Origin of the sequence: Streptomyces sp. NPDC051315, assembly GCF_044455165.1 — a bacterium.
In the GTDB taxonomy this organism is placed as follows: Bacteria; Actinomycetota; Actinomycetes; order Streptomycetales; family Streptomycetaceae; genus Streptomyces.
The window spans coordinates 1-226881 of sequence record NZ_JBITEN010000012.1 but is presented as its reverse complement, the minus strand read 5'-3'; the positions used below and the strand labels follow the sequence as shown (position 1 = coordinate 226881).

Annotated in this window: 198 protein-coding genes, 3 tRNA genes, 8 pseudogenes and 1 riboswitch (1 of these 210 only partly in view); of the genes and pseudogenes, 79 read left to right on the top strand and 130 right to left on the bottom strand. The window is 71.2% G+C overall.

Going from position 1 to position 226881, the window contains the following annotated elements; all coding sequences use genetic code 11:
- Together ACIBBD_RS23810 and ACIBBD_RS23805 are read left to right on the top strand one after the other, a co-directional pair.
- Positions 1 to 1250, top strand: the 3' portion of a protein-coding gene (locus ACIBBD_RS23810; RefSeq protein WP_399421494.1) for an ABC transporter ATP-binding protein. 25 nt of this gene lie to the left of the window's left edge; only the last 1250 of its 1275 coding nucleotides appear in the window; its start codon lies off the left edge, out of view; it ends in the stop codon at positions 1248 to 1250.
- On the top strand, positions 1247 to 2119 hold the full coding sequence (locus tag ACIBBD_RS23805) for an ABC transporter permease subunit (RefSeq protein ID WP_399421493.1): 873 nt from the start codon (positions 1247 to 1249) through the stop codon (positions 2117 to 2119). The genes ACIBBD_RS23810 and ACIBBD_RS23805 overlap by 4 nt, the downstream gene beginning before the upstream one ends.
- A 4-nt stretch (positions 2120 to 2123) precedes the next feature.
- On the opposite strand, the gene ACIBBD_RS23800 is transcribed toward ACIBBD_RS23805, so the two are convergent.
- Positions 2124 to 2456, bottom strand: a complete 333-nt coding sequence (locus ACIBBD_RS23800) for an ATP/GTP-binding protein (RefSeq protein ID WP_399421492.1) — start codon at positions 2454 to 2456, stop codon at positions 2124 to 2126.
- 223 nt (positions 2457 to 2679) lie between these two features.
- Here ACIBBD_RS23800 and ACIBBD_RS23795 point away from each other — a divergent pair, with 223 nt between their 5' ends.
- Positions 2680 to 3708: an LLM class flavin-dependent oxidoreductase gene (locus ACIBBD_RS23795; RefSeq protein WP_399421491.1), complete on the top strand. Its 1029-nt coding sequence runs from the start codon at positions 2680 to 2682 to the stop codon at positions 3706 to 3708.
- Between the two features lie 86 nt (positions 3709 to 3794).
- Here the strand turns inward: ACIBBD_RS23795 and ACIBBD_RS23790 are convergent, their stop codons facing one another.
- Positions 3795 to 4187, bottom strand: a complete 393-nt coding sequence (locus tag ACIBBD_RS23790; protein ID WP_365464067.1) for an SCO5389 family protein — start codon at positions 4185 to 4187, stop codon at positions 3795 to 3797.
- Between the two features lie 309 nt (positions 4188 to 4496).
- Here ACIBBD_RS23790 and nucS point away from each other — a divergent pair, with 309 nt between their 5' ends.
- Positions 4497 to 5168, top strand: a complete 672-nt coding sequence (gene nucS, locus ACIBBD_RS23785; protein ID WP_026084867.1) for an endonuclease NucS — start codon at positions 4497 to 4499, stop codon at positions 5166 to 5168.
- A gap of 67 nt (positions 5169 to 5235) precedes the next feature.
- Here nucS and ACIBBD_RS23780 read toward each other — a convergent pair whose 3' ends face one another.
- Together ACIBBD_RS23780 and ACIBBD_RS23775 are read right to left on the bottom strand one after the other, a co-directional pair.
- Entirely contained in the window at positions 5236 to 7782 is a 2547-nt protein-coding gene (locus ACIBBD_RS23780) for an ATP-binding protein (protein WP_399421490.1), read from the bottom strand.
- A 235-nt stretch (positions 7783 to 8017) separates the two neighbouring features.
- Positions 8018 to 8341, bottom strand: a complete 324-nt coding sequence (locus tag ACIBBD_RS23775) for an STAS domain-containing protein (RefSeq protein WP_399421489.1) — start codon at positions 8339 to 8341, stop codon at positions 8018 to 8020.
- A gap of 419 nt (positions 8342 to 8760) precedes the next feature.
- Here ACIBBD_RS23775 and ACIBBD_RS23770 point away from each other — a divergent pair, with 419 nt between their 5' ends.
- Positions 8761 to 9336: a cob(I)yrinic acid a,c-diamide adenosyltransferase gene (locus ACIBBD_RS23770; protein ID WP_399421488.1), complete on the top strand. Its 576-nt coding sequence runs from the start codon at positions 8761 to 8763 to the stop codon at positions 9334 to 9336.
- A 30-nt stretch (positions 9337 to 9366) separates the two neighbouring features.
- Here ACIBBD_RS23770 and ACIBBD_RS23765 read toward each other — a convergent pair whose 3' ends face one another.
- On the bottom strand, positions 9367 to 9975 hold the full coding sequence (locus tag ACIBBD_RS23765) for a hypothetical protein (RefSeq protein WP_399421487.1): 609 nt from the start codon (positions 9973 to 9975) through the stop codon (positions 9367 to 9369).
- 152 nt (positions 9976 to 10127) lie between these two features.
- Between ACIBBD_RS23765 and ACIBBD_RS23760 the strand changes: the two genes are divergently transcribed.
- From ACIBBD_RS23760 to ACIBBD_RS23750, 3 genes are all read left to right on the top strand, one after another.
- Positions 10128 to 11297, top strand: coding sequence for a sensor histidine kinase (locus ACIBBD_RS23760; RefSeq protein WP_399421486.1), 1170 nt, complete (start codon positions 10128 to 10130; stop codon positions 11295 to 11297).
- Positions 11294 to 11935, top strand: a complete 642-nt coding sequence (locus ACIBBD_RS23755) for a response regulator (RefSeq protein ID WP_399421485.1) — start codon at positions 11294 to 11296, stop codon at positions 11933 to 11935. The genes ACIBBD_RS23760 and ACIBBD_RS23755 overlap by 4 nt, the downstream gene beginning before the upstream one ends.
- A gap of 140 nt (positions 11936 to 12075) precedes the next feature.
- Positions 12076 to 13899, top strand: coding sequence for a glycosyl hydrolase family 18 protein (locus tag ACIBBD_RS23750; protein ID WP_399421484.1), 1824 nt, complete (start codon positions 12076 to 12078; stop codon positions 13897 to 13899).
- 14 nt (positions 13900 to 13913) lie between these two features.
- Here the strand turns inward: ACIBBD_RS23750 and ACIBBD_RS23745 are convergent, their stop codons facing one another.
- The 26 genes from ACIBBD_RS23745 to ACIBBD_RS23620 all read right to left on the bottom strand — a co-directional run bounded on the left by ACIBBD_RS23745 (position 13914) and on the right by ACIBBD_RS23620 (position 42027).
- On the bottom strand, positions 13914 to 14360 hold the full coding sequence (locus ACIBBD_RS23745; RefSeq protein WP_399421483.1) for a DUF2550 domain-containing protein: 447 nt from the start codon (positions 14358 to 14360) through the stop codon (positions 13914 to 13916).
- Positions 14361 to 14504: 144 nt separating this feature from the next.
- Positions 14505 to 14879, bottom strand: coding sequence for a F0F1 ATP synthase subunit epsilon (locus ACIBBD_RS23740; RefSeq protein ID WP_189942660.1), 375 nt, complete (start codon positions 14877 to 14879; stop codon positions 14505 to 14507).
- Positions 14880 to 15009: 130 nt separating this feature from the next.
- Positions 15010 to 16446 carry a F0F1 ATP synthase subunit beta gene (gene atpD / locus ACIBBD_RS23735; RefSeq protein ID WP_399421482.1) on the bottom strand — a complete coding sequence of 479 codons (1437 nt, stop codon included), beginning with the start codon at positions 16444 to 16446 and terminating at the stop codon, positions 15010 to 15012.
- A complete protein-coding gene (locus tag ACIBBD_RS23730) occupies positions 16446 to 17363 on the bottom strand; it encodes a F0F1 ATP synthase subunit gamma (protein ID WP_399421481.1) in 918 nt (305 codons plus the stop codon). The genes atpD and ACIBBD_RS23730 overlap by 1 nt, the downstream gene beginning before the upstream one ends.
- A gap of 21 nt (positions 17364 to 17384) precedes the next feature.
- Positions 17385 to 18974 (bottom strand): F0F1 ATP synthase subunit alpha, encoded by a 1590-nt coding sequence (gene atpA, locus ACIBBD_RS23725; RefSeq protein WP_399421480.1) that lies wholly within the window; start codon positions 18972 to 18974, stop codon positions 17385 to 17387.
- Positions 18975 to 19093: 119 nt separating this feature from the next.
- Positions 19094 to 19909 carry a F0F1 ATP synthase subunit delta gene (locus tag ACIBBD_RS23720; RefSeq protein ID WP_399421479.1) on the bottom strand — a complete coding sequence of 272 codons (816 nt, stop codon included), beginning with the start codon at positions 19907 to 19909 and terminating at the stop codon, positions 19094 to 19096.
- Positions 19906 to 20451 (bottom strand): F0F1 ATP synthase subunit B, encoded by a 546-nt coding sequence (locus ACIBBD_RS23715; protein ID WP_189942655.1) that lies wholly within the window; start codon positions 20449 to 20451, stop codon positions 19906 to 19908. The genes ACIBBD_RS23720 and ACIBBD_RS23715 overlap by 4 nt, the downstream gene beginning before the upstream one ends.
- A 41-nt stretch (positions 20452 to 20492) precedes the next feature.
- Positions 20493 to 20741 (bottom strand): ATP synthase subunit C, encoded by a 249-nt coding sequence (locus tag ACIBBD_RS23710; protein ID WP_010357477.1) that lies wholly within the window; start codon positions 20739 to 20741, stop codon positions 20493 to 20495.
- A gap of 71 nt (positions 20742 to 20812) precedes the next feature.
- Complete coding sequence (atpB, locus tag ACIBBD_RS23705) at positions 20813 to 21649, bottom strand: F0F1 ATP synthase subunit A (protein ID WP_399421478.1); 837 nt, start codon at positions 21647 to 21649, stop codon at positions 20813 to 20815.
- Between the two features lie 210 nt (positions 21650 to 21859).
- Positions 21860 to 22306 carry a hypothetical protein gene (locus ACIBBD_RS23700; protein WP_399421477.1) on the bottom strand — a complete coding sequence of 149 codons (447 nt, stop codon included), beginning with the start codon at positions 22304 to 22306 and terminating at the stop codon, positions 21860 to 21862.
- A 302-nt stretch (positions 22307 to 22608) separates the two neighbouring features.
- The gene (locus tag ACIBBD_RS23695; protein WP_399421476.1) at positions 22609 to 23961 is read right to left on the bottom strand and encodes an undecaprenyl/decaprenyl-phosphate alpha-N-acetylglucosaminyl 1-phosphate transferase; all 1353 of its coding nucleotides are present in this window, start codon (positions 23959 to 23961) and stop codon (positions 22609 to 22611) included.
- Positions 23962 to 24090: 129 nt separating this feature from the next.
- On the bottom strand, positions 24091 to 25329 hold the full coding sequence (gene glyA / locus ACIBBD_RS23690) for a serine hydroxymethyltransferase (RefSeq protein WP_399421475.1): 1239 nt from the start codon (positions 25327 to 25329) through the stop codon (positions 24091 to 24093).
- A 90-nt stretch (positions 25330 to 25419) separates the two neighbouring features.
- Positions 25420 to 26097, bottom strand: a complete 678-nt coding sequence (locus ACIBBD_RS23685) for a protein-tyrosine-phosphatase (RefSeq protein WP_399421474.1) — start codon at positions 26095 to 26097, stop codon at positions 25420 to 25422.
- The gene (locus ACIBBD_RS23680) at positions 26094 to 26741 is read right to left on the bottom strand and encodes an L-threonylcarbamoyladenylate synthase (protein ID WP_399421472.1); all 648 of its coding nucleotides are present in this window, start codon (positions 26739 to 26741) and stop codon (positions 26094 to 26096) included. The genes ACIBBD_RS23685 and ACIBBD_RS23680 overlap by 4 nt, the downstream gene beginning before the upstream one ends.
- Positions 26742 to 26796: 55 nt before the next feature.
- Positions 26797 to 27636, bottom strand: coding sequence for a peptide chain release factor N(5)-glutamine methyltransferase (prmC, locus tag ACIBBD_RS23675; RefSeq protein ID WP_399421553.1), 840 nt, complete (start codon positions 27634 to 27636; stop codon positions 26797 to 26799).
- Positions 27637 to 27743: 107 nt separating this feature from the next.
- Positions 27744 to 28811, bottom strand: coding sequence for a peptide chain release factor 1 (prfA, locus tag ACIBBD_RS23670; protein WP_399421471.1), 1068 nt, complete (start codon positions 28809 to 28811; stop codon positions 27744 to 27746).
- Positions 28812 to 28915: 104 nt separating this feature from the next.
- Entirely contained in the window at positions 28916 to 29137 is a 222-nt protein-coding gene (rpmE, locus tag ACIBBD_RS23665) for a 50S ribosomal protein L31 (RefSeq protein ID WP_189942647.1), read from the bottom strand.
- Positions 29138 to 29472: 335 nt separating this feature from the next.
- Positions 29473 to 30627, bottom strand: coding sequence for an LCP family protein (locus ACIBBD_RS23660; protein WP_399421470.1), 1155 nt, complete (start codon positions 30625 to 30627; stop codon positions 29473 to 29475).
- Between the two features lie 223 nt (positions 30628 to 30850).
- Positions 30851 to 32644 carry a trypsin-like serine protease gene (locus ACIBBD_RS23655; protein ID WP_399421468.1) on the bottom strand — a complete coding sequence of 598 codons (1794 nt, stop codon included), beginning with the start codon at positions 32642 to 32644 and terminating at the stop codon, positions 30851 to 30853.
- A 135-nt stretch (positions 32645 to 32779) separates the two neighbouring features.
- A complete protein-coding gene (gene rho, locus ACIBBD_RS23650) occupies positions 32780 to 34756 on the bottom strand; it encodes a transcription termination factor Rho (protein ID WP_399421467.1) in 1977 nt (658 codons plus the stop codon).
- A gap of 408 nt (positions 34757 to 35164) precedes the next feature.
- Complete coding sequence (thrB, locus tag ACIBBD_RS23645) at positions 35165 to 36094, bottom strand: homoserine kinase (protein WP_399421466.1); 930 nt, start codon at positions 36092 to 36094, stop codon at positions 35165 to 35167.
- A 281-nt stretch (positions 36095 to 36375) separates the two neighbouring features.
- On the bottom strand, positions 36376 to 37434 hold the full coding sequence (gene thrC, locus ACIBBD_RS23640) for a threonine synthase (RefSeq protein ID WP_399421465.1): 1059 nt from the start codon (positions 37432 to 37434) through the stop codon (positions 36376 to 36378).
- Between the two features lie 6 nt (positions 37435 to 37440).
- Positions 37441 to 38733 carry a homoserine dehydrogenase gene (locus ACIBBD_RS23635; RefSeq protein WP_399421464.1) on the bottom strand — a complete coding sequence of 431 codons (1293 nt, stop codon included), beginning with the start codon at positions 38731 to 38733 and terminating at the stop codon, positions 37441 to 37443.
- Positions 38734 to 38935: 202 nt separating this feature from the next.
- Positions 38936 to 40327 carry a diaminopimelate decarboxylase gene (gene lysA / locus ACIBBD_RS23630; protein ID WP_399421463.1) on the bottom strand — a complete coding sequence of 464 codons (1392 nt, stop codon included), beginning with the start codon at positions 40325 to 40327 and terminating at the stop codon, positions 38936 to 38938.
- Positions 40328 to 40342: 15 nt separating this feature from the next.
- A complete protein-coding gene (gene nrtL, locus ACIBBD_RS23625; protein WP_399421462.1) occupies positions 40343 to 41350 on the bottom strand; it encodes an ArgS-related anticodon-binding protein NrtL in 1008 nt (335 codons plus the stop codon).
- A 167-nt stretch (positions 41351 to 41517) separates the two neighbouring features.
- Positions 41518 to 42027 carry a response regulator gene (locus tag ACIBBD_RS23620; protein ID WP_399421552.1) on the bottom strand — a complete coding sequence of 170 codons (510 nt, stop codon included), beginning with the start codon at positions 42025 to 42027 and terminating at the stop codon, positions 41518 to 41520.
- 196 nt (positions 42028 to 42223) lie between these two features.
- Here ACIBBD_RS23620 and ACIBBD_RS23615 point away from each other — a divergent pair.
- Positions 42224 to 42295: transfer RNA gene (locus tag ACIBBD_RS23615), tRNA-Arg, on the top strand.
- Between the two features lie 271 nt (positions 42296 to 42566).
- Here ACIBBD_RS23615 and ACIBBD_RS23610 read toward each other — a convergent pair.
- From ACIBBD_RS23610 to ACIBBD_RS23555, 12 genes and pseudogenes are all read right to left on the bottom strand, one after another.
- Positions 42567 to 43454 (bottom strand): nuclease-related domain-containing protein, encoded by an 888-nt coding sequence (locus ACIBBD_RS23610; RefSeq protein ID WP_399421461.1) that lies wholly within the window; start codon positions 43452 to 43454, stop codon positions 42567 to 42569.
- A gap of 71 nt (positions 43455 to 43525) precedes the next feature.
- The gene (locus tag ACIBBD_RS23605; RefSeq protein WP_399421460.1) at positions 43526 to 43870 is read right to left on the bottom strand and encodes a hypothetical protein; all 345 of its coding nucleotides are present in this window, start codon (positions 43868 to 43870) and stop codon (positions 43526 to 43528) included.
- Positions 43871 to 43901: 31 nt separating this feature from the next.
- A pseudogene (locus tag ACIBBD_RS23600) lies at positions 43902 to 45274 on the bottom strand (tyrosine-type recombinase/integrase).
- Positions 45271 to 45465: a helix-turn-helix transcriptional regulator gene (locus tag ACIBBD_RS23595; protein ID WP_399421458.1), complete on the bottom strand. Its 195-nt coding sequence runs from the start codon at positions 45463 to 45465 to the stop codon at positions 45271 to 45273. The pseudogene ACIBBD_RS23600 and the gene ACIBBD_RS23595 overlap by 4 nt, the downstream one beginning before the upstream one ends.
- A complete protein-coding gene (locus tag ACIBBD_RS23590; RefSeq protein ID WP_399421457.1) occupies positions 45441 to 46751 on the bottom strand; it encodes a replication initiator in 1311 nt (436 codons plus the stop codon). Before ACIBBD_RS23590 ends, ACIBBD_RS23595 begins: the two co-directional genes overlap by 25 nt.
- Positions 46752 to 46908: 157 nt before the next feature.
- Positions 46909 to 47154 carry a SpdD protein gene (locus ACIBBD_RS23585; protein ID WP_399421551.1) on the bottom strand — a complete coding sequence of 82 codons (246 nt, stop codon included), beginning with the start codon at positions 47152 to 47154 and terminating at the stop codon, positions 46909 to 46911.
- A 25-nt stretch (positions 47155 to 47179) separates the two neighbouring features.
- On the bottom strand, positions 47180 to 47374 hold the full coding sequence (locus tag ACIBBD_RS23580; protein WP_399421456.1) for a hypothetical protein: 195 nt from the start codon (positions 47372 to 47374) through the stop codon (positions 47180 to 47182).
- Positions 47375 to 47389: 15 nt separating this feature from the next.
- Entirely contained in the window at positions 47390 to 47581 is a 192-nt protein-coding gene (locus ACIBBD_RS23575; protein WP_399421455.1) for a mobile element transfer protein, read from the bottom strand.
- Positions 47582 to 47593: 12 nt separating this feature from the next.
- Positions 47594 to 48241, bottom strand: coding sequence for a DUF2637 domain-containing protein (locus ACIBBD_RS23570; RefSeq protein ID WP_399421454.1), 648 nt, complete (start codon positions 48239 to 48241; stop codon positions 47594 to 47596).
- A gap of 88 nt (positions 48242 to 48329) precedes the next feature.
- A pseudogene (locus tag ACIBBD_RS23565) lies at positions 48330 to 49124 on the bottom strand (FtsK/SpoIIIE domain-containing protein); the annotation flags it as partial.
- A 60-nt stretch (positions 49125 to 49184) separates the two neighbouring features.
- Positions 49185 to 49506 (bottom strand): annotated as a pseudogene (locus tag ACIBBD_RS23560) (hypothetical protein).
- 142 nt (positions 49507 to 49648) lie between these two features.
- A complete protein-coding gene (locus ACIBBD_RS23555; protein ID WP_367529854.1) occupies positions 49649 to 50434 on the bottom strand; it encodes a GntR family transcriptional regulator in 786 nt (261 codons plus the stop codon).
- 107 nt (positions 50435 to 50541) lie between these two features.
- Here ACIBBD_RS23555 and ACIBBD_RS23550 point away from each other — a divergent pair, with 107 nt between their 5' ends.
- The 3 genes and pseudogenes from ACIBBD_RS23550 to ACIBBD_RS23540 all read left to right on the top strand — a co-directional run bounded on the left by ACIBBD_RS23550 (position 50542) and on the right by ACIBBD_RS23540 (position 51816).
- The gene (locus tag ACIBBD_RS23550) at positions 50542 to 50949 is read left to right on the top strand and encodes an NUDIX hydrolase (RefSeq protein ID WP_399421550.1); all 408 of its coding nucleotides are present in this window, start codon (positions 50542 to 50544) and stop codon (positions 50947 to 50949) included.
- A 46-nt stretch (positions 50950 to 50995) separates the two neighbouring features.
- A pseudogene (locus tag ACIBBD_RS23545) lies at positions 50996 to 51424 on the top strand (ATP-binding protein).
- Complete coding sequence (locus ACIBBD_RS23540; protein ID WP_399421549.1) at positions 51424 to 51816, top strand: hypothetical protein; 393 nt, start codon at positions 51424 to 51426, stop codon at positions 51814 to 51816. Before ACIBBD_RS23545 ends, ACIBBD_RS23540 begins: the two are co-directional and overlap by 1 nt.
- Before the next feature lie 566 nt (positions 51817 to 52382).
- Here the strand turns inward: ACIBBD_RS23540 and ACIBBD_RS23535 are convergent.
- The 4 genes and pseudogenes from ACIBBD_RS23535 to ACIBBD_RS23520 all read right to left on the bottom strand — a co-directional run.
- A pseudogene (locus tag ACIBBD_RS23535) lies at positions 52383 to 53661 on the bottom strand (IS481 family transposase); the annotation flags it as partial.
- Positions 53662 to 54198: 537 nt separating this feature from the next.
- Positions 54199 to 56913: an N-6 DNA methylase gene (locus ACIBBD_RS23530; RefSeq protein ID WP_399421453.1), complete on the bottom strand. Its 2715-nt coding sequence runs from the start codon at positions 56911 to 56913 to the stop codon at positions 54199 to 54201.
- Positions 56914 to 57320: 407 nt separating this feature from the next.
- Complete coding sequence (locus tag ACIBBD_RS23525) at positions 57321 to 59504, bottom strand: AIPR family protein (protein WP_399421452.1); 2184 nt, start codon at positions 59502 to 59504, stop codon at positions 57321 to 57323.
- Positions 59505 to 60171: 667 nt separating this feature from the next.
- Positions 60172 to 62442 carry a Dyp-type peroxidase gene (locus ACIBBD_RS23520; protein ID WP_399421451.1) on the bottom strand — a complete coding sequence of 757 codons (2271 nt, stop codon included), beginning with the start codon at positions 62440 to 62442 and terminating at the stop codon, positions 60172 to 60174.
- Between the two features lie 371 nt (positions 62443 to 62813).
- Between ACIBBD_RS23520 and ACIBBD_RS23515 the strand changes: the two genes are divergently transcribed.
- On the top strand, positions 62814 to 64703 hold the full coding sequence (locus tag ACIBBD_RS23515; protein ID WP_399421449.1) for a galactose oxidase-like domain-containing protein: 1890 nt from the start codon (positions 62814 to 62816) through the stop codon (positions 64701 to 64703).
- Positions 64704 to 64882: 179 nt separating this feature from the next.
- Here ACIBBD_RS23515 and ACIBBD_RS23510 read toward each other — a convergent pair whose 3' ends face one another.
- Positions 64883 to 65179 (bottom strand): GYD domain-containing protein, encoded by a 297-nt coding sequence (locus tag ACIBBD_RS23510; protein ID WP_399421448.1) that lies wholly within the window; start codon positions 65177 to 65179, stop codon positions 64883 to 64885.
- A 406-nt stretch (positions 65180 to 65585) separates the two neighbouring features.
- On the opposite strand from ACIBBD_RS23510, the gene ACIBBD_RS23505 reads away from it, so the two are divergent.
- Positions 65586 to 65807, top strand: coding sequence for a hypothetical protein (locus ACIBBD_RS23505; protein ID WP_399421447.1), 222 nt, complete (start codon positions 65586 to 65588; stop codon positions 65805 to 65807).
- 391 nt (positions 65808 to 66198) lie between these two features.
- On the opposite strand, the gene ACIBBD_RS23500 is transcribed toward ACIBBD_RS23505, so the two are convergent.
- The gene (locus ACIBBD_RS23500) at positions 66199 to 66492 is read right to left on the bottom strand and encodes a hypothetical protein (protein ID WP_399421446.1); all 294 of its coding nucleotides are present in this window, start codon (positions 66490 to 66492) and stop codon (positions 66199 to 66201) included.
- Between the two features lie 146 nt (positions 66493 to 66638).
- On the opposite strand from ACIBBD_RS23500, the gene ACIBBD_RS23495 reads away from it, so the two are divergent.
- Positions 66639 to 68339 (top strand): multicopper oxidase family protein, encoded by a 1701-nt coding sequence (locus tag ACIBBD_RS23495; RefSeq protein WP_399421445.1) that lies wholly within the window; start codon positions 66639 to 66641, stop codon positions 68337 to 68339.
- A gap of 177 nt (positions 68340 to 68516) precedes the next feature.
- On the opposite strand, the gene ACIBBD_RS23490 is transcribed toward ACIBBD_RS23495, so the two are convergent.
- The 4 genes from ACIBBD_RS23490 to ACIBBD_RS23475 form a co-directional block, all read right to left on the bottom strand.
- Positions 68517 to 69590: a LacI family DNA-binding transcriptional regulator gene (locus tag ACIBBD_RS23490; protein WP_399421444.1), complete on the bottom strand. Its 1074-nt coding sequence runs from the start codon at positions 69588 to 69590 to the stop codon at positions 68517 to 68519.
- 101 nt (positions 69591 to 69691) lie between these two features.
- A complete protein-coding gene (locus ACIBBD_RS23485) occupies positions 69692 to 72154 on the bottom strand; it encodes a beta-galactosidase (protein ID WP_399421443.1) in 2463 nt (820 codons plus the stop codon).
- Positions 72154 to 74001, bottom strand: a complete 1848-nt coding sequence (locus ACIBBD_RS23480; protein WP_399421442.1) for a beta-galactosidase — start codon at positions 73999 to 74001, stop codon at positions 72154 to 72156. Before ACIBBD_RS23480 ends, ACIBBD_RS23485 begins: the two co-directional genes overlap by 1 nt.
- Before the next feature lie 492 nt (positions 74002 to 74493).
- Positions 74494 to 75681, bottom strand: coding sequence for an MFS transporter (locus ACIBBD_RS23475; protein WP_399421441.1), 1188 nt, complete (start codon positions 75679 to 75681; stop codon positions 74494 to 74496).
- Between the two features lie 130 nt (positions 75682 to 75811).
- Between ACIBBD_RS23475 and ACIBBD_RS23470 the strand changes: the two are divergent.
- A pseudogene (locus ACIBBD_RS23470) lies at positions 75812 to 76210 on the top strand (acyltransferase family protein); the annotation flags it as partial.
- Between the two features lie 230 nt (positions 76211 to 76440).
- On the opposite strand, the gene ACIBBD_RS23465 reads toward ACIBBD_RS23470, so the two are convergent.
- Positions 76441 to 77967, bottom strand: a complete 1527-nt coding sequence (locus ACIBBD_RS23465; protein ID WP_399421439.1) for a hypothetical protein — start codon at positions 77965 to 77967, stop codon at positions 76441 to 76443.
- 323 nt (positions 77968 to 78290) lie between these two features.
- The gene (locus ACIBBD_RS23460; RefSeq protein WP_399421438.1) at positions 78291 to 79361 is read right to left on the bottom strand and encodes a Ku protein; all 1071 of its coding nucleotides are present in this window, start codon (positions 79359 to 79361) and stop codon (positions 78291 to 78293) included.
- A gap of 107 nt (positions 79362 to 79468) precedes the next feature.
- Here ACIBBD_RS23460 and ligD point away from each other — a divergent pair, with 107 nt between their 5' ends.
- Positions 79469 to 80350 carry a non-homologous end-joining DNA ligase gene (gene ligD / locus ACIBBD_RS23455; protein WP_399421437.1) on the top strand — a complete coding sequence of 294 codons (882 nt, stop codon included), beginning with the start codon at positions 79469 to 79471 and terminating at the stop codon, positions 80348 to 80350.
- A gap of 98 nt (positions 80351 to 80448) precedes the next feature.
- On the opposite strand, the gene ACIBBD_RS23450 is transcribed toward ligD, so the two are convergent.
- Positions 80449 to 81255 carry a nuclease-related domain-containing protein gene (locus ACIBBD_RS23450; RefSeq protein ID WP_399421436.1) on the bottom strand — a complete coding sequence of 269 codons (807 nt, stop codon included), beginning with the start codon at positions 81253 to 81255 and terminating at the stop codon, positions 80449 to 80451.
- 112 nt (positions 81256 to 81367) lie between these two features.
- Here ACIBBD_RS23450 and ACIBBD_RS23445 point away from each other — a divergent pair, with 112 nt between their 5' ends.
- The 7 genes from ACIBBD_RS23445 (at position 81368) to ACIBBD_RS23415 (ending at position 87910) form a co-directional block, all read left to right on the top strand.
- On the top strand, positions 81368 to 81874 hold the full coding sequence (locus tag ACIBBD_RS23445; protein ID WP_399421435.1) for a dual specificity protein phosphatase family protein: 507 nt from the start codon (positions 81368 to 81370) through the stop codon (positions 81872 to 81874).
- A gap of 134 nt (positions 81875 to 82008) precedes the next feature.
- Positions 82009 to 82740: a hypothetical protein gene (locus ACIBBD_RS23440; protein ID WP_399421434.1), complete on the top strand. Its 732-nt coding sequence runs from the start codon at positions 82009 to 82011 to the stop codon at positions 82738 to 82740.
- A complete protein-coding gene (locus ACIBBD_RS23435; RefSeq protein WP_399421433.1) occupies positions 82737 to 84014 on the top strand; it encodes an ATP-binding protein in 1278 nt (425 codons plus the stop codon). The genes ACIBBD_RS23440 and ACIBBD_RS23435 overlap by 4 nt, the downstream gene beginning before the upstream one ends.
- A 68-nt stretch (positions 84015 to 84082) precedes the next feature.
- Positions 84083 to 84457: an SH3 domain-containing protein gene (locus ACIBBD_RS23430; protein WP_399421432.1), complete on the top strand. Its 375-nt coding sequence runs from the start codon at positions 84083 to 84085 to the stop codon at positions 84455 to 84457.
- A gap of 53 nt (positions 84458 to 84510) precedes the next feature.
- The gene (locus ACIBBD_RS23425; protein WP_399421431.1) at positions 84511 to 85878 is read left to right on the top strand and encodes an FtsW/RodA/SpoVE family cell cycle protein; all 1368 of its coding nucleotides are present in this window, start codon (positions 84511 to 84513) and stop codon (positions 85876 to 85878) included.
- Positions 85879 to 85897: 19 nt separating this feature from the next.
- A complete protein-coding gene (locus ACIBBD_RS23420) occupies positions 85898 to 87355 on the top strand; it encodes a penicillin-binding transpeptidase domain-containing protein (RefSeq protein WP_399421430.1) in 1458 nt (485 codons plus the stop codon).
- A 45-nt stretch (positions 87356 to 87400) separates the two neighbouring features.
- Positions 87401 to 87910: a DUF3291 domain-containing protein gene (locus ACIBBD_RS23415; RefSeq protein WP_399421429.1), complete on the top strand. Its 510-nt coding sequence runs from the start codon at positions 87401 to 87403 to the stop codon at positions 87908 to 87910.
- Here ACIBBD_RS23415 and ACIBBD_RS23410 read toward each other — a convergent pair.
- A complete protein-coding gene (locus tag ACIBBD_RS23410; protein WP_399421428.1) occupies positions 87870 to 88205 on the bottom strand; it encodes a hypothetical protein in 336 nt (111 codons plus the stop codon). The two genes, ACIBBD_RS23415 and ACIBBD_RS23410, sit on opposite strands and share 41 nt — an antisense overlap.
- Positions 88202 to 89116 (bottom strand): ADP-ribosylglycohydrolase family protein, encoded by a 915-nt coding sequence (locus ACIBBD_RS23405; RefSeq protein ID WP_399421427.1) that lies wholly within the window; start codon positions 89114 to 89116, stop codon positions 88202 to 88204. The genes ACIBBD_RS23410 and ACIBBD_RS23405 overlap by 4 nt, the downstream gene beginning before the upstream one ends.
- Positions 89117 to 89238: 122 nt before the next feature.
- Between ACIBBD_RS23405 and ACIBBD_RS23400 the strand changes: the two genes are divergently transcribed.
- From ACIBBD_RS23400 to ACIBBD_RS23385, 4 genes are all read left to right on the top strand, one after another.
- Positions 89239 to 90177 (top strand): diiron oxygenase, encoded by a 939-nt coding sequence (locus ACIBBD_RS23400; protein ID WP_399421426.1) that lies wholly within the window; start codon positions 89239 to 89241, stop codon positions 90175 to 90177.
- Between the two features lie 62 nt (positions 90178 to 90239).
- Positions 90240 to 90890, top strand: a complete 651-nt coding sequence (locus ACIBBD_RS23395) for a TetR/AcrR family transcriptional regulator (protein WP_399421424.1) — start codon at positions 90240 to 90242, stop codon at positions 90888 to 90890.
- Positions 90891 to 90904: 14 nt separating this feature from the next.
- Positions 90905 to 91207 carry a hypothetical protein gene (locus tag ACIBBD_RS23390; protein ID WP_399421423.1) on the top strand — a complete coding sequence of 101 codons (303 nt, stop codon included), beginning with the start codon at positions 90905 to 90907 and terminating at the stop codon, positions 91205 to 91207.
- A 102-nt stretch (positions 91208 to 91309) separates the two neighbouring features.
- The gene (locus tag ACIBBD_RS23385) at positions 91310 to 92443 is read left to right on the top strand and encodes an NlpC/P60 family protein (protein ID WP_399421422.1); all 1134 of its coding nucleotides are present in this window, start codon (positions 91310 to 91312) and stop codon (positions 92441 to 92443) included.
- Here ACIBBD_RS23385 and ACIBBD_RS23380 read toward each other — a convergent pair whose 3' ends face one another.
- The 5 genes from ACIBBD_RS23380 to ACIBBD_RS23360 are packed head-to-tail and all read right to left on the bottom strand — an operon-like array spanning position 92444 to position 98095.
- Positions 92444 to 93697 carry a styrene monooxygenase/indole monooxygenase family protein gene (locus ACIBBD_RS23380; RefSeq protein WP_399421421.1) on the bottom strand — a complete coding sequence of 418 codons (1254 nt, stop codon included), beginning with the start codon at positions 93695 to 93697 and terminating at the stop codon, positions 92444 to 92446.
- A 13-nt stretch (positions 93698 to 93710) separates the two neighbouring features.
- Positions 93711 to 94367: a GTP-binding protein gene (locus ACIBBD_RS23375; protein ID WP_399421420.1), complete on the bottom strand. Its 657-nt coding sequence runs from the start codon at positions 94365 to 94367 to the stop codon at positions 93711 to 93713.
- On the bottom strand, positions 94348 to 94779 hold the full coding sequence (locus ACIBBD_RS23370) for a DUF742 domain-containing protein (RefSeq protein WP_399421419.1): 432 nt from the start codon (positions 94777 to 94779) through the stop codon (positions 94348 to 94350). The genes ACIBBD_RS23375 and ACIBBD_RS23370 overlap by 20 nt, the downstream gene beginning before the upstream one ends.
- Positions 94776 to 95279, bottom strand: coding sequence for a roadblock/LC7 domain-containing protein (locus tag ACIBBD_RS23365; protein WP_399421418.1), 504 nt, complete (start codon positions 95277 to 95279; stop codon positions 94776 to 94778). The genes ACIBBD_RS23370 and ACIBBD_RS23365 overlap by 4 nt, the downstream gene beginning before the upstream one ends.
- A complete protein-coding gene (locus tag ACIBBD_RS23360; RefSeq protein ID WP_399421417.1) occupies positions 95276 to 98095 on the bottom strand; it encodes a nitrate- and nitrite sensing domain-containing protein in 2820 nt (939 codons plus the stop codon). The genes ACIBBD_RS23365 and ACIBBD_RS23360 overlap by 4 nt, the downstream gene beginning before the upstream one ends.
- A 367-nt stretch (positions 98096 to 98462) precedes the next feature.
- On the opposite strand from ACIBBD_RS23360, the gene ACIBBD_RS23355 reads away from it, so the two are divergent.
- Positions 98463 to 99248, top strand: coding sequence for a protein phosphatase 2C domain-containing protein (locus ACIBBD_RS23355; protein ID WP_399421416.1), 786 nt, complete (start codon positions 98463 to 98465; stop codon positions 99246 to 99248).
- Between the two features lie 16 nt (positions 99249 to 99264).
- On the opposite strand, the gene ACIBBD_RS23350 is transcribed toward ACIBBD_RS23355, so the two are convergent.
- The 3 genes and pseudogenes from ACIBBD_RS23350 to lon form a co-directional block, all read right to left on the bottom strand.
- Positions 99265 to 99756, bottom strand: a complete 492-nt coding sequence (locus ACIBBD_RS23350; RefSeq protein ID WP_399421548.1) for a MarR family winged helix-turn-helix transcriptional regulator — start codon at positions 99754 to 99756, stop codon at positions 99265 to 99267.
- 243 nt (positions 99757 to 99999) lie between these two features.
- A pseudogene (locus ACIBBD_RS23345) lies at positions 100000 to 100440 on the bottom strand (COR domain-containing protein); the annotation flags it as partial.
- A gap of 13 nt (positions 100441 to 100453) precedes the next feature.
- Complete coding sequence (gene lon, locus ACIBBD_RS23340) at positions 100454 to 102877, bottom strand: endopeptidase La (RefSeq protein ID WP_399421415.1); 2424 nt, start codon at positions 102875 to 102877, stop codon at positions 100454 to 100456.
- 644 nt (positions 102878 to 103521) lie between these two features.
- Here lon and ACIBBD_RS23335 point away from each other — a divergent pair.
- The 7 genes from ACIBBD_RS23335 to ACIBBD_RS23305 all read left to right on the top strand — a co-directional run bounded on the left by ACIBBD_RS23335 (position 103522) and on the right by ACIBBD_RS23305 (position 113032).
- On the top strand, positions 103522 to 104208 hold the full coding sequence (locus ACIBBD_RS23335) for a spermidine synthase (RefSeq protein ID WP_399421414.1): 687 nt from the start codon (positions 103522 to 103524) through the stop codon (positions 104206 to 104208).
- Positions 104209 to 104330: 122 nt separating this feature from the next.
- Complete coding sequence (locus tag ACIBBD_RS23330; RefSeq protein ID WP_391999703.1) at positions 104331 to 105071, top strand: response regulator transcription factor; 741 nt, start codon at positions 104331 to 104333, stop codon at positions 105069 to 105071.
- Positions 105068 to 106171 (top strand): sensor histidine kinase, encoded by a 1104-nt coding sequence (locus ACIBBD_RS23325; RefSeq protein WP_399421413.1) that lies wholly within the window; start codon positions 105068 to 105070, stop codon positions 106169 to 106171. Before ACIBBD_RS23330 ends, ACIBBD_RS23325 begins: the two co-directional genes overlap by 4 nt.
- Before the next feature lie 313 nt (positions 106172 to 106484).
- Positions 106485 to 110279: a multifunctional oxoglutarate decarboxylase/oxoglutarate dehydrogenase thiamine pyrophosphate-binding subunit/dihydrolipoyllysine-residue succinyltransferase subunit gene (locus ACIBBD_RS23320; protein WP_399421412.1), complete on the top strand. Its 3795-nt coding sequence runs from the start codon at positions 106485 to 106487 to the stop codon at positions 110277 to 110279.
- Between the two features lie 81 nt (positions 110280 to 110360).
- Complete coding sequence (locus ACIBBD_RS23315) at positions 110361 to 110540, top strand: DUF6104 family protein (protein WP_023586593.1); 180 nt, start codon at positions 110361 to 110363, stop codon at positions 110538 to 110540.
- A 475-nt stretch (positions 110541 to 111015) separates the two neighbouring features.
- Positions 111016 to 111963 carry a DUF4097 family beta strand repeat-containing protein gene (locus tag ACIBBD_RS23310; protein WP_399421411.1) on the top strand — a complete coding sequence of 316 codons (948 nt, stop codon included), beginning with the start codon at positions 111016 to 111018 and terminating at the stop codon, positions 111961 to 111963.
- Between the two features lies 1 nt (position 111964).
- Positions 111965 to 113032, top strand: a complete 1068-nt coding sequence (locus ACIBBD_RS23305) for a helix-turn-helix transcriptional regulator (protein ID WP_399421410.1) — start codon at positions 111965 to 111967, stop codon at positions 113030 to 113032.
- A gap of 60 nt (positions 113033 to 113092) precedes the next feature.
- Here ACIBBD_RS23305 and ACIBBD_RS23300 read toward each other — a convergent pair whose 3' ends face one another.
- From ACIBBD_RS23300 to ACIBBD_RS23285, 4 genes are all read right to left on the bottom strand, one after another.
- Positions 113093 to 113659, bottom strand: coding sequence for a Clp protease N-terminal domain-containing protein (locus tag ACIBBD_RS23300; protein WP_399421409.1), 567 nt, complete (start codon positions 113657 to 113659; stop codon positions 113093 to 113095).
- A complete protein-coding gene (locus ACIBBD_RS23295) occupies positions 113659 to 113868 on the bottom strand; it encodes a helix-turn-helix domain-containing protein (RefSeq protein WP_037674056.1) in 210 nt (69 codons plus the stop codon). The genes ACIBBD_RS23300 and ACIBBD_RS23295 overlap by 1 nt, the downstream gene beginning before the upstream one ends.
- A gap of 133 nt (positions 113869 to 114001) precedes the next feature.
- On the bottom strand, positions 114002 to 114967 hold the full coding sequence (locus ACIBBD_RS23290; protein WP_399421408.1) for a zinc-binding dehydrogenase: 966 nt from the start codon (positions 114965 to 114967) through the stop codon (positions 114002 to 114004).
- Between the two features lie 324 nt (positions 114968 to 115291).
- On the bottom strand, positions 115292 to 116524 hold the full coding sequence (locus ACIBBD_RS23285) for an NADP-dependent malic enzyme (RefSeq protein ID WP_399421407.1): 1233 nt from the start codon (positions 116522 to 116524) through the stop codon (positions 115292 to 115294).
- 616 nt (positions 116525 to 117140) lie between these two features.
- Between ACIBBD_RS23285 and ACIBBD_RS23280 the strand changes: the two genes are divergently transcribed.
- The 3 genes from ACIBBD_RS23280 to ACIBBD_RS23270 are packed head-to-tail and all read left to right on the top strand — an operon-like array spanning position 117141 to position 119859.
- Positions 117141 to 118103 carry an ABC transporter substrate-binding protein gene (locus tag ACIBBD_RS23280; RefSeq protein WP_399421406.1) on the top strand — a complete coding sequence of 321 codons (963 nt, stop codon included), beginning with the start codon at positions 117141 to 117143 and terminating at the stop codon, positions 118101 to 118103.
- Between the two features lie 29 nt (positions 118104 to 118132).
- Entirely contained in the window at positions 118133 to 119101 is a 969-nt protein-coding gene (locus ACIBBD_RS23275) for an amino acid ABC transporter permease (RefSeq protein WP_399421405.1), read from the top strand.
- Positions 119098 to 119859, top strand: a complete 762-nt coding sequence (locus ACIBBD_RS23270) for an amino acid ABC transporter ATP-binding protein (protein ID WP_399421404.1) — start codon at positions 119098 to 119100, stop codon at positions 119857 to 119859. The genes ACIBBD_RS23275 and ACIBBD_RS23270 overlap by 4 nt, the downstream gene beginning before the upstream one ends.
- A 69-nt stretch (positions 119860 to 119928) precedes the next feature.
- On the opposite strand, the gene ACIBBD_RS23265 is transcribed toward ACIBBD_RS23270, so the two are convergent.
- Positions 119929 to 120699 (bottom strand): class I SAM-dependent methyltransferase, encoded by a 771-nt coding sequence (locus ACIBBD_RS23265; RefSeq protein WP_399421403.1) that lies wholly within the window; start codon positions 120697 to 120699, stop codon positions 119929 to 119931.
- A 115-nt stretch (positions 120700 to 120814) separates the two neighbouring features.
- Here ACIBBD_RS23265 and ACIBBD_RS23260 point away from each other — a divergent pair, with 115 nt between their 5' ends.
- Positions 120815 to 121444 carry a CGNR zinc finger domain-containing protein gene (locus ACIBBD_RS23260; protein ID WP_399421402.1) on the top strand — a complete coding sequence of 210 codons (630 nt, stop codon included), beginning with the start codon at positions 120815 to 120817 and terminating at the stop codon, positions 121442 to 121444.
- Here ACIBBD_RS23260 and sodX read toward each other — a convergent pair.
- The gene (gene sodX / locus ACIBBD_RS23255) at positions 121348 to 121782 is read right to left on the bottom strand and encodes a nickel-type superoxide dismutase maturation protease (RefSeq protein ID WP_399421401.1); all 435 of its coding nucleotides are present in this window, start codon (positions 121780 to 121782) and stop codon (positions 121348 to 121350) included. The two genes, ACIBBD_RS23260 and sodX, sit on opposite strands and share 97 nt — an antisense overlap.
- Positions 121783 to 121928: 146 nt before the next feature.
- Here sodX and sodN point away from each other — a divergent pair, with 146 nt between their 5' ends.
- The gene (gene sodN, locus ACIBBD_RS23250; protein WP_399421400.1) at positions 121929 to 122324 is read left to right on the top strand and encodes a superoxide dismutase, Ni; all 396 of its coding nucleotides are present in this window, start codon (positions 121929 to 121931) and stop codon (positions 122322 to 122324) included.
- Between the two features lie 551 nt (positions 122325 to 122875).
- Here the strand turns inward: sodN and ACIBBD_RS23245 are convergent.
- The 3 genes from ACIBBD_RS23245 to ACIBBD_RS23235 are packed head-to-tail and all read right to left on the bottom strand — an operon-like array spanning position 122876 to position 124487.
- Positions 122876 to 123253, bottom strand: coding sequence for a hypothetical protein (locus ACIBBD_RS23245; RefSeq protein ID WP_399421399.1), 378 nt, complete (start codon positions 123251 to 123253; stop codon positions 122876 to 122878).
- Positions 123250 to 123921 (bottom strand): hypothetical protein, encoded by a 672-nt coding sequence (locus ACIBBD_RS23240; RefSeq protein WP_399421398.1) that lies wholly within the window; start codon positions 123919 to 123921, stop codon positions 123250 to 123252. Before ACIBBD_RS23240 ends, ACIBBD_RS23245 begins: the two co-directional genes overlap by 4 nt.
- A complete protein-coding gene (locus ACIBBD_RS23235; RefSeq protein WP_399421397.1) occupies positions 123912 to 124487 on the bottom strand; it encodes an RNA polymerase sigma factor in 576 nt (191 codons plus the stop codon). Before ACIBBD_RS23235 ends, ACIBBD_RS23240 begins: the two co-directional genes overlap by 10 nt.
- Positions 124488 to 124640: 153 nt before the next feature.
- Between ACIBBD_RS23235 and ACIBBD_RS23230 the strand changes: the two genes are divergently transcribed.
- From ACIBBD_RS23230 to ACIBBD_RS23205, 6 genes are all read left to right on the top strand, one after another.
- On the top strand, positions 124641 to 125126 hold the full coding sequence (locus ACIBBD_RS23230) for an Asp23/Gls24 family envelope stress response protein (protein ID WP_399421547.1): 486 nt from the start codon (positions 124641 to 124643) through the stop codon (positions 125124 to 125126).
- A 120-nt stretch (positions 125127 to 125246) separates the two neighbouring features.
- Positions 125247 to 125417 carry a hypothetical protein gene (locus ACIBBD_RS23225; protein WP_399421559.1) on the top strand — a complete coding sequence of 57 codons (171 nt, stop codon included), beginning with the start codon at positions 125247 to 125249 and terminating at the stop codon, positions 125415 to 125417.
- A gap of 77 nt (positions 125418 to 125494) precedes the next feature.
- On the top strand, positions 125495 to 125827 hold the full coding sequence (locus ACIBBD_RS23220; RefSeq protein ID WP_399421396.1) for an Asp23/Gls24 family envelope stress response protein: 333 nt from the start codon (positions 125495 to 125497) through the stop codon (positions 125825 to 125827).
- Positions 125828 to 125879: 52 nt separating this feature from the next.
- Positions 125880 to 126584: a DUF6286 domain-containing protein gene (locus ACIBBD_RS23215; protein ID WP_399421395.1), complete on the top strand. Its 705-nt coding sequence runs from the start codon at positions 125880 to 125882 to the stop codon at positions 126582 to 126584.
- 29 nt (positions 126585 to 126613) lie between these two features.
- Entirely contained in the window at positions 126614 to 127219 is a 606-nt protein-coding gene (locus ACIBBD_RS23210) for an alkaline shock response membrane anchor protein AmaP (RefSeq protein WP_399421394.1), read from the top strand.
- Between the two features lie 85 nt (positions 127220 to 127304).
- Positions 127305 to 127460: a DUF6131 family protein gene (locus tag ACIBBD_RS23205; RefSeq protein ID WP_399421393.1), complete on the top strand. Its 156-nt coding sequence runs from the start codon at positions 127305 to 127307 to the stop codon at positions 127458 to 127460.
- Positions 127461 to 127984: 524 nt separating this feature from the next.
- Here ACIBBD_RS23205 and ACIBBD_RS23200 read toward each other — a convergent pair.
- The 3 genes from ACIBBD_RS23200 to ACIBBD_RS23190 are packed head-to-tail and all read right to left on the bottom strand — an operon-like array spanning position 127985 to position 129218.
- On the bottom strand, positions 127985 to 128467 hold the full coding sequence (locus ACIBBD_RS23200; protein WP_399421392.1) for a DUF5994 family protein: 483 nt from the start codon (positions 128465 to 128467) through the stop codon (positions 127985 to 127987).
- Complete coding sequence (locus ACIBBD_RS23195; RefSeq protein ID WP_399421391.1) at positions 128464 to 128673, bottom strand: hypothetical protein; 210 nt, start codon at positions 128671 to 128673, stop codon at positions 128464 to 128466. Before ACIBBD_RS23195 ends, ACIBBD_RS23200 begins: the two co-directional genes overlap by 4 nt.
- Positions 128670 to 129218 carry a DUF5994 family protein gene (locus tag ACIBBD_RS23190; protein WP_399421390.1) on the bottom strand — a complete coding sequence of 183 codons (549 nt, stop codon included), beginning with the start codon at positions 129216 to 129218 and terminating at the stop codon, positions 128670 to 128672. Before ACIBBD_RS23190 ends, ACIBBD_RS23195 begins: the two co-directional genes overlap by 4 nt.
- A 330-nt stretch (positions 129219 to 129548) precedes the next feature.
- Here ACIBBD_RS23190 and ACIBBD_RS23185 point away from each other — a divergent pair, with 330 nt between their 5' ends.
- Positions 129549 to 130301, top strand: coding sequence for a VOC family protein (locus ACIBBD_RS23185; protein ID WP_399421546.1), 753 nt, complete (start codon positions 129549 to 129551; stop codon positions 130299 to 130301).
- Here ACIBBD_RS23185 and ACIBBD_RS23180 read toward each other — a convergent pair whose 3' ends face one another.
- The 3 genes from ACIBBD_RS23180 to ACIBBD_RS23170 are packed head-to-tail and all read right to left on the bottom strand — an operon-like array spanning position 130302 to position 131481.
- Positions 130302 to 130553, bottom strand: coding sequence for a hypothetical protein (locus tag ACIBBD_RS23180; protein ID WP_399421389.1), 252 nt, complete (start codon positions 130551 to 130553; stop codon positions 130302 to 130304).
- A 52-nt stretch (positions 130554 to 130605) separates the two neighbouring features.
- Complete coding sequence (locus ACIBBD_RS23175; RefSeq protein ID WP_399421388.1) at positions 130606 to 130875, bottom strand: hypothetical protein; 270 nt, start codon at positions 130873 to 130875, stop codon at positions 130606 to 130608.
- 18 nt (positions 130876 to 130893) lie between these two features.
- A complete protein-coding gene (locus ACIBBD_RS23170; RefSeq protein ID WP_399421387.1) occupies positions 130894 to 131481 on the bottom strand; it encodes a dihydrofolate reductase family protein in 588 nt (195 codons plus the stop codon).
- Positions 131482 to 131602: 121 nt separating this feature from the next.
- Here ACIBBD_RS23170 and ACIBBD_RS23165 point away from each other — a divergent pair, with 121 nt between their 5' ends.
- Positions 131603 to 132193 carry a TetR/AcrR family transcriptional regulator gene (locus ACIBBD_RS23165; protein WP_399421386.1) on the top strand — a complete coding sequence of 197 codons (591 nt, stop codon included), beginning with the start codon at positions 131603 to 131605 and terminating at the stop codon, positions 132191 to 132193.
- A 413-nt stretch (positions 132194 to 132606) separates the two neighbouring features.
- Here the strand turns inward: ACIBBD_RS23165 and ACIBBD_RS23160 are convergent, their stop codons facing one another.
- Together ACIBBD_RS23160 and ACIBBD_RS23155 are read right to left on the bottom strand one after the other, a co-directional pair.
- On the bottom strand, positions 132607 to 133728 hold the full coding sequence (locus tag ACIBBD_RS23160; protein WP_399421385.1) for a family 2 encapsulin nanocompartment cargo protein polyprenyl transferase: 1122 nt from the start codon (positions 133726 to 133728) through the stop codon (positions 132607 to 132609).
- A 112-nt stretch (positions 133729 to 133840) separates the two neighbouring features.
- Positions 133841 to 135247 carry a family 2B encapsulin nanocompartment shell protein gene (locus tag ACIBBD_RS23155; RefSeq protein WP_399421383.1) on the bottom strand — a complete coding sequence of 469 codons (1407 nt, stop codon included), beginning with the start codon at positions 135245 to 135247 and terminating at the stop codon, positions 133841 to 133843.
- 112 nt (positions 135248 to 135359) lie between these two features.
- On the opposite strand from ACIBBD_RS23155, the gene ACIBBD_RS23150 reads away from it, so the two are divergent.
- Entirely contained in the window at positions 135360 to 136319 is a 960-nt protein-coding gene (locus ACIBBD_RS23150) for a 1-aminocyclopropane-1-carboxylate deaminase/D-cysteine desulfhydrase (protein WP_399421382.1), read from the top strand.
- Between the two features lie 249 nt (positions 136320 to 136568).
- Here ACIBBD_RS23150 and ACIBBD_RS23145 read toward each other — a convergent pair whose 3' ends face one another.
- Positions 136569 to 138167 (bottom strand): Na+/H+ antiporter, encoded by a 1599-nt coding sequence (locus ACIBBD_RS23145; protein ID WP_399421381.1) that lies wholly within the window; start codon positions 138165 to 138167, stop codon positions 136569 to 136571.
- Positions 138168 to 138227: 60 nt separating this feature from the next.
- Between ACIBBD_RS23145 and ACIBBD_RS23140 the strand changes: the two genes are divergently transcribed.
- The 3 genes from ACIBBD_RS23140 (at position 138228) to ACIBBD_RS23130 (ending at position 140305) form a co-directional block, all read left to right on the top strand.
- Positions 138228 to 138488, top strand: a complete 261-nt coding sequence (locus ACIBBD_RS23140) for a UBP-type zinc finger domain-containing protein (protein WP_399421380.1) — start codon at positions 138228 to 138230, stop codon at positions 138486 to 138488.
- Between the two features lie 270 nt (positions 138489 to 138758).
- Positions 138759 to 139172 (top strand): anti-sigma regulatory factor, encoded by a 414-nt coding sequence (locus ACIBBD_RS23135; protein ID WP_004925829.1) that lies wholly within the window; start codon positions 138759 to 138761, stop codon positions 139170 to 139172.
- 17 nt (positions 139173 to 139189) lie between these two features.
- Positions 139190 to 140305 carry an RNA polymerase sigma factor SigF gene (locus ACIBBD_RS23130; RefSeq protein ID WP_399421379.1) on the top strand — a complete coding sequence of 372 codons (1116 nt, stop codon included), beginning with the start codon at positions 139190 to 139192 and terminating at the stop codon, positions 140303 to 140305.
- A 57-nt stretch (positions 140306 to 140362) separates the two neighbouring features.
- On the opposite strand, the gene ACIBBD_RS23125 is transcribed toward ACIBBD_RS23130, so the two are convergent.
- The gene (locus tag ACIBBD_RS23125) at positions 140363 to 140815 is read right to left on the bottom strand and encodes a hypothetical protein (RefSeq protein ID WP_399421378.1); all 453 of its coding nucleotides are present in this window, start codon (positions 140813 to 140815) and stop codon (positions 140363 to 140365) included.
- Between the two features lie 155 nt (positions 140816 to 140970).
- On the opposite strand from ACIBBD_RS23125, the gene ACIBBD_RS23120 reads away from it, so the two are divergent.
- Positions 140971 to 141939, top strand: a complete 969-nt coding sequence (locus ACIBBD_RS23120; RefSeq protein ID WP_399421377.1) for a diacylglycerol/lipid kinase family protein — start codon at positions 140971 to 140973, stop codon at positions 141937 to 141939.
- A gap of 319 nt (positions 141940 to 142258) precedes the next feature.
- A complete protein-coding gene (locus ACIBBD_RS23115) occupies positions 142259 to 142516 on the top strand; it encodes a WhiB family transcriptional regulator (RefSeq protein ID WP_016639615.1) in 258 nt (85 codons plus the stop codon).
- Positions 142517 to 142687: 171 nt separating this feature from the next.
- On the opposite strand, the gene ACIBBD_RS23110 is transcribed toward ACIBBD_RS23115, so the two are convergent.
- Positions 142688 to 144163, bottom strand: a complete 1476-nt coding sequence (locus tag ACIBBD_RS23110) for a sensor histidine kinase (protein WP_399421376.1) — start codon at positions 144161 to 144163, stop codon at positions 142688 to 142690.
- Between the two features lie 370 nt (positions 144164 to 144533).
- Positions 144534 to 145181, bottom strand: a complete 648-nt coding sequence (locus ACIBBD_RS23105; RefSeq protein WP_399421375.1) for a TetR/AcrR family transcriptional regulator — start codon at positions 145179 to 145181, stop codon at positions 144534 to 144536.
- 96 nt (positions 145182 to 145277) lie between these two features.
- On the opposite strand from ACIBBD_RS23105, the gene ACIBBD_RS23100 reads away from it, so the two are divergent.
- Positions 145278 to 146030, top strand: coding sequence for an SDR family oxidoreductase (locus tag ACIBBD_RS23100; protein ID WP_399421374.1), 753 nt, complete (start codon positions 145278 to 145280; stop codon positions 146028 to 146030).
- 228 nt (positions 146031 to 146258) lie between these two features.
- Positions 146259 to 147044 carry a glucosamine-6-phosphate deaminase gene (nagB, locus tag ACIBBD_RS23095; protein ID WP_399421373.1) on the top strand — a complete coding sequence of 262 codons (786 nt, stop codon included), beginning with the start codon at positions 146259 to 146261 and terminating at the stop codon, positions 147042 to 147044.
- 102 nt (positions 147045 to 147146) lie between these two features.
- Here nagB and ACIBBD_RS23090 read toward each other — a convergent pair whose 3' ends face one another.
- From ACIBBD_RS23090 to ACIBBD_RS23075, 4 genes are all read right to left on the bottom strand, one after another.
- Entirely contained in the window at positions 147147 to 148637 is a 1491-nt protein-coding gene (locus ACIBBD_RS23090) for a glycoside hydrolase family 3 protein (RefSeq protein ID WP_399421372.1), read from the bottom strand.
- Positions 148638 to 148645: 8 nt separating this feature from the next.
- Positions 148646 to 149488, bottom strand: a complete 843-nt coding sequence (locus ACIBBD_RS23085) for a carbohydrate ABC transporter permease (RefSeq protein ID WP_399421371.1) — start codon at positions 149486 to 149488, stop codon at positions 148646 to 148648.
- Complete coding sequence (locus tag ACIBBD_RS23080; RefSeq protein WP_399421370.1) at positions 149485 to 150471, bottom strand: carbohydrate ABC transporter permease; 987 nt, start codon at positions 150469 to 150471, stop codon at positions 149485 to 149487. Before ACIBBD_RS23080 ends, ACIBBD_RS23085 begins: the two co-directional genes overlap by 4 nt.
- A 142-nt stretch (positions 150472 to 150613) precedes the next feature.
- A complete protein-coding gene (locus ACIBBD_RS23075; RefSeq protein ID WP_399421369.1) occupies positions 150614 to 151897 on the bottom strand; it encodes an extracellular solute-binding protein in 1284 nt (427 codons plus the stop codon).
- 432 nt (positions 151898 to 152329) lie between these two features.
- Between ACIBBD_RS23075 and ACIBBD_RS23070 the strand changes: the two genes are divergently transcribed.
- The 6 genes from ACIBBD_RS23070 (at position 152330) to ACIBBD_RS23045 (ending at position 160366) form a co-directional block, all read left to right on the top strand.
- Positions 152330 to 153094, top strand: coding sequence for a GntR family transcriptional regulator (locus tag ACIBBD_RS23070; RefSeq protein WP_399421368.1), 765 nt, complete (start codon positions 152330 to 152332; stop codon positions 153092 to 153094).
- Positions 153095 to 153392: 298 nt separating this feature from the next.
- Entirely contained in the window at positions 153393 to 153659 is a 267-nt protein-coding gene (locus tag ACIBBD_RS23065) for a DUF3311 domain-containing protein (protein WP_399421367.1), read from the top strand.
- A complete protein-coding gene (gene mctP / locus ACIBBD_RS23060; protein WP_399421366.1) occupies positions 153656 to 155284 on the top strand; it encodes a monocarboxylate uptake permease MctP in 1629 nt (542 codons plus the stop codon). The genes ACIBBD_RS23065 and mctP overlap by 4 nt, the downstream gene beginning before the upstream one ends.
- 327 nt (positions 155285 to 155611) lie before the next feature.
- A riboswitch (cobalamin riboswitch) is annotated at positions 155612 to 155689 on the top strand.
- A 145-nt stretch (positions 155690 to 155834) separates the two neighbouring features.
- Positions 155835 to 158183, top strand: a complete 2349-nt coding sequence (locus ACIBBD_RS23055; RefSeq protein WP_399421365.1) for a ribonucleoside-diphosphate reductase subunit alpha — start codon at positions 155835 to 155837, stop codon at positions 158181 to 158183.
- Positions 158183 to 159193, top strand: a complete 1011-nt coding sequence (locus tag ACIBBD_RS23050) for a ribonucleotide-diphosphate reductase subunit beta (protein WP_399421364.1) — start codon at positions 158183 to 158185, stop codon at positions 159191 to 159193. The genes ACIBBD_RS23055 and ACIBBD_RS23050 overlap by 1 nt, the downstream gene beginning before the upstream one ends.
- A gap of 210 nt (positions 159194 to 159403) precedes the next feature.
- Positions 159404 to 160366 (top strand): GlxA family transcriptional regulator, encoded by a 963-nt coding sequence (locus ACIBBD_RS23045; RefSeq protein ID WP_399421363.1) that lies wholly within the window; start codon positions 159404 to 159406, stop codon positions 160364 to 160366.
- A 22-nt stretch (positions 160367 to 160388) separates the two neighbouring features.
- On the opposite strand, the gene ACIBBD_RS23040 is transcribed toward ACIBBD_RS23045, so the two are convergent.
- The 10 genes from ACIBBD_RS23040 to ACIBBD_RS22995 all read right to left on the bottom strand — a co-directional run bounded on the left by ACIBBD_RS23040 (position 160389) and on the right by ACIBBD_RS22995 (position 170434).
- A complete protein-coding gene (locus ACIBBD_RS23040; RefSeq protein WP_399421362.1) occupies positions 160389 to 161759 on the bottom strand; it encodes a cytochrome P450 in 1371 nt (456 codons plus the stop codon).
- Complete coding sequence (gene cyc1, locus ACIBBD_RS23035; RefSeq protein ID WP_399421361.1) at positions 161756 to 162865, bottom strand: epi-isozizaene synthase; 1110 nt, start codon at positions 162863 to 162865, stop codon at positions 161756 to 161758. The genes ACIBBD_RS23040 and cyc1 overlap by 4 nt, the downstream gene beginning before the upstream one ends.
- Before the next feature lie 271 nt (positions 162866 to 163136).
- On the bottom strand, positions 163137 to 163787 hold the full coding sequence (gene def, locus ACIBBD_RS23030) for a peptide deformylase (protein ID WP_399421360.1): 651 nt from the start codon (positions 163785 to 163787) through the stop codon (positions 163137 to 163139).
- Between the two features lie 148 nt (positions 163788 to 163935).
- Complete coding sequence (locus ACIBBD_RS23025; RefSeq protein WP_399421359.1) at positions 163936 to 164916, bottom strand: tetratricopeptide repeat protein; 981 nt, start codon at positions 164914 to 164916, stop codon at positions 163936 to 163938.
- A 105-nt stretch (positions 164917 to 165021) separates the two neighbouring features.
- Entirely contained in the window at positions 165022 to 166305 is a 1284-nt protein-coding gene (locus tag ACIBBD_RS23020; protein ID WP_399421358.1) for an HD-GYP domain-containing protein, read from the bottom strand.
- Positions 166302 to 167609 carry an HD-GYP domain-containing protein gene (locus ACIBBD_RS23015; RefSeq protein WP_399421357.1) on the bottom strand — a complete coding sequence of 436 codons (1308 nt, stop codon included), beginning with the start codon at positions 167607 to 167609 and terminating at the stop codon, positions 166302 to 166304. Before ACIBBD_RS23015 ends, ACIBBD_RS23020 begins: the two co-directional genes overlap by 4 nt.
- A gap of 125 nt (positions 167610 to 167734) precedes the next feature.
- On the bottom strand, positions 167735 to 168037 hold the full coding sequence (rsrA, locus tag ACIBBD_RS23010) for a mycothiol system anti-sigma-R factor (RefSeq protein WP_399421356.1): 303 nt from the start codon (positions 168035 to 168037) through the stop codon (positions 167735 to 167737).
- Entirely contained in the window at positions 168034 to 168729 is a 696-nt protein-coding gene (gene sigR / locus ACIBBD_RS23005) for an RNA polymerase sigma factor SigR (RefSeq protein ID WP_399421355.1), read from the bottom strand. Before sigR ends, rsrA begins: the two co-directional genes overlap by 4 nt.
- A gap of 258 nt (positions 168730 to 168987) precedes the next feature.
- Complete coding sequence (locus ACIBBD_RS23000; RefSeq protein WP_399421354.1) at positions 168988 to 169617, bottom strand: alpha/beta family hydrolase; 630 nt, start codon at positions 169615 to 169617, stop codon at positions 168988 to 168990.
- Position 169618: 1 nt separating this feature from the next.
- Positions 169619 to 170434, bottom strand: coding sequence for an SOS response-associated peptidase (locus ACIBBD_RS22995; RefSeq protein ID WP_399421353.1), 816 nt, complete (start codon positions 170432 to 170434; stop codon positions 169619 to 169621).
- A gap of 50 nt (positions 170435 to 170484) precedes the next feature.
- Between ACIBBD_RS22995 and ACIBBD_RS22990 the strand changes: the two genes are divergently transcribed.
- The 4 genes from ACIBBD_RS22990 to ACIBBD_RS22975 all read left to right on the top strand — a co-directional run bounded on the left by ACIBBD_RS22990 (position 170485) and on the right by ACIBBD_RS22975 (position 174110).
- Positions 170485 to 171207, top strand: coding sequence for a M50 family metallopeptidase (locus ACIBBD_RS22990; protein ID WP_399421352.1), 723 nt, complete (start codon positions 170485 to 170487; stop codon positions 171205 to 171207).
- Positions 171208 to 171350: 143 nt separating this feature from the next.
- The gene (gene aroA / locus ACIBBD_RS22985; RefSeq protein ID WP_399421351.1) at positions 171351 to 172691 is read left to right on the top strand and encodes a 3-phosphoshikimate 1-carboxyvinyltransferase; all 1341 of its coding nucleotides are present in this window, start codon (positions 171351 to 171353) and stop codon (positions 172689 to 172691) included.
- 9 nt (positions 172692 to 172700) lie between these two features.
- On the top strand, positions 172701 to 173711 hold the full coding sequence (gene rsgA / locus ACIBBD_RS22980) for a ribosome small subunit-dependent GTPase A (protein ID WP_399421350.1): 1011 nt from the start codon (positions 172701 to 172703) through the stop codon (positions 173709 to 173711).
- A 75-nt stretch (positions 173712 to 173786) separates the two neighbouring features.
- Complete coding sequence (locus tag ACIBBD_RS22975; RefSeq protein ID WP_399421349.1) at positions 173787 to 174110, top strand: DMT family transporter; 324 nt, start codon at positions 173787 to 173789, stop codon at positions 174108 to 174110.
- Positions 174111 to 174186: 76 nt separating this feature from the next.
- On the opposite strand, the gene ACIBBD_RS22970 is transcribed toward ACIBBD_RS22975, so the two are convergent.
- Positions 174187 to 174792: a TetR/AcrR family transcriptional regulator gene (locus ACIBBD_RS22970; RefSeq protein WP_399421348.1), complete on the bottom strand. Its 606-nt coding sequence runs from the start codon at positions 174790 to 174792 to the stop codon at positions 174187 to 174189.
- 273 nt (positions 174793 to 175065) lie between these two features.
- Here ACIBBD_RS22970 and hisN point away from each other — a divergent pair, with 273 nt between their 5' ends.
- On the top strand, positions 175066 to 175866 hold the full coding sequence (gene hisN / locus ACIBBD_RS22965; RefSeq protein ID WP_399421347.1) for a histidinol-phosphatase: 801 nt from the start codon (positions 175066 to 175068) through the stop codon (positions 175864 to 175866).
- Positions 175867 to 176024: 158 nt separating this feature from the next.
- The gene (locus ACIBBD_RS22960; protein WP_399421346.1) at positions 176025 to 176420 is read left to right on the top strand and encodes a cyclic nucleotide-binding/CBS domain-containing protein; all 396 of its coding nucleotides are present in this window, start codon (positions 176025 to 176027) and stop codon (positions 176418 to 176420) included.
- A 122-nt stretch (positions 176421 to 176542) separates the two neighbouring features.
- Here the strand turns inward: ACIBBD_RS22960 and katG are convergent, their stop codons facing one another.
- A complete protein-coding gene (gene katG / locus ACIBBD_RS22955; protein ID WP_399421345.1) occupies positions 176543 to 178768 on the bottom strand; it encodes a catalase/peroxidase HPI in 2226 nt (741 codons plus the stop codon).
- 252 nt (positions 178769 to 179020) lie between these two features.
- On the opposite strand from katG, the gene ACIBBD_RS22950 reads away from it, so the two are divergent.
- A complete protein-coding gene (locus ACIBBD_RS22950; RefSeq protein ID WP_095747967.1) occupies positions 179021 to 179437 on the top strand; it encodes a Fur family transcriptional regulator in 417 nt (138 codons plus the stop codon).
- A 768-nt stretch (positions 179438 to 180205) separates the two neighbouring features.
- On the opposite strand, the gene ACIBBD_RS22945 is transcribed toward ACIBBD_RS22950, so the two are convergent.
- From ACIBBD_RS22945 to ACIBBD_RS22930, 4 genes are all read right to left on the bottom strand, one after another.
- A tRNA-Met gene (locus ACIBBD_RS22945) sits at positions 180206 to 180279 on the bottom strand.
- 109 nt (positions 180280 to 180388) lie between these two features.
- Positions 180389 to 182245: a tetratricopeptide repeat protein gene (locus ACIBBD_RS22940; RefSeq protein ID WP_399421344.1), complete on the bottom strand. Its 1857-nt coding sequence runs from the start codon at positions 182243 to 182245 to the stop codon at positions 180389 to 180391.
- A 207-nt stretch (positions 182246 to 182452) separates the two neighbouring features.
- Positions 182453 to 182526: transfer RNA gene (locus ACIBBD_RS22935), tRNA-Met, on the bottom strand.
- Positions 182527 to 182592: 66 nt separating this feature from the next.
- Positions 182593 to 185586: a UPF0182 family protein gene (locus tag ACIBBD_RS22930; RefSeq protein WP_399421545.1), complete on the bottom strand. Its 2994-nt coding sequence runs from the start codon at positions 185584 to 185586 to the stop codon at positions 182593 to 182595.
- A gap of 164 nt (positions 185587 to 185750) precedes the next feature.
- On the opposite strand from ACIBBD_RS22930, the gene ACIBBD_RS22925 reads away from it, so the two are divergent.
- Positions 185751 to 186293 carry a PPA1309 family protein gene (locus tag ACIBBD_RS22925; RefSeq protein WP_399421343.1) on the top strand — a complete coding sequence of 181 codons (543 nt, stop codon included), beginning with the start codon at positions 185751 to 185753 and terminating at the stop codon, positions 186291 to 186293.
- Between the two features lie 33 nt (positions 186294 to 186326).
- Here the strand turns inward: ACIBBD_RS22925 and ACIBBD_RS22920 are convergent, their stop codons facing one another.
- From ACIBBD_RS22920 to ACIBBD_RS22905, 4 genes are all read right to left on the bottom strand, one after another.
- A complete protein-coding gene (locus ACIBBD_RS22920; RefSeq protein ID WP_399421342.1) occupies positions 186327 to 187421 on the bottom strand; it encodes a PDZ domain-containing protein in 1095 nt (364 codons plus the stop codon).
- A gap of 80 nt (positions 187422 to 187501) precedes the next feature.
- Positions 187502 to 187723: a hypothetical protein gene (locus ACIBBD_RS22915; RefSeq protein WP_399421558.1), complete on the bottom strand. Its 222-nt coding sequence runs from the start codon at positions 187721 to 187723 to the stop codon at positions 187502 to 187504.
- A gap of 124 nt (positions 187724 to 187847) precedes the next feature.
- On the bottom strand, positions 187848 to 188306 hold the full coding sequence (locus ACIBBD_RS22910; RefSeq protein ID WP_399421341.1) for a molybdenum cofactor biosynthesis protein MoaE: 459 nt from the start codon (positions 188304 to 188306) through the stop codon (positions 187848 to 187850).
- Between the two features lie 194 nt (positions 188307 to 188500).
- Entirely contained in the window at positions 188501 to 189610 is a 1110-nt protein-coding gene (locus ACIBBD_RS22905; protein WP_399421340.1) for an SDR family oxidoreductase, read from the bottom strand.
- Positions 189611 to 189803: 193 nt separating this feature from the next.
- Here ACIBBD_RS22905 and ACIBBD_RS22900 point away from each other — a divergent pair, with 193 nt between their 5' ends.
- Together ACIBBD_RS22900 and ACIBBD_RS22895 are read left to right on the top strand one after the other, a co-directional pair.
- Positions 189804 to 191267 carry a zinc-dependent metalloprotease gene (locus tag ACIBBD_RS22900; RefSeq protein ID WP_399421339.1) on the top strand — a complete coding sequence of 488 codons (1464 nt, stop codon included), beginning with the start codon at positions 189804 to 189806 and terminating at the stop codon, positions 191265 to 191267.
- The gene (locus ACIBBD_RS22895; protein WP_399421338.1) at positions 191264 to 191785 is read left to right on the top strand and encodes an NUDIX hydrolase; all 522 of its coding nucleotides are present in this window, start codon (positions 191264 to 191266) and stop codon (positions 191783 to 191785) included. Before ACIBBD_RS22900 ends, ACIBBD_RS22895 begins: the two co-directional genes overlap by 4 nt.
- A gap of 61 nt (positions 191786 to 191846) precedes the next feature.
- Here ACIBBD_RS22895 and ACIBBD_RS22890 read toward each other — a convergent pair whose 3' ends face one another.
- The 4 genes from ACIBBD_RS22890 to ACIBBD_RS22875 form a co-directional block, all read right to left on the bottom strand.
- Positions 191847 to 192602 carry an AIM24 family protein gene (locus tag ACIBBD_RS22890; protein ID WP_399421337.1) on the bottom strand — a complete coding sequence of 252 codons (756 nt, stop codon included), beginning with the start codon at positions 192600 to 192602 and terminating at the stop codon, positions 191847 to 191849.
- 17 nt (positions 192603 to 192619) lie between these two features.
- The gene (locus ACIBBD_RS22885) at positions 192620 to 193300 is read right to left on the bottom strand and encodes an AIM24 family protein (RefSeq protein ID WP_399421336.1); all 681 of its coding nucleotides are present in this window, start codon (positions 193298 to 193300) and stop codon (positions 192620 to 192622) included.
- A gap of 11 nt (positions 193301 to 193311) precedes the next feature.
- Positions 193312 to 195027: a TerD family protein gene (locus ACIBBD_RS22880; protein WP_399421335.1), complete on the bottom strand. Its 1716-nt coding sequence runs from the start codon at positions 195025 to 195027 to the stop codon at positions 193312 to 193314.
- 139 nt (positions 195028 to 195166) lie between these two features.
- The gene (locus ACIBBD_RS22875) at positions 195167 to 195763 is read right to left on the bottom strand and encodes a M48 family metallopeptidase (protein ID WP_399421334.1); all 597 of its coding nucleotides are present in this window, start codon (positions 195761 to 195763) and stop codon (positions 195167 to 195169) included.
- 240 nt (positions 195764 to 196003) lie between these two features.
- On the opposite strand from ACIBBD_RS22875, the gene ACIBBD_RS22870 reads away from it, so the two are divergent.
- A complete protein-coding gene (locus ACIBBD_RS22870) occupies positions 196004 to 197221 on the top strand; it encodes a TOMM precursor leader peptide-binding protein (RefSeq protein ID WP_399421333.1) in 1218 nt (405 codons plus the stop codon).
- Entirely contained in the window at positions 197214 to 198578 is a 1365-nt protein-coding gene (locus ACIBBD_RS22865) for an ABC1 kinase family protein (RefSeq protein ID WP_399421332.1), read from the top strand. Before ACIBBD_RS22870 ends, ACIBBD_RS22865 begins: the two co-directional genes overlap by 8 nt.
- A 19-nt stretch (positions 198579 to 198597) precedes the next feature.
- Here ACIBBD_RS22865 and ACIBBD_RS22860 read toward each other — a convergent pair whose 3' ends face one another.
- From ACIBBD_RS22860 to ACIBBD_RS22840, 5 genes are all read right to left on the bottom strand, one after another.
- Positions 198598 to 198810 carry a hypothetical protein gene (locus tag ACIBBD_RS22860; RefSeq protein WP_399421331.1) on the bottom strand — a complete coding sequence of 71 codons (213 nt, stop codon included), beginning with the start codon at positions 198808 to 198810 and terminating at the stop codon, positions 198598 to 198600.
- Positions 198811 to 198945: 135 nt separating this feature from the next.
- On the bottom strand, positions 198946 to 199269 hold the full coding sequence (locus ACIBBD_RS22855; protein ID WP_399421330.1) for a hypothetical protein: 324 nt from the start codon (positions 199267 to 199269) through the stop codon (positions 198946 to 198948).
- Complete coding sequence (locus tag ACIBBD_RS22850) at positions 199266 to 199634, bottom strand: WhiB family transcriptional regulator (RefSeq protein WP_019072119.1); 369 nt, start codon at positions 199632 to 199634, stop codon at positions 199266 to 199268. The genes ACIBBD_RS22855 and ACIBBD_RS22850 overlap by 4 nt, the downstream gene beginning before the upstream one ends.
- A gap of 176 nt (positions 199635 to 199810) precedes the next feature.
- Entirely contained in the window at positions 199811 to 200137 is a 327-nt protein-coding gene (locus ACIBBD_RS22845; protein WP_399421329.1) for a hypothetical protein, read from the bottom strand.
- A gap of 166 nt (positions 200138 to 200303) precedes the next feature.
- Positions 200304 to 202511, bottom strand: coding sequence for an ATP-dependent DNA helicase UvrD2 (locus tag ACIBBD_RS22840; RefSeq protein ID WP_399421328.1), 2208 nt, complete (start codon positions 202509 to 202511; stop codon positions 200304 to 200306).
- 229 nt (positions 202512 to 202740) lie between these two features.
- Between ACIBBD_RS22840 and ACIBBD_RS22835 the strand changes: the two genes are divergently transcribed.
- Positions 202741 to 202983: a mycoredoxin gene (locus ACIBBD_RS22835; RefSeq protein ID WP_399421327.1), complete on the top strand. Its 243-nt coding sequence runs from the start codon at positions 202741 to 202743 to the stop codon at positions 202981 to 202983.
- 145 nt (positions 202984 to 203128) lie between these two features.
- Here ACIBBD_RS22835 and nudC read toward each other — a convergent pair whose 3' ends face one another.
- The 5 genes from nudC to ACIBBD_RS22810 all read right to left on the bottom strand — a co-directional run bounded on the left by nudC (position 203129) and on the right by ACIBBD_RS22810 (position 213648).
- Positions 203129 to 204073 carry an NAD(+) diphosphatase gene (gene nudC / locus ACIBBD_RS22830; RefSeq protein WP_399421326.1) on the bottom strand — a complete coding sequence of 315 codons (945 nt, stop codon included), beginning with the start codon at positions 204071 to 204073 and terminating at the stop codon, positions 203129 to 203131.
- 155 nt (positions 204074 to 204228) lie between these two features.
- Entirely contained in the window at positions 204229 to 205641 is a 1413-nt protein-coding gene (locus ACIBBD_RS22825; RefSeq protein WP_399421325.1) for a dipeptidase, read from the bottom strand.
- 10 nt (positions 205642 to 205651) lie between these two features.
- The gene (locus ACIBBD_RS22820; RefSeq protein WP_399421324.1) at positions 205652 to 209338 is read right to left on the bottom strand and encodes a UvrD-helicase domain-containing protein; all 3687 of its coding nucleotides are present in this window, start codon (positions 209336 to 209338) and stop codon (positions 205652 to 205654) included.
- Between the two features lie 102 nt (positions 209339 to 209440).
- A complete protein-coding gene (locus ACIBBD_RS22815) occupies positions 209441 to 212995 on the bottom strand; it encodes a UvrD-helicase domain-containing protein (protein ID WP_399421323.1) in 3555 nt (1184 codons plus the stop codon).
- A gap of 266 nt (positions 212996 to 213261) precedes the next feature.
- Positions 213262 to 213648 carry an MGMT family protein gene (locus tag ACIBBD_RS22810; protein ID WP_399421322.1) on the bottom strand — a complete coding sequence of 129 codons (387 nt, stop codon included), beginning with the start codon at positions 213646 to 213648 and terminating at the stop codon, positions 213262 to 213264.
- 183 nt (positions 213649 to 213831) lie between these two features.
- Between ACIBBD_RS22810 and ACIBBD_RS22805 the strand changes: the two genes are divergently transcribed.
- From ACIBBD_RS22805 to ACIBBD_RS22795, 3 genes and pseudogenes are all read left to right on the top strand, one after another.
- Positions 213832 to 216543 carry a lysylphosphatidylglycerol synthase domain-containing protein gene (locus ACIBBD_RS22805; protein WP_399421321.1) on the top strand — a complete coding sequence of 904 codons (2712 nt, stop codon included), beginning with the start codon at positions 213832 to 213834 and terminating at the stop codon, positions 216541 to 216543.
- 300 nt (positions 216544 to 216843) lie between these two features.
- A pseudogene (locus ACIBBD_RS22800) lies at positions 216844 to 218392 on the top strand (alpha/beta hydrolase).
- A 162-nt stretch (positions 218393 to 218554) separates the two neighbouring features.
- The gene (locus ACIBBD_RS22795; protein WP_399421320.1) at positions 218555 to 220120 is read left to right on the top strand and encodes an alpha/beta hydrolase; all 1566 of its coding nucleotides are present in this window, start codon (positions 218555 to 218557) and stop codon (positions 220118 to 220120) included.
- 65 nt (positions 220121 to 220185) lie between these two features.
- On the opposite strand, the gene moeZ is transcribed toward ACIBBD_RS22795, so the two are convergent.
- The 5 genes from moeZ to ACIBBD_RS22770 all read right to left on the bottom strand — a co-directional run bounded on the left by moeZ (position 220186) and on the right by ACIBBD_RS22770 (position 226705).
- Positions 220186 to 221364 (bottom strand): adenylyltransferase/sulfurtransferase MoeZ, encoded by a 1179-nt coding sequence (gene moeZ, locus ACIBBD_RS22790; RefSeq protein ID WP_399421319.1) that lies wholly within the window; start codon positions 221362 to 221364, stop codon positions 220186 to 220188.
- A gap of 63 nt (positions 221365 to 221427) precedes the next feature.
- The gene (locus ACIBBD_RS22785) at positions 221428 to 222186 is read right to left on the bottom strand and encodes a spherulation-specific family 4 protein (protein WP_399421318.1); all 759 of its coding nucleotides are present in this window, start codon (positions 222184 to 222186) and stop codon (positions 221428 to 221430) included.
- Positions 222174 to 223136 (bottom strand): NAD-dependent epimerase/dehydratase family protein, encoded by a 963-nt coding sequence (locus tag ACIBBD_RS22780; RefSeq protein ID WP_399421317.1) that lies wholly within the window; start codon positions 223134 to 223136, stop codon positions 222174 to 222176. The genes ACIBBD_RS22785 and ACIBBD_RS22780 overlap by 13 nt, the downstream gene beginning before the upstream one ends.
- Positions 223137 to 223439: 303 nt before the next feature.
- Positions 223440 to 224753, bottom strand: a complete 1314-nt coding sequence (locus ACIBBD_RS22775) for a hypothetical protein (RefSeq protein ID WP_399421316.1) — start codon at positions 224751 to 224753, stop codon at positions 223440 to 223442.
- Positions 224750 to 226705 carry a DUF3492 domain-containing protein gene (locus ACIBBD_RS22770; RefSeq protein WP_399421315.1) on the bottom strand — a complete coding sequence of 652 codons (1956 nt, stop codon included), beginning with the start codon at positions 226703 to 226705 and terminating at the stop codon, positions 224750 to 224752. The genes ACIBBD_RS22775 and ACIBBD_RS22770 overlap by 4 nt, the downstream gene beginning before the upstream one ends.
- Between the last annotated feature and the right edge of the window lie 176 nt (positions 226706 to 226881).

Genomic DNA, 226881 nt, shown 5'->3' with positions numbered 1-226881 from the left:
AGCGCTACGGCGACAAGACCGCTGTGTACAACCTTTCCTTCCAGGTACGACCGGGTGCCGTCACCGGCTTCCTCGGGCCCAACGGCTCGGGCAAGTCGACGACCATGCGGATGATCCTGGGGCTGGACAACCCGACCTCGGGGACGGTGACGATCGGCGGCTACCCGTACCGCAAGCTGCCGAACGCGGCCCGCCAGGTCGGCGCCCTGCTGGACGCCAAGGCCGTGCACGGCGGCCGGCACGCCCGCAACCACCTGCTGTGCCTGGCCCAGCTCTCGGGCATCCCGGCCAGGCGGGTGGACGAGGTGCTGGGCGTGGTCGGCCTCCAGGACGTGGCGAAGAAGCGGTCCAAGGGCTTCTCGCTCGGCATGGGGCAGCGGCTCGGCATCGCGGCCGCGCTCCTCGGCGACCCCCAGGTGCTGCTGTTCGACGAGCCGGTCAACGGTCTCGACCCCGAGGGCATCCTCTGGGTCCGCAACCTGATGAAGTCCCTCGCGGCGGAGGGACGGACCGTGTTCGTCTCCTCCCACCTCATGAGCGAGATGGCGCTGACCGCCGACCACCTGATCGTCATCGGGCGCGGACAGCTCCTTGCCGACATGAGCGTGAAGGACTTCATCTCGGCCAACTCGGCGGACTTCGCGCGCGTGCGCACCCCGCACACCGAGCCGCAGCTGCGCGAGAAGCTCGCCACCGCGCTCACCGAGGCGGGCGGCCAGGTCCTGCCCGAGCAGGACGGCGCCCTGCGCGTCATGGGCCTGCCCCTCCCCCGCATCAGTGACATCGCCCACGACGCCGACGTACGCCTGTGGGAACTGTCGCCGCACCAGGCCTCGCTGGAGGAGGCGTACATGCGGATGACGCAGGGGGCCGTGGACTACCGGTCGACCATCGACCAGAAGGCCGGGCTCCAGCAGCCGCTGCCGCCCGGCGCGCTGCCGCCCATGCCGGTGCCGGGCCAGGGCCAGCCGGGCTGGTACGCCCCGCCGCCCCCGCAGCAGGGTTACGCGCCGCCGCAGCCCGCCCAGGGCCCCGCTGCGGCCGCCGCTGCGGGGCCGTACGGCGCTCCCTCCGGGCCCGGCGGTCCGGGCGGGGCCAACCCGTACGCCCAGGCGCCCGCACCGGCGCAACCCGCCGCCCCCGCGCCTCAGGCCCCGGCCCCGGCCCCGGCGGCTCCGGCCGCCCCCGCGCCGCAGGAGCAGGCGCAGCCCGCCGCCCCCGCCCCGACCACGACCGAGGACGCCCGATGAGCACGCCGCAGCCGCCCTCCTCTCCGCAGGCCGCGCCCGCCTGGCAGGCGGCGCCCGGGCCCGCGTACCCCAGCTACACCTCGCCGATCCCCGTCGTGCGCACACACCTCGGGCACGCCATCGCCTCGGAGTGGACCAAGATCCGGTCGGTGCGCTCCACGATGTGGACGATCGGTGTGTTCGTGCTGCTCGTCGTCGGCATCGGTCTGCTGACCGCCGCGATCGTCGCCGGCAACACCACCGAGGGAGACCTGTCCGGCGAGAACCCGCTGTCGTTCGGCTTCTTCGGACTGCTCCTGGGCAGCATGTGCGTCATCACACTCGGCGTGCTGACCACCGCCTCGGAGTACGGCACCGGCATGATCCGCACCACGATGGTGGCCTGCCCGTCGCGCGGCCGGGTGCTCGCGGCGAAGGCGGTCGTCTTCTTCCTGGTCGCGTTCGTGGTGACGCTGGTGTCGACGGTGCTCGTCGCGATGGTCGACGTGGCCCTGCTGTCGGACGCCCGCGAGCCCTCCGGCGGCGAATGGCTGAAGGGCACGTTCGGCGTCTCGCTCTACATCGCGCTGCTCGGTCTGCTGTCGCTGGCCGTCGGCTCGGTCATCCGGCACTCGGCGGGCGCGATCACCATCATGATCGGCCTCGTGCTGGCGCCGCTGGTGATCGCGCTGTTCATGTTCTCGTCCTCCCTGGAGAACCTGCGTGAGGCGCTGTTCGAGTACTCGATCCCCAACCAGCTCAGCGTCTTCTACTCCACCTCGCTGACCGACAGCGGTCCGTCCGGCTGGGACCCGCTGTGGATCGCCCTCGGCGTGACGGCCGCCGCGTTCGGCGCCGCCTTCGCGCTGCTGGAGAAGCGGGACGTGTGACCCGCTAGAACCTCGGCACGTGACGGGACCGCCGCACCCCGGGGGTGCGGCGGTCCCGTGCGTTCCAGCACGCCTTGTGCCAGTGGCGGCGGTCGTCCACGCCGACGTGCTCGGGCCACGCGACGACGTGCGGCACGCCGTCGGGGATCATCTGGTCGCATCCGGGGCAGCGGTACGTCTTTCCCTGCGCGCTCGCGCCGGCCACGTGCCGGACGCTCCACTCCTCCCCCTCCCAGCTGACGCTGGACTGCCAGCCGCCGTAACGGCTCGCGCGGTCGTCCTCGGCGCTCCGGCCGAAAGAGCCGTCACCCTTGGGTCGGTTGCGACGCGGGGACACGGGACACCTCACGGGGCTATACAGGAAGCAGGGTTCGCGTCCAGCCTACGCGGCGCCCGTAGGGGTACCCGTAGGCCACCAATCCCCACAAGTCTCCCGCCGGGGCGCCCGATTCTGCAGACAATCCGCAAATCTCCTCACCAGGCCGTGTCCTCGGCACGTGTCAGACGGTTATGCCGGGTGGGGGAGCTCCGTGTCGGAGCCGAGGAAGCAGGAAAGTCCCATGCGTGTTGGAAGTTTCGTGTTGGCGGCCCAGTTCCCTGGGCAGGGCCACGGGGAGGTGCTGCATCGAGCGGTCCGCTCCGCCGAGGTCGCCGAGGAGGCGGGGCTGGACTCGGTCTGGCTGGCCGAGCACCATTTCGTGCCGTACGGCACCTGCCCGTCCGCGGTCACCCTGGCCGCCCTGCTGCTGGGCCGCACCCGGCGCATCCGGGTCGGTACGGCGGTCAGCGTGCTGCCCACCGCGCACCCCGTCGCCCTCGGCGAACAGACCGCGCTGCTGCACCTGACGAGCGGCGGCCGCTTCACGCTGGGCGTGGGGCGCGGCGGCCCCTGGGTCGACCTCGAGGTGTTCGGCTCGGGGCTGGAGGCGTACGAGAAGGGGTTCCCGGAATCACTCGATCTGCTGGTGCGCTGGCTGCGCGAACCGTCCGTGGGCGCCGACGGTGAGCGCTTCCGCTTCCGCGAAGTCCCCGTCGTACCCAGGCCGTCGGAGGCCCTGGCGGAGACGGAGGGCCCGGAAGTGGTCGTCGCCTGCACCTCCCCGGCGAGCGTACGGCTGGCCGCCGAGCGCGGGCTGCCGATGCTGCTCGGGATGCACGTGGGGGACGAGGAGAAGGCCGAGATGGTCGCCCTGTGGCGACAGCACGCGCGCGCGGCCGGGCGGCCCGCGGACGAGATCCGTGCCGCGGGTCATGTCTCGGCGGGTGTCTGCCAGATCGCGGACCGGCGCACCGACGCGGTCGAGACGCTGGTGAAGGCGATGCCGGGCTGGCTGAAGCAGGGTCTCGACGCGCATGTGACGGTGGACGGCCGCGCCCGCGGCATGCGGGACCCGGTGGCGTACACCGAACTGCTCTGCGGGCTGCACCCGGTGGGCACCCCGCGGCTGTGCGCCGACCGCCTCGCGGCGACCAGCGAGCGGACCGGCATCTCACGCTTCGCCCTGCTCGTCGAGGGCTCCGGCGACCTGGCGGCCACGGAGGAGAACGTACGGCGGCTGGGCTCGGAGGTCCTCCCCCACCTCCGGTGAACGGCCCTGCCGGCCGGGGAGCTTGCCGCTCCGGTACGTGATGGCACCTCCCGTGTGAGGGAGCGGCAAGCAAGGCTCGCATTGCCTCAGCAGTCCCGGAACTCCGGAGACTGGTTGAGCACCTGACTGCGGACCGAGGTGAAACGGGCCAGCGTCTCGTCGACCGACGTGTCCAACGGGAACACCGCCACCCGGTGGCAGTTCTGGAAGGCCAGCCGCACGCCGAAGTGCCGCTGCAGGGCGCCGCGGATCGCGTCGCTCGCGAGGGCGCGCAGCAACTGCCCGCGTGCCTGCTCGTCCGGCGGGGGCGTCTGGTTGTCGGCGAACTGACCGCCGTCCACCTTCAGCTGGGCCACCAGGGAGCTGATCATCTCCCATGCGTAGGGCAGGGAGGTCCGGACGCAGTCGACGAATTCTGCTTCGTCGACCTCGCCTCGCTCGGCCTGTTCGAGTAGGGCCGGTGAGACGTCGAGCGACATGGGTTCTCCTCTCGCACCCCCGAAACGCAGGGGTTGCCGGACAGGGAAAAGGGAGTCCGCCATGCGGCAACCCCGAGCACGCTGAGTACACGCACCGCGACCTCCCGTTCTCTACCGTAGGCAACGGACCGTGACCGCACCAGGAGAATGGGCACATAGGGCGTGGGGGTTGGGCGCACTATCGGCCACCCTGGAACGCGTGTTTTCCCGATCAAAAGGTGCGGCCCCCGGGACGTGGCGGGACGGGCGCGGCGGGAGACAGGTGGGCGAATCGCGTGGCCCCCGTGGTGTCGAGTAGCGTTGCCGACCATGCGTCTCGTCATTGCCCGGTGCTCCGTGGACTACGCGGGCCGGCTCACCGCCCACCTCCCCTCCGCCCCCCGTCTCATCCTGGTGAAGGCGGACGGCAGCGTCTCCATCCACGCCGACGACCGGGCCTACAAGCCCCTGAACTGGATGTCGCCGCCCTGCACGCTCAAGGAGGGCACCGGCGAGGAGGAGGGCGTCTGGACCGTCGTCAACAAGGCGGGCGAGAAACTGATCATCACGATGGAGGAGGTCCTCCACGACTCCTCGCACGAACTCGGCGTCGACCCGGGCCTGATCAAGGACGGCGTGGAAGCGCACCTCCAGGAACTGCTCGCCGACCGCATCGAGACGCTCGGCGAGGGCTACACCCTGATCCGCCGCGAGTACATGACGGCCATCGGACCGGTCGACATCCTCTGCCGGGACGCCGAGGGCCGCACCGTCGCCGTCGAGATCAAGCGGCGCGGCGAGATCGACGGCGTGGAGCAACTCACCCGCTACCTGGAGCTGTTGAACCGCGACCCGCATCTGGCGCCGGTGCGCGGCATCTTCGCCGCCCAGGAGATCAAGCCGCAGGCCCGCGTCCTGGCCACGGACCGCGGCATCGGCTGCCAGGTCCTCGACTACGACGCCCTGCGCGGCATCGAGGACGACAAGCTGCGGCTGTTCTGAGCTGTCGGACGTCCTCGTCGTGAGGGCCGGGTCCGTGACGGACCCGGCCCTCAGCTGTGCCGCGGGCTCAGATCACCGGGTCCGAGGTCGCGGAGGAGCCCGACGCGCTCGGTGCACCGGCGCTGCTGCTCTGCGAGGCGACCGGTGAGGAGGCGGGGCCGCCGGCGGAGGTCGAGGTGGACGGGGAGTCGCTCGGGCTCGGCGGTGTCGTCGTGTCGGTCGGTGTCGACGACGGCGGGGTCGAGGAGGGACTCGACGACGTCGACGGCTTGGGCGACGTGGACGTGGAGGGCCTGGGACTCGTACTCGATGACGCCGACGCGGACGGCGCGGGGGACGACCCGTCATCGCCCGGTCCCTGCGTACCGCTCGGATCGTCCGAGGGCTCCGCCTCCCCCGTCGGCGTCGGGTCGTCCGACGTCCCCATCGTCCCGTCCGGCCCGGGGTCCGTGGGACCGCCGGCCGCCTCCCCCGCGTCCCCGGAGCCGGTGTCGTCGTCCGGGGTGTCCGCGCCGAGGCCGCCGTCGTCCACGCCCGTGCTGGCGGAGGGATTGAGGCCGCCCCGGTCGGAGGGGTCGGTGGCGTCGCTGTCGGAGGTCGCGCCGAGGGTGACCACCGTGCCGAGCACGGCCACGAGCAGGGCGCCCGCGCCGGCCGCCACGAGGTTGCGCTTGGCCAGGCCCCGCAGGCCGCCCCGGCCGCGGTGGGCCGGGTGCGGGGCGGACGGCCGGCCGGTGACGACGGTGGGACCGGTGGGCGGCGCCGACGGGAGCACCGCGGGAACGCCGCGCGGCGGTGAGGCGGGCTCCTCACGGCGGGTCGGGGCGGACTCCGCGCGGCGGGTGCCCGGCACCTCCTCGCCGGCCGTCGCCACCGCCAGACCGGGCACGTCACCGGAGCGGTCGGCGACCAGGGCGAGGGCGCGGCGGCCGGCGACGGTGCCCCGCTTGTCGGCGAGGGCGCCGCGCAGGCCGAGGGAGGCCTCCAGTTCGGAGCGGGCCCGGTCGAGTTGCCCGGCGCAGAGCGCGAGGACGCCCAGTTCGTGGTGGAAGTAGGCCCGGTCGGCGGACTGGCCGGCGAGGCGCGCGGCCTCGGCGCCCTCGTGCAGCGTCTGTTCCCAGGCGCTCCAGTGCAGTCCGGCGGCGAACGCGGGCGCAGCGGTGCGGGCCAGCTCCACCGCGGCGGCCTGTTCGCCCTCGGCGGGCGGCTCGGTGGCCGGGACGGTCACGGCGAGGGCGGCGAGGACGGCGTCGGCCTCCGCGCAGACCCGCTCGGGCGTGACCGAGGGGTGTCCGGTCCACCAGGCGTAGTGCTGGGCGGCGGTGTGGGCGCGGGCGGCGACGTCGTCGGCGTATCCGGCGGCCTCCAGCTGCGTCCGGACGCCGGCGGCGAGCCGGTAGCGGCTGCCGACCGGGGAGACGAGGCCGCAGGCGGCGAGTTCGCCGAGGGCGGCGTCGGCGTGGGTGTCGCCGACCAGGGCGGGCAGGTGGGCCTGGTGCGGGACCTCGCCGTCGAGGGCGACGGCGAAGCGCAGGGTGGCGCGGGCCGAGGCGCTGAGGCGGGCGGCGAGCAGCGGGGCGGGTGCGGCGGCCTCGCCCAGCGAGGGCAGGGGTATCTCCCCGGCCTCACCGGTGCCGGTGTCGAGGGGCGCGTCGAGCGGGCGGGCGTCCTGGAAGACGCCGAACTCGTCGACGGCGCCGGCGGTGGCGCGCAGCCGGTCGCGCTGGAGCAGGAGGGCGCCGGCCTGGACGAACCTCAGCGGCAGGCCCTCGGACTCGAACCAGAGGTCGCCGGCCCAGTTGGCCTCCTCCTCGGTGAGGACGCGGCCGACGGCCCGCTCGATCACCTCGACGCCGCCCGCGCGGTCGAGGCCGGTCAGGGCGACCTCCTCGACGGCGGAGTCGGCGGAGGGTGCCGGGGTGTCGGGGGTGGCGGAGAGCAGGAAGGCGCACTCGGGGGTGGCGTCCAGCAGCTCGTCGAGGGCGGCTCCGCCGAACTCCAGGTCGTCGACCACGACGACGGCGCCGATCTCGCCGACGAGGGCGCGCAGTTCGTCGTCCTCGGGGCGGTACAGGGGGGCGTCGTAGACGGTGTGGAAGAGGTCGTGCAGGAGGTCGGCCGTGGTGCGGCGGTGACCGGTGAGGCGGACGACGCCGTCGGGGGCGAGGTCGGCGCAGTCCTCGGCGACGACGTCGAGCAGGCTGGTGCGGCCCGAGCCGGCGGGGCCGGTGAGGCGGACGGAGCGGCCGCGGGCGAGCAGGCGCACCAGTCGTTCGCGCTCGTCGTGGCGGCCCAGGAGCGGCTGCGCGGGCTGGGCGGGCCCGGCCGGGACGGGCGGCCTGGCCGCGCGGTCGGCCTCGGCGCGCGCCTGGGGTGTCCGCTTGGCGGGCCGGTCGGGCCGCTCGGTGGGCGGGCACAGCTCGATCTCGCTGCCGTCGACGGGGTTGACCGTGAGGAGGTGTTCTCCACAGACGAGTCGCACGGTGCGGGCGAGGGCCGGCGTGTGGGCGAAGTCGGGTGTCAGCGGGTCCCTGGAGGGGCGCGGGCGCGGCGCGTGGCCGTCGCCGTCGCCGTCATGGCCGTACTCCTCGGGTCCCCGGTGCATCGGGTCCATGGGTTCAAGCCCCCCAAAAGCGTCGTGTGGCGGTAGCCCCTCCCGGCCTTGCTGCACACTTCGCTGTCGCTTCTGGTCCGGTGCCCGCTCGAGGGTTGCGGGCGGCGGGCAGACGAACCGTAAACCTTCGCACAGTGTCTACGACAGTCCGGGGTGCTGCGCCGTCCGAGACGTCACGGTCCGGTGAGGATTGCGCGGCTGCACGTTTCTCCGCGAGTCCCCGGCTCTTCGGGTCTCACACCCTGGGCAGCGACTCCACGCCGATGCCGCCCTCGATGGCGAGGATCCGGTGCAGGCGGGTGGCCACCAGCAGGCGCTGCATCTGGGGCGGTACGCCGCGCAGGACCAGACGACGGCCGCAGCGGCCGGCCCGGCGGTGGACGCCCATGATGACGCCGAGGCCGGTGGCGTCCCAGGAGTCCAGCTCGGACAGGTCGAGCACCAGGTCGCCGTCGCCGTCGTCCACCGCCGTGTGCAGGACCGTACGGGCGTCCGCCGCGCTGCGGACGTCGAGGCGGCCCCCGACGACCAGCTCGACGTGGTCGCCCCTGATGTACATAGCGCTCCCCTAAGCGTGCGTCTTGTGCTCCGCGGTGTGGTGTCCGGTGTTGCCTCCTCTGACTGCGTGAAGCGGTCGGAGGTTGCCGTCTGTGAGCGAACCGATACCGAATTCACTCGCAGGGGTGAGGCCTCTGGGGCGTGTGCGGTTTCGGTGCTTGCAGAAGCCCTGCCCGCTCGTGCGTCCGGTCTTACCGCTGTCAGCCGTCCGGCGCACCGGTCGCCCCACTCCTCGCTCTCGGCCGGACACTAGCGGGCGTGAGGGGCTGTGTGACCGGTTAGTAACGCGTTTCACGTCTCAGCGCGTGAGACGCCGGTCACGTCGCCAATTCCTGCCGGATTCGCGCCGATTGACCCCCTACCGACCGGCAGTGACGAAGGGAACGGAACGGATCCCGGGGAACGGTCTAGATTGGCCGCATGGTCAATCTGACGCGCATCTACACCAGGACCGGCGACCAGGGCACCACGGCCCTCGGGGACATGAGCCGGGTCGCCAAGACCGACCTGCGGATCGCCGCGTACGCGGACGCGAACGAGGCGAACGCGGTGATCGGTACGGCGATCGCGCTGGGCGGTCTGGACGAGGAGATCGTCAGGGTCCTCACCCGCGTGCAGAACGACCTGTTCGACGTGGGCGCGGACCTGTCCACGCCGGTGGCGGAGAACCCGGAGTTCCCGCCGCTGCGGGTGGAGCAGTTCTACGTCGACAAGCTGGAGGCCGACTGCGACCGCTTCAACGCGGAGCTGGAGAAGCTGCGGTCCTTCATCCTGCCCGGCGGTACGCCCGGCGCGGCCCTGCTGCACCAGGCGTGCACGGTCGTCCGGCGCGCCGAGCGCTCGACGTGGGCCGCGCTGGAGGTGCACGGCGAGGTGATGAACCCGCTGACCGCGACCTACCTCAACCGGCTGTCGGACCTGCTGTTCATCCTGGCCCGGACCGCCAACAAGGCCGTGGGCGACGTCCTGTGGGTTCCGGGCGGGGAGCGCGGCTAGCGGCTGCCGGCAGGGTCCTCCCCGCCCGGCTCACCGCCGGGCACCTTCCTTCCGCGCCGTGGACCCGGACGAACGGGCGGACGAGGGCGGCGCCGGCTCGGTGGCCGCCGGGGCCTTGCGGGGCCAGATCGTGTACGACAGGGCGATCAGGCCGTAGATGCCGACCGTGCGCAGGGCCACCCACTGGAACTCGCGCAGCGAGCCGACGTCGCCGGAGTCGCCGACGTACCAGATGGCGAGCTGGAGCAGGGTCAGGGCGACGGCGCCCGCGAGTACGGCCCGCAGCCACAGTTTCGCCTCGTGGCGGGCGCGGGCGCGGCCGTAACGCGGCGGCTTCGGCGGGGGCGGGCCGCCACCCAGGCGGTGGGCGGCGTGGCCGTCCAGCCAGCGGATGGTGTAGTGGCCGAAGGCCACGGTGTAGCCGATGTACAGCGCCGCCAGGCCGTGTTCCCAGCCGGGCTCGGCACCGTTGCGCAGATCGACGGCCGTCGCCACGAACAGGACCAGTTCCAGCACCGGCTCGCACAGCAGCAGCACCACGCTGGTACGGCGCCACTTCAGCAGGTAGCGGACGGCCAGGCCCAGCGCCAGCAGCACCCAGAAGCCGATCTCGCAGGCGGCGATCAACCAGACGATCATGGTTCGCTCCTCTCGCTCACCGTTCCAGACTCGCGGTGCGACGGGCGGTCCGCGTCGTCGGCGGTGACGAACCCGCGGTACATCGAAAGATGCAGTTCGCGACCCTCCCCGGGTATCAGGCGACGGAGGCGGCCGCCGTGTTGGATGGGGACATGGCCGTACGACTGCCCCGACCGCACCGCTTCGACGTGTGCGTCGCCGTCACCGGACTGCTCTGCGGTGCGCTGCTGTGGGCGCTCGGCCTGTACACCAACTCCGGGCGGGCGGTCCCCGGGGCGTGGGTGCTGGTGCCGCTCGCCGTGATGTCCGCGCTGGAGCTGCTGCGCCGGACCCGGCCCCAGGCGGCGGTGTGCGTCGGGACCGTCGCGCTGGTCGCCGACCAGTTCACCCGCGGCAGCATCGTCACGGTCACGATGTACACGGACCTGATGTACGCGGCCGCCCTGTACGGCACCCCGGCCGCCGCACGTCGGCTGCCCGTCACCACGGGCCTGGTCACGGTGGCGGTGACCATCGGGTTCGTGGCCTGGTGGCAGGTGCCCGAGGCGCTGCTGATCGGCTTCGTGACGGGCGTGGTGTCCTTCGCCCCCGCCGCCACCGGGGCGTTGGTCCGCTACCACCGGGACGCGGCCGACACGGCCCGGCTGCGGGCCGAGCAGACCGCGCTCCTCGCCGAGCTGGACCGCTCCCAGGCGGTCGTCGCCGAACGCGCCCGGATGGCCCGCGAGCTGCACGACATGGTCGCCAACCACCTCTCCGCGATCGCCATCCACTCCACGGCCGCCCTCTCCCTCGACGACCCGAGGACGTCCCGGGAGGCCCTCGGCGTGATCCGCGAGAACAGCGTCGAGGGGCTGGCGGAGATGCGGCGGCTGATCGGCATCCTGCGGGACAGCAGCGGTGACGTGGAGCCGGCCGCGGCTCCCACGCTCGACGGCCTCGACTCCCTGGTCGAGGGCGCCCGCGGCAACGGCCTGGACGTCACCCTCGACACCGACCACGACCGGATCCCCACCCCCGTCGAGCTCGCGGCGTACCGGATCGTGCAGGAGTCCCTCACCAACGCCCTCAAGCACGCCTGCCCGGGCCGCGTCACGGTGCGCCTGGCCCAGCGGAACGGCTCGCTCACCGTCGAGGTGACCAGCCCCTACGGCGACCGGGACGGGCCGCGTGCCCCCGGTTCGGGCGCCGGTCTGATCGGGATGCGGGAGCGGACGGAGCTGCTGGGCGGCGACTTCGCGGCCGGCCCCGAGTCCTCGGCCGACGGCACGACCTGGACCGTACGCGCCGTTCTGCCCCTGACCGAAGGAGATTCCGCATGATCCGCGTCCTGGTCGCCGAGGACCAGTCCGCCGTCCGCGCCGGGCTGGTCCTCATCCTGCGCAGCGCGCCCGACATCGAGGTGGTGGGCGAGGCGGCGGACGGGGAGCAGGCGGTGGCGCTGGCCCGGGAGCTGCGGCCGGACGTGGTGCTGATGGACGTTCAGATGCCGCGTCTTGACGGGGTGTCGGCGACCCGGGAGGTGGTCGGGGAGGGCCTCGCGGACGTCCTCGTCCTGACCACCTTCGACCTCGACGAGTACGTGTTCGGGGCGCTGCGGGCGGGGGCGGCGGGGTTCCTGCTGAAGAACACCGAGGCCCGCGACCTCCTCACGGCCGTGCGGACCGTGGCGCGCGGGGAGGGCATCGTCGCCCCGGCCGTCACCCGCCGTCTCCTCGCCGAGTTCGCGGCCCGGCCCGCGCGGGAGCCGAAGGCCGACCCGGCGGTTCTGCAATCGCTGACCCGGCGCGAGCGCGAGGTCCTGTCGTGTCTGGGCCAGGGCCTGTCCAACGCGGGGATCGGCGAACGTCTGGACATGGCCGAGGCGACGGTGAAGACGCACGTCAGCCGTCTGCTGGGGAAGCTGGAGCTGCGCAGCCGGGTCCAAGCGGCCGTACTCGCGCAGGAGTTGGGGATCTAGCCGGGTGGGAACAGGGCGAACGGGCCTACTGGTCCAGACCTATTGACCCGTGGTCCAGACCTTTCTATTCTCGCGGCACCGTGGGTGTGAAGGCTCAGTCACGCCCCCCAACCCCCGCTCCTGAAAAGAGGAGGCGCACCATGCGCTTCAGACACAGAGCCGCGGCAGGGTTCGCGACCCTGTTGCTCCCGTTCGCCGGACTGGTCGGCCTCGCGAGCCCCGCCCAGGCCGCGACCTCGGCCACGGCCACCTACGCCGAACCCCAGGACTGGGGCACCGGCTTCGAGGGCAAGTGGACGGTGAAGAACACCGGCACCACCACCCTCACGTCCTGGACCGTCGAGTGGGACTTCCCCTCCGGCACGTCCGTCGCCTCCGCCTGGGACGCCGACGTCACCTCCTCCGGCACCCACTGGACCGCCAAGAACAAGTCCTGGAACGGCACCCTGGCCCCCGGCGCCTCCGTCTCCTTCGGCTTCAACGGTTCCGGCTCCGGCTCCCCGTCCAACTGCAAGCTCAACGGCGGCAGCTGCGACGGCACCTCCGTTCCCGGCGACGCGGCCCCCTCCGCGCCGGGCACCCCCACCGCCTCCGACATCACCAACACCTCGGTGAAGCTGGCCTGGAGCGCCGCCACCGACGACAAGGGCGTCAAGAACTACGACGTCCTGCGCGACGGCGCCAAGGTCGCCACGGTGACCACCACCTCGTACACGGACACCGGCCTGACCGCAGGGACCGACTACTCCTACAGCGTCCAGGCCCGGGACACCGCCGACCAGACCGGCCCGGCCAGCGGCGCGCGCGCCGTGCGCACCACCGGCGGCACCACCGAACCCCCGCCCACCGGCTCCAAGGTCAAGCTGGGCTACTTCACCGAGTGGGGCGTCTACGGCCGCAACTACCACGTCAAGAACCTGGTGACCTCCGGCTCGGCCGCGAAGATCACCCACATCAACTACGCGTTCGGCAACGTCAAGAACGGCCAGTGCGTCGTCGACGACACCTTCGCCGCGTACGAGAAGGCCTACACCGCCGACCAGTCCGTCAGCGGCACCGCCGACACCTGGGACCAGCCGCTGCGCGGCAACTTCAACCAGTTGCGCCAGCTGAAGGCCAAGTACCCGCACATCAAGGTGCTGTACTCCTTCGGCGGCTGGACCTACTCGGGCGGCTTCGCGCAGGCCGCGGCCAACGCCGCCGCGTTCGCCAAGTCCTGCAAGGCCGTCGTGGAGGACCCGCGCTGGGCCGACGTCTTCGACGGCATCGACATCGACTGGGAGTACCCGAACGCCTGCGGCCTGACCTGCGACACCTCCGGCCCGGCCGCGTTCAGGACCCTGTCCCAGGCGCTGCGCGCCGAGTTCGGCCAGAACTACCTGGTCACCGCCGCCATCACCGCCGACGGCTCCTCCGGCGGCAAGCTCGACGCGGCCGACTACGGCGGCGCCTCCCAGTACCTCGACTGGTACAACGTGATGACGTACGACTACTTCGGCGCCTTCGACAAGGACGGCCCGACCGCCCCGCACTCGCCGCTCACCTCGTACCCCGGCATCCCGGCCGCCGGCTTCAACTCCGCCGACGCGATCGCGAAGCTCAAGGCGAAGGGCGTCCCGTCCGCCAAGCTGCTGCTCGGCATCGGCTTCTACGGCCGCGGCTGGACCGGCGTCACCCAGTCCGCCCCCGGCGGCGCGGCGACCGGCGCGGCCCCCGGCACGTACGAGGCGGGCATCGAGGACTACAAGGTCCTCAAGACGTCCTGCCCGGTCACCGGCACCATCGCCGGCACGGCGTACGCGCACTGCGGCACCAACTGGTGGTCCTACGACACCCCGTCCACCATCGCCGGGAAGATGACCTGGGCCAAGAACCAGGGCCTGGGCGGCGCCTTCTTCTGGGAGTTCAGCGGTGACACCGCGAACGGCGAGCTGGTGAGCGCCATCAACAGCGGACTGTCGTAACCCTTTTCGAAGGCCTAGGCGACGTTGACGCGCTGACCGGGCGGGGCTGCCTCCAGCCACGCGAGGAAACCGGTCAGCGCGTCTTCGCTCATGGCGAGCTCCAGTCGCGTGCCCCGGTGCAGACAGGCGAGGATCACCGCGTCGGACAGCAGCGCCAGCTCCTCCTCGCCCTCGGGCAGGCGGCGGCCGGCCACCTCGATCGAGGCGCGCTCGAGGACGCGGCGCGGACGGTAGGCGTAGGAGAAGACGCGGTACCACTCGATGCGGTCGCCGTTGTAGCGGGCGACACCGTAACTCCAGCCCTTGCCGGAGGTGTCCGGTTTCTCGGACACGTCCCAGCGCAGCGAACAGTCGAAGGTGCCACCGGAGCGCTGGATGAGTCTGCGGCGCAGGCCGAAGACGAACAGCCCCAGTACCACCAGGGCCACGACGATTCCGCACACAGTCAGAGCGAGGACCATCGACACCGACCTCCTCGTCTCCTAGGTACCTTCAATTCAGGTAACGGAACGGAAAAAACATCCAAATCTGCCTCAGCCGCGGCCGGCTCCGGATCGCTCCGGTGCCGGCCGCGGCTGAGTGACGTCATCACACGGCGAGCTGGGTCAGCTCGCCGCCGCCGCACGCAGTCGTACGTCCGCGCGGCGCTCGGCGGTGGCGTCGCCCTCCGCCTTCGCGCGCTCCAGCTCGCGCTCCGCGCGCTGGACGTCGATCTCGTCCGACAGCTCGGCGATCTCGGCCAGCAGCGACAGCTTGTTGTCCGCGAACGAGATGAAACCGCCGTGCACCGCGGCGACGACCGTCCCACCATCACTCGTACGGATGGTCACCGGGCCCGACTCCAGCACACCGAGCAGCGGCTGGTGACCGGGCATGACGCCGATGTCGCCGGACGTGGTGCGCGCGACGACCAGGGTGGCCTCGCCGGACCAGACCTCTCGGTCGGCCGCGACCAGCGCGACGTGCAGCTCAGCAGCCAAGGTGGCTCCTCGGGTCACCACCCGGCGGGTCTGCCGGGTGTTGGTTACAAGTCTAGTAGGCGTGACAGAGGGGGCGGGACGAACCCCGCCCCCTCAGGTGTGAGCACACGGCTCACTCAGAGCTCAGGGCTCAGGAGACGCCCAGCTCCTTCGCGTTCTTCTTCAGGTCCTCGAGACCACCGCACATGAAGAACGCCTGCTCCGGGAAGTGGTCGTACTCGCCGTCGCAGATCGCGTTGAAGGCCGCGATCGACTCGTCCAGCGGGACGTCCGACCCGTCGACGCCGGTGAACTGCTTGGCGACGTGGGTGTTCTGGGACAGGAAGCGCTCCACGCGACGGGCACGGTGGACGACGAGCTTGTCCTCCTCGCCCAGCTCGTCGATACCGAGGATCGCGATGATGTCCTGGAGGTCCTTGTACTTCTGCAGGATCGTCTTGACGCGCATGGCGGCGTCGTAGTGGTCCTGCGCGATGTAGCGCGGGTCCAGGATGCGGGACGTGGAGTCCAGCGGGTCCACGGCCGGGTAGATGCCCTTCTCGGAGATCGGACGGGAGAGAACCGTCGTCGCGTCGAGGTGGGCGAAGGTGGTGGCCGGGGCCGGGTCGGTCAGGTCGTCCGCGGGGACGTAGATCGCCTGCATCGAGGTGATCGAGTGACCGCGGGTCGAGGTGATGCGCTCCTGGAGGAGACCCATCTCGTCGGCCAGGTTCGGCTGGTAGCCCACCGCGGAGGGCATACGGCCGAGCAGGGTCGACACCTCGGAACCGGCCTGCGTGAAGCGGAAGATGTTGTCGATGAAGAACAGCACGTCCTGCTTCTGGACGTCACGGAAGTACTCGGCCATGGTGAGGCCGGCCAGCGCGACGCGCAGACGGGTGCCCGGGGGCTCGTCCATCTGACCGAAGACCAGGGCGGTCTTGTCGATGACGCCCGAGTCCGACATCTCCTCGATGAGGTCGTTGCCCTCACGGGTGCGCTCACCGACACCGGCGAACACGGAGACACCGTCGTGGTTGTTGGCGACGCGGTAGATCATCTCCTGGATGAGCACCGTCTTGCCGACGCCGGCACCACCGAACAGACCGATCTTGCCGCCCTTGACGTACGGGGTCAGCAGGTCGATGACCTTGACGCCGGTCTCGAACATCTCGGTCTTCGACTCGAGCTCGTCGAAGTTCGGCGCCTTGCGGTGGATGGACCAGCGCTCGCCGTCGTAGGACTCGTCGACGTTCAGCACCTCACCGAGGGTGTTGAACACCTTGCCCTTGGTGAAGTCGCCGACCGGGACGGTGATGCCCGTGCCGGTGTCGGTGACGGCGGCCTGGCGGACCAGACCGTCGGTCGGCTGCATGGAGATGGTGCGGACCAGGCCGTCACCCAGGTGCTGGGCGACCTCCAGGGTCAGGGTCTTCTTCTCGCCCGCGTTCGCCGGGTCGGCGACCTCGACGTGGAGGGCGTTGTAGATCTCCGGCATCGCGTCGACGGGGAACTCCACGTCGACGACCGGGCCGATGACCCGGGCGACGCGGCCCGTAGCCGTCGCGGTCTCAACAGTGGTGGTCATTAGCGGTCACTCCCCGCGGTCGCGTCGGCCAGGGCGCTCGCGCCACCGACGATCTCGCTGATTTCCTGGGTGATTTCGGCCTGGCGGGCCGCGTTGGCAAGCCGGGACAGCGTCTCGATGAGCTCTCCGGCGTTGTCGGTGGCCGACTTCATCGCGCGCCGCGTGGCGGCGTGCTTGGAAGCGGCCGACTGGAGGAGCGCGTTGTAGACGCGGCTCTCCACATAGCGGGGCAGCAGGGCGTCGAGGACGTCCTCCGCCGAGGGCTCGAAGTCGTACAGCGGAAGGATCTCGCCCTTCGGTGCCGACTCCTTCGCGACCTCGTCGAGGCTGAGCGGCAGCAGACGGTCGTCGAGCGCCGTCTGCGTCATCATCGAGACGAACTCGGTGAAGACGATGTGGATCTCGTCCACGCCGCCCGCGGCCGTGTCCTTCTCGATGGCCTCGATCAGAGGAGCCGCGACCTTCTTGGCGTCCGCGTACGACGGCTCGTCGGTGAAGCCCGTCCACGACTCCGCGACCTTGCGCTCACGGAAGTTGTAGTGGGCCAGACCGCGCCGGCCGACGATGTACGTGTCGACCTGCTTGCCCTCGGACTCGAGGCGCGCCGTCAGCTGCTCCGCGGCCTTGATGGCGTTGGAGTTGAAGGCACCGGCGAGACCACGGTCGCTCGTCAGGAGCAGCACCGCGGACCGCGTGACCGTCTCGGCCTGCGTGGTCAGCGGGTGCTTGGTGTTCGAACCGGTACCGACCGCCGTGACCGCGCGGGTGAGCTCGGTCGCGTACGGCGTGGAGGCCGCCACCTTGCGCTGCGCCTTGACGACGCGCGAGGCGGCGATCATCTCCATCGCCTTCGTGATCTTCTTGGTCGCGGTGACGGATCGGATGCGACGCTTGTAGACCCGGAGCTGGGCTCCCATGAGTCAGGTCCCTTCCTTACGTCACTTGGCGGCGGACGAAGCGTCCTCGCCGAGCAGCTTGCCGTCCGAGGTCTCGAACTGCTTCTTGAACTCGGCGATGGCGTCGTCGATCGCCTGGATGGTGTCGTCCGACATCTTCGCGCCCTCCTTGATGGAGGTCATGAGGCCCTGCTCCTTGCGGTGCAGGTACTCCAGGAGCTCCTTCTCGAAGCGGCGGATGTCCCCGACCGGGACCTCGTCCATCTTGCCGTTGGTGCCGGCCCAGATGGAGACGACCTGGTCCTCGGTGGCCATCGGCTGGTACTGAGCCTGCTTCAGCAGCTCGACCATGCGCGCTCCACGCTCCAGCTGCGCCTTCGACGCGGCGTCCAGGTCGGAACCGAAGGCGGCGAACGCCTCCAGCTCACGGAACTGGGCGAGGTCGACGCGGAGACGGCCGGAGACCTGGCGCATCGCCTTGTGCTGCGCGGAACCACCGACTCGGGAGACGGAGATACCGACGTTCAGCGCGGGACGCTGACCGGCGTTGAACAGGTCCGACTCCAGGAAGCACTGGCCGTCGGTGATGGAGATGACGTTGGTCGGGATGAACGCCGAGACGTCGTTGGCCTTGGTCTCGACGATCGGCAGACCGGTCATCGAACCGGCACCCATGTCGTCGGAGAGCTTCGCGCAGCGCTCCAGCAGACGGGAGTGCAGGTAGAAGACGTCACCCGGGTAGGCCTCACGGCCCGGCGGGCGGCGCAGCAGCAGCGACACGGCGCGGTAGGCGTCGGCCTGCTTCGACAGGTCGTCGAAGATGATCAGGACGTGCTTGCCCTCGTACATCCACTGCTGACCGATGGCCGAACCGGTGTACGGCGCCAGGTACTTGAAGCCGGCCGGGTCGGACGCCGGGGCGGCGACGATGGTCGTGTACTCCAGCGCGCCGTTCTCCTCCAGCGCGCGGCGGACCGACGCGATGGTCGAGCCCTTCTGGCCGATGGCGACGTAGATGCAGCGGACCTGCTTCTTCGGGTCGCCCGTGCGCCAGTTGTCGCGCTGGTTGATGATCGTGTCGACGGCCAGGGCGGTCTTGCCGGTCTGGCGGTCACCGATGATCAGCTGGCGCTGGCCACGGCCGATCGGGGTCATCGCGTCGACGGCCTTGTAGCCGGTCTCCATCGGCTCGTGCACCGACTTGCGCTGCATGACCGTGGGGGCCTGCAGCTCGAGGGCGCGGCGGCCGGACGTCTCGATCTCGCCGAGGCCGTCGATCGGGTTGCCGAGCGGGTCGACGACGCGGCCGAGGTAACCCTCGCCCACCGCGACGGAGAGGACCTCACCGGTACGGGTGACCGGCTGACCCTCCTCGATACCGCTGAACTCGCCGAGGACGACGGCACCGATCTCGCGCTCTTCCAGGTTCAGCGCGAGACCGAGAGAGCCGTCCTCGAACTTCAGCAGCTCGTTCGCCATGGCCGAGGGCAGACCCTCGATCTTGGCGATACCGTCGCCGGCGACGGTGACCGTACCGACCTCCTCGCGCGAGGCCGCGTCCGGCTTGTACGACTGGACGAAGTTCTCCAGCGCGTCCCGGATCTCCTCCGGCCGGATCGTGAGCTCCGCCATCTGGGTTCCCTGCTCTCCTTGTTGGGCCCGAAGTTTCTTTGGGGGTCTGGGGGCGACCCCCAGGAATCCTCTGCACGGCCCAACCAGGGCCGTAAGCACTACTGCGTGTTCAGTTGCTGCTAGCTCGCCATGCGGCGGGCGGCGTCCTCGATGCGGTCCGCGAGGGAGCCGTTGATCACCTCGTCGCCGACCTGCACCCGGATCCCGCCGAGGACCTCGGGGTCCACGTCGAGGTTGAGGTGCATCTGACGGCCGTAGAGCTTCGCGAGGGCTGCGCCGAGGCGCTGCTTCTGCGCGTCGCTCAGCGGTACCGCGGACGTGACGACGGCCACGACGCGGTCCCGGCGCTCGGCGGCGAGCTTGGACAGGGACTCGAGTCCCGTCTCCAGGCTACGTCCCCGCGGCGCGGTCACGAGGCGCGTCACCAGACGCTCGGTGGCCGCGTCGGCCCGGCCGCCGAGCAGGCTGCGCAGCAGCTCGCTCTTGGCCGAGGCGGTGGCCTTCCGGTCGGTCAGGGCGGCGCGCAGCTCGGTGTTCGAGGAGACGATCCGACCGAAGCGGAACAGCTCGTCCTCGACGTCGTCGAGCGTGCCGGCCTTCTGCGCGGCGGTCAGGTCGGCGGTGTTCGCCAGCACCTCGAGCGCGTCCACCAGGTCGCGGGACTGCGACCAGCGGGAGCGCACCAGGCCGGAGACCAGATCGGCGGTGGTACCGCTGACCTGGCTGCCGAGCAGGCGCTGGGCCAGCTCGGCCTTGGCCTCGCCGGCCTGCGCCGGGTCGGTGAGGACCCGACGCAGCGACACCTCGCGGTCGAGCAGCGCGGTGACGGCCGCCAGCTCGGCGGCGAGCTGCGCCGCGTCCACGGACGTGGAGTCCGTCAGCGCGTCGAGACGCTCGCGTGCGGCTGCCAGGGCCTCGCGGCTCGCTCCGTTCATCGCGCGGCCTCGGCCTTCTCCTCGAGCTCGTCGAGGAAGCGGTCGATGACGCGGCTCTGCCGGGCGTGGTCCTCGAGGGACTCGCCGACGAGCTTGCCGGCCAGCTCGGTGGCGAGCTTGCCGACGTCCTGACGCAGCGCGGACGCTGCGGCCTTGCGGTCGGCCTCGATCTGGGTGTGACCGGCGGCGACGATCTCCTCGCGCTGCCGCTGGCCTTCCGCACGCATCTCGGCGATGAGCGCGGCGCCCTGCTCCTGCGCCTCCTGGCGCAGACGCGCGGCCTCGTGGCGGGCCTCGGCGAGCTGAGCCTTGTACTGCTCAAGAACGCTCTGGGCCTCGGTCTGCGCGGCCTCGGCCTTCTCGATACCGCCCTCGATGGCCTCGCGGCGCTCTTCCAGAACCTTGTTGATGTTCGGGAGGAGCTTCTTGGCGAGGAAGCCGAAGACGATGACGAAGGCGATCAGGCCGATCACGAGCTCCGGAATCGGCGGGATGAGGGGGTTCTCGGCCTCCTCAGCCGCCAGCTGAACCAGGGGGCTCATATCAGTGCCTTTCGTCGAAAGGGGCGGTCCGACGGTTCAGGTCAGGCGCTCGGGTAAACGAACGGCATGACCAGACCGATCAGGGCCAGCGCCTCACAGAAGGCGAAGCCCAGGATCTGGTTGGCGCGGATCAGGCCGGCCGCCTCGGGCTGGCGGGCGAGCGCCTGCGTGCCGTTACCGAAGATGATGCCGACGCCGACGCCCGGGCCGATCGCGGCGAGGCCGTAACCGATCGAGCCGAGGTTGCCCTTGATCTCGACGCCGGCGGCAAGGGTCTGGAGAGCGGACATGCCGGTTCTTCCTTCTCTTTCAATGACCGGTGGGGGTTGGCCACCGGATGTCTGGGTGGGTGTGCGGGGGCTCAGTGGTGCTCGGCGAGCGCGCCCTGGATGAAGCTGCAGGTCAGCAGGACGAAGACGTAGGCCTGGACCGCCTGGATGAAGAGCTCGAAGGCCGTCATCACGATGACCATGACGAACGAGACGGCGGAGTAGGCGATGCCGATGCCGTTCAGCATGTACCAGCTGGCGATCGTGAAGAGCAGCAGCAGGGTGTGACCGGCGAACATGTTCGCGAAGAGTCGGACGGCGTGGGTGAAGGGCCGCACGAGGAGGTTCGAGAACAGCTCGATCGTCATGGACAGCGGGAGCACCGCGCCCAGCGACTTGTCGTAGCCGGTGAAGTTCTTGAGGGCGCCGACGAAGCCGTGCCGCTTGAAGGTCAGGCCGACCCACAGGAAGTAGACGATGGCGGCCAGGACGGCGGGGTACGAGATGATCGCGGTGACCGGGAACTGGGCGATCGGGATGATCGACCACAGGTTCATGATCCAGACGAAGAAGAAGAGCGAGACGACGAGCGGGACGTACTTCTCGCCTTCCTTCTTGCCGATGGTCTCGTAGACGACACCGCGCCGGACGAAGTCGTAACCGGCCTCGGCGACCATCTGGAGCTTGCCGGGGACGACCTTCGGCTTGGCGAAGGCGGCCCAGAAGAAGCCGACGATGATGATCGAGCCGAGCAGCGCCAGCAGCATCGTCTTGTTGAAGTACAGGTTGCTGTCGGCGTCGCCCCAGAGCGGCTCGAACAGGAACGAGTGCAGGCCCGGAGCCGGGAAGCCACAACCGTCGAACAGGTGGCAGTCGGTCTCGAAGGCGAGCACCTGCGTCGGGTCAGCACTCACCGCGGGCTCCTTCATCGTGGCGCATAGGTACGGCAACCTCGTTGTGTCGGCGCGGCGTACGGCCGCGATTCGGCACGGGACTGGTGTTACGGATGTGGGGGCGGCGTGGGGGCATCTCGCCTCGCGTGTGAGCAGGCGTCAGCTCGGATGCCCGCGCCCGCGATGCCGCAGTTGGCACCGGACGATAGCAGGATCTCTCAGGCGTCTTTATCCCGGCCCTACCCCTCACGACGAGTGCCCCGTCTTTTCGGGCTTGCCGCCCGCAGAGGAGCTTGTCGAGTCGGGTTCGACGTAGAGGACCTTGGCCTTCATGTGGGCTCGCGTCTGCGCGGCGATCCAGGCGAGGGTGCCGGCGACGAGCGAGACGGCGAAGGCGCGGGGGTTGAACAGCGTCGTGTTCTTGAACGCGGCCATGAAGATGAACAGCAGCAGGATCTGCGCCGCGTACAGCATCAGGCCCATGGCCTGGAACAGCTGCGGAAGCGATTTGGCGGTGCGCTGCAGGACGTAGAGGCCGAGCCCCATGAACAGGATGACCACCACGGTCGCGACGACGGCTCCGATCGCTCCCTTGCCGCCGGCGACCACACCGCTGACGACGGCTGCGATCGCGCCGACGGCAGCCGTGGGCACGGCGGCCTGGGCCAGGATCCGGACGTCATTGGACGGCATGGCGGCAACTCCGCTTTCAAAGGGGGGCAGGGGTGTCGTCATGGACGAGCGTAGTCCCGGTCCGAGGGGGGTGAAGACCTCACACCTTCGGACCGTCGCACTACGGTCCTTCGGCTCCATCCGGGGTTCTCGTGAACCGTATCACAAACTATTTGATGAGGTCTTTACCTGATGGGTGTGCTTGCTGTCACACATGAGAGTGACAGTGCGCGTCTGTGCAGAAACAGCGCCCACTTGTCTGGTATTGGGCGCTTTGCCATCCCGGGACTTCCCCACGACTTGGCAATGCTCTCGTCAGATTCTTACCTTGCCGTGCCCGACGTCGAGCGTGGGGCCGGGCGCGAAGCCGTACGCGAACGAGCGCCCACGGCGGTCGCCCCGTTGACTCCCGAGACGCCGATGGCGACCGGGGTGCGCGGTTCCGGCTGCTCCTGCGACGGGCACTCCTGCGCGGACGCGCCGCTCGCCGCCGTCTCCGGCAGGACCTTGCGGCGTCGGTAGCGCGGCGGCACGAAGGCCTCGGCCCAGCGCGGGGCCCGCGGGGTGAAGCGCGGCAGCAGGAGCAGCACGAGCCCGATCGCGCTGAGGATCACGACGCCGAGGACGATCCACATGGACGCCGAGTTGACCGAGTAGGTCAGCGCGCCGAACGCGATCAGCGCCGACCAGAAGTACATGATCAGCACCGCGCGGCTGTGCGAGTGGCCGATCTCCAGCAGCCGGTGGTGCAGGTGCCCGCGGTCCGCGGCGAACGGCGACTGACCGCGCCAGGTGCGGCGCACGATCGCCAGGATGAGGTCGGCGGCCGGGATCGCGATGATGGTCAGCGGGAGCAGCAGCGGGATGTAGACGGGCACCGTCTGGTGCACGGTGTTGCGCTCCGAACCGGAGAACAGGTTCATCACGTCCGGGTCGACCTGGCCGGTGACGGAGATCGCCCCCGCCGCCAGCACCAGCCCGATCAGCATCGAGCCGGAGTCGCCCATGAAGATCCGCGCCGGGTGCATGTTGTGCGGCAGGAAGCCCAGGCACATGCCCATCAGGATCGCCGCGAACAGGGTGGCCGGGGCGGCGGCCTCGATGCCGTACGAGTACCAGATGCGGTAGGCGTACATGAAGAACGCGGCCGAGGCGATGCACACCATGCCTGCGGCGAGGCCGTCGAGGCCGTCGACGAAGTTGACCGCGTTGATGGTGATGACGACCAGCGCCACCGTCAGCAGGGTGCCCTGCCACTGGGTCAGCGCGACCGTGCCGACGCCCGGGATCGGCAGCCACAGGATCGTCAGACCCTGCATGACCATCACACCGGCCGCGATCATCTGGGCACCCAGCTTGATCAGGGCGTCGATCTCGAACTTGTCGTCGAGGACGCCGATCAGCCAGATCAGCGCGGCCCCGGAGAGCAGCGCGCGTGGCTCGTTCGACTTCTCGAAGACCTCGTTGAGGTTGGTGAGGTGGTCGGCGACCAGCAGGCCCGCGCACAGGCCGAAGAACATGGCGATCCCGCCGAGCCGCGGAGTGGGTTCCCGGTGCACGTCACGGGCCCTGATCTCCGGCATCGCCCCGGCCACGATCGCGAACTTCCGTACCGGCCCTGTCAGCAGATACGTCACCGCGGCCGTGATGCAGAGCGTCAGCAGGTATTCACGCACAGGCTTCCCCACAGGTCTCGCTGGCCATCTCAGCCCCACACCCTAGCGACGGCGGCATATGGTTGGGGACTTCCGGGTAGCCACGATGGTTGCATGAGCGGCTGTGTACGGGCCGCGCCCACCCCCCGTTCAGCCGGGATACGGCGGAAATCCCCGCACCAGCTCCCGCACGTCCTCACGCGCCGCCCTGCCCTCGACCTCGTCCCGCAGCACGCCCGCCATCAGCTTCGCGATCCGCGTCATCTCCTCCTCCCCCATGCCCTGTGTGGTGACCGCGGCCGTGCCCAGGCGCAGTCCGCGGGCGTCGGTGTGCGGCAGCGCGCAGCAGTCCAGCACCACCCCCGCGGCCGCGAGCCGGCCGCGCGCGGTGCGCCCGTCGACGCCGAGCGGCGCCGGGTCGGCGGTGATGAGGTGCGTGTCGGTGCCCCCGGTGGTGACGGCGAACCCCTCCGTCTCCAGCCTTGCCGCGAGAACCCTCGCGTTGGCGACCACCTGATGGGCGTACGCGGCGAACGCCGGTGTTGCCGCCTCGCCGAACGCGACCGCCTTCGCGGCGATGGTGTGCATCTGGGCCCCGCCCTGGGTGAAGGGGTAGACGGCCCGGTCCACCCGCTCCGCCAGTTCGGCACCACAGAGGATCATCCCGCCGCGCGGCCCGCGCAGCACCTTGTGCGTGGTGGCGCAGACGATGTCGGCGTACGGCACCGGGGAGGGCGCCGCTCCCCCGGCGACGAGCCCGATCGGGTGGGCGGCGTCGGCGATGAGGTAGGCGCCGACCTCGTCGGCCACCTCCCGGAAGAAGGCGTAGTCGAGGTGGCGCGGGTAGGCGATGGACCCGCACACGATCGCCTTGGGCCGGTGGCCGCGGGCCAGCGTGCGCACCTGCTCGTGGTCGACGAGCCCGGTCTCGGCGTCCACCCCGTAGGGCACGAAGTCGAACCAGCGGCCGGAGAAGTTGGCGGGCGAACCGTGCGTGAGGTGGCCGCCGTAGGGCAGCCCGAGGGCCAGCACGGTGTCACCGGGCCGCAGCAGCGCCGCGTACGCGGCGAGCACGGCCGACGATCCCGAGTGCGCCTGCACATTGGCGTGCTCGGCCCCGAACAGCGCCTCGGCGCGCTCCACGGCGAGGCGCTCGGCCACGTCGACGATCTCGCATCCGCCGTGGTGACGGGCGCCCGGATACCCCTCCGCGTACTTGTTGGCGAGCGGCGAGCCGAGCGCGGCCAGCACGGCCGGCGAGGTGAAGTTCTCGGCGGCGATCAGCTGCAGCGCCGACGCCTGCCGCTCCCGTTCCCCGAGCAGGATCTCGGCGAGCTCGGGGTCCTGCCGCTGCAGGACGTCGGCCTCGGTGGCATGGGTGACCGGCATGGTGGACTCCGGGCGTCGACGGTGACGTGAGTCCAATGTAGGCCCGGGACACCCGGGCCGCCCGGTGTCGGCAGGGCCGAAAGTGACGGACTACATCCGCGCGGGCACACCCGTGAGCGCCGTGACGACAGGATCCAGCGCCTGGTGTATCTCGTCCCCGATCGACCGGAAGAACGGCAGGGGCGCCCCGTACGGGTCGTACACCTCGTCCGCCTCCGCGGTCGGCGCCAGGAGCCACCCGCGTAGCGCCGCCGCCGCGCGGACCAGGGCGCGGGCGCGCATCACCACGCCGTCCTCCAGCGGGGGCAGCGTCGCCGGGTCGATGGCGTTGACCAGGCGGGTGAACTCCTTCAGGGTGAAGGTGCGCAGGCCCGCCGAGTGGCCCATGGAGATGACCTGGGCGCGGTGGTCACGGGTGGCCGTCAGGACCAGGTCGGCCCGGATGACGTGCTCGTCGAGGAGCTCACGGCCGGTGAAGCCGGAGGCGTCCGCGCCGAAGTCGGCCAGCACGGTCTCCGCGTTGGCCTCCATGGGCGCGCCCTCGTGGCCCCAGGTGCCCGCGCTCTCCACGATCAGCCCGCCGCCCAGCACCCCGAGCCGCTGGGACACGAAGTGCCGGGTCAGCCGCTCGGTGATCGGCGAGCGGCAGACGTTGCCGGTGCTGACGTGGAGGATGCGGAAGGTGTCGCGCGGAAACCCGAACGTCGTCGTCTCCTCCGCGATGCGTTCCCCGTTGCCTATGCCACGCCCCGCGTCAGGGGCTGTCAATTCGCCACCTCGAGGTCGGGTACGACCTTACGCAGCTCGTCCGCGGAGATGGCGCCCGCGCGCAGCAGCAGGGGCACGTCGCCGCTGACGTCGACGATCGAGGACGGGACGTTGCCGGGGGTGGGCCCGCCGTCCAGGTACACGGAGACGGAGTCGCCGAGCATCTCCTGGGCGGAGTCGCAGTTCTCCGGCGCGGGGTGGCCCGTCAGGTTCGCCGACGAGACGGCCATGGGGCCGACCTCGGTCAGCAGCTCGATGGCGACCGGGTGCAGCGGCATACGCACCGCCACCGTGCCGCGGGTGTCGCCCAGGTCCCACTGGAGGGACGGCTGGTGCTTGGCGACGAGCGTGAGCGCGCCCGGCCAGAAGGCGTCGACCAGCTCCCAGGCCAGCTCGGAGAAGTCCGTGACGAGGCCGTGCAGGGTGTTGGGGGAGCCGATGAGGACGGGGGTGGGCATGTTGCGGCCCCGGCCCTTGGCCTCCAGCAGGTCGCCGACGGCCTCCTTGGAGAACGCGTCGGCGCCGATGCCGTACACCGTGTCGGTGGGGAGGACCACCAGCTCGCCTCGGCGGACGGCGGACGCGGCCTCGCGCAGACCCGTCACCCGGTCGGTCGCGTCGTTGGTGTCGTATCGCCGTGCCATATCTAGCGGGCCTCCTCGTGCACGTACTGCTGGGGGTGGTGATGCGCGGTGGCGCTCACGGCAGGGCCTTGCGGGCCGTCGCGAAGCGCGGGCGGTTGTTGAGGTCGGGGTGGTCGGCCGCGTCGGCCCAGCCCCGCTCCTCGGTGAAGATCCACGGCACCTGGCCGCCCTGGGTGTCGGCGTGCTCGATCACGACGACGCCGCCGGGGCGCAGGAGCCGGTGTGCGGTGCGTTCCAGACCGCGGATGAGGTCGAGGCCGTCCTCGCCGGAGAACAGGGCCATGTCGGGGTCGTAGTCCCGCGCCTCGGGGGCGACGTACTCCCACTCGGTGAGCGGGATGTACGGCGGGTTGGAGATGACCAGGTCGACCTGGCCGTCGAGGTCCGGGAAGGCGGTCAGGGCGTCGCCCTGGCGCAGGTCGACCCTGGACCCCTCCACGTTCTTGCGGGTCCACACCAGGGCGTCCTCGGACAGCTCCACGGCGTGCACGCGGGAGCGCGGGACCTCCTGGGCGAGGGCGAGCGCGATGGCGCCGGAGCCGGTGCACAGGTCGACGATGCAGGGCTCGACGACGTCCATGGCGCGTACGGCGTCTATGGCCCAGCCGACCACGGACTCGGTCTCGGGCCGCGGCACGAAGACGCCGGGGCCGACCTGGAGCTCCAGGTAGCGGAAGTAGGCCCGTCCGGTGATGTGCTGGAGCGGCTCGCGCTGCTCGCGCCGGGCGATGACCTCCCAGTACCGGGCGTCGAAGTCGGAGTCCTTCACGGAGTGGAGCGCGCCGCGCTTCACTCCGTGCACGAACGCGGCGAGCTCCTCCGCGTCGGTGCGCGGCGAGGGCACGCCGGCGTCGGCCAGCCGCTGGGTGGCCTGAGCTACCTCAGCGAGCAGCAGGCTGCGAGGGCTTGGGGGTCGCCCCCCAAAGGATTGCTGCACGCGTGTCCTCCGTGTCGTACTCGTCCGTGCGTACTGCCTTACGCCGCTGGTCCGTGGGTACTGTCTTACGCCGCGGCCAGCTTCGCCGCCGAGTCCGCGTCGACGCAGGCCTGGATCACCGCGTCGAGTTCGCCGTCCAGGACCTGGTCCAGGTTGTAGGCCTTGAAGCCGACGCGGTGGTCCGAGATGCGGTTCTCCGGGAAGTTGTAGGTGCGGATCTTCTCGGAGCGGTCGACGGTGCGGACCTGGCTGCGGCGGGCGTCGGCGGCCTCCCTCTCCGCCTCCTCCTGCGCCATGGCGAGCAGCCTGGAGCGCAGGATACGCAGTGCCTGCTCCTTGTTCTGCAGCTGGCTCTTCTCGTTCTGGCAGGAGGCGACGACCCCGGTGGGCAGGTGCGTGATGCGCACGGCGGAGTCGGTGGTGTTGACGGACTGCCCGCCGGGGCCGGAGGAGCGGTACACGTCGATGCGCAGGTCGTTCGGGTTGATCTCGACGTCGACCTCCTCGGCCTCGGGCGTGACGAGGACGCCGGCCGCGGAGGTGTGGATACGGCCCTGGGACTCCGTCGCCGGGACGCGCTGGACGCGGTGCACACCGCCCTCGTACTTCAGCCGGGCCCAGACGCCCTGACCGGGCTCGATCTGCCCGCGGGCCTTCACCGCGACCTGGACGTCCTTGTAGCCGCCCAGCTCGGACTCGGTGGCGTCGATGATCTCGGTCTTCCAGCCGACGCGCTCGGCGTAGCGCAGGTACATGCGCAGCAGGTCGCCCGCGAACAGCGCGGACTCGTCACCACCGGCGCCCGCCTTGATCTCCAGGATGACGTCCTTGTCGTCACTCGGGTCACGCGGGACGAGCAGCAGGCGCAGCTTCTCGGTCAGCTCCTCGCGCTGCTTCTCCAGGTCCTTGACCTCGGCGGCGAAGTCCGGGTCGTCGGCGCCGAGTTCACGCGCGGTCTCGATGTCGTCGCCGGTCTGCTTCCAGGAGCGGTACGTGGCGACGATCGGGGTGAGCTCGGCGTACCGCTTGTTCAGCTTGCGCGCGTTGGCCTGGTCGGCGTGGACCGACGGGTCGGCGAGCTTCTTCTCCAGGTCGGCGTGCTCACCGATGAGTTCCTCGACGGCCTCGAACATCTCTGGCTCCTGTGCTGCGTACGGAAGGGAAGGCGGACGACCAAAAACGCCGGTCCCGGCGCGCCCGGGCGGGGCGCGACCGTGGACCGGCGAAATGGGGCTCGCTACTTCTTGGAGCCGGCGGCCTTGCCGAAGCGGGCCTCGAAGCGGGCCACACGGCCACCGGTGTCGAGGATCTTCTGCTTGCCCGTGTAGAACGGGTGGCACTCGGAGCAGACGTCGGCGCGGATGGTGCCGGCCTCGATCGTGCTACGGGTGGTGAACGACGCGCCGCAGGTGCAGCTGACCTGCGTCTCGACGTACGCGGGGTGGATGTCGCGCTTCAAGGTGTCTCCTAGGTTTCGGGAGGGCGCCGGGTCGCAGCCGCGGGATGCGGAGGCGTGAACCGGAGCCGACGTACCAGTCTGCCAGGACTGGCGCCATCCCCCAAAACCGGGGGGTGGGCGGAACTATTCCCGGAGGCCCCGGGGGGCGCGGGGGTCCCGGGGGCGCGGGGGTCCCGGGGGCGCGGGGGTCCCGGGGGCGCGGGGGTCCCGGGGGCGCGGGGGTCCCGGGGGCGCGGCGGGGGCGCGGGACGAGTGACGCGCCGCGCCGACGGCGTGGACGGGCAGCGGGCCGCCCGCGTGGGCCGAGGACGGGCCGGTGCCCGGACCGCTGTTCCCTAGGACGGGGTCACGACCCCCGCCGCCTCGCCCGTCGCGTTGCCCTCCGTGGCCGTCTTCGGGATGGGCCGGTCGTTCCTGAGGGCCGTCCAGACCTGCTCGGCCTTCTTCTTCTGCACGAGGACGCGGTTGGGGTCGGCCGGGTCGTACTGGACCGGCAGGGTGACCATGGTCAGGTCGGACGCGCCGATGCTCTTGAGGCCGTTGGCGAAGGACATCAGGGAGTTCAGGGAGCCGAGGCCGGAGTCGGTGGTGACGGCCTTGGTGGCGGTGTCGGCGAGGTCGTACAGCTTGGTGCCGCCGGTGAACAGGCCGACCTTCCTGACCTGCTCGACCAGCGCCTTGACGAAGGCCTGCTGGAGCTGGATGCGGCCGAGGTCGGAGCCGTCGCCGACGCCGTGCCGGGTGCGGACCAGGGCGAGGGCCTGCTCGCCGTCGAGCGTGTGCGTGCCGGCCGCGAGGTCGAGGTGGCTGTCGGGGTCCTTGATGGCCTTGGTGGTGGTGACCTCGACCCCGCCCAGCTCGTCGATGAGCTTCTGGAAGCCGGAGAAGTCCACCTCCAGGTAGTGGTCCATGCGCACGCCGGTGATCGACTCGACGGTCTTCACCGCGCAGGACGCGCCGCCCGTGGTGTACGCCGAGTTGAACATCACGTCGGTCGCGGCGTCGTGGGTGACGCCCTGGGTGTCGGTGCACGCGGGGCGGTCGATGAGGGTGTCGCGCGGGATGGAGACGACGCTGGCCCTCTTGTGGCCCTCGTACACGTGGACGATCATCGCCGTGTCGGAGCGGGCGGTGCCGTCGTCGGTTCCGCCGCCGAGCTTCTTGTTGGCGCCCGAGCGGGTGTCCGAGCCGAGGACCAGGATGTTCTCCGAGCCGTTGTCGGCCTTCGTGGGCCGGTCGGTGCCCAGGGCCTGGTCGATGTCGACGCTCTTGATGTTGCCGTTGAGCCTGAAGTAGACGTAGCCGGCCCCGGTGCCGCCGAGGACGACGATGCCCGCCGCGGTCCACGCCCCGATCAGCAGCCTCTTGTTCCTGCTGCGCGGCTTGCGGCGGCGGCTCGTCGCGCGGGGGCGCGGACCGTCGCCGGTGTGCTGATCCCTTGGGCCGGCCTCTCCCGGTATGCCGGGCTCCGGCGTGCTCTCGGCGGACATGTGCTCCTCGCGTCTCGTCGCTCGCTCGGTTACCCCCTGTTGTCAGGGTCAGGCCTGGTCGATCCCCCGGATCCCTCGGATCGCCCCTTTCGCACCATCGTCGCTCCGCCCCGTCAGACGGCGAAAGTCGGGAGGGTGGCACAACGGACTGTGCCCGGCCCGTGGAGGGCCGGGCACAGTCAGTGACCGGACGATCGGGGGCGTACCCCGCTCACCAGCGTCTTCAGCCGAAGATGTCGTACTGCTTGAACGACGTCCCGAGCGAGACGCGTGTGGCGAAGATCGCGGTACTGGCCTTGCCGGTGCCCTTGTAGAGGTAGAGCGTTCCGCCGGGGGTCCGGGCCAGGAAGTCGGCGATGCCGTCCCCGTTGACGTCACCGACGGCGTCGAAGGCGTTGTACGTGGTCGCGCTCCAGGTCGCCACCTTGATCCGGGCGCCGAACGCGGCCGTGCCCGCCGTGCCGGTGCCCGGGTACAGGTACACCGCGCCGGTGCTGGAGTTGCGGGCGAGCAGGTCGGTCTTCCCGTCGCCGGTGAAGTCGCCGTGGCCGCGCACGAAGTTGTACTGGTTCCAGCCGCTGCCGACCTTCACGGGCGCGGCGAAGGCGCCGTTGCCCTTGCCCGGGTAGATCCACAGGATGCCGGTGGAGTCGACGGCGAGCATGTCGGGCAGGTAGTCGCCGGTGACGTCACCGGGGGTGACGATCGCCCGGCGGGTCTTCCAGTTGTCGCCGATCAGCTTGGTGGCCCAGCTCTCGCTGGACGGCACGAGGTGCTTCCAGAAGACGTCACCGTCGGAGGCGCGGCGCAGCATCAGGTCCTGGTAGCCGTCCCGGTCGAGGTCGGTCTGCAGGACGATGTTGTAGCCGCTCCAGGTGCCCCAGGACTGGCGGGCGGCCAGCGAGGTGCCCTTGGAGTCGATCTCGTAGCCGGTCTTGTCGGCCGCGTTGCGCACCCACAGGTCGGCCAGGTGGTCACCGTTGAGGTTGGTGTCGTCGACGCGCGGGTAGACCGGGCCGACGTACGTGGAGATCTTGCTGAAGACGCTGTACGCGCCGCTCTCGACGCAGTCCTTCACACCCCAGGAGACGACGCCGACGATCCGGTTGTTGACCACGAGCGGGCCGCCGGAGTCGCCGTTGCAGGCGGTGGTGGTCCCGGTGTCGCTGCCGGTGGCGGGCGTGCCCGCGCAGATCATGTGGCCCTTGACGTAGTCGGCGCCGTAGTAGTTCGAGCAGGTGGTGTTGGACTGGATCGGCAGCTCGGCCGTCTTCAGCGTGTCCGAGATGTCCTGCGTGGTCGAACTGGTACGGCCCCAGCCGTAGACCGTGGCCTTGGTACCGGCCACGTAGGACGTGGTGTCCAGGTTCGTGGTCATCCGGATCGGCGTGGCCCTGACCGGGTTCGGCAGCGTCAGGACGGCGATGTCGTTGTCGATCGTCGTCGCGTTGTACGACCAGTGGTTCCACTGACGCCAGACGCGCATGGCGGTGCCGCCGTGCAGGTCCCCGTCCTCGCCCATCAGCTGCGAGGTCCCGGTGACGACCCAGCCGTTGGCCTTCCAGTCGTAGCCCTTGACGCAGTGCGCGGCGGTGAGGATCTTCGTCGGGGCGACGACCGCGCCGCCGCAGAAGAAGCCGATGTCGTCGCTGGTGCTGGCGGTCCCCCGTTTGTCGGCGTACCAGAGCTGGGCCATCCACGGCGCGGCGGTGATGCTCGTCGTGGTGCCACCGATGATCTTCGGGTCGATGGTGGTGGCACTGCTGCTCGCGCTCAGGGACTCCTTGGAGCTCTGCCCCGGCGTGTCGTCGCCGCCGACGGCGATGGGGGCGCGCTTCTGGAGTTCCTCGGAGGTCAGCGGTGTGCTGCGGGTGACCGACGGCGGCGCCTCGGACGCCTGCGCGGTCGACATGAACAGCGCGCCGGCGACGGCGGCGGCCACACCGGCCGCGGCGACGGGCAGGGCGATCCGTATCCGGCGTCTGTGCCGGCCGCTTCCGGACGTGGGTGTACCCACTCAAGTCCCCCCTCGGGATCTGGTGTTGGTGAGGTGCGCGGTCGGGAAGCCGACCGAAGGGCGAGATCGTACCTCGCCCGCGAGCAGCGGAAAGGGCCGCCCCCGCGAAGGGGCGGCCCTTTCGGAAGACTGCCGTCAGTCGCCGTTGCCGGGCGTCGGGGTCGTCTTCTGGATCTGCATCAGGAACTCGACGTTCGACTTCGTCTGCTTCATCTTGTCGAGCAGCAGCTCGATCGCCTGCTGCTGGTCGAGCGCGTGCAGCACACGCCGCAGCTTCCAGACGATGTTGAGCTCCTCGGCGCCGAGCAGGATCTCTTCCTTACGGGTACCGGACGCGTCCACGTCCACCGCCGGGAAGATGCGCTTGTCGGCGAGCTTCCGGTCGAGCTTGAGCTCCATGTTGCCGGTGCCCTTGAACTCCTCGAAGATCACCTCGTCCATGCGGGAGCCGGTGTCCACGAGGGCCGTCGCCAGGATGGTGAGCGAGCCGCCGTCCTCGATGTTGCGCGCCGCGCCGAAGAAGCGCTTCGGCGGGTACAGCGCGGTCGAGTCGACACCACCGGACAGGATGCGGCCGGAGGCGGGCGCGGCCAGGTTGTACGCACGGCCCAGACGCGTGATCGAGTCGAGCAGTACGACGACGTCGTGGCCCAGCTCCACCAGACGCTTGGCGCGCTCGATGGCGAGCTCGGCGACCGTGGTGTGGTCCTCGGCCGGACGGTCGAAGGTCGAGGAGATGACCTCGCCCTTGACCGACCGCTGCATGTCGGTGACCTCTTCCGGACGCTCGTCGACCAGGACGACCATCAGGTGGCACTCGGGGTTGTTGTGGGTGATCGCGTTGGCGATCGCCTGCATGATCATGGTCTTGCCGGTCTTCGGCGGGGCCACGATCAGACCGCGCTGGCCCTTACCGATCGGCGACACGAGGTCGATGATCCGGGTGGTGAGGACGCCGGGGTCCGTCTCCAGGCGGAGGCGGTCCTGCGGGTACAGCGGGGTGAGCTTGTTGAACTCCGGGCGGCCACGGCCGTGTTCGGGCGCCATGCCGTTGACGGAGTCCAGGCGCACCAGCGCGTTGAACTTCTCGCGCCGCTCGCCTTCCTTGGGCTGACGCACGGCACCGGTGATGTGGTCGCCCTTGCGCAGGCCGTTCTTGCGGACCTGGGCGAGGGAGACGTACACGTCGTTCGGACCCGGGAGGTAGCCCGACGTGCGGATGAAGGCGTAGTTGTCGAGGATGTCCAGGATGCCCGCGACGGGGATCAGGACGTCGTCCTCGGCGATCTGCGGCTCGGGCGCGATCTCGTCGCGGCCACGACGGCCACGGCGGTCGCGGTAGCGGCCGCGACGGCCTCGGCGGCCGCCCTCGAAGTCGTCGTCGTCCTGCGGGCCGACGTTACGGTCCTGGCGGCCGCCGCCCTGCTGCTGGTTCTGCTGCTGGCGCTGGCCGCCCTGGCCCTGCTGGTCGTCGCCCTTGCCGCGGCGGTCGCGGTCACGGCCGCGCTCACGGCGGTCGCGGCGGCGGCCCTCGCCACCGTCGGCGTCGGCCTTGGCCTCGCCCTGCGGCTGCGCGGGCTGCTCGGGGGCCGCGGTCTCGGCCTTGGGGGCGCTCTTCGCCTCGGCCGTGACGGTCTCGGGGCTGCCCGCCTCGGCGGTGGCGCGGCGGCGACGGCGCTCGGTGGGGGCGTCGTTGCCCCCGGCCGGCTGGCCGGGGATCTCGATCTGCTGCTGGGCCACGGCCTTCTCGGCGGGGGCCTCGGCCGGGGCGGCGTCCGCCTTCTTCTCGGCGGCCTCGCCGGTGCGCGCCTTGGAGGTGGCACGGCGCTTCGGCTTGGTCTCGGTGGGGGCTTCGGCCTTCGCGGCCGGGGCGCCGCCTGAAGCCTGCGCCTCCTTGATGACCTCGATCAGCTGGCTCTTGCGCATACGCGCGGTGCCCCTGATGCCGAGGCCGGATGCGACCTGCTGCAGCTCGGCCAGCACCATGCCCTCGAGGCCGGTACCGCGGCGCCGCCGGGAGCCGGCACCGGTGGCAGGCGCGGAGGCGTCCGTGGCGGGCGCGGCAGCGGTCTCCTCGACACGTGCGCCCATCAGATCGGTGGTGTCGCTCACGAAGGGTCCTTCCCTGGAGCGGACGTCGGCCTGTCTGGCTCGGCGACCGGTTGTGCTGTCCGACTTCGGTCCTTGCTGTGGCGAAGCCGGGGCGGTGGTCCGCCAAAGCGGCGGAAGAGATATCTGGTGATTGGCGCTTCCTCGACGAGCCGTGGCACCCAGTGTCACGTGGCGTGGTCGCACCGATTCCGGAGCGTGCCCGGCAGACCGCTCAGCGTCGCTGTACGGCGTACTGCCCAGATACGACGTACGGAGCGCAGTGCGGCTTGGGGAGCTCCCGGAAGAATGTCTGCCCCGGACGGGGACACGAAGCACCTCGCCATGGTGGGGTCGGGTGCAGACTTGAGATTAACACTACCGGATCCAACAAACATTCCCCCTCTCGAAATCCGGCGACCGTCGCGTCTTTCAGAGGTCGCCGGAGGGCGCGAGCGGCAGCACGCTCGCTCCTTGCAGGTCCAGGGCCAGCCGGTTCGCTGCCCAGTCCGCGCCGGCCAGGGCCTCCACCTTGTCGGCCGTGCCCGCGTCGGCCAGCGCCATCACGGTGGGTCCGGCGCCGGAGATCACGGCGGGGATCCCGTCGGCGCGCAGCCGCTCCACCAGTGCGGCGCTCTCCGGCATGGCCGGCGCGCGGTACTCCTGGTGGAGGCGGTCCTCGGTGGCGGGCAGCAGCAGCTCGGGGCGCCTGGTCAGGGCCTCGACGAGCAAGGCGGCACGGCCCGCGTTGGCGGCGGCGTCGACATGCGGCACGGTGCGCGGGAGCAGACCGCGCGCGGTCTCGGTCAGGACCGGCTTTCCGGGCACGAAAACCACCGGAACGATGGAATCGGAGGGCTCCATCCTGATCGCCCGCGCGGCGCCCGCCTCCATCCAGGAGAGGGTGAAGCCGCCGAGCAGACAGGCCGCGACATTGTCGGGGTGGCCCTCGATCTCGGTCGCGAGCTCGAGCAGGGCGGTGTCGTCGAGCTTGCTCTCGCCGCCTATGGTCACGGCGCGGGCGGCGACGATGCCGGCGCAGATGGCGGCGGAGGAGGAGCCGAGGCCGCGGCCGTGCGGGATGCGGTTGGCGCAGACGATCTCCAGGCCGCGCGGCTGGCCGCCCAGGACGTCGAAGGCGGTGCGCAGGGAGCGGACGAGCAGGTGCCTCTCGTCACGGGGCAGCGTCTCGCTGCCCTCACCCGCGATGTCGATGTGCAGCCCGGAGTCGGCCACCCGGACGACGACGTCGTCGTACAGCCCCAGCGCGAGGCCCAGGGCGTCGAAGCCCGGACCGAGGTTGGCGCTGGTGGCGGGGACGCGCACCCGGACGGCGGCGGCGCGGAACGCTGGACCGGCCATCGCTCGTTGACTCTCCTTGAGCTGCGTGATGGTCGAATGACATTCGATGACGTACGAAGACCCACGGGCCGCGGAGGACGGCGCGGCCCCGTTGCCGGCCGCGCGATATGCGAAGGCATATGCGGTAGGCGGGTTCGGTACAGCCTATCGAAGGAAGGTTCTGTGGCGACATAGGGCGCACAGGAGGCGCACGATGCGTGTCGTAGGCCCCCTGTGCACCCCCGAGGGGGTTACCCCTGACCGCACCCGGCCGGGGTGCGGCCGGGCTCGGCCGGACGTCGTCAGGCGAGGCCGAGGCGGGCGGCCGCGGTCACCGCGTCGACGGGGACGGTGACCGGCTGCGGAGCGCCGGCGACGGCCCAGTCGGGGTCCTTCAGACCGTTGCCGGTGACGGTGCACACGATCCTCTGCCCCGGGTCGACCCTGCCCTGCTCGGCGGCCTTGAGCAGACCGGCCACGGACGCGGCGGACGCGGGCTCCACGAACACGCCCTCCTGTGCGGCCAACAGCCGGTAGGCGCGCAGGATCTCACGGTCCGTCACCTCGTCGATGAGGCCGCCGGACTCGTCCCGCGCCGCCAGCGCGTACTGCCAGGAGGCGGGGTTGCCGATCCGGATCGCGGTGGCGATGGTCGACGGGTCCTTGACCACCTCGCCGCGCACGATGGGGGCGCTGCCGGACGCCTGGAAGCCCCACATCCGGGGGGTCTTCGCGGCGACGCCGTCGGCGGCGTACTCCTTGTACCCCTTCCAGTACGCGGTGATGTTGCCCGCGTTGCCGACCGGCAGGACGTGGATGTCGGGGGCGTCCCCGAGCATGTCCACGATCTCGAACGCGGCCGTCTTCTGACCCTCGATACGTACCGGATTGACCGAATTGACCAGGGCCACCGGGTAGTTGTCGCTCAGGGCCCGGGCCAGGGTGAGACAGTCGTCGAAGTTGCCGTCGACCTGGAGGATCTTCGCGCCGTGGACGAGGGCCTGCCCCATCTTGCCGAGCGCGATCTTGCCCTGCGGGACGAGGACGGCCGACACCATGCCCGCGCGCACCGCGTACGCGGCGGCGGAGGCGGACGTGTTGCCCGTGGAGGCGCAGATGACCGCCTTCGCGCCCTCCTCCTTGGCCCGCGTGATGGCCATGGTCATGCCGCGGTCCTTGAAGGACCCGGTGGGGTTGGCGCCCTCGACCTTGAGATGGACCTCGCAGCCGGTGCGCTCGGAGAGCACCTGCGCGGGCACGAGAGGCGTGCCGCCCTCACGGAGCGTCACGACCGGCGTGCTGTCGGATACCGGCAGCCGGTCCCGGTACTCCTCGATGATTCCGCGCCACTGGTGGGTCATTGCTGGTTACTCTCCTTCAACCCGCATGATGCTGGCGACACCCCGCACGGTGTCGAGCTTGCGCAGCGCCTCGACGGTCCCGCTCAGCGAGGCGTCGGACGCGCGGTGGGTGACGACGACGAGGGAGGCCTCGCCGTCCTTGCCCTGCTGGCGAACCGTATCGATCGACACGCCGTGCTCGGCGAACACGGTCGCGACCTGGGCGAGAACGCCCGGTTTGTCCGCGACGTCGAGGCTGATGTGGTAGCGGGTGACCACATCACCCATCGGTGACACGGGCAGGGCGGCGTACGCCGACTCGCCGGGCCCCGTTGCCCCGCTGAGCCGGTTGCGGCACACGGCGACGAGGTCGCCGAGGACGGCGGAGGCGGTGGGAGCACCGCCGGCGCCGGGACCGTAGAACATGAGCTGCCCGGCGGCGTCCGACTCCACGAACACGGCGTTGTACGCGCCGCGCACGGAGGCGAGCGGGTGGGTCAGCGGAATCATGGCCGGGTGCACACGCGCGGTGACGGATCCTCCGTCCGCGGCCCGCTCGCAGATGGCGAGCAGTTTGATGGTGCAGCCCATCTCCTTGGCGGAGGCGAAGTCGGCCGCGGTGACCTCGGTCATGCCCTCGCGGTAGACGTCGTCGAGGCGCACGCGCGTGTGGAAGGCGATCCCGGCGAGGATGGCGGCCTTGGCGGCGGCGTCGAAGCCCTCGACGTCGGCGGTCGGGTCGGCCTCCGCGTACCCCAGGGCGGTGGCCTCGTCGAGGGCCTCCTGGTACCCGGCCCCGGTGGAGTCCATCTTGTCGAGGATGAAGTTGGTCGTGCCGTTGACGATGCCCATCACCCGGTTGATCTTGTCGCCGGCGAGGGACTCGCGCAGCGGCCGGATCAACGGGATGGCGCCGGCGACGGCGGCCTCGTAGTAGAGGTCCTCGCCGTGTTCGTCGGCGACGGCGTGCAGAGCGGCGCCGTCCTGGGCGAGCAGCGCCTTGTTGGCGGAGACGACGGAGGCGCCGTACTCGAAGGCGGTGGTGATGAGGGTGCGGGCGGGCTCGATACCGCCGATGACCTCGACCACGACGTCGATGTCGCCGCGTTTGACGAGGGCGGTGGCGTCGGTGGTGACCAGGGCCGGATCGATGCCCTCACGCACCCTGGAGGGCCGCCGGACGGCGACGCCCGCCAGTTCCACCGGCGCCCCGATCCTGGCGGCGAGGTCGTCGGCGTGCGTCGTCATGATGCGCGCCACCTCTGAGCCGACCACTCCACAGCCCAGCAGCGCCACCTTCAGCGGACGCGTACGCATCATCCGACCTCGTTTCCTCATACCGTCTACGGTTGGACCAGTCTCACTCACCGAACCGCAGTTTCTATCCCCGGTCCGGATCGTGAGACGTCTATTTCATTTTCGCAAGGGCGGAAGACAGGAGATCTTCCGCCTCGCCTTTCGGGGGTTTCCCGGACTTCCTGAGGATGCATTCAGGGAGTTCCCGGAGTTTCCCCGGAGTTCCTCATCCGACGTCGAGTCGCAGGAGGTCCTCCTCCGTCTCGCGCCGGACGATGACCCGCGCCTCGCCGTCGCGCACGGCGACGACGGGCGGACGCAGGACGTGGTTGTAGTTGCTGGCCATCGACCGGCAGTACGCGCCCGTGGCCGGTACGGCGATCAGGTCACCCGGTGCCAGGTCGGAGGGGAGGAAGGCGTCCTTCACCACGATGTCACCACTCTCACAGTGCTTGCCGACCACCCGGGCCAGCATCGGCTCGGCGTCGGAGGCGCGGGAGACGAGGGCGACGCTGTACTCGGCGTCGTACAGCGCGGTGCGGATGTTGTCCGACATGCCGCCGTCGACGGAGACGTACGTGCGCAGTCCGTCGAGGGGCTTGATGGTGCCGACCTCGTAGAGGGTGAAGGCGGTCGGTCCCACGATGGCCCGCCCGGGCTCGACGGAGATCCGGGGGGTGCGCAGCCGGGCGGCCTCGCACTCCCGCGTGACGATCTCGGTGAGCGCCTTGGCGATCTCGTGCGGCTCGCGCGGGTCGTCGTCGCTCGTGTACGCGATCCCGAGCCCGCCGCCGAGGTCGATCTCGGGCAGCTCGACCCCGTGCTCGTCGCGGATGTCCTTGAGGAGTCCCACGACCCGGTGGGCGGCGACCTCGAAGCCGGACATGTCGAAGATCTGCGACCCGATGTGGCTGTGGATGCCGATCAGCTCGAGTCCGTCCAGCTGCAGCGCCCGCCGGACGGCCTCGGCGGCCTGCCCGCCGGCCAGCGGAATGCCGAACTTCTGGTCCTCGTGGGCGGTGGCGATGAACTCGTGGGTGTGGGCTTCCACACCCACGGTGATGCGGATCTGTACGCGCTGCCGCTTTCCGAGGGACTGCGCGATGTGGGCGACGCGGACGATCTCCTGGAAGGAGTCGAGGACGATCCGGCCGACGCCGGCGCGGATCGCCCGCTCGATCTCCTCCACGGACTTGTTGTTGCCGTGGAAGGCGATGCGGTCGGCGGGCATACCGGCGGAGAGCGCGGTGGCGAGCTCACCCCCCGAGCAGACGTCGAGGTTGAGCCCTTCCTCGTGCAGCCAGCGGACGACGGCGCGGGAGAGGAAGGCCTTGCCCGCGTAGAAGACGTCGGCGTCGGTACCGAACGCGGTACGCCAGGCCCGGGCCCGCTCCCGGAAGTCGGTCTCGTCGAGGACGTACGCGGGCGTGCCGTGCTGTTCGGCGAGGGTCTTCACGTCGATCCCGCCGACGGTGACGACCCCGTCCGGAGTACGGCTGACGGTCTGCGCCCACACCTTGGGGTCGAGGGCGTTGAGGTCGGCGGGCGGGGCGGAGTAGTGCCCCTCGGGAAGGACGTCGGCGTGACGGGGCCCGGCGGGGTGTGCGGAACGGCTCATCTTGGGCGTGCTCTCTCAGAGGTGATCGGGTGCGTCGATGCCGAGCAGGTTCAGGCCGCCGGCCAGCACCGTCCCGGCGGCTTCGGCGAGCGCGAGCCGGGCGCGGTGGGCGGCCGAGGGTTTCTCCTCGCCGCGGGGCAGGACGGTGGGAAGCAGGACGAGGGTGGCGTCCGCGAGGGCGATGAGGTGCCGGGTGAGGCGGGAGGGGGCCGCGATGCCGTCCGGGTGCGGGACCGCGGCGACGGTGCCGAGGATGCGGGGGTGGTCGGCGAGGAGCGTGACGAGCGCGGACGCGGCCTCGCGGGTGTCCGGCCCGTCCACGTCGCCGGGCCGGGCGCTGAAGCCCAGGTCGGCGGCGTTACGGCCGATGGCGCGGGTGCGGGCGTGGGCGTAACGGACGCGAAAGAGGGGGTTGCCCTCGCGCTGGACCAGGTGGTCGGCGGTGACGCGGGGCCGGTCGTGGGGGGCGGGGTGGAGCAGCGCCCACCGGGCGGCGTCGAGCCCGAGCGGAGCGGGGTCCTCCGGTGCCGGGACCGGCCGCAGGTTGACGGGCTCACGGTGCTCGACCTCGACGCGCCCACCCTGCGATCCGACAATCCGCGCGAGCGCGTCGGCGAGCACCTCGGCGCGGACGTCGTAGGGAACGCGCAGCGCGAAGACCTGTCCGGCGAGGGCGGTCCCGTGCCCGTAGCGGGTGCCCTCCTCGAGGATCCGCTCGACGAGGGCGGCGGAGGCGGCGGCCCGGTCGAGACTGATGTTGAGGAACCCGGGCCCGGTGATCTCGACACCGGTGACACCGACCGCACGGGCGAGATGCGGTCGCAGCACCTCGGCGACCAGCAGCGGGGGCCGGCCCGCGGGCCGGGCGAGCTGCAGGGCGATGTTGGTGGCGTAGTCACCACACCCTCCGGGCCCCGGCGGACCGACGACCACCCGCGACGGCACGTCCACCGTGAGCTCCCCGGCATCGACAGCACGCCGTACCGCATGCAGCACGGTGCGCGAGAGCTCGACGGGGGTCACGGGACAAGCGTAGGGGAGGAGGGGGGTGGGTATGCGAGCCGGTTTGGGGAGGGTCCGGGATGTGGACGGGAGTGCGGTGGTGTGAGATGGGTGCGGGTGGTGCGAGATGGGTGCCTGACCCGCTCCTTACCGTTCCCTTTCCCCTCCGCTCGCTTCCCTTCCCTTCCCTACTCGACCACCGGCCCGTTCCCTGTCCCCGCGGCGACACCCTGCCCGGGGCCGAGCGCGGACCCGAGGTCCAGCCCGAGGGGACCTCGCGTATGGCCTGCGCCACTTACGGTCCTGCCGTCCACTCCCCCGCCGCTCTTGGGGGCGACCTCCCCGTCCCCCCGCTTCCCCTCCAGCAGCTGCCGGACGAGGCTCACGAGCTCGGCGGGTTCGAAGGGCTTGGGGAGGAATGCGTCGACGCCCACTTCGAGGCCGGCCTCGACCTCGAAGGGCGTACAGGCGCTGATGATCGCGAGGGGAAGATCACGGGTGAGGGGGTCGGCACGGAGCCGCGCGGCCGTCCGGAGCCCGTCCAACCGGGGCATGACGACATCGAGGGTCACAAGATCGGGCCGCACCTGGTGAACGACATCCAGACACTCGGCACCATCGCACGCGGTCACGACCTCGAGGCCCTCCAGCTCGAGGTTGACCCTGATCAGCTGCCGGATGACCTTGTTGTCGTCCACAACAAGGACCCGGCCCGACGCGCCTGGCACAACTCGAGAGTAGGTCCGCACCGGCCACCGCGTCCGGGTTTTCCCCACTTCCACCCCGTGCGGGCGACGCCCACCCCCGCCGACCCCCTGAAACCCGTTCATGAACACCCCGAGGGAGCTGGTAGTGTTCTACCCGTCGCCGCGAGCGAGAAGCTCCGCCCGACACGCCCCCGTAGCTCAGGGGATAGAGCAACGGCCTCCGGAGCCGTGTGCGCAGGTTCGAATCCTGCCGGGGGCACCTCGAAGAAGGTGCCTAAAGACCCCGCCACCAGCGCAAACGCTGAGGACGGGGTCTTCGCGTATGTGCAGGCGGATGCCGCCCGGAGCGGCCGTATGTCGAGGTCTGTGGACGAGGCGTGGACGGGATCTTGGGGCATCGCCGCAGGTGAGGTCCGGGAAAGAGCGAGGACCCGCACCGCGGCCAGATGGCCCAGCCCCAACGATGGTCATGCCTTGGAGGCCACCCACAGCTCTCGCGAGGAGGCTGTCACCCCACCGGGCCACACAGCTCAAGCCTGGCGCCAGGCCTGGCGGTGGCGAGCGACGCTGTACACCTGCTCGACCTGCTCGGGAGTCAGCACCCCTGAGAGCGGCGCCAGTGCCGCTACCTGACGCTCCTGATACACGCGCACACTGAGCTGTGTGGCGACCACCTTCAGATCGATGACGCCGACGAAGACCAGCACCGGCTCCACCGGTACGGGAAAGCCGCAGTAGTGCTCAAGCACTCGGGCCACTCGCTTGGCCTCCGCCCGGCTCTTGCGTGCGTAGGGCGCCGGCTTTCCGTGGTCGACCTTCACGGAATCGTCGCCGACCCATACGGCCCTTTTGTGGTGGTGCTTTGTGTTGATGCTGAACACCCCGCCGGGCCCGATCAACAAGTGATCGACATCCACCTTGTTGGCCAGGGGGATGGAGTGCAGGACACGCCAACCGTGGCGCGCTAAGCGGTTCAGCTCGGCCCCCACTCTCTTCTCCCCCGCCAGCCCCTTCCGCCAGGAGTCCCAGTCCGTGGGACGCCGCAGGAGCTGTGAGACGACCCGTTCAATCAGACCTACGCCGGACTTATCGAGCAGGTCGCGGAGGGACTCACCAGGACGGTTGGCAGACAGGTCGTCGGTCGGCGTCAAAGGCGGCAGCATCGGGCGGGTTTCAGCCTCAGGTGCCCCCTGTGGCAGGACCGGCTCGGGGTTGTCCCGTAAGTGGTGTGTCAGCACGCCGATCACGTCGTCGCGATACACAGCGACCAGGACGGTGATATCCCCCGTCCTCACGTCCGCCCAGCCGACCGCAGTGCCATCGGGCAGATCCGCGTACAAACGATCATGCCCGTACCGCTTCCAGCGCGTGACCTTCAGCTCCACGAGCCCCCCTCGTCCGCTCTCAACTCGAAGCATCGCAGCAGGTAGGGCTCAGAACGAGAGAGGCCCCGGACAATGTGCCGGGGCCTCGCACGTCAACTCACTCATCACACTTGGATCTCGCGAACCAGGGTGTCGTCTCCCCCGTAGAGCTCCAGGGAGAAGCTCAAACCGAGGCGATGGAGTACGCCGCCGAGCTCGTCAAAACGCTGAGGGTTTACCACTCCGTTCAGCAGAATGTCCGGACCCTCGATCGGCTCGACCTCCAACCGGCACCAACTGTTTTCGACCTCGAAGCCGTGCCAGGAAGACGACCTCGAACTCCACCCCTTCCGCACGAAGTGTCGGGTCACCGCAGAGGCGTCCCGGCAACCGCGCAGGACACCGCATACGTTGTTACCGGCCTCCACCCACTCAGGATCGAGCTTTTGACCATCGTCGGATATGTCCACGCCGGAAGTATGAGGCCCAGGTTCCGTGCGATCACTCGTATTCACGCAACAGGTCCTCGATACGCCGGTTGGCGACGTCCTGCCGGCCGTCGAGGCACTTCGCGTAGCGGGTCAGCAGGACCTCAACGCTGTTGCCGGCGCGCTCGGCGACCTCGGTGGGATCTACTCCGGCATTGAGCCACGTCGACAGCGCCGAGTGGCGGAGGTCGTACGGCCGACTCGCGAGCGGCGAGGCTGCGACGGCCGGCGGGAGCGCGAGGAGCCGGGCTTCCTGCCACACGCGGTAGTAGGTCGAGGAGGGGACGACCGAGCCTTTCTCGCTGAAGAAGAGCCGTCCGTCGTCCGCCGTACCGAAGGTCGCCAGATGCTCGCGGAGCACGGCGACGAGGTGAGGCGGGATCGGCACCCGCCTCACGTCCTCGGTCGGTCGGTTCTTCAGCCCGCGGTCGTCGTGGGTCTCCCCCGAGTCGGTCCACTGCTTGCCGACCGACGGGCGGGTCCGGTGGAGCAGCGCCGAGCCCCAGCCCTGTTTGGGGAGGGCCAGGTCCGTCTCGACAAGACCGACCGCTTCCGCCGGCCGGAGACCGCCGAAGTACATGGCGGCGAACAGGCCCACGAGGCGACGGCCGCGGGCACGCCGGTATCCGCCCACATAGGAGACGGCCGCCAAGAGGTTGCGAGCCTGCTCAGGGTTGGCGACGACGCGCGGGTCCACCTGGTTGGACACCTTCGGTTTCTGCCAGCGGACCGCCGTGATGGGGTTCTCCCGCAGTTCCCCCGATCGACCGCATAGTTCGCGGCATTGACGAGCGTCCGACGCTTACGCCGCACGGTTTCCGCCGCGGCTGCCGTGCCGTCGAGCTTGAGCTTCAGTGAGTCGAGAACCGCGCGGGCCGTGGCGGGCTCAGCGAGATCGGCGAGCGGTCGAGAGGCTTTGGACACCCAGTGGAGAACGTTCCGCACGTCGTCCGGGACTTCCCGATCGTCAGGCCCCGGCAAGACGAAGGCCCAGTTACGAAGTGCCTTACGGAGCGCCTCATCGGACGGACGTCCGGCGCGGTCGTCGAGGAGTTCCACCGTCACGCTGGTAAGTGATTCGTTGATGCCGTCCCGTGTGTTGGGTGCGGCATGGGGCCACTTCATGGCGAGGTACCTGAGAGCGAAGGCGTACCACGACACGGCCGACTTCTTCTCTTCCATCGAGGCCGGAAGGCCCGACTCCGTGTCGAACTCCTCGCCGTCGCGCATCGCCCGCATCAGCTTCGTGCGGTAGTGGTCGGCGAGCGCCTTGGTGCGGAAGGACTCCGAGAAGACATTGCCTGCCACGGACCAGCGGACACCGTACGAGGGCGTTTTGGTGTCCCGCTTACGGACGCCCCAGACCTTCACGTCGAGAGACTTCACGCCGCCGCCTCCAGCTGTCGCAGCCACGTGGCGAAGTCGCTTCGCCAGATTCGGAGCTCTCCATTGGGGAGCTTGAACGCCTCAGGCCCCAGCCCCAGCTCCCGCCAGCGGTAGAAGGTTTGTCGAGAGACACCGCCCAGTTCGTCGAGCACCTGGCGGACAGTCATCAGCTCGTCGTGACGGTGGTCCATGTCGGTTCTCCTTCCGTTCCGAGGGCGGGTTCGAGGGATTCGGCGAGCCAGGCTTCGGCGTCGGTGAGACCGGTTCCGGCGTAGACCCAGTGCGCGAGGACGAGGGTTGTGTCCGGGTCGGTCGCGGCCGCTGCCAGGGCCTGTGCACGGCGCCATTCGGCGCGGGCGTCGCGGAGGGCGCCGAGGGTGGTGGAGTAGCGGCGGGACTTGGTGGAGAAGTGGCCGCGGAAGCCGAGCATGTGGGCCCAGGCCCGCAGGCGGAGGTGTTCCAGGTCCTTACGGGCGCCGAGGGCCCAGGCGGTGCGGATGAGTCGGCGGGCGTGGTCGCTAATGTCGAGCTGGGCGAGTTCGGCGAGGAATTTCAGCGGCCGGTCCAGAGCTCCCGTGGCGGTCTCGGCGCCCTTGGTGGCGTACTTAGCGATGTAGGCGGCGACGGCCCGTTCGGTCAGCTCCTGGTCGCCGTCGAAGTCGGCCGAGCGGATGGTGCGGACGTCGAGCTGTCGGCCGAAGGCGAAGGCATGGGCGCGACCGTCGATGACCGGGCCGTCCACGCGGGCGGCGGCAGCGGCGGCCCGGATGGCGTCGGTCAGCAGCTCGGCGGTGGCCCAGGCGGGAGGCGGGGTGTCGCCGCCCTTGGGGCCATCGATGCGGATGACGGCGTGGAAGTGGACGGCCCCGCGCTTCTGGTACTCGGCGACCTTGGCGAAGGACACCCGGGCGTACTCGCGGAAGGCCCGTTGCGCAAGCCCGGCGCGCTTGGCGACCTCACGGCGCAGGTAGATGGAGAAGCGCCGCCACAGCGGACCGGCGTGCGCGTTCCAGAGCACGGCCGCTTCGTAGTCGTAGGTGTCCGGGTCGAGCGGGGTGCCGAGTGCGGAGTCGTCCTGGTCGTGGAGTGTGCCGCAGCGGCAGCGGCGGACCGAGCCGGCCGGGCCGGTCGGGCGGTTGTGGACTGGGCCGAAGCTGGGCGCGGTGAAGGTGGCGAAGACGCGCGGGTGGGCGGCGACGCGTTCGGGGACGCCCTTGCCGCCGCGCAGTCCGGAGGTGATCAGGTGGAAGGTGTCGCGGCGGTACACCTCGGCACAGGCCGCACAGCGGGTCGTGCGGCGGTTGTTGCAGCGGACCAGGAGGTGACCGGCCGGGAGGCTGGAGGAGTCGAGGTGGTGGAGGACGCCACCGATCTCGCCGGTGCGGGTGTCGACGGCGTACTCGGTGCGGTGGCCGTCGAGGCGGATTGGGTGCGTGCAGCCGCCGAGGCCGGCGAGCTGGCGCAGGAGTGCGGGCATGGTGCCGAGGGCAGCCAGCCAGTTCGCCGAGTTCGCGGAGCGGAGGCGGAGTGGCGCGAGTGATGATGGCTTTCTCCTTCTGGTTCGGCTGGAGGGAGACGGCCCCCGGGGCGGCGGATGCTTGGCGGTATCGAGGCCGCCCCGGGGGTCCGGTGCGTCAGCGGCGGTGCTGGTCGCGCAGCAGCGAGCGCAGGACCACGGCGGCGACGGCCACGGAGACGGCCGTGACGGCGACGGCGGCCAGGAGCGCGGTCAGCACGACGCCGCCGACGAGGACGGCCGCGACCGCTCCGGTGCTGACGGAGATCTGAGGAGCCGGCCGCCGAGCCGGCACTTGATCGGCCACGGTGTGCGGGTGCGCGAGCGGCGGCGTCGGGCTGTCGGGGTACTTGGGCAGGAACACGGCGAGGTTCTCCTTATCTACTCGTCTAGTCATGTGAGCCGTTGACGATGCCCACGCCGGAGCGCGTGCCGGATTCGATGACGGGGGCCAGGAAGGTGTCCGAGAGCCAGAAGCCGAAAAGGGCGATCAGAACGACGATCAACGTGCGGACGCCGAGGAACTTGACCGCTCCCCAGGCGAAGAGGCCGAGGAGGACGACGAGCGGCAGACTGACGGTCACGGTGTGCGGGTCCTTTCAGCGGACGGGGCAGCGGTGGGTACGGGCGGCCAGTTCGGCGGCGGCGCGGCTGTCGTAGTCGGCGGAGAAGTTGCAGCGCGGGGCGGTGCAGGCGGCGGTGTGTTTCTCGCGGCCCCGGTTGTCGTGGGCGGTGCCGACCTGGACGGGGCCGATGCGGGTGACGGAGCGGAAGCGGCGGTTGGCGCTCACGTGGGTCTCCTTTCAGAGCTGGGCGGCGATGGCGTCGGCCATGGGCGGCGGGACGCCGAGGCGGGCGCGCAGGGTCGGGGGGTCGATGGCCGTTCCGGTGCGGGCGTGGTGCTCGGCGGCGACTTTGCGGGCGTGCTCGACCAGGGCGGCCGGGACGGTGACCGACGGCGGGGTCGGTACCGACTCGGCTGCCGGAGGCGCCGGGGGTTCCGGTGCGGGATCGGGCGCGTCCTCCCGGTCCTCGATGTCCTCGGGCGCCTCATGGCCCACGGCGTCACTGGTCTCGTTGTGCGTGGTCGGCGACGAGTGGACGAGGAGGGTTCCGCCGAGGAAGGCGACCGCGGGCCAGCCCGCGACGAGGATGCGGAGCCAGGCCGGCACGTCGTCCAGGTCGAGCAGTCCGGCGGTGGCGACGTTCGCGCCGAGGGACGCGGCGAGGGCGATCAGGAACCAGCACCACCCGGCCGCTTTCGCGTCGCCAGACCGCAGTCGGCGCCAGGCGGCGACGAGCAACAGGTCGACCGAGACGGGATAGGCCCACGCCTTCCACCCGTCCTGTCCGGCCGCCGAGGCGACGTCGTGCAGGTGGGCGAAGGACAGCGCGGCGGCGATGACCGCTTGGACGAGCACCGCGTCGACGCGGGCCAGGTGGGCGCGCATGCTGCGGCTCCTTCCGGGTTGGGGCATGGAAGGGGTAGGGACATGGCGTGAGGCGGTCACGCCGACCGGGGATGCGTGCGAAAGCGGGTCAGTCGGTCACCGGGCGGGGCCGTACGACCGGGCCCGGTGTCTCGACGGGCGGCCGTACGGGCACGTCGGGCTGGAAGGGCTGGAGCGCGGGCAGGTCGGGGACCAGGTGGGCCGACTCGCGGCAGGTCTCGGCGGCGTCACCGAGGGAGAGGTACGGCGTGCGGATGCGGGACCAGCCGCCGGAGGTGTCACCGGCCACGGCGAGGCCTGGCCGTTCGGGGGCGATGGCGCAGGCGGCGGCGACCGCCTCGGGGGCGATGTCGTCGAGTGCCATCTTGGCGGAGGCTTCGTCGTTGACGCGGTGGCAGACGCGGCCGGTCAACTGGGCCCGCAGCATGGTCGCGCCCTTGCCCAGTTCGGCGCCGAAGCGCTGGCCGCAGACCTCCAGATAGATGCCGGCCGCCCGGCCGAGCTGGGCGAGCCGGATGAGCTGGGTGACCATCTCGTCCCGGCGTTCCTCGTCCTTCTTCGTGGCGACGAGGAAGAGTTCGGCCACCTCGTCGACGAACAGCACGACGGGCACCGGGCGTTCGTGCTCGGGCAGGCCCCAGATGTCGGAGGTGATCTCCTCGTCCGGCGTGCTCGGCACGATGCCCTGCCGGGCCTTGATCAGGTCGTACCGGTCCTCCATTTCCTTGATCAGCACGGGCAGCAGTTCGGCCGCCTGCTCCGGGTCGGTGGCGAGCGCCGACAGGCGCGGAGCGAAGGGCGCCAGTTCCACGCCCCGCTTGCAGTCAATTCCGACCAGGGCGACGGGTTGGCGGGCGAGGCCGGCGACGAGGTGACGCAGGTACCCCACCGCCGAGTGCGGCGACGGGACCACCCACCTCCAGAAGCGTTGCCAGGTCGGTCATCAGGCCGATGCCCCCACGGCGGCCGGGAAGGCGGCCGGAGTGACGGCGGCGGCCCGGAAGGCGATGCCGTGCCGCTGCTGGCCATTGAAGACGCTCTCCCACGGTCGGGCGACCAGGCCCGGCAGGGAGACCGGGGCGCCGAGGGCGAGCCCTTCCGACACCCCGCTCTCCGGGACGGTCACCTTGATCAGGGACGACTCTCCCCTCCTCGATGTAAACGACGCCGATGGTCATCAGCGCCTCACGGCTGACGGCGTCCTTCGCGATCTCGCCCGACTGCCGGTCGCGGACCTTGGGCTCGGGCGCCTCGGTCAGCAGGATCTACTCGTCTAGACAAGATGTTTCCTTCGAACCCGGGGATGCCGGGAACGGGATCACCTTGCCACACGACTTGCCCACTCGTCTATACGAGTATGTGTGTCGGTGTGTACGAGTCCGAGGAAGTGGCCTCGCGCACCGCCGATTAGGTCGCCGGAAGCTGGTAGGAGAGGACGTACGCGTCGGCCGCCATCACCGTGTCGCAGACCTCCACGGCCCGCCCCGCCGTGTCGAAGGCGGTACGGATCAGGTGGATCACCGGCACACCGGAGGCCAGTTGCAGCGTCTTCACCTCGGACGGCGAAGGCATCCGGGCCCGGATCTCCTCCTCAAAGTGGTCGAGCTGATGACCCAGCTCCTCGAGACGGGCGTAGATGCCGCCGGGGCCCGGGTTGGGTTCGGCGATCTGCGTCCCGCGGGCGATATCGAGCGGGAGGTACGACGTGGCGAACTCGACCGGCCGGCCGTCGAGCAGGTACCGGCGACGCCGGGCGAGCACGCGCCGCACGGAGCCGAGCCGGGTGGAGACGTCCTGGCTGGCCTTCTCCTCCTTCACCTCCAGGCTGTCCACGGTGGGGTGACTGCCGGCGGCGTCGGCCTCCACGATGAACGCGGACTTGCCCTGCTCGCGGTGGCGCCGGGCGAACCGGTCGGAGGCGAGGCGGCGCACCGGAGGCCGGGGCCGGACGAAGACGCCCCGGCCGTGCTCGGCGTGCACCAGGCCCTCGCCCTGGAGGATCGAGAAGGAGTTCCGGACCGTCATCCGGGAAACCCCGTAATGCTCGACCAGCTCAGCCTCGGAGGGCAGCTTCTCCCCCTCCTTGAATCGGCCACGGTCGATGGCCTCGCGCAGCTGGTCGGCGATCTGCCGGAAGACCGCACGATCACTGGTCGGGTCGAGGCCGCCGAGAATGCTCGGTAGAGACGCCATGCGTACTCCTTTAGGTATCTAGACGAGTGGGCGAGTCTTGTTGCTACGGTGGAGAGCCTAGTCAGCCGAGAGGGCCGAGGAACGTGAGCACAGAACGCCCGCACTCCGTGAGCGTCGCCGGGGTCGTCGTCGACGACCAAGGCCGGGCCCTCCTGATCAAGCGCCGAGACAACGGTAAGTGGGAGCCCCCGGGCGGAGTCCTCGAACGCGAGGAAACCATCCCCGAGGCGCTTCAGCGCGAAGTCCTCGAAGAGACCGGCATCAAGATCGCGCTTCCCGCGGCCCTGACCGGCGTCTACAAGAACATGACGGGCCTGATCGTCTCCCTCGTCTTCCGCTGCCAGGCGGCCGACGGCACTCCCACCACGGGGGAGGAGACCCGCGCACTGCATTGGGCCACCCGCGAAGAAGTCATCGAACTCGCCGACGAGGCGTACGCGATCCGCGTCCTTGACGCACTCGACGCGGCGTCCCCGCCGGCCGTCCGCGCCCACGACGGCGTGAAACTCGTCTAGCCCGAACCCGCTGCACATGGCGGCCTACCAGCACGAAGGGACTTGTATGCACGAGTATACGAGTGGCGCCCGGGTCTGGGGACTCAGTTGCCCAGGATTCCCAGAAGAGGTCAGCAGGGCCCGCCGCTGGACCCGCGACATCCTGCGGGGATCGCCGTTAGCCGAGGACGCCGAGTTGATCGTCAGCGAGCTGAGCGCGAACGCGATCCTCCACACGGCCAGTGGCCAGACATCCGGCAGCTTTCATCTGGCCGTCGCGGTCTCCCCATAGGTGATCGCCCTGTCCGTCACGGACGACGGAGGCACGGGCACGGCCCCTAAGGTCGAGCACCAAGACCAGGAGGCGGAACACGGCCGAGGACTCGGCATGGTCAGCGCCCTCGCTCACCGGGTGGTGGTCCACAGCAACCAGAGCGGCCACACCGTCACCGCGGAACTCTTCACCGACACCCGACCGGGAGCCCACCCGTGCTGATGGACAAGCCCGCCCGCGGCTACTGGTGCGAGTGCTGGACGGAAAGCCTCAGGGAGACGACAGAAGGGCCGGCCTTTCGCGCTTCCTTCGACGCGTACTCGGCACCCCAGGCAGACAGATGGGTAGCCATCGCGCTCCGCACGATCTCACCAGCACTCGACACGGACGCTTCAGACGAGGCATGGGCCTGGCTCCACGACGGCCGCAGCGAAACCAGGCGCGCCCTGCTGCGTCAGGAACCCTGCACGGTGACGATCACCCACGCCAGCACCCGCATCACCTGGACCATCCGCCCAGTGCTCTTCCTGCCTCTCGCACACCGACAGGGCATCGAACTCCCAGCCTGTGCGCACGACTTTAAGCCCCACACCACAGTGTCTAGTCCCAGGTGATGTTTGACGTTCTGGTCCCAGGTGACGCTTGACGGTAGGCCTAGACAACATCGGAAACCTTGTGGGGCTTGTTCGCTTTCACGTGGCGGACGGGAATGTCGGTGGTGCGTCGGATGAGGCGGACCTGGCCGTCCAGCTCGACGCTGATCGCCGTGTCCGACACGTGCACGGTCACCGTCTGACCTGCGTAGGGACGGCCGAGGGAGACGGTCTGGCGGCAGACCATGACCGTGCCCACCGCGCTGACCCCGCCGCTGCACCCTCACCGGCTCGACGCCCGGACGCGGTGGCGGGCCCGCGGGCCGCAGACCACGAAGACGCTGCACCTGGTCGCGGGTGAGCGGATTGGGCCGCACCCGCAGCAGCTCCCGCGAGGACAGATCGAAGAACGACAGGGTTTCGTCGTCGATCCGGATGCCCACCGCACGACCGCCCAGAATCTCCGCCGCCAGCACCTGATGCCCTCCCAGGCCCACCAGCCCGCTGTTGTTCACCACCCTGTCCACCTCGAACGCCGTCCCGTCCCCAGCCGGCAGCGGCGCCGGTCCGGCCGCTCGACCGCCCCGGGCTGCCAGCTGGGCAAGATCCGCCACGGACAAGTGCGAGCGCACGCTCTTGATCCGCGCCCCGGCGATCAGCAGATGGATCACCTGCGTGTCGGCCCAGAACGTCACCGTCAGACCCGACCGGGCCGGCCCCAGCCAGAACTGCTTGCCCGCGACCTGCAGATTCCCACTCGCAGGCACCACCCGCTCGAACTCCACCGGCCCAACGGGCTCCACCGGCACCACTGCCGGGACCGCCTCAGACAGCCCGGCCGCAGCAACCACCGCTTCGGCCGAATCCGGCTCCGCAGGGGCAGTCCGCTGCCGCGGCACCAGCGCAAGCACCCCGGGCACCCTCAGCCCCAGCACATCCCGCTCCTCCTCGGGCACCGGGGTGAACCGGTCTCCCGGCGACTGCATGTCCAGCGCCTGATGCGGACGATCGCAGTTGTACTCCTCAACCCACGCATCCAGTGCCGCCTGAGCTGCCTCGATGCTCTCGAACGCACCGCAGTCGTCGAGGAGTTCGCGCCGCAGCGTCTGATGGAACCGCTCGACCTTGCCCGTCGTGGTCGGCGACGCCGGCTGCGTCAGCCGGTGCGCGATCCCGTTCTCCCGGCAGATCCGGTCGAACAACACCTCACCACCCTGCCCGAACCGATCGGTGAACTGCTTGCCGTTGTCCGTCAGCACCTCCTCCGGCACCCCGAACGTCTGCAAGGCCTGCGCGAACGCCGCGCAGACCGCCCGCCCCGTCGCCCGCTCGACCACCGACGCGATCACGCAGTACCGGGAATGATCATCCACACCGGTCACGATCTTCGCCTCGGTCAGCTCGCCGGTGACCGTGTTGACCAGCATCACCCCGCCGACGATGTCCATCTGCCACAGCTGCATCGCACGGTCCCGCTGCCAGCGCTTGTAGTCCGACCGCTTCCGCCGCCGGACCCCAGGTTCCACCAGCCCATGGCGGACCAGGATGCGATACACGGTCATCCGCGACGGCACCGGCGCCACCGCCCCGGACCGCTCCAGCACATGAGCGATCCGCCGCGGACCCCACCGAGGATGCTTGCGCCGCAGCTCGCACACGGCCGCCTCCACCTCCGCAGACGCCTGATGCGGACACGAAGCCGGCCTGCGCGAACGGTCCACCAGCCCAGCCAGACCCGAGGCCTCATACCGGGACTTCCACCCGCTCACCGTCTGCCGCGACCCCCAGTTGAGCGGCGACCTCCGTCACCGTCGCACCCGCCAGCACCGCAAGCACAGCCCGGTATCTCTGCTCGACAACCGACAACTCCACCAGCGCCAATCCCGGCCTCCCGCCACACGCCGCAACGACGCGCACAGAAAAGCCGATCACGGCCACTGTCAACCATCAGCTGGGACCGAAGTGTCAAGCATCTCCCGGGACCGGACAGCCCCACACCACAGACTGAGTTACAACTTTCTCTACTGGTTCAAGGCGGCTCGCTCCGCTCACCGCGCGCGGCACGGCCCCCGGCCGGGCCTGCGCTCCTGTCTCCGCCCCGCTCCAGCCCGGCCGGCGTCCGTGCCGCACTCTGAGCATTCAGCCGCCTGATGCCAGAGAAGGGGTACGTCGTGGCTGGGGCGGTCGGCTCCACGGCTTTAGGCAGCCACTTTGGCGCGAGCCTCGAAGATCATGGCCCCAACGTCGTGCTTTACCGGGCGGGTCCACAGACTGCCCGACGCGCCGGAAGCTTACGGGGCCATGATCACTCGCGCCAAAGCAGCTCCAGCCCAAAGCCGCTCCACCGACCGCGCGGGACGGCATCGTTGCCCCGGCGTACCTGGCGCTCAGGCAACGGTCCTGCTACCGCGGAGGCTTAAAAGCAGCGAGCAGAGCTCGCGCCTCTGCGTTGTCCAAGTTCAACGCAGTGCCGATAGACGTGCCCGCCGATTGGTACAACTCGCGAGCCTGCTGCTCCAAGTCACGTGCCTTCTGAATTGCCTCGACGGTTGCTCTACTTACTTCCTCTGAAGGCACGGGCAACTGGAGCTTGGACACAATGTTCCAGTCGACTCGGGTTCGCCCCATGCCCGTTGAGGAGAGCAGAAGGTCGGCTCGAGCCTCTGGCGTCCTTAGCATCTGCCAAATCAGGAACGGGTGGTACCCCTCACGCGGCCGACAGACCGTGTACTCCTTTGTGGCAACCAGACCATCCAGCTGCTCGGGAATCACTGCGACAGCACCATGGACAGCATTGATGTGGCTAATGACGATATCGCCAGCCCGCACTCTGTAAAGAGTGTCGTATGTGGAATCTGAAGCGGCGATCGTCTCGCCCACTTCGGGAGTTCCGTCATACCGAACCCTGAGAAGAGTAACCATTTCGTCGCTATCCGCGGCCAGGATGACGTCTTCGGACCGATCGGAATTCAGCAGCGTGGCATCCTCGGAATCGAAGAAGGCCGGGCGAAGAAGTTCTCCGACTTTAGCCACTCTGTGGCCCTCCCTCACCCACTTCTCTACGTTTCTACCTGCACTTGGCAGACACGCCTTCACGTCCATACGCTTACTGATCGCTTCAGCCGGCACGATCCAGTCGCTAGCCGCGGTATCACCGTTCAGGAAAGCTCGATAAAGCTTGCCGACCTCTTCGATCTCTTGCTCTGCAGCCTTCCGATTCAGCTCATCGACCGGAAGGACACGCTGTCGCGCCACCTCATCGATACCGACTCGAGTGCAGTAGTACATGAAAATCGGGCGCTGCTCCTCCTCCGGGAAGTTCTTCTTCTGCAGCACCACGATAGAGGTCTTAACTCGAGCCTGGGACCTTTGAAACGCATCTCCAGGAAGTGACACGACAGCCACCACGATGAATTTCTCGCGAATGAAAGAGCGCACCCTTTCCTCACGATCTCCACCCAGAATCGAGTCATCGATCACCGTCACCAGTCGTCCACCGGGCTTCAGCAGATCGTGATACCGCTCGATGAACATCATGCTGGACTTCAGCCTGGCTACTGGAGTGCGGCTTCGGGCGGTGTTTTGATAGGCCAGTTCGTACTGTTCAAGAATTTGGCGCTCCGCGTCCGTCTTCCGCGCATACTCCTTGGCGAAGGGAGGATTCGTAAGCGCGACGTCGAACACTTGCTGGCCAGCGATACGCTTGAACTCTTCCTTCTCGCTGCGCACCTCTTGGCTTTCGGCCGCATGACTGTGGAAGCGTTTATCGAGAGCGTCTACCTGGTAGACGCGGCTGCCTCCATCACCGTGAAGGTACATGTTAATTCGAGCAATTCGCGCCAAGGCAGGCTCTTTGGCTACGTCGATTCCAAAGATATGTTCCGTGGCGATCTCATCTCGAATGCGAGACTTCTCCGAGGGGGAGAGAGTTCGGTTCGCCTCAACCTTCCCCCACATGTCGGAAAGCGATTCGATAAGGAATCCGCCGGTTCCACAGCACGCGTCGATCACGGTGTCGACGTGCTCGCGGCTCACCTGCAGGTCTGCTAGTCGTGTAGCCAGTTTGACGACGCTACGAGGTGTGAAGAACTGCCCGAGATCCTTACCTCGAAGAGTCGCGTTAAGGAAGGTTTCAAACAGTCGACCGTTGAGGTCTGAGTCCATGCTGTAAAGATCGATCTTTTCCAGCTTACCGACAACGCCCTTTATGGTCTCCGGCGACAGGTCGAGGATCTCGCCGGGACTGAAGATGCGCTTCTTCTTGCGCTGCCTGATTTCCTCTTCCAGTTGGCGCACGAGATTGCGGAACTGGATGTCCGCCACTGGGTTGGGACTATCCTCCTCCATCCTCTCGATCCAGGACAGCGAGAATTTCACCTCGGAGGCTGGAACTGCAATCGATCCATCATCAGCGAAGACAGCCCTGCTGTTGTCGTGCACCGATTTGTCACTCAGTAGCTTCAAGAAAACAACCTTCACAAACTCCATGAAGGCCGCAGAATAACTGTAGTTCTCTCGCCGATAGATGAGTTTGTGACACCACGCAAAGGCGGCATTGATTTCAGAGATGGAGGCTTGGTTGATGGTGAGCGAAGACTCAAAAAGCGTCGGTTGAACCGTCCAACGTCGCGACGAGAAGCTATCCGGACACAGCGTTTCCTTGAGCTGCTTCCATTTCGGGTTGCTCTCCTCGAAATCGGTGAATGACAGCCTCAAAATCGGGTCCTGTCGATCCCATTGATAGAGCTCAGTCATGAGCCCATTCGTCATCAAGAAATGGGTGACAGGATTTCCATCATGATGTGAAGCGTTCAGGTGGTGGCAGTAGCTGGCCGCCTGCCCGACGAAGGACTCAAGGTTTTCGCCCGCTGCCTTGGCCTCGATGACCCAGCGCACGGTGCCGTCGACTTCGAGCGCATAATCCGGGCGGTACCTCTTGCGACTGCGCCCTTGGTTGACCATCAGCTCATCCAGGGACTCTTTCGGGCGCACCTGGTTGTCTGAGTAGTCAAGGGCGGCGATAAGCCGGTTCACAAAGAACTGTTCGACGCTGGCCTCGTTACCCAGCACCGCCCGCTCACAGAACATGTTGCTGCGGGAACCATGAACCTCAGTCACGGGCTTCCTCCGATTGGCACCTTAGCGAACGATAGAAGGCCGGCCGCCCGACGCGCCAGTAGCCATCCCAAACGACACAATGTACCCCACGACCTCGACATGGTTGTCCACCGCCCTGTACTACGTGCGCTCTGACGGAAGGCCGCAAGCTCCTCGCCGCCCTAGTCCACCAAGTTGACCAGGGCGAAGCCCATTGGGTGCCTGTGCCGCGCCTGCAGATGGCCGGTTGAGAGGAAGGTCAGCACGGCGATCTCGGCCGCCAGCAGTCAAGCGGCCGCCTGGCTAGAGAAGCGGACAACGTAGTCGGCGGCCCCACTGCCGAGCTGCAGCCTGCCGGCCGTACGCGCTGGTTCCGCTGGTGGCGCTAGTCAAGTGCAGCGGCACCAAGCGCGCCCATATCTGAAGCGCTAGAGCGGGCTCTCGTCCTCTGTTTCACTCTCGTCAGTGATGCGCCGCCAAAGCCGCTCTGCGATGTCAACAAGTGTTCCCTCACCCGAGACTTTCCACTGTTTCGGGCCCTGAACCGTGCTCCATTGCTCTTTCCAGTCGGCCGCGTTCCACATCTGAGAGACGAGTCCGGTTGGCGAGTAGCGCTTACCGTCAGCCTCCCAGAGAAGCGGTGCTTTTCGATCATTGACCCAACTAGCTCGCCGACGCCTCGGGTCCGCGTCGAGCCATGCCCCGATGGCCACCTCTTCGGCGGTGCTTGGCGCATAGACGAGAGGGGTACCATCCCTAATGACGTCATGGTCGACAAGGAGACGCACGGTCTGCGGTCGGCGCCTTCTATTCCGCGAGGCCCCTTCAATGAACGCGCTCAAGTTCATCGGTGAGTCCGGCCCGGTGCCACGTTCGAGCATTCCTAGCACGGCCGCGACCAAGCGGGCACAGCGTTCTTCGTTGGCAAAGGTGCTCGTGACGAAACTCTTACTTGTAAAGAGAGTGTCGACCATCGGAATAAGGCATGTGAGCACGGCGTCCACTTGCGCGGGCACGTCAGCAAACACACCCGCCCATTCGTCGTCTGGCTCGTCAAACTTGTCCCTGCCGATACGCTGGAACACCAAATGGGCGACCAGCAGGGAGCCACTATCCACCACCGAGCCCGGACGCCCGGAGAGCTTTGATCGCAGTTCGGTAAGCCGATCACGCACGAGCCTCAAAACCTGCACTGCACGCCAAATCTGCTGAGCGGTAGGCTGCTGCCCGAAGAGCCGCGTGTAAGCGCCCCCGCGCCCCTCTTCCCACAACACATTAGTAGAGCCCTTCACCCGCACAGCCAGGGACGAGTCCCGATGCATGCACGCCAAGGCGGTCGCAGCTTCAGTGACTGAGCAGCCCGACTCTGGAGCGGGATCGAGCTCCCCCCGCCTGAAGACGTATTCTTTATCGAGGGAAAGCCGGAAATCCTTCTGAATTTCGCTTTGAACGGTATCAATAGCGATGAAGTCCCGGCGCTCCATGTGGTTCTGAGTGTTTGTCGCCTTGGTAATTGATCGCCCGAAGTTTTCTGGCGCCCCGTCAAGAGAGATGATCCGCACTAGGACGTAGGCGTCCGCAACAGCCTCTGGGTCCCTTTCGTAGGCGCGGAAGGCTGAGGTTACCGTCTGCGCACCGTTTACCACACTGGCATTATGCAGAATGAGGGTAGTAGGTTGACCGACTGCCCGCTTGGCGTGATATTCCTGTTCGATCCTGTCGCACTGCACCGTGATCCCGTTATGGCGGTATATGAAACCTTCAGGATCTTCTATCATCGACTCGACCATGGTTTGGTTGACCCCAGTCAAGCCTAGCGACTGTCGAACGTTACGGTCGTAAAGGCGCTCCCCGTGCCCCTTGTCATGGCCCTGGTCGTCACCTTTGCCGCCATACCAATGAGCGAGCTGGTCTGCGCTGACTTCTCCGATGACAGCCTTATACGGGGTTTCCCTGGTGTACCACTCCCTGTCCATGGTTGCCTTGAGAGTGATGGGCTGGGGTTCCAAATCTTCCCTGACAGCTCGGTGGAAGTCTCGCTGGTCTAGGACTCTGTACTCGACAGTCCGTCCAAGGCCACCGAATTCATGAGCTGCCTCATTCAGGATGTTCTGAGTCTCAACAGAGAGACGACCGTCGCCGATTAGGGCAATGACTAGATTGACCTTACAGGTGGGAAGTCGAAGCACACCGTGCACGCGATCAGCGAGGAGTTGCAATCGCTCGTTGAAGTGATCGAGGTCGCGATTATCGAGCTTCTTCAGTCCATGCACAAGCTTGAGGGCGGCTTCTGTATCAAAGCCGGCTGTTCCTTTATTTTTCCACTTGGCCTGAATTAGCCAAAGTTCAGACCCGGAGGTAGAGAACGCGACACAGTCAATGCCGAAATCATCTCGGCCATCGATTACCCCAGCCGCCGCCTCGTCTGACGTGCAGTCCGTCAGAATACGCGCAGCCTTAGCGGATACGGCCCTCGACAACAGGGCTGTCTCGCGTTCCGTGGGGTCCTTCTGCTCGAAGTCCTCCATAGAGATACGAGGTTCGAACTCCCGCAGCAACGCGCTCCGGATGTGTTGTACCTCGAGCGGCATGTCCTGCAGGCCCTTGCTCATTCCCCACCCCTACCGACCCCACGCCAGGGCGGATTAGCCTATCTCAGAGCTAGCAGCGCGTGCACTCTTCTTGCGGGACCGGGCGTGAACCGCAGCTCCTGACATTCGTCACAGAACGTCTCTGACCTGCACGGACTCTCGCGGTGCACAGGCCCTCCGGAGCCGTGTGCGCAGGTTCGAATCCTGCCGGGGGCACCCTGCATGAGGTGCCCAAAGACCCCGTCACCAGCGGAAACGCTGAGGCCGGGGTCTTCGCGTATGTGCAGGCGCATGTCGCCGGAAGCAGCCGTTTTGCCAGTGATCAGACATGGCAACCGTCATGCTCCTGGCAGGGTTTCCGCAGGTCAGCAGCCGTTTCCGGGGCCCGGAGCGTAGCCGCGTGGAAGGGTGCGACGTGATCCGGCACGGGAGAGCAGACCCGCGTGACCGATGCGTCGGCGGACGGTTCGGCACACGGTGGGCTGGGTGTCGTGGGGATTGAGGCCGCACGGCACTGACCTGGAACGACAGGATGTCATCTCAGGCGCTGGCACTCGCCGTCATGATCAGGCAGGCCCTCGTCAGGTCGAGGTCTCGGGGTCGGATCCCGAAGGCTGCTCCCTGAATCCCAGCTCAGGCAGTGTCCGAGCTGGGTTCCTGTTCAGTGGGGGCGGCGGTGGGGCGGGCTTCAGGCGGTCAGGGACTTCCACAGGGTGATCGGACGGTCCTCGACCGCGACCTGGTCGTTGTGCCCGTGGCCGTCGGCGATGGAGATGATCCGGTATTTCTGCTGGTGGAACACCCAGAACAGGCTCAGCCCGTTGATGCGTTGCATGTCCGGCAGGGCGAGGAACTCGTCCACGCGGGAGATGCCGGCCAGTGACTGCCACAGGCTGAGCGAACGGTCGCCGCGTTCGATGACGTCGTTGTGTGCGGAGCCGTCGGCGATCGAGATCAGGCGGTAGACCTGCTCCCCCAGGGAGGAGTGGAAGAGCCAGTAGTGGCTCTTCCCGTTCTGGCGCTGCATGTCGGGCACCGGCAGGAAGGCGTCCACCTGCGTGATGCCGTTGAACGAGGCCCAGGCCGAGATCGGCCGGTCGGGCCGGTCGACGGCGGCTGCTGTGTCGGGGGCGAGCCCGGACTCCGCTCCGTCGGCGACCGAGATCAGCCGGTAGACCTGGCGGCCCTCCACGGTGTGGAACAGCCAGTACCGGCTGCGGCCGTTGACGCACTGCTCGTCCGGCACCGGCAGGATCGCGTCCACCTTCGACACGCCGTCGTAGCACGGCCAGGTGGACAGAGGCCGGTCGGGGCGTTCGACGACGTCCTTGTGCTCGTCGCCGTCGGCGATGGAGATGGTGCGGCAGACCGGTCCGTCGCCGCCGGTCCCGTAGGCCCAGTACCAGCTCTTGCCCTGGTCCCGTTGGCGGTCGGGGATCGGCAGGAAGGCGTCGGTCGGCCGGACGGTGTCCGGGAGCTTGTCGGTGAGGCGGCCGTCGCCCAGCAGCCGCAGTGTGGTGAGCGAGGGGACGAAGGCGTAGACGGAGCCCTCGGTGGTGACGAACTGGTGGAAGCTCAGCTCGGTCGTCGCGTTGGGGCTCTCGAAGGCGACCTTGCCCGTGGGGCCGACCATCGGGTCGGGGCCGGGCTTCGCGGGGCGGTTCGGCGGGAAGTCGACGTTGTTGATCCAGCTCTTCTGGATGAACTCGAACTGCTCGACGAGGTCGGACTGGTAGCAGACGAAGAGCAGTCCGCGCGGGTGGTCGGGGCCGCCGGGGCCGTCCGAGGCCGGGTCGAAGGGCGCGCCGTAGGGGGCGCCGCGGCGGATGATCCGGCGTCGGTCCATGACCGGGTTCTCGGGGAACGGGTCCGTGCCGGGCTTCTCCTGCAGGCTGTCCCGGGGGTTGGTCTTGCGCAGGTGGGAGAAGAGGGGGGTGGTGAAGCCCTCCGGGTCGTTGCGGTAGCCGAAGTCGTTGTCCTGGCTCGCGAGGGCGTTGTCCGGCATGTCGGCGTGCGGGCACTTGGCGACGGGCGTGCCCGAGCGCCAGCGGCCCACCACGCGGGCGGCCAGCCATTCGGTGGTCGCCTCGTCCGGCACCACTTTGGCCTTCCTCAGGACCTTCAGTTGCGCGGTGACCTGGGCCCACCAGCCCGGGACGTCCTGAGCGAGCCGGCGCACCACCTGGAAGCTGCCGTTGTTGGCCCACTCGGGCATCTCGTCGTACGGAATCCCGCCGACCCGGTCGTGGCCGATGACGAACTCACCGGGCGGGACCAGCCGGGTGCCCGGGTGGTCCTTGACGTACTCCGGCCGCTCCGGGTCGGGCTCGTCGAAGCCGATGACCCCAGGCTCGCTGACCCCGTCCTTGAAGCCGAAGTGTTCCTTTCCGCGGCGGGTACCGGGCAGCGTGGCGCCGTTCTGCTGGAAGACGATCACGATCTTGGCCTGCGCGGCTGCCTCGCGCTGGGCGGTCAACGCGTCCTGGAGCCCCTCGGCGGTGTCGGAGGCGACGGTGATCACGGCGTGCACGGTCTGGCCCTTGCCGTCTCCGAACAGCCAGTTCTCGGGTGAGCTGTCGCCGGTGTCGCCCAGTGAGCGCTTGTGGGACCCCTCCTTGAACGCCTCCAGAGTGCCGCCCTTCGGTACCGAGGGCAGTGGGTCCTTGCCGCCGTTGAGGACCTTCAGACCCTCGTAGGTGAAGCTGACGTTCGTCCAGGTGGCCTTCATCGTCTTCGGGTCGTCGCCGCCGGTGGCCTGTCTGGCCTTGCGGAACGCCGCGTTGAAGGTGGCCACCTGTCTGGTGGTGGAGATCTGGGAGGCGAGCCGCTTCACCCAGGTGCGTGCCCGCGCGGGGTCCTCGAACTTGAGGAAGAGCAGCGTCATGCGGTCCTTCTTGAAGCCCGCGAGCACATCGCCCTGAATGTCGTCACTCTGACGCAGTTTGAGATCTTCCGTCACGTGTTCTCCTTGACGTTCGCATATGCCATGAGGTCGCCGTAGTAATCATGAAACTACGCTACGTGATCGAAGCGAGGGTGGAGAGAATCTCCGGGTCGGCCGCGTCGCGGTCCTGGGTCGTGGCGTAAAACCCTTGTTCCACAAGGGTTCTGACTCACTTGGCCGCCGAGAGGTCACCCGCCTGCCCGGTATCGCGCGACAAAGATCACCCGGCGCGCGAACACTGTGAGTAGTCGCCCACCTCTGCCGTGTGCTGGTTCCGTACGCCTATGTCATGTGCTCCCGTCATGTGCTCGCCATCGGACCCGGTGCCACGGCGCGGCCGCGACACCACCGCTGCGCGCCCTGCCCTCTCTCTCGCAAGGAGTCCCATGTCCCCCAGGAACCCGGCCGGTCCGTCGTCCAGACGGATGCTGTACGCGGCGCTCTCCGCGTGTGCCGTCTCCGCGCTGACACTCACCACGCTGTCGTCCGGGCCGGCCGCCGCCCACGGGCACGGCGGTGACGCCCCCTCGGCCGACCGGACGCAGGCCGACCCGGACGAGGCGTCGGTCATCGGCGAGGAGCACGCCGAGGAACACGCCATGACCAGGCGGGCCGTCAAGGCCGTCGGCGAGTACCCGCAGTCCACCCGCACCGAGCGGCTCAAGGCACTCACGGCCTCCCAGGCCAAGGTCAACGCGGACTTCGACGCGCTGGACGCCGGCAGGTTCCGGGAGTACTTCCAGTCCCCGGACTTCGCCGCGCACATCGCCATGCTGCCCACCGGCAAGGTGCTGCTGTTCTCCTTCGAGCGCATCGAGAGCAACCCCCAGAAGGAGCCGGCCCCGACCGACACCATCGGCAAGGAGAACGCGGGCCGCGCGTACCTGTGGGATCCGGCCAAGGGCACCGGCCCGGGCTCGTTCACCAAGGTCACGCCGCCCGTGATCAACATGCCGGACGGGCTCGACCAGCCCCGCCCCGCGCCGTTCTTCTGTGCCGGCCACTCCTTCCTGCCCAACGGGATGCTCGGTGTCTTCGGCGGCAACCTCGGCGGCAACGGCGGTACCGGCGCGAAACTCTCCCTCGTCTTCGACCCGTGGGAGGAGAAGTGGTACCAGAACCAGGACATGGTGGTCGGCCGGTGGTACCCCTCGGTGGTGACCGGCGCGGACGGGCGGCAGCTGATCATGTCCGGCCAGTCGGAGCTCGGCTGGGGCACCCCCAGCCCGATCGTCGAGCGCTTCCCCGCCCTGAACAAGCCCGTGCCCACGGCCAGGACGGACAAGCCGGAGGGCTGGGCGGTGGAACGGTTCAGGGCCGACGCCCCGTTCAAGCGGGACTACCCGCACCTCTTCTCCCTGCGGGACGGCAAGATCTACGGCCTGGGCCGGAACCCCGAGCAGCAGTGGACCTTCGACCCCGCCGCCGAGACCCGGACGGACCTGGCTCCCCGACCGGACAACATGCCGCGCAACTACGGTTCGGCCGTGCCGCTCCCGGCCGGCTTCAAGGGCCCGGACTCGGTGCTGGTACTCGGCGGAGACCGGGACGACCCGAACACGTATCAGCTGGTCGGCGGCAAGTGGAGCAAGGAGAAGGCGCGCGCCTTCGGCCGCACCCAGGACGACACCCTGCTCATGCCGGACGCGACCCTGATGACCGTCAACGGCGCCTACGACATCCGGGACTACGGCAACGGCCCGTACAACCCCAACGCGGACCTGAAGTACCGCCAGATCGAACTGCGTGACGAGAACGGCAACTGGAGGCTCGGCCCGGCCCAGCGGCTGCCGCGCGGCTACCACTCCAACGCCGTGGTGCTCCCGGACGGCCGGGTGATGGTCACCGGTGACGAGCTCCAGCAGCTCGCCAACGACCCCGACATCACGGACGACATGAACGGCAGCATCGAGATCTACGAGCCGGCCTACCTCCAGCAGGGCAGCCGTCCCCACCTCGGCATGGTGTTCAACCCGTCCGTCGGGTACAACGACAAGATCACGGTGAGCAGCAACACCGCCTCCGACGTCACCCGTGCCGTCCTGCTGGCGCCGACCACCGCGACCCACTCGGTCAACACCAGCCAGCGCCACCTCGACCTGCGGATCAAGAGCCGCAGCGGCAACTTCCTCGAACTCCAGGCCCCACCGTCGGCCAATGCCGCCCCTCCCGGCTACTACATGCTCTTCCTCCTGAACGAGGAGGGCGTGCCCAGCACCGCCGGCTGGGTCCAGGTCAAGCCGACCTCGGGCGGCCAGACCCCGGGCAGGAAGTAATGACCGCCTGACTCTGACGTGGCTGCCGCGAGTCCCGCGGGCGGCTTCGCTGAAGCCCAGCTCAGACGCCTTCTGAGCTGGGCTTCTTCCGTGGGCTTCTTACTCAGGCTGGGGGCACCGGCAAAAGGCCCTGGGCCCATCACGGCCAGGGCCTTCGGCATGGACGTCTCCGTTCGTCCTCAGCCGGCGGCCTTGGCGATGATGCGATCCATTTCCTCTCGGTCAAAGGCCCGCAGGGTCGTGGTACGGACGTTCCCCACCCCGCCGAGCTGCAGAAGCGCCGCGGTGGCGGTTTCGTCGTCGGGCGCCTCAACCACGGCCACGAGGTCGTACGGACCGACGGTCCAGTAGACGTTCAGGAGTTTCGCCCCGAGCTTCTGTACCGCTGAACCGAAGGCCTCGGCACGCTTCGCGGTGTCCTTGTAGTTCCGGACCCCTTGGTCGGTCCAGTTCAGCAACGTGACATACGTCGGCATGGACTTTCACCTTCATCCGGGAACGCATTGCGAGTCCAAGCCTGGGTGGAAGGGCGGAAACACGCACAAGGTGCGCGTCTGAACGAGTAATGCGAGCGATCACAAGTTGTTGGTCACGGTGGCCGGAACATCTCAGTGCCCAGCCGTCCAGCAGGGAAGTACCGTATGCGTGAGCCCCGTCCTGGTCCCGCTTGCCGGACTGGACGGCCCGCCGAGGGAGTCCGGCCCGGCTTGCGTACCAGCGCAGGGGCGGGGTCGCCTTCCTGCCCGCCGGAGCAGAGCTGCGCGCAGGGCCCCGGCCAGCCCTTGATCGAACTCCTCGAACGATCGTTGTCGTCCGGGCCTGTCGGCGGTCGACGTGGACGGCCGCAGCGAGGAGGATGGGTGCAGGCGCATACTGGAGGCAATGACAAAGCCATTCGCACCGAAGCGTCACTTGCCTACCAGCCCCTTCAAGGCTCCGGTCACGGCCCCGCCCAAGCAGTTCGCCGTGGGTGACCAGGTCACACACGACATGTACGGCCTCGGCCGGGTGATCGGCGTGGAGGAGGGGATCGCGGCGCTCGTCGACTTCGGGTCGGCGCAGCAGCGGATCCTGAGCCCGTACTCCAAGATGACCAAGCTGTAGGACCGCTGTGCCGGTCATGGCACGCCAGGCCCCCTTCAGGGGCCTGTAACCAATGGGAGACCTCTCATCGAACTGACCTCGCTGTTCTCCGCTCCGGAGAAGGCGCCCCGCTGTCCCGCCGCGGTATCGCCGCCTCCGACGACCAACCCCTTCCACGCCCCGGACTTCGGGGAGGACGAGACCTTCCCGTTCGAGGAGGGGCAGGGAGCGGCCGCCCGTACGGGTGTGGCGTAGCCCGGGCGTATCGATTCCCATCGGTGACTGTGGTGCCGGCTCGGTGACGGTGGTCACGGCGGGCGGCCACGGGCCGCCTTCGCTCGCTCCTCGGGTGGCGTGCGACCGGGGCAGGCTGTGTCAGGCCCGGCCACAGCCCCCGGTCGCCACGCGTTTCCTACGTCACACTCCGCGCGGCCACGAGTGACCGCTGCGCATCGCTCACCACGTCCCGGAGGCGTCCGGGGCGTACGTTCTCGCGGTCCATCCACTCGTCGAAGCGGGGGCGCAGGTGTCGTGCCATGGGCGTGCCGTGGCGGCGGAGTACCGAGCGGTTGACCGAGATCTCTTCCTGTAGCTCTCTGCGGAGGTCATCGGTCCAGCCCTGCCCCCGGTCCTCTTCCCTCAAGGGCTCCTTGAGCACGGCCACTGCCGCATCGAGGACGGCCAGCAGGTTCTTGGCGTCTTCCACCCCCCGCTCCTCCCCTCCGAGCTGTCTGATCGGTGGCTCAGCCTAGGAGATGCCGCGGACGGTGCGGCGTGGGGGTGGTGCGGGATTCACCGGACGCGCCGCCCGAATTGTCACATATATGACTAGTAAGCATGTCTTATTTAGTTATGCACACACATACGCGGCGCACCGTCCTCGGTGCCTCGATCGTCGCCGCCGTCGGTTCGGGGGTCGTGATCTCGTCTCTCCTTTCCGGTTCGGGTTCCAGGGGCGGGGGCGGCACCCGCTCGGAGACCGCTCCCCGGCCGGGGCCCGGGCCCGGCACCCGCTCCCGATCCGGTCCCGATACCGGCACCGGCACCGGCACCGGCGGCTCTCCCCCGGTGGCTCCGGACGCCGGGCGTGGTGGGGGCGGATTCGTTCCCAAGGGGCCCAAGGGGTTCGTCAACCCGTCCGATCCCGAGGTTCTCGCCGCCGAGCGGGAACGCGGGTCCGGGCCGCTGCGGAAGTTCACGCTGACCGCCACCGAGGTGTCGCTCGATCTGGGCGGGCGGACCGTCCGGTCGTGGGCGTACGGTGACACGCTGCCCGGGAAGGAGGTCCGGGTCACGGCGGGGGACATCCTCGACCTCACCCTCGTCAACCATCTGCCGGAGCCGACGACGCTGCACTCGCACGGGATCCGTCTGCGGTGCGACATGGACGGTGTCCCGGGGCTGACCCAGCACTCCGTCAGGCCCGGCGCGGCCCATGGCTACCGCTTCGCCGTGGCGCACCCGGGCACGTACTGGCTGCACTCCCACTCGGGGATGCAGCTCGACCGCGGCCTGTACGCCCCCCTGATCGTCGAGGACGCCCGGGAGCCCCTCGCCTACGACAAGGAGTGGGTCGTCGTCCTGGACGACTGGGTGGACGGGGTGGACGGCTCCACCCCGGACGGTGTGCTCGCGCAGTTGCGCAACGGCAGAGCTGCGCCCATGGACATGGGTGAGGACGCCGCGCACCCTCCGGGCACCGGAAAGCACGTCGGCCCCTCCCGTGTCCTGCACGGCGCCCGCAGTCGCCTGCTGCACAGCGAGGGCGGCCATGTCGGGTATCCGTACTACCTGGTCAACGGGCGGCTCGCGCACGCTCCCTCGGTCTTCCGGGCCCGCCCCGGGGACCGGATCCGGCTGCGGATCATCAACGCCGGGGGTGACACGGCCTTCCGGGTGGCGCTGGGCGGGCACCGGATGACGGTGACGCACACGGACGGCTATCCGGTCCAGCACGCCGACACGGACGCGCTGCTGCTGGGCATGGGCGAGCGCTACGACGTGCTGGTCACCGCCGGGGACGGAGTGTTCCCGCTGGTCGCGCTCGCCGAGGGCAAGAAGGCGCGGGCCCTGGCGGTGCTGCGTACCGGGAGCGGAGGCCTGCCCCGGCCCTCCGTGCATCCGAAGGAGCTGGAGGGGAAGGTGGTGCCGGCCAGACGGCTCGTGCCGGACGACTCCGTGGCCTTCTGCGACCGCGGTCCGGACCGCGAGATGCGCTTCAGGCTGACCGGGAGCATGGGGAAGTTCGACTGGAGCTTCGACCACCGGCCGTACTCCGTCGAGGAGCGCCACCCGGTACGGGAAGGAGAACGGGTCCGCCTGACCCTGATCAACGCCACCGACATGTGGCACCCCATGCACCTGCACGGCCACACCTTCGCCCTCACCGGCATCGACTCGGCCGGAGCGCGGAAGGACACCGCGCTGGTCCTGCCGCACCGCAAGCTCGTCGTCGACTTCGACGCCGACAACCCGGGGCTGTGGATGCTCCACTGCCACAACCAGTACCACGCCGAGTCCGGCATGATGACCATCCTCGGCTACCGCAGATGACCGCGGCACCGGCGTCCCCACCGTCCGCACGGCGTCGGCCCCACCCCCCTTCCTCCCGGCCGTCGGCGCCGCTGCGCGGCCGGGCTGACGGTGCCCGGCCGGGGCGCGTTCTCCGGAGAGGCGAACGGTCCGCAGGCCGGTGTCGCCGGTGGCGTGGCGCTGTCGCGGTGGGGGCGGTCAGTCGTGCCGGCCGCGGGCCCGGGCCGTGCTGGCACGGACGCGCAGTTCCGCCGGGACGACCGTCAGCGGGGGCGGGGGCGTGGCGGGGGTGTCGATGCGGTGCAGCAGGACGCGGAGGGAGCGGGTGCCGATGTCCGTGAAGTCCGTGCTGATCGTGGTGAGGGGCGGGAGGAAGTGGGCGGCCTCCGGGATGTCGTCGTAGCCGACCACGCTGACGTCGTCCGGGACGCGGCGGCCCGCCTCGTGCAGGGCGCGCAGGACGCCGAGGGCCATCTGGTCGTTCGACACGAAGACGGCGGTGACCGCGGGGTCCTTCGCCAGTTCGCGGCCCAGGTCGTAGCCGGAGTCGGCGCTCCAGTCGCCGACGAGGGGGGCGTGGATCTCGGCGCCGGCCGCCTCGAGGGTCTCCCGCCAGCCCTCCGCCCGGCGGTCGGCCGACGTCCAGCCGGTGGGGCCGGCGACATGGCGGACGGTGGTGTGGCCGAGGGAGAGGAGGTGCCGGGTGGCCTCGCAGGCCCCGGTGCGGGCGTCCGAGGTGACGACGGGGGTGCCGTCGCCGAGGTCGTTGTCCATGACGACCAGCGGCATGTCCAGGCGGGCCTCCGCCAGGGCGCGCGCCACCCACAGCTGCGGGGCGATCGCGATCACGCCGTCGGCGCCCTCCGCCGAGAGGCGGTCCGCGGCCTGGACGACCGTGGCGCGGTCGGCGGTGTCCAGCGCGATCGAACTGACCAGGTAACCGGCCTCCTGCGCCGCCGTGTTGATCGCGGTCAGGGTGGAGGCGGGGCCGTAGCGGGCCGCGTCGAACGAGATCACGCCCAGCATCCGGGTGCGGCCACTGGCCAGCGAGCGGGCGCTGCGGCTCGGGCGGTAGCCGAGCGTGCGCATGGCCGCCCGGACCGCCTCGCGGGTCTCGGCGCGGACGGACGGGTTGTCGTTGAGCACCCGGGAGACCGTCTGCTTGGAGACGCCGGCGAGCTTCGCCACGTCGTCCATCACCGGGCGCGCGCCCGCGAAGTTGCGTCTGCTGCGTCCCCTGGTCGCCGGGCCGTCGGCGGCGCTTCGGGTCATGGTGGGTGCTTCCTTCGGGTTCCTCGGACTCCCGCGGAGGCAGTGCCACTGCCCCGCCCGGCGGATCCACAGGATAGGCCGGGCGGGCCGAGGGGCCGGGGTCAGGCCGTGCCGAGCCGCCACGTCCGGCGCGTGACCCACTCGGCGTGCCGGATCCCGGCGACACCGGGTGCGGTCGGGACCGGCACGTACACCGCCGCGTCGGCGGCGAGCGGCAGCACCTTCAGCACCAGGGGTTCGCCGGCCGGCAGCCGGTCCAGGGCGATGTCCCAGGGGCGGCCCGAGAAGAACTGGTCGGCCACGAGCGTCCCGCCGACGTACGCGCGGGCCGCGTCGCCGGTCCAGTGCAGGCGCAGGAGGGTGCCGGGCGCCGTGTGCGGGAGGCGCACCTCGTACACCGCCGCCGCGGTGTCGTAGTCCTCGTCCGCGGGGGCGCTCGCCCGGTCGAGGACGCCCGTGGTGGGAACGGGCGGGGGGCCCGCCGGGCGGAGCGGGGTGAGGGCCGGCGGCGCGGGGGCCCCGGCGGCGCAGGAGGCGTCGGGGACCAGGGTGTAGCGGGTCAGGACGCCGTCCTTCGTCTCCTTCACCGTCGCGCCGGGTGCCGTCGGCGGGCGGCGCGGCGCCGGCAGGACGGAGAGGGAGACCGTCGGGCCGGGCGTGCGGGTGTGGACACGGACCTCGTCGGCCCGTGTGTCGAAGACCACGCCGTCCGGGCACAGGACCAGGCGTGGGGTTCCCCAGGCCTCGCCGCGGTAGGCGGTGCGGGCCGTGGCCGCGTCCAGGAGCAGCAGGGCGACCCGGCCGCCGTCGGACGTGTCCACCTCGACCCGGGCGTCGGTGCCGGGGCGCAGGCCTGTGATCAGGATGCGGTCCGCGGTGGCGGTCGTGTCGCCGTGGCCCGTTCGAACGGACCCCACCGTCCGCGCGTCGAGGGCCAGTTCGGGCGCGATGCCGTCCGTCGCCGCCAGCACCAGGACCGTACGGCCGTCGTCGTCCTCGACCGTGCACACCGGCTGGGCCGTGGCCCAGTCGAGGCGCAGGCCGGCCACGTCCAGGCGCAGGGGCCAGCAGAAGTAAGCGCCGGCGGGGACGGTCACCGGGGTGCTGGGGAAGGTCAGGGGCGGCGCCTCGGGGAAGTGGACCGTGAAGCTCGTGCCGGGGTGGGCCGGGAGCGGCTCGTGGGGCTGGTGGTTGGTGACGAAGAGGAAGCCGGAGCCGACGCCGTCGCTGCGGACGGCCCAGCGCAGCGTGGAGCGGTCGTGCTGGCCGTCGGGCCGTTCCTCCGGGAGGACGGACTCCATGGGGGCGAGCCGTGCGCCGAACTCGGCCAGCAGCAGGTGCTGGAGGCGGAGTTCGTCGTACGACGGCCGGTACTGGCCGTACTCGCCGAGCGGGGCCTGGAAGTCGTACGTCAGGACGGGGAGGTCGTTGGGGTAGTGCGTCGCGTGGGACTCCTGGAGGGTGGTCAGCTCCCCGGCGGGGTTGGTGCCCCCGTGGAACATGTAGTAGCCCTGCCAGACCGAGCCGCAGCCGATCTTGGTGAGGCCGAGGGCACCGATGTCGGCGGCGTCGACGCGCGGGCGGCGGTGGTAGGCGACCGCCATGCCGCCGCCCAGCTCGCACGTCGCCCACGGGAACCGGTCGGCGTGGTCCCGCGGGTCGGTGCCGCGGACGGTCGTCGGGCGCAGGTCGGCGCCGATGCCCTCGTCGTCGCGCTGGTGGGTGAAGAAGTAGTGCTTGCGGCAGGTGTCGGGCCAGCCGGCGTCCGCCTCCGTCCAGAACGCCTCCGGGTAGCCGCCGTACAGCGGGAGCAGCGCGTCACCGGGGAGCTGGACGCCGCCCCAGGCCGTCGACGTCCACAGGGGCGCCCTCAGGCCGGCGTCCTCGGCCATGCGCTTCAGGGTGCGCAGGTGGCCGGGCTGGTCGTACAGCTCGTTCTCGATCTGGATCGCGACGATCGGGCCGCCGTGCGCGCGGTCCAGTCCGTGCAGCTGGGAGGCGATCGCCTCGAACCACGGGCGTACGGCGGCCAGGTACGCCGGGTCGTCGGTGCGCGGGGCGGGGGTGCGGGCCAGGACCCAGTCGGGCAGGCCGCCGTTGCGGACCTCCGCGTGGGACCACGGGCCGATGCGGGGGACGAAGTCCAGGCCGTGGCGGGCGCACAGCTCGGCGAAGCGGCGCAGGTCGCGGTCGCCGTCGAAGCGGACGCGGCCCTCGGTCTCCTCGTGGTGGATCCAGATGACGTAGGAGGCGACGGCCGTCACCCCGCCCGCCTTCGTCTTCAGCAGCTCCTCCTCCCACTCGTCGGCCGGGTGGCGGGAGTAGTGGAACTCGCCGGAGACCGGGAACCAGGGGCGGCCGCCGCGGGTGAGCCAGCGGCTGGTGACCTCGATGGGGTCGGGGACGCCCGGGGCGTCGGTGAAGGGGAGGTGGCCGGTCAGCGGGGGTGCGGAGGCAGCGGGGACACGGAGGTGGTGGGCGGGGTGGGGGTGCGCGGGAGCGTCGTGGGTGGAGGCGTTGTGAGTGGGGGCGTCGTGGGTGGGGGCGTCCTGCTGGCGGGACATCAGGGGTGCTCCGGGCTGCCGAGGTCGGGGGTGTCGACGAGGTGGGCGCGGGGGGTGGTGGTGCCGTGCAGTTCGAGGAGGACGAGGTCGTTGCCGCCGGGGCGCAGGACGGGCGCCGGGACGTAGAGGGTGCGCTGGGGGCCGCGGTTCCAGTAGCGGCCGAGGTGGAAGCCGTTGATCCAGGCCTGGCCCTTGGTCCAGCCGGGGAGGGAGAGGAAGGTGTCGGCGGGGGTGGTGACAGCGAACGTGCCGTGGTGGAAAGCCGGTTCGGCGCAGGTGGTGGTCTCCGCGGGCGCGAAGGAGGCCGTGCCGGGGACCTCGTCCAGGGGCAGGGGGTGGACGTCCCAGCCGTGCAGGGGTGTGCCCTCGAAGGCGACCGGGCCCAGCAGGCCCTTGCGGGCGCCGATGCGGGGGCCGTAGTTGACCCGGCCCATGTTCTCGACGAGGACGTCCAGGACGGCGCCGGGGCGCGGGACGTGGACCGCCAACGTCTCCTCCTGGCGCTCGCGTTCGAGGACGCCGGCGGGGGCGCCGTCCAGGAAGACCTGGGCGCGGTCGCCGACGCCGCCGGTGAAGTGCAGCAGGCCGGTTCCCCCGGTGGGGACGGTGGTGCGGTAGAGGACGTATCCGGCGCGCAGGCCGAGGTCGTCGGCGGCGAGGGGGTCCTGCGGGGCGTGCACGGCCTGCGGGACCTGCACGGCCTGCGGGGCGTGCACGGGTCGTCCGGCGAACGCGAGGAGAGGTGCCCGCCGGTCCAGCTCGATCGTGGTCGGCGGGAGTTTGGGGGCGGGCCCGGGGGCCGGCTCGTCGGGGACCGGCGCGTGGCGGGCGATCACCTCGCGGAAGGCGTGGTACTTCGGGCCCGGGTCGCCGCTCTCGGTGAGCGGGGCGTCGTAGTCGTAGGAGGTGATGGTGGGGGCGTAGGTGTGGTGGTGGTTGGCGCCGTTGGTGAAGCCGAAGTTGGTGCCGCCGTGGAACATGTAGATGTTGACGGAGGCGCCGGCGGACAGCAGCCGGTCCAGGTCGGCGGCCGCGTCGGCGGTGTCCCGGCCGTGGTGCGGGCCGCCCCAGTGGTCGAACCAGCCGATCCAGAACTCCGCGCACATCAGGGGGCCTTGCGGCTGGTGTTCGCGCAGGCGGGCGAGGGAGCGGTCCACTCGGCTGCCGAAGGTGGCGGTGGTGAGGACGCCGGGGAGGCTGCCGTTGGCGAGGTGGGTGGGGTCTGCCTGGTCGCAGGTGAAGAGGAGTTCCTCCACGCCTCGGGTGCGGAAGGAGTTCTCGAGGTGCTTGAGGTAGGCGGTGTCGTCGCCGTAGGCGCCGTACTCGTTCTCCACCTGTACGGCGATGACGGGACCGCCGGACGCGGCCATGTGCGGCAGGAGCGGAGGCAGGAGGAGGTCGAGGTAGCGGTCGACGGCGTCGGTGAAGCGGGGGTCGCTGCTGCGCAGGCGGATGCCGGGGTCGGCCTCCGCCTCCTGCTCGCGCCACGTACCGGTGCCGGGGCTCACGGGGGCCGCGGTGAGCCAGTGCGGCAGGCCGCCGCCGTCCCACTCGGCGCAGATGAACGGGCCGGGGCGGAGGAGGACGTGCAGGCCCTCGGCGGCGGCCAGGCGCAGGAAGCGGGGCAGGTCCAGGAGGCCGTCGAGGACGAGGGTGTCGGGGGTGGGCTGGTGGAGGTTCCAGGGGATGTACGTCTCCACCGTGTTCAGGCCCATCAGGCGAGCCTTGTGCAGGCGGTCGGGCCACTGGGCGGGGTGGACGCGGAAGTAGTGGAGGGCGCCGGAGATGATCCTCAAGGGGGTGCCGTGGAGGCGGAAGCCGTCGGGTGTCGTGGTGAGGGCGGGCATGCGGGTCCCTTCTTCGGGTGGGGTTGGGGGGCGGGGGTTGGGCGTTCCGGGGTGGGGTGCCTGCGGGTGGGGTGCCCGCGGACGGTGCGGGGTGCGCCTGCGGTCGGTGGGTGGGTCGGGGTCGTGGCGGTGCGGCGAGCCCGTCGCGCGTTGGGCGTACGGCTGCCTGTTGGTGAGAGTCCGACTTGGCTGTGCAGCGCTGAGCGACGGGCTGCGCCGCACCGCCACGACCCGCTCCCGCCGTCTCGCGGGTACGGGGCCGCGCCGCCACGGACCGCTCCCGCCATCTCGCGGGTTCGGGACCGTTCGGGGCGGGCCGACTGCTTCCGCCATCTCGCGGGTGCGGGGCCGCGCCGCCACGGACCGCTCCCGCCGTCTCGCGGGTTCGGGACCGTTCGGGGCGTTGGGGGGCGGGCCGACTGCTTCCGCCGTCTCGCCGGTGCGGAGCGTTCGGGGGGCCGTCCGGCCCGCGGTGCGTGGGCGGGTGCCGTCTCAGGGGGCTGTCGGGCGGGTTCTTCGGGTGAGCCAGAGCGTTGCCGCCAGGCAGGCGGCCGAGGTGGTGGCCAGGAGGAGGGGTACCGCGTCGACGCCGGACCATTCGATGACCTTGCCGAGGGCGGGGCCGGCCGCCACGCCGCCCGCCATGGACGCGGCGATGACCAGGGCGCCTGCCCTGCGGGCGTGGGGTGCCGCCCTGTGCAGCCAGGGCAGGCCGGTGGGGAAGATCGGGGCGATGAAGAGGCCGACGCCCGCGTAGGCGTACGGGGCCAGGGCGGGGACGGTGGCCAGCAGGAGGCAGGCGGTCATGCCGGCGCAGGAGACGGTGATGATGGCCGGGGCCGAGAAGCGCAGGGCGAGGGGGGCCACCAGGAAGCGGCCCACCGTCATCATCAGCCAGTAGACGGAGGTGGCGGTGGCGGCGACGCCGGCGCCGTAGCCGACGGTCTCCAGGTGGGTGGGCTCCCAGCCGCCCACGCCGGCCTCGATGCCGACGTGCAGGACGTAGAGAGTGACGAAGACCGTCAGGACGGAGGTCAGGCTGCGGCCCAGTGCCCCGGTGGGGGGTGCGGACCCGGTCGGCTGTGGGGCGCTGTCACGTACGCCCCGCAGACAGAGGAGGAGGGGAAGGTTGGCCAGGGCGAAGGCCAGGAAGACCGCCGGGTAGTGGCCGGCGCCGGTCGCGCCGATGAGGGCGGGGCCGAGGATCGCGCCGACGCCGAAGTGGGCGTTGAGGATGTTCAGCAGGGCGGCGGAGCGGTGGCCGAAGCCGACGGCGAACAGTTGGTTGAGGCCGTAGTCGATGCCGCCGAAGCCGAGTCCGGCGAGGAGCGCGGCGGCCAGCGCGGTGGGCCAGTTCGGTGCGAGCGCGAAGCCGGCGGCGCCGAGTGCCATCAGGAGGTACGAGGCGCCGAGGATCCGGCGGTTGCCGGTCCGGCCGTACAGCCGGTCGAAGAGGAGGACGCCGGCCACCCCGCCGATGAAGTGGGCGCTCAGGGCGAGTCCGGCGGCCGAGGGTGAGAGCCCGAACTCCTCGCGCAGGGCGGGGATGGCGGGGCCGTAGAGGGCCTGGAGGGCGCCGATGAGGACGAAGCCGACGCAGGAGGCCACCACGGCCGTGGGGGTGAAGACGGGGGCGGCGGGCGGGGCGGGGGCGCGACGCGCCGTGGAGTGATCGGTCACGCGGGCTCCCGGGGACGGCCCACTGCGACGTGGGCGCCAGAACTTCCGACGGTCGTCGATGTTACCGGTAACATGAGTGGCGTCAATATCTCCGGCAGGGGCTTCGAGGGGAGAGGGCGCGTCCGGCCTGATGGCCTGTCAGCCTTCACCTGGCGGGCCGTCCGCGGAGGACACCCCAGACGTGAAGTGGGAGATCTCCGCCCTGGGGTGGACCGGCCGGTGTCGCGGTGGGCACGGCTCGGTTGTGACAAGGGCTCTTCGGGACCGGGGAGTTGGGGGTGCGGGAGGATCCCGGGGTATGGGACGGGACCGGTACGTCGACTTTCTGCGGGCCTGGGCGATCACGCTCGTCGTGGTGGGCCACTGGGTGATCACCGGGCTGGTCCGGCACCCCGACGGGACGATCACCGCACCGGAGTTGCTGGCCACCGTCCCCTGGACGCACTGGCTGACCCTGGGTTTCCAGATCATGCCGCTGTTCTTCCTGGCCGGAGGGCATGCGGCCGCCGGATCCTGGGAGCGGGCACGGAACGAGGGTGGCAGCGCGGCCGGCTGGGTGGGGCGCCGGGCGCGGCCGGACGTGCGGCTGCGGCCGGGGCTGCGGGTGTGGGCCGGGCTCGCCCTCGCCGTGCCCGCGCTCGCCCACTTCGCGGGGCACGGGTTCGCCCACGGGGGCCGGTTCCCGCTGCCGGCGGCCGCGGGGCTCGCGGTGGGGACGGCGCTGGTCCTGGCACCCGGGTGGACCCGTGCGGCCGGCGGCTACGTGGCGCCGGGAGCCGCGCAGCGGGCCGTCGCGGACTCGGCCGGCACCAGCCGGACCTGGGAGGCGCGCAGCTTGACCGGCTCCCGGGTCGACCGGTCCCACAGGACGGCCGTGCCGCCGGTGACGCCGAAGGAGAGGTAGGGGCGCTCGGGCGCCAGGCGCGGCCCCTCCCCCGACAGGCGGTCGACCGGGACCACGGGTTCGACGCAGGTCCACTCCGGCTCGACGCCGAAGTACGACGGCGGCTCGGCGCCCCGTTCCGCCGCCGCGGTCGTCCTGTCGACCGCGGTGCGGGCCGAGTCGAGGGCGAGCAGGGTGGCCACGCCGAGCATGATCAGGAAGACGCAGACGTTCAGCGTGACGTTCAGCCGCTCGCCGGGCATCGCGTAGGCGTGGTGGTGGTGGCGGGCGATGCCCCACCAGGCGGGGCCGACGAGGACGGGACTGAGCAGCGTCAGGAGTTTCACCGCGGCGAGCACCTGCCACAGGGCGGGCACGTCGATGTCGCCGGGCGTGAGGGACAGGCCGTCGGCGTAGAGGGCGTGCAGCACGGAGCCGGCGGCCAGGAACGAGGACAGGGCCAGCGTCACGACCAACGGGACCGCCCAGGCCGCCCACTCGCCCCACGTCCACTGCCGCACGAGCAGCCAGAGGCCCGCGACCACACCGCCCACCAGCGCGGACATGAGGACCTGGCGTCCGGTCAGGCCCCGCCCCTGCGCGTCGAACAGACCGAGGCCGAGGGCGGTGAGGAACGCGCACAGCAGTACGGCCGCCGTGACGCCGTACCAGCGGCCCGACCTGACGAGTCTCGCTCCGGCGCGGACGACGCCCGCCGCGCCCAGCAGCGCCGCCGTGATCCAGAACCAGCGGGCGGCACCGGTCCGGCCGTCCGCGAAGACCAGCGCGGCAGCCGTCGCGAGGGACCAGGCCGCCGCGCGGGTCAGCCGGCGTTCGGTCTCCTCCTCCGGCCAGTACGTCGTCGACGCCCGCCAGCGTCCGTCGAGGGGACGCACCCCCGTGGCGGCGGCGTCCGGCGTGTGGGCGCGGGCGATGCGCAGGGCCTCCCCGGGCCGTCCGGTCACGAGGCCTCCGACGTCGTGCCGGCCCCAGCGGGCGGTGAGCCGGGCGAGACGGCGGCGCCAGGAGTGGGGTGGGGCGGAGCGCCGGGGGGTCGCGTCGACGATCCGCCACTGCGTGAACATCTCACGGTCGCGCCGGACGGGCTCCGCGAGCCGGACGTACGCCTCGAGCCCCGCGCTCCGCAGCACCTTGCGGACCCTGGCCGCGGCCCCGCGCTCGCAGTTCCCGGCCGCGCCGAACAGGCGTACCTCGACCTCGTACACCCGGGCTTCGGGGTCCGCCTCCAGTCCGGCGCCGCGCGGGTCCGCACCGGACGGGGAGAAGCCGCGCACCGGCCAGCCGTGTGCCTGGAAGCGCTGTTCCGCCTCCTCCCAGTCGTCGGGGCCGCCACGGACCTCGACCAGCGTGCGGACTCTTCGGTCGAAGCGGGCGTGCGACATACGGGGCGGGACACTCCTGGCCATCGGGGGCGGGGGTGCGCCGGCTGCTCGACTACCCCTGGGGCGCCGCCCGTTCGTGGTGATCAGAGGCTCCGGTCGACGGAGTCGTCCTGTCAAGTCCCCTTGTGGTCCGGTGGGTTGCGGGGGCTGGGGTCCCGCCGCCGAGTCACCGCCCGGACACACCCCCTTCCCCGCCAAGCCGACGCTCGGGCGCTCCCCCGGATCCCGCCCCGAGCCCGCGCCGCCGCACCCCGCCCGGCGCCCGGGATCGGGCCGGCACCCCGCCAAGCCGTCGCCTGGACGCTCCCCCGCCAAGCCGCCGCTCAGGCACTCCGCTTCCGGGACGCCGTCTTCTTCGCCGCGCCCGTCGACTTGCTCGTCGTCGTCTTCTTGGCGGCCGTCTTCTTCGCCGTGCTCTTCGCCGGTGCCGCCGTCTTCTTCGCGCCCTGTGCCGATTTCGCCGTCGACTTCGCCGCCGTCTTCTTCGCCGGTGCCGCCGTCTTCTCCGCCGTCGACGTCGACTTCTTCCCGCCCGTCTGCTTCGGTGCCGCACGGGCCGACTTCCGCTGCGGGAGGGGTCTGACCTCCGCCCGCTCGGGTTCCGCCGCCGGCTCCTCGCCGCGCGACTCCTTCGCCGCCCGCACGCTCTTCTCCAGCGCGGCCATCAGGTCCAGCACCTTGCCGCTGGACGCGGGGGCGGGGAGCTCGGGAGGTGTCTCACCGGCCGCCTTCGCGGCGACGACCTCCTCGACGGCCTCCCGGTACTCGTCGTGCAGGTCGTCCAGGTCGACCTCGCCGAGGGTGTCCATCAGGGCGTCCGCGAGGTCGAGCTCCTTGTCGCGGACGGTGACGGAGGTGTCGGGGGCGACGCCCTCGGGGGCGCGGACCTCGTCCGGCCAGAGCAGGCCGTGCATGGCGATCGCGTCGCCGACCACCCGCAGCATGCCCAGCCGCTCCCGGCCCCGCAGCGCGTACTTCGCGATCGCGACCTTGTTGCTGCGCTTCAACGCCTCCCGCAGCAGGGTGTACGGCTTGGCGGCCGGGGCGCCGCCCGCCTGGAGGTAGTACGCGGCGTCCATCTGGAGCGGGTCGATGCGCTCGGCCGGCACGAAGGCGACGATCTCGATCGTCTTCGCGGTCGGGAGCGGCAGGTGGGACAGGTCCTCGTCGGTGATCGGGATGATCGTGCCGTCCGCGTCCTCGTACCCCTTGCCGATCTCCGCCTGGTTCACCTCGCGGTCCTCCAGCTCGCAGACCTTGCGGTAGCGGATGCGGCCGCCGTCCTCGGTGTGGATCTGGCGGAAGGAGATCGAGTGGCTCTCGGTGGCGTTCACCAGCTTGATCGGGATGCTGACGAGACCGAAGGAGATGGCTCCGTTCCAGATGGATCGCACGTGCGCACCTTTCCGGGCGTTCACCTAGAAAATGTAGGTGAATCTATGTGAAACCAGGCAAAGCGGCGTAACAGCCCAATTCACGTGATTCGTGTGATTCTCATGGTATGACGCCGATTACAGAGGTGGAGGGGCGACGGCTCCCGCTCAGCAACCTGGAGAAGGTGCTGTACCCGGCGACCGGCTTCACCAAGGGCGAGGTGCTCCACTACTACGCGACGGTCGCCGAGGCCCTGCTGCCGCATCTGCGGGACCGGCCGCTGTCCTTCCTGCGCTACCCGGACGGGCCCGGCGGGCAGCAATTCTTCGCCAAGAACGTGCCGCCGGGCACCCCCGAGTGGGTCACCACGGCCGAGGTGCCGCGGGCGGAGGGGCCGTCCCGGATGGTGATCGTGCAGGACCTGGCGAGCCTGATGTGGGCGGCGAACCTGGTCACCGAGTTCCATACGCCCCAGTGGGTGATCCAGGACCCCGAGCAGGCCGACCGGATCGTCTTCGACCTCGATCCCGGCGCCCCCGCGACCGTCGTCGAGTGCTGCGAGGTCGCGCTGTGGCTGCGGGAGCGGCTGGCGGCGGACGGGATCGAGGCGTACGCGAAGACGTCCGGGGCGAAGGGGCTGCACCTGCTGGCGGCGGTGCGCGGGGCGTCCTCCGAACGGGTCACGCACTACGCCAAGCGGCTGGCGGTGGAGGCGGAGCGAACCATGCCCCGGCTGGTCCTGCACCGGATGACCCGCAGCCTGCGCCCGGGCAAGGTCTTCGTCGACTGGAGCCAGAACGCGGCACGCAAGACCACGGCCACGCCGTACACCCTGCGGGCCCGGCCCGAGCCCACCGTGTCGGCGCCCGTGACCTGGGAGGAGGTCGAGGAGTGCGGGGCACCGGAGCGGCTGGTGTTCCGGGCGGAGGACGTCATGGGCCGGGTGCGGGACGACGGCGATCTGCTCGCTCCGCTGTTCGACAGGGATACGGCCGGTGAGCTGCCCTGATCACTGATCGCCAGGGGGCGCCTTGCGTGGAGCTGGGGGCGCCCTGCGTGGAGCCCAGCGGGCGTCGCCCTGGGTGAAACCACCCCCCGCACCCCCGCTCACCCGCCGGAGGCCCACGTCCTGCGGTCCCGGGCGATCGCGTGCAGCCCTTCCACGTCCGCCGGCTTCAGCACCCCGCCCGTCCTGGCCAGCGCGGCCAGCTCCGTGTCCCGCAGGACGCGGACCTCGCGCGGGGGCGTGGTGATCCGTACGTCCGCCGGGCCCACCAGGGCGAGCACCGGGCGGACCCCGGCGGTCAGGACGTAGGCGGCACGGTCGGCGTCGGCGCGGACGCGGCGCAGGAGCGGGTACGGCTCCCGGCGGCCCAGGGCGACCATCGGGTCGGCGACGAGCACCCGCTGCCTGCGGGCGTACAGGGCGTGGACGGCGAACAGGCCGCCGGGGCCGATGACCAGGTGGTGGATGCGGTCGCCGCCGGGCAGGGGAACGGAGTGCAGGGTGTGCCAGCCGGCGCCGTCGAGCCGGTCCAGGGCCTCGCCGGCCGTCTGCTCGGCCGTGAGCGCGCGGCGGCGCGGGTCGGGGCGCAGCAGGAGGGCGGGGCCGGGATCGCGGTCCAGGGCGATCAGCAGGGCCTCGCCGGGGCGGTTGGGGGCCAGGTCGTCGTCCGGGTGGAGGGCGAGGCGGGCCAGCTCGGCGGGGGTGGGGACCGGGGGCGGGCCCACCGTGACCGAGCCGGTCAGGAAGGGGCCGAGCGCCTCCAGGACGTCCTCCCTGCGATCGTCGGCGAGCACGTTGACCCGGCCGGCCTCACGGTCGTACCAGGCGATGTTCCGGCCGTCGGTCAGGCAGACGTAGAGCCGCTCGTGTCCGTGGCGCCAGGTCGGTACGACGCGCAGTCCGCTCATGCACCATCACCCCACGACCATGGGAACAGGTGGGGTGCTCCAGGGGCAAGAAGGCGGCTACCTTGGGTGGGAGCCGGGCAGGCTCTGGCGAGCGCGGTTTGGGGAGGCGCCGTTGCGGACCCTCGGGAAGCAAGCCGACGTACCAGCTCCGGACGCTCCGTGGAACGAGATCGTGCCCGGCCTGTGGATGGGCGGGCACGAGTTCCGGGGGCGCGCCGGGCAGCGGGAGTTCGCCGTCGTGCGCGGCGAGTTCGATCTCGTGCAGACCCTGTTACGGATGCCCGGACACGGGCCCGACCGGGGTGTCCCGCACCAGGTGTGGCCGATCCCCGACGGGCCGCTGGACGGCACCCAGCTCGCGGGGGTGATGCGGCTGGCGCAGGCGGCGGGCGAGGCGCTGGACGAGGGGCGTACGGTCCTGGTCCGCTGCTGGCACGGCTACAACCGCTCGGGGCTGGTCGTCGCCCACGCGCTGGTGTGCCGGGGCCACTCGACGCAGGAGGCGATCCGGCTGATACGGTCGCGGCGCTCGCCCTGGGCCCTGCACAACGAGCTGTTCGTGGAGTACCTGAGGGCGGGTCTGCCGACGGCCCGACTGCTGGAGGAGCTGGCCGAGTAGTCGTTTCCCGCCCCGGCCCACGCCCCTTCGCGGCAGGTCGGCCCCGCACCCGCCGACCCGTTCCGCTGCGCAAATAGGACTTCCCTACGAATAAGGTGTACGGGGCCGACCGCCGCCTTGATCACAGGAGCCCCGTGTCCCGCAGCCGCCTCGTCCTCGCCGTCGCGTCCGCCGCCCTGCTGGCGTCGGCCACCGTGGCCTGCGGCGACGCCGGCGGGCTGCGCGGCGCGGGCCCGACCCCGACCGCGATCAGCCCGGCCCGGCTCTGGCCGCAGCTGACGCCGGCCTCGAGTCCGGCCTGGGACATCGACGAGGCGGACACCGAGCCGGTCAAGGGCGTCGGCGTACCCGGCGACGACGTCCGCGAGGTCGACCCGGTGGCGGTCGTCCGCGCCGAGATCGCCGCGAACCCCGACGACTACGACGGCGACAAGGCGCCCTACCGCGACACCGCCGACGGGATGGCCGACTGCGCCGGGCACGGTGGTCCGGGCGGCGCCGGGAGCCGTTGCCCCGTTCTCCAGCCGTACTACCGGGACCTGACCGGCGACGGGCGTCCCGACCTGACCCTGGGGTTCCGGCTGCTGCCGGGCGACCTCACCGCCGTCCGCGTCTACACCGTGGACCAGCACCGGCTGGTGCGGGTGATGGCCTGGGAGGACGCCGTGAGCGCGGTCGAGCTGGCCGGACGGTCGGTGATCATCCGTTCGCCGTCCGACCTGGCCGAGTACGAGTACCGGCTCCAGTGGACCTGGGACCCCGAGCGGAAGGCGATGCTGCTCACGCACGACGAGATGCTGCGCTCGGACAGGCGCGGGCCCGGGCCCGGGAAGCCGTCGCCGTCCCCCTCGGCGAGCGGTCGATGAGACCCGCCCTCCCGCGGTGGGCCGGCACGCTGGCGGTGAAGGCGGCCGTCTTCATCACCGTGATGTGCTGCGCCCTCGCCGCCCTGCTCGGTGTGCTGGTGCACGTCCAGGTGACCGACCAGACCGTCGGTCAGGCCCGCGAACTCGCGCTGTCCCGGCTGGCGGACGCGACGGAGGCGTACGAGGCCGGGGACTCGCTGCCGCCGGGAACGGGGGTGGACGCCGAGGGGCTGCCGCCGGCACTGCGGGAGCTGGCCGCGGCCGGGGAGCGCGGCACGATGGTCGCCGACCACCACGGGCGGCCCGTGATGTGGGCGGCGGGCCCGGCCGACGGCGGGCGGGCGCTGGCCGTGGCCGTCGACTACGGGCAGCAGGCGCGCACCATCGAGGGCCTGGACAGCGCGATCCTGTGGTCGTCGGCGCTGGCGATCGGGGCGACCCTGGTGGTCGGCGCGTTCGCGGTGACCCGGGTGACCCGGCGGCTGCACACCACCGCGCGGGTCGCCCGGCGGATCAGTGCCGGGGACCTGGACGCGCGGGTGGACGACCCCCGCACGAAGGATCCGACCCGGCCGCAGGACGAGGTGGCGGCGGTCGCCGTCGCGCTGGACTCGATGGCGTCGTCGTTGCAGGGCAAGCTGCTGAGCGAGCAGCGCTTCACCGCCGACGTGGCGCACGAGCTGCGCACCCCGCTGACGGGGCTGCACGCGGCGGCCGAGCTGCTGCCGCCGGGCCGGCCGACGGAGCTGGTGCGCGACCGGGTGGCGGCGTTGCGCACCCTCACCGAGGACCTGCTGGAGATCTCCCGTCTGGACACCGGGCGGGAGCGGGTGGAGCTGGACACCGAGGAGCTGGGCGCGCTGGCCGGGCGGGTGGTGCGGGCGTCGGGGGCGGACACGCGGGTCCGGATCGCGCGGGACGCGCGGGTGGAGACGGACCGGCGGCGGCTGGAGCGGGTGCTGGGCAACCTGGTCGCCAACGCGCACCGGCACGGGCGGGCGCCGGTGGTGCTGACGGTCGACGGGCCGGTGGTGACCGTACGGGACCACGGGGACGGGTATCCGGAGTACCTGCTGGCGCACGGGCCGCAGCGGTTCCGTACCGAGGGCGGGGCGAAGGGGCACGGGCTGGGGCTGACGATCGCGGTCGGCCAGGCGGAGGTGCTGGGCGCCCGGCTGACGTTCGCGAACGCGCCGGACCGCGGCGCGGTGGCCACGCTGACGCTGCCCTGGACGCCTCCGACCGGGGACGCTCTCTCCGATGGCGCAGTGTGACGGGCGGCTCGCGCGAACCGCTCCTAATGTGGCGAACAGTCAGCTTCGCCCCCTTCATGGAGGTAGCCATGTCCCTGCGCTCCACTCTCACCCGCCTGGCCATAGCCGGCGCCGCCGGCGTCCTCGCCTCCGCGGTCGCCGTCACGCCCGCCGCCGCGAGCGCCGACGGGGAGGGCATCGGCGGCAGCCGGTCCGGCAGCCACGCTCCGCGCCTGTACAAGGGCGTCGTCACCGCGAAGAAGCTGGTTCTGCGGGACGCGGCCAACCAGCGCGGCAAGGTGCTCGGGTTCGCCAAGCGCGGCGACGTCCTCACGATCTACTGCAAGGCCACCGGTCAGACCATCCAGGGCAACTCCCAGTGGTACCGCCTCGCGGGCGGCTCCTGGGCCTGGGCCTCGGCGCGCTACATCCGCGACCTCGGGCCGTCCCCCCGGTGGTGCTGACCCGAAAATCCATCCAAGGCTCACAAGGAGCCCCATGTGGGTAAGTTCCGGACATGACGCGAGCCGGAGCCGAAGCCATCACCCGGGCGGTCGACGCCCCGGCTCCCGCGGTGCGCCTCCCCCGGCGCCGCGGCATCGAACTCTCCCTCATCCTCCTGGCCGTCCTGCTGTCCGTGTACGGCTACTGCGCCGTCGGGATCGCCCAGAACGGCGCGGTCCCGCCCGGCGCGGCCGGCTACGGCGCCGGGCTCGGCGTACTCGCGCTGCTGGCGCATGTCGCGGTCCGGCTGCGCGCCCCCTACGCCGACCCCCTGCTGCTGCCCATCGCCGTGCTGCTCAACGGGATCGGCCTGGTGCTGATCTACCGGCTGGACCTGGAGACACCCGACGACCGGGCGGCGCCCACACAACTGGTGTGGTCGACGCTCGGGGTCGCCCTGTTCATCTTCGTGGTGGCCGCGCTGCGCGACCACCGGGTGCTGCAGCGGTACGCGTACGTGAGCGTGGTCGCCGCCCTCGCCCTGCTGACGCTGCCGGTCTTCTTCCCGGCGGTCAACGGCGCTCGCATCTGGATCCGGATCGCCGGATTCTCCATTCAGCCGGGCGAGTTCGCGAAGGTGCTGCTGGCGGTGTTCTTCGCCGCGTACCTGGCGGCCAACCGCACCGCGCTGGCGTACGCGGGCCGGAGGATCTGGTGGATGCAGCTGCCCACCGGGCGGGTCCTCGGCCCGATCGTCGCGATCTGGCTGCTGAGCGTCGGTGTCCTCGTCCTCGAACGCGACCTGGGCACCTCGCTGCTGTTCTTCGGCCTGTTCGTCGTCATGCTCTACGTCGCCACCGGCCGCGGCGGCTGGATCACCGTCGGCCTGCTGCTGGCCTCCCTCGGCGCGGTCGCCGTCGGCTGGCTGGAACCGCACGTGCACAGCCGGGTCGAGGACTGGCTGCACCCGTTCGCGTCGATCGAGGCCGGCCAGGGCCCCAACCAGCTCGCGCAGTCGCTGTTCTCCTTCGCGGCCGGCGGCATGCTCGGCACCGGCCTGGGGCTCGGCCACTCCGTCCTGATCGGCTTCGCCGCCAAGTCCGACTTCATCCTGGCGACCGCCGGCGAGGAACTGGGCCTGGCCGGCCTCTCCGCCCTCTTCCTGCTGTACGGACTGCTGGTGGAGCGGGGCTACCGGGCGGGCCTCGCCCTGCGCGACCCCTTCGGCAGGCTCCTCGCGATCGGCCTCGCCTCGATCGTGGCGCTCCAGGTCTTCGTGATCGCGGGCGGGGTGACCGGCCTGATCCCGCTGACCGGTATGGCGATGCCGTTCCTGGCCCAGGGCGGCTCGTCGGTCGTCACCAACTGGGCGATCGTGGCGCTGCTCATCCGGGTGAGCAACTCGGCGCGGCGCCAGTACGACGGGAAGGCGGCGCCGTGAGAGGCGAGGTGACCTCGTGATGAGCCGCCACATCCGGCACGCCGCCGCCTTCTGTGCCCTGCTCCTGGTGGCCCTGCTGGTCAACGCCGCCCGCGTCCAGGTCGTCCGGTCCCCCTCCTACGACGACAACCCGGCCAACCGGCGTGCCTCCATCGCCCGGTACGGACAGCCCCGCGGCGACATCCTGGTCGGCGGCGAACCGGTCACCGGCTCCCGGGACACCGGGGAGCAGCTGCGCTACGAACGCGCCTACCGCGACGGGCCGCTGTACGCGCCGGTGACCGGGTTCGCCTCGCAGAAGTACGGGACGACGTTCCTGGAGCACACGGAGGACGAGGTCCTGTCCGGCGCGGATCCGCTGCTGCAGCCGTTCCCGCTGTGGAACGACGTCACCCGCTCCCGGCCCCCCGGCGGGAACGTGGTGACCACCCTCGACCCGGACGCCCAGCGGGCGGCGTACCAGGGGCTCGCCGGGCGCAAGGGCGCGGTGGCGGCGGTGGAGCCGACGACGGGACGGATCCTGGCGCTGGTCTCGGCACCGTCGTACGACCCCTCCCTGCTGTCCGGCAACGGGCCGACCGCCGAGGAGGCGTGGACGCGGCTGAACTCCGACCCGGACCGGCCGATGCTGAACCGGGCGGTGCGCCAAACGTATCCGCCGGGGTCGACCTTCAAGGTGGTGACCGCCGCGGCGGCGCTGGACGCGCGCGTGATCCGGGATCTCGACCAGCCGACCGGCTCACCCGACCCCTACCGCCTGCCGGGGACCACGACGAGCCTGACGAACGCGTCCGAGGGCTGTGCGGACGCGTCGCTGCGGGAGGCCTTCATGTGGTCGTGCAACACGGTGTTCGCGAAGCTCGGCGTGGACGTGGGGCTGACGGACATGGCGGCCACGGCGGAGGCGTTCGGGTTCAACGCGGCCGACCTGCGCATCCCCTTCTCCGTGGCGAGGAGCACCTTCGACACCTCGCTGGACCGGGCGCAGCTGGCGCTGTCCTCGATCGGGCAGTACAACACACGGGCCACTCCGCTGCAGATGGCGATGGTCGCGGCGGCCGTCGCGAACGGCGGGCTGGTGCGCACGCCGTATCTGGTGGAGCGCACGACCAGGCGGGGCGGCGCGATCCTCGCCACGGCCGGCTCGCGCCCGGCGCGGCAGGCGATGTACCCGTCGACCGCGCGGCGGCTGCGGGAGCTGATGAGGGACGTGGTGCGGGAGGGCACGGGCGGGAAGGCGGCGATCCGCGGCGCGACCGTCGGCGGCAAGACGGGCACCGCCCAGCACGGCATCGGCAACGCCGGGACGCCGTACGCCTGGTTCGTCTCCTGGGCGCAGAGGAACCGGGATCCGGAGCCGAAGGTCGCGGTCGCGGTCGTGGTGGAGGACTCGGCGGCGAACCGGCGGCACATCACCGGGGGCGGGCTGGCGGCGCCGGTCGCGCGGGCGGTGATGGAGGCGGTGCTCAACCCGTGAGACGGGGGGTTCCGGGCGGGCCAGGTGCGTCATACCTTCTCGGTCATGACGGACACCGGTGCTGCCTTCGAACTCGCCCAGGTCAACATCTCCCGCCTCAGGTTCCCGCTGGACTCACCGGAGTTGAAGGACTTCGTCGACGCCCTCGATCCCGTCAACGCGGACGCGGAGGCCGCGGACGGTTACCGGTGGCGGTTGCAGTCGGAGGGCGGCGACGCGACGGACATCCGCGTCTTCGACGACGACTGGCTGATCCTCAACATGACGGTGTGGCGGGACACCGACGCCCTGACCGCGTACATGTACCAGGGCCGCCACCGCGAGATGCTCGCCCGTCGGCGGGAGTGGTTCGAGCGGGTCCGGGAGGCGATGACGGCCCTGTGGTGGGTCCCGGCCGGCCACCGCCCGACGGTCGCGGAGGCGGAGGCCCGGCTGCTGCACCTGCGCGCCCACGGCCCGACGCCGTACGCCTTCACCCTGCGCACGTCGTTCCCGGCGCAGGGGGCTGAGCCGGTCAGCCTCGCGGTGCCCGAGGATCTCGGGTGCTCGGTCTAGCGAGGTCCAGCCAGTAGGGCCGGGCCCACTGCGGCCGGTTGTGGCCGCAGTCGATCTCGTTGCCGTCCGCGTCGCCGACGTAGGCGGACGCGGCGGCGATGACCGTCACCGAGCCCGGCTGGTGCTCCACCTCGAAGAGACCGTCGTCCTGGGGCCCGGTCGCCCAGATCACGAAGGTCTCGCCGGGCCGCAGCCAGTGGTCGCTGCCGTACGGTTCCAGGACGAGCTCCAGCAGTTCCTCGCCGGTGTTGCGCACGCGCAGCACCGGCGCCGGCGTGCCGTGGGTGGCTGTCATCGGTGTTCCCCTCTCCCGGGCAGCGGCTCCCGCCGCCGCAGCCAGTCGGCCGGTACGGCGCCGACTCCCGTGCGGGCGGCCACGATGCCGCCGGTGATCGCGCAGGTGGTGTCCACGTCGCCGAACCCCTCGGCCGTGGCCCACAGGGCGGAGACGAGGTCGTCCGGGTGGCGGGCGGCGCACCAGACGGCGAAGGGCACGGTGTCGTCGGCCCGGATGCGCTGACCGTTGCCCAGGACGTCGGAGGCCTTCCAGGGTTCGGTGGTGAAGGGGAGGCCGGCGGCACGGGAGAGTCCGTCGCGGGTGGCGCTGTCCGGCGTGAGGGACACGACGTCGGCGATGCTCAGCCGGCCCCGGGCCGAGAGCGCGGCCGCCACCGCCACGGCGATCGCGCCGGCGATGCCCTCGGGGTGGGCGTGGGTGACCTCGGCGGACCGGGTGGCCTGCTCGACGACGCGCCCGAGGTCGGTGTGGAACCATGCGCCCAGCGGTGCCACCCTCATCGCGGCTCCGTTGCCGAGACTGCCCTGCCCGCCGAACAGCTCGCGGGTGAACTCCGGCCAGCCGTCGGGCTGCTGGAGCAGGCGGGGCAGCAGGTCGTGCATGCCGTGGCCGTAGCCGCGGGCCGGGTCGGCGTCGTGGCCGAGCGCGAAGGCGAGGGCGAGCTCCCGCTGCCGTACCTCGCCGTACCGGTCGAGCACCCCGAAGAGGCCGAGGGCCATCGCGGTGTCGTCGGTCCAGTGCCAGTCGGGCTCCTCGGGGGTACGGCGGGCGCGTACCTCCTCGTATGCCTGCCGCCGGTCACGGAAGAGCGGGAACCAGCGTTCGCCGAAGGCGTCGCCGAGGGACAGCCCCTCCAGGCTGCGGCGCGCGGCGGCGCGGTGCGGTTCGGTCGCTGCTGCGGTGCTCACTCGGTCTCCCCCGGACGGCTTGCAGGCCGTCAAGTCTCCCATGCCGGGTCCGGTGGACGGCGGGTCAACAAGTCGTGCGCGAGGGATTGACGACCTTGCTGACAAGCAGTCTCATAAGAGCCATGACGACCCTCACGGAAGCCGACGCGCTCGACGGACTGCGCGACGCGCTCGGCGCGCTCAAGGACCGGGAGCAGGTGGCCGAGCGGCTCCTCGCCTCCTCCGCCAAGCACTCCTTCGACCCGGACAAGGAGTTGGACTGGGACGCGCCCTTCGAGGAGGGCAAGTGGTTCTGGCCGCCGGAACTGGTGTCGCTGTACGACACTCCGATGTGGAAGCGGATGAGCGAGGAGCAGCGGATCCTGCTGTCACAGCACGAGGCGGCGGCACTGGCCTCGCTCGGCATCTGGTTCGAGATCATCCTGATGCAGCTCCTCGTCCGGCACATCTACGACAAGGCGGCGACGAGCGCGCACGTGCGGTACGCGCTGACCGAGATCGAGGACGAGTGCCGGCACTCGAAGATGTTCGCCCGGCTGATCTCCCACGGCGGCACGCCCTGGTACCCGGTGAGCCGCGTCCACCAGAACCTCGGCCGCCTCTTCAAGACGATCTCCACCACGCCCGGGTCGTTCACCGCGACCCTGCTCGGCGAGGAGGTCCTCGACTGGATGCAGCGGCTGACCTTCCCGGACGAGCGGGTACAGCCCCTGATCCGCGGCGTGACCCGCATCCACGTGGTGGAGGAGGCCCGCCATGTGCGGTACGCCCGCGAGGAGCTCCGCCGCCAGATGGTGACCGCGCCGAGGTGGTCCCAGGAGTTCACCCGGGTGACCTCCGGCGAGTTCGCCCGCGTCTTCTCCGTCGCCTTCGTCAACCCCGACGTCTACACGAACGTCGGCCTGGACAAGCGGGAGGCGATGGCGCAGGTCAAGGCCAGTGCCCACCGCCGCGAGGTCATGCAGAACGGAGCCAGGCGCCTGACGGACTTCCTGGACGACATCGGGGTGCTGCGGGGCGTGGGACGACGGCTGTGGAAGTCGTCGGGGCTACTGGCCTGACCTCGCCGTCCTGCTCGCCGGGGCGGGCGCGCCGGCGGGGGCGGGCGGTTACGCTGCACGTCATGACGCCCGCCGCCCCCGCCTACCGTCGCCTCAGCGTCGAGGAACGTCGCAGCCAGCTGCTCGACGCGGCGCTCTCCCTCTTCGCCCACCGCGTCCCCGAGGACGTCTCGCTGGACGACGTGGCGGAGGCGGCCGGAGTCTCCCGGCCGCTGGTCTACCGCTACTTCCCCGGCGGCAAGCAACAGCTGTACGAGGCTGCCCTCCGGTCCGCCGCCGAGGAGCTCCGGCACTGCTTCGACGAGCCCCACGACGGCCCCCTGCTGCCCCGGCTCGCGCGCGCCCTGGACCGCTACCTCGCCTTCGTCGACCAGCACGACGCCGGCTTCAGCGCCCTCCTCCAGGGCGGCAGCGTCGTCGAGACCTCCCGTACGACCGCCATCGTGGACGGCGTACGGCGGGCCGCGGCCGAGCACATCTACAGCCACCTCGGTGTGGCCGACCCCGGCCCCCGGTTGCGGATGACCGTCCGGATGTGGATCACGGCCGTCGAGGCGGCCTCGCTCATCTGGCTCGACGAGGACAAGCAGCCGCCCGCCGCGGAGCTGCGGGACTGGCTGGTGGAGCAGTTCGTCGCCGTCCTCACGGTGACCGCGGCGCGCGACCGGCAGACCGCCGACCTGGTGCGCGACGCGTTCGCCGCTCAGACGTGACCGACACTGGTGCCGTGAAGAGCGAAGACACCCCCTTCGAGGGCGGCCCCCTGGACGGCCGTAGCCTCCCCGTTCTACTGGGCCCGACCGGCCGGCCGCCGAAGACGTACCGCGTTCCCGTCCCCGACGCGGCCGGCGGCCCGCCGACCGTCCTGGTCTACCGGCGCGTGCCCCGCGGGCCCAGCGGCAGGCTCGGGCTGACACAGGGCTGGAAGTACGCGTACGACCCGCAGGGACGGGCGAGCGGCCGGCCGAGGTGGCCGTGGTCGAAACCCGACGCCGCGCCGGGCGGCACCCGGGATGACGCCGACGGGTGATCCTGTTGCGCCGAACCGCGCACACCTGACACGTACCCGGGCCCGCACCCCTGATGCTCGCCCTGCGGGGTGGAGGGGCCGCCCCGCAGCGGAGGTGATGACGTGTCAGGAAGGCTGCTGCGTCTGGTCTGCACGGTCTGCACGACGGCGCTGGCCACCCAGGCCCTGCTGACCCCCCGGTCCGCCGTGGCCGTACCGGAGCCCCCGGTGCCCGGCCGGCGGTCGGTGGCCCAGCTGCTGACGGACCTTCAGCGGCTGTACCGGGAGGCCGAGAAGGCCACCGAGGCCTACAACGCCACCGAGGAGAGGCTGAAGCGGCGCCGGGCCGAGGCCGACCGGCTCAACGCCGCACTGGCGAGGACCCGCCTGTCGCTCCAGGAGAGCCGCGGCGACGCCGGACGCCTCGCCCGTCAGCAGTACCAGAACAACACCGACATCTCCCCCTACGTACGGCTGCTGCTGGCCCGCGATCCGCAACACGCCCTCGACCAGGGGCACGTGATCGGCCAGTTGGCGCGGGAGCGGGCCGAGACGGTGGGACGGCTGGAGGGCAGCGAACGCAAGGCCGACACACTGGCCCGCCGGGCGCGCGCCGCCCTCGACGCGCAGCTCACCCTCACCGAGCGCCGGAAGAGGGAACGCGACGCCGTGCGCAGCCGCCTCGACGCCGTGGAGAGACTCCTCGCCTCCCTCACCGCCGCCCAGCTCACCGCCCTCGCCGCGCTCGAACGCGACGGCGTGGCCAAGGCCCAGAAGACGCTCATGGCCTCGGGCGCGCTGAGCGACGACCGCAACCCCTCGGAGAAGGGCGGCCGCGCGGTGCGCTACGCCCTGCGGCAGCTCGGCAAACCGTACGAGTGGGGGGCGGAGGGCCCCGCGTCGTACGACTGCTCGGGGCTGACCTCCGAGGCGTGGCGCGCCGCCGGGTCACCGATCCCCCGCACCAGCCAGGAGCAGTGGGCACGGCTGCCCAGGGTCCCGCTGAACCAACTGAGACCCGGTGACCTGGTGATCTACTTCCCCGAGGCCACGCACGTGGCGCTGTACGTCGGCAAGGGAAGAGTGGTCCAGGCTCCGCGCTCCGGCGACAGGATCAGGGTCTCCCCCCTCGCGTCCAACCCGATCCTCGGAGCCGTACGCCCGGACCAGCCCGCCCGCGGGCCCGTCCAGGGGAAAGCCGCGCGGCCGGCCACGGACGGCCCTGCGGCGCCCGGGGCCCCTGGTCCCCGACCGTGATCAGCCGCCGGTCACGGAAGCCAGGTACGCCTGCGTCCTCTCCGGCTCGTAGAAGAAGTTCTCGAAGTCCGCCGGGTCGTTGAACGCGTTGGCGAAACGATCAGCCACCGGCTGAAGCTGCCCCGCGGCGCCCAGCAGGTTGATGATGTGCTCCGGCGGCGGGGCCAGCATCGCGTTCGTCCACTTGGTGACGTGCTGCGCGGTGTTCCAGTACCGGTCGAAGGTGGACTGCATCCACTCCTCGTCGAACTCCTTCTCCCCGCGCTCGAGGATGGAGGCGAGGTACGCGGCCGCGCACTTGGACGCCGAGTTGGAGCCCTGACCCGTGATCGGGTCGTTGGCGACGACCACGTCGGCGACGCCGAGGACCAGGCCACCGCCGGGGAGACGGCCGATCGGGTTGCGGACGGTGGGCGCGTACCGCCCGGCCAGCGTGCCGCCGGCGTCGGTCAGTTCGACCTTGGTGGCCCGCGCGTACTCCCAGGGCGTGAACCGCTCCATGAGTTCCAGGGTCAGGGAGAGGTGCTCCGCCGGGTCCTTGACGCCGTTGAAGACGTCGAGCGGACCGCCGGGTATGCCCTCCCAGAAGAGGATGTCGGCGCGGCCGGAGGTGGTCAGCGTCGGCATGACGAACAGCTCGCCGACCCCGGGGACCAGGTTGCAGCGGACCGCCTCCATGTCCGGGTGCTCCGGGCGCGGGCCCATCCCGTGGACGTACGCCACGGCCAGGGCGCGCTGCGGCTCGGTGTAGGGGGACCGCTCCGGGTCGCGGGCGAACATCTGTACGAGCTCGCCCTTGCCGGCCGAGACCAGGACGAGGTCGTAGGCGCGGGAGAAGTAGTCGAGGTCGGAGACGGCCGCGCCGTGGATCACGAGCTGGCCGCCGCGCTGGGCGAAGGTCTCCATCCAGCCGGCCATCTTCACCCGCTGGTCGACCGACTGCGCGAACCCGTCCAGCCGGCCCACCCAGTCGATCGCGCGCTGCGTCGGACCGGGGTCGTGGGAGCCGGGGGCCGCCACCGAGACGCCGAGTCCCTCGATCTTCGGGGCCTGGGACTCCCAGAAGTTCAGCTGGAGATCGCGCTCGTGCTGAAGGGCCGTGTGGAACATGCACTGCGTCGACATCACCCGGCCGGAGCGGATCTCGTCCGCGGTCCGGTTGGACATCAGGGTGACCTCGTACCCGTGCGACTGGAGGCCGAGGGCGAGCTGGAGGCCGGACTGGCCGGCTCCGACGACGAGTATCTTCCGCATGCGGGGGTGTCTCCTACTCGGGGGTTTCGTCGAGCGCGTGGCCCACCAGGGCCAGGAGGGTCTCGATCACGGAGATCCGGCGACGCGCATCCATGATCATGACAGGTACGTGCGCGGGGATCGTCAGCGCCTCCCGCACGTCCTCCGGTTCGAACAGCTCACTGCCGTCGAAGTGGTTGACCGCGACGACGTACGGCAGCCCGCAGCTCTCGAAGTAGTCCAGCGCCGGGAAGCAGTCCTTCAGGCGGCGGGTGTCGGCGAGGACGACGGCGCCTATCGCACCGCGCACCAGGTCGTCCCACATGAACCAGAAGCGCTGCTGGCCCGGCGTGCCGAACAGGTAGAGCACCAGGTCGTCGTCGAGCGTGATGCGGCCGTAGTCCATGGCCACCGTGGTGGTGGTCTTCTCCGGTGTGCCGGTGAGGTCGTCGGTGGCCTCACTGGCCTCGGTCATCAGCGCCTCCGTCTGGAGGGGCGTGATCTCCGAGACGGTGCCGACCAAGGTGGTCTTGCCGACGCCGAAGCCACCGGCCACCACGATCTTCGTGGCGACGGGGGCCCTGGTGCGGTCCGTCTGCCAGGGCTGCAGCTGTTCCTCGTCCTCGGGGACGACGTCGAGGAACGGGGACACGCCGAAGGGGGTGTCGGCGTCAGAGACGACGGAGTCCACTCAGCACCCTTTCCAGCAGAGCGCGGTCGGGACGGCCCGTACCGTGACCGGTCCCGGTGCCGTACACACGGATCTTTCCCTGGTCCGCGAGGTCGCTGAGGAGCACCCGGACCACGCCGAGCGGCATCTTCAGCAGCGCGGCGATCTCCGCCACCGTACGCATACGGCGGCACAGTTCGACGATGGCCCGCAGCTCCGGCATCACCCGGGTGGTGAGGGAACCGTTCGTCAGTTCCTTGCGTTCCTCGGGCGCCTCGAGTTCGGCCGTGGTCGCCACGAACGTCTCGACGAGGAGGACGTGACCGAAGCGGGTACGGCCGCCGGTCAGCGAGTAGGGGCGCACGCGGGCGGGCTTGCGGTCGCCGCCGCGGACGGGGAGCTGCTGCTTCCGGTTGCCGGGCCCCGTGCTCATCGCATGCTCCCCGTCGTCTCGGACTCCAGGGACTTCCGCAGCTCGCTGCGGAGTTCGGGGGTGAGGACGTGGCCGGCACGGCCCACGAACAGCGCCATGTGGTACGCCACCACACTCATGTCGCAGTCCGCGGAGCCGTGGACGCCGAGCAGCGAGCCGTCGCTGATCGACATCACGAAGAGGCTGCCCTCGTCCATGGCGACCATCGTGTGCTTGACCCCACCGAACTCCATGAGCTTGGCGGCGCCGATGGTGAGGCTGCCGATGCCGGAGACGATGGTGGCGAGGTCGGCGGAGGAGCCCCGCGGGCCGGTCGGTTTGGCTCCCCTGGCCTGCCGGGCCGCGTCGTTGCGGCCTGCGTCCGAGGAGAGCAGGAGCAGGCCGTCGGAGGAGACGACCGCGACGGACTGGATACCTGGCACTTCCTCCACGAGGTTCGTCAACAGCCAGTGCAGGTTACGGGCTTCACTGCTCAGTCCGAAGGTACTGGGCGCGGTCAACTGCTTGCCTCCTCGACTGTGCCCCCCGTGTCTTCTTCGGCGTGTGCGTGTGCTTCTTGAGCGGACGGCACCTTGTTCTGGCCCGTCTGCTCGGCGATCTCCGCCTCTACGTCGCGGTAACCGGCCTCCGCCCCCCGGCGGAAGCCACCCAGGCGGCGGCGGAGGGCATCGGCGTCGACGGAGCTGGTCCGCTGGCGCGGGGCCTGGGCGGGTGCGGTGATCTTGGGTGTGCGCTTCGGGAGGCCCTTGTCGGTGACGATGTCTTCCTGCTCGTCGGGGACCCGGGCGTGTTCCGCCTCGGCTTCGCCTGCGAGGGGGTCCTTCCCCCCCGCACCGTCCGTGGTGTCGTCACCGCCGGCGGCCGCGGGTTCGTGGGCGATCTCGTCGTGGGCGTTGTCGTGGTGGTCGGTGTCGTCGTGGTCGGTGTCGTCGTGGTCTTCCGTGGGCTTGTGAGCCGCGGACACCGGGCCGTCCGAGGGGGACCCGTCCTCCTGGGCCCCGTCCGCTTCCGACTGCGGGGCCGGGATCAGGAGTTCCATCGTCGTCTCGGCCGGGGTCTCCGACGCCTTGTGCACGGCCTTCTCGGCCAGGGCGACCAAGGGGTCCCCGGTGTCCTTCGGCCGGCCCGGCAGGACGTTGGAGTTGGCCTCCGCGTCCGCGCCGGGCAGGGAGAAGCTCTGGGTGGTGGAGGAGGCCGGTGCGGCCGTCGGGACCGCGGCGGCCGGGGCGGCCGGAGCGGCGGCGAGGAGCGGGGAGGGGACGACGACGACCGCGGCGATCCCGCCCTGCTTCTGCTCGCGCAGCTGTACCCGCACCCCGTGCCGGTGGGCGAGGCGGGCCACGACGTACAGGCCGAGCCCGAGTCCCTCTTCGCCCTCCTGGTCGTAGGGGGTGTCCGGGTCGAACTCGGTGAGGCGGGTGTTGAGGCTGGTGAGGCGCTCCTCGGTCATGCCGATGCCCTCGTCCTGGACGGAGAGCATGACCTCGCCGTTCTCCAGGAGCCAGCCGGAGACCTCGACGGGCAGGTCCGGCGGGGAGAACGAGGTGGCGTTCTCCATGAGTTCGGCCAGGAGGTGGCTCAGGTCGTCGGCGGCGAAGCCGGCCACGTGCGCGTGTGGGGGGAGCGCGGAGATACGGACCCGCTCGTAGCGTTCGATCTCGCTGACGGCCGCCCGGACCACGTCCACCAGCGGGATCGGGCCCGGGTGCTGCTGGACGTGCTCCGTGCCCGCCAGCACCAGCAGGTTCTCGCTGTGCCGGCGCATGACCGTGGCGAAGTGGTCGAGCTTGAAGAGGGTGGCCAGCCGCTCGGGGTCCTGCTCGCGCTCCTCCAGGCCCTCGATGACGGCGAGTTGCCGCTCGACGAGACCGAGGGTGCGCAGGGAGAGGTTGACGAAGGTGCCGCTGATGCTGGAGCGCAGCCGCTCCAGGCGGGCGGCGGCGTCGGCGAGTTCGGCGCGCAGTTCCTCGCGGGCGTCGGCCATCTTCTGGCGCTGTCCGACGAGGTGCTTGCGGTCGGACTCGAGGGTGGTGACGCGCTCGTGGAGGGCGACGGCGTGCTGGTGGAGGGCGTTGACGGAGCGGACGACCTGGGCGAACTCGTCGTTGCGGCCGGTGAACGCGACCGGTTCCTCGGCGGCCGGGTTCTCGGCGCCGGCCAGCCGGGCGGAACCGAGGCGCAGGACGGCCAGCGGGCGGGTGAGGCTGCGGGCCATGGCGGTGGCGATGCCGACGGCGAGCAGTATCAGGGCGCCGAGGAGGGCGATGCGGATCTCCAGCGCGGTGACGTCGTCGTCGCGCAACTGGGCGAGGTCCTTGGTGCGGCGGTCGTAGAGGGAGGCCTCGACGCCGCGCATCAGGTCGACGCGGGCGGAGAGCGCTGCGTCCAGCTTCTTGGTGCTGGTGTCGAGCTCGTCGTCGCTCAGTTTCGGCTGGTCGGTGAGGGTCGCCAGGTACTTCTCGGCGGTCTCGACGTCGCCGCCGGTGAGCGTGGAGTCGTAGGAGTCGACGAGCCGCTGGGGGGCGCTCTCCCGGAAGGCCGTCAGGGCCGCGTCGGAGCGCAGCCGGGCCTGCTGGGCGGCGGCGGCGAGGGCGTCGCGCTGCTCGGTGTCGGCGTCGGAGGAGACGGTCTCGGTGGACGACTCGCCGGTGACGGGGTCGTAGACGCTTTCGGTGGACGTCGGCACGTTCAGCGCGGCGAGGAGCAGTCCGCGGGCCGCGGCGGCCTGCTGGACGGCGGTGTCGAGGTCGGCGAGGGCGTGCGCGCCGGAGCCCGCGCGCGGCGGCATCTGCTCGGCGAGCCGCTCGGCGAGCCCGTGCAGCGCGGTGATGGCGGCCGAGTACGCCTGGTGCGCCTCGAGCGCCGTGCTCTTGCCGGTGAGGGCGGCCTGGCGGACCGAGGCGATGCCGGTGAGGTCCGCGCGGAGCGCGGCCGGCAGGTCGGTGTCGGCGGTCAGCTCCCGCACCTGCCGGTCCACCCGGGCGCTGCTCTGGTCGGTGGGCGCCTCGGCCTTGGTCCGGCCGGCCGCGACGTAGGTGGTGACCTCGTCGCGCTCGTCGGCGATCGACTGGGCGAGGACGAGCGCGTCCTGGGTCCGCTCGGCCAGGGTCACCAGGTCCTGCGCGTCCTTCAACTGCCCGGAGGCGCTGAGGACTGAGGGTGCCCCGGCACCCGCGATGGCGGCGGCCACCACGGCGACCGCGACGATCAGCCGGTTGCGTACATGGGTCTGACGGCCCTTGCCGACAGGGGTGCGCTCCGCGCCCCCCTCGGAGGCCGTCTGCCTGCCTGTGCGCCGAGGCCGCGTCTTCTGCACCGGTGCTCGCATTCCTGACTCGTGTACCCATGGGCCGGATGACGCTCCGTCAACTGGTGCGTACGTCCGGTACGGTTCCCGACCCTCCCAGTGCCGGTGGGCAGGGGTCGCGCATCGCCTGCCCCGCCACCCGAAGGAGTGAACATCGGAGGGGAGTTGGCGGGCAAGTTCCCCTGGCGTGTGCGACGGCCTTGCGCGGAGAGCCGGTTGGACGTGGGCCGCGCGCTTTGGCAGTATTCGCCGCCACGTCTGCCCGGAGTGCTTCATTCCCTCCCAAAACAGGCGTCTGACCTGCGAGGGTGCGCCCACCCGGGGAGCGTTGCCAGCCTTTCGCGAAGGGTGTGAAGGCGTCGTGCAGACTGGCCGGATGCGTACGGAACTTGTGTCGGAGCCCAGCGATCGGGCCTACCCCAACGAGGACTTCGCAAGCGTCGGACTTCCCGCCTCCGGACAGGGCGGTTCGGTCGTCCTGCTGGACGGGGTGACACCGCCGCGGGGCGGCACGGGCTGTCTGCATTCGGTCCCCTGGTATACGGCACGACTGGGCGGCGCCCTGACCGAACTGACCGTTTCACTCCCGGATGTCCCTCTGGCCGAGACACTGGCCCGCGCTGTCGCACGTACCGCCGACGCCCACGCGGAGAGCTGTGACCTTTCTCACCCACGCACCCCGCAGGCGACCGTGGTTCTGGTGCGCTGGTCACCGGAGGCGGTCGAGTATCTGGTGCTGTCCGACTCGGCCCTCCTCCTGGCCGCCCCCGACGGCACGGTGACCCCCGTCCTCGACGACCGGCTCGCCCTGCTCCCGCCCGAGCTGCTGGCGAGCGAGGAGATCTGCGACACGCGGGCCCGCAACAAGGAGGGCGGCTTCTTCACGGCCGCCGCGGACCCGGCGGTGGCCGCCCGCGCCGTCACCGGCACCGTCCCGCGCACCGAGGTGGCCGCCCTGGCCGCCCTCACGGACGGGGTGACCCGCTGGGTGGAGAAGTTCCACGAGGGCGACTGGGCGGACCTGTTCACCTACGTCCGCAAGGAGGGCCCGCGCGCACTGGTGGAGCGCGTACGGGAGCTGGAACGGGCCGACGGGGAACGGGCGTTCCTGGGCCGCGGCAAGCGGCACGACGACGCGACGGCGGTGTTCGTGGAGCTGTGAGCCCCGGTCGGGGGCCCTACTTGGCCATGCCCTGGTTCAACTGGCGGAGCAGCCGCGCCAGCTCGGCCACCTCCCCGCGGTCCCAGTGCGCGAGCTGGCTGACGTACCGCGCCCGGCGGGCCTCGCGGACCCGGCCCACCCGGGTGCGGCCCTCCTCGGTCAGGTCGACGAGCCAGGCGCGCCCGTCCGCCGGGTCCGGCTCGCGGGCGATCAGGCCGAGCTCTTCCAGGGCGCGCAGCTGGCGGGACATGGTGGCCTTGCCGACGCCGATGTAGCCGGCGAGCTCGGTGGCGCGCTGGCGGCCGCACTCCTCCAGCCGGACGAGCAGGCCGTACGCGGCGGACTCCAGGTCCGGGTGGACCTCGCGGGCCATCTCCCCCTGGTTGGCCCGGGCACGGCGCAACAGCACCGTCAGCTCCCGTTCCAGGGACAGGAACTCCCGGTCCACACCTCTCGTCGACGCCTCGGGTGCACTCCCGCGCCCGTCGCCGTTTCCGTCCTCGTGCACGTCAGCGCTCCTGATCCGGTTCCCCCCTGTGATTCTACGTGCGTAGCTGTTCACCGGGTGAGGAGCGGAGGAGTGACATGATCGCGCCAAGCTGGCGGGCCGTCGTCCTCGGGATCGATGGGCGTCCGACCTGCGTCCCCCTCGGCATTCGACCGACGCCGATCGACGCCCTGCCCGGAGCCGGTCCACCGTCACCAGCGCGGTGTGGTCACCGTCCGCGGTGGACTGCCGCAGCAGGGCGCCGCTGCGCCAGTGCAGGCCCGCCGTGAAGCGGTGCTCGCGGGCGATGAACCAGGTGGGGATGCCCGGCGGCACGGTGTGCAGCCGGTAGCGCAGCCGGATCTCCCGGTGCTGCGTCCGCCCGGCCGCGTCCCAGACCTGCCCGTAGTCGGGCGGGTCCAGCGGCAGCAGCTCGACGACGAGGCTGCTGGTGCCGTCGTCCGTGCGGTAGGACAGGTCGAAGTGCTCCATCATCGCCACGAAGTGGCGGCGCAGGCTGGGGTCGAGCTCCCTCCACAGCTCGCCCTGGTGCCGCTTGGTGAAGAGGGCCCGGGAGTCCCGCACCTCACGCGAGTCGAGGACCTTGCTGATGTAGTCGGTCACCCACTGCGGACGCAGGACGGCGATGTCCTCCAGCTCAGTGAAGGCCCGGCCTCCCTCGCGGGACCCGGGCCTTCCCTTCATCCGGTCGCGTCCGTCACGCCGCGACCGGAATCTCCGGCGTCGCGCCGTTCGTGGCGGGCGCGAGGGCCAGCTCCAGGACCTGGCGGACGTCGGTGACGGTGTGGACGTCGAGCTTGTCCAGGACCTCCGCCGGGACGTCGTCCAGGTCGGGTTCGTTGCGCTTCGGGATGATCACGGTCGTGACCCCGGCCCGGTGCGCGGCGAGCAGCTTCTGCTTCACGCCGCCGATCGGGAGGACCCGGCCGGTCAGGGAGACCTCGCCGGTCATCGCCACGTCCGTACGGACCAGACGTCCGGACAGCAGGGACGCGAGGGCCGTCGTCATGGTGATGCCGGCGCTCGGGCCGTCCTTGGGGACCGCGCCCGCCGGGAAGTGGATGTGCACGCCCCGGTCCTTCAGGTCACCGACCGGCAGTTCCAGCTCGGCACCGTGCGAGCGCAGGAAGCTCAGCGCGATCTGCGCCGACTCCTTCATCACGTCGCCGAGCTGGCCCGTCAGGGTCAGGCCCGCCGCGCCCGTCTCCGGATCGGCCAGCGACGCCTCGACGTACAGGACGTCACCGCCGGCCCCGGTGACCGCGAGGCCCGTCGCCACACCCGGTACCGAGGTGCGCCGCTCGGCCGGGTCCTGGGCGGACTCGGGCACGTGGTGCGGCCGGCCGATCAGGTCGCGCAGATCTCCGTCACGGACGGTGAAGGGCAGCTCCCGCTCACCCAGTTCGTGCTGGGCCGCGATCTTGCGCAGCAGCCGGGCGATGGACCGCTCCAGGTTGCGCACGCCCGCCTCGCGCGTGTACTCACCGGCCAGCTTGCGCAGCGCACCCTCGTCGAGCGTCACCTCCTCCCGGTCCAGGCCCGCCCGCTCCAGCTGGCGCGGGAGCAGGTGGTCGCGGGCGATGACGATCTTCTCGTCCTCGGTGTAGCCGTCGAGCCGGACCAGCTCCATACGGTCGAGCAGTGCCTCGGGGATGGCCTCCAGGACGTTGGCCGTGGCGAGGAAGACGACGTCCGACAGGTCGAGTTCGACCTCCAGGTAGTGGTCGCGGAAGGTGTGGTTCTGCGCCGGGTCCAGCACCTCCAGCAGGGCCGCGGCCGGGTCGCCCCGGAAGTCGGAGCCCACCTTGTCGATCTCGTCGAGGAGCACCACCGGGTTCATCGACCCGGCCTCCTTGATGGCCCGGACGATCCGCCCGGGCAGCGCGCCGACGTACGTGCGCCGGTGGCCGCGGATCTCCGCCTCGTCGCGGACGCCGCCGAGGGCGACGCGGACGAACTTGCGGCCCATGGCGTGGGCGACGGACTCGCCGAGCGAGGTCTTGCCGACCCCGGGCGGGCCCACCAGGGCCAGTACGGCACCGCCGCGCCGTCCGCCGACGACACCCAGGCCCCGCTCGCCCCGGCGCTTGCGCACCGCCAGGTACTCGGTGATCCGCTCCTTGACGTCCTCCAGGCCCGCGTGCTCGGCGTCGAGGACGGCCTTCGCGCCCTGGATGTCGTACGCGTCCTCGGTCCGCTCGTTCCACGGCAGTTCCAGGACGGTGTCCAGCCAGGTCCGGATCCAGGAGCCCTCGGGCGACTGGTCGCTCGCCCGCTCCAGCTTGTCGACCTCCTTCAGGGCGGCCTCGCGGACCTTCTCGGGCAGGTCGGCGGCCTCGACGCGGGCACGGTAGTCATCGGACTCCTCGCCCTCCTTCTCGCCGTTCAGCTCGCGCAGTTCCTTGCGGACGGCTTCCAGCTGGCGGCGCAGCAGGAACTCGCGCTGCTGCTTGTCGACACCCTCCTGGACGTCCTTGGCGATGGTCTCGGCGACCTCCTGCTCGGCGAGGTGGTCGCGCAGTTGCTGGGTGGCGAGCTTCAGCCGGGCGACCGGGTCGGCGGTCTCCAGCAGCTCCACCTTCTGCTCGGTGGTCAGGAAGGGCGAGTAGCCGGAGTTGTCGGCGAGGGCGGAGACGTCGTCGATGGCCTGGACGCGGTCGACGACCTGCCAGGCGCCGCGCTTGCGCAGCCAGGCGGTGGCGAGTGCCTTGTACTCCTTGACCAGTTCGGTGACGTGGCCGGGGAGCGGCTCGGGCACCTTCTCGTCGAGCCTCGTGCCCTCGACCCACAGCGCGGCCCCCGGGCCGGTGGTGCCGGCGCCGATGCGCACGCGGCCGCGGCCGCGGATCAGGGCGCCGGGGTCACCGTCGGCCAGCCGGCCGACCTGCTCGACCGTGCCGAGCACACCGGTGGACGCGTACGTGCCGTCGATGCGCGGCACCAGGAGCACCTTGGGCTTTCCCGGCTCCGAGCGGGCGGCGGCCTGGGCGGCCTCCACGGCGGCGCGCACGTCGGCGTCGTTGAGGTCGAGCGGAACCACCATCCCGGGCAGCACGACCTCGTCGTCGAGCGGCAGCACAGGCAGGGTGAGCGGTGTGAACGCTGCGGACTCAGCAGCCATGATCTCCCCTTCGGCAGTCAAGTTGAGTTATGCCGACTCAATGCACAGGAGCCGACGAATGTTCCCGACCCGTCGTTCGCTGACAGCGATCACCTCCGCCGACGGGAGGAAAGGCAGGCGGGAGGGGGTGAGGGCGCCGTACGGAGAACGGGGGACGCGCACGCGGGCGGCCGTACGGGGTCGACGGCTGAGTCCCGCCGGGCCCGTCGCGGCCGACGGCAGGAGCCGTAGGGACGGGACAGGCGGAACACACCGGCACCGGCACCTGCCGCCCCGCACACCCCGCTGAACGACCCCCATCGGGGGGCATGCGCCCCCCTTAGCGCCGCCCGACCCCGCTGTCAGGATTCGCGCCCCGCGACGGCCGATGCACAGCGAGCCGGAAGCGCGCCACAACCGGCTCACACCGCACCGGAAGCACGCCACAACCGACCGACAGGCGGCGTGAGGCCGAGAGACAGCAGGCCGGAAGCGCGCGACAGCGGCGGGACAGCGAGCCGGAAGGATAGGGCGGCCGCTCGCCGTCAACCACACCCCTCCCCCCACCCCCGCTTTCACCCCGTTCCACCCGATGTGGGCGCCGGGGCGAAGGGGCCACGCGAAATTGCTCAACCATCCGTCAGCACCGGTGCCAGGATGGAGGGATGCCCGTCTCCTACGACTCCTTCGACACCCCCGAAGTCCTGGACCGTCGTGAGGGCCCGTACGGCGAGGTCGTTCTGCGTCGGCACGGGGAAACGCTCCAGATCATCGCCAACGGCTGCTTCCTGATGGACACCTCGGACGGCCGCTCGGAGCGGCTCCTGGTGGACGCCGCCCTGACCGCGCTGGACGGCCGCCCCGCACCGGACGTGCTGATCGGCGGCCTGGGCGTCGGATTCTCGCTCGCACATGCCGCCGCCGATCCCCGCTGGGGCCGCATCACGGTCGTCGAGCGGGAACGCGCCGTCATCGACTGGCACCTCGACGGCCCGCTGTCCGCCCTCTCCGGGTCCGCTCTCGCCGACCCGCGCACCACGATCCTGGAAGCGGATCTGCTCGACTACGTCAATGAGACATCCGACACGTTCGACGCGCTCTGCCTCGACATCGACAACGGCCCCGACTGGACCGTCACGGAGGGCAACGGCGGACTCTACTCGCCGACCGGACTCGCAAGCTGCGCAAGGGTGTTGAGACCGGGTGGGGTATTGGCCGTATGGTCCGCACAGCCCTCTCCGGAATTCGAGGGAACCTTGGGGAATGCCGGGTTCCAACGGGTGCGTACCGAAGAGATCCCGGTTGCCCGAGGCGTGCCCGACGTCGTACATCTTGCCGTCCGACCTGGATAGCAAAGCCGTGGTGACTCCCCGTACGCTGCTGCCCTGACGCCGATCATTTACGCGTCAACCGCAGTCATGCGCAAACAAGGGATCACCCCACTGATTCCGGAAAGCACACTCAGGGGCGGGCGATGGACCAGACACACACCTCGCACAACGGCACGACGACGGCGACCCCGGGCGCGCAGCGCCGTGTCCTGGTGGTCGAGGACGACCCGACGATCGTCGACGCCATCGCGGCCCGCCTGCGCGCCGAGGGATTCCTCGTGCAAACGGCGGGGGACGGCCCGGCGGCCGTCGACACCGCGGAGGCCTGGCAGCCCGATCTGCTGATCCTCGACATCATGCTGCCCGGCTTCGACGGTCTGGAGGTCTGCCGTCGCGTGCAGGCCGCCCGCCCGGTGCCGGTACTGATGCTCACCGCGCGCGACGACGAGACCGACATGCTGGTCGGGCTCGGCGTGGGCGCCGACGACTACATGACCAAGCCGTTCTCCATGCGGGAGCTGGCGGCACGCGTGCACGTGCTGCTGCGGCGCGTGGAGCGGGCCGCCCTGGCGGCGGCCACCCCCCGCTCCGGCATCCTGCGCCTCGGCGAACTGGAGATCGACCACGCGCAGCGCCGGGTACGGGTGCGCAGCGAGGACGTGCACCTCACCCCCACCGAGTTCGACCTGCTGGTCTGCCTGGCGAACACCCCGCGCGCGGTGCTCTCCCGTGAGCAGTTGCTCGCCGAGGTGTGGGACTGGGCGGACGCCTCCGGTACCCGGACCGTCGACAGCCACATCAAGGCGCTGCGCCGGAAGATCGGCGCCGAGCGGATCCGTACGGTCCACGGCGTGGGGTACGCCCTGGAGACCCCGACGCCATGAGCCGCGGGCCGGACGCACCGAGAGGCCCCGGGGAGCCCTGGGGCGGCGTACGCCCGTTCTCGATCAAGACCAAGCTGGGGGCGCTGGTCGTCATCTCGGTGCTGATCACCACCGGGCTGATGATGATCGCCATGCGCACCGAGACGGAGCTGCGCTTCATCACGGTCTTCTCGATGATCGCCACACTGTTGATCACGCAGTTCGTGGCGCATTCGCTCACCGCGCCGCTGGACGAGATGAACACGGTGGCCCGGTCCATCTCGCACGGCGACTACACCCGCCGGGTCCGTGAGAGCCGCCGTGACGAGCTGGGTGACCTCGCCCAGACCATCAACGTCATGGCGGACGAGCTGGAGGCCCAGGACCGCCAGCGCAAGGAGCTGGTGGCCAACGTCTCGCACGAGCTGCGCACGCCCATCGCGGGTCTGCGCGCGGTCCTGGAGAACGTGGTCGACGGCATCGCCGAGGCCGACCCCGAGACCATGCGCACGGCGCTGAAGCAGACCGAGCGGCTGGGACGTCTGGTGGAGACGCTCCTCGACCTGTCCCGCCTGGACAACGGCGTCGTACCGCTGCGCAAACGGCGGTTCGAGGTGTGGCCGTACCTGTCCGGGGTGCTGAAGGAGGCCAACATGGTGGCCTCCGCCCGCGCGACCATGGGGTCGGGCGGCAGTCACACCCGGACGGACGTCCATCTGCACCTGGACGTCTCCCCGCCGGAGCTGACCGCGCACGCGGACCCGGAGCGTATCCACCAGGTCGTCGCCAACCTCATCGACAACGCCGTCAAACACAGTCCGCCGCACGGCCGGGTGACGGTGAAGGCGCGGCGCGGACCGCTGCCGGAGTCGCTGGAGCTGGAGGTCCTGGACGAGGGCCCCGGCATTCCGCGGTCCGAGTGGCATCGCGTCTTCGAGCGGTTCAACCGGGGGGCCGTCCGCCGGCCGCACGGGCCGGGCAGCGACGGCGGCACGGGACTGGGACTCGCGATCGCCCGGTGGGCGGTCGATCTGCACGGGGGCCGGATCGGAGTGGCCGAATCCGAGCGGGGTTGCCGGATTCTTATCACTCTCCCGGGAGAGCCATCTGTGCCAAGTTGACGTAAAGTTCGAAGCGGAGTCGCACGATCCACGAGCGTCCGCGCTGACGAACAGCCGCGGGACACGTGTGGTCAGGCAGCGAGCCGACGCAGGTCGGCCGGGGTCCGCACGCTCAGCGTGCGCGACCTGCGTCAACGCACCCGTTTCCGAGGGCAACCGCGCTTGTTTCCCGCCATTTCCACCCCCGAAACACGCTCTTTGATGTGACTTACGCGACGATGCAGCGGCCCGGCCTGACCTTCACCCTGCGGGAGGCGTAGCCTTTATTCCCGCTGTCCATCACCTTGTGAAGCGGAAGAGGGCGGTTGCCGCCGTGTCGCCACAGTCCCCCAGTAACGCATCGAGCATCTCGACCGACGACCAAGCGGGCAAGAACCCCGCTGCCGCGTTCGGTCCGAACGAGTGGCTCGTCGACGAGATCTATCAGCAGTACCTCCAGGACCCGAATTCGGTAGACCGTGCCTGGTGGGACTTCTTCGCCGACTACAAGCCGGGGGCCGCCAGCGCTCCGGCTCCGGCGGGTACTGCGGCCGCGGGGGCCGCAGGGACCACCACCACGCCCGCGGCGCCCGCCGCCGCCCCGGCTGCTCCGGCCGCTCCGGCCGCTCCGGCCCAGGCCGCTCCCGCCGCCCAGGCTCCCGCGCCGGCCCCGGCCGCCGCCCCGAAGCCCGCGGCCGCCGCTCCGGCTCCCGCCAAGCCCGCCCCGGCGGCGAAGGCGGAGCCCGCCACCGGGTCCCCCGAGGGCCCGGAGTTCGTGACGCTGCGCGGTCCGTCCGCCGCGGTCGCCAAGAACATGAACGCGTCCCTGGAGCTGCCGACCGCCACGTCGGTCCGCGCGGTCCCGGTGAAGCTGCTGTTCGACAACCGCATCGTCATCAACAACCACCTGAAGCGCGCCCGGGGCGGGAAGATCTCCTTCACGCACCTGATCGGCTTCGCGATGGTGCAGGCCATCAAGGCCATGCCGTCGATGAACTGGTCGTTCGGCGAGAAGGACGGCAAGCCGACCCTCGTCAAGCCGCCGCACGTCAACCTCGGCCTGGCCATCGACCTGGTGAAGCCCAACGGCGACCGCCAGCTCGTCGTGGCCGCCATCAAGAAGGCCGAGACGCTGAACTTCTTCGAGTTCTGGCAGGCCTACGAGGACATCGTCCGTCGCGCCCGCGACAACAAGCTGACGATGGACGACTTCACCGGCGTCACGGTCTCCCTGACCAATCCCGGCGGCCTCGGCACCGTCCACTCGGTCCCGCGCCTGATGCCCGGCCAGTCGGTGATCATGGGCGTCGGCTCCATGGACTACCCGGCGGAGTTCCAGGGCACCTCCCAGGACACCCTGAACAAGCTCGGCATCTCGAAGGTCATGACGCTCACGTCGACCTACGACCACCGGGTCATCCAGGGCGCCGCCTCCGGCGAGTTCCTGCGCGCCGTCGCCAACCTGCTCCTCGGCGAGAACGGCTTCTACGACGACATCTTCGAGGCCCTGCGCATCCCCTACGAGCCGGTCCGCTGGCTCAAGGACATCGACGCCAGCCACGACGACGACGTCACCAAGGCCGCCCGCGTCTTCGAGCTGATCCACTCCTACCGGGTCCGCGGCCACGTCATGGCCGACACCGACCCGCTGGAGTACCGCCAGCGCAAGCACCCCGACCTCGACATCGTCGAGCACGGCCTCACCCTGTGGGACCTGGAGCGCGAGTTCGCCGTCGGCGGCTTCGCCGGCAAGTCGATGATGAAGCTGCGCGACATCCTCGGCGTGCTGCGCGACTCGTACTGCCGCACCACCGGCATCGAGTTCATGCACATCCAGGACCCCAAGCAGCGCAAGTGGATCCAGGACCGCGTCGAGCGCCCGCACTCCAAGCCGGAGCGCGAGGAGCAGCTGCGCATCCTGCGCCGCCTGAACGCGGCGGAGGCCTTCGAGACCTTCCTGCAGACGAAGTACGTCGGCCAGAAGCGCTTCTCCCTGGAGGGCGGCGAGTCCGTCATCCCGCTGCTCGACGCGGTGCTGGACTCGGCCGCCGAGTCCCGCCTGGACGAGGTCGTCATCGGCATGGCCCACCGCGGCCGCCTGAACGTCCTGGCCAACATCGTCGGCAAGTCGTACGCGCAGATCTTCCGCGAGTTCGAGGGCAACCTCGACCCGAAGTCGATGCACGGCTCCGGCGACGTCAAGTACCACCTGGGCGCCGAGGGCACCTTCACGGGCCTGGACGGCGAGCAGATCAAGGTCAGCCTGGTCGCGAACCCGTCGCACCTGGAGGCCGTGGACCCGGTCCTGGAGGGCGTCGCGCGCGCCAAGCAGGACATCATCAACAAGGGCGGCACCGACTTCACGGTCCTGCCGGTGGCGATCCACGGCGACGCGGCCTTCGCGGGCCAGGGCGTCGTGGCCGAGACCCTGAACATGTCGCAGCTGCGCGGCTACCGCACCGGCGGCACGGTCCACATCGTCATCAACAACCAGGTCGGCTTCACCGCGGCCCCCGAGTCCTCGCGTTCCTCCATGTACGCGACGGACGTGGCCCGCATGATCGAGGCCCCGATCTTCCACGTGAACGGCGACGACCCCGAGGCCGTCGTGCGCGTCGCGCGTCTGGCCTTCGAGTTCCGCCAGGCGTTCAACAAGGACGTGGTGATCGACCTCATCTGCTACCGCCGCCGCGGTCACAACGAGTCGGACAACCCGGCCTTCACCCAGCCGCTGATGTACGACCTGATCGACAAGAAGCGCTCGGTGCGCAAGCTGTACACCGAGTCCCTGATCGGTCGCGGCGACATCACCCTGGAAGAGGCCGAGCAGGCGCTCCAGGACTACCAGGGCCAGCTGGAGAAGGTCTTCACGGAGGTCCGCGAGGCCACCGCGCAGCCGGCTCCGGGCAGCTCCTACGACCCGCAGGACGGCTTCCCCGTCGCGGTCCCGACCGCGGTCTCCACGGAGGTCGTCAAGCGGATCGCCGAGTCCCAGGTCAACATCCCCGACCACATCACCGTCCACCCGCGACTGCTGCCGCAGCTGCAGCGCCGGGCGGCGATGGTCGAGGACGGCACCATCGACTGGGGCATGGGCGAGACCCTCGCGATCGGCTCCCTCCTCCTGGAGGGCGTCCCGGTCCGTCTGGCGGGCCAGGACTCCCAGCGCGGCACCTTCGGCCAGCGGCACGCGGTGATCATCGACCGTGAGACGGGCGAGGACTTCACCCCGCTGCTGTACCTGTCCGAGGAGCAGGCCCGCCTGAACGTCTACAACTCCCTCCTCTCCGAGTACGCGGCGATGGGCTTCGAGTACGGCTACTCGCTGGCCCGCCCCGACGCCCTCGTGATGTGGGAGGCGCAGTTCGGCGACTTCGTCAACGGCGCGCAGACGGTCGTGGACGAGTTCATCTCGTCGGCGGAGCAGAAGTGGGGCCAGACGTCCGGCGTCACGCTCCTCCTGCCGCACGGCTACGAGGGCCAGGGCCCGGACCACTCGTCCGCCCGCCCGGAGCGCTTCCTCCAGCTCTGCGCCCAGAACAACATGACGGTGGCCATGCCCACCCTGCCCTCGAACTACTTCCACCTCCTGCGGTGGCAGGTGCACAACCCGCACCACAAGCCGCTGGTCGTCTTCACCCCGAAGTCGATGCTGCGCCTCAAGGCCGCCGCGTCGAAGGCGGAGGAGTTCACCACGGGCCAGTTCCGCCCGGTCATCGGCGACGCCTCGGCCGACCCGGCCGCGGTCCGCAAGGTCGTCTTCTGCGCCGGCAAGGTCTACTACGACCTCGAGGCCGAGCGTCAGAAGCGCGGTGCGACGGACGTCGCGATCATCCGCATCGAGCGCCTGTACCCGCTGCCGGGTGTCGAGCTCCAGGCGGAGATCGCCAAGTACCCGAACGCCGAGAAGTACCTGTGGGCCCAGGAGGAGCCGGCCAACCAGGGTGCCTGGCCGTTCATCGCCCTGAACCTGATCGACCACCTGGACCTGGCCGTCGGCGCCGACGTCCCGCACGGCGAGCGCCTGCGCCGCATCTCGCGGCCGCACGGCTCGTCCCCGGCGGTCGGCTCGGCCAAGCGGCACCAGGCCGAGCAGGAGCAGCTGGTGCGTGAGGTCTTCGAGGCCTGACGTTCCCCGCGCGAACGGCTGGGCCGCATCCCCTGTCCCGGGGGTGCGGCCCAGCCGTTTGCGCGCACTTATCCTTGACCCATGTACTTCACGGACCGTGGCATCGAAGAGCTGGAGAAGAGGCGCGGCGAGGAGGAGGTCACCTTCGAGTGGCTCGCCGAGCAGCTGCGGACGTTCGTCGACCTGAACCCGGACTTCGAGGTGCCGGTGGAGCGTCTGGCGACGTGGCTGGCGCGACTGGACGACGAGGACGAGGAGTAGGTCCGCGGTCCGGTCGGTTGTGTGCGAAGGGCGCCCCTCGGGGCGCCCTTCGGCGTGTGCGGAGCCGTGAGCGCGGATCGGGGATCGCCGATCGCTGATGGCTGATGGCTGACCGCCGACCGCCGACCGCCGACCGCCGACCGCCGGGGCGAGCGTCTGCCGTCGACGGGCGTTCCCGTCCCTGCCCGGGGGCGAGCGGCCGTGGTCGCCCCGGACCGGCTTTCGTGATCGCCGGACGGGGCGTGGCGTCGTCGGCGGGCCGAGCGCCCCTGGTCGCCGCAGTGAGAGCGCCGTGGTCGCCGGAGTGAGAGCGCCGTGATCGCCGGGCCGAGCGCCCTGGTCGCCGGAGGTGAGCGTCGCCTTGATCACCCGAACGGGTGCCTTGACTTTCCGTGACCGCGATATATCGTGAATTACGTGAGACGCGATATGGCGTGTCGCGGAGATCCAGGCGTATGACCGAGGAGGTCTGCCCATGTCCGAGTGGTCCGTCGCCGAGCCGAGCAAGCTCTCTTTCGACGAGCCGGTGCGTGAGCTGCACGTGCGCATCGTCGCCGGCACGGTGAACGTCGTGGGAACCGAGGAGGGTTCCGCGCGCCTGGAGGTCTCCCACATCGAGGGGCCACCCCTGGTGGTGAGCCATCGCGACGGGACGTTGACGGTGGCGTACGAGGACCTGCCCTGGAAGGGCTTCCTCACGTGGCTCGACCGCAAGGGGTGGCGCCGTAGCGCCGTCGTATCGCTGGCCGTGCCGGCGGACACGCGTGTGGAGGTGGGCGCGGTGAGCGCCGGGGCGGTCGTCTCCGGCATCGCCGGGCGCGCCGAGGTGAAGGGCGTCTCCGGGGACACGACCCTGGTCCGGCTCACGGGCCCGGTGCGCGCGGACACGGTCTCGGGGAGCGTGGAGGCCCAGGCCCTCACCGGCGACCTGCGCTTCAACTCGGTCTCCGGGGACCTGACCGTGGTCGAGGCGGGCTCCTCCGTGAAGGCCGACTCGGTGAGCGGGTCGATGATCGTCGACCTCGACCCGGTGAGCCGCCCCACCGACATCAGCCTGACCAGTATCTCCGGCGAGATCGCCATCCGGTTGCCCCATCCTGCGGACGCGCGGGTGGAGGCCAACACCGCGAGCGGCTCCGTCTCCAACGCCTTCGAGGACCTCCGGGTCAGGGGCCAGTGGGGCGCCAAGCGCATCACCGGCCGGCTCGGCGCGGGCAACGGCAGCCTGAAGGCGACCACGGTCTCCGGCTCCATCGCCCTGCTGCGGCGTCCGCAGACGGAGGACGAGCCGTGGGAGCCGGACGTGACGACTCCGGCCGACGGTTCACCCGGCGCCACGGGAGACAATCTCTCTCCCGGCCCGGCCGACACGGCCTCCACCGACGGCCCGGCCGACAGCACGACCGACAAGAAGGTGCTCTGACATGCCCCCCGTCTTCGCCCACGGCCGCCTCCGCCTCTACCTGCTGAAGCTCCTGGACGAGGCCCCGCGCCACGGCTACGAGGTGATCCGCCTCCTGGAAGAACGCTTCCAGGGGCTCTACGCGCCGTCGGCGGGCACGGTCTACCCCCGCCTGGCCAAGCTGGAGGCCGAGGGTCTGGTCACCCACACCACCGAGGGCGGCCGCAAGGTGTACGCCATCACCGACGCCGGCCGGGCCGAACTCGCCGACCGCAGCGGCGAACTGGCCGACCTGGAGCTCGAGATCCGCGATTCCGTCGCGGAGCTGGCCGCGGAGATCCGGGCCGACGTGCGCGGCGCCGCGGGCGACCTGCGCCGTGAGATGCGGGCAGCGGCCTCACAGACCCGCCAGGGCTCCCAGGCGGGCCTCGGTGACACCGGTCCGGCCGGGGAGTACGGGGAGTACGGCGACAAGGAGGCGTGGCGCGCCGCCAAGGAGGAGATGCGCCGCGTCAAGCAGGAGTGGAAGGAGCAGGCACGCCGGGCCAAGGACGAGAGCCGGAGGGCCCGCGAGGAGGCCCAACGGGCCCGCCGCCAGGCGAAGGAGGCCCAGGACCGGGCCCGCGCGCAGGCCCAGGAGGAGGTGCAGCGCATAGCGCGCCGCGTCCAGGAGAAGGTCCAGGACCACTTCACCCGTGGCGACTGGCCCACGGGCGTGCGGGAGGGCCTGACCGAACTGGCCAAGGAGTTCGGCGAGTTCGGCAAGGACGTCGGGAAGGAGTTCGGCAAGGACTTCGGGTTCGGACGCGGCGGCGACGGCAGCGGTACGGAGGGCGCGGCGGGCAAGGGGCCGGTGTACTCCGAGACCCCGCAGGACTTCCCCGCCGACTACGAGCCGGCCTGGGCCCACGAGGACTCCAGCGGCGACCCGGCCCGTGACCTGGACCGTCTGCTGGACCGCTTCCGCGACGACATCCGCGACGCGGCCCGCGACCACGGGGTCACGGCGGACCAGCTCCGCGACGCGCGCCGCCATCTGTCGACGGCGGCGGCGCACATCGGGGCGATACTGCGGGCGCCCAAGATGTGAGCGGTCGGGGAGTGACGCCGCCGCAGCGTACGGCCCCGTCGACCCCGCGGCCCCGTCGGCTCAGCCCGCCTGCGCCTCTCCCCCGCCGTACAGCACCCGGGTCAGGGACGCGTGGGTGACGCCGTGGTCGGCGAGGGTCTCGGCGGGCGGACCGGGGCGGGCGGTCAGGGCGAGGAGGATGTGTTCGTCGCCGATGTGCCGGTCGCGGTGGGCCAGGGCGATGCGCAGCGACTTCTCGAGGACGTCCTTGGCGTCCCGCCCGAAGCCGGGACGGCCCGTCCGGCCGCCCTTGCCCCGCCGGTCGCCGGCCATCGCCCCGACACCGTGCACCTCTTCCACCCGGGAGACGATCTCGGAGACGTCGATACCGAGTCCGGCGAGGGCGTCGGCGTCGGCCCGGGACAGGCCGGCCCGCCGGCGTGCCTCGTCCAGTTCCCGCCGTACCGACTCCCTGCGCTCCGCCGCGAGTCCGAGGGCGGTCAGCGCGAAGGATCCGCGGCTCGCCTCATGGTCCAGCAGGGCGAGCAGCAGATGCTCGGGCCCCACGGTCCGTGCTCCGGAGCTCTCGCACCGCTCGACGGCCCCTCGCACCACGGTGCGGGCGTCCTTCGTGAACCGCTCGAACATCACTGCCTCCCGTACTTCTTGTGCACGGCCTGCCTGCTGACTCCGAGTTCCGCGGCGATCTCCTGCCACGACCAACCCTGATGGCGCGCGCTGCGCACCTGCACCGCCTCCAACTGCTCCAGCAGCCGGCGCAGGGCGGCTACGGCGCGCAGTCCGACCCGTGGATCGCGGTCGCCGGCGCGTTCGGCGAGATCCGTTGCTTCGGTCATGGTGTCAACGTACGTTGACACCGTCCGACTGTCAACCAGAGTTGACAGGAGCTGACGGGCACGCAAAAGGCGGGCCCGTGGATCCGGACCCGCCCAGGGGAAGAGGGGCGACGACGACCGCGCCGGACGCCCGTCAGGAGTGCGTGAGGACGATCTTGCCGAACTGGTCACCCGACGCGAGCCGTTCGAAGCCCTCACGGGCCCGGTCGAGGGGCAGCACCTCGTCGATGACGGGGCGGACACCGGTGGCGGCGCAGAAGGAGAGCAGGTCCTCCAGCTCGTCCCTGGTGCCCATCGTGGAGCCGACGACCTTGAGTTCGAGGAAGAAGATGCGGGTCAGCTCGGCATGGGAGGGGCGGTCGCCGCTCGTGGCACCGGAGATGACGAGCGTGCCGCCGGGCCGCAGGGACTTCACGGAGTGCGACCAGGTGGCGGCCCCGACGGTCTCGATCACGGCGTCGACCCGCTGCGGCAGCCGCGCCCCCGGCTCGACCGCCTCGACGGCACCGAGCTCGAGGGCACGCTTGCGCTTGGCCTCGTCCCGGCTGGTCGCGAAGACCCGCAGTCCGGCGGCCTTGCCCAGCACGATGGCGGCCGTGGCGACCCCGCCGCCGGCCCCCTGGACCAGCACCGAGTCACCCGGTCGCACCCCGGCGTTGGTGAAGAGCATGCGGTACGCCGTCAGCCAGGCGGTGGGGAGACAGGCGGCCTCCTCGAAGGAGAGCTCCTTGGGCTTGGGCAGGATGTTCCAGGTCGGTACGGCGACCTGCTCGGCGAAGGTGCCCTGGTAGCGCTCGGTGAGGATGGAGCGCGGCTCCCGGGGGCCGACCCCGTGCCCGCTCTGGCCGATCACGGAGTGCAGGACGACCTCGTTGCCGTCCTCGTCGACGCCGGCGGCGTCGCAGCCGAGGATCATCGGCAGCTTGTCCTCCGCGAGGCCCACGCCCCGCAGGGACCACAGGTCGTGGTGGTTGAGGGAGGCGGCGCGCACAGTGACGGTACTCCAGCCGGGCCGTGCCTCGGGGGCCGGACGCTCCCCCAATTCCAGTCCGGACAGCGGCTGATCACGGTCGATTCGAGCGGCGTAGACGGCGAACATGCAGCCGACGATAGGTTCCACGAGCAGCGGGCGAAACCGGAAGGCGCTGTGAGCAATGCCCTCTTGCGGACGCCGGGACGCTCCCCATCCCGGCCGGCGGGACGGCGGGAGCGGGCTCCGGCGGTGCGACGCGGCCCGTCGGACAGCGCCCCGCGGCCCGTACCGCCGCCGCCGACCGGGAGCCGCACCCCCGGCCGGCGACGGGCTCACCGCACCGCCACGGCCGCGACGCCCACCCGCCGACCACCCGAACGGGCGGGCGGGCGGGTGGGCAAGGAAATGGCCCCGCCCGAGCGGGCGGGGCCATTCATCTGGGCACGCACGTCAGCGACGAGCGACCCCTTCGGCCCGAGCCGCCGCGGCGACAGCCGCCGTGACAGCCGGGGCCACCCGCTCGTCGAAGGGCGACGGGATGACGTAGTCCGCGGCGAGGTCGTCACCGACGACTCCCGCCAGCGCCTCGGCCGCCGCGATCTTCATGCCCTCGGTGATCCGGGACGCCCGCACCTGCAGCGCACCCGCGAAGATCCCCGGGAACGCCAGCACGTTGTTGATCTGGTTCGGGAAGTCCGACCGCCCGGTCGCGACGACCGCCGCGTACTTGTGGGCGACGTCGGGGTGCACCTCGGGGTTCGGGTTGGCCATGGCGAAGACGAAGGCGCCCTCCGCCATCGAGGCCACCGCCGCCTCCGGGACCGTACCGCCGGAGACGCCGATGAAGACGTCCGCGCCGGACAGCGCGTCCTCCAGCGACCCGGTCAGCCCGGCCTTGTTGGTGAACCCGGCCAGCTCGCGCTTGACGTCGGTGAGGTCCTCGCGGTCCGCCGAGACGATGCCCTTGCGGTCGGTGACCGCGACGTCTCCGATGCCGGCCTCGACCAGCATCTTGGCGATGGCGACACCGGCCGCGCCGGCGCCCGAGATGACGGCCCGCAGGTCGCCGACGGCCCGTCCGCTCAGCCGCGCCGCGTTCCGCAGCGCCGCCAGCGTCACGACAGCCGTACCGTGCTGGTCGTCGTGGAAGACCGGGATGTCGAGCCGCTCCTGGAGCCGGCGCTCGATCTCGAAGCACCGGGGCGCCGAGATGTCCTCCAGGTTCACGCCGCCGAACGAGGGTGCGAGGCGCACCACCGTCTCGATGATCTCGTCCACGTCCGTGCAGGCCAGCGCGATCGGAACCGCGTCGACGCCGCCGAACTGCTTGAAGAGGATCGCTTTGCCTTCCATCACCGGAAGGGACGCCTCGGGCCCGATGTCCCCGAGGCCGAGGACCGCGGTGCCGTCGGTGACGACGGCCACGACGTTCGACTTCCAGGTGTAGTCGTTCACCAGCTCCGGCTGTTCCGCGATCGCGGTGCACACGCGCGCGACGCCGGGCGTGTAGGCGAGGGACAGGTCGTCCTTGTCGCGGACCGGGACGGTGGCCTGCACGGCCATCTTTCCGCCACGGTGCAACGCGAAGACCGGGTCGAACGAGTCGAGGGGCTCCGCACCGCCCTCCTGGCCCGTATGGTCGGTTTCGCTCTCGCTGCGAGGATTGACGATCTCCGCTGCCACTGTGTCTTACCCCTTAGGTGTTCATGGTTTGAGGGTGGCCACTCCTGGTTGAGAAGTGGGCGGGCATCGCGCAGAGCCCTGTGGTGATACGTACGGACCACTGCGCGTCGGGCGCGCCGCACACGCGCCCTGAGCCCCGGATGAGGGGTGTAAAGAACCTTCTTACCGGACGGACGCCACCGGCGACGAGTCCATTCCGTGCAAGGTCACATGCCGCGTCTTGCAGGACTCCCACAGCCCGCGCACGCGACCGATCGCGTGGGCATATGCCAGTGACATGACTCATGGACGAGAAGCCGACGAATATCGGCCACATCCTTGACACGAGCCCAAGTGGGCGTACGGACCGGATTCCGGACGATCACATCGTGAGATGAACCGAAGATCTTCCGGCCGGAAGGGAGCATTCCAGGAGATGGTGCGGTCCGGTCCGGCCGTGATGTACCGGACTGTGCGGTTCGGGGGTCGCCCGTTATCCGATTTTGACATGACCGGCCCCCTGAATGGCGCAGTCCGAATGGCAAGATGCCCGTAATCACACGAGGTCGCGACACCCGAAGGTGTGTGTTCTCGTCGACCCATCGGCATCTCCATCCATCCGCCGGAGGCACTCACCATGACCGCACGCTCCACCCGCCGTACCACCGCCGCGCGCACCCGGCTAGCCGCGGTCGGTTCCCTCGCGGTCGCGGGCGCCCTGCTGCTCACCGCCTGTGGTGACCAGACCGACAGCGGCAGCGGCTCCTCCGAGACGACGGGCAAGGCCAGCACCGCTCCGCTCTTCTCCAAGCTGCCGAAGGAGATCCGGGACAAGGGCGTCATCCAGGTCGGCACGAACGCCGAGTACGCCCCGATGGAGTCCGTGGAGAACGGCAAGATCGTGGGTGTCGACCCCGACATCGCCGCGGAGCTGGGCAAGAAGCTCGGCGTCGAGTTCAAGTTCACCTCCGGCTCCTTCGACGGCCTGATCACCGCGGTCAACACCGGCCGCTACGACATCGCGATGTCGTCGATCACGGACAACAAGCAGCGCCAGGAGGGTCTGGACGACAGCGGCAAGAAGCTCGGCGAGGGCGTCGACTTCGTCGACTACTTCACCGCCGGCACGGCCGTCTACGTCAAGAAGGGCAACCCGAAGGGCGTCAAGTCCATCGAGGACCTCTGCGGCCAGACCGCCGCGGTGCAGCGGGGCACGACGTACGAGAAGGCGCTGCAGGACCAGTCCAAGAAGTGCACGGACGCCGGCAAGAAGGCCGTCAAGATCGAGTCGTTCGAGAACGACACCGAGGCCCAGACCCGCGTGAAGTCCGGTGGCGCCGTGGCCGGTGTCAACGACTACCCGGTCGCCGTGGACCTGGCCCGCAAGGCCGACGGTGGCAACGCCTTCGAGGTCGTCGGTGAGCAGATCGACGCCGGCCCCTTCGGCATCGCCGTCGACAAGAAGAACACCCAGCTGCGGGACGCCCTCAAGGAGGCCGTCGACGCGATCATCAAGGACGGTTCGTACCAGAAGGTGCTGGAGAAGTGGGGCGCTCAGAGCGGCGCGATCGAGGCCGCCCAGATCAACGGCGGCAAGTGATCTCCCAGCACCACTGAAGGGCAGTCCCCATGACTGACAAGCTCGACAAGTCCGGCGCCGGCGCGCCACCCGCGGACCAGCCGCCGGTGGCCAAGGACTCGGAGTTCTCCGGCCCGCCGGAGGCCATCAAGGCCATCCCCGTGCGCCACTACGGCCGCTGGGTCAGCGGCGTCGTCGTCCTCGCGCTCCTCGTGCTGCTCGTCATCGCGTTCGCGCAGGGCGACATCCAGTGGCAGGCGGTGTCGGACAAGCTGTTCGACTCCACCGTGATCGCGGGCGCCGGCCGCACGCTGCTGATCAGCATCCTGGCGATGGTGCTCGGCGTGGTGCTGGGCATCGTCCTGGCCGTGATGCGGCTGTCGAAGAACCCGGTGACCAGCAGCGTGGCCTGGCTGTACATCTGGTTCTTCCGCGGTACCCCGGTCTACGTGCAGCTGCTGCTGTGGTTCAACCTGGCGCTGATCTTCCCCGTCCTCAATCTCGGTCCGATCTACAAGGACGAGATGACGGACGTGATGACGCCGTTCATGTGCGCCCTGCTCGGCCTCGGCCTGAACGAGGCCGCGTACATGGCCGAGATCTGCCGGGCCGGCCTGCTGGCCGTGGACGAGGGGCAGACGGAGGCGGCCCACGCCCTGGGCATGAGCCACTCCAAGACGCTGCGCCGCATCGTCATCCCGCAGGCGATGCGGGTGATCGTGCCGCCCACCGGCAACGAGTTCATCAACATGCTGAAGACCTCGTCGCTGGTGTACGCGGTGACGTACAACGAGCTGCTGCGCTCCACCTCGGTGATCGGTTCCACCTCGTACGCCGTGATGGAGATGCTCTTCGTCGCCTCGATCTGGTACCTGGTGATGACCAGCGTGTTCAGCGTCTTCCAGTACTACCTGGAGCGGTACTACGCGCGTGGCTCCAGCCGGAGCCTGCCGCCGACCGTCTTCCAGAAGATCAAGGCGAACATGCTTTCGCTGGGCAGTGAGAGGGGCAGGCCGTGACCGCGATGGTGAAGGCCGAGGGCGTCCACAAGTCCTTCGGCGCGGTCGAGGTCCTCAAGGGCATCGACCTGGAGGTGAACTCCGGTGAGGTGTTCTGCCTCATCGGACCGTCCGGCTCCGGCAAGTCGACCTTCCTTCGGTGCATCAACCACCTGGAGAAGATCAACTCCGGCCGCCTGTACGTGGACGGGGAGCTGGTCGGCTACCGCCAGAAGGGCGACAAGCTGTACGAGCTCAAGGACAGCGAGGTCGCGTTGAAGCGCCGGGACATCGGCATGGTGTTCCAGCGGTTCAACCTCTTCCCGCACATGACGGCGGTGGAGAACATCATCGAGGCGCCGGTGCAGGTCAAGGGCGCCAACAGGGCCCAGGCCAAGGAGCGCGCCATGCAGCTCCTGGAGCGGGTGGGCCTGGCCGACAAGGCCGGGAACTACCCCTCGCAGCTCTCCGGCGGCCAGCAGCAGCGCGTCGCGATCGCCCGGGCGCTGGCCATGGAGCCCAAGCTGATGCTGTTCGACGAGCCGACCTCGGCCCTGGACCCGGAGCTGGTCGGTGACGTCCTCGACGTCATGCGCGACCTGGCCGAGTCCGGCATGACGATGGTCGTCGTCACCCACGAGATGGGCTTCGCCCGCGAGGTCGGCGACAGCCTGGTCTTCATGGACGGTGGCGTGGTCGTCGAGTCCGGCAACCCGCGCGACGTCCTGACCGACCCGCAGCACGAGCGGACGCAGGCGTTCCTGTCCAAGGTGCTGTAGCCGCACACGGGTGAGGGGCGGTACGGGATCCCGTACCGCCCCTTCCCTGTGTGCCGGCCCCCCGGGGCCCTACCTGAGCGCGAGCAGCAGCGTGTCCGAGGGCGAGGCCCACACCGGGCGCGCCTCGGTGAAGCCCTGCTCGCGCAGCACGCGCGCGTGCCAGGCGGGCGAGGGCATGTCGCCGTCGGCGTGCTCGCCGTAGATCTCGAAGCGGCGGGCGGTGGGCTCGGCGAGGGCGGGGTCGGCGGCGGCGAGCTGCCACCACCCGGACCAGTCGACGACACCGGACTCCTTGGCCCGATCCATACGGGCGTGGCGCTGGGCGCGCTCGGCCGCGTTGATCCGGGGCGTGCTCTCGTCGATCATGTGGTCCGCGTTCATGAAGACACCGCCGTCGCGGACGAGTCCCGCGACCTGACCGTAGAGGGCCGCGAGGGGTTCGCTGTGCAGCCAGTGCAGGGCCGTGGCGGTCAGGACGGCGTCGTAGGAGTCGCACGGCAGCCGCGCCGGCCAGTCGGGGTCCTTCAGGTCGGCGGTCACCAGGGTGACCCGGTCGTCGCCGGCGAAGGTGCCCTCGGCGATGGCGAGGAGGGCCGGGTCGAGGTCGACGCCGGTGCTGGTGGCCTCGGGGAACCTGTGCAACAGCCGGGCGGTGATGCTGCCGGTGCCGCAGGCGAGGTCGAGGACGCGCGGTGCGGTGCCGACGAGGGCCTCGACCATGTCGAGCATGATCCGGAAGCGGTCCTCCCGGTCGGGCATGTACCACTCCTGCTGCCGGTCCCAGCTCTCCTGCCAGGCCTGCCAGTCGGTTCCGGTTCCGGTGCCCGTGCTGGTGGTCATGAGACCCCCCTCTTCAGTAGCCCGTTCTTCGGTCGCCTGCGTAATACCCTGGAAGCACGACCGGCTGTTACCCGACCGCCCACACGACCATAGAGCCCAGCCGTAAGGACTACAAGTGGAACTGGCCTATTACTCGGACTACGCCGTACGCCTCGTCAACAGCGAGGAGCCGGCCCGGGGCAAGGACACACTGACCTCGGTCGCGGCCGTCCGGGACCTGTTCGGCGGGAACCAGTCGGCGGCCCGGCGCGCCACCGACGCGGACGTCACCCGGTTCCGCTCGGTGCGGGCCCGGCTGCGCGCCGTGTTCGAGGCGGCCGACAGCGGTGACGAGACCCTCGCCGTGGACCTGCTGAACTCACTCCTGCTGGAGTTCCCGGTCAGCCCCCAGATCTCCGGCCACGACTTCCGCGACGACGACGGCCGCCCGCTGTGGCACATGCACCTGGCCGACCACCCGTCGAACGCGACCGCGGGCTACGCGGCCATCGCCGCGATGGGCCTGGCCTTCCACCTGACCGAGTACGGCGTGGACCGCCTCGGCCTGTGCGAGGCCGCCCCGTGCCGCAACGCCTACCTGGACACCTCCACGAACCGCTCCCGGCGCTACTGCTCCGACCGCTGCGCCACCCGCGCCAACGTCGCCGCCTACCGCGCCCGCAAACGCCTGGAGGCCGACCGGTCGGCCAGCACCGGCCTGGCCGCCGACAGCGCCCAGCGCAGCACCGCCAGCGGCGAGCGCTGATCCCGCCGGAACGGCCGGTAGCGGAACCGCACCGTGCCGAGGATCAGGTCGTCGGGCACGGCCCCGTAGTCGGTGCTGTCGCCGCCCGCGTACGCGTTGTCCCCGAGCACCCACCAGCCGCCCTCGCGGCGCTCGGCCGCCCGCTTGACGACGAGCAGGTCCTGCTGGAAGGGATGCCGCAGCACGACGACGTCACCGGGCCTGACCCGGGCGCCGTACTGCACGACCAGCTGGTCCCCGTGGTGCAGGGTGGGCACCATGGACGGGCCGGTCACCTCGGCCAGTCCGAAGGGCGCGGCCGCCCTCCCCCGCTCGGTCTCCCGCGACAGCTCCGGCATCGCCGGCACCTCCCCTGGTCCGTTCGTCCACCAGTCCCAGTCTGACCCCGGACTTTTGTCCTAAGCCCATGGGGGCACTCGCGAAAACCCGTATGGCAGGGAGTAATGTCCCACCTGAGAAGACGATCACGAGGAAGGAACGCTCCATGCTTTCCCGCCTGTTTGCCCCCAAGGTCAAGGTCAGCGCGCACTGCGACCTGCCCTGCGGCGTGTACGACCCGGCCCAGGCCCGCATCGAGGCGGAGTCGGTGAAGGCCGTGCAGGAGAAGATGGCCGCCAACGACGACCCGCACTTCCAGACGCGCGCCACCGTCATCAAGGAGCAGCGTGCCGAGCTCGCGAAGCACCACGTCTCCGTACTGTGGAGCGACTACTTCAAGGCCCCGCACTTCGAGAAGTACCCCCAGCTGCACCAGCTGGTCAACGACACCCTGAAGGCGCTGTCGGCCGCCAAGGCTTCGACGGACCCGAAGACCGGTGAGAAGGCCCTGGAGCTGATCGCCGAGATCGACAAGATCTTCTGGGAGACCAAGAAGGCCTGATCCTCGATCATGCCGATTGACCTGCGATTACCCTTTCGGTCGCCTGGTCTTCCTGTCCGCACCCGGCCCGCAGGCCGCCGAGCACGGCGTCCATGACGGTCCGGGTGCGGTCTTGTTCGCGGTCCGGCACGCGGACGATCACCTCCGTACCTCACGCCCACCGACCGTCACCGCGCCCGGAGATCGCGCGGGAGATCACCCCGCCCCGGCCGCCCTCTCGGTCACGCGGCAGGCGACGACGTCGGGGCGGACCTATGTCGGTGAAGAGGCGGCAACCTGGCCACGGACCGCCGCACTCGCCCTCCCCGGCGTCAGCCCCGGGAACCCGGCGCCCTGACGGCGGTCGACGACGCGGCCCCGGAGAAGACAGTCCGCCCCGTCCGCCCCGTCCGCCCCGTCCGCCCCGTCCGCCCCGTCCGCAAGACACCGGACGAAGGCCGACGTACCCGGCGGCGGAGGTGGCCTCCGCACGGTGCGGGCAGCCCACAGGGGCCTGCGGAGTTCCCCCGCCACGGGTGGACGGTCGCCGCGGGAGGCAGGTCGCCTCGCGGTCATACCGCGTCGTGCCGGGCGGCGATACGGGTCACCGTGACCGCGACGGTCACCCGCTCCTCGGCACCCAGCGCGGCGAGGTGGGAGACGACGGCATCCCCCACCCGGTCGTGGACGTTCCGGGCGATGTCCAGCGCCCGCCGGCCCTCGGCCAGGACGCAGCGCACCTCGATGCGCCATCCCGAACCGTCCGGCGCCACGTCGGCGCGGACGCCCGCCTCGGGCGCCGTGCGGTGAGACGGGGTGTCCGTCCCGGCGGGCGCGGCGGCCGCCGTGAGGCGGTCGAAGAGGCGGGGTTGCAGGCCGTCGACACCGGGGACCGCGAGGGCCGCCTCGGCCGCGACGCCGAGGAGCGCGGTCGGGGGGATGGTGGTCATCGCGTACCACCGCCGACCGGGAGGCCGGGGCCCAGGGGCGGCCCCGGCTCCAGTACGTCGACCACGGTGATGTCGACGGCCGTCACGGCCAGGCCCAGGTCCTGCCCGGCGGAGTCGAGGACCGACCGGCGCACCTGACGGACCCGGTCGGGCAGCGGGCGGTCGAGGGCGGCGGCCAGGGTCATGGTCACCCGCACGTCGGTGCCCTCCCCCTCGGGTACGAGCCGGCAGGCGGCGGCCCTCGCCCCGGGAACCGCGTCCGCGGCCCACCGCAGGACCTTCGCCGCGGCACTCTCGGCGATCCGCAGGTCCCGGTCCGGGTCGGCCAGGGGAAGGAGCACCCCGAGCCGGATCTCCGCACCGACGACGCCCATGACGCGGTCGGCGAGTGCGCTCAGGCCCGGGGGGTCCTCGGCGCGCAGGGCCCCGGTGGCCGCGTTCAGCGTGGCCAGGCCCTCCACGACCTCCCGGCAGTGGGGGCAGGAGACGGTGTGCGGGTCCGCGGCCGGCGGCGCGTCCCGCGCCTGTTCCCAGACCCGGCTGAGCAGTCGGCCGCACGGCAGCACCTCGTCCCCCGTGAACGGGGGCACGCCGACGGCCGGGCCGGTGCGGGGCCCGTGGGCTCCGGGCGGTCCGGAGGGGCGCGCGTGCGGGTCGTCTAGCGCCATGGGGCCATCGCCTCCTGCAGGGATCGGCGCGCCCGGAACAATCTGCCGCGCACCGTCTGCTCACTGGTCCGCGTCACCTGGGCTATCTGCTTGTAGGGCAGGCCCTGCACCTCCCGCAGGATCCAGCAGACCCGCTGCCCGGTGTCCAGCTCGGCGAGCGCGCGGGACAGGGCGGCGGTGGCCGCGTCCTGCTCGGCGGACCGGGCGGGCTGGCTCCAGGCGTCGCCCGCCGCGGGCTCGCCGACGGCGTCCAGGGGGAGGGGCGGCGGCCGGCGGCGGCGCATGGTCAGACACCGGTTGACGGTGATCCGGTACATCCAGGTACGGAACTCCGCGCCGTGGCGGTACTCCGGCAGTCGCCGCCAGGCACTGACGAAGGCGTCCTGAACGGCCTCCTCGGCGTCCTGGGGGTTGGCGAGCATGCAGCGGGCCAGGACAAGGAGGGACCGGCTGTGCCGCTGGACGAGTACGGCGAAGGAGTCCTCGTCCCCCTCGGCCGCCCGTACGGCCAACAGACTGTCCGGCAGGTCACATCCCGGCCGGGGGGAAGCAATACGTTCGGTCATGGCGCCCCCGCGCAGGCTCGGAAGAGCCGTGTACCCCCGTACAGCAATGTGATGCACATCACACCACATCTGGATGAGGAGTACGGCGCCCGGCGTGTCCAACCTGTCGACGGCACCACGCAGGTGTCCTACCGATCGATCGAGGCGACCGCCATGACGGACAACATCACGAGCGTCGGCGGGGGCGGCCGGCCCGAGGCGGGTGTGAGCGCGCTGAAGGGCCGCACCGGGGCCGGGGCTCCGGCCGAGACTCGGGGGCGAACCACCATCGCGGACGGCGTGGTGGCCAAGATCGCGGGCATGGCCGCCCGCGAGGTGTCGGGCATCCACAACCTCGGGGCGGGCATGGCCCGCGCCTTCGGCGCCATGCGGGAACACGTCCCCGGAGGCGGAGCCGGAGCCGTCACACGAGGAGTGAAGGTCGAGGTCGGCGAGCGGCAGGCCGCCGTGGACCTGGCCGTCGTCGTCGAGTACGGCGTCTCCATCGTCGACGTCACCGGCGACGTACGCACCAACGTGATCGGCGCCGTGGAGCGGATGACGGGGCTGGAGGTCGTCGAGGTGAACATCGCCGTCGCCGACGTGCACCTCCCCGACGAGGAGGAAGAGGCCGGACCGGACGAGGGCCGCGTGCGGTGATCCCCGCACGCGCCCCGGGCGCGTGCGCGGGCTGATCACACGACCGGCGACGTACGTTCGCCAGACGGACGCGGCTGATCACACGACCGGCGACGTAACGTTCGCCAGACGGGTGTGTGCATGATGAACGCAGCGACGACGGGCCTCGCGGCCGGGATGGCCCTCGGCTTCGCCGGCTATTTCGGCGGCTTCTGGGCCTTTCTGTTGGTTCTCGTCCTGGGGACGGCGGGGCTGATCGTCGGCCTCGTCGCGCAGGGCGACCTCGACTTCCGTGGCCGGGGGCAGCGGTGAGGACCCGGCCCGGTTCCGCACCCCCCGACGAAGGGCCCGGCCCACCGGCGCGGGCCGTGGGCCTGCCGCCTCCGGCCGTGCGGGGCGCCACCGTCATCCCGGAGCGGGTGGTGGCCCGTATCGCCGCCCAGGCCGCCCGCACGGCCCAGTCCCGGCGCGCCGCCCTGCCGCCCGGCCGGAGCGGACCGGCGCCACCCGGCGCCTCCGCCGCCGTCCGGAGCGGATCGGTGCGCCTGCGCCTGTCCATGGACCTGCCCTACCCCACCGACATCCCCCGTGTCTGCGAGCGGATCCAGCGGGACGTCGCCGAACGGGTGGCCGAGCTGACCGGCCTGCGGGTCGGAGAGGTCACCCTCACCGTGCGGCGGCTGGTGACCGCCGCCGGCGCGAACCGGGGGCGGGTCCGGTGAGCCGCCCCCCGGCCCGCACCACAGGGCCCACCGCGCAGGAAGGAGGACCGGGATGACACCCGACGAGGGTCCTCACGCCCGTGGCCCCGCCCCGTCCGCGCACACCGTGCCGCTGACGAAGGAGCCCGAGGAACCGAGGGAGCCGGCAGCACCCGGTCCGCCCGGACACGACGCACCCCCTCCGCCGGACGCGGCAGCGGGCGAGCGCGACACAGGACACCGGACCCACCGCCCGTGGTCCGCGCGCCGCGTCCCGGCCGCGCTGGTGGCCTCGGGGATTCTCCTGGCCGCGGTCGCGACCCTGGTCGACGTTGTCGCCGTGCGGGCGGGACGCCCGGCGGCGGCCTGGCGACGGCACCTGGCCGACGAACTGGCCACCCGCCCCGTGGACGACGTGTGGATGCTCACGGGCGCCGCCGTGGCCGCAGCCGTCGGCCTCTGGCTGATCGTTTTGGCCCTCACCCCCGGCCTGCGCCACTGGCTGCCCCTGCGCTCCCCCTCGCGCGGGCTGCGGGCCTCCCTGGACCGCGACGGCGCCGCCGACCTGCTGCGCGACGCCGCCATGCGGGTCCCCGGAGTGGGCGCTGCCCGCGTCCGGGTGCGCCGCCACCGCGTCACAGCCCGCGCGGACGTCCGCTTCCGCGACCCCGGGCAGGTGAAGGACGACCTCACCGCCGTCCTCCACGAGGAACGCGACGGGCTGGCGCTCGCCCGTCCTCCCCGCATCACCGTACGGGTGCGGCAGCGCACCCCCTAGAGGAGAACCCCCAGGACCGGAGCCCGCCCATGACGCCGCGACCCGTACTCAACCGCAGTCTTCTGGCCCTCGCCGGACTGGTGTTGCTCGGCGGTGGTCTGCTGATCCTCCTCGCCGGGCTCGACGTCTACCGGCGATACGGTCTGGCCCCGCCCGCCGGCTGGCCTCTGACCGGCCCGGACGACGTCCTGCTCGGCTCCGCCGACCGGGCCCGCTGGAGCAGTCAGGGCTGGTGGTGGCCCGCGGTCCTAGCCGCCCTCGCCGTCTGCGCCCTGCTCGCCCTGTGGTGGCTGCTCGCCCAGCTGCGCCGACGCCGCCCCGGAGCGCTGCCCGTCGGCGGCGCGCACCCGCAGGAAGGCGTCGAACTGCGCGACCACGTGCTCGGCGACGCGATCGCCGCCGAAGCCGGTGCCCTGCCGGGGATCGAGCGTACGGCCGTGCGCATCACGGGTCAGCCTGCCCACCCGCACACCGGCGTCAGGGTCACCCTCGGGCCCCAGGAGGCGCCCCGCGCCGCCCTGGACGCACTCTGCCGAGGTCCGCTGCGGACCGCTCGTCGGTCCACCGGCTTCGCCGACATGCCCACCGAGGTCCGCCTACGGGTCGCCCGTCACAGAGCACACCGCGCGGAGTGAGGAGGAGACCGACCCTTCCGTATCCGCCCCTTGCGGTCCTCAGCGGTTCGCAGGGGAGCCAGCACTACTCCCCAAGGGAGCGATCATGATCGTCCTGGGCATCATTCTGCTCGTCATCGGCTTCGTCACCGGGGTGTCCATCCTGTGGACCATCGGAATCATCCTGGTGGTCGTCGGAGCCATTCTGTGGATCCTCGGATCGATGGGACACGCCGTCGCCGGGCGACGTCACTACTGGTGATCGGGGTCCGGTCCGTTCCGGCCCGCGGCAACGCGGGCCGGAACGGAGGACGCACGTCAGCACATCCGGCCGAAGGTGTCGGAGGAGGCGGATGACGGCGGCGCAGAGGTCGCTCCGCTACGGACGTCGCCGTCCGGGCGCGGGCCGGGTCGGCGTGGTGGATGTCGTGCCGGGTTTGCCGAACGAGTACAGGCGGGGATCGACCGGCCCGTCCGGTCGTGACGACGGGCGGGCCGCAGCAGTGACCCGGGCCGACCGACCGGCCGGAGCCGCGTGCGACTGCGCGCAGTCGCGGTGTCGGGGGTTCCTGTGCGCTTTCCGCGTAGAGATCCATCGTGGACACGACGACCCAAGTAGGCGCTCTCCCCCGTCGGTCAAACGGTCACGCGCCCGGCATCCGACAACTGGCTCGCGCCCTCGAAGACCGGCCCGCGCCCCCGAAGACCGGCCCGCGCCCTCGAAGACCGAATCGAGCTGCCGGAGACCGGATCGGGCTCCCGGCGAGCCGGTCCGCGGCGGCGGTGTCAGGTCGGTGGATGCGGAGTGTCGCCGCCGGTGTCGACGCCGATGAGGATCTGTCCGGCCTCGGTGATGTTGTCGGCCCGGACGGCCTTGGCCATCGCGGCGCGTGCCGCGTCGGGCGCCGTGTCCGGCGGGATCACCATCAGGGAGAAGAGATCGCGGTCGCCCCGGGAGACGAGGACGGTGTCGTCGCCGACCGGGAAGGAGTCGATGTGGACGAGCCGGCCGTCGACCGTCAGCCGTGTCGGCAGTTCGTCCCAGGCGGTGCTGTCCAGGCCGACGCGGGTGACAGGTCCGAGGTGCTCGGTCAGCGCGCTGATCAGCGAGGGGAGCTCGGCGCCGATGTCCCGCGACCGCGGCCACCAGGCACCGTCCAGGATCCCCTCGCGTGCGTGGGTCGTCGCCAGTCTCAGCAGGGCCGTACCGGGTGTCACCGACCGGTACAGGGTGTCCGGCAGCAGTTTGGGGGTGTCGGAGTCGGTCACGGGGTCCGCCCGTCCTTGGTGCGCCGGTCGGCGGTCGCTTCCCCCGTCGGCCCTCGGTGCCGCCGGGTCCGGCGCCCGATCCCCGGCAGGGCGTCGCTGTAGGGGAAGGCGGCGATGCGCTCGTTGTGCTGACCGTTGAGCCGGTGGATCAGGACGACTCCCACGGCGATCAGGACGGGTATCGCGGCCACGGTGATGGCAGTCATGGTTCTTTCACCTCCGGCGGCCGGCGGGCGAACGCCCGGTCGAGCCGATGGGCCGGCGCGGGGAGGCCGGCGGCGCTGCCCCGCCACCGGCCTCCCATGTCTGTTCCGCGGCCTCGGGTGTCGACGCTGTCCGCTGCCGCCTCCCGGCCCGGGACGTCGAAGCCGTCGTCGGCCATCGGCCGTGCGGCGGCATCCCCACCGGTGTCCGGCGCGATCACCAGCACGTACCGGCTACCACCGGTGAAGAAGACCGGCAGCCGGTGCGGATCCCGCTCCCCGGTGAACCAGCCCACCCGCACGGTGCGCCCGGCGGCGGACACCCAACGCGGGATGAGGGGCCAGTACGCCGGGTTCACCGTGACGCCTGTGACGCGGCCCCAGAAGCCGCCCGGGGCGGCCGTCAGCGACGGCAGTTCACGAGTGAGGGCACGGGAGCGAGGCCACCACATGCCGTCCGGTCCGCCCGCCGCGGGCGTCAGGGACAGCCGAGCCGGCAGCGACGGCGCACGCTTGTTCGACGCCGTACGGTCGATGGTCACGGTCATGGCGCTGACCTGCCCCCGGGCTCGTGGGGACGGCCCGGCATCGTCGATCACCGGAAACGGCACCGGGTCGGAGCCGGTGCGCGAAGACCTCCGGTGCCTTCACACTACTCCGCCCGCCGACCCGCAAGGCCAAGGGTGACCAGGTATCTTCCTGCCCTTGGGACCGTGGCCACCGGCGCCCGTCGGCGCACCGGGGACGCCCCCCGCGGCCCCCTCGGTGGACCCGTGGGCCGACCGGACGGATCCCGTACGCCACCACCGTCGCGCGGGGGAGGCGGCACAACCCCACCCCGGCGGCGCGCCACGCCCGCCTACGATCGCCCCATGAGCATCCGCATCCGCTGGACGTACGCCTTCGTCGACCGGCCCGCCGAACGCTTCGAGCGGGCCTGTGCGTTCTGGACCGCCGTCACGGACACGCACCTGTCCGAACCGCGGGGCGACGGGGGCGAGTTCGTCACGCTGCTGCCGGAAGCCGCCGACGCGTGCGTGAAGGCCCAGGGGGTCACCGAGGGCGAGGGAGGAGCGCACCTCGACTTCTGCGTCGACGACGTGTCCGGATTCGTGCGGGCCGCGGTGGACCTCGGGGCGAAGGAGGTCGCCGCGCACGACGGCTGGGCCGTCCTGCGCTCCCCCGCGGGGCAGTTGTTCTGCGCGGTCCCCTGGCACGGCGAGTCGGTACGCCCTCCCGTGGTGTCCGGCAGCCGTCTGGACCAGGTCTGCGTCGACGTCCCGCCGTCCGCGTACGACGCCGAAGTCGCCTTCTGGAGCGATCTGCTGCCCACCTGGTCGTCCCGGCCGGGCTCCCTGCCCGAGTTCCACTCGGTCGCACCGCCGCCGGGGCTGCCGATCCGCGTCCTCCTGCAACGGCTGGACGACGAACGTCCCCTCTCCGCCCACCTCGACCTGGCCTGCGGACCGGACATCGACGCCGTGCGCGCCCGGCACGAGCGGCTCGGCGCGGCCCTGGTCGCCACCCACTCGCACTGGTCGGTGCTGCGCGACCCGGCGGGCGGCCTGTACTGCCTGACCGGACGCGACCCGCAGACGGGAGGACTGCCCGGAACCCCCGCTGCGCACTAGCTAGCGACTCTCCACGAACAGGCAGTCGACGACGGTGTCCTCCTCCTGCGGCGGCGGACACGCGTGTTCCTCGCCCACCTCCACCCCCAGCAGGGGAGCGGGCGCGCCGCTCTCCTGACCGCCACGCGGCTCGGGCGGCTCGGCGGCATCCTGCAGCCACAGGGTCAGGCCGCCCCCTGCGGTGGCCGTCACGAGCCAGACGACCACCGCCCACCGCCACAACCGGCGACGCCGCCTTCCCGCATCGGTCACGTCCGCCCCTCCCCGTTCGGCCATGCGGGTCACGCCAACGCCTCGACCAAGGTCACGAGGCGGGGGAGGCAGGGGTTTCGGCCTCTTCCACGGGACCGGGACGGTCGTGCTGCTGCTCGGGGTGGTCGTGGTGCTCCGTGTGGCCGTGGTGCTCGCTGTGACCGTGCCGCTCGGCGCCAGGCTCGACGTACGCCTCGCACTCGGGGTTGTGGCACGGTCCCGGGACCCAGCGCGGAACCCACGCACCCAGGGTCTTGTGGCGCCGGACGACGGTGTCTACGGGCTGCCCGCAGGCGGGACAGACCTGGTGTTCCCTGTCCATGCCACCAGGGTAGGCCCGTCACCGCTTGCGTGCGTACACGCGTACCAGCACGCCGTTGGAGAACGCGCGCACCGACTCCAGGGCGAAGTCGGACACGGAGAACCCGGTGCCGCCGAACATCGGCATGCCGGAGCCGTAGACCTGCGGGTACGTCTTGATGACGAGTTCGTCGATCTCGTCGAGCAGTTCGCCCGCGATCCGCGAGCCGCCGCACAGCCAGATGCCGAGCTTTCCGTCCTCGGCCTTCAGCTCACGGACCCGGGCGACGAGGTCACCGTCGATCACCTCGACGTTCGGGTCGGGCGAGGCGCCGAGGGTGCGGGAGGCGACGAGCTCCCGCAGATGGGCGTACGGGCTGGTGAGGCCGGCGTCGAGGCCGACCTGGTAGCTGCCGCGGCCCTGGATCACGGTGTCGAAGTGCAGGTTCTCCGCGTCCTCGATGCCCATCTGGACGCGGCCCGGGGTGGCGATGGTCTCCGGGTACGTCGAGGTGAGGTAGCCGATGAACTCCTCGTCGAGGAAGGCGTACATCGAGGATGCGTCGCCGTCGGGGTCGCCGATGAAGCCGTCGATGGAGCAGGCGACGAAGTAGGTGAGCTTTCGCAAGCCGGTCTCTTTCCGTAGGCTGATCTCTAACCACGACAGTTGTAGTACTCCACTTGTAGTGGTTGCAAGGTGTTTTCCGGGGCTTCCCCGGAAAGGGAGAAAGTGGGAGAGAGGGTTCCGCATGGCCGGAAATCCGGAACGGCGCGCGGCCCTGGTGAACGCCGGGGTCGAGGTGCTCGCGCGGGAGGGCGCGCGGGGGCTGACCTTCCGCGCGGTGGACGCGGCGGCGGGGGTGCCGGTGGGCACCGCGTCGAACTACTTCACCGGGCGCGACGACCTGCTGCGCCAGATCGACGCCCGCCTGCACACCCGCCTCGCCCCCGACCCGCACGCGCTCGCCGAACTGATGAAGCGCCCGAAGGACCGCTCCCTCGTCACGGCACTCATGCGGGACCTGATGGCCCGCGCGGTCCGCGACCGCACCGGATACCTCGCCCTCCTGGAAATGCGCCTGGAAGCCACCCGCCGCCCCCAACTGCGCTCCTCCTACACCGAGTCGGTGCGTACGGATCTGGAGTACGGCATGCGGTTCCACCGCGAGGCCGGTCTGCCCGGCGGTGATGAGACCGTCGTCGTCCTCTACCTCGCCATGCTCGGCCTGATCCTGGAGCACCTGACCCTGCCCGGCGTCCTGGACGGCGCCCTGCCGGACGTGACCGTGCCGGAGGGACTGGTGGAACGGATCGTGGAGACGGTGGTGCCGCGGGCTTGAGGCCGCGCGGCACGGCAGGCACGCGCCGCCCCCACCCAGGCGCGACCCCGACCCCGCACGGCGCGAACCCGCACACACCCAGGCGCGACCCGCCCCCACACGGCAAGACCCCGCGCACACATCCAGGCGCGACCCGCCCCCACACGGCAAAACCCGTCGCGCACCCGCCCCGCACCCCACACGGCAAGACCCCGCGCCCACGCCGAAGTGGTCCGCCCCCCTCACGGCGCCAACACCCTCACACGCCGAAGCGTTCCGCACCCCCGCACGGCACCAACGCCCGCACACACCGAAGCGGGTCCCGCGCACCGTGGGGTTGCGCGGGACCCGCCGGGCCGGGGCCCCCGGTGACCGTGCGGGGTCAGGAGCCGCGCGGTGCCGGGGACCCCGGGGTCTTCAGGGCGTAGGCGGCGTCACGTGGTGCGCCGGGTCACGAACTCCGCCAGGGACAGCAGACCGCCCGCCGACTCGGGGTCCGGGATCGCCCGGGCCAGTTCGGACATCGCCCGCGCCATGTGGTCGGCCGCCTGCTCCTGCGCCCACGCACGCCCGCCGGCCCGTTCGACGGCGAGTGTGGTGCGCTCCAGATCGGCCTGGTCGTAGGGGACGGCGTACAGCTCGGCCAGTTCCGCGGCGGCCGGGGTGCCGGAGGTGAGGGCGGCGACCACCGGCAGGGACTTCTTGCGGGCGACCAGGTCCGCGCCGGCCGGCTTGCCGGTGTGCCGCGGATCGCCCCATATGCCGATCACATCGTCGATGAGCTGGAAGGCGAGCCCGGCCTCCCGGCCGAACGCGTCCAGCGCCTCGACGTCATCGTCCGGCGCCCCGGCGTACAGCGCGCCGACGGCGCAGGCACAGCCGAGCAGGGCGCCCGTCTTGGCCTCGGCCATGGCGAGGACCTCGTCGAGCGTGACGTCGGCGGGCCCGCGCTTCTCCAGGGCGGTGTCCGCCTGCTGCCCGGCGCACAGCTCGATCACGCAGGCCGCGAGGCGGGCGGCGGCCGCCGAGGACGCCGGGTGCGGGTCCTCGGCCAGCAGTCCGAGGGCCAGTGCCTGAAGGGCGTCCCCGGCGAGGATCGCGTCGGCGTCGCCGAACGTCGTCCAGGCGGTGGGGCGGTGCCGTCGGGTGGTGTCCCGGTCCATCACGTCGTCGTGCAGCAGCGTGAAGTTGTGGACCAGTTCCACCGCCGCGGCGGCCCGCACGGCCGCCGTGCGGGCGGTCTGCCCGCCGAGGGCGGCGGCCGCGGCGAGTACCAGCGCCGGGCGGATCGCCTTGCCCGGGTTGCCCGCGGCCGGTGTGCCGTCGGCGTGCTCCCAGCCGAAGTGGTACAGCGCGATCCGGCGCATGGAGCCGGGCAGCGAGCCGAGGGCCGCCCTCAGGGCGGGATCGACCGACAGCCGGGCGGCTTCCAGGATCGCCGCCGCCTCCTGCCCGTCGAACGCTCCCGTCCCACCGTCGCCGTGGCTCGCGATGGGCTCCCGCCTTTCCCGCGCGTCACCCGAGTACGGCCTGGCCTCCGTCACGAAGTCGGTCATGGGGTCCCCCTCGCAGGGTCCGCGGACGGTGACGGACGTACGGTCACCCGGCAGGTACGCCCTCGGTGTACCCGCCCCGGCGGGCGGGGACACGGCGTCCGCGCGGGCGAGGTCACTGCCAGCGGCCGATCTCGACGTTCTCCAGGACGCCCAGCGCGTCCGGGACCAGCACGGCGGCCGAGTAGTAGGCCGTGACCAGGTACTTGATGATGGCCTGTTCGTTGATGCCCATGAACCGCACGGACAGGCTCGGCTCGAGCTCGTCCGGGATACCGGACTGCCGCAGACCGATGACGCCCTGGTCCTGCTCGCCGAGACGCATCGCGATGATCGAGCTGGTCCGGGCCTCGGTGACCGGGATCTTGTTGCACGGGTAGATCGGCACCCCGCGCCAGGTGGGGATCCGGTTGCCGCCGACGTCGATCGTCTCGGGGACGAGCCCCCGCTTGTTCAGCTCGCGGCCGAACGCGGCGATCGCGCGCGGGTGGGCGAGGAAGAGCTTGGTGCCGCGGCGCCTGCTGAGCAGTTCGTCCATGTCGTCGGGGCTCGGCACGCCGTCGTGCGGCTGGATCCGCTGGTCGTACTCGCAGTTGTGGAGGAGTCCGAAGTCCCGGTTGTTGACCAGCTCGTGCTCCTGGCGCTCCTTCAGCGCCTCGACCGTGAGCCGCAACTGCTGCTCGGTCTGGTTCATCGGCTGGTTGTACAGGTCGGCCACGCGCGTGTGGATGCGCAGGACGGTCTGGGCGATGCTCAGTTCGTACTCGCGCGGCCGGGCGTCGTAGTCCACGAACGTGTGGGGGATGTCCGGCTCGCCGGAGTGGCCCGCGGCGAGGTCGACGGCCTTCTCACCGTACTTGTTGGTGCGCTGGCGGGGGATCGCCCGCTGCTGCCGGACGTGCTCGCGCAGGGAGTCGGCGCGCTCGGCGACCTGCTCGAAGTCCTGGCGGGACAGGATCAGGACCGTGCTGGCCGTGTGGGCGCGGGCGGTGTACTCCCAGATGGAGTCGCCGTCGAGCAGCGCGTGGTCGCCGAAGTAGGCGCCGTCGGCGAGGACCCCGAGGACCTGGTCGTCGCCGTAGGGGCCGGTGCCGACCTTCTCCACCCTGCCGTGCGCCAGCAGGTAGACCGCGTCGTTCTGGCTGCCGAAGGAGGCGATGACGTCGCCCGGGCCGTACTCCTGCTGCCGGCAGCGGGAGGCCAGCTCCGAGAGCACTTCCTCGTCCTCGTACGAGCGCAGCACCGGCAGTTCGCCCAGTTCGGCGGGGATGACCTCGACGCGGTCGCCGGTCTTGACGAACGTGATCCGGCCGTCGCCGACCGCGTATGTCAATCGCCGGTTCACCCGGTACGTGCCGCCCTGCACGTCCACCCAGGGCAACATCCGCAGCAGCCAGCGGGAGCTGATCTCCTGCATCTGCGGCACGGACTTGGTCGTGGTGGCCAGGTTCCGCGCGGCCACGGTGCCGAGACTTTGCTGCGGCTTGCCCTGCTCGGTGCGGACCTCTTCGCCTACCGACATAGAGAAATGCCCTCCCAATCAGTCACAGGCGCCGTACTGCGCCGACGCACTGTTCTCGTGAACCACCCTTCCATCACGAAGCGTGCTGGTGCTATTACACGAAAGAGCGGGAATGGATCATGTGCGGTCGGGGCAGAGCGAGTTTTCGCACCGAACGGTGTTCGACAATGGCCTGGTGACCGACCCCGCCGCCCTGCGCCCCCGGCTCCCCTCCCCGCTCCGGGAGGTGACCGACGACCGGTTCGCCCGGCACGGCGTACGGCTGCTGCTCAAGCGGGACGACCTGATCCACCCGGAGCTGATCGGCAACAAGTGGCGCAAGCTCGTGCCGAACCTCGCGGCTGCGGCCGGCCGGCCGATCGTCACGTTCGGCGGCGCCTACTCCAACCACCTGCGGGCCACGGCCGCCGCCGGCCGCCTGCTGGGCCTGACCACGGTCGGCGTGGTGCGCGGCGACGAGCTCGCCGACCGGCCGCTGAACCCCTCCCTGGCCCGCTGCGCGGCCGACGGCATGCGGCTGCACTTCGTCGACCGCTCGGCCTACCGTCGCAAGACCGACCCCGACACCCTCGCCGCCGTCCTGCGCGCGGTCGGCGCCGAGGACGCGTACGTCGTCCCCGAGGGCGGCAGCAACGCGGCGGCCGTCCGCGGCTGCCGGGCGCTCGGCGAGGAGCTGCGCGGCCGGGCCGACGTCGCAGCCGTCGCCTGCGGCACGGGCGGCACCCTCGCGGGTCTCGCCGCCGGGCTCGGCCCCGGCGAGCGGGCCCTGGGCATACCGGTTCTCAAGGGCGGTTTCCTGAGCACCGGCATACGGGCACTGCAGACGGAGGCCTTCGGCGCCCCGCGGGGCGACTGGCGGCTGGACGACCGCTTCCACTTCGGCGGTTACGCCCGCACCACCCCCGCCCTGGACGCCTTCGCCGAGGACTTCGAGCAGCGCCACGGCCTGCCGGTCGAACGTCTCTATGTCGCCAAGTTGCTGTACGGACTGGTCACCCTGGCCGAGGAAGGAGCCTTCGCGCCCGGGACCGCCGTGGCGGCCGTGGTCACGGGAGCCCCGTTCGACGGGTGACGGATGCGGTGCCGTCGGGTGGCCGGGCGGCGACGGCCGGCAGCGCCCGCGTCCCTCTGCTCGCGCAGCGACGTGAGTGCCGCCAGGTTGTGGGCGGCCGAGATGACCAACTCGTCGTCCCCAGACCGCCGTCCGGGCGGGCGTCCCCTCATTCAAGCGGGACACGGCACGGCACGCGGCGGAAACCGCCGTTTTCGCCGTCCCCGGCTGCCCGTCGGCCGCGGGACCGGCGGCCGACGGGCGCACGGCTCACCCCGCCTCCCGGTAGGCCGCCGCCTCCTCCAGGTCCAGGCGCCGCAGGAGGGTGCGGAGCATCTCGTCGTCGATGTAGCGGCCGTCGCGGAGGCGGACGAAGACCTCGCGTTCGGCGCTGATCATCTCGCGGGACAGGCGGCGGTAGGTGTCGTCGACGGTCTCGCCGGTGACCGGGTTGACCTGGCCGAGGCGTTCCCAGACGGCGTTGCGGCGGCGCTCCAGGACGGTGCGCAGACGGTCGGCGAGGGGCGGGGGCAGGGCGTTGCGCTCGTCGGTGAGCAGGGCGTCCAGACGTTCCTCGGCGACCCGGGAGGCCTGCGCCTGCGCGTTGGCCTCGGCGAGCGTGGCGGCCTGCGGGTCGGCGGCGGGGAACCTCAGCAGACGGATCAGCGGGGGCAGGCTCAGGCCCTGCACGACCAGGGTGCCGATGACCGTGGTGAAGGTCAGGAAGAGGATGAGGTTGCGGTGTGGGAAGGGCGCCTCGCCGTGGTCGGCGGTGAGGGGGATGGAGAAGGCGATGGCGAGCGAGACGACGCCCCGCATGCCGGCCCAGGCGATGACGATCGGCCCCCGCCAGGTCGGGTCCTCCTCGCGTTCACGGACGCGTTTCGACAGCAGCCGGGGCAGGAAGGTCGCCGGGTACACCCACAGGAAGCGGACGGCGACGACCACGAGGAAGAGGGCGACGGCGTACCAGGCGGCCTCCACGCCCTCGTAGGCGCCGAGTCCTCTCAGGACGACCGGCAGTTGCAGGCCGATCAGGGCGAAGACCGCCGACTCCAGGACGAAGGCGACCATCTTCCACACGGCCTCCTCCTGGAGGCGGGTGGCGAAGTCGACCTCCCACGCGCGGTGGCCGAGATAGAGGGCGACGACGACCACGGCGATGACACCGGAGGCGTGGAACTGTTCGGCGGCCGCGTACGCGACGAACGGGATCAGCAGGGAGAGCGTGTTCTGGAGGAGGGGCTCCTTGATGTGGGTGCGCAGCCAGTGCAGCGGGGCCATCAGGATCAGGCCGACCGCGGTACCGCCGACCGCCGCCACCAGGAACTCCCCGATCCCGCCGGCCCAGGAGGCGCCCTCGCCGACGACGACCGCGAGGGCGACCTTGTAGGCGGTGATGGCGGTGGCGTCGTTCAGGAGGGACTCGCCCTGGAGGATCGTGGTGATCTTCGATGGCAGGCCCACCCGGCGGGCCACCGCCGTCGCCGCGACCGCGTCCGGCGGCGCCACGACCGCGCCCAGCACCAGCGCCGCCGTCAGCGGCAGCCCCGGGACGAGCAGGTGGGCGGCCCAGCCGACGACGACCGTCGCGAAGAGCACGTACCCGACCGACAGCAGCGCCACGGGCCGCACCTGCGCGCGCAGGTCGAGGTAGGAGCTGTCGGTGGCGGAGGTGTACAGCAGCGGGGGAAGCAGCAGCGGGAGGACGACGTCGGGGTCGAGGGTGTAGTCGGGGATCCCCGGGAGGTACGACACGGCCAGGCCGACGGCGACCAGGAGCAGGGGCGCGGGCACCGGGGTGCGCCGGGCCGCCGCGGCGATCGCCGCACTGCCCGCCACCAGCAACAGCAGTGGCATCACGTCCATGTTTCGCCCGCCCTCGTTTTTCCGCGCGGGCGTCCGTACGCCCGTCGTAACCTGGCAATCATGAAACAGTGCACGCACGCCGACGCGCTGCCGCACCCCGAACCGGTCCCCCTCGGCGAGACCTGTCCGGAGTGTCTGCGGGACGGCACCCACCCGGTGCAGCTGCGGCTGTGTCTGACGTGCGGCCACGTCGGCTGCTGCGACTCCTCGCCGGGCCGCCACGCCACAGAACACCACAAGGACTCCGGTCATCCGGTCATGCGGACCTTCGAACCCGGTGAGAACTGGCGCTGGTGCTTCGTCGACCACGTCCTCGTATGAGCCGGCCCCGGGACGGCCGGCCGGTCCAGCGGGTACGGTTCGAGCATCTGACGTCTGGGTACGTCAACCCGGCGCGCCCTCTTCCCGTTCGGGCCCGCAGACCCCTAGACACGGAGCGTGTTCACAGCTTTACTGTGAGTGACGCCAGGGGGTTGGGGTCCCGGGGACAGGACACTTGAGAGCGCGGTAGCGTCACCGCTGCACCAAAGACGCGTTACCCCGGGGGGCGACCCTCGGCCCCGAAAAGCTTGTACCACCTTGGAGGTGAGGGTGTCCCAGATCGCAGGCGAGCCCGCGACCCAGGACTTCGTGGAAGTCCGGCTGCCGGCTGCGGGTGCCTACCTGTCGGTGCTGCGGACGGCCACGGCCGGCCTCGCGGCCCGTTTGGACTTCACCCTGGACGAGATCGAGGACCTGCGCATCGCGGTGGACGAGGCCTGCGCGATCCTGCTCCAGCAGGCCGTGCCCGGCTCGGTGCTCAGCTGTGTCTTCCGCCTGGTCGACGACTCGCTGGAGGTCACCGTCTCGGCGCCCACCACGGACGGCCACGCGCCCTCGCGCGACACCTTCGCCTGGACCGTGCTGTCCGCCCTCGCGGGCAAGGTCTCCTCTGCCGTGGACGAGGACAAAACCGTTTCGATCAGCCTCTACAAACAGCGCGGCGCGGGACCCGGGCCGGCGTGAGGAACGGGGACGGGCCGGTGCGGGACGAAGAGCGCGGCACATGGGAGCTGCCGGCCGAGAGTGCCGACAACTCGGTCACTCCGGGCGGTTCCCGACGCACGGCGGACGGCATCGACGGCATTCCCGAGCAGGCCCGGCCGCACCCGGAGGACGACTCGCCCTCCGCGCGGGCCGGCGCCCCGGACAGTGCCGTGCAGGACTCGCCCAGGGAGAGGCGGATCGGGGGCACCCCCGGCCGGGCGCAGGCGAGGGCTCGACAGAGGGCGACGGGCGGGACGATGAGCGAGCACGAGCGAGACGACGAACAGGGCGTGCCGGGCACGCGGCACGAGCCTGAGGACCGCCAGCCGCAGGACCGCGAGCCCCAGCATCGCGAGCCGCAGGACCGCAGCGGGGCGCGGGCGATGTTCCTCGAGCTGCGCGGCCTGAGCCAGGGCAGCCCGGAGTACGCGGAGCTGCGCAACCAGCTGGTCCGGATGCACCTTCCGCTCGTCGAGCACCTCGCCCGCCGCTTCCGCAACCGCGGTGAGCCGCTGGACGACCTCACCCAGGTCGCCACCATCGGTCTGATCAAGTCGGTGGACCGCTTCGACCCGGACCGCGGGGTGGAGTTCTCCACGTACGCGACCCCGACGGTCGTCGGCGAGATCAAGCGGCACTTCCGCGACAAGGGCTGGGCTGTGCGGGTGCCGCGCAGGCTCCAGGAGCTGCGTCTGTCGCTGACGACGGCGACGGCCGAGCTCTCGCAGCTGCACGGCCGCTCCCCCACCGTCCACGAGCTCGCCGAGAAGCTGGCGATCTCCGAGGAGGAGGTCCTGGAGGGCCTGGAGTCGGCCAACGCCTACTCCACGCTGTCCCTGGACGTGCCCGACACCGACGACGAGTCCCCGGCCGTGGCGGACACGCTGGGCGCGGAGGACGAGGCACTGGAGGGCGTCGAGTACCGCGAGTCGCTCAAGCCGCTGCTGGAGGATCTCCCGCCGCGCGAGAAGCGGATCCTGCTGCTGCGCTTCTTCGGCAACATGACCCAGTCGCAGATCGCGCAGGAGGTGGGCATCTCGCAGATGCACGTCTCGCGTCTGCTGGCGCGGACGCTGGCACAGCTGCGGGAGAAGCTGCTCGTGGAGGAGTGACCGTCACCGCTCGGGCAGCGACGGCTTTCCGAGAGACGGCCTTCCCAGGACCGACCGCTACTTCCGTGCGCCGGTGTCGGTGTTGCCGGGCCCCCGGATCCCGAGGGCCCGGGTCGTCTCACCGTTGACGAGCAGGACGAGCGCGGCGACGGCGACGACCGCGAGCGCGATCCCGGCCGGGATGGCCATGCTGTCGGCCTGCAGCAGGTTGTAGGCGACGGGCAGCGCCATGATCTGGGTGATGACGGCCGGTCCCCGGCTCCAGCTGCGGCGGCCCAGCAGTCCGCGGGTGGCCAGCAGCGGCAGCAGCGCGAGCACCATCAGCGTCACCCCGCCGGTGACGGCCTGCTGCCGGTCGTCCGGGTCCCCGGTGATCCCGAGGATGAGCATCCACACCCCGCCGACGAGCAGCGCCAGCCCTTCCAGGGCGGTGAGCCCGGCGGCGTACGTCAGACGGCGCGGGCGGGGGCCGGCGGCTTCCGGGGCGGCGGGGGTCTGCTCACTGCTCACCCCTGAAGGGTAGCCCTCACACCCGGCCCGCCCTCGGGCGCCCACGGGGGCGCGTACGCGCCGCCACACCTGGTGTCGAGGCTCACGGCTCGATCTCTTACCCGATCCCTGATCGGCCTGTGCCCTGGTACCGCCCAGTAGGTACGCTGCCCTCCATGCGTGCACTCCTTGTGGTCAATCCGGCAGCAACCACTACGAGTGCACGGACGCGTGACGTCCTCATCCACGCGCTCGCGAGCGAGATGAAGCTCGAGGCCGTCACCACCGAGTACCGCGGTCACGCGCGCGATCTGGGCCGGCAGGCGGCGCAGAGCGAGGACATAGACATGATCGTCGCCCTGGGCGGCGACGGCACGATCAACGAGGTGGTCAACGGCCTTCTGCACGCCGGACCCGACCCCGAGCACCTGCCCGGCCTCGCCGTGGTCCCCGGCGGCTCCACCAACGTCTTCGCCCGCGCCCTGGGCCTGCCCAACGATCCGGTGGAGGCCACCGGCGCCCTGCTGGACGCGCTGCGCGAGGGCCGCGAGCGCACGGTCGGGCTGGGGCTGACCTCGGGCACCCCCGGGACCGAGGACGAGGCGGTGCCGGCCCGCTGGTTCACCTTCAACGCCGGGCTCGGCTTCGACGCGGGTGTGGTGGGCCGGGTCGAGCAACACCGCGAACGCGGCAAGAAATCCACACACGCTCTCTACGTCCGCCAGGCGATGCGCCAGCTCCTCGGCGAGCCGCAGCGCCGGCACGGGTCGATCACCCTGGAGCGTCCGGGCGCGGACCCGGTGACCGATTTGGTGCTGTCCATCGTCTGCAACACGGCTCCGTGGACCTATCTGGGCAATCGCCCGGTGTACGCATCACCTAAGGCCTCGTTCGATACCGGGCTCGACGTATTCGGTCTCAGCCGTCTGTCCACCGCCGCGGTTGTCCGGTATGGAACGCAGTTGCTCACTTCGTCCCCCGAGCGGGGACCCCACGGCAAGCACGCCGTCTCACTGCACGATCTGGACCAGTTCACCTTGCATTCGAAGGCCCCGCTACCCCTCCAGATGGACGGTGACCACCTGGGGCTGCGTACCAGCGTGACGTTCACAGGCGTACGCCGTGCACTGCGTGTGATTGTGTGAGCAGAAGAGGCGAAAGTCCTTTCACTCGAACGTTTAGGCCAGGATCCACCCCATGGAAGTACGGCTGTGACCTAGTCGACACCGAGGAATCAAAAAAAACTTTCCGGAAGGGGTTGTATCCGCCGCTGAGGTTTGCGAGTCTCTACGTGGCGATCGGGACGGCCCGCAACATCGGCCTCCACTGATCACCAGAACCCCTCTTCAATCCACAGGACCAACGCCAGGGAACCTGGCTGGTGGCCCTTCACTTGTTGAGGGATTCGTGAAAGCGTTCACATTCACAAGCACCTGCACGTAACACCAAGGAGAGGTAGCAGCCATGGACTGGCGTCACAACGCCGTTTGCCGCGAGGAAGACCCCGAGCTCTTCTTCCCCATCGGCAACACCGGTCCTGCGCTGCTGCAGATCGAGGAAGCCAAGGCCGTCTGCCGTCGCTGCCCGGTTATGGAGCAGTGTCTGCAGTGGGCGCTCGAGTCCGGCCAGGACTCCGGCGTCTGGGGTGGTCTCAGCGAGGACGAGCGCCGTGCCATGAAGCGCCGCGCCGCCCGCAACCGGGCCCGTCAGGCCTCCGCCTGACAACACCCGCCCCGCACACAGCCTGAGCTTGGCGGCGCGTACAGCGAGTACGCATCTCCCGCCCCCGAGCCGCAGCGCGCAGTACCCCCGATGCGCAGCAATTGCTGGCAACGAGCATGTTGAGCCCCGGACCCCTGACCGGTCCGGGGCTTCTTGCTGTGTCCGTACGGCCTACTTCTGCGCCCGCACCGGGATGTCCAGGATCACCTGCGTGCCCCGCTCCGGCGCCGCGACCATGTCGAAGGTGCCGCCCAACTCCCCCTCCACCAGCGTCCGTACGATCTGCAGCCCGAGGTTGCCCGAGGTGTGCGGGTCGAAGCCGGCGGGCAGGCCGACGCCGTCGTCCTGGACCGTGACCAGCAGACGGGCCTCCTTCGTGGTGCCGCCGCGGACGGCGGAGACCTCGACCGTGCCGGTGTCGCCCTCACGGAAGCCGTGTTCCAGGGCGTTCTGGAGGATCTCGGTGAGCACCATGGACAGCGGGGTGGCGACCTCCGCGTCCAGGATGCCGAAGCGTCCGGTGCGCCGGCCGGCGACCTTGCCCGGGGAGATCTCCGCGACCATCGCGAGGACGCGGTCGGCGATCTCGTCGAACTCCACCCGCTCGTCCAGGTTCTGGGACAGCGTCTCATGGACGATGGCGATGGAGCCGACGCGGCGGACCGCCTCCTCCAGGGCCTCCCGTCCCCGCTCGGACTCGATGCGGCGGGCCTGGAGGCGGAGCAGGGCGGCGACCGTCTGAAGGTTGTTCTTCACCCGGTGGTGGATCTCCCGGATGGTCGCGTCCTTGGTGATCAACTCGCGTTCGCGGCGCCGCAGTTCGGTGACGTCCCGGAGCAGGACGAGCGAACCGATGCGGGTGCCCTTGGGTTTGAGCGGGATCGCCCGGAACTGGATGACCCCGTCGTTGGCCTCGATCTCGAACTCGCGGGGCGCCCAGCCACTGGCCACCTTGGCGAGCGCCTCGTCCACCGGGCCCCGGGTGGGGGCGAGTTCGGCGGTGGTCTGCCCGAGGTGCTGGCCGACCAGGTCGGAGGCGAGACCCATGCGGTGGTAGGCGGAGAGGGCGTTCGGGGAGGCGTACTGGACGATGCCGTCCGCGTCGAGGCGGATCAGGCCGTCACCGACGCGGGGGGCCGCGTCCATGTCCATCTGCTGGTCGGGGAAGGGGAAGGAGCCGGCCGCGATCATCTGCGCGAGGTCGGAGGCGCTCTGGAGGTAGGTCAGCTCCAGCCGGCTCGGGGTGCGCACGGTGAGCAGGTTGGTGTTGCGGGCGATGACGCCCAGGACACGGCCCTCGCGGCGTACGGGGATCGACTCGACCCGGACGGGGACCTCCTCGCGCCACTCCGGATCGCCCTCGCGCACGATCCGGCCCTCGTCCAGGGCGGCGTCCAGCAGGGGGCGGCGGCCGCGGGGGACGAGGTGGCCGACCATGTCGTCCTGGTAGGAGGTCGGGCCGGTGTTGGGGCGCATCTGGGCGACGGAGACATAGCGGGTTCCGTCGCGGGTGGGGACCCACAGGACCAGGTCGGCGAAGGAGAGGTCGGAGAGCAGCTGCCACTCCGAGACCAGCAGGTGGAGCCACTCGAGGTCGGAGTCACCGAGCGCGGTGTGCTGGCGTACGAGTTCGTTCATGGAGGGCACGTCTGCGAGCGTACCCGGGGGTTCGGACCTGCCCGAAAAACACCCGCGGGCCGCGGCGCCTGGGAGGGACCCTCAACCCTCCCGGCACCGCAGCCCGGAGCAGTATCGGCCGTGGGGTGTGCGGTCCCGGTCGGCCGAAGGTGAGGAGCCGGAGGCAGTCAGGGCAGAGAGCTCCGGATCCTCGGTCCGCCTTCCTGTGCGGGGAAGACGGAAGCGTGGCGGTGCTCCGTCGCACGGCTCGGCTTTTCTGATTGTGGACTAGACCACTTCGCCGTGTCCATGCGTCGGAGGTTGTTCGTTGTTGTCAGTTCGCGAGCCGGTCACCCGGCGGCGGCAGACTGGTCGGACGTCCTGGTATTCACAACGCAGCCTAGCCTGTGTGGGTTCCTGTGCGGGGCCAGATGGACAGGGCAATTTCCACGAGCGCCTCCAGTTCCTCCCGGCTCGCGCCGTCGCGCGCCTGTTGGGACATGCCCTGGATGATCGCTCCCGTGTGCCGTGCGAGCGCGGCGACGTCGGTGTCCGCCGGCAGTATCCCAGCGGCGACGTCAGCCCTCATCCGCCGCTCGAAGGCGGCGATGTTGGCGTTGCGCCTCGCCCGCAGCGACTCCTCCACCTCGGGGCTGGTGCAGTTGGTGGCCGCGTGGATCACGAGGCAGCCGCGAGGGCGGTCCGGCTCCGTGTACTCGACGGCGGCCTCGCGCAGCATCCGCTCGACCGCGGCGCGGGCCGTGGGCTCCTCCGCGAGGGCGCGGTCACCGAAGGAGCCGTACCGCACGCCGTACTCGCGGACCACCTCCTCGAACAGCGCCCGTTTGTCACCGAAGGCCGCGTACAGACTGGGGGCGCCGATGCCCATGGCGCGGGTGAGGTCCGATACGGAGGTCGCCTCGTAGCCGTGCTCCCAGAACGCCATGAGCGCCCGCTCCAGCGCGGTCGCCCGGTCGAAGGAGCGCGGACGGCCTCGGGGCTTGGACTCTCTTCCGACCTGCTCTTTCGTCTCCTCGCTGTGCACCATGGAGTGAATTCTATAGCGGCTGCTAGAGAAAAAACCGACGACTGTTGTACGGTCTTTCTGTAGCGACCGCTAGGAATATGCGAAAGGGGCGCCGGCATGGGCGTGTTCACCGGCAGGACGGCACTCGTCACGGGGGCGAGCAGGGGGATCGGGCGGGGAATCGCCGAGCGGCTGGGACGCGACGGAGCCCGGGTCGCGGTGCACTACGGCAGGAACGAGACGGCGGCGAAGGAGACGGTCGCCGCGATCGAGGCAGCCGGCGGCTCGGCGTTCGCCATCGGCGTGGAACTGGGGCTGCCGGGAGACGCGGAGGCACTGTGGGAGGAGTTCGACCGGCACGCGGACGGGCTGGACATCCTGGTGAACAACGCCGGGATCGGCAACACCCGGCCGATCGCGGAGATCGACGAGCGGGAGTACGACCGGGTCTTCGCGGTGAACGTGAAGGCGCCGTTCTTCATCGTCAGGCACGGCATGACACGGCTGCGCGAAGGCGGCCGGGTCATCAACATCTCGTCGGGACTGTCCCGGACCGCGATCATGCCGGACAACATGGCGTACGCGATGACGAAGGGCGCGTTGGACGTCTTCTCGCGGGACCTGTCCAAGGTGCTGGGCCGCCGGGGCATCACGGTGAACTCGGTGGCGCCCGGCATCATCGCCACCGACAACACCCATGAGCTGCTCCACGCGGACGAAGGCGCGTGGGCCCGGGCGGCCGCGATATCCGCGCTGGGGCGGGTGGGAGAGACGGCCGAGGTCGCGGACGTGGTGGCGTTCCTGGCCGGCGACGGGGGACGGTGGGTCACGGGCAGCTGGGTGGACGCGACGGGGGGCTCGCTGACCTGAGGATCCCCTGACCGGGCACGCGATCCGGCACGCGGCCTCCCGCGCGGTCGGGACACAGGGCCGATCACCTGGCCGATCAGGGGAGCCCGGAGGAGGGTGGAGAGGACACCGGAGGAGCCGGCCGGCCGCCGTCGCGGGGCCGTGCCGCCCTCACCCGCCTCTGCTAGATTGGTCTAAACCACATAGCCTTCCAGCCCCTTCAGATCTCTCCAGAACGGCAGGCCCAGCGTGGAAGTTGTCATCGTTGCGGACGCCAGGTCGGGCGGCGAGCTCATCGCCGAGGCGATGGCGCGGCTCCTGCGGCGCAAGCCCGACGCCCTGCTCGGCGTGGCCACCGGCTCCACCCCGCTGCCCGTCTACCAGGCGCTGACGGCCCAGGTGCGCTCCGGTGCCGTGGACACCTCACGAGTGCGGATCGCCCAGCTCGACGAATACGTGGGGCTGCCCGCCGAACATCCGGAGTCCTACCGTTCGGTGCTGCGGCGGGAGGTGCTGGAGCCGCTCGGCATCGGGATGGACGCGTTCCTCGGCCCGGACGGCACCGCCGAGGACGTGCAGGCGGCGTGCGAAGCCTACGACCGGGCGCTGGCCGAGGCCGGCGGGGTCGATCTGCAGCTGCTCGGGATCGGCACCGACGGGCACATCGGGTTCAACGAGCCGTGTTCCTCGCTGGCCTCCCGGACCCGGATCAAGACACTGACCGAGCAGACCCGGCTCGACAACGCGCGCTTCTTCGACGGTGACATCGAGCAGGTCCCGCACCACGTCATCACGCAGGGCATCGGCACCATCCTGGAGGCGCGGCACCTGGTGCTGCTCGCCACCGGCGAGGGCAAGGCGGACGCGGTCGCGGCGACCGTGGAGGGCCCGGTCGCGGCCGTGTGCCCCGCCTCCGCACTCCAGCTGCACCCGCACGCGACGGTCGTCGTCGACGAGGCCGCCGCGTCCAAGCTCAAGCTCGCGGACTACTTCCGCCACACGTACGCCAACAAGCCGCGCTGGCAGGGGATCTGAGGACTCGGCGGGATCGGTTGCGGTAGCCGAAGGCGCCGGGTTCCTCGCTGGAACCCGGCGCCTTCGGCGTCGTACGGACCGCCGCGTGCCCTACCGCGTGCCCTACCGTGTGCCCGCGATGATCTCCGCCGCCGCCCGGCCGCAGACGCGGGCCGCGCCGTGGGTGGCGAGGTGGAGCGCGCCGCGCGGAGCGGCCTGGGGGACGCCCATCTCGACGACGAGCGTGTCGGGGCGGGCGGTGAGGAGGGTGTCGAGGGCCGTCGCCATCCAGGGGTGACGGTGCTCGTCGCGGACCACGGCCACGATGCGCCGGCTCCCGGCCGCCGCCAGCGCCGCCGGCCCGGCGTCCTCGCCGGCGAAGCTGCCCGTCTCGGTGCCGGGCAGGAGCCGGGCGAGTTCGGCAGCCACGCCCCACGGGGTCTCGTCGCCGACGGCGATGCTGGCGACCGGGGTGAGGGCGGCGACGTACGGGGGGTCGGTGAGCGGTGTGAAGCGGTCCGCGCCGGTGACGCGGACGGCGCGGCGGGCGGCGAGGAGGCCGACGTCGGTGCGTGCCGCGCGCCCCTCGGCGGACGGCGCGGCCGAGGCCGACCAGCGGGCGAGCGCCCGGACCCGTGCGGCCGCGTCGGCCAGGCGTTCCTCGGGCAGTTCGCCCGTGCGGACGGCCGTGACGAGGGCGTCGCGCAGACGGCGTACCGTCTCGTCGTCGGCGAGGCCGCCCCCGACGCAGATCGCGTCCGCGCCCGCCGCGATCGCCAGGACGCTCCCCCGCTCGATGCCGTACGTGGCGGCGACGGCCTGCATCTCCATGCCGTCGGTGACGATCAGGCCGTCGTAGCCGAGGTCGCCGCGCAGGAGGTCGGTCAGGACGCGACGGGACAACGTTGCCGGGCGGTCGGGGTCCAGGGCGGAGACGAGGATGTGGGCGCTCATCACCGCGCGAGTGTTGGCGGCGATCGCGGCGCGGAAGGGGGCCAGTTCGCGCTCGGCGAGCACCGCGGGGTCCGCGTCGATGCGGGGCAGGGCGAGGTGGGAGTCGACGGCCGTGTCGCCGTGGCCGGGGAAGTGCTTGGTGCAGGCGGCGACGCCCGCCGACTGCAGGCCGGTGACGTAGGCGGCGGTGTGCCGGGCGACCAGCTGGGGGTCGGCGCCGAAGGAACGGACGCCGATGATCGGGTTGGCGGGGTTGGAGTTCACGTCCGCCGAGGGGGCCCAGTTGAAGTTCACCCCGCAGGCGGCGAGGCGTCGGCCCAGTTCCGCGGCGACCTCCCTGGTCAGCTCGGTGTCGTCGATCGCGCCCAGGGCGTGGTTGCCGGGGAAGGAGGAGCCCGTCCTGACCTCCAGGCGGGTCACGTCCCCGCCCTCCTCGTCGATGGCGACGAGCACGTCGTCCCGTTCGGCGCGCAGCTGGGCGGTGAGGGAGGCCAGTTGCTCGGGTGAGGCGATGTTGCGGCCGAACAGGCCGACCGAGGCGAGGCCCTCGCCGAGGCGGCGCAGCAGCCAGTCGGGGGCGCTGGTGCCCGTGAAGCCGGGCTGGAGGACCGTCAGGGCGTCGCGCGTCAGAGTGTCGGTGGCGCTGGCGAGTGTCGTCATCGGGGGCGTTATCCCTTCACGGCGCCCGCGGTCAGACCCGCGGCCATCTTGCGCTGGACGAGGAGGAAGAGGACGACGATCGGTACGGCCATCATGGTGGCGCCGGCCATCATGGGCGCGTACTCGGTGCCGTGCTTGGTGGTGAAGTTGCCGAGCCAGACGGTCGCGGTCTGGTTCTTCTGGCTGAGCAGCATCAGGGCGTAGAGGTACTCGTTCCAGGCCTGGATGAAGGCGTAGACCGAGGTGGCGACCATGCCGGGGGCGAGGAGCGGGAAGACGACGCGCAGGAAGGCGCCGGTGCGGGAGCAGCCGTCGACCATCGCGGCCTCCTCCAGCTCCTTCGGGATGTTGACGATGAAGCCGCGCAGCGTCCACACCGTGAAGGGGAGGATGAAGGTCAGGTAGGTGATGATCAGGCCGGTCAGCCGGTCGTACTGGCCCAGGTCGTTCAGCAGCAGGAAGACCGGGATGATCATCGCGACCAGCGGGACCATCTGGACGGCCAGGATGCCGACGATCACGATCTTGCGGCCGCGGAAGGCGAACCGGGAGATGGCGAGGGCGGCCAGCATGCCGACGACGATGCCGATCGCCACGACCGCGAGCGAGACGACCAGGCTGCGGCCGACCGGGCCCCAGAAGTCGGCGATGTGGAGCGCCCGGTCGAAGTTGGAGAGGGTGAGGCCGGTGGGCAGCAGGCTCGGGTCCGGGTCGATGGCGTCCTTCGCCGGCTTGAAGGCCGTGTTGAGCATCCAGTAGACGGGGAAGCCGGCGGTGACGAAGACGAGGAGGCCGAGGAGGTTCCAGCCCAGCCTGGACCTCCGGCGCGCCTGGGGGGCCAGGGTGCTCATTCGACGTCTCCGATCTTCAGCATCTGGCGCATGTACACGGCGACCACGCCGAGCAGGAGCACCACGGTGATCAGGGCGATCGCCGAGCCCTGCGCGTAGTCGTTGACGACGAAGGCGCGGTCGTAGGAGTAGGTCGTCAGGATCTGGAACTCGGCCTCGGGGTGGCCGTTGCGCATCACGAAGACCTGCGGGAAGACGCCCATGTCCCAGATGACCGACAGGGTCGTGAGCATCACGATGATCGGCTTGAGGATGGGCAGGGTGACGTACCGGAAGACGCCCCAGGCGCCGGCGCCGTCGAGGCGGGCGGCCTCCTCCAGCTCCTTGGGGACCTGGGTCAGGCCGGCGCCCAGCGTGATGACCACGAAGGGCACGGCTCCCCAGACGACCAGCAGCATGATCACGGCGAGGCCCTGCGGCCCGCTCGCGAACCAGTTGTGGCCGATCATCTCGACGCCGGGCAACTTGCTCAGGACGGCGTTGAGGATGCCGTAGTCGGCGTCGAACAGCCATTTGAAGACGGTGGTGGCGACGATGACGGGCATGCCCCAGCTGGCCACCAGGGCGATGTTGACCAGCGTCTTCACCCAGCCGGAGACCCGCTGGAGCAGCAGCGCGATCAACATGCCGAGGACCATCGTGAAGATCACGCAGCCGGCCGCGAAGACGATCGTGCGCAGGACGACCGCCCAGAACTCGCCGTCGCCGAGCACCTGGGTGAAGTTGTCGAACCCGGCCGACTCGGCCGGCTGGAAGCCCCACAGCTGGGACTGGCCGAACTTCTGGAAGGAGAGGGTGACCAGGCGGACCAGCGGATAGCCCATCACCAGCAGGAGGACCAGCAGGCAGGGCGCGAGCAGCAGCCAGGGGGTGCCCGCGGTACCGGAGGTCCGCTTCCCGCGTTGCGGCCGGAGTGCGGGCGGTGGCGGTACCGACCGCGGCGGCGGCACCTTGGCGGGGGTGGTCGTGTCTGCGGCACTCATCGCGCGCTCCTCAGCGGTCCCTCAGGTTCGTACGAATGCGGCGGCCCGCGGGCCGTACGAAGGCGAAGCCCCGTCGGGGACGGAGGCGCCCCGTAGGCCGTACGGACAGCGGGGCTCCGCCGCAGCGGGGCCCCGCCTCACGTCACTTGGTGTTGATGACCTTGTCGATCGCGGCGTCCGCTTCCTTCGCGGCCTGCTCGACGGTCTTCTTGCCGGTGCCGATGTTCTGCAGCATGGTCTGCAGGACCTGGGCCTTCTCGACCTGGCCCCAGCCGGGGGCCATCGGGACGAACCAGTTGGACTCGGCCGCGGTGGCCGGGACGACCGTCTTGGGGTCGTTCTTCAGGGTCGCGAGGTCGGTCTTGTTGTTGGGCAGGTTGCCCTTGGCCATGAGGCCCTTCTGACCGGCGGGACCGGTGAACGCGTTGATCCACTCGGCGGCGAGGTCCTGCGCGTCCGACTTCACCGGCACGGCGAGGTCGGAGCCGCCCAGGAAGACGGGGAGGTTCTTGCCGGACGGGCCGGGCATCACGAAGTTCTCGAGGTTGCCCTTGAGCTTGCCGGTCTTGTCGTTCTCCGGGGCCTCGGCGGTCGCGCCCTCCCAGGCGGCGCCGAAGATCATGCCGGACTTGCCCTGGCCGTAGACGATGTAGCGGTCGGACTCGTCCTTGGTCTTGTCGCCGTGCATGTACGTGTCGACGACGTTCTTGAACTCGTTGAGGCCCTTGAGGGACTCCGGCGAGGAGAGGTTGCCCTTCCACTCGCCGCCCGACTCGACCGCGATGGAGCCGCCGGCGTCGTAGACGAAGGACATGGCCGCGTACCAGTCGCGGGTGGGCTGGTACCAGGCGCTGAACTTGTCGCCCTCCTTCTTCTGGACCTTGTCCAGGGCGGCGGTCAGCTCGGCGTAGGTCTTCGGGGCGCTCTTCACGCCGGCGGAGGCGAAGAGGTCCTTGCGCCAGTTGCCGACGCGGCCGCCGGCGTAGTACGGGACGCCGTAGGTCTTGTCCTCGTAGGTCACCGAGGCCTTGAGGCCGTCCAGCCAGGCGGAGGAGTTGTCGAACTTCGAGGCGTCGAGGGGGGCGAAGGCGCCCTTGACCATGTACCCGAGCATCTCGGTGTTGCCCATCTCGACCACGTCGGGGGCCTTGTCGGTGGCGAGGACCGCGTCGAGCTTGGCGTTCTTGTCCGGCCAGCCGTAGTACTCGTGGGTGATCTTCAGGCCGGGGTGCTTCTTCTGCACGGCGGCGTCGGCCGCCTTCACCAGGTCGGGCCAGTTGTTCTGCGCGTCGACCGTGAGCCAGACGGTCAGTTCCTTGGCCTCGGTGCCCTTGTCCGAGCCCCCGCCGTCGCCGTTGTCCCCGCACGCCGCGATGGAGACCATCATGCCCGCGATACCGATCGCGGCTGTCAGCTTGCGCTTCACGCCACCCTCCTCAGGGATGCCACAAACCCCCCTGCCTCCCCGCCGCGGTCGAGCGTCAACGCGTACCGTCCGTGAGGCCAGGACCTGGACCAATGGTGTAGACCAGTACGGGGAGCTTGGCTCAGACCAATAGGGCTGTCAAGGGTGTGCAACGGGGGTTGAGTCGTCCGTTACGCGACCGCGATATGCAGCAACTTTTCAATTTCTGAGCGGTCGTCGGGGCCTCGCGCGCGGGATGTACCACCGCCTCCGAAGGCGTGCCGGACCGCGTGCTGGACTAGACCAAGAAGGGTGCCAAAGGTATACAGAGGAGATCACGGAGCGCGCGAGGTCACCCGCACGGGACACCCCGCCCACGAACCCGTGCCACGATGTGAGCCGCGGCCGATGGCTATGTCGGCCGCTTGGCACCCGGAGCCGGGAAGGCAGGCCATGAGCACCGACGTCAGCAGTGCGGAGAACGAGGGTGGGGCGACCGTCCGTACCGCGCGTGTGCCCAAGTACTACCGCCTGAAGAAGCACCTGCTCGACATGACGGAGACGCAGGCGCCCGGTACGCCGGTGCCGCCCGAGCGGACGCTGGCGGCCGAGTTCGACACCTCGCGCACGACCGTGCGCCAGGCCCTCCAGGAGCTGGTCGTCGAGGGCCGCCTGGAGCGCATCCAGGGCAAGGGCACGTTCGTCGCCAAGCCGAAGGTCTCCCAGGCGCTCCAGCTCACCTCCTACACCGAGGACATGCGCGCCCAGGGCCTCGAACCCACCTCGCAGCTGCTGGACATCGGCTACATCACCGCCGACGACACCCTGGCCGGCCTGCTCGACATCACCACCGGCGGGCGCGTGCTGCGCATCGAGCGGCTGCGCATGGCCAACGGCGAGCCCATGGCCATCGAGACCACCCACCTCTCCGCCAAGCGCTTCCCGGCCCTGCGCAGGTCCCTGGTGAAGTACACCTCCCTCTACACCGCGCTCGCCGAGGTCTACGACGTCCACCTCGCCGAGGCCGAGGAGACCATCGAGACCTCGCTCGCCACTCCGCGCGAGGCCGGGCTGCTCGGCACCGACGTGGGCCTGCCGATGCTGATGCTGTCCCGGCACTCCCTGGACAAGGAGGGCAAGCCGGTGGAGTGGGTGCGGTCGGTGTACCGCGGGGACCGGTACAAGTTCGTGGCCCGGCTGAAGCGTCCGCAGGACTGAGCGGCCCGGGGTGGCACACGCCGGCGCGCCTCCGGCTCCCGCTCCGCCTCCCACTTTCCCTCCGGCTCCCGCTCCGGCTCCCCCCACTTTCGCCCCGTCTCCGGTTCGCGCCTCCGCCCCGCCTCCGGTTCCCGCTCCCGCTCCGGCTCCGTCTCCGGTTCCCGCCCCCGCTCCGCCTTCCGCTCCTCGTCTCCCGAGGCCGGGGACCGATATCCGGACGAGGTCTTCCGCTGAGCTTTATCCGTCACCTACATTTCGCCTGCGTCGACACGTGATCAGCTAGGGGACGGAGCCGCCGATGTCAGAAGCGCCTGAAGTGTCCGGAGGAGCGGTGGTGACGCCCGTGCGCGTCGTCATCGCCCTCTGCCTGTTCGCGCCCTTCGTGGCGATGCTGTGGGTGGGGTCGTACGCGAAGGCGGAACCGACGTTCATCGGCATCCCCTTCTTCTACTGGTACCAGATGGCATGGGTACTGATCTCCACCGCGCTCACGATGGTCGCCTACAAGCTGTGGCAGCGTGACCAGCGCGCCCGTTCCTCCGCGAAGGGCGGTGCGTCGCGGTGAACGACGGCGTGAACGGCGTGGCACTCGCCGTCTTCATCTTCTTCTTCCTGGCCGTCACGGTCATGGGCTTCCTGGCCGCGCGCTGGCGCAAGGCCGAGAACGAGCACAGCCTCGACGAATGGGGCCTGGGCGGCCGGTCGTTCGGCACCTGGATCACCTGGTTCCTGCTGGGCGGTGACCTCTACACGGCCTACACGTTCGTGGCGGTCCCGGCGGCGATCTACGCGGCCGGCGCGGCCGGCTTCTTCGCGGTGCCGTACACGATCCTGGTGTACCCGCTGATCTTCACGTTCCTGCCGCGCCTGTGGTCGGTCTCGCACAAGCACGGGTACGTGACGACCTCGGACTTCGTGCGCGGCCGCTTCGGTTCCAAGGGGCTCTCCCTGGCCGTGGCCCTCACCGGCATCCTGGCGACCATGCCGTACATCGCGCTCCAGCTCGTCGGCATCCAGGCGGTGCTGGACGTGATGGGCGTCGGCGGCGGCGAGGACACCAACTGGTTCATCAAGGACCTGCCGCTGCTGATCGCCTTCGGCGTGCTGGCCGCCTACACGTACTCCTCGGGCCTGCGTGCTCCCGCGCTGATCGCGTTCGTGAAGGACACGCTGATCTACATCGTGATCGCGGTGGCGATCATCTACATCCCGATCAAGCTGGGCGGGTTCGACGACGTCTTCGCCAAGGCGGGAGACGCCTACGCGCAGGTCAACCCGGCGACGGACAAGCCGCGCGGCGCCCTGGTGCCGGCCGAGGCTGGCCAGTGGACGTACGCCACGCTGGCGTTGGGCTCCGCGCTGGCGCTCTTCATGTACCCGCACTCCATCACCGCGACGCTCTCCTCGAAGAGCCGTGAGGTGATCCGCCGCAACACCACGATCCTGCCGCTGTACTCCCTCATGCTCGGCCTGCTGGCCCTGCTGGGCTTCATGGCGATCGCGGCCGGGGTCAAGGTCACGAACGGGCAGCTGGCGATCCCGCAGCTGTTCGAGGACATGTTCCCGGACTGGTTCGCGGGCGTGGCCTTCGCGGCGATCGGCATCGGAGCCCTGGTCCCCGCGGCCATCATGTCCATCGCGGCCGCGAACCTCTTCACCCGCAACATCTACAAGGACTTCATCAAGCCGGACGCGACGCCCAAGGAGGAGACCCGCGTCTCCAAGCTGGTCTCCCTCCTGGTGAAGGTGGGCGCCCTGGCCTTCGTCCTCACGATGGACAAGACGGTCGCCATCAACTTCCAGCTTCTCGGCGGCATCTGGATCCTGCAGACCTTCCCGGCCCTGGTCGGCGGCCTGTTCACCCGCTGGTTCCACCGCTGGGCGCTGCTCGCGGGCTGGGCGGTCGGCATGGTCTACGGCACGGTCGCCGCGTACGGCGTCGCCTCGCCCACCCAGAAGCACTTCGGCGGCTCGGCGAAGGAGATCCCCGGCATCGGCGAGATCGGCTACATCGGCCTGACGGCGTTCGTGCTGAACCTGGTCGTGACGGTCGTCCTGACCTTCGTCCTGAAGGCGGTGAAGGCCCCCGAGGGCATCGACGAGACGAGCCCGGAGGACTACACGGCGGACGCCGGCGACCCGGGCGTCCAGGTGGAACTGCCGCCGGCCACGGCGGGCACGAGCCACTGACGCACGGGACAGCACGTCCCTGAGGGCGCGGGGAACCGCGCCCTCCCCGAAGGCACGGGGAACCGCGCCGACCATCACACACCCCGCAGCGGGCCGCCGAGGAGCAGGATCAACGGCGGCCCGCTGTCGTGCGCTCCGCGCTCGCCGGGACCCCCGACACCTCGGTCTCGTCCGTACACCTGAGCGGGACCAGCACCCCCTCCGGCACCCGGACGGCACCACTCCGCTCACCTACGCGTTGCCGCGATGAAGTCGACGCGACACAACATCTGGGGGTGGCGCGACAGCCCGGCACAAGATGTATGCTCATGCTCGCTGTCGCCGCAGGGGAATCCGGTGCGAATCCGGAACTGTCCCGCAACGGTGTACTTGCGTGTTTGCGCACGCATGTTCAGTCCGAGGACCTGCCGACAGTGCGCCCGGTCCGTCCGTTCCGGGTGCCTGACGTCCGGGCCTCGCGGAGTGGGCCGGTGGACGCGACGCCGTGCGCGCTCGTGTGCTGCCCCCTGCCCTCCGCCAGGCCCCTGCCGAGCGAGGGAGAGCCCCCCACGTGACCATCGCGCCAGCCGACCCGGCTTCAGCGGCCCCGGAGACCGACGGTCCCGGCGCCGCGCTGTTGCGGACCCTGACCGAACTGACCGCCGACCTCCCCGACGCCGACCCCGGCCGGGTCGCCGCCGCCGCCCTGCGGGGCCGGTCCGCGCGGGCGGACGAGACGGAGCTGCGCGAGCTGGCCACGGAGGCGGCCGCCGGACTCATCTCCGAGGACCCCGCCTACTCCCGGCTGGCCGCCCGGCTGCTGACGATCGGCATCCGCGCCGAGGCCGCCTCCCAGGGCGTCACCTCCTTCACGGAGTCCGTCGCCGTCGGCCACCGCGAGGGCCTCATCGCCGACCGCACCGCCGAGTTCGTCCGGGTCCACTCCGCCCGCCTCGACGCCCTGATCGACCCGCACGCCGACGACCGCTTCGGCTACTTCGGTCTGCGCACCCTCCACAGCCGCTACCTCCTGCGCCACCCGATCACCCGTAAGGTCGTCGAGACGCCCCAGCACTTCCTGCTGCGCGTCGCCGCCGGTCTCGCCGAGGACGACACCGCCCGGTCCGTCGACGAAGTCGCCGCGCTCTACGGGCTCATGAGCCGGCTCGACTACCTCCCCTCCTCCCCCACGCTCTTCAACTCCGGCACCCGGCACCCCCAGATGTCGTCGTGCTACCTCCTCGACTCCCCACTGGACGAGCTGGACTCGATCTACGACCGCTACCACCAGGTGGCCCGGCTGTCGAAGCACGCCGGCGGCATCGGGCTCTCCTACTCGCGCATCCGTTCCCGCGGCGCCCTCATCCGCGGCACCAACGGGCACTCCAACGGCATCGTCCCGTTCCTGAAGACCCTCGACGCCTCGGTCGCCGCCGTGAACCAGGGCGGCCGGCGCAAGGGCGCGGCCGCGGTCTACCTGGAGACCTGGCACTCCGACATCGAGGAGTTCCTGGAGCTGCGCGACAACACCGGTGAGGACGCCCGCCGTACGCACAACCTGAACCTCGCGCACTGGGTCCCGGACGAGTTCATGCGCCGGGTGAACGCCGACGAGCGGTGGTCGCTGTTCTCCCCCTCCGACGTGCCCGAGCTGGTGGACCTGTGGGGTGAGGAGTTCGACGCCGCGTACCGCAGGGCGGAGGCGGACGGGCTCGCGAAGAAGACGATCCCGGCCCGTGACCTGTACGGCCGGATGATGCGCACCCTCGCGCAGACCGGCAACGGCTGGATGACCTTCAAGGACGCCGCCAACCGCACGGCCAACCAGACGGCCGAGCCGGGTCACGTCATCCACTCCTCCAACCTCTGCACGGAGATCCTGGAGGTCACCAGCGACGGCGAGACGGCGGTCTGCAACCTCGGCTCGGTCAACCTGGGCGCGTTCGTGGCCGACGGGGACATCGACTGGGACCGGCTGGACGAGACCGTCCGCACCGCCGTGACCTTCCTGGACCGTGTCGTCGACATCAACTTCTACCCGACCGAGCAGGCGGGCCGCTCCAACGCCCGCTGGCGTCCGGTGGGCCTCGGCGCGATGGGCCTGCAGGACGTCTTCTTCCAGCTGCGGCTGCCCTTCGACTCGCCGGAGGCCAAGGCGCTCTCCACCCGTATCGCCGAGCGGATCATGCTCGCCGCGTACGAGGCGTCCACCGACCTCGCCGAGCGCAGTGGTCCGTTGCCGGCCTGGGAGAAGACCCGTACCGCGCGCGGTGTCCTGCACCCCGACCACTACGGCGTCGAGTTCACCTGGCCGGAGCGCTGGGCGGCGCTGCGCGAGCGCGTCGCGGCCGTCGGCCTGCGCAACTCCCTGCTCCTCGCCATCGCGCCGACCGCCACCATCGCGTCGATCGCCGGCGTGTACGAGTGCATCGAGCCGCAGGTGTCCAACCTGTTCAAGCGCGAGACGCTGTCCGGCGAGTTCCTCCAGGTCAACTCCTACCTGGTGCGGGACCTGAAGGAACTGGGCGTGTGGGACGCGCGCACCCGCGAGGCGCTGCGCGACGCGAACGGCTCGGTGCAGGACTTCGCGTGGATCCCCGAGGACGTCCGGGCCCTGTACCGCACCGCCTGGGAGATCCCGCAGCGCGGCCTGATCGACATGGCCGCCGCCCGCACCCCGTACCTGGACCAGGCGCAGTCGCTGAACCTGTTCCTGGAGACGCCGACCATCGGCAAGCTCTCCTCGATGTACGCGTACGCCTGGAAGCAGGGTCTGAAGACGACGTACTACCTGCGCTCGCGCCCGGCGACCCGCATCGCCCGCGCCGCCCGGGCCACTGTCCCCGTGCAGGCGACCGCCGACCCCGAAGCGGTGGCCTGCTCCCTTGAGAACCCCGAGTCCTGCGAGGCCTGCCAGTGATGTCCAGCACCCAGAACCTTCTTGACCCCGGCTTCGAGCTGACGCTCCGCCCGATGCGCTACCCCGACTTCTACGAGCGCTACCGGGACGCCATCAAGAACACCTGGACCGTGGAGGAGGTCGACCTCCACTCCGACGTCGCCGACCTCGCGAAGCTGACGCCCGCCGAGCAGCACCTGATCGGCCGCCTGGTCGCCTTCTTCGCGACGGGCGACTCGATCGTCGCGAACAACCTGGTGCTGACGCTGTACAAGCACATCAACTCCCCGGAGGCGCGCCTGTACCTGTCGCGCCAGCTCTTCGAGGAGGCCGTCCACGTCCAGTTCTATCTGACCCTGCTGGACACCTACCTCCCCGACCCGGAGGACCGCGCGGCGGCCTTCGACGCCGTGGAGAACATCCCCTCCATCCGCGAGAAGGCCGAGTTCTGCTTCACGTGGATCAACGAGGTGGAGAAGCTGGACCGCCTGGAGACGAAGGCCGACCGCCGCCGCTTCCTGCTCAACCTCATCTGCTTCGCCGCGTGCATCGAGGGTCTGTTCTTCTACGGCGCCTTCGCGTACGTCTACTGGTTCCGCAGCCGGGGTCTGCTGCACGGTCTCGCCACCGGCACCAACTGGGTGTTCCGGGACGAGACCATGCACATGAGCTTCGCGTTCGACGTGGTCGACACCGTCCGCAAGGAGGAGCCGGACCTCTTCGACGACCAGCTCCAGCAGCAGGTCACCGACATGCTGCGGGAGGCCGTCGAGGCCGAGCTGCAGTTCGCGCGCGACCTGTGCGGTGACGGCCTCCCGGGCATGAACACCGACTCGATGCGGCAGTACCTGGAGTGTGTCGCCGACCAGCGCCTCACGCGCCTCGGCTTCGCCCCGGTGTACGGCTCCGAGAACCCCTTCTCCTTCATGGAGCTCCAGGGCGTTCAGGAACTGACCAACTTCTTCGAGCGCCGGCCGTCGGCGTACCAGGTCGCCGTGGAGGGCACGGTCGACCTGGACGAGGACTTCTGAGTCCTCGTCTGTCGCAGCTGACGGTCGATCCGGCGCTCGTGGGCCAGCCACACGAGCGCCGGACCGGCGAGGAGGAGGAACGTGAGCAGGACCGTGAGGGATGCGCCGAATGCGTTCATGGGGTAAGCATCATGCGCCGGTAACACCCATGACAGTGGCAGGACTGCCGTACACCTTCAACTTCCTGCCACTTCCGGGCACACTGGCGGCATGCTGAAGAACGTGGCCGTGATCCTCCTCGACGGCGTGCACCCCTTCGAACTCGGTGTCGTCTGCGAGGTGTTCGGCATCGACCGAAGCGACGAGGGGCTGCCGGTGTACGACTTCGCGGTCGCCTCGGCGGAGGGGCCGACGCTGACCACGCACGCGGGCTTCACGCTCGGCACGGAACACGGGCTGGAACGGCTGGAGAGCGCCGACCTGATCGCCGTGCCGGCCGGGGACACGTACACGGTGCGGGAGTACCCGCCCGAGCTGCTCGACGCGCTGCGCCGGGCCGTGGACCGGGGGACGCGGGTGCTCAGCGTGTGCTCCGGGGTGTTCGTGCTGGGCGCGGCGGGGCTGCTGGACGGGCGGCGCTGTGCGGTGCACTGGCGGCACGCGCGGCAGCTGGCCCGGCAGTACCCGCGCACGACCGTCGAGCCCGACGTGCTCTACGTCGACGACGACCCGGTGATCACCTCCGCCGGCACGGCCGCCGGCATCGACGCCTGTCTGCACCTCGTGCGCAAGGAGCAGGGGCCGGAGGTCGCCAACAGGATCGCCCGGCGTATGGTCGTACCGCCGCACCGGGACGGCGGCCAGGCCCAGTACATCGAGCGGCCGCTGCCCCGGTCGCCGTGCGACACCGTCGGTGAGGTGCTCGCGTGGATGGAGCAGCACCTCGACGAGGAGGTCACCGTCGAGCAGCTGGCGGCCCGCGCCCACATGTCCCCGCGCACCTTCGCCCGCCGCTTCCAGCAGGAGACCGGCACGACCCCCTACCGCTGGATCCTGCGTCAGCGCGTCCTGCTCGCCCAGCACCTGCTGGAGGCGACCGACGAGACGGTCGACGCGATCGCCTGGCGCACCGGCTTCGGCACGGCGGCCGCGCTGCGGCACCAGTTCGTGCGGACTCTGGGCACCACCCCGAACGCCTACCGGCGCACGTTCCGGGGGCCGGAGGCCGCCTGAACGCGCGCCGGAAGCGGAGCTGTCAGCGGGGCATCGGCCTCAGCAGCAGCCGCTGGGGACGCAGCGTGATGCCGACGCGGGTCGCGTCGACGGAGCCGGCGACCTGCTCGAAACGGAACGTGTTCGCGAGCACCGCCGTGACCAGCGTGAGCAGGGCCATCGAGAAGTGGTCGCTGGGGCACTTGCGGTTGCCCACGCCGAACGGCCGCATGGCGTACTTCGGAACGTCCTGGGAGCGTTCCGGATGCCACCGGTCCGGGTCGAACTCCAGGTGCCGTTCGTAGGAACGCCGGTCGCGCTGGATCGCGTACGGGCTGTACACGATGTCGGCACCGGTCGGAATGCGAAACCCGCCGAGTTCAGTTTCGCAGACCGCGCGCCGCGTCAAAATCCATACCGCCGGCAGCAACCGCATCGCTTCCAGGACAACGTTGTTGGTGTGTGTCAGCTTGCGTACGTCCTCGAATGCGACGGGCCGGCCCCCGGTTAGGTCCTCGACCTCGGCGCGCACTTTGTCCGCGTGTTCCGGATGTTCGGCCAGGACCAGCAGCAGCGACATGATCGTGGCCGCGATGGTTTCGCTGCCGGGCGTGAGTATCGCGACGACCTGGTCGTGGATCTCCTGTTCCCCGATGGGGTCGCCATTGTCGTCCTTCGCTTCCAGCAATGCCGTCAGCAAATCGTCCGGCTTTTGACCGGATGCCCGGCGTTCGGCGATGATCTCGTCGACCAGGAGGTGCAAATCGGCCAGAGCGCGGTTGAATACGCGGTTGGCCGGAAGCGGCAGCCTGTACAGCGGCCCGAGCGGCACCACCATGCGGTGGTACATGCCCTGGAAGACACTGGCGAGCGCGGCGCACAGCCGCTCGGCGCGCTCGTCCATGTAATGGCCGCGCAGCAGACAGCGAGCGGCCACGCGGACCGCGATGCGGAACGACTCCGAGGTGCAGTCGATGATCTCGCCGCCCTTCCAGCGTTCGGCGAGCGCGTGGGTCTCCTCCTCCATGATCGGCCCGTAGGCCGGGATGGCGTCGAGCCGGAACGCGGGCTGGATGGTGCGGCGCTGGCGCCGGTGCAACGGCCCGTTGGCGGTGGCCACGCCCTCCTTGCCCAGCAGGCCTTCCAGTGACTCCCACAGGGGTCCGGCGATGATGTAGTCGGGGCTGAGGGCCAGCGCCCCGGTGAGGTCGGGGTCGGTGACGGCGTACACCGTCTTGGGGCCGAGCTTGATGCGGACGACGTCGCCGTGGTCGCGCAGTTGGGTCATGAAGGCCAGCGGATCCCGGGCGAGCCTCCAGCCGTGACCCAGAAGCGGAATGCCGCCTCCGGCCAGGGGAGGATCACGCAGTTCGGGTGTCCCGGGAGTCGCGGGCTGCACCGACTCGACGGTCATTTCTCACCTGCCGCTTCGTTGTTGACGTACGGAGGGGTGGACCGGTCGTCCCAGCTGTCGACCATGTAGCGGCCCGACTCGTGGTGGAACCAGTAGACGGAGCTGAACCAGTTCCGCATGTTCGCGAGGCAGGACCGTACGGCGGCGCTCGTCCGCTCTCCGTGGACCGTCCCGTCGGCGAGCCCGTCGGCCAGCAGCAAGACGTCCTTCTCGGCGGCCAGGAAGTCGGATATGCATCCCTGGACGCGCCGCCGTATTTCCTCGACAGCTTCTTCCAGAGTCAGTCCCTCATGGGTGATGAGACTGATCCCGAGATTGTGCACCTCGTCGCCCGCTATTTCCTTGGGGAGCGAGCAGAGGTCGTTGTACCAGGCGGCGAATTCCTGGCTCAGCAGGGCCGCGCGCCGATAGGCGGGATGTTTCCGCACCGAGTCGGGGAGCTCTTGTCCCACGCTCGGCTCCAGCAGATCCGTCCAGATCCAGTGCGCGAAGGTGAGCCGACGCAGCGCAAGGTATTCCTCGACGGTCGGTATCCGCCCTACGGCGCGGTTGTGGAATTCCCGGTCGTAGGCCTCGATGACGGCGTGGAAGTGCCGGGCGAACCGCGCGTTCCAAGTGTCGGGAAGGAAGGAGAACAGCCGGCCCGCACTGTCCGCGAGTCCGGCGACCAGCGGGTCCTCGTGGTGCAGGTAGGACGCCGGCGCGTCCAGCGCCGCGTGCAAGCGGAGCCTCAACTGCCGCCAGGCGGCGGCCCGGCCGTGCACGACGTCACGGTCGTGCCGGTCGTCCCAGACGAAGAACCACGCGCTGTAGTCGGCGATGGCTTGGAGCACCTCCTCGGAGGCACCGAGGTAGTAACCCGCCATCAGGTCGGTGTAGCACAAGCCGTCGGCATATTCCGCGATCTTGTCCGCCGGCATGAGCCGTTTTTCCTGAAGCCATGAGCGGGTCTTCTCCTGCAACTGCGGCCAATAAGGGTGCAGTTGCCGGGGAAACGCCGCCTCGATGACCGGGAGGGAGAGCGAGGGTGGAACCGCGACCGCGGTCACCGTCGCTGTGGTGCGGTATGTGGTGCGGTATGTGGTGCTGTATGGGAAAGCTGGCACGAACAACCCCTCTCAGCCGCCGGTGGCGCGCGCCCCTCCCGCCGTGCCGGGCGTGCGCCGTTGCGTATCCCCGCACTTCCCATTCAGCCCTACAACTGACGCTTATGGGAACGGATTTGCTTCATTCGCTACCCCAACCCACCGAGAATCCCCATCCTATGACTGGTTATCGATCAGCAGATGTGCATAAGCGATCGAACGTGCGTCGGTCGCACGAACGACACCTGGCCGGGAAGGATCCCGGCCAGGCGTCTTGTGAGAAGGGCGTGGTTCAGTCGTTGGCGACCACGGGGTAGCGGGGTTCGTTCTCGGCCATCTGCCGCAGCGCGTCCTTGCGTTCGCGCTTGGAGAGACGGTCGATGTAGAGGTAGCCGTACAGGTGATCGGTCTCGTGCTGCAAACACCGAGCGAAGTAGCCGGTGCCGCGCACCTTGATCGGGTTGCCCTTCTCGTCCTGGCCGGTCACCTCGGCGTAGTCCGGCCGCGCGAGCGGCGCGTACGCGGTCGGCACCGACAGACAGCCCTCGTTGCTGTCGTCCAGCCGGCGCCTGTCCGCGGGCAGCTCGACGAGCTTGGGGTTGCAGACCACGCCGACGTGCCGTACGCCCTCGTCGTCGGGGCAGTCGTAGACGAAGACCTTCAGGTCGACGCCGATCTGGTTGGCGGCCAGGCCCACGCCCTCGGCGGTGCGCTGCGAGGCGAACATGTCCGCCACCAGCTGCTGGAGCTCCTCGCCGAAGTCGGTGACGTCCTTGCACTCCTTGTGCAGCACCGGGTTGCCGACGACCGTGATCGGTCGCGAGGTCCCGGCCTCCCGCCAGGCCCGCTCCCGCTCCTCCGTCTCCTCGGTGTCGATGACGAAGCCCTCGTCGTCCACGGGGAGCACGCCCGCGTGCTGCTGATCGGTGTCCTGCTGCGCCATGACCGACGTACGCCTTCCTCGGAAAAACAGGGGATGAATGCTCGATACAGGGTACGGGGACGCGCCCCGGGCGGGCGCGGGACCGTGTTCGACATACGGCTCCGCTGCGAGCCCCACCCGCCACGAGGAACCGCGGCGGCCCACGGACCTAGCAGACCTCTTCCAGATCCCGCCAGTCCCTGGAATCCGGACTGTCGGCGACCCACCCGTCCAACAACCCCCTCACGAGCGAAGCCGGCGCAGCCACCCCGCACTCCCGCTCCGGCACCCACAGCTGCCCGTCGGTGCGGTGACCGAGCGGCCCCGGATGGCCCGGCTCACTGTGGTCGTGCGGGTCGAGGTGCTCGCCGTCCCCCTCGTCGGCCGGCATCCGTGACTCGGAGCACATCCGGCACAGCAGCCGTACGGACGACGACCAGTCCTCCGCGGCGAAGCCCGCGTCGGCGGCCAGCTGCTCCAGGGCGTCCCGGTCGGACTCGGTGGCGGCCTCCAGCAGCACCACCCAGGTCGGTACCGGGGAGGGCGCCCACAGCTCGATCTCGTCGAAGACCGGGTACGCGTGCCCGGTCGACGTGGTCCGCTCGCCGTGCGGCACCCCGTCGTGCAGCACGACCTCGCCCCAGCGCCGCCCGGAGGACGGCAGCGGGATCGACAGCACCTCTATCCGGGCGGGGTCCAGCCGCCGCCCCCACACCACCTCGGCCTCCCCCTCGGGCGACAGCCGTACGGCCGCGCTGCCCAGGTCCATGCCGAGGGGCTCGCCGTTGGCGGTGGCGCCGCCCGGCACGTACAGCCCGTAGGCCTGCCAGGCGCGGCGGGCCAGCGGCCAGTCCTGGAGGGCGGTGGCCGCGATGCCGACGTTCCACCAGTCGGGGGCGCCGGTCTCCCGGTCCAGCAGGGCCACCGCGCGGAGCCCGGCGGTGCGCGCCTGCTCCCAGTCGTGGCGGAACTTGTGCAGCAGGGCGAGGTTGAACCAGGACTCCGACAGCCAGGGCTCCAGGTCGGCGGCACGTGTCAGCAACGCGCCCGCGTCCTCGTACCGGCCGTCGCCGATCAGTGTGAACGCGCGGTCGGTGGCCTGCCGCCAGGAGGCGGAGGGCCGGTGCCGTCCCTTGCCGAAGATCCTCACGATTCCCGCCTGCCAGTTCCGTGGTGTGGGCTGGCCAGTGCCCCCGGACACCCTCTCCCTCGCATCCAACCACGTGTGGCTGGAAGGGCGCTCATTACCCATGGGTTACCCACCGGCGGGGAGGGTCAGACAGTCACGGGACAGCACGCGGGCCAGCGCCTCCACCACCTCGGGCGCGTAGTCCCCGCCTGTCCCCAGGCGCAGTTGCTCCAGGGCGGTGAGCGGCCCGCCGGGGCCGGCGTCGCGCACCTTCTCCTCGTAGGCGTTGACCACCCGCACGATCCGGGCCGCCACCGGTTGCTCGGGGTAGGGGTCGGCCTGCCGTTCCACGACCGTGGCGACCTGGGCGCCCGCCCCGGTCTGCCGGACGACGGCTCCGCCGAGCAGCGCGATCCTCCGCTGTTCCGCGACCGGCAGCCCGGCCGTGGCCCCGGCCGGAACCGGGTCGACGAGGCTGAGCTGCCCGATGTCGTGCATCAGGGCCGCGTACTCCAGGACGGTCAGCTCGGGCTCGGTGAGCCCCAGGTCCCGGCCCACGGCCTGGCTGAGGGCCGCGACCCGGCGGGCGTGGCCGGCCGGGGTGTACCCGGCGATCTCGGTGGCACGGGCGAGGGAGGCGATGGTCTGCCGGTAGGTGGCGCGGACGGCGGCGTACCGGCGCAGGGAGTGCTGGGTGAGCAGCAGCGGCACCGAGAACACGGGCAGCGCCCAGAGCCCGACCACGGCCACCGCGAGCGCCATCACCGCGCCCGTCGCGCACACCGCCGACCCGATCCCGGGCACCGACCGCAGCTCGTCGCGGAGCAGCGGGGCGAACGGCCAGCGGGTGCGGGAGTGGGCGAGGGCGGCGGCGACCAATGCGTCGCACAGCACGGTGAGGGCGAGCAGCGCGAGCAGCAGCAGCGCGTACGTGGGGCCGCTCCAGCGGTCGAACACCCCGTGGTTGTAGAGGGGCTGGCAGCACACGGCGGTGAAGCCGACGGCCAGGACCCGCCGGACCAGGTGGTCCAGGACCGGCCCCTGCCCGCGCGCGAAGTGCGGCACGCTGCCGAGCAGGGAGGCGGCGACCACCACCGAGACGACCTGCGCGACCCCGTGATGCGTGGCGTGCCCGGCGTGCTCCCCGAGCAGCGCGTACGACAGCGACCCGGCGGCCCCGAGCGGCGCGGCCTCCCGCGGCCCCGGCCCGCACGCGGGGCCGCTCGCCGGGGGACCGCCGCTCGAGCGCCGGGAGTGGGGGAGGGAGAGTTCACCGACGGCGATCAGCACGCCGAAGGCGAGGGCGACGGGCCGCTCCTCGACGCCCGTGCGGAGGGTGACGGCGAGCGAGACGGTGCCGAGGACGGCGGCGCAGGCGTGCAGGGCGATCAGCGGGCGGCGGGAGGTCATCGGCGTGCTCCGGGCCGGTCGGGGGCCGCGGACGGTGACGGCACGGTGGGCCGGGTCTCGTCGGCGGTCACCACCGGATGCCATCCGTCCCGCGCGATCACCCGGACCAGCGCGGTGACCATCCGGGGGTCGAAGTGGGCCCCCGCGCACCGCTGGAGTTCCGCCAGGGCCACCTCCACCGGACGGGCCCTGCTGTAGGACCGCGTGGAGGTCATCGCGTCGAAGGCGTCCGCGACCGCGACCACCCGGGCGCACTCCGGGATCTGACTGCCGACCAGCCCGTAGGGGTAGCCGGTGCCGTCGATCCGCTCGTGGTGGTGGAGGATCGCCGAGCGGGCCTCGCCGAGGAAGGAGATGCCCCGGGTGATCTCGTGCCCGTACTCCGGGTGCAGTTCGATCACGCGCCGTTCCTCGGGCGTCAGCGGCCCGTCCTTGCGCAGCAACCGGGTGGGCACGCCGAGCTTGCCGACGTCGTGCAGGATCCCGGCGAAGCGCAGCACCTCGACCCGTCCCTCGTCCATGCCCAGCTCGCGCGCGATCAGCATCGAGGCCTGTCCGACCCGCTCGCTGTGCCCGCGCGTGTAGCCGTCCTTGATGTCGACGGCCTGGACCAGCGCGCGGATCGTGGCCTGGTGGGCGGCCCGCTCGCGGTGGTACTGCGCGAACACCCACCAGGAGACGGCCATCGGGAACAGCACGAGCAGCGCGGCGACCGGCCCGTAGGGGCTGCGCCACAGCACGGCCATCATCAGCCCGGCCAGGCCGTGCACCGCCACCGGGGCGAGCGTCCGCCGGAACAGCCCGCGGCAGAGCCGTCGCAGCGGCAGTCCCTCGGCCAGGGCGAGGATCCCGCCGTCGAGCGTGGCGAGCACCAGGCAGAAGACCAGCACGGCGGCCGCGGCCGGCAGCAGCACGTAGGGGAAGTCGGAGGCCTCGACGGCGGCCCGCGCGTCCAGCGCCCCGTGCACCTGGGCCGTGGCCCACACGGCGATCACCAGGTGGGCGGCGCGGCTGATCCGCCGCAGCAGGAAGGGCCGCTGCTCGACGACGGAGAACAGCGCGCCGGGCAGCGGGACGAACGCGGCGGCGTGCGGCGGCAGCAGGAAGGCCCCGGCGAGCAGCACGGGGTAGAAGGTGCCGGCGAAGCGGCGCCGGGCGACCTGCTCGCCGCCGGCGTACAGCGCGGCAAGCAGCAGGACCGCCCACCAGGACGCGCGGACCTGCGGCAACGGGAGCAGACAGAGCAGCGCACCGAGTGCGACACAGACGACGTACGCACGCGCCCGCGCCGGGACCGTCTCCATGTCGCCCTCCCCCCGACCACGCCTTCCTCCGGGTCCGGAGCCTAGGGTGGCGGGGGGTGGCACTGCGGGCGTATCACCCGCGGATTAGCACATTCGGGTGACGGTGGCGTTCCGCTCGGAGAGCGTCAGGACTCCTGACGGGTGGCCGTCACATCGTGCTCGGGAACGGTCTGGCCGGAGCGGATCAGCTCGATCCGGCCCATGACCTTGGAGCGCAGGTCGATCGGCACGTCGTCATGGCCGCAGCACCGCTTGACCAGCTTCTTCACGGCCTCTTCGAGCCCGTACTTCTCCAGGCACGGCGAGCACTCCTTGAAGTGCTGCTTGAACTTGTCGCGATCGACGTCCGGCATCTCACTGTCGAGGAACTCGTAGAGATGATCGAGGACCTCACTGCAGTCCGTCTCGTGCGGCTCTCCGCAGCTCATGAGCCCGAGCCTTTCGCTTCGTTCGACTCTCCGGCGCCGGCCGGGACCAGCCCACGCTCTCGGGCGTAGTCCTCGAGCATGCCGCGCAGTTGACGGCGGCCCCGGTGCAGCCGGGACATCACCGTTCCGATGGGTGTCCCCATGATGTCCGCGATCTCCTTGTACGCAAAGCCCTCGACGTCGGCGAGGTACACGGCGATGCGGAACTCCTCGGGGATGGCCTGAAGCGCTTCCTTCACGTCCGAGTCGGGAAGGTGGTCCAGGGCCTGGGACTCGGCCGAGCGCAGACCGGTCGACATGTGCGACTCGGCGCGCGCCAGCTGCCAGTCCTCGATCTCCTCGGCCGCGCTGCGCTGGGGTTCGCGCTGCTTCTTGCGGTACGAGTTGATGAAGGTGTTCGTGAGGATCCGGTACAGCCAGGCCTTCAGGTTGGTGCCCTCGCGGAACTGGTGGAAGGACGCGTACGCCTTGGCGTACGTCTCCTGCACCAGGTCCTCGGCGTCCGCCGGGTTGCGCGTCATGCGCAGGGCGGCCGAGTACATCTGGTCGAGGAACTCGAGCGCGTCCCGCTCGAAGCGCGCACTGCGCTCGGCGCTCGACTCGCTGCTCGCCTCGACGCCCACACCCTGGCCCTCGGGCAGCTCCGCCTGGCCGTTGTCGGTCCCTGCGTCGGTACCGGTGACCGGACCCACCTCCTCAAGATCGCGGGCAGAACCGAGACCGGTCCCACCAGATTCGGAGGATAGACGACGACCCGTCCCGACCGCCCCTCGAATAGGGGTGGTCTTGGCCGCATGCAGCACCGTCCAGTCCAGGTCAGCGCGACTGCTGCGGCTCGGGCAGAAGGTCGAACCCATGCGGCGGACTTCCTCTCTCCAACGGTCGGTGCTGGTTGCTCAGCACTTCTGTCCGCCTCAACAGAGGTTCGCGGCCCGACATTCCCCTGATCCTCACCCCAGTGACCCGGCCCACCTCACGACCGCGTCGGTGATGACCGTCACGGCCTGCTCCTGGGTGAGGTCCGCCCGCTTCGGCACGGCGAAGCCGTGGTCGCCGCCGGGCACCTCGACCAGTTCGTACGGCCCGACCGGGAACTCCTGCGGCCTGCCGAACGGATCGTTTCCGCCCTGGACGACGAGCGTGGGCACTCCCGCCCCGAGCAGTTCCTCGGAGCGGGACTTCTCCGGCTTGCCCGGCGGGTGCAGCGGGAAGCCGAGGGCGAGGACGGCGTGCGCGCCCAGTTCGGTGGCCGTCCGGCAGGCGACCCGGGCCCCGGCACTGCGTCCGCCGGAGATCACGGGCAGCCCGGGCCCGGCCACCGCGGGCCAGATGCCCCGCCACCCCACGTCCAGCGTCTTCGGCGCGGGCGCCACCTTCTTCCCGGCCACCCGCCAGGGCTGCTCGACGAGCGCGACGCTCACCCCGTGCCCCGGGAGCACCCGTGCGAGGGCCTGCAGGTCCCGCGTCTCGACACCGCCCCCGGCGCCGTGGCCGACCGCCAGGACGAGGCGCGCCTTCCTCGCCGGGTGCCAGGTGATGCGGGCGTCCCCCGCGTCCGTGCTGATGATCTCGGTCGTCACGTCAGAACAGTGTGCCCTCCTCGGGCCCCTCCAGCTCCTTCAGCAGCTCCGGGCCGTTGTTGCGGACATTGCTGACGGCCGTGGCCACGGGGTAGGCGCGCATGAGACCGGCCGGCGGTGGTTCGAGCAGCGCGCGCAGGTCGTCGACGTCCGTACGCGCCGGGTCCAGCCAGGTGTCCCAGCGGTCGGGGGTGAGCATCAGGGGCATGCGGGGGTGGATGTCGGCCAGCGCGTGCGGGCCGTCGGCGGGGGCCACCGCCAGCGGGGTGCGTTCGGCCTCCGTGGTGATGACCGAGCAGGTCGCCCACCAGGCCTGCGGGTGGTCGTCGGGCAGGGTCCGGTCCCGCCAGAACTCGTACAGCCCAGCCATCGCGAAGACCGAGCCGTCGGCCGGCAGCACGAAGTAGGGCTGCTTGCGGGGCCGCTTCTTGCGGCCCTCGACCTCCAGCTCCCGCTCCTGCCGGCCGGTGACCCACTCGTAGTAGCCGTCGGCGGGCAGGATGCAGCGCCGGGAGGCGAAGGCGCGACGGTACGACGGCTTCTCGTGCACGGTCTCCGCGCGCGCGTTGATCATGCGGGCGCCGCCCTCGGGCGACTTGGCCCAGGACGGGACCAGGCCCCACTTGAGCTTCCGCAGCTGGCGAACCGGGCGCGGGTCGTCCACGTCCTTCAGAGGACGGTCGACGACCGCGTAGACCTCTTTCGTCGGGGCCACGTTGTAGTCGGGTGCCAGGGTCTCCTCGGGATCCCACTTCTCGATCTCAAAGATTCCTGCGAGATCCTCGGGCCTGCGACTCGCTGCATACCGTCCGCACATACGTGCCACACTGCCAGACTCCGCACGACGACAGGGAGCCACCTAGACATATGGACAGCACCGCCGCCACCGCGCTGCCCGACCTCTGGGACCGGCTCGTCGGCACCCAGCCCGACCCCGACCTGTGGGTGGTGCTCGCCACCATGGTCGCCGCGCTCGCCATAGTCGTCCCCCACACTCTGTGGCGGGTCTCCCGCAACGCCATCACCATCGCCCACGAGGGCGGCCACGGCCTGGTCGCCCTGTTGACGGGCCGCACGCTCACCGGCATACGCCTGCACTCCGACACCAGCGGCCTGACCGTCAGCCGCGGCAAGCCGCACGGACTCGGCATGATCCTCACCGCGGCGGCCGGTTACACCGCTCCCCCGCTGCTGGGCCTGGGCGGCGCCGCGCTGCTCGGCGCCGGCCGCATCACGCTGCTGCTGTGGCTGGCGACGGTCCTGCTGGTGGCGATGCTGGTGATGATCCGCAACGCGTACGGGGCGGTGACGGTGCTCCTGACGGGCGGCACGTTCCTGACGGTGTCCTGGCTGACCGGCCCGCAGGTGCAGGCGGCGTTCGCGTACGCGGTGGTGTGGTTCCTGCTGCTGGGAGGCGTGCGCCCGGCCTTCGAGCTGCAGGCTAAGCGGTCCCGGGGCGGCGCCGGGGACTCGGACGCGGACCAGCTGTCGCGGCTGACGCACGCGCCGGCCGCGTTGTGGCTGTTCCTGTTCCACGCGGTGAGCCTGTGCTCCCTGATCGGCGGCGGACGCTGGCTGCTGGAGGTCTGAGCGGGCCCCGTCGGCCGGCTCGGGACCCGCTCCGGTGCGCGGCCGCGCCGCGGGGCGCGACCAGCCACGACGCACCCCGTCCGAGCGACGGCGGCGGACCGCGGCGCTGCACCCGGACGACGGCCGCAGACTAAAGTGGGCGCATGCCCGAAACCCCCGCCCACACCGCCCTCTGGCCCGCCCCGCACGCGAGCGGAGCCGTCGACGCGACGGTCCACGTGCCGGGGTCCAAGTCGGTCACCAACCGTGCCCTGGTCCTCGCCGCCCTGGCCTCCGAGCCCGGCTGGCTGCGCCGCCCGCTCCGCTCCCGCGACACCCTGCTGATGGCCGACGCGCTGCGTGCGATGGGCGTCGGCATCGAGGAGACGGTGTCGTCCAGTTCCTCCGTCGCGGGCGGTCCCGACAGCACCGGTGAGGCCTGGCGGGTGCTGCCGGCGGGCTTCCGCGGTCCGGCCACGGTCGACGTCGGCAACGCGGGCACCGTGATGCGGTTCCTGCCGCCGGTGGCCGCGCTCGCCGACGGCCCCGTCCGCTTCGACGGCGACCCCCGGTCGTACGAGCGTCCCCTGAACGGCGTCATCGACGCGCTGCGGGTCCTCGGCGCCCGGATCGACGACGACGGCCGGGGCGCGCTGCCGCTGACGGTGCACGGCGGGGGCGCGCTGGACGGTGGCCCGGTGGAGATCGACGCCTCCTCGTCGTCCCAGTTCGTGTCGGCGCTGCTGCTGTCCGGCCCGCGCTTCAACCAGGGCGTCGAGGTCCGCCACACCGGCTCCTCGCTCCCGTCGCTGCCGCACATCCGGATGACGGTGGACATGCTGCGCGCGGTCGGCGCCCAGGTGGACACCCCGGAGTCGGGCGGTGAGCCGAACGTGTGGCGGGTCACGCCGGGTGCCCTGCTCGGCCGGGACCTGACGATCGAGCCGGACCTGTCCAACGCCCAGCCGTTCCTGGCGGCGGCGCTGGTGACCGGCGGCAGGGTCGTCATCCCCGACTGGCCGGCCCGCACCACCCAACCGGGCGACCGGCTGCGGGAGATCTTCACCGAGATGGGCGGTTCCTGCCGGCTGACCGAGTTCGGCCTGGTGTTCACCGGCTCGGGCTCGATCCACGGCATCGACGTCGATCTCGGCGACGTCGGCGAGCTGACCCCGGGCATCGCCGCGGTCGCCGCCCTCGCGGACTCCCCCTCCACCCTGCGGGGCGTGGCGCATCTGCGTCTGCACGAGACGGACCGGCTGGCCGCGCTCACCAAGGAGATCAACGAGCTCGGCGGAGACGTGACGGAGACGGCCGACGGGCTGCACATCCGCCCGCGCCCGCTGCACGGCGGGACCTTCCACACGTACGACGACCACCGCATGGCCACGGCCGGAGCGGTCATCGGTCTGGCGGTGGAAGGTGTGCGGATCGAGAACGTGGCGACGACGGCGAAGACCCTCCCGGACTTCCCGGAGCTGTGGACCGGGATGCTCGGGGCCTGAGGAGTCGCCATGCGCCGCTACGGCAAGCACACCGACGAGGACGACATCCGCTCCCGCCCGAACCGCAAGGGCAACCGGCCGCGGACGAACATCCGGCCCAAGCACGAGGACGCGGCCGAGGGTCTGGTCCTCACCGTCGACCGCGGCCGTCTGACGTGTCTCGTCGACGACCGGATCGTGTTGGCGATGAAGGCCCGCGAGCTCGGCCGCAAGGCGGCGGTCGTGGGCGACCGGGTCGCCCTGGTCGGCGACCTCTCCGGCGCGAAGGACACGCTGGCGCGCATCGTCCGCATCCAGGAGCGCACCTCGGTGCTGCGCCGCACCGCGGACGACGACGACCCGTACGAGCGGGTGGTGGTCGCCAACGCCGACCAGCTGGCGATCGTCACGGCCCTGGCCGACCCCGAGCCCCGCCCCCGTCTGATCGACCGGTGCCTGGTGGCGGCCTACGACGGCGGTCTGGAACCCCTGCTGGTCATGACGAAGTCGGACCTGGCCTCGCCGGACAAGCTGCTGGAGCTCTACGGCGACCTCGACATCCCGTACGTCGTCACCAGCCGTGAGGAACTGGAGGACGGCGAGGCGGCGGACCGGGTGCGCGCGTATCTGACCGGACGGATCACGGCGTTCGTCGGCCACTCGGGCGTCGGCAAGACGACCCTGGTCAACGCGCTGGTCCCGGAGGAGCGGCGCCGTCTGACGGGCCATGTGAACGCGGTGACCGGCCGCGGCCGCCACACCACGACGTCGGCCCTCGCCCTGCCCCTGGCGGGTACGGACGACTGGGTCATCGACACCCCGGGCGTACGGTCCTTCGGGCTCCACCACGTCGACCCTTCCCGCGTGATCAACGCCTTCCCCGACCTGGAACCGGGCACGGTGGGCTGCCCTCGCGCGTGCAGCCACGACGAACCGGACTGCGCGCTGGACGCGTGGGTGGCCGAGGGCCACGCGGATCCGGCCCGGCTGTACTCGCTGCGCCGGCTGCTGTCCACGCGGGAGCGCACGGAAGGCGACTGACCTCCGCGTTGTTTGTCCGTACGTCCGGCCGGTAAGTGCATAATCGCACCGAGCCGCACAACGGGAGGACAGCACATGGCGTGGCTGCTGGTCATCGTCGCGGGACTGCTCGAGACCGGCTTCGCCGTCTGCCTGAAGCTGTCGCACGGCTTCACCCGGCTGTGGCCGACGATCGCTTTCTGCGTGTTCGCGCTCGGCAGCTTCGGTCTGCTGACCCTGTCGTTGAAGAAGCTCGACGTCGGTCCGGCGTACGCCGTGTGGACCGGCATCGGCGCGGCGGGCACCGCCATCTACGGCATGGTCTTCCTGGGTGACCTGGTGTCGATCCTGAAGATCGTCTCGATCAGTCTGGTGATCATCGGGGTGATCGGGCTGCAGTTGTCGGGGTCGGCGCACTAGGGGTACGTCTGCCCGGGCCCGCTTGTCCTGCCGGGACCCTTCTGGCCCAGGCGCCCTGTCCGGCGGGCCCCCGTCGCTATCCGGCCGGCTGTCGGGGCAGGGCGCCGCGCACCAGGTCGGCGACGCCGCCCTCGCCGGGGGGCGCGGCGACGCAGGAGAGGGCGAGCCGGACGGCCAGTTCGCAGGAGCGGGCGAGCTCGGTGGTGTCCGGCGTGGTGCCGGGACCGGTGAGCGCGGCCACGGCCCGGTCCCGGACGGTCGCCACGAGATCCCCGGGTGAGGGCAGCGGCCCGTCCGCCCGCCGCTGCGCCGGCACCGAGGAGGAGGACGGCACCGCCGAGAGCGTCGGGGACGGCAGGCGCTCGCTCCAGCAGCCGGTGAGGATGGCCCGTACGAGCACGTTGCCCCGCGCGGCCGACGCCGTCCACTCCGCCGCGGCGGTCAGCCTGTCCCGGGCGTCCCCGTGCACGGACAGCGCCCGCTCGACGCCCGCGAGATATCCGTCGGCCTCCCGCCTGACGAGCGCCCGGGCCAGCCCCTCCTTGCTGCCGAACTCGTTGTAGAGGGTCTGCCGGGACACCCCGGCCGCCGCGGCGACGTCCACCATCCGCACAGCGGCCCACGGCCGGCACGCCAGCGCCGCGGAGGCGGCGTCCAGTAGGGATTCCCGCGCTGCAGGCATCATCGCCTCCCCGGGGCGAGCGACTCTGCGCCCAGGTTTGACGCGCCCGCATGCACTGTCAAGGGTGCGCGGGAGGAGTGGGGGCGGGTGTTGGCCATGGCGGTGCGACTCGGTGAGGAGGGGGTGCGGCGGGTTGAGGCGGGACCTGCCCCCGGGGCCTGCGGGACAGGGTGCGGACAGAGGCAGGGTGCCCAGCGACCACCGTCCCAAGCCCCCGTCCACTCACCGAACCCCTGTGGCCCCGCGCCCACCTCGGCGGATACCGTTTGTCCCATGCCGGACTACCTCGACGACCTCCGCCTCGCCCACGTCCTCGCGGACGCCGCCGACGCCGCGACCATGGACCGCTTCAAGGCCCTCGACCTCAAGGTCGAGACCAAACCGGACATGACTCCGGTGAGCGAGGCCGACAAGGCCGCCGAGGAACTCATCCGCGGCCAGCTCCAGCGCGCCCGCCCCCGTGACGCGGTCCTCGGCGAGGAGTACGGCGTCGAGGGCACCGGTCCCCGCCGCTGGGTGATCGACCCGATCGACGGCACCAAGAACTACGTACGCGGTGTCCCCGTCTGGGCCACCCTCATCGCCCTGATGGAAGCGGCGGAGGGCGGTTACCAGCCCGTGGTCGGGGTCGTCTCCGCCCCCGCGCTGGGCCGACGCTGGTGGGCCGCGAAGGGGCACGGCGCCTACAGCGGCCGCAGCCTCTCCTCGGCCACCCGCCTGCAGGTCTCCCGCGTCTCGAAGCTCTCGGACGCCTCCTTCGCGTACTCCTCGCTGAGCGGCTGGGAGGACCAGGGAAGGCTCGACGGCTTCCTCGACCTCACCCGCGACGTGTGGCGCACGCGCGCGTACGGCGACTTCTGGCCGTACATGATGGTCGCCGAGGGCTCGGTGGACCTCTGCGCCGAACCCGAGCTCTCCCTCTGGGACATGGCCGCCAACGCGATCGTCGTGACGGAGGCCGGCGGCACGTTCACCGGCCTCGACGGTCGTCCGGGCCCGCACAGCGGCAACGCGGCGGCCTCCAACGGGCTGCTCCACGACGAGCTGCTGGGGTATCTCAACCAGCGCCAGTGACCGGCACAGATGAGCGCGCGCGCCCTCAATTGGCCGCGCGCGCCCTCTTGTTGACCCGGACTTTACCTGGGACTCTGGGACCACCCTCAATTTGTGAACTTGTGAATCGCTGAACTACCCCGGTGGTCCCGGCGATTCCCAGGAGGTGACCGGAACCCATGTTCGTCCGCGACGCCATGAGCTCGGTGGTCCTCACCATCGGCCCCGCCCACACCCTCCGCCAGGCCGCCGCCCTGATGTCCGCACGCCGCGTCGGCGCGGCCGTCGTCCTCGACCCGGACGCCGGCGGCATAGGCATCCTCACCGAACGGGACATCCTCAACTCCGTCGGCCTGGGTCAGGACCCGGACACGGAACACGCCCACGCCCACACCACCACCGACGTCGTCTTCGCCACCCCGGCCTGGACCCTGGAGGAAGCGGCCCACGCCATGACCCACGGCGGCTTCCGTCACCTCGTCGTCCTCGACCGCGGCGAGCCGGCCGGCATCGTCTCGGTCCGCGACATCATCCGCTGCTGGGTCCCGGCACGGCAGCAGGTTCCGGCGGCCTGAGACCCGGGCCGCCCCGCCACCCGACGGGCGCACCGCTCCGCCACCCGCGGGCGCGCACACGAACGGGCCGGACTCCCCGAGGGGAATCCGGCCCGTCGCTCAGCCTTGGCCGAGACTCATGCTCAGACCAGGTCGAACCGGTCCAGGTTCGAGACCTTGACCCAGGCCGCGACGAAGTCGTTCACGAACTTCTCCTTCGCGTCGTCGCTCGCATAGACCTCGGCGAGCGCGCGCAGCTCGGAGTTCGAGCCGAAGACCAGGTCGGCACGGGTGCCGGTCCACTTGACCTCGCCCGTGGCCGCGTCCCGGCCCTCGAACACGGTCTGGTCCTCGGAGGTCGACTTCCAGGTCGTACCCAGGTCGAGCAGGTTGACGAAGAAGTCGTTCGTCAGGGTGCCCGGGGTGTCGGTGAACACGCCGTGCTTCGACTGCTGGTAGTTCGCGCCCAGGACGCGCAGGCCACCGACGAGGACCGTCAGCTCGGGCGCGCTCAGGTTCAGCAGGTTCGCCTTGTCGATCAGCAGGTACTCGGCCGGCAGGCGCTGGCCCTTGCCGACGTAGTTGCGGAACCCGTCGGCCTTCGGCTCGAGCGCGGCGAAGGACTCGACGTCCGTCTGCTCCTGCGAGGCGTCCACACGGCCCGGCGTGAAGGGCACCTCGATGTCGTAGCCGGCGTCCTTGGCGGCCTTCTCGACGCCCGCGGCACCCGCGAGCACGATCAGGTCGGCCAGCGAGACCTGCTTGCCACCGGTCTGGGCGGCGTTGAAGGACTCCTGGATGCCCTCCAGGGTGCGCAGCACCTGGCGGAGCCGGTCGGGCTGGTTGACCTCCCAGCCGATCTGCGGCTCGAGGCGGATGCGCGCGCCGTTGGCGCCACCGCGCTTGTCGCTGCCGCGGAAGGAGGCGGCCGACGCCCAGGCGGTGGACACCAGCTCGGACACCGTGAGGCCGGACTCGAGGATCTTCGCCTTGAGGGCGGCCACGTCCGCGGCGTCGATCAGCTCGAACGTGCGCTCCGGCAGCGGGTCCTGCCAGATCAGCGTCTCGGAGGGGACCTCCGGGCCGAGGTAGCGCACGACCGGGCCCATGTCACGGTGCGTGAGCTTGAACCAGGCCCGCGCGAAGGCGTCCGCGAACTCGTCCGGGTTCTCGTGGAAGCGACGCGAGATCTGCTCGTAGACCGGGTCGAAGCGCAGCGCCAGGTCGGTGGTGAGCATCGTCGGGAGGTGCTTCTTCGACGGGTCGTGCGCGTCGGGGATGATGGCCTCGGCGTCCTTGGCCACCCACTGCTTGGCGCCGGCCGGGGACTCGGTCAGCTCGTACTCGAACTCGAAGAGGTTCTTGAAGAAGCCGTTGCTCCACTGGGTCGGCGTGCTGGTCCAGGTGACCTCGAGGCCACTGGTGATCGTGTCGCCGCCCTTGCCGGTGCCGTAGGTGTTCTTCCAGCCCAGGCCCTGCTCCTCCATGGAGGCGGCCTCGGGGTCGTTGCCGACGTGGTCCGCCGGACCCGCGCCGTGGGTCTTGCCGAAGGTGTGACCGCCCGCGATCAGGGCGACCGTCTCCTCGTCGTTCATCGCCATCCGGCGGAAGGTCTCGCGGATGTCGCGGGCCGCGGCCACCGGGTCCGGGTTGCCGTTCGGGCCCTCCGGGTTGACGTAGATGAGGCCCATCTGGACCGCGCCCAGGGGCTCCTCCAGCTCACGGTCGCCGGAGTAGCGCTGGTCGTCGAGCCAGGTGGTCTCGGGGCCCCAGTACACGTCCTCGTCGGGCTCCCAGACGTCCGCGCGACCGCCGGCGAAACCGAAGGTCTTGAAGCCCATGTTCTCCAGGGCGACGTTGCCGGCGAGGATCATCAGGTCGGCCCAGGACAGGTTCTGGCCGTACTTCTTCTTGACCGGCCACAGCAGACGGCGGGCCTTGTCGAGGTTGGCGTTGTCCGGCCAGCTGTTGAGGGGGGCGAAGCGCTGCTGACCGGCGCCGGCGCCACCGCGGCCGTCGCTGATCCGGTAGGTGCCCGCGCTGTGCCAGGCCATACGGACGATCAGCGGGCCGTAGTGCCCGAAGTCGGCCGGCCACCAGTCCTGGGAGGTGGTGAGCACCTCCGCGATGTCCCGCTTCACGGCCGGGAGGTCCAGGGACTTGAAGGCCTCGGCGTAGTCGAACTCCTCACCGAGCGGGTTCGCCACGGCGGGGTTCTTGGCGAGGATCTTCAGGTTCAGGCGATCCGGCCACCACTGGCGGTTTCCACCGCCCTGAGTGGGGTGCGGGGCGCGCCCGTGCGCGACCGGGCACTTGCCTGCCTCCGCCGGCTTCTCGTCAGTGACGATCGCGTCATGGTTCTCGGTCATGGGGGAATCCTTTTGGGGGGCTGGGCGGATCACGGTGCTCAGGAACTTCGGGCGATGGAACGGCCGGGGCGCACACCCCCGGCGGGAATGGCTGGTAGTGCCGGCGTCACTTCTGCCAGGTCCTGACTTCTGCTGTTCCTGTCGCTTGGCCGAAGCCGAGCTCGATCCTACAATGGACAATGTCTAAGTCAAGTGAGGCTCCAAAGTCACACCCGTTCGGGACTCGGTCCCCCTGCTGTTAGGCTGATTCGTATGAGTGACCTTCTGGAACGGCTGCGCGGTCGCGGATGGCGGATGACCGCGCAGCGGCGCGTCGTGGCCGAGGTCCTCGACGGCGATCACGTCCATCTGACGGCCGACGAGGTGCACGCCCGGGCCGTCGCCAAGCTGCCCGAGATCTCCCGGGCGACCGTCTACAACACGCTGGGTGAGCTGGTGTCCCTCGGTGAGGTGCTCGAGGTCGCCACCGACAAGCGCGCGAAGCGGTACGACCCCAACGCCCACCGCCCGCACCACCACCTGGTCTGCGCCCAGTGCGGCGCGATCCGCGACGTCCACCCGAGCGGCAACCCGCTCGCCGACCTCCCCGACTCCGAGCGCTTCGGCTTCACGGTCTCGGACGTCGAGGTGACCTACCGCGGCGTCTGCCCGAACTGCGCGGCGGCGTGAGCCCCACGACGTAGACACCCGCACCGAAGCCCCGGTCCCCTTGGCGGGGGGCCGGGGCTTCGCGCTGCCATCGGGCATACGGATCGACCGGCCTGATCATCCGCGCGGGGATTCCGGCGCGGGGAATCCGGCGGGCTCGCTCGGCTCAGCGGTGACAGTCACCCGAGTCGCCCACCGAGGCCGCCTTCCGTGCGATCGCGGCGATGCGCGTGAGGTCCTCGGCGGTGGGAGTCAGGTGCGCCGTGGCGCCGCTCTGCGCGACACGGGCGGGGCTGCGCGAGCCCGGGATGGGGAGGCCGTTGTCCTCTGCGCGAGCAGCCGTGCCGGCGCCGGCTGCCGCAGGGCGGCGCCCTCGCTGTCGGCGACCGGGCGACACGCTGCCCCATCGACATCCCCGTCCTCGTCCACCAGATCGCCATGCCCGATGCCGGGCAGCTCGACCTCCCGCAGGCTGCGGCCGGTCAGGCCCGCGACCCTTCCCCGGCGGCCCGTCGCGCCGCCGCCGTCGCCACCGTCCAGCGCTTTCTCCCCGCTTCCCGCGAAGACCCCGAGGTGGAGGGCGTCTCGTCATGTGTCCGAGGGCTCCAAGGCGAGCCGGGCAGCACAGTCCAGCCCCTCGACGAACCTACGAGGAGGCGGGGCCCCCGGCCGCCCGCTCCGACAGCCCGGCCCCCGCCGACAGTCCCCGGCAGGGCCCGCACCGACGCCGAAGGCCACGAAACGCACCGAGGGCCGGAACCCTTACGGATTCCGGCCCTCGGCCTTCAGTAGCGGGGACAGGATTTGAACCTGCGACCTCTGGGTTATGAGCCCAGCGAGCTACCGAGCTGCTCCACCCCGCGGCGATGAATGCAACGTTACGTCAAGGAGGAGCGCCGAGGCAAATCAATACCGAGCGGGCCGAGGCGAAGGCCCTGGGAGCGGGGCCGTCACCCGGTCTCGGGGCACCTGTCACGCCGAGAGTTCCTCACGCAGCGCGTCCCGCAGTCGCGCCGCCCGCGCCGCCACCTCCCCCGGCCCCAGCGACACCGCCCGGTCCGCCCAGCGCTGCCCCTCGGCCAGCTCACCGCGACGCGCGTAGACCAGGGCCAGCCGCAACGCCGCCCGACCGTGTCCGGCGTCGGCCGCCCGCGTCCACCACACGGCGGCCTCCGGCTCGCTGCCCTCCCGGGCCAGCAGCAGCCCCAGGTTGAAGGCGCCGTTGCGCGACCCGGCCTCGGCGGCCTCCCGGTACCACCGGGCCGCCTCCACCACATCACCGCGCGCGGCGGCCAGCATTCCGACCCGCACCTGTGCCCGCCGGTGCCCCTGGGTCGCCGCCCGCTCGTACCACTCCTCGCATTCGGTCTTCTCGTGCGCCGACTCCCCGAGCTCGTGCGCGGACACCGGCGGCCGCCGCGCGTCGAGCACGGCCGCGAGCCGGTACGCCGCCTCCGCGCTCCCGCCGCCCGCGGCACAGCGCAGGTGCCGCTCGGCCTCCAGTTCGTCCCCGTCCCGCAGCCGGGCGATCCCGACCTGCAGCGCGGCCTCGGTGTGCCCGGCCGCCGCCGCCCGCTCGTACCAGCGCAGCGCCACGTCGTCCTCGCCGCGCCCCGCGAACAGGATCCCCAGGTTGAACGCGGCGTCGACGCTCCCCGCCTCGGCGGCCTTGGAGAACCACGGCTCGGCCCCGGCCGTGTCCCCGCCCTGGAGCAGCAGCACGGCGAGCGCGTTGGAGGCCTCCCTGTGCCCGGCGTACGCGGCGCGCCGGTACCACTGCTCGGCCTGCGCGGTGCGGCCCTGCTCGGCGCAGAGCAGCCCCAGGTTGTAGGCGCCGTTGACGTCACCGGCGTCCATGGCGGCCCGGTACCAGCGCTCGGCGGTCTGGGTCTGGCCCCGCTCGGCGTACAGCGCGCCCAGCGCGTTCGCCGCGTTGCCGTCGCCGTCCTGGGCGGCCCGCAGCCACCACACGGCGGCGTTCTCGGTGTCCCCGGCGTCGCGCAGCAGGAACCCGAGCGCGCAGGCGGCCCGGGGCTCGCCGTCCTTGGCGGACGTCAGGTACCAGCGCCCCGCCTCCTTGAGGTCGCCCCGCTTCTCCAGGATCGCCCCGAGGTGCAGTGCGGCCCGGCGGTGGCCGCGAGCGGCGGCCTGTCTGTACCACTGCTCGGCCTCCGCGGAGGACGGGACACCGTTGTCGACGGCACAGCCGTCGGCGTCGGTGCCCGGGGTTCCCCGCCGGTCGAGGGCGCGTGCCAGGCGGTAGGCCGCCTCCCGATGACCGCGCTCGGCCGCGGCCCGCATCCACCGCTCGGCCTCGCGGTCCCCGCGGTGCTCCAGCAGGTCGGCGAGGGCGTACGCGCCCAGCACGTGTCCCTGTTCGGCGGACTGGCGCAGCCAGTACTCGGCGGCCGGCTCGTCCCCGCGCTCGCGGTGGTGGCGGCCCAGCGCGTGCGCGGCGGCCGCGGAGCCGGCGACGGCGGCGACCCGCCACCATCCGGCGGCGTCGTCGGCGTAGCCGCGCTGATGAAGGAGGACACCCAGGTTGTTGGCGGCGGCCCGGTCTCCGGCGGCGGTCGCGGCGCGCAGATGGGGCTCGGCTCCGTCCAGATCGCCGCGGCGCAACAGCATGGCCCCGAGGACGCTCATCGCCTCGACGTCGCCGGCCTCGGCGGCGAGCCGTCGGCGGGCCTCCTCGACGGCCTCCCCCGTCTCGTCCCGGGTCTCTTCCCGACTCTCGTACGGAGCCTCGTCCGGGGTCGCTTCCTCAATGGAAGGCTGCACAAACCGCCCTGTCTCGAACAGAGTTGACCTGTCCCCCATAACGTCCATCGTCGCACCACCTGCAACCCGGGTACACCTGGTATACCGCAGCCCGTGAGGTCACTTCAGCGTTTTGTCGACATGCCCACAGAGAGACAAGTCAAACACAGATGCCCCCAACTCCCCGAGGCGGCGCGGCGATCCGGTGCCCGGGCACATGCGTTCGCACACCACGAAGGCCCGGATCCTTTTCAGGATCCGGGCCTTCGCTTGCAGTAGCGGGGACAGGATTTGAACCTGCGACCTCTGGGTTATGAGCCCAGCGAGCTACCGAGCTGCTCCACCCCGCGCCGTGTTCGACAACCGTACCACGGCGCGGGACCGCCTTGATCAGCCGCTGGGATCAGCGGCTTCGATCAACCGCTGGGGCTGCTGCTCGGAGGGCCACTGGGACTCGCGGCGGGTTTGCCGCCCGCGTTCGGGCTGGTGCTCGGATTCGGGCTCGGGCTGCTGGTGGCCTTGTCACCACTGCCGCCGCTCCCGCTCGCGTCCGCCGCGGCCTGGGCCTTCGCGGCTCGCTGCAGCGCGGCCTCGAGATCCTTCTGCGCCTGGGCGTACGCGTCCCAGTCGGGCTTCTTCAGGGCTTCCTGGCCGGCCGTGAAGGCCTCCTGGGCGTCCTTCAGGGCCTCCTCGACCGTCGGGTTGGTGGACGTCGGCGGCGGGGTCGTGGTGTCGCCGTCGTCCGACGGCGGCGTCGGGACCGTGCCCTCCGTCCCGAAGACCTTGTTGAGGGCCTCCTCGAGGGTGTCCTCGAAGGCGGTGTTGCCTCCGTAGGTCACCAACACCTTGCGCAGCAGCGGGTACTTGAGTCCACCACCGCGTACGTAGACCGGCTCCACGTAGAGCAGTCCCCCGTCGAGCGGCACCGTCAGCAGGTTGCCGTACTCGACCTCCGAGTCGCCGCCCCTCAGGAGCCTGATGGACTCGGCGATGTCCTGTTCGGAGTTGAACTGGCTCTGGACCTGCTTGGGTCCGTCCACGGTGGTGCTCGTCGGCAGTTTGAGGACTCTGATCTTGCCGTAGTCGGCCGTGCCCGCCTCGGAGTCCACCGCCATGAACGCGCTGAGGTTGTCCCGTCCGTTGGGCGTGAACGTCGTCGTCAGCGAGAACGCCTGCGCCTTCTGGTCGGGCATCTTCATGCTCAGGTAGTACGGCGGCACCGCGTCACCCGACTTGTTGGTCGGGTCGTCCGGCACCTGCCACACCTCGCTGCCGCTGAGGAACGTCGTCGCGTCCTTCACGTGGTAGCGGGTGAGCAGCTCGCGCTGGACCTTGAACAGGTCCTGCGGGTACCGGAGATGGGCCATCAGCGAGTCGGAGATCGCCGACTTCTTCTCCACCGTGCCGGGGAACGCCTTCATCCAGGTCTTCAGGACCGGGTCCTGGGTGTCCCACTGATAGAGCTCGACCTCGCCGGTGTACGCGTCGACGGTCGCCTTCACCGAGTTGCGGATGTAGTTGACCTGGTTCTGCTGGGCCACCACCGCGCGGTTGTCGTTGGTCGCGGTGAGCGAGTCGGCGGTCGTGTCACCGAGGGTCGTACGCGAGGCGTACGGGTAGCCGTTGGTGGTCGTGTACGCGTCGACGATCCACTGGATCTTCCCGTCCACGACCGCCGGGTAGGCGTCGCCGTCGATGGTCAGCCACGGGGCGACCGCCTCGACGCGCTCCTTCGGCGTGCGGTTGTACAGGACCCGCGACCCCTCGCCGATGGCACCGGAGTACAGGATCTGCGGCTCGCCGAACGCGACCGCGTACGCGGCCCGGTTGACCACGCTGGAGAGGTTGACCCCGCTCTTGCCCTCATAGCTGGTGGTCTTCTCACCGTTGTCGTCGGAGTAGTCGATCTCCTTCTGGGGACCGCCGACGATCGAGTAGGTGGTCGTCTTCTCGCCGTAGTAGATCCGCTGCTCGTACGAGCCGAGGACGCCCTTGGACGGCAGGTTGGACTCGGTGAAGGCCGGACGGCCCTCGGCGCCGGCGGCGGTGCCCTTCGCGGCGACCACGCCGTAGCCGTGGGTGTAGCGGAAGTGGTTGTTGATCCAGTTCTGCTTGTCCACGCCCGCGAGGTTCAGTTCGCGCAGGCCGATGACCGTGTCCTGGTCCTGGCCGTCCACGCGGTACCGGTCCACGTCGAGGTTGTCCGGGAACGCGTAGTACTTGCGGATCTGCTGGAGCTGCTGGAACGTCGGCGACACGATGTTCGGGTCCAGGATGCGGATGCTCGCCGTGGCGTCGACGTCGTCGCGCAGGGTGGCCTTGTCCTGGGTCTTGCTCGTGCCCGAGTACTCGGTGACCTGCGTGCCGTCGATGCCGTAGGCCTCACGCGTCGCCTTGAGGTTCTTCTCGACGTACGGCGCTTCCTTGGCCTGCTCGTTCGGCTGGACCTGGAACTTCTGCACGATCGCCGGGTACAGGCCGCCGATGAGGATCGCGGAGAGCACCATCAGGCCGAAGCCGATCACCGGCAGCTGCCAGGTGCGCCGCCACAGGGTGGCGAAGAACAGCAGGGCGCAGATGACGGCGATGCAGAACAGGATCGTCTTCGCCGGCAGATAGGCGTTGGCGTCGACGTACCTGAGGCCCGTCCAGTTGTCGGTGGCCTTGAAGTCGCTGGACTTCACGGCGAGGCCGTACCGGTCGAGCCAGTACGCGACCGCCTTCAGCGCGACGAAGACGCCCAGCAGCACCGACAGGTGCCCGGTGGCCGAGGCCGTGGCGCGTGCGCCGGGGCTGGTGACGCGCAGCCCGCCGTACAGGTAGTGGGTGAGCGCGGCGGCGATCAGGGAGAGGATCACGGCGGCGAAGCCGAAGCCGAGCAGGAACCGGTACCAGGGCAGGTCGAAGGCGTAGAACTTGACGTCGAGGTGGAACTGCGGGTCCTTCTGCCCGAAGGGCACGCCGTTGACCCACATCAGCCAGGTCCGCCACTGCCCGGAGGCCGAGGCGCCGGCGATCAGGCCCACCAGCGCGGTGATCCCGAACAGCAGCCACTTCTTGTACGGCGCGATGCCCATCCGGTAGCGGTCGAGGCTCTGCTGTTCCATCGACATGGCGCTCAGCGGCGGGCGCAGCCGGTGGGCCAGCCAGATGTTGAAGCCGACCGCGAGCGCCATCAGCAGACCGAAGACGAAGAAGAGCCCGATCTTGGTCCACAGGGTCGTCGTGAACACCGATGAGTAGTTCACCGACCGGTACCACAGCCAGTCCGTCCAGAACCCGGCGAACATGGTGAACGCCATGCCGAGGACGGCAAGGACGCCCAGTGTCATGAGCAGGGTCCGGACGCGCCGGGACGGGCGGCCCACTCTGATCCGTGGCCCCGTCGGGCCTCCGCCGCGGTCCGGCATCTGGAAAGCCAAGGTGGCACCTCGAAAGTCGCTGTTGAGTCCGTCAGGCCCGCGTGTTCGTGGGCCGTGGGTGGCCCCCCGTGATCGTGGGCCCACACCTATGCAACTTACTCACCGTTTACTCGGTTCCCGATTCCGGCCGGGAACGAGGCAGGATTGTGACCATGTCCAACACTCCCATGGCGGCGAGCCCGCTCACCCGGGCCGTGCTCGAGATCGACGAGTACGCCTCCGGCCTCGGCTGGGACCAGCCCGCCCGCCTCTTCGCCCTCGTAGACACCGCACGGCTGCGGGCCCAGGAACCCTCGCTCGCCGCCCAGCTCGGCCTGCAGGACGAGCCCGAGACCACCGGTCTCACCCCGATCGAGCAGGACGAAGTGCCAACGGACAAGCCGCTCGACGAGTTCCTGGCCACGATCGCCTGGCCCGACGCCGTGGTCGGCTGCGCCCTGACCGTGGAGCGGCTGATGCTGCCCCCGTCCGCCGAGGCGCAGGTCCCGCAGGGGCTGAGCGAGGCGCAGCTGGCGCGGTGGGTGGCGGACCACCCCGACCGCCACGAGGTCCGGATGACGGTCGCGGTCCTGCGGGACGGCACCCGCGAGTCGGCGCTGCGGCTGCGTGAGAAGGACAGCCCGACGGAGGTCCTCACCGGCGGCGAGCTGGTGCCGGGTCTGGCCGAGGCGCTTTCGGCGACCTTCGAGGAGTAGTCCCCCCGGTCCTCCGTCCGACCGTGTGTGCGGCTACTTGGCCGCACACGTCGGCAGGTCGGCCGTGTCGCCGCTGCGGATGTCCTTCAGGGCGCCGAGAGCGTCGTCGATCGTGTTCACCTTGACCAGGGTGAGCCCGCTCGGGGTGTCCTTGGCGGCGGCCGCGCAGTTGTCGGCGGGCGTGAGGAAGTACTGGGCGCCCTTGCTGCGCGCTCCGACGGTCTTCATCTCGATGCCGCCGATCGGCCCGACCTTGCCGTCGTCGTCGATCGTCCCGGTGCCGGCGACGAACTTCCCGCCGGTCAGGCTGCCCGGGGTGAGCTTGTCGTAGATGCCGAGCGCGAACATCAGACCGGCGCTCGGCCCGCCCACGTCGGCGAGCTTGATGTCGATGGTGAAGGGGAACGTGTGGTCGGTCCCCGCGGAGATCCCGACGATGGCCCGCTTCTCGCCGCCGTCGTCGGAGGTCGCCGTGGTGATCGTGATGCTCTGGGTCCTGGTCGCCGCCCGGTTCTCCTTCTCGGCGGCGGCCTGCTCCTTCGCCGGCACGATCGTGAAGACGACCTTCTCGCCGGGCTTGTGCTCTGTCACCAGCTCCGCGACGTCGGCGGGCTCCCTCACGACCGTACCGTCCACCGACTTGATCACGTCACCGGCGTGCAGCCTGCCCTCGGCGGGCGAGCCCTTCACCACGGTGGAGACGATCACCCAGGACTGCACCGGGATGCCCAGCTCCTTCAGGGCGGCGACCTTGGCGCTCTCCTGGGACTGGCTGAACTCCTCGGCGTTCTCCTGGGTGGACTCCTCCTCGGTCTTGCCGTCCGGGTACAGCGTGTCGTGCGGAACGACCTTGTTGTCGTGCGCGAGCCATCCGTAGACGGCCTCGACGAGGTTCATCCGGTAGTCGGCGCTGGTGACCCGCACGGTGGTCATGTTGAGGTGGCCGGTCGCCTCGTACGTCTTCCGGCCGGAGATCTGCAGCACCGGCTCGCCGTCGTGCTCCCCGAGGGTGTTCACCGTCGGCCCCGGAGACATCTCCGCATACGGCACGTTGATGAGTACTCCCGCGCACAGGAGCGCGATCAGCATCAGGGTGGAGGCGAGCATCGTCGCAGTGCGGCGTGGCATGCATCGACACTACGGGACGCGTCTGTCAGCGCACCGTCAGGGCCACCGCCCGGGTCACCGGCCTCAAGGCCCCCGACACCTCACGTACCGGAGTGGGACTTCTCCATGGCCGCGCGGAACCTCGCGTACCCGTCCAGCTCGGGACCGTCGCCACGAGACCTGCGGGTCCGGTTGGCCCAGCTGCCCCACAGACCGGCACCGATCGCAGCCACCAGCGGAATCAGCAACCAGGCGAGCACCGCCATGCCGACCTCCCAACCCCGTTCGAGCCACCGCAACTGACTGATCAGCAGATTAACCATCCGCACCGACAACGCTCACGGCAGGGGTGCGGTTACGCAACCGGAGGCCGTCGGAGGAGGGGCCCGGGCTCAGCAGGCGCCCCCCTGCCTCCCGTCGCCCGGCCATCGCTCCTCGACGACGGCGCTACGCGCCGACCCATTCGTCGGTCCCGTCGGAGAACCTCTGGTGCTTCCAGATGGGCACTTCGTGCTTGAGGTCGTCGATCAGCTTCCGGCAGGCCTCGAAGGCCTCGCCGCGGTGCGGACACGACACCGCGACGACGACGGCGAGATCGCCCACCGCCAGGTCCCCCACCCGGTGCACGGCCGCCAGCGCCCGCACCGGATACTCGGCGACCACCTTCTCCGCGATCCGCCGCATCTCCGCCTCGGCGCTGGGGTGGCAGGAGTACCCGAGCGCGTCGACGTCGGCACCCCCGTCATGGTTGCGCACGGTGCCCACGAAGAGCGCCGTCCCGCCGGCCGCGTCGTCACCGACGGCCGTGAATACCTCGTCCAGGGAGAGCGCGGTCTCGCGGATCGCGATCAGTTTGATGGGGTCCTGCGCCGTCTGCTCGCCGGGGTGATCGTTACTGGGTGCCATACCTTCATCGTGCCGCACACCCGCGACGAGGCGGAATAGCGTCATCACCCGGCACACGCGGGTGGCCGTTCGGAGCCTTCTACAGGGGCGAGCTCTTTCGATGCGGTGGGTACGGGCGGCGGGCGGTCCCCCGGAGAGCTGCGACCACCACCGCCTCCGGCAGCCACAGCCCTCGCTCCCTCACCCCGGCTGCCCTACCTCCGCCGAGCCTTCCGAGCCCTCCGCACCACGGCAGCCGCACCCAGCAGCGCCACCGTCGCCCCCGCCGCCCCGGCCGCCGTCGCGTCCTTCCGGCCCAGCCGGCGCCCGGCCACCGTGTGCCGCCCCGACACCTCCTCCAGCAGCTGCGCCAGCACCTCCTCGTTGGTCCACCGCGGCCGCCACCCGGCATCGTGCAGCCGGCTCCCGCTCACCACCCACGGGTACATCGTGTACGCCAGGTCGCCCGCCGGAGACGGCGTGAGCCCGATCCGGTGCAGCCGGGCCGCCGCGCCCAGCGCGACCGCCGACGGCAGCTCCATCCGCCGGATCCCGCTGAGCTCCTCGACCTCCTCCTGCTCCAGCCACCCGTCGCATCCGACGGCCAGTTCCCCGTCGACCTTCTCCAGGACGGCGTACTCGAGGGCACTGCACAGGTCCTCGACGTGGCAGAACTGCCAGGCCGGCCGCGACCCGGCGACGACGAGCAGACGGGGCGACTCGAAGTACCGGGTCAGCGCGGTGTCCGTACCGCCCACCAGCACGGCCGGCCGCACCACGGTGACGTTGAGCCCCGGATGCGCGCGCGGGGCGCGTCGCGCCAGTCGCTCGATCTCCAGCAGGTCGCCGACCCCGGTTGCCTCGGCCGTCGCCTTCAGCTCGGCGTCCTCCGACAGCGGCAGCTCGTTGTCCGGCAGCGCCCCGTAGACCATCGCGGAGGTGCACAGCACCACGCGGTGCACTCCGGCCGCCGCGGCGGCGGTCAGCACGGTCTGCGTTCCCCGCACGTTGTACGCCGTCCGGGCGGCGCTGTCACTCCCCAGGTCGAGATCGAGCGCGAGGTGGACGACCACGTCCGCGCCCCGCAACTTGTCGGCGATCGCCGGGTCGCGGACGTCGAGGATGTGCCACTGAGCGGCGTCGCACTCCCCCCGCCGCTCGTCGATGGCGACCACCTGCTTGATCTCGTCCGACGCGGCGAGGCGCTCGGTCAGCAGCGCGCCCACCCCGGTCGCGGCGCCGGTGACGGCGACGACGGGCCCGCGCCCTCCGGCCGGGGTCGAGTGGTTTCGCGCTGCGCGAACCTGCGGATCTGGGGAACTCACCAGGTGTCTCCAGCGGTTGTTTTCCATACGGGCGCGAGTGACGCGTACGTACCAGGTGGCATCCATCCTGCCGCAGGCCGAGAGTCGGCGAAGCACCGAGGCCCGATCGAGCCGGGGTGTCTACGCTGGGTGGTGTTGCAGGGCAGCCGCGCCGCCGGACGAGAGCCGGTGGCCTTACCAGCCGAGGAACCCCGTGAGTGACACCCCATTCGGATTCGGCCTTCCGCCGGAGGAGCCGGAAGACGGCGACGAGGGCAAGAAGAAGGACCCGCAGACCGGCGGTGGTCAGGGACCGGCCAACCCGTTCGGTTTCGGCGGGCTGCCCGGCGCCGGAGGCTTTGGCGGCCCCGGCGCGGACAATCCGCTCGCTGCCATGTTCGGCTCGCTGAACCCCACCGACCTGGGCGCCGCGTTCCAGCAGCTGGGCCAGATGCTCTCGTACGAGGGCGGCCCGGTGAACTGGGACATGGCCAAGCAGATCGCCCGCCAGACGGTCTCCCAGGGCACCGCCGACGGCGTCAAGGACACGAGCGTCGGCCCCGGCGAGCGCACCGCGGTGCAGGAGGCCGTCCGCCTGGCCGACCTGTGGCTGGACGACGCGACGTCCCTGCCGTCCGGCGCGGGCTCGGCCGTCGCCTGGTCACGCGCGGAGTGGGTCGAGGCGACCCTGCCCGCGTGGAAGGAGCTGGTCGACCCGGTCGCCGAGCGCGTCGGCGCGGCCATGGGCGATGTCCTGCCGGAGGAGATGCAGGCCATGGCCGGCCCGCTGATCGGCATGATGCGCTCGATGGGCGGCGCCATGTTCGGCTCGCAGATCGGCCAGGCCGTCGGCGTGCTCGCGGGCGAGGTCGTCGGCTCGACCGACATCGGCCTGCCGCTCGGCCCGGCCGGCAAGGCCGCGCTCCTGCCGGTCAACGTCGAGACGTTCGGCAAGGACCTGGGCGTGCCCAAGGAGGAGGTGCGGCTCTACCTCGCCCTGCGCGAGGCCGCCCACCAGCGCCTCTTCGCACACGTCCCGTGGCTGCGCTCGCACCTCTTCGGCGCGGTCGACGGCTACGCGCGCGGGATCAAGGTGGACACGGCCAAGCTGGAGGACGTGGTCGGCCAGTTCGACCCGCAGAATCCCGAGCAGCTGCAGGACGCCCTCCAGCAGGGCATGTTCCAGCCGGAGGACACCCCCGAGCAGAAGGCGGCCCTGGCCCGCCTGGAGACGGCGCTGGCGCTGGTCGAGGGCTGGGTGGACGCGGTGGTGCACGCGGCCGCGAAGCCGCGCCTGTCGTCCGCGGACGCGCTGCGCGAGACCCTGCGCCGCCGCCGCGCCTCGGGTGGTCCGGCGGAGCAGACGTTCGCCACGCTGATCGGTCTGGAGCTGCGCCCGCGCCGTCTGCGCGACGCCTCCCGGCTGTGGGCGTCGCTGACGGACGCGCGCGGTGTGGACGGCCGTGACGCCCTGTGGGCCCACCCGGACATGCTGCCGACGGCCGCCGACCTGGACGACCCGGACGGCTTCGTGCACCGCGAGCAGATGGACTTCTCCGAGTGGGACAAGATGCTCGGCGAGGCGGCGAACGGCGGCTCGGGCCAGAAGCCGGACCTGAAGAAGGACGACGCCACGGACGACGGCAAGGACGACGGCAAGAGCGACGGCACCGAGTGAGCCTGCACGACGACGCGGTCCTCGTCCTGAAGGGGTACGAGGACCAGCACGAGCTGCGCCAGGCCTATCTGGACCATCTCGCGGCCCATCCGGACGGGATGTGGAAGGCCTGTGCCGCCGGGCATCTCACGGCGAGCGCCCTGGTGATCGACCCGCGGCGCGGGCGCGTCCTGCTGACCCTGCACAGAAAGCTGCGGATGTGGCTGCAGATGGGCGGCCACTGCGAGCCGCAGGACGTCTCGCTGTCGGCGGCCGCACTGCGGGAGGCCACCGAGGAGTCCGGCATCCCGGGGCTGACGCTGCTGCCGGGCGGCCCGGTGCGGCTGGACCGCCACCCGATCCCGGCCCCGTGCCACTGGCATCTGGACGTCCAGTACGCGGCCGTGGCCCCGCCCGGCGCCACCCAGGCCATCAGCGACGAATCCCTGGACCTGCGCTGGTTCCCCTACGACGCGGTCCCCGAGGTGGCGGACGAGTCGGTCGTACGGCTGCTCGAGGCGACACGGTCACGGCTGTGAGCCGGAACGGATGAGGGGCGACCTCCTGTGCGGTCGCCCCTCACGTCTGCTTCCCGGACGGTCAGCTCCAGACGTTGCCCTGGTTCTGTCCCCGCGCCCCCTGCTGGCCCATCCCGTACTGGGCGCCGATGCCGGAGCCGATCTGGGCGTTCTGCGGCGGGAGCAGCTCGCTCGGCTGGACGAGGGCGAAGCCGGTGCCCATGAAGCTGAGCTCCCAGCCCTCACCGGTGTTGCCGCGGCGCCGCCACACCCCGGAGGAGTGCGTCTGGGCCTGCATCTGCACCCGCAGCCCGGTGGACCAGGCGACGATCGCGTCGGCGTCGCAGTTGACGTACTTGTCGGGCGTCACCTGGAGCATCAGCGGGGCGCCCGAGGTCATGAGCGCGACCCGGCCCCGGCCGGTGATGTTGAGCTGGTACTTCCCGGAGCCGGAGATGCCGTAGAGGCTGTCGACGGCGATGACCTCGTGGTGCAGTGAGGAGTCCATCGCCAGGACGTAGCTGCTGTCGACGGTCAGGCCGTCCTGCTCCACGTCCACCAGGTGGACGTGCTGGGCGAGGTTGGCGAGGTAGACGGTCCCCTGGCCGTGACAGCGCATCAGGTCCAGGCCCTCACCGGTGTGCGCACGCGCGCGTGACTGGTCGCTGCCCTGGTACTCGGCGTCGAACTCGACGAGGCCCTGGTAGGCGACCATGGTGCCCTTGCGGGCGAGGATGTCGTCGTGACCCTCCAGGGTGACGCGGAGCATCTGCTTGTTCTGCAGGCTCCAGCGCTCCTGGGTCTGCTGGTCGTTGTAGGCGAAAAGCGGGCTCTGCATGTGACTCTGGCTCCCCCTCAGCCCCGGATCCGGAGGCGGTCGGTGCTGTCCTCGCTGGGCTGGACGACGACGATGCCCTCGCCGGAGAAGGCCATCTGGTAGGCCTCGCCGCTGCCCCGGCCGATGAGCGACTGCGCCCTGAAGCTGCGCTTGCCCTTCACCTTGAGGTTCGGGGACCAGGCGACGAGCGCGTCGGGGTCGACGTACGTCTCGTTCTCGCCGCCGCCGCAGTCGACGACGATCGGCTTGCCCCGGGAGGTCAGCGCGACCCATCCCTGCCCGGAGATCCTGGTGTTCCACAGCCCCTGTCCGGCGAACTTCGCCAGCCCCTTGACCCGCTCGACGCCCCAGGTGAGGTGCGCGTCGAAGGCGAGCAGGTTGGTGGCGTTGACGGAGATGCCGTCGCCGTTGAGGTTGATCACGACGACGTTGGCGCCGTAGTCGGCGAGATACAGCAGGCCGTCGCCGGAGCACTTCATCAGGGGTGCTCCCTCGCCGGTCATCCAGTCGCGCGCGATCTGGCGCACGGCCGGCGGGTTGGGCTCGTACTGGACGAAGCCCTCGTAGGCGACCATCGACCCCACGCGCGCGAGGAGGTCGTTGCCGGTCTGCATGGCGACCTTCAGCATGTGGTTGCCGTGGTTCTCCATGCGGGCGGTGACGGGTGCGGGGGCGTAGCCCGCGAGCGGCTGGTTCATGACGGGCTCCCTCAGACCTCGTACGGCTGGACGACGATGAAGTTGCCGGGCGCGCCCCGGAACTGCAGGTTGACGCTCTCGCCGGTGTCGCCGGGGTAGGCGTTGCGGCGCATCCGCACCTGGCTGGAGACGACCACCTGGGAGGCGGCCGACCAGGCGACGACGGCGTTGCAGTCGGCGAAGGTGGTGGGCGTGACCGGCAGGACGACGGGGGTGCCGTGCGTCTTCACGACGACCGTGCCGGTGCCGGTGAACTGCATGGTGAACAGCGCGCCGCCCGGGATGCCGTGGCCCTCGATGCGACGGACCTCGTACTGGAGGCCCTCGTCGAACGCGAGGACGTTCTCCGCGGAGACGCAGACGCCGTCGCCCTGGAGTTCGATCGGGTGCAGCATCGTGGAGTTCTCGGCGAGGAAGACCTGGCCCTGGCCGGTACAGCGCATCAGCTGCATCTCCTGGCCGGTCGCGTTGCCCACGATCCGGCCGGCGAATCCGGCGCCCTTGTAGCTGAAGTCGACCTTGCCCTGGTAGAGCACCATGCTGCCCTGGCGGGCGAGCACGGGCTGGCCGCCGATGCCGAGGTCGACGCGGACCATCTTCCGGGTCTGCTGCGTCCAGCGCTGCCCGGTGGGCGTCTCCTTGAACTGCGCCAGCGCGGCGGCCACACCGGCTCCGCCCTGGGGCGCTCCCTGCGGCACGCCGTACGCCTGCTGGCCCGGCACCTGCCCGAACGGGGGCTGCTGGCCGTAGCCCGGCGGCGGGGTCGGCTGCCCGTAACCGGGCGGGGCCTGGGGTGCCTGGGGCTGGCCGTAGCCGGGGGGCGGCGGGGCGGTGGGGGCGGCGGCCTGGCCGTACGGCTGCTGCTGGGGCGGCTGGCCGTAGGGCTGCTGCTGGCCGGGCTGGCCGAAGGGTGCGGGAGCCGGGGACGGGGGTGGGACCTGGACGCCGCCGGGCGGTGTCATGGGCGCGACGATGGTCGGCGCGGTGTGCACCGGCGGCGGTGTCGCCGCCGGGGGCGTCGCCGCCGGCGGGGCGAAGCCCTGGGCCGCGGGCTGCGGCTGCGGGGCGGGGGCCGGGACGGGCGCGGGGGCCGGGGCGGACGGGGCGCCGAACGCGGGCGGTGCGGCGGACTGGGCCGGCGGGGCGAAGCTTGGAGCGGCACCGGACTGCGGCTGCTGCGGGGCGGCGGGCGCCTCTTCCTCGGCGACCTCGCCGCCGAAGTTCCTCAGCAGCGCGTCCAGACCGCCGTCGAAGCCCTGTCCGACGGCCGCGAAGCGCCACACGTCCTTCAGATAGAAGTCGCCCAGCATGACGGCACGTTCGGTGGAGAACTCCGAGCCGTCGAACGCGTACCGGGCCACCTCCTCGCCGCCCGCGACGATGCGGATGTATCCCGGGTTGATCTGCGACATCTGGCCGGCGCCGTCGATGGTCGCCGTGAAGGACAGCTTCTGGATCTGCGGCGGGATCCGGTCCAGGGTGACGCGGAAGGACTCCGTGTCACCGGCCTGGGCGCCCAGGAGCTGGATGGACTCCTCCGGGGACTTCGGCTGGTTGAAGAAGACGAAGTACCGGTCGTCCGAGAGCCGTTCGTCGGCGTCGAGACCGAAGCAGCTGATGTCGAAGGTCAGGCCGGGGGCGGAGATCTGCACGCCTACGTACAGATCCGTGCCCGCCGTGAGGTCACTGATCCTGGCCTTGTGGCCGCGTTGGAATTCCCTGGGCATGCGTAACGACCGTCCCCCATCCCGAATGCGAGTGCGTCGCGCCAGGCTAACGGCAAACTCGGACACCCGACGATGTCGGTACAGACCCGGTACACAACCCGCGCGTAGACGGTGCCCGACGACCCGCGCGCGGGCGGTCTCACTCGTCGCGCGCGCCGGGCGGATGCGGCAGGCGCGCGGCGGCGACCACTCCTTCCAGATAGCCGCGGGCCCGCTCGGTCCGCGGGTAGGCCTCCAGCAGCCGCCAGAAGTCGGGGCCGTGGCCGGGCACGAGCAGGTGCGCCAGCTCGTGGGCGAGGACGTAGTCGATGACGTACTCGGGCATGCCCTTCAGCCGGTGCGACAGACGGATGCTGCCCTCGGCCGGGGTGCACGAGCCCCAGCGCGTGTTCTGGTTGGTGACCCAGCGGACCGAGGCGGGGCGGGCCCGGCCTCCGAAGTACTGGGCGGACAGCCGCTCGGCACGCTCGGCCAGCTCGGCGTCGCCGGGTACGCGCCGGCTCTCCTGGGCGGCCAGTTTGTCGAGCATGACGTTGACCCAGCGCTGTTCCTCGGCCTCGGACATCCGGGCAGGGATGAGCACGACGGTGCGATCGCCCTCGCGGTACGCGGAGACCGTCCGGCGTCGGCGGGCGCTCCTGCGTACCTCGATCGCGCTCGCCCCGGAGCCGCTCGGCGGCTGGCTCGTCGTGCTGCGCTGTGGCGTTCCGGCGCGGTGCAGTGGGTCGGCGGGCACGCCCAGACGTTACCCGCTGCACACGGCGCAAGTCCCGACCCGGGGACGGTTCGGTTCCGTCCCCCCACCTCGCTTTCGCCCCGTACGACGGATTTGTACGACGAATTCCCCGGCCTGTGGACAACTTTCGGCACGCCTCGGCGCGGCCCGGCATGCTGGCACTCGCCGGCGGAGCGAGGTCGTCCCCACGCCCCCGCTCCGCCGGCGTACGGGGGGTTTCCAGACGGACGGGGGTCTTCGATGCATCCGATGGTGAAGCCGGCGCTGCGGCGCGGCTGGCGTGACCTGAACACCGTGCAGTTCGGGATGACACCGGCGCACGCGATGACACTGGGCCCGGTGGACGCGGCGACGGGCCGTCTCCTGGACCTGCTCGACGGCACCCGCGGGCTCGCGCTGCTGCGCGAGGAGGCGCGCCGCATGGACCTGGCCGAGGACCAGGTCGACCGGTTGGTGGAGCGGCTGGCGGACGCGGGTCTGCTCGACGACGCGCGCGGCGGCGGACCGGACGCCGGCGCCCTGCGGGAGAGGAAGGAGGTCCTGGACCGGCTGCGTCCCGACCTCGCGTCACTGTCGCTGACCGCGCCGGAACCGGGCGGGGCGCTGGGGCAACTGGCGGCCCGGCGCCGGTCGCGGGTACAGGTGCGCGGCGCGGGCCGGGTGGGCGCGGTGCTGGCCGCACTGCTGGCGGGCGCCGGGGTCGGCGAGGTGGACGTGCGCGACGGCGGCCGGGTGGAGCCGGGGGACGTCGCACCGGGTGGGCTGCCCGCCGAGGCGATCGGCGAGCGCCGGGACCTCACCGCCCGCCGCGCCGTGCGCCGGGCGGCCCCGGACCGTCCACCCCGCGGCGGCACCCGGCCATCGGGTGATACGGACCACTCCGCTTTGTCCCTGGTGATCCTCGCCCCTCGGGACGACGTGTCCGTGTACGCGCCCTCTCCGGCGTCGGCCGAGCCCCTCATCGCGTCGGGCACACCGCATCTGTACGCCGGGGTCGTGGAGGCCACCGGCGTGGTCGGACCGCTCGTCCTGCCCGGCGAGACGGGCTGCGCCGGCTGTCTGCACCAGGCGCGCGCCGACCGGGATCCGACCTGGCCCCGGCTCGTCGCGCAGTGGCACTCCGGGAGCCGCCGCTCGGCCCGTGCCTGCGATCTGGCGCTGGCCACGACGGTCGCCGGACTGGCGGCCGCCCATGCGCTGACCTTCCTCGACGGCCGGCTCCCGTCGAGCGGCGGGGCTCGTTGGGAGGTCTCGTCGCCCGCCCTCCAGTGGCACGCGCGACCGGTCTGGGCCCACTCCGCGTGCCCGTGTGGGGCAGCGCAGAAAGGTAAGGAGAAACACAACCCCTCCGAGGACACGGAATCGCGCGCCACAATGGCGGGGCAACGGCATTCGAAGGAGTTACGCCGTACGGCGGACGCGGCGCGGCGGGCTGGGACTTGGAGGGCGCATGTCTGATCTTCCCCGGAAGGCGGTCACCCGGACCGCCAAGCTCGCCGCGCTCCCGCTCGGCTTCGCCGGCCGGGCGACCTGGGGCCTGGGCAAGCGGATCGTGGGCGAGTCCGCGGAGATCGTCGGCCGTGAGCTGCAACAGCGCACGGCGGAGCAGCTGTTCAAGGTCCTGGGCGAGTTGAAGGGCGGTGCGATGAAGTTCGGGCAGGCCCTGTCCGTCTTCGAGTCCGCCCTGCCCGAGGAGGTGGCCGGCCCCTACCGCGCGGCCCTCACCAAGCTCCAGGACGCGGCCCCGCCCATGCCGACCCGCACGGTGCACTCCGTGCTCGCGGAACGGCTCGGCGAGGACTGGTCCGAGCTGTTCCTCGAGTTCGAGGACAAACCGGCCGCGGCCGCCTCGATCGGCCAGGTGCACCGGGGCGTGTGGCACGACGGGCGGGAGGTCGCGGTCAAGGTCCAGTACCCCGGGGCGGGCGAGGCCCTGCTCTCCGACCTCACCCAGCTCAGCCGGTTCGCCCGCCTGTTGGGTCCCCTCATTCCCGGCATGGACGTCAAACCCCTGATCACCGAGCTCAGGGACCGTGTCTCCGAGGAGCTGGACTACGGCCTGGAGGCCAGGGCGCAGCAGGCGCACGCGGAGGAGTTCGCCGGTGACCCCGACGTCGTGGTGCCGGCGGTGGTCCACCAGAGCGACCAGGTGCTGATCACCGAGTGGATCGACGGTGTGCCCCTGTCCGAGGTGATCTCCGACGGCACCCGGGAGCAACGGGACCGCGCCGGCCAGTTGCTGTCGCGCTTCCTCTTCTCCGGTCCGGCCCGCACCGGTCTGCTGCACGCCGATCCGCACCCCGGCAACTTTCGTCTCCTGCCCGGGGGCCCGGAAGGCGAGGACGACTGGCGCCTGGGCGTCCTCGACTTCGGGACGGTCGACCGGCTTCCGGGCGGTCTGCCGGAGCCGATCGGCGAGTCCCTGCGGATGACGCTCGACGGCGAGGCGGACGAGGTCTACGCCCTGCTGTGTGCGGAGGGCTTCGTCAAGGAGTCCATAGAGCTGGATCCCGACGCGGTCCTCGACTACCTCCTGCCGATCATCGAACCCGCCCGGGTCGACGAGTTCACGTTCACCCGTGACTGGATACGCAGCCAGGCGGCCAGGATCGCCGATCCCCGCTCCCCCGCCCATCAGCTGGGCAAGCAGCTGAACCTGCCCCCGGCCTACCTCCTGATACACCGGGTGACGCTCAGCACGATCGGGGTGCTGTGCCAGCTCGGTGCGACGGTGCGACTGCGGGAGGAACTGGAGGAGTGGCTTCCGGGGTTCGTGCTGGAGGACGAGGCGGAGGACTCGGTGGCGGAGGCGTGAGCCGCTCGGTGGGCGTGTCTCACCACCAGGGCGAGTCCAGCCGCCCTTCGATCGCCCTGAGGTTCTCCCGCGAGCAGGTTTCGCAGAAGTGGCGCCTGACGCCGTTCTCCACCGAGCAGGTCCAGGTGACAGGCAGTGACGGCCCGGCGAAGGCGCCGCAGCGGTCGCACACGAGGGGGTGGCGCTCCGTCGGGGAGCCGCAGTGGTCACTGCCTCCGGGAAGACTCGTCATCCTCGGACGATAACGCCGTGGCCGGTGGATCGAGGGGCGCAACGCACCGCGGGGGCCGGTCCGTTCGGACGGACCGGCCCCCGCGGGGAGAGCTTCGCCTCCCTGACGGGAGGCCACCGCTTCAGGTGGGAGGGGTTACTGCATCACGGCCATGGCGAGCGCCCGGCGGGCACGCATCGAGGCGCGCTCGGCCCGGCGCTGCATCCGGCGGGCGGTCGCCAGGCGCACGGCCCGGCGTTCCCGCTCGGCCTCGTGCAGTCGCTCGTGCATATGCGCACGAGCCAGGGCTTCTGGGATGAGTTGCATCTCTCGGGTCCTGTTCTGACGCGAGTCGATCGCGCCGGTGGTGGTGACGTCTTCGGTCGCGGAGCCGGCGGGCTCGTTGGTGGACGGCTTCATCGGGGCCTGCTTCTTGGGGTCGTGCGTGAGGGGGCGGTCGATCGTTCCTGCGGTGTTCATGCCGTGACCGGGTTCTTGCGCGGGCGGCCACGCGGCCGCTTCCGGGCGACGACGACACCCTGGACGAACAGCTCGCCACCCCAGACGCCCCAGGGCTCGCGCCGCTCCTTCGCCCCGGCGAGGCAGGCCTCGATCAGCGGGCAGGTGCGGCAGAGGGACTTGGCGTACTCGACGTCCGCCGGCGACTCGGCGAAGAAGACCTCCGGGTCGTAGGAGCGGCAGGGGACGGGTACGCCGAGGTTCTCGATGGCGTCGTCGAGCGCGGTGAGCGCGGTGAGCGGAGTCAAGGTGGAGTCCTCCGTGAGGCCGGGCGGGGGGATCGTTTCGGAAGGCGGTACGGACGGGGCGTGCGCTTCGAGTTGCACGGTTCGTCTTCCTCGTCTGGTCGGTCCGGCCCTGTTGGGCCGGTGGCGGCTGGGTACCGGGTTCTTTTCTTGTCCCGAGGCCCCTTCGCTCCGTCATCCCCGTTGGAGGACAAACAGAAGGGCCGCGGATCCCGGATGGGGTTCCGCGGCCCTGAAGGCGCCGGCCTGATCGACGATCAGGCTGGATCACTCCAGGGTTCTGGCCCACGGAAGGCCCACATCAGGTGGTGCTGCGTCGTCTGCTTCCGGAATCCGGCACCGGTCGCCGTAAAGGCATAGGCCTTCGCCTGTGCCGCTACTGCCGCTTCCAGTGCCTTGGTCGGTCGCTCACTGCGCTCACGGACGGGAAGGCCCGCGGGAGCAACGGAGAGGGACGCCGGCCGGTCGGCACGAATGCCGGACACACCGGTGCCCAGGTTCGAGGCGCCGAGCATGCACACGGAGACGGTCGAGCGATCGGTCAGTTTGACGGTGCTGGTGGAGCTGATGGTGTTGATGATCACTGGAATCGCCTCCTCTCGGCGTCTCGGGGGACCGGGGGTGAACCGGTCCGGCGGGTATGCAAGTACAGCACGGAAGCAGGGCCTTGGAGAAGGCCTCTGTTCTCGTGCCTAAGAACCTATGGGGATTGCTGGGGCATGCGCAAACTATTTTTCCGACGAGTTCGCATCAATCGCGCTCAGCGTCCCCTCCCAGGTCCTGGCCTGCGCAGATGGCCAGGACATCGGCTCCATAGCGGTTGAACTTGCGCATGCCGACGCCGGGGATCCGCGCGAGTTCGCCCGCCTCCTCCGGGACGGTCTCGGCGATCGCCATCAGCGTCTTGTCGGTGAAGACACAGAACGCGGGCTGTCCGTTGCGCCGCGCCTGGAGCGCGCGCCAGGCGCGCAGCCGTTCGTACAGCCCTTCGTCCATGTCGGACGGGCAGTCCTCACAGCGCATCAGCTTCATCTCGCCGGCGTCGGTCAGCGTGCGCCCGCAGACCCGGCAGCGGGCCGGGACGCGCTGCGTGCGCCGCGGCACCGCCGTGGCACCACCCGCGATCGGGCCCCGATGGCCACGCTCGACGCCTCCCGCGCCGGCGGTGCCGGCCCGGCCGGCTGCGCTGCCCGAGCCGGGGCGCAGCCCGTCGAGGAAGCGGCTGGGACGGCGGTTGGGGCGGCCGCCGGGCGCGCGGGACAGCGCCCAGGACAGGTGGAGGCGCTCGCGGGCCCGGGTCACCCCTACGTAGAGCAGGCGCCGCTCCTCCTCGATCTGCTCGTCGGTCCTGGCGTAGGTGATCGGCATCATGCCCTCGGCGACGCCCACCAGGAACACGACGTCCCACTCCAGGCCCTTGGCCGAGTGCAGCGAGGCGAGGGTGACGCCCTGGACCGTCGGGGCGTGCTGGGCGTTCGCCCGCTCGTCGAGCTCGGCGACCAGGTCGGCGAGGGTCGCGCCGGGAGTGGCGGCGGCGAAGTCCTGCGCGAGGTTGACCAGGGCGGCCAGCGACTCCCAGCGCTCTCTGACGGCGCCGGAACCGGCGGGCGGCTGCGGGGTCCAGCCCTCGCCGGAGAGGACGGCCCGCACCTGGGAGGGCAGGTCGACGGCGTCCTCGAGGAGGGTGTCGTTGCCACCGAAGCGGGCCGCGCCGCGCAGGGCGATGCCGGCCTTGCGCACCTCGGGGCGGTCGAAGAACCGCTCGGCGCCGCGCAGCTGGTAGGGGATGCCGGCGTCGGCGAGCGCCTGTTCGTAGGTCTCCGACTGGGCGTTGGTGCGGAAGAGGACGGCGATCTCGGCGGCCGGGACGCCGGCGTCGAGCAGTTCCCGGATGCGGCGGGCGGCGCCCTCGGCCTCGGCGGGTTCGTCGGTGTACTCGGTGTAGACGGGCTCGGGTCCCGGCCCGCGCTGGGAGACGAGCTCCAGACGGTGGTCGGCGGCGCGCCCGCGGGCCTGGGCGAGCAGCCCGTTGGCGAGGTGGACGACCTGGGGGGTGGAGCGGTAGTCGCGGACGAGCTTGACGACGGTGGCGCCGGGGTGGCGGGTGCGGAAGTCGAGGAGGTGGTCGGGGGTGGCTCCGGTGAACGAGTAGATCGTCTGGCTGGCGTCGCCGACCACGCACAGGGTGTCCCGCTCGCCGAGCCACAGCTCCAGCAGGCGTTGCTGGAGGGGGCTGACGTCCTGGTACTCGTCGACCACGAAGTGCTGGTACTGGGCGCGGACCTGCTCGGCGATGTCCTGGCGGTCCTGGAGGACGGCGACGGTCAGCAGCAGGACGTCCTCGAAGTCGATGACGCCCCGCTCGCGCTTGAGGTCCTCGTAGGCGGAGTAGATCTGGGCGATCTCGGCGGGGTCGCGCGGGGCTTCGCGGCCCGCCTTGGCCGCGGCGGGGGCGTAGTCGGCGGGGACGGTCTGGGTGACCTTGGACCACTCGATCTCCGCGGCGGCGTCCCGCAGCTCTCCCCGGTCGAGCCGGATGCGGCAGAGGGCCGCCGCGTCGGCGACGAGCTGGACCTTGCGGTCCACCAGCCGGGGCAGGGAACCACCGATCGCTTTCGGCCAGAAGTACTGCAACTGCCGCAGGGCCGCCGAGTGGAAGGTGCGGGCCTGGACGCCGTGGGCGCCGAGCTGGCGCAGTCGGCCGCGCATCTCGCCGGCGGCGCGGTTGGTGAAGGTGACGGCGAGCACGCTGGAGGGGTGCAGGACGCCGGCGCGCACGCCGTAGGCGATGCGGTGGGTGATCGCCCGGGTCTTGCCCGTGCCGGCTCCCGCCAGCACGCACACCGGACCGTGCAGGGCGGTGGCCACCTCGCGCTGCTCGGGGTCGAGCCCTTCGAGCACCGCGTCGGCCGAGTCCGGTACCCGCGGGAAGAGGGGGGAGTGCGTTGCTGCTGTCACACAGCCATGCTGCCAGGTCACCGGAGACGGACGAGCCGGTTGTCCACAGGCGGGCACCCGCAGTCGTACTAATGCGGCAGGCGTCACGTCGGGCCGGGGACGCCGGGCGGGCAGCGCCGTGCGGCAGGGGTCACGTCCCCTCGGATACCCCGGGTGGGAATGGCGGCCCGGTCGTATGTGTTCCTCTGCTGGACGACCTTCCCCGAGCTGCCAGAGGAGCGCGAGCGAGATGCAGGGCACTGTGACGATGTACAGCACCACGTGGTGTGGCTACTGCCGCCGGCTGAAGAGCCAGCTGGACCGCGAGGGCATCGCGTACACCGAGATCAACATCGAGCAGGACCCGGAGTCGGCCGCGTTCGTGGAGAAGGCGAATGGCGGAAACCAGACGGTCCCGACGGTGCTCTTCGCCGACGGCTCGACGCTGACGAACCCGTCGCTGGCGCAGGTGAAGCAGAAGATAAGCGTGTGACCCGAAGACCAGCCGGCGCATAGGCGGAAGATCCGCTGGTGAGCCGAGGAGCCGCGTGTGAGCGGTTTTCGGCGGTCGGCGGTGCAGTGGTGAAGGGGTGGCCGCCCCGGACGGGGCGGCCACCCCTTCGGCGTCCGCGTCGTCCTCAGACGAAGCCGCGCGTCGGCAGGGGCTTGCCGTACCAGAGTTCGATCAGGCGGGCCGCGATCGAGATGCCGTAGGGCGGCAGGACCTCGCCGGACTCGAAGGCGGCGCTCAGTTCGTCGCGGGAGAACCAGCGGGCCTCGTGGATCTCGTCCCCGTCGACGTCGATGTCGGTGGAGGTGGCGCGGGCCATGAAGCCCAGCATGAGGCTGGACGGGAAGGGCCACGGCTGGCTCGCGACGTACTCGACCTGCCCGACGGTGATGCCGGCCTCCTCGAAGACCTCGCGGCGCACCGACTGCTCGATGGACTCGCCGGGCTCGACGAAACCGGCGAGCGTCGAGAAGCGGCCTTCCGGCCAGTGGACCTGGCGGCCGAGGAGGATGCGGTCGTCCTCGTCCGTGACGGCCATGATCACGGCGGGGTCGGTGCGCGGGTAGTGCTCGGCGCCGCAGGCGGGGCAGCGGCGGATGTGACCGGCCGCCGCGATGACCGTGCGTTCGCCGCAGCGGGAGCAGAAGCGGTGGGTGCGCTGCCAGTTCTCCAGTCCGACCGCGTGCACCATCAGACCCGCGTCACGCGGCGACAGCAGCAGGCCGGCCTCGCGCAGCCCCGCCGGGCGCGCGGACTGGTCGATACGGCCGGGCAGGGCGTCCTTCTGGAGGGCGAAGTAGCTGACGCCGTCCTCGTCGATGCCGAGGAAGTAGCGGTGCGCCTCGGTCAGCGGGGCCTCGAAGGAGGGGGTCATGACGAGCTCGGTACGGCCGTCCGCCGTCTCGTCGATGAGGACCTGGCCGCCGGAGACCACGAAGCAGCGGGTGGTGGGGTGGCTCCACGCCGCGGCGAGCCAGGCCTCGTCGAGCCGGTGGTGGGCGGCCCGGTCGATGCCGCTCGGCGCGGTGAGCGAGATGGGTCGGTCGGCGTTCTGGTCGGTCCAGGTGGTCACGGGTGCTTCCAACTCCCCCGGTGGAACGGTTGTTTCGGCGGGCGGTTCAGCGGGACGTGCGGCAGAGGGCGACCGGGTCCGGTGCGGTGGCGCGGTGCGGGGCGGTCCCTCCAGTGTGCCCCGCGCGCGGTTCCGCTCCGGACCGAGCGGGGTCGTCAGGGCGCATGGCTCCAGGTCTCGGCGAGGTCGCCCCAGAGGTACGCGGTGGTCTCGACGCCCTTGAGGAGGAGGTCCAGCTCGACCTTCTCGTTCGGGGCGTGCCAGCCGTCCGAGGGGACGGAGATGCCCAGGAAGAGCACGGGGGCGCCGAGGACTTCCTGGAGGTCGGCCGCCGGGCCCGAACCGCCCTCGCGGGTGAAGCGGACGGGGCCTTCGAAGGCGCGGCCCATGGCGCGGACCACGGACTGCAGGGCGGGGTGGTCCAGCGGGGTCAGGCAGGGGCGCGTGGCCGGACTGAACGTGATCTCGTGCCGGATGCCGTCGGGCACCTGCTCCTCGGCCCAGGCGCGGACGGCCTTCTCGATGTGGTCGGGGTCCTGGCCGGCGACCAGCCGGAAGGACAGCTTCACGAAGGCCGAGGACGGGATGATCGTCTTGCTGCCGGGTCCCTGGTAGCCGCCGCCGATGCCGTTGACCTCGGCGGTGGGGCGGGCCCAGATGCGTTCCAGGGTGGTGTGTCCGGCCTCGCCGTGGGTGGCGTGCGACCTGGCGGTGCTCAGCCACCGCTCCTCGTCGAACGGCAGCTCGGCGAAGAGCGCGCGCTCTTGGTCGGTGAGCTCGACGATGCCGTCGTAGAAGCCGGGGACGGCCACGCGCGCGTGCTCGTCGTGCAGGGCGGCGACGAGGCGGGCGGCCGCGGTGGCCGGGTTGGGCACGGCGCCGCCGAAGGAGCCGGAGTGGATGTCCTGGTCGGGGCCGTGGAGCCGGATCTCGCACTCGGCGAGGCCGCGCATGCCGGTGCACACGGTGGGGGTGTCCTCGGACCACATGCCGGTGTCCGACACGATCACGGCGTCGGCGGCGAGCCGCCCGGCGTGCTCCTCGACCAGGGCGCGGAAGTGCGGGGAGCTGGACTCCTCCTCGCCCTCGATGAGCAGCTTGAGGGTGACGGCGGGGGTGGTGCGGCCGGTGGCGGCGAGGTGGGCGCGGACGCCGAGGGTGTGGAAGAAGACCTGGCCCTTGTCGTCGGCCGCTCCGCGCGCGTAGAGGCGGTTGTCGCGGACCACGGGCTCGAAGGGGTCGCTGTCCCAGCCGTCCTCGAGGGCGGCGGGCTGCACGTCGTGGTGGCCGTAGACCAGGACGGTGGGCGCCTGCGGATCCTCGGACGGCCACTCGGCGTAGACGGCGGGTGCGCCGGGGGTCTGCCAGACCTCGGCGGTCGGGAAGCCGGTCTCCTTGAGCTTGGCGGCGAGCCAGTCCGCGCTGCGGCGCACGTCGGCCGCGTGGTCGGGCCGGGCCGACACCGAGGGGATGCGCAGCCACTCGGCGAGATCGTCGAGGAAGGCGGCGCGGTGGCGCTCGACATACGTGCGGACGACGCTGACCACACTGTCAACGGGATGGCTCATGGTCACGAGCCTATCGGCCCGTACCGACATCCTCGCCGGGTTCTCGCGCGCGGTCGTCGCGGCCGGCCGGTCCCCCGAGGCCGTCCGCGCGCGCCTCCTCCTGCGTCAACAGCCGCTCCAGCGCGGCACGGTCCGGCAGACCGTCGGGCCGTACGACCTCGCCGGTGCGCACGTAGAGGAACGTCGCTGTGACGGATTCCACGGGCACGCCCTGCTGCTCGGCCCAGGCGAGCCGGTACAGCGCGAGCTGGAGCGGGTCGGCGGTGCGGCCCCGGTTGGTCTTCCAGTCGACGATCTCGTACGTCGCCGTCTCGCCGTCGCCCTCCTTGTAGACGGCGTCGATACGGCCCCGTACGACGCGGCCGGCGAGGGCGAGCTGGAAGGGGGCCTCGACGCGGTAGGGCGTACGGCGGGCGTAGTCGGTGCGCTCGAAGGCCTCCTTCAGGGCTTCCAGGTCGCGTTCGTCGGCGATCTCCGCGTCCTCGCCGGGGAGTTCCTCCGGCTCCAGCAGCGGAAGGGTCAACTCCTCGAAGCGGGCCTCCACCCACGCGTGGAAGCGCGTGCCCCGGCGCGCGGCCGGTTGCGGGGGGCGCGGCATGGGGCGCGCGAGTTCCTGCGCGAATCCGTCCGGGTCCGCGGCCAGGCGGAGCAGTTGCGACGCGGTCAGCGCCGTGGGCAGGGGAACGTCCGTGACGTTCTGCCGGGCCCGCAGGAGCTCTCCGGTGAGCGCGTCGAGGTCGCGGTCCCAGGAGGCGATGGTGCGGGCCTCCTCGGGGGTGAGGGGGCCGCGCCGCGGCTCGGGCGGGCGGGCTCGCGCGGCGGAGGGCTCGGGGGCCGTGGCCTGGTGCGGGACGGTCGGTCGGGTGGTGGGGGTCCACTCGCCCCGGTCGGCGGGGGCCGCCTCCGGGGAGGTGGCTGCGGGCGCGTCGTCCTCGAAGGGGTCCGTCTCACCGTAGGGCGGCTCGTCGTCGTACACGTCCGCGAAGGGCGGCTCGTCGTACGGAGAGGCCTCGTACGCGGACGCCTCGTGCGACGGCTGGTCGTACGCGGATGCCTCATATGCGTAGGTTTCGGACGTAGAAAACTCGTACGCGGAGGTTTCGTACGAAGAAGCCTCGTAAGACCGCTCGGCGAAGGAAGGCTCGTCCTCGTCCGGTGGCGGGGGCCAGTCGGGGTCGGTGCCGGGCTCATGGGAGGCGAGCTCGTCCAGGTGGGCGAGGACGGTCGCGGCGGCGGCGCGGCGGCGGGCCAGGGCGTCGTCGTCCAGGGGCAGCGGCCAGACCCGGTCGGCGGTGACCTGGTGGAGGACCGGGTTCTCGGCATCCTCCTGCGGTTCCTCCGCCCAAGCCTCGATCTCGCCGTGGCCGGCCGCGCAGTGGTCGTACAGGGCCTGGAGGAAGGCGGAGGGCCCGCGGGGCTTCTTCTGTGTGGGCCCCCACCAGTGGCCTGAGCCGAGGAGGAGGGAGCGGGGGCGGGTGAAGGTGACGTAACCGAGGCGGAGTTCCTCGGTGTGCTGGTGGTCCTTCATGGCCTCGTGGAAGGCCTTCATGCCCCGTGAGTCCCAGGCCTCGATCTCGGGGAGCGTGTCGGCGTCGCCGCGCAGTTCGTGCGGCAGCACCTTGGCCTGGGCGGTCCACTTCTCGCGGCCCTGGCCGCTCGGGAAGGTACCGGTGACCAGGCCCGGGACGGCGACGACGTCCCACTCCAGGCCCTTGGACTTGTGCGCGGTGAGCACCTTGACGGTGTTCTCGCCGCCCGGCAGGGCGTTGTCGAGTCCCTTCTCGTACTGGGCGGCGGTGCGCAGGAAGCCGAGGAAGGCGAGCAGGCTCGCCTCGTTCTCGTTGGCGGCGAAGGAGGCGGCGATGTCGAGGAAGTTCGACAGGGTCTCGCGGCGGCGGGCGGCCAGGGCGTGCGGGGACGCCGACAGTTCGACCTCGAGGCCGGTGACGGCCAGCACCCGGTGCAGGACGTCCATCAGCGGGTCGGACAGGGAGCGGCGCAGGTCGCGCAGTTCGGCCGCGAGCCGGGCGAAGCGCACGCGCGCGTCCGGCGAGAAGGGCAGCCCGTCGTCGTCCCCGGCGGCGTCCAGCGGGGTTTCGAGGAACGTGTCGAGGGCGTCCGCGAGCGAGATCACCTCGGCCGGGTCGACCCCCTCGACGGCCTCGGCGAGCCGCCGGTCCGGATCGTCGGCGTCGTCCCCGCGCGCGTGGGACACCAGCAGCCGGGCCCGCCGTCCCAGGAGGGCGAGGTCACGCGGTCCGATGCGCCAGCGCGGGCCGGTGAGCAGGCGGACCAGGGAGGCGTTCGCGCCGGGGTCCTGGAGGACCTCGCAGACGGCGACGAGGTCGGCGACCTCGGGCAGGTGCAGCAGCCCGGAGAGCCCGACCACCTCGACGGGAACGTCCCGGGCGACCAGGGCGCCCTGGATCTCCGCGAAGTCGGTGGCCGTGCGGCACAGGACGGCGATCTCGCCGGGTGCCTTGCCGGTGTCCACCAAGTGGGCGATGGAGTCGGCGATCCAGTCGATCTCCTCGGCGTGGGTGGGCAGGAGGGCGCAGCGGACCACGCCGTCGCGCTCGGCGCCGGGCGCCGGGCGGAGGGCCTCCACGCCCGCGTGCATGGCCCGCAGCGGCTCGGCCAGGCCGTTGGCGAGGTCGAGGAGGCGGCCGCCGCTGCGGCGGTTCTCGCTGAGCGCCTGACGCGTGGCGGGGCGGCCGTCGGCGCGGGCGAAGTGCTCGGGGAAGTCGTCGAGGTTGGCGACGGAGGCGCCGCGCCAGCCGTAGATCGCCTGGCAGGGGTCGCCGACGGCGGTCACCGGGTGGCCGGTGCCGCCGCCGAACAGGCCGGCCAGGAGGATGCGCTGGGCCACCGACGTGTCCTGGTACTCGTCCAGCAGCACCACCCGGAACTCGTCGCGCAGGACGCGCCCGACCTCGGGGATCTGCGCGAGCTGCGCGGAGAGCGCGATCTGGTCGCCGAAGTCGAGCAGGTCGCGTGCGCGTTTGGCGGCCCGGTAGCGCAGCACCAGGTCGGCGAGCTCACGCCGGGCGGCGGCGGTCTCGGGCACCTTGCGCAGATCGGCGTTGGTGAGCCTGGCGTTCTCCAATGCGCGCAGCAGCCCGGCGTCCCACGCGCGCAGGTCCTCGGGGCGTACGAGGTGCTCGGCGAGCTCGGCGTCGAGGGCGAGGAGGTCGCTGACGAGGTCGGCGAAGGAGCGGGTGAGCGCCGGGTAGGGGCCGGGCGCCTCGCGCAGCACGCGCGCGGCGAGCTGGTAGCGGGTGGCGTCGGCGAGCAGACGGGAGGTCGGCTCCAGGCCGATGCGCAGTCCGTGGTCGGTCAGCAGGCGGCCCGCGAAGGCGTGGTACGTGGAGATCACCGGCTCGCCCGGGGGGTTGTCCGGGTCGATGGCGTCGGGGTCGGTGACGCCCGCCTTGATCAGGGCCTTGCGGACGCGCTCGGCGAGTTCTCCGGCGGCCTTGTTGGTGAAGGTCAGGCCGAGGACCTGCTCGGGGGCGACCTGGCCGGTGCCGACCAGCCACACCACGCGCGCGGCCATCACCGTCGTCTTGCCCGACCCGGCTCCGGCCACGATCACCTGCGGGGCGGGCGGCGCGATGATGCAGGCCGTCTGCTCCGGGGTGAACGGGATACCGAGGAGCTCTTTGAGCTGCTCGGGGTCGGTGATACGGGCGGGCATGTCGTCAGAGGCTAGCGGCGGGCACTGACAGCGGAGGCCCGATCAGCGCGCGATTTGGCAAGAAGCGCAGGTCAACAAGGGTGGTGCGATATGTCACCCCGGTCACTCCACCACGTGCCGCCCCTCCGGACGCGCACTGCACGACGCCCGGAACGCGCAGTGTGTGCAGTGCTGCCCCGCCGTGGGCGTGAACCGCTCGTCGAGGACCTTGCCGGCCGCCGTGGCGAGCAGTTCGCCGACCCACTCCCCCTCCAGCGGCTCCTGCGCCTGCACCTTGGGCAGGCTCTCGCCGCCGTCCCGTTTGGCGGCACCCTGGCGCAGCTGGACGAGTTCGGCACCGCCCGCCTCGGGACGCACGCCGTCGAAGGCCTCGTCGACGGCGCCCTCACGGACGGCGAGCTGGTAGACGGCGAGCTGCGGGTGGTGCTCCACCTCGCGCGCGGTGGGCGCCTGTTTGCCGGTCTTGAAGTCCACGACGTAGGCGCGGCCCTCGCCGTCCGCCTCGACGCGGTCCATCTGGCCGCGGATGCGCACCTCGTAGTCGCCCGCCTCGAGGGTGACGTCGAAGTCGTGCTCGCTGGCGACGGGGGTGCGTCCGGTGCGGTCCATGACGTGCCACTTCAGGAAGCGTTCGAGCGCCACGCGCGCGTGCTCCTTCTCCTGCGCCGACTTCCAGGGCGCGTCGAAGGCGAGCGCGTTCCACACGGAGTCGAGGCGTTCCATCAGGACGTCGAGGTCGGCCGGGGTGTGTCCGGAGGCGACCTCGTCGGCGAGGACGTGCACGACGTTGCCGAAGCCCTGGGCGGCGGTGGCGGGCGCGTCGGCCTTCACCTCGCGACCCAGGAACCACTGCAGGGCGCAGGTGTTGGCGAGCTGGTCCAGGGCGCTGCCGGAGAGCACGACGGGTTTGTCGCGGTCGCGCAGCGGCACCTTGCTCTCGGTCGGTTCGAACATGCCCCACCAGCGGTAGGGGTGCGCCGACGGCACCAGGGGCCGGCCGTCCTCGTCGGTGAGGGCGGCGAGGCGGGCGAGACGGCGCGCCGCGGCCTCCCTCAGGGGAGCGGAGGCGCGCGGGTCGACCGTCGTGGCGCGCAGTTCCGCGACGAGCGCCGCCACTGCCAGGGGGCGGCGCGGGCGGCCCGTGACGTCCTTGGGTTCGACGCCGAGTTCGGTCAGGAACCGGGACGGCTGGTCGCCGTCGTCGGCGGGCGCCTTCACCGCGGTGACGACCAAGCGGTCACGCGCGCGCGTGGCGGCCACGTAGAACAGGCGGCGCTCCTCGGCGAGCAGGGCGCCCGGGGTGAGCGGCTCGGCGAGTCCGTCGCGGCCGATGCGGTCGGCCTCCAGGAGGGAGCCGCGGCGGCGGAGGTCCGGCCACAGCCCCTCCTGGACGCCGGCCACGACCACCAGGCTCCACTCCAGGCCCTTGGCGCGGTGCGCGGTCATCAGGCGTACGGCGTCGGGGCGCACGGCGCGCCGGGTGAGGGTGTCGGCGGCTATGTCCTCGGCCTCGATCTCGGCCAGGAAGTTCAGGGCTCCCCGGCCGCCGGTGCGCTCCTCCGCGCGCGCGGCGGTGGCGAACAGCGCGCACACGGCGTCGAGGTCCCGGTCGGCGTTGCGGCCGGCCGCGCCGCCGCGCCGGGCGGCCCGTTCCAGGCGCGCGGGCCAGGGAGTTCCCTCCCACAGGTCCCACAGCGCCTCCTCGGCCGTACCGCCGCCCGCGAGCCGCTCACGGGCCTTGCGCAGCAGCGCGCCGAGACGCTGGGCACCGCGCGCGTACACCGGGTCGTGCGTGACCAGGCGCTCCGGTTCGGCCAGCGCCCGTGCGAGCAGCTCGTCGGAGGGCGGCGGGAGCGGGTTGCCCGCGGCCCGCTCCTCCTCGCGCAGGGCGCGTCCCAGACGGCGCAGATCGGCGGCGTCCATGCCCGCGAGGGGAGAGGCGAGGAGGGTGAGGGCCGTCTCGGTGTCCAGCCAGCACGGGCCTGCGGCGGCGGGGGCGGAGTCCTGGCGGCCCGCGACGGCGGGAGCGGGCGGCTCGTCGTCCGAGGAGGCGGAAGCAGGCCCCACGTCGTCCCCAGGGGCGGAAGCCGGCAGCTCGTCGTCCACGGAGGCGGAAGCCGGCAGCTCGTCGTCCGCAGAGGCGGAAGCGGACGGCTCGTCCCCTGCGCCGGCAGCGGGGCCAGTGTTCCCGGGGGCGACCGCAGCCCCGGACGCCCCGGCGGCGGCCTCGGCCGCCTCGTCGTCGTGCTCCGGCCGTATCCCCGCCTCCGCCGAGGCCACCGCCCGCAGGGCCGTCAGCAGGGGCGCCACCGCGGGTTCGTGGCGCAGGGGCAGGTCGTCGCCGTCGATGTCGAGGGGGACGCCGGCGGCGGTGAGGGCGCGGCGGACCGTCGGGATGGAGCGGGAGCCGGCGCGCACCAGGACGGCCATCTCGCGCCAGGGAACGCCGTCCTCCAGGTGCGCCCGGCGGAGGATGTCGGCGACGTTGTCCAGCTCGGTGCCGGGCGTCGGGTACGTGTAGACCTCGACGCGGCCGCCGTCGCGCACCGGGGCGAGGTCGCGGTGGGCGCGCACCTTCTCGGCCGGGAGGCGGGTCAGCGGCATGCGCTGGGTGAGCAGCCGGGTGGCGGCCAGCAGCGCGGCGCCGGAGCGGCGGGAGGTCCGCAGGACCTCGACGGGGGCCGGGCGGCCGTCGAAACGTGGGAAGGCGCTCGGGAACTCCAGGATGCCGTTCACGTCGGCGCCCCGGAAGGCGTAGATCGACTGGTCGGGGTCGCCGAAGGCGAGCAGGGTGCGGCCGCCGCCGGCGAGGGCGTGCAGCAGCCGTACCTGGGCCGGGTCGGTGTCCTGGTACTCGTCGACGTACACGGCGTCGTACTGCGCGGCGAGGCGTGCGGCGGCCTCGGGGCGGCGGGCGAGGAGGACCGCGCGGTGGACGAGTTCGGCGTAGTCGATCACGCCGTGCAGGTCGAGGACGTCGAGGTACTCGGCGAGGAAGGAGGCCGCGGCGCGCCAGTCCGGCCGGCCGATACGGCGGGCGAAGGCGTCCAGGGCCGCCGGGTCCAGGCCCAGTTCGCGGCTGCGGGCGAGCACCGCGCGGACCTCGTCGGCGAAGCCGCGCGTGGTGAGGCAGGCCCGCAGGTCGTCCGGCCAGCGCACGTGCGCGAGGCCGAGCCGCTGCAGGTCGAGCTGCCCGGCGAGCAGGTCGCGGACGGCCACGTCCTGTTCGGGACCGGACAGAAGCCGCAGCGGTTCGACGAAGAGGTCGCTGTCCTGGTGGGCGCGGACGAGGGCGTAGCAGTACGAGTGGAAGGTGGTCGCCTGGGGCGCGCGGGCGGCGCCCATGCGCAGCGCCATCCGGTCGCGCAGCTCGACGGCCGCCTTGCGGCTGAACGTCAGCACCAGGATGCGCGCGGGGTCGCCGCCGCGGGCGATCCGGGCGGCCACGGACTCGACGAGGGTGGTGGTCTTTCCGGTGCCGGGACCTGCTAGGACGAGCAGCGGGCCGGCGGCGTGGTCAACCACGGAGCGCTGGGCGGCGTCCAGACGAGGGGGATCCACCCGCTCCGGCGGGGTACGTACCAGCCGGTAAGCGCCACGGTTCCCCTGCCGTCCCTGAGGGGGTGGCAGGCGCCTGGTGGAGGAAGAGGAGCTCACGTGGTTCGCCGGTCCTGGTGGGTGTGCTGGTTGGCAGACGGCCGCTCGTGGCGGGCGGTGGTCGGGGGATGAGGGGGACGCGTGACGGCGACGCTACGCCGACGGACGGTCCGCAAGGGCAGCTTCCGGTTCTTCCCTCACGCCCCGTGCGGCCCGCCCACCACGCGTGCCCCTCACCCCTCGAACGTACGCCATGTCACGGACGTGCCCCTTTTCCCCCGTACGGGCCACAAGGTCCCGCTGGGCGGGTCCGATGGCGGAAGCTGTCAGGTGTGACCCTCCGCGCGTCCGCCGCCGTCCCATCGCGCGCGTCTCATGTCGAGGCGCGGCAGATGGCCCTCGGCGGCCCTGCCCGCCTCCTTCAGGGGCGTGCCCTCCGCGCGGTAGTGGCCGAGGGCCCGCAGCTCGTGGCCCGGAAGCAGCACCCCGTCGGCTCGCACCACGCGCCACCAGGGGACGGCTCCCCCGTAGAGGGCCATCACCCGGCCGACCTGCCGGGGGCCTCCCTCGCCGAGCCACTCGGCGACGTCCCCGTACGTCATGACCCGCCCGGGCGGGATCAGCTCGGCCACGTCGAGGACCCGCTCGGCGTACTCCGGCAGCGTGTCGGTGTACTCCGGGCGGGCGTCGTCCGGAAGGCTCTGCTCGCTCATCCGCCCCATCCTGCCCCACCCCACCGACAATGCGACGGGCCCGCGGTGCGTGACCCTCGCCCCGCGGCGACCGTTCGGGCAGACTGTGCGGCCCCGCGTTTGCACCCTGATGCCCCCGTGTGTCGGTGGGGCATGCCACCATCGTGCGGGCGGTGACCGGTGATACGAGATCAAGAAGAGACGATGAAGCAGCAGGGTGTGCATCCCGAGGACGCGGAGGGCACCTCTGACGCTGCGTCGCGCCCGGACACCGCCGACGCGGCGGGACAGGACTCGGAGTTCGTCGAGGTGACGCACATCGACGAGGTCGAGGGCGACGAACCGCTGCTCCCCGCGCGCGTGCACCGCCCGTCCGACCTGATGCGGCTGCTGGTGGGTGTGCTCGGCGTCATCGTCCTGCTGGGCATCGCGGCGTTTGCGCACGGAACGACCTCGGGCCTGGAACAGGACATCAACAAGGGCACCGGACAGGCACCCGACCTGCTGATCAAGATCGCGGGGCTGGCGTCCAGCATCGCGATCCTGCTGGTGCCGGTGGCTTTCGCCATCGAGCGGCTGATCAAGCGCGACGGCCTGCGCATCGCCGACGGCGTCCTCGCGGCGGTCCTCGCGCACGGTGTGACCCTCGCCACCGACCTGTGGGTGGCCAAGGCCGCCCCCGGCTCGATCCAGGAGGCGCTCACCCAGCCCTCCCCCGGCGACATCCACGCCCTCACCGACCCCGTGCACGGTTACCTCGCGCCGGTCATCGCCTATATGACGGCCGTGGGCATGTCACGCAGACCGCGCTGGCGGGCGGTGCTGTGGATCGTGCTGATGCTCGACGCGTTCTCGATGCTCGTCACCGGCTACACCACACCGTTCTCGATCATCCTGACCGTCCTGATCGGCTGGATGGTGGCCTACGGGACGCTGTACGCGGTCGGCTCGCCGAACGTCCGCCCCACCGGGCGGACGCTGATGGCCGGTCTGCGCCATGTCGGCTTCCGCCCGGTGAGCGCCGCGCGCGAGGAGCTCCCGGCCTCGGACACCGCGGAGACCGGTGACCGGGGCCGGCGTTACTTCGTGACCCTGGAGGACGGTCAGCCGCTGGACGTCACGGTGGTCGACCGCGAACAGCAGGCGCAGGGCTTCTTCTACCGGGCGTGGCGCAACCTCACCCTGCGCGGCTTCGCCACCCGCAGCAGCCTGCAGTCGCTGCGCCAGGCACTGGAGCAGGAGGCCCTGCTGGCCTACGCGGCCATCGCGGCCGGCGCCAACGCGCCCAAGCTGATCGCGACCTCGGAGCTCGGCCCCGACGCCGTGATGCTGGTCTACGAGCACACCGGCGGCCGTACCCTGGACTCGCTGCCGGACGAGGACATCACCGACGAGCTGCTGCGGGACACCTGGCACCAGGTACGCGCCCTGCAGTCCCGGCGCATCGCGCACCGCAGGCTGGTGGGCGACGCGATCCTGGTGGATCGTTCCGGCACGGTGATCCTCACCGACCTGCGCGTCGGCGAGATCGCGGCCGGTGACCTGTTGCTGCGCATGGACACCTCCCAGCTGCTCGTGACGCTCGGCCTGCGGGTCGGGGCCGAGCGCGCGGTCGCGACGGCGGTGAGCGTGCTCGGTCCCGACGCCGTGGCGGACTGCCTGCCCATGCTCCAGCCCATCGCACTGAGCCGCTCCACGCGCGCGACGCTGCGCAAACTGGCCCGGGAGCGGGCCGAGCGCGAGCGCGAGGCGGTACTGGAGGCGTCCCGGCTGTCCAAACAGGCCCGCCAGGAGGCAGCCGGACACGACACGGAGCCGGCCCTCGACAAGCCGGGCAAGAAGGCGGAACGCGCGGAGGCGCGGGCCGAGAAGCGGGCCATCGACGAGGCGCTGGAGGAGGCCCGTGAGGAGGATCTGCTGACGCAGATCCGGCACGAGGTGCTGCGGATCCGGCCCCAGGCGCCGGTCGAGCCGGCCCGGCTGGAGCGCGTGCGGCCGCGCACCCTGATCAGCTTCATCGCCGGCGCCATCGGTGCGTACTTCCTGCTGACGCAGCTCACCCACATCGAGTTCGGCCCGCTCGTCGCCAACGCCGAGTGGGGCTGGGTCGCCGCGGCCGTGCTGTTCTCCGCGCTGAGCTACGTCGCCGCCGCGATGAGTCTGCTCGGGTTCGTGCCGGAGCGGGTGCCCTTCCTGCGGACGGTGGCGGCGCAGGTCGCCGGGTCGTTCGTGAAGATCGTGGCCCCGGCCGCGGTCGGCGGCGTCGCCCTCAACACGCGCTTCCTGCAGCGTGCCGGGGTGCGGCCGGGGCTCGCGGTGGCCAGCGTCGGCGCCTCTCAGCTGTTCGGGCTCGGCTGCCACATCCTGATGCTGCTGTCCTTCGGCTATCTGACTGGCACCGAGAAGACGCCGTCGCTGTCGCCGTCCCGCACGGTCATCGCGGGTCTGCTGACGGTCGCCGTGCTCGTGCTCGTCGTGACCTCGGTGCCGTTCCTGCGGAAATTCGTCGTCACGCGCGTGAGGTCGCTCTTCGCGGGTGTCGTGCCGCGCATGCTGGACGTGCTGCAGCGGCCGCAGAAGCTGGTCACGGGCATCGGCGGCATGCTGCTGCTGACCGCCTGCTTCGTGATGTGCCTGGACGCGTCGATCCGCGCGTTCGGCGACGAGACGACGTCGATCAGCATCGCCAGCGTCGCCGTCGTCTTCCTCGCCGGCAACGCGCTGGGCTCCGCCGCGCCCACGCCCGGCGGCGTGGGCGCGGTCGAGGCCACTCTGACGGTCGGTCTGATCGCCGTCGGCCTTCCCAAGGAGGTTGCGGCTCCTGCCGTGCTCCTGTTCCGGCTGCTGACACTGTGGCTGCCGGTGCTGCCGGGCTGGCTGGCCTTCAACCACCTGACCCGCAAGGGCGCCCTGTAGCGCCACGGGGGACGCCCGACAGCGACTCACCCCCGGCGCCCTCCCGGACCACGACGGGACGCACGCCGGCGACCGCGCCCCGTGGTCCTCCCGGGCCCCGACCGGACGCACGACAGCCCGGCGCCCGGGCCCCGACGGGACGCACGACAGCCACCTCACCCCGGCACCCCGGGCCCCGACCGAACGCCCGACGGCGACCGCGCCCGGTCCCGTCGGGCCACGCCCGGACGCACGACGGCGGCGTACCTCGTACGGACCGCGCCCCGCGCGCGGGAGCGGGCGCGACTCCAGGATGGGATCATGCCGAACCCCTCCCGCCTGCGCGTCGCCGCCCTGGCCGCCGCCACCGCCGTCCTGCTGACCTCCCTGGTGGCCGGTTGCGGCGACGACTCCGAGGACGAGGACCTGACGGAGCAGGAGCTGGAGTGGAAGGACTGCCCGGCCCCCTCTCAGGCGGAGGGCGGCGGCAACGCACCGTCCCCCTTGGCGAACGGTGACGAGTGGCAGTGCGCCACCATGAGGGCGCCCCTGGACTGGGACGAGCCCGAGGGCGACACGATCGGCATCGCGCTGATCCGGGCGGAGGCGAGCGGCGACAAGAGCGGGCGGATCGGTTCGCTGCTGTTCAACTTCGGCGGCCCGGGCGGCTCCGGCGTCACCGCGCTGCCCGCCTTCGCCGAGGACTACGCGGCCCTGCGCACCCGCTACGACCTGGTGAGCTTCGACCCGCGCGGAGTCGGCCGCAGCTCCCCCGTCCGCTGTCAGAACGACCAGCAGCTCGACGCCTACTTCCAGCAGGACATGACGCCCGACGACTCCGCCGAGCGCTCGACGCTGCTGGACAACACCCAGGAGTTCAACGAGGCCTGCGAGGAGAACTCCGAGAAGATCCTGCCGCATGTGCGCACCACCGACACGGCCCGCGACCTGGATCTGATGCGCCAGGTCCTCGGCGACGCGAAGCTGCACTACTTCGGCATCTCCTACGGCACCGAACTGGGCGGCGTCTACGCCCACCTGTTCCCGAAGAACGTCGGGCGGGCCGTCTTCGACGCGGTCGTCGACCCCACCCAGACGCCGGAGCAGGGCTCGCTCGGGCAGGCCAGGGGCTTCCAGCGCGCGCTCGACAACTTCGCCGAGGACTGCACGTCGAAGACCGAGGACTGCCCCCTCGGGGACACCGCCGAGGACGTGAAGAACCGGATCGCCACGTTCCTCACGGACCTCGACCGCAGGCCGATCCAGGGCATCTTCCCCCGCGAGCTGACGCAGAGCGCCGCCACCAACGGCATCGCTCAGGCGCTGTACTCGAAGGACTTCTGGGAGTACCTCACGGAGGGTCTGGAGCAGGCCTACGCCGGCGACGGCAGGACCCTCATGCTGCTGTCGGACTCGATGAACGGCCGCAGGGAGAACGGCGAGTACAGCAACCTCGCCGCGGCCAACATCTCCATCAACTGCTCCGACGACAAGGCGCGTTACTCCGTCGACCACGTGGAGCGGAGACTGCCCGAGTTCCGGGCCGCCTCCCCTCTGTTCGGGGAGTTCCTGGCCTGGGGCATGCTCAGCTGCACGGACTGGGCGGTGCCGGGCGCCGCCGATCATCCGGTCGTGTCGGGCGCCCGGTGCGGCGCCGATCCTCGTGATCGGGAACACCGGCGACCCGGCCACCCCGTACGAGGGAGCGCGGAAGATGGTGGCCGCGCTGGGCAAGGGCGTCGGGGTCGAGTTGACGTACCGGGGACAGGGACACGGCGCGTACGACAGCAAGAACAAGTGTGTGCAGGCGGCGGTGAACGGCTACCTGCTGGACGGGAAGGTGCCGGCCGCCGGGACGGTCTGCTCCTGAGGCACACGCGGCGGCCTGGCTCGGACCTCACCCCGAATCGCGGACAAACCACCAGGTCAGACGGTTATCCACAGGCTGCGACGGACGCGGCGTGATCCGCCTACTATGGCCTGACAGCCGTCCGCCGCCCGGTGCGGACGGTTCCGCGAGGGGGGAGTGCACATGGCGCGATTCGTACGGTGGACGGCGCTGGGCGCCGCTGCCGCGCTGCTGGCGTCGGGCTGCAGCAGCGGCACGTCGGACGGGGGCGAGGACGGCAAGAGGAGTGCGACGGGCGCGCGGCCGTCGGCCGGCTCCTCCGGGACGACGGGCGCGTCGGCGGCCCTGCCCGCCTCACTGACCGGGCAGAAGCTCGACTGGGAGCGCTGCGAGGACAGCTCGGACTCTCCCGCGCCGAGCAGCGAGTGGCGCTGCGCGACGCTGAAGGTGCCGCTGGACTGGTCGAAGCCTGACGGGAACACGATCGACCTGGCGCTGGTCCGCGCCAGGGCCAGTGGCTCCCAGGGCGAGCGGATCGGCTCGCTCCTGTTCAATTTCGGCGGCCCCGGTGGCTCGGGTGTGTCGACGCTGCCGGCCTACGGCTCCACGGTCTCGTCACTGCGCGAGCGCTACGACCTGGTCAGCTGGGACCCGCGCGGGGTGGGCGCCAGCGAGGGTGTCCGCTGCCGCAGCGACAAGCGGATACAGGCCGCCGAGTCGGTCGACTCCACGCCGGACACCACGGCCGAGGAGCAGGCCTACCTCGACGACGCCGCCGACTTCGGCGAGGGCTGCGAGAGGGCCGCGGGACCGCTGCTGGCCCACGTCTCGACCACCGACACCGCCCGCGACATGGACCTGATGCGCCAGGTCCTCGGCGACAAGAAGATGCACTACTTCGGCATCTCCTACGGCACCGAACTGGGCGGCGTCTACGCCCACCTGTTCCCGAAGAACGTGGGACGGCTGATCCTCGACGCCGTGGTCGACCCGAGTGCCGACACGGTGGGCCACGCGAAGAACCAGGCGAAGGGCTTCCAGCTGGCCCTGGACAACTACCTGAAGTCGACCGGCCAGGACCCCGAGCAGGGCAGCGCGAAGATCGCGGACCTGCTGAACCGGATCGACGCGAAGCCCCTGCCGACGTCGTCCGGACGCAAGCTGACGCAGAACCTCGCGGTCACCGGCATCGTCCTGCCGCTGTACAGCCAGGAGGGCTGGCCCACCCTGACCAGCGCCCTGGAGTCGGCCGAGCAGGGGGACGGCTCCGAGCTGCTGACGCTGGCCGACGCCTACAACGAGCGGGACTCCTCGGGGCGCTACGGCACGACGACCCACTCGCAGCGGGTCATATCGTGCCTGGACGAGAAGCAGCGGCCGACGCTGGAGCAGACGAAGAAGCTGCTGCCGGAGTTCGAGAAGATCTCGCCGGTGTTCGGCACCTTCCTGGGCTGGGACACGGCCGGCTGGTGCCACGACTGGCCGGTGGCCGGGCAGTTCGACACCCCGGAGGTGAGCGCGGCGGGCGCGGCGCCGATCCTGCTGGTCGGCAACACCGGGGACCCGGCGACGCCGTACGAGGGGGCGCGGAAGATGGCCGACGAGCTGGGCAAGGGCGTCGGTGTGCTGCTCACCTGGAAGGGCGAGGGACACGGTGCGTACGGCAGTGGGAGCGACTGCGTCGACTCGGCGGTGGACGGCTACCTGCTGAACGGCACGGTGCCGAAGGACGGCACGGTCTGCTCATGACGGCGGCGGGGGCCTCGGGCACCCGTGGTGCGCGAGGCCCCCGCCGTCAGGTCGGGCAGCTCGGCTCAGTAGACCGGCTTGCTCGGCTCGATCTGGTTGACCCAGCCGATCACACCGCCGCCGACGTGGACGGCGTCCGCGAAGCCCGCGGACTTCAGGACGGCGAGGACTTCCGCACTGCGGACACCCGTCTTGCAGTGCAGGACGATCTTCTTGTCCTGCGGCAGGCCCTCCAGGGCGGTGCCCATGAGGAACTCGTTCTTCGGGATCAGCTTGGCGCCCGGGATGGAGACGATCTCGTACTCGTTCGGCTCGCGGACGTCGATGATCTCGATGTTCTCGCCGTCGTCGATCCACTCCTTGAGCTGCTTGGGAGTGATCGTGGCGCCCGCGGCCGCCTCCTGGGCCTCCTCGGAGACGACGCCGCAGAAGGCCTCGTAGTCGATGAGCTCGGTGACCGTCGGGTTCTCGCCGCAGACCGCGCAGTTCGGGTCCTTGCGGACCTTGACCTGGCGGTACTGCATCTCCAGGGCGTCGTAGATCATCAGACGGCCGACCAGCGGTTCGCCGATGCCCGCGAGGAGCTTGATGGCCTCGTTGACCTGGATGGAGCCGATGGACGCGCACAGCACGCCCAGGACACCGCCCTCGGCGCAGGAGGGGACCATGCCGGGGGGCGGGGGCTCCGGGTAGAGGCAGCGGTAGCAGGGGCCGTGCTCGGACCAGAAGACGGAGGCCTGGCCGTCGAAGCGGTAGATCGAACCCCACACGTACGGCTTGTTCAGCAGGACGCACGCGTCGTTGACGAGGTAGCGGGTCGCGAAGTTGTCCGTGCCGTCGACGATCAGGTCGTACTGGCTGAAGATGTCCATCACGTTGTCGGCCTCGAGCCGCTCCTCGTGAAGGACCACGTTCACGTACGGGTTGATGCCCTTGACGCTGTCCCGGGCGGACTCGGCCTTGGAGCGGCCGATGTCAGCCTGGCTGTGGATGATCTGGCGCTGCAGGTTCGACTCGTCGACCTCGTCGAACTCCACGATGCCGAGCGTGCCGACGCCCGCCGCGGCCAGGTACATCAGCGCCGGCGAGCCCAGGCCGCCGGCGCCCACACACAGCACCTTGGCGTTCTTCAGCCGCTTCTGCCCGTCCATCCCGACGTCGGGGATGATCAGGTGGCGGGAGTACCTGCGGACCTCGTCTACGGTGAGCTCCGAGGCGGGCTCGACCAGGGGTGGCAACGACACGGGGACTCCGTTGGTCGGTCAATCACTACAGTTGTTCTCCCCGTAACACTGCCATGGCCATCTTCATTCCGAGACACCTGTTCCGATCCGCGAGACGATTTCGTCCCAGTAGCCGGGCAGGGTCTCCCAGGGGTCGAGCAGCCCGCCGCGGTCGGTGCGGTCGGTGAACCAGATCGTCGCCGCTCCCTGCCAGCGGGCGATGCGCAACGCCTCCTCGAGATGGCCGCGGGGCACCCCGTGCACGAAGTGGCAGAAGCGCTCGGGCGGGTAGGCGGCGGTCCACTCGGCCGCCTGCGACCAGCGGTAGTCGCTCCAGGGTCCGGAGAAGGTGACGAGCTGGTCGGCGTTCTCTGCGTAGCCGGGGAACGGGTGGGTGCCGTGGCCGAGGACGATGTGCGGCGCGCTGTGCAGCGTCCGCAGCACGCCGGTGGCGCGGCGGATCTCCGGGAGGGCCGTGCGGTCCGCCGGGCACCGGTCCAGCAGGAAGCCGTCGACCTGGTACCAGTCGAGGAACCGCTGCGCGTCGGAGATCACCTCGGGAAAGGCGCGGGCGCCGTAGGTGAGGTCCAGGTGGCCGAGGACGCGGACACCGGCGTTGCGGAGCCGTCCGACGGCCTCCAGGCAGTGCGGGTCGGGGCGGGTACCGGGTCCGTCGCCGACGTCGAGGACGACCCAGTGCAGGGGCCGGTCGGGGCGGGTGAGTTCGCCCCATTCGGTGGGCGCGACGAGGGGGTGCGCGAAGCCGGGGACGCCGAGGCCGGTGCGGACGCCGGTGGTGCCGGCTCTCGCGGTACCCGCCGGGGTGCCCGTCAGATACGACACGCCGCCTCCATCCAGATGTCGGCGAGTGACTCCTCCAGGTTGATCCGGGGCCGCCAGCCGAGCCGGTCGCGTGCCGTGCGCACGTCGGCCTGCTGCCAGCTGCCGCAGCCGTCCGGGTACGGGTACGCGACGGGGGCCGTGTGGTCGGAGTCGGCGCGGGGGTGGGCGATGGGCGACCGCGGGTGGGTGCCGGGCGGGCCGTCGAGTTCGTGGAGGGCGCCGCCGTATCCGGCCACGCGCGCGAGGATCGCGGCGGCGTCGCGCAGGCGGACGGCGCGGCCGGAGCCGATGTTGATGACGCCCTGCGCGGCGGAGAGCGAGGCGGCGTGCACGGCGCGGGCGACGTCGCGGACGTCGACGAAGTCGCGCTGGGCGCCCAGGCCGGCGAGTTTCAGCTCCCCGTCGCCGGACTGCATGGCGCGGCGCATGGCCTCGGCGAGCCGCCCGAGCGGGGAGCCGGCCGGGGTGCCCGGGCCGGCCGGGGAGAAGACCCGCAGCACGACGGCGTCCAGGCCGGAGCCGAGGACCAGCTCCGTCGCGGCGAGCTTACTGACGCCGTACGGGCCGCCGGGGCGCGGGACGGCGTCCTCGGCCGTGGAGGAACCGGGCTGGCTCGGGCCGTACTCGGCGCCGCAGCCGATCTGCACGAGACGGGCGCCGCAGCCGCTGCGGCGCAGGGCCTCGCAGACGGTGGCGACGGCGACGGTGTTGTGCCGGGCGAGTTCGCGGGCACCGCCGCGGGTGGCACCCGCGCAGTTGACGACGACCTGGGGGTGGACCGCGTCGAGGAAGCGGGTCAGCGCGCCGGGGCTGCCGGTCGCGAGGTCGAAGCGGACGTCGGCGTCGTCACCGCGGCCGAGCGCGGTGAGCTGGACGGCCGGGTCGGCGAGCAGGCGGTCGGCGACGAAGCGGCCGAGGTAACCGTTGGCTCCGATCAGCAGGACCCTCATCGTGCGGCTCCCGGGGTGTGCGCTCCGACCGCTCCGACTGCCTCGGCTGCTCCGGTCGCTCCGGTCGCTCCGGCGGCTCCGGTCGTCCCGGCTGCTCCTGTGACCGGGAGGGCTCCTGCGACCGCGGGTGCCCCGGTGGCTCCGGTCGCTCCGGATCGGGAGGTGGTCATCTCGTTTCTCCTTCGGGGGTGTTGCGTGGGTGGAGGAGCGCGTGCGTCGTGCGGTCCGTGCACGGTGGGGGTGGCGCTGCGCGCGGAGGTCGAGGGGCTGACGGTGACGGGGGCGCGGTCGGGCGGCTGCGCGTCAGCACGGCTGGTCCGTACGGGCGTGGGCGGAGGCCCTGCTGAGCGTGCGGGTCGCGTGGACCAGCAGGGTCATGGCCCCCGCTCCGCACCACAGGGCGGGGACGCCGGCCGGGCCCCAGTCGGCCAGGAGGGCGTCGACGGGGGTGGCCAGGAAGCCGCAGCCCGGCAGTCGGCCCGCGAGGACGGTGGCCAGGGCGGTCGCCTCGGCGGCGCCGACGGCCCCGAGGACGAGTGCCGGGGCGCGGGTGAAGCCGTGCACGGTCAGCAGCCGGGCGAGGAAGAGGAGGGCGCCCAGGGTGAGGGTCTGGGCGTGGGCGGCGGGCTCGCCGAGGGCCGCCGCGCAGAGGCCGGTCAGTGCGGCGAGCGCGCCCAGGAACAGCGCGCAAGTGCCGAGCAGCAGCGGCCGCGCGGAGGCGGCGAACTCCTCCAGACCGCGGCTGGCGTCGAGCCGGCGCCGGGAGCGTACGGCGAACAGGTGCGCGCTCCAGGCGGCGGGCGCGCAGGCCAGCGCGAGGGTGACCAGGGGTGCGGCGGCAAGGGGCCAGGAGCCGTCGGCGGCTCCGGTGGGCAGGTCGTCGGGGCCGCCGTGGGCGGCGGCGCGCAGCAGACCGTCACCGAGGGCCGCGTAGACGAGGAGCCAGCAGGTCCGGCCGCCGGTCCGGTGCCGTACCGGGCGGGCCGGGCCGTGCGGTCTCAGCGGGCCCCTGCGCAGGGCCGCGCGCACGGCGAGGGCCACGGCCAGGATGCCCACGGTCACCACGAACAGACGGGTCCGGCCGTGCGTGAGGCGCAGGCCCGCGACGGTCGCGGCGCACAGGGCGCCCGGCAGCAGTGTGAGCAGCGCCCAGTCGGCGCGCGCCGGCGGGGGCGTGTCGGGCGGCGCCGGGCGCGCGGGGGTGTCGCTGTCGCGGGGCACGCGGGCGTACATCTCCTCCGCGAGGGAGAAGACGTTCCGGTGCCGGAAGCGGGCGGCGGTCCGGTCGGTGACGCCGAGGGCCTCCAAGGCGGCCGCGATCTCCAAGGGGTCGACGGCTCGTTCGCACAGGTCGCGGTGGCGGTGCATCAGGGCCTTCACCGGGTCCGCGGCGCCTCGGCGGGGGGTGGGGGGCCGCTGAGGGGGCGCGTCAGCCGGGTCGCGGGGGGTGTGGGCAGGCGTGTCCGGCGCCCGGCCCGACCAGGGTGAGCCGCTCCCCTTGTCAGGGCCCTGCCCCACCTCGCTCCCCTCCTCCGCGAGCCACCCGCCCGACCGCTCGTCCCACGCACCGGGGCTCTCCGGCGTGCCGGGCCGGTCCAGTTCACCCAGTCCGCTCATCGCGCGCCCTCCGACACGATCACCGGTGACGCGCCCCTCACCGGCGAAGTGACCGGCAGGACCGATCCCGGCACCGGCGACGGGACGGGCACTGCCGACACCCCCCGCACCGGTGACACGCCCGGCACCGGCCATGCACCCGGCACCGGTGACACGCCCGGCACCGGCCATGCACCCGGCACCGGTGACACGGCCTGTAACGGCGGTTCGGGCGGCCTCGGCGGTCCGCCGCCGTGCGGGGCGGCGGTCCGCTCGCCGAGGCCGGTCCAGCGGCCCGGCAGCCACGCCTCCGCCGGGACGGCGAACGGCCGGGGCTCCCCGGCCCCGTCGAGGACGAGGCGACGGACCGGGCTGCGGGAGACGACCTCCAGGTAGATGCCGTGAAACCCCGCGACGTTCTGCTCGACCGTGAAGAGCTCGAGGGCGCGTGCGCGGGCGGCCGCGCCCAGGCGCGCACGGCGCTCGGGATCACGCAACAGCGCCACACACGCCTCCGCGAGCGCCCGCGGGTTGCGCGGCGGCACGACCAGCCCCGTGCCGCCGATGACCTCGACCACCGCGCCGACGTCCGTCGATACGGTCGCCCGCCCGCAGAACATGGCCTCGACCAGGCCCACGGGGAAGCCCTCGACGACGCTGGACAGGACGACGACGGCGCCCGCCGCGTACGCGTCCGCGAGGCCGGGCACCTCCGGACCGCCGACCTCCTCGAAGGACACGGGGTTGTCACCGACCGAGTGCGGCCCGTCCGCCTCGTCGGGGAAGAGCTGCGCGGCCAGCATCCGGCAGTGGCCGAGGTACGCCTGCCCCTCGGTTCCGCTCGGCCCGCCGATGATCCGCAGCCGGGTTCCGGGCACCTGCCTGCGGATCTCCGCGAAGGCGTGCAGCAGGGACACCAGGTCCTTGGCCGGTTCCACCCGGCCGACCCAGACCAGGGTGCGCGGATCGGCGGAGTCCGGGGCGTCGCCGACCTCGGCGAAACGGGCGGCCTCCATGCCCGGGTAGACGGTGCGCAGCTTGGCGCGGTCGGCGCCGCACCGCTCCTGCCAGCGGCGGGCGTGCGCGTTCCCGGACGTGACACACACGGCCTGCCGGTACACCTCGGCGGCGAGCCGCCCGTGGAAGGCGGCGAGCAGGGCACGCACGGCGGGGGCCGCCCCCGTGGACGGGACGACCGAGACCGCGGAGGCGACCGGGCCGACCGAGGTGGCCGGGGCGGCCGAGGCATCCGCCCCGGCACCGGAGGTCAGGTAGTGGGTCCGCAGCCGCACCCCGTACTCCGTCACCACCAGGGGCACCCCGAAGAAGTGCCGCGCCAGCAACCCCGGCAGCGCGGCGGCACCCCCGGACGCCGCATGGCACAGGTCGACCGAGCCGAGCCCGCTGGGCCCGTCGTCCTCGTACCAGTCGACCGAGAGGGGGCGCAGCAGGCGCTCCAGATCAGCGGTCACGGCGAGCAGATCGGGTACGCGCGCCTCACGCGCCGTACGGAGCGCGCCGGGCGCACGACAGGCGCGCTCCAGAGCGCGCACGGCGCCTTCCGAGCGGAGCGCCCCGACCAGGCCGCCCTCGTCGCGGGCGAGGTCGGCGAGTCCGTACAGTGCGTTGCCGAAACGGTCCGCCTGGGAAGCGAAACGGTCCCCCGAGGCGTCGGCGGAACCCCCCTCGCACAGGACGGCCACCAACTCGCCGTAGCACTCGGCGAAGCGCCGGCGCGCACGGCGCCCGTACGCCACCCCGTCGTCCTCGGCCTTCCACAGCGACGCCGTACGCACCCGGCCGACCTGCGGCGGCAGTTCGACCCGGCCGGCGGCCTCCTGGTGCTCACTGCGGCTGAGCGCGAAGAGGTCGAACTCGTGCTGCCCGAGCCCGCGCACGAGCCGGTCGCACCACAGGACGGCGTCACCGTTCACATACGGATAGCCACCCTCCGTAAACAGTCCGATGCGCACGTGTGCACCCCCGATCTCCCGTTTGGGGAGCCGTCGTTGACCCGACGGCTCACAGCGGGAAGAACGTATGCGGACAAGGCGGTGGGGGGGGGGGGGGGGGGGGGGGGGGGGGGGGGGGGGGGGGGGGGGGGGGGGGGGGGGGGGGGGGGGGGGGGGGGGGGGGGGGGGGGGGGGGG

Coding starts and splice junctions, on each gene's coding strand:
- ACIBBD_RS23805 (WP_399421493.1), top strand. CDS start 1,247: ATGAGCACGCCGCAGCCGCCCTCCTCTCCGCAGGCCGCGCCCGCCTGG.
- ACIBBD_RS23795 (WP_399421491.1), top strand. CDS start 2,680: ATGCGTGTTGGAAGTTTCGTGTTGGCGGCCCAGTTCCCTGGGCAGGGC.
- ACIBBD_RS23790 (WP_365464067.1), bottom strand. CDS start 4,187: ATGTCGCTCGACGTCTCACCGGCCCTACTCGAACAGGCCGAGCGAGGC.
- nucS (WP_026084867.1), top strand. CDS start 4,497: ATGCGTCTCGTCATTGCCCGGTGCTCCGTGGACTACGCGGGCCGGCTC.
- ACIBBD_RS23780 (WP_399421490.1), bottom strand. CDS start 7,782: ATGGACCCGATGCACCGGGGACCCGAGGAGTACGGCCATGACGGCGAC.
- ACIBBD_RS23775 (WP_399421489.1), bottom strand. CDS start 8,341: ATGTACATCAGGGGCGACCACGTCGAGCTGGTCGTCGGGGGCCGCCTC.
- ACIBBD_RS23770 (WP_399421488.1), top strand. CDS start 8,761: ATGGTCAATCTGACGCGCATCTACACCAGGACCGGCGACCAGGGCACC.
- ACIBBD_RS23765 (WP_399421487.1), bottom strand. CDS start 9,975: ATGATCGTCTGGTTGATCGCCGCCTGCGAGATCGGCTTCTGGGTGCTG.
- ACIBBD_RS23760 (WP_399421486.1), top strand. CDS start 10,128: ATGGCCGTACGACTGCCCCGACCGCACCGCTTCGACGTGTGCGTCGCC.
- ACIBBD_RS23755 (WP_399421485.1), top strand. CDS start 11,294: ATGATCCGCGTCCTGGTCGCCGAGGACCAGTCCGCCGTCCGCGCCGGG.
- ACIBBD_RS23750 (WP_399421484.1), top strand. CDS start 12,076: ATGCGCTTCAGACACAGAGCCGCGGCAGGGTTCGCGACCCTGTTGCTC.
- ACIBBD_RS23745 (WP_399421483.1), bottom strand. CDS start 14,360: ATGGTCCTCGCTCTGACTGTGTGCGGAATCGTCGTGGCCCTGGTGGTA.
- atpD (WP_399421482.1), bottom strand. CDS start 16,446: ATGACCACCACTGTTGAGACCGCGACGGCTACGGGCCGCGTCGCCCGG.
- ACIBBD_RS23730 (WP_399421481.1), bottom strand. CDS start 17,363: ATGGGAGCCCAGCTCCGGGTCTACAAGCGTCGCATCCGATCCGTCACC.
- atpA (WP_399421480.1), bottom strand. CDS start 18,974: ATGGCGGAGCTCACGATCCGGCCGGAGGAGATCCGGGACGCGCTGGAG.
- ACIBBD_RS23720 (WP_399421479.1), bottom strand. CDS start 19,909: ATGAACGGAGCGAGCCGCGAGGCCCTGGCAGCCGCACGCGAGCGTCTC.
- ACIBBD_RS23715 (WP_189942655.1), bottom strand. CDS start 20,451: ATGAGCCCCCTGGTTCAGCTGGCGGCTGAGGAGGCCGAGAACCCCCTC.
- ACIBBD_RS23710 (WP_010357477.1), bottom strand. CDS start 20,741: ATGTCCGCTCTCCAGACCCTTGCCGCCGGCGTCGAGATCAAGGGCAAC.
- atpB (WP_399421478.1), bottom strand. CDS start 21,649: ATGAAGGAGCCCGCGGTGAGTGCTGACCCGACGCAGGTGCTCGCCTTC.
- ACIBBD_RS23700 (WP_399421477.1), bottom strand. CDS start 22,306: ATGCCGTCCAATGACGTCCGGATCCTGGCCCAGGCCGCCGTGCCCACG.
- glyA (WP_399421475.1), bottom strand. CDS start 25,329: ATGCCGGTCACCCATGCCACCGAGGCCGACGTCCTGCAGCGGCAGGAC.
- ACIBBD_RS23680 (WP_399421472.1), bottom strand. CDS start 26,741: ATGGCACGGCGATACGACACCAACGACGCGACCGACCGGGTGACGGGT.
- prfA (WP_399421471.1), bottom strand. CDS start 28,811: ATGTTCGAGGCCGTCGAGGAACTCATCGGTGAGCACGCCGACCTGGAG.
- ACIBBD_RS23660 (WP_399421470.1), bottom strand. CDS start 30,627: ATGTCCGCCGAGAGCACGCCGGAGCCCGGCATACCGGGAGAGGCCGGC.
- thrB (WP_399421466.1), bottom strand. CDS start 36,094: ATGGCCGGTCCAGCGTTCCGCGCCGCCGCCGTCCGGGTGCGCGTCCCC.
- thrC (WP_399421465.1), bottom strand. CDS start 37,434: ATGACCCACCAGTGGCGCGGAATCATCGAGGAGTACCGGGACCGGCTG.
- ACIBBD_RS23635 (WP_399421464.1), bottom strand. CDS start 38,733: ATGATGCGTACGCGTCCGCTGAAGGTGGCGCTGCTGGGCTGTGGAGTG.
- lysA (WP_399421463.1), bottom strand. CDS start 40,327: ATGAGCCGTTCCGCACACCCCGCCGGGCCCCGTCACGCCGACGTCCTT.
- ACIBBD_RS23610 (WP_399421461.1), bottom strand. CDS start 43,454: ATGCTTCGAGTTGAGAGCGGACGAGGGGGGCTCGTGGAGCTGAAGGTC.
- ACIBBD_RS23595 (WP_399421458.1), bottom strand. CDS start 45,465: ATGGACCACCGTCACGACGAGCTGATGACTGTCCGCCAGGTGCTCGAC.
- ACIBBD_RS23590 (WP_399421457.1), bottom strand. CDS start 46,751: ATGCCCGCACTCCTGCGCCAGCTCGCCGGCCTCGGCGGCTGCACGCAC.
- ACIBBD_RS23570 (WP_399421454.1), bottom strand. CDS start 48,241: ATGCGCGCCCACCTGGCCCGCGTCGACGCGGTGCTCGTCCAAGCGGTC.
- ACIBBD_RS23555 (WP_367529854.1), bottom strand. CDS start 50,434: ATGGCGTCTCTACCGAGCATTCTCGGCGGCCTCGACCCGACCAGTGAT.
- ACIBBD_RS23540 (WP_399421549.1), top strand. CDS start 51,424: ATGGACAAGCCCGCCCGCGGCTACTGGTGCGAGTGCTGGACGGAAAGC.
- ACIBBD_RS23525 (WP_399421452.1), bottom strand. CDS start 59,504: ATGAGCAAGGGCCTGCAGGACATGCCGCTCGAGGTACAACACATCCGG.
- ACIBBD_RS23515 (WP_399421449.1), top strand. CDS start 62,814: ATGTCCCCCAGGAACCCGGCCGGTCCGTCGTCCAGACGGATGCTGTAC.
- ACIBBD_RS23510 (WP_399421448.1), bottom strand. CDS start 65,179: ATGCCGACGTATGTCACGTTGCTGAACTGGACCGACCAAGGGGTCCGG.
- ACIBBD_RS23505 (WP_399421447.1), top strand. CDS start 65,586: ATGACAAAGCCATTCGCACCGAAGCGTCACTTGCCTACCAGCCCCTTC.
- ACIBBD_RS23495 (WP_399421445.1), top strand. CDS start 66,639: ATGCACACACATACGCGGCGCACCGTCCTCGGTGCCTCGATCGTCGCC.
- ACIBBD_RS23490 (WP_399421444.1), bottom strand. CDS start 69,590: ATGACCCGAAGCGCCGCCGACGGCCCGGCGACCAGGGGACGCAGCAGA.
- ACIBBD_RS23485 (WP_399421443.1), bottom strand. CDS start 72,154: ATGTCCCGCCAGCAGGACGCCCCCACCCACGACGCCCCCACTCACAAC.
- ACIBBD_RS23480 (WP_399421442.1), bottom strand. CDS start 74,001: ATGCCCGCCCTCACCACGACACCCGACGGCTTCCGCCTCCACGGCACC.
- ACIBBD_RS23465 (WP_399421439.1), bottom strand. CDS start 77,967: ATGTCGCACGCCCGCTTCGACCGAAGAGTCCGCACGCTGGTCGAGGTC.
- ligD (WP_399421437.1), top strand. CDS start 79,469: ATGACGCCGATTACAGAGGTGGAGGGGCGACGGCTCCCGCTCAGCAAC.
- ACIBBD_RS23450 (WP_399421436.1), bottom strand. CDS start 81,255: ATGAGCGGACTGCGCGTCGTACCGACCTGGCGCCACGGACACGAGCGG.
- ACIBBD_RS23435 (WP_399421433.1), top strand. CDS start 82,737: ATGAGACCCGCCCTCCCGCGGTGGGCCGGCACGCTGGCGGTGAAGGCG.
- ACIBBD_RS23430 (WP_399421432.1), top strand. CDS start 84,083: ATGTCCCTGCGCTCCACTCTCACCCGCCTGGCCATAGCCGGCGCCGCC.
- ACIBBD_RS23425 (WP_399421431.1), top strand. CDS start 84,511: ATGACGCGAGCCGGAGCCGAAGCCATCACCCGGGCGGTCGACGCCCCG.
- ACIBBD_RS23420 (WP_399421430.1), top strand. CDS start 85,898: ATGAGCCGCCACATCCGGCACGCCGCCGCCTTCTGTGCCCTGCTCCTG.
- ACIBBD_RS23415 (WP_399421429.1), top strand. CDS start 87,401: ATGACGGACACCGGTGCTGCCTTCGAACTCGCCCAGGTCAACATCTCC.
- ACIBBD_RS23410 (WP_399421428.1), bottom strand. CDS start 88,205: ATGACAGCCACCCACGGCACGCCGGCGCCGGTGCTGCGCGTGCGCAAC.
- ACIBBD_RS23400 (WP_399421426.1), top strand. CDS start 89,239: ATGACGACCCTCACGGAAGCCGACGCGCTCGACGGACTGCGCGACGCG.
- ACIBBD_RS23395 (WP_399421424.1), top strand. CDS start 90,240: ATGACGCCCGCCGCCCCCGCCTACCGTCGCCTCAGCGTCGAGGAACGT.
- ACIBBD_RS23380 (WP_399421421.1), bottom strand. CDS start 93,697: ATGCGGAAGATACTCGTCGTCGGAGCCGGCCAGTCCGGCCTCCAGCTC.
- ACIBBD_RS23370 (WP_399421419.1), bottom strand. CDS start 94,779: ATGAGCACGGGGCCCGGCAACCGGAAGCAGCAGCTCCCCGTCCGCGGC.
- ACIBBD_RS23355 (WP_399421416.1), top strand. CDS start 98,463: ATGCGTACGGAACTTGTGTCGGAGCCCAGCGATCGGGCCTACCCCAAC.
- lon (WP_399421415.1), bottom strand. CDS start 102,877: ATGGCTGCTGAGTCCGCAGCGTTCACACCGCTCACCCTGCCTGTGCTG.
- ACIBBD_RS23335 (WP_399421414.1), top strand. CDS start 103,522: ATGCCCGTCTCCTACGACTCCTTCGACACCCCCGAAGTCCTGGACCGT.
- ACIBBD_RS23330 (WP_391999703.1), top strand. CDS start 104,331: ATGGACCAGACACACACCTCGCACAACGGCACGACGACGGCGACCCCG.
- ACIBBD_RS23325 (WP_399421413.1), top strand. CDS start 105,068: ATGAGCCGCGGGCCGGACGCACCGAGAGGCCCCGGGGAGCCCTGGGGC.
- ACIBBD_RS23315 (WP_023586593.1), top strand. CDS start 110,361: ATGTACTTCACGGACCGTGGCATCGAAGAGCTGGAGAAGAGGCGCGGC.
- ACIBBD_RS23310 (WP_399421411.1), top strand. CDS start 111,016: ATGTCCGAGTGGTCCGTCGCCGAGCCGAGCAAGCTCTCTTTCGACGAG.
- ACIBBD_RS23305 (WP_399421410.1), top strand. CDS start 111,965: ATGCCCCCCGTCTTCGCCCACGGCCGCCTCCGCCTCTACCTGCTGAAG.
- ACIBBD_RS23300 (WP_399421409.1), bottom strand. CDS start 113,659: ATGTTCGAGCGGTTCACGAAGGACGCCCGCACCGTGGTGCGAGGGGCC.
- ACIBBD_RS23295 (WP_037674056.1), bottom strand. CDS start 113,868: ATGACCGAAGCAACGGATCTCGCCGAACGCGCCGGCGACCGCGATCCA.
- ACIBBD_RS23290 (WP_399421408.1), bottom strand. CDS start 114,967: ATGTTCGCCGTCTACGCCGCTCGAATCGACCGTGATCAGCCGCTGTCC.
- ACIBBD_RS23280 (WP_399421406.1), top strand. CDS start 117,141: ATGACCGCACGCTCCACCCGCCGTACCACCGCCGCGCGCACCCGGCTA.
- ACIBBD_RS23275 (WP_399421405.1), top strand. CDS start 118,133: ATGACTGACAAGCTCGACAAGTCCGGCGCCGGCGCGCCACCCGCGGAC.
- ACIBBD_RS23265 (WP_399421403.1), bottom strand. CDS start 120,699: ATGACCACCAGCACGGGCACCGGAACCGGAACCGACTGGCAGGCCTGG.
- sodX (WP_399421401.1), bottom strand. CDS start 121,782: ATGCCGGAGCTGTCGCGGGAGACCGAGCGGGGGAGGGCGGCCGCGCCC.
- sodN (WP_399421400.1), top strand. CDS start 121,929: ATGCTTTCCCGCCTGTTTGCCCCCAAGGTCAAGGTCAGCGCGCACTGC.
- ACIBBD_RS23245 (WP_399421399.1), bottom strand. CDS start 123,253: ATGACCACCATCCCCCCGACCGCGCTCCTCGGCGTCGCGGCCGAGGCG.
- ACIBBD_RS23240 (WP_399421398.1), bottom strand. CDS start 123,921: ATGGCGCTAGACGACCCGCACGCGCGCCCCTCCGGACCGCCCGGAGCC.
- ACIBBD_RS23235 (WP_399421397.1), bottom strand. CDS start 124,487: ATGACCGAACGTATTGCTTCCCCCCGGCCGGGATGTGACCTGCCGGAC.
- ACIBBD_RS23230 (WP_399421547.1), top strand. CDS start 124,641: ATGACGGACAACATCACGAGCGTCGGCGGGGGCGGCCGGCCCGAGGCG.
- ACIBBD_RS23225 (WP_399421559.1), top strand. CDS start 125,247: ATGATGAACGCAGCGACGACGGGCCTCGCGGCCGGGATGGCCCTCGGC.
- ACIBBD_RS23215 (WP_399421395.1), top strand. CDS start 125,880: ATGACACCCGACGAGGGTCCTCACGCCCGTGGCCCCGCCCCGTCCGCG.
- ACIBBD_RS23210 (WP_399421394.1), top strand. CDS start 126,614: ATGACGCCGCGACCCGTACTCAACCGCAGTCTTCTGGCCCTCGCCGGA.
- ACIBBD_RS23205 (WP_399421393.1), top strand. CDS start 127,305: ATGATCGTCCTGGGCATCATTCTGCTCGTCATCGGCTTCGTCACCGGG.
- ACIBBD_RS23195 (WP_399421391.1), bottom strand. CDS start 128,673: ATGACTGCCATCACCGTGGCCGCGATACCCGTCCTGATCGCCGTGGGA.
- ACIBBD_RS23190 (WP_399421390.1), bottom strand. CDS start 129,218: ATGACCGTGACCATCGACCGTACGGCGTCGAACAAGCGTGCGCCGTCG.
- ACIBBD_RS23175 (WP_399421388.1), bottom strand. CDS start 130,875: ATGGACAGGGAACACCAGGTCTGTCCCGCCTGCGGGCAGCCCGTAGAC.
- ACIBBD_RS23165 (WP_399421386.1), top strand. CDS start 131,603: ATGGCCGGAAATCCGGAACGGCGCGCGGCCCTGGTGAACGCCGGGGTC.
- ACIBBD_RS23160 (WP_399421385.1), bottom strand. CDS start 133,728: ATGACCGACTTCGTGACGGAGGCCAGGCCGTACTCGGGTGACGCGCGG.
- ACIBBD_RS23155 (WP_399421383.1), bottom strand. CDS start 135,247: ATGTCGGTAGGCGAAGAGGTCCGCACCGAGCAGGGCAAGCCGCAGCAA.
- ACIBBD_RS23150 (WP_399421382.1), top strand. CDS start 135,360: ATGGATCATGTGCGGTCGGGGCAGAGCGAGTTTTCGCACCGAACGGTG.
- ACIBBD_RS23145 (WP_399421381.1), bottom strand. CDS start 138,167: ATGGACGTGATGCCACTGCTGTTGCTGGTGGCGGGCAGTGCGGCGATC.
- ACIBBD_RS23140 (WP_399421380.1), top strand. CDS start 138,228: ATGAAACAGTGCACGCACGCCGACGCGCTGCCGCACCCCGAACCGGTC.
- ACIBBD_RS23120 (WP_399421377.1), top strand. CDS start 140,971: ATGCGTGCACTCCTTGTGGTCAATCCGGCAGCAACCACTACGAGTGCA.
- ACIBBD_RS23115 (WP_016639615.1), top strand. CDS start 142,259: ATGGACTGGCGTCACAACGCCGTTTGCCGCGAGGAAGACCCCGAGCTC.
- ACIBBD_RS23105 (WP_399421375.1), bottom strand. CDS start 145,181: ATGGTGCACAGCGAGGAGACGAAAGAGCAGGTCGGAAGAGAGTCCAAG.
- ACIBBD_RS23100 (WP_399421374.1), top strand. CDS start 145,278: ATGGGCGTGTTCACCGGCAGGACGGCACTCGTCACGGGGGCGAGCAGG.
- ACIBBD_RS23090 (WP_399421372.1), bottom strand. CDS start 148,637: ATGACGACACTCGCCAGCGCCACCGACACTCTGACGCGCGACGCCCTG.
- ACIBBD_RS23085 (WP_399421371.1), bottom strand. CDS start 149,488: ATGAGCACCCTGGCCCCCCAGGCGCGCCGGAGGTCCAGGCTGGGCTGG.
- ACIBBD_RS23080 (WP_399421370.1), bottom strand. CDS start 150,471: ATGAGTGCCGCAGACACGACCACCCCCGCCAAGGTGCCGCCGCCGCGG.
- ACIBBD_RS23070 (WP_399421368.1), top strand. CDS start 152,330: ATGAGCACCGACGTCAGCAGTGCGGAGAACGAGGGTGGGGCGACCGTC.
- ACIBBD_RS23065 (WP_399421367.1), top strand. CDS start 153,393: ATGTCAGAAGCGCCTGAAGTGTCCGGAGGAGCGGTGGTGACGCCCGTG.
- ACIBBD_RS23050 (WP_399421364.1), top strand. CDS start 158,183: ATGTCCAGCACCCAGAACCTTCTTGACCCCGGCTTCGAGCTGACGCTC.
- ACIBBD_RS23045 (WP_399421363.1), top strand. CDS start 159,404: ATGCTGAAGAACGTGGCCGTGATCCTCCTCGACGGCGTGCACCCCTTC.
- ACIBBD_RS23040 (WP_399421362.1), bottom strand. CDS start 161,759: ATGACCGTCGAGTCGGTGCAGCCCGCGACTCCCGGGACACCCGAACTG.
- def (WP_399421360.1), bottom strand. CDS start 163,787: ATGGCGCAGCAGGACACCGATCAGCAGCACGCGGGCGTGCTCCCCGTG.
- ACIBBD_RS23020 (WP_399421358.1), bottom strand. CDS start 166,305: ATGACCTCCCGCCGCCCGCTGATCGCCCTGCACGCCTGCGCCGCCGTC.
- ACIBBD_RS23015 (WP_399421357.1), bottom strand. CDS start 167,609: ATGGAGACGGTCCCGGCGCGGGCGCGTGCGTACGTCGTCTGTGTCGCA.
- rsrA (WP_399421356.1), bottom strand. CDS start 168,037: ATGAGCTGCGGAGAGCCGCACGAGACGGACTGCAGTGAGGTCCTCGAT.
- ACIBBD_RS22995 (WP_399421353.1), bottom strand. CDS start 170,434: ATGTGCGGACGGTATGCAGCGAGTCGCAGGCCCGAGGATCTCGCAGGA.
- ACIBBD_RS22990 (WP_399421352.1), top strand. CDS start 170,485: ATGGACAGCACCGCCGCCACCGCGCTGCCCGACCTCTGGGACCGGCTC.
- aroA (WP_399421351.1), top strand. CDS start 171,351: ATGCCCGAAACCCCCGCCCACACCGCCCTCTGGCCCGCCCCGCACGCG.
- rsgA (WP_399421350.1), top strand. CDS start 172,701: ATGCGCCGCTACGGCAAGCACACCGACGAGGACGACATCCGCTCCCGC.
- ACIBBD_RS22975 (WP_399421349.1), top strand. CDS start 173,787: ATGGCGTGGCTGCTGGTCATCGTCGCGGGACTGCTCGAGACCGGCTTC.
- ACIBBD_RS22970 (WP_399421348.1), bottom strand. CDS start 174,792: ATGCCTGCAGCGCGGGAATCCCTACTGGACGCCGCCTCCGCGGCGCTG.
- hisN (WP_399421347.1), top strand. CDS start 175,066: ATGCCGGACTACCTCGACGACCTCCGCCTCGCCCACGTCCTCGCGGAC.
- ACIBBD_RS22960 (WP_399421346.1), top strand. CDS start 176,025: ATGTTCGTCCGCGACGCCATGAGCTCGGTGGTCCTCACCATCGGCCCC.
- katG (WP_399421345.1), bottom strand. CDS start 178,768: ATGACCGAGAACCATGACGCGATCGTCACTGACGAGAAGCCGGCGGAG.
- ACIBBD_RS22950 (WP_095747967.1), top strand. CDS start 179,021: ATGAGTGACCTTCTGGAACGGCTGCGCGGTCGCGGATGGCGGATGACC.
- ACIBBD_RS22940 (WP_399421344.1), bottom strand. CDS start 182,245: ATGGACGTTATGGGGGACAGGTCAACTCTGTTCGAGACAGGGCGGTTT.
- ACIBBD_RS22930 (WP_399421545.1), bottom strand. CDS start 185,586: ATGCCGGACCGCGGCGGAGGCCCGACGGGGCCACGGATCAGAGTGGGC.
- ACIBBD_RS22925 (WP_399421343.1), top strand. CDS start 185,751: ATGTCCAACACTCCCATGGCGGCGAGCCCGCTCACCCGGGCCGTGCTC.
- ACIBBD_RS22920 (WP_399421342.1), bottom strand. CDS start 187,421: ATGCCACGCCGCACTGCGACGATGCTCGCCTCCACCCTGATGCTGATC.
- ACIBBD_RS22915 (WP_399421558.1), bottom strand. CDS start 187,723: ATGGTTAATCTGCTGATCAGTCAGTTGCGGTGGCTCGAACGGGGTTGG.
- ACIBBD_RS22910 (WP_399421341.1), bottom strand. CDS start 188,306: ATGGCACCCAGTAACGATCACCCCGGCGAGCAGACGGCGCAGGACCCC.
- ACIBBD_RS22890 (WP_399421337.1), bottom strand. CDS start 192,602: ATGCAGAGCCCGCTTTTCGCCTACAACGACCAGCAGACCCAGGAGCGC.
- ACIBBD_RS22885 (WP_399421336.1), bottom strand. CDS start 193,300: ATGAACCAGCCGCTCGCGGGCTACGCCCCCGCACCCGTCACCGCCCGC.
- ACIBBD_RS22880 (WP_399421335.1), bottom strand. CDS start 195,027: ATGCCCAGGGAATTCCAACGCGGCCACAAGGCCAGGATCAGTGACCTC.
- ACIBBD_RS22870 (WP_399421333.1), top strand. CDS start 196,004: ATGCATCCGATGGTGAAGCCGGCGCTGCGGCGCGGCTGGCGTGACCTG.
- ACIBBD_RS22865 (WP_399421332.1), top strand. CDS start 197,214: ATGTCTGATCTTCCCCGGAAGGCGGTCACCCGGACCGCCAAGCTCGCC.
- ACIBBD_RS22860 (WP_399421331.1), bottom strand. CDS start 198,810: ATGACGAGTCTTCCCGGAGGCAGTGACCACTGCGGCTCCCCGACGGAG.
- ACIBBD_RS22855 (WP_399421330.1), bottom strand. CDS start 199,269: ATGAACACCGCAGGAACGATCGACCGCCCCCTCACGCACGACCCCAAG.
- ACIBBD_RS22835 (WP_399421327.1), top strand. CDS start 202,741: ATGCAGGGCACTGTGACGATGTACAGCACCACGTGGTGTGGCTACTGC.
- ACIBBD_RS22825 (WP_399421325.1), bottom strand. CDS start 205,641: ATGAGCCATCCCGTTGACAGTGTGGTCAGCGTCGTCCGCACGTATGTC.
- ACIBBD_RS22820 (WP_399421324.1), bottom strand. CDS start 209,338: ATGCCCGCCCGTATCACCGACCCCGAGCAGCTCAAAGAGCTCCTCGGT.
- ACIBBD_RS22810 (WP_399421322.1), bottom strand. CDS start 213,648: ATGAGCGAGCAGAGCCTTCCGGACGACGCCCGCCCGGAGTACACCGAC.
- ACIBBD_RS22805 (WP_399421321.1), top strand. CDS start 213,832: ATGAAGCAGCAGGGTGTGCATCCCGAGGACGCGGAGGGCACCTCTGAC.
- ACIBBD_RS22795 (WP_399421320.1), top strand. CDS start 218,555: ATGGCGCGATTCGTACGGTGGACGGCGCTGGGCGCCGCTGCCGCGCTG.
- ACIBBD_RS22780 (WP_399421317.1), bottom strand. CDS start 223,136: ATGAGGGTCCTGCTGATCGGAGCCAACGGTTACCTCGGCCGCTTCGTC.
- ACIBBD_RS22775 (WP_399421316.1), bottom strand. CDS start 224,753: ATGAGCGGACTGGGTGAACTGGACCGGCCCGGCACGCCGGAGAGCCCC.